The sequence below is a fragment of the Pseudomonas cistanchae genome (assembly GCF_054483635.1).
On record NZ_JBTLWN010000001.1, the window covers coordinates 1,019,375 to 1,243,640 of the forward strand.

Consider the following 224,266-nt stretch of genomic DNA (forward strand, 5'->3'; position numbering starts at 1 on the left):
GGCTAGTAAACAAATCGAAATAGTTGACGATCAGCCCCAGCCATAAGAGTGGCAAAACCAGTGAGTCCGGCAGCAACTGATGATCGGCGTCGATCAAACTCATCGCCAGCAAACCCCATGTCAGCACCAGCATGCTGCCTGCTTGCCAGGTGAAACCAAAGTGCCAGGCGATATAAGCGGACAACAAGCCGCAAAACAGTTCGACAAGAGGGTATCGCTTACTTATGGACGTTTTGCAGTTTGAGCATTTCCCATGTAAAAGCAGATAACTGATTACTGGGATGTTTTCCCAAGGTCTAATTTCATGACTGCAGTGAGTGCATTTAGAGTTGGGCAAAACGAGGTTGAACGTTTCGCTTGGTGGTAGTGCTGCGAGTCCAAGTATTTCTCGCGCCTGAGTATTCCAGTCGCGCTCAAGCATCTTCGGCAAGCGATAGGCCACCACATTGAGAAAGCTCCCAATTAGCAGGCCTAAAATCAAGCATAAAAGAACAAAGATCAGCAAGTTGTCGGCCAATATTTCTAACATCATAAATTAGCCAACCACCGCCCCTAGCTGGAAGATAGGTAGGTACATGGCGATAATTAGACCTCCAACCAGTACACCCAGTACGGACATGATCATAGGCTCCATCAAGGTGGTTAAGTTATCTACCGCGTTATCGACTTCATCTTCATAATAGCCCGCTACTTTATCCAGCATCTCATCCAGCGACCCCGACTCCTCACCAATAGCGGTCATCTGCACGGCCATGCTTGGGAAAATACCTGTAGTACGCATCGAAAAATTTAATTGCGTGCCAGAAGACACATCGACGCGGATTTTATTCACTGCATTCCTAAACACAACATTCCCCGTCGCACCTGATACCGAATCGAGTGCCTCGACAAGTGGTACGCCTGCAGCAAAAGTCGTTGCTAGTGTACGTGCATATCTAGCTACCACAGCTTTGTAGAGAATGTCGCCAACAATAGGAGCCTTAAGAAGGGTGCGGTCTAAAAAATCTCGAAATTTTTCCGACCGCTTGTGTGCTTCTTTGAAAGTCATGGCGATCGCAAAAAAAGCGCCGATGAAGACAAACCACCATTCTTGAAGACCACGCGACATGTTTACCACCACTTGGGTAAATGCCGGGAGTTCAGCCCCGAAGCCGGCGAAAACGCTTTCGAATTGTGGCACGACCTTAATTAGCAGAATAGCTGTCACTATCACAGCTACTACTATGACCGAGATTGGGTAAGTCATGGCCTTTCTGATTTTAGCTTTGAGGGCTTCGGTTTTTTCTTTGTAAGTTGCAATACGGTCTAGGAGTGTTTCTAGTGCGCCAGATTGCTCTCCAGAGTCGACAAGGTTGCAGTAAAGATCATCGAAATACTGCGGTTTTTTACGCAGTGAAGCTGCGAAGCTATTACCAGCAGCCACTTCCTGTTTTACATCGTCAATCAGCTTTCGCATATTGGGATTTTCAAATCCCTCGCCGATAATATCGAAGGATTGCAGTAATGGCACTCCCGCTTTCATCATAGTCGCCATCTGCCGAGTAAACAGGGCTATATCTAGGGGTTTGATCTTCTTGCCCGCACTGAACAGTGACACGGGTTTTTTACGAACTTTAAGTGGGTTGATGCCCTGTTTGCGCAGTTGAGCTTTCACCAAGGCTGGGTTTTGCCCGGATAGCTCTCCCTTAATCTTGCCACCCTTCTTATCGGTGCCTTCCCAGACGAAGGTGCTGGTTTTTAGAGCTTTGGCCGCCATGGGTTAATCCTTGGTCACTCGGTTGACTTCTTCGAGGCTGGTAATGCCCTGCATGGCTTTGAGCAATGCCGAGGTGCGCAGATCATTAAAGCCGTCTTTACGCATTTGCATTGAGATATCAATGGAATTGCCTTCCTCCATGATAATCCGTTGTAAGGCAGGCGTGATTTTAACCACTTCATAAATCCCGACACGGCCTTTGTAGCCACCATTACAATTTTCGCAGCCTACGGGGCCGTAAATCTTGAAGGTGCCGAGCTTGTTTTCGGGGAAGCCTTCCTCCAAAAGCGCTTCGCGCGGAATCTGTACTTCCTTTTTACAGGTGCTGCAAAGCTTACGCGCTAAGCGCTGTGCGATGATCAGGTTAACCGAGGTAGCAATATTGAACGAGGGCACGCCCATATTGCGCAGGCGGGTCAGGGTTTCTGCCGCGCTGTTGGTGTGCAGAGTCGACATCACCATGTGCCCAGTCTGAGCGGCCTTAACTGCAATGGAGGCAGTATCCAAGTCGCGGATTTCGCCAACCATGATGATGTCCGGATCTTGACGTAAGAAGGATTTCAGCGCCGCGGTAAAATCCATGCCTTGCTTGGGGTTAACGTTGACCTGATTGATCCCCTCGAGATTGATCTCCACCGGGTCTTCGGCGGTGGAAATATTCACGTCGACGGTATTGAGAATATTAAGGCCGGTATATAACGATACGGTTTTACCCGAGCCGGTGGGGCCTGTCACCAGAATCATGCCTTGCGGTTGCTTCAGTGCGGCCATGTATAAATTTTTTTGCGTTTCTTCATAACCTAGGGCGTCGATACCCATCTGCGCGCTCGATGAATCGAGAATCCGCATCACTATTTTTTCACCCCACAAGGTGGGGCAACTGCTGACGCGAAAGTCGATGGATTTGCTTTTCGATATGCGCATCTTGATACGACCGTCTTGCGGTTTTCGGCGCTCCGAAATATCTAAGCTCGCCATAACCTTAAGGCGGGCGGAGATGCGCGGTGCTAGCTGAATCGGTGGGCGTGCGATCTCATGGAGGATGCCGTCGGTACGAAAGCGAACCCGGTAGGTTTTTTCATAAGGCTCGAAATGCAGATCGGAAGAGCCGGCTTTTATTGCGTCCAAAAGCATTTTATTGACGAAGCGTACTACCGGAGCATCGTCAGCTGAGTTGGTTTCCGCTTTATCTGGACCATCCTCGTCGACTGCTTGGATGTCCACTCCGTCTAGGTCTACATCACCCAGATCCTCCATGCCGCTGGTGCCAGTGTCGAAAAATTTTTCGATGGCATCGCTCAGCTTGTCGTCTTCAACCAGCAGGGTTTCGGTGGTCAAGCCGGTGGAAAATTGGATATCCGTAACCACTTGGTGGTTAGTAGGGTCCGATACTCCCACAAAGAGCTTGTTGGCCCTGCGATAAAGAGGGATGACGCGATGCTGCCGAATCAGCTTTTCACTGACCACGTCGCGAGGCTGACTGTCTTTTTCGATAGCGCCAAGGTCGAAAAAGGGCAAGCCGAATTGCTCGGCCGCAATTTCGGCGATAGCACGGCTGCTGGCTAGCTTGTTCTGTACCAAATAAGAAACTAGAGGGATTTTATTGCGCAGCGCCTGGGCGTGTGCCTGCGCAGCGACGGTATCGCTAAGTAGCTCGGCGTTTACCAGTTGGCGAGCCAAGCCTGACAAGTTAGGTGCGTCGCTCATATACAAGGCTTTGTGTCGGAAGAAAGTCCTAGCCTTATAGCTTAAAACTGCAGGCGCCCCAAGTCTTGTGTATGTAGGTGACAAAAAATGGCAGATGCTGCCATGTCTTGGGTTTGGTTGCAGCCCTCGGAGTAGGATTGTATTGGCTCGCTGGGCTTTGCTTGTTGGCATGACATGTGCTTGTTTGAGTGTAGGTCGTTGACCTTAACCACAACAGGAGTTTATCCATGAAGTCTCTCAAGAAGCAAAAAGGTTTTACCTTAATCGAGCTGATGATTGTAATCGCTATTATTGGCATTCTGGCTGCTATCGCTATTCCGCAGTTCAACGAGTATCGCGCGAAAGCCAACGACTCCACTGCAAATGCTGATGCTAAAAACGGCATCACTGTTTTGACCGCCGCTCAGCGCTAATTTTATTGGTTTGGAGATAGTTATGAAAAAGAATATTTTGGGTTTTGCCCTTGCTCTAAGTTTTTCATCTGCGGTATTGGCTGCTGACAATGCCGGTACGGTTCTTCCTGCTATTGCTATTACGCCTGACGCTGCTGGCTGCTCTCTGCTGACAGAGGGTGTTCGGATAAATACGTCGGCTGGTGTATTCGGCGCATATGCATGCAATACCGTTGATAATATTGTTGCAATCGCCACTTGCCATCCTAATGGTCGTAAAGGTGATGTGTCTGTTAACTGCACCGTTGGTGATCCGGCCGCTCCGGCTGGTTGTGTTGCTACAGCTGATACAGGTGATGCGGTTGACGCGGGTACTGCGACAGTCCAAGGCGGTTTGGCTTTCACTGCTAATAGCGGCGGTGGTGCAGTCCAGGGCACTAGGGCAGCAAACTGCGCAATTGGTGGCAATACTACAGCTGAAGCTGCTAGTGCTGCTGGTTTGTAAGTAATATACGATACAGGAAGGTATCCTTCCTGTATCGCCGCTTTTGGAGGAGGTTTTAAGCTAGCAGGGCTTTATATGAAGTTACATGTGCGAGGTTTTACTCTGATAGAGGTTATGATTGTTATTGCGATAATTGGTATTCTTGCGTCCTTAGCTGCGCCTCTTTTCCTTGAAGCAAAGGCCAAGGCAAACGATGTTTCTGCTGAGGCTGATGCCAAAAGCGCTATTCAAGTTATTGCTGCTGCAGTTCGATAGCTTTGGCGATATCTGGTGGGGGCAATATTTTATATTTTTTTAAATTGTGTGTAGGTGCAGTTTCTTTTGTGTGGGTTTTTTCTCGCGTGATTTTAATTAAATTGATATTAGTGATCTATGCCTAATTTTTCCGATTTCTTTAATGGCATGCGTTTGGCTTTTCGTGCCCGATATATTTGGATGTCAGGGGTCTCGTTGTTAGTGCTGGTATTGGCCGTTTTACTTGCTGCTCAGTTTAGCCCGCGGCAGCCAGCAACTGTGTCGCTAGATGTTGGTATTTCGGTGGTTCGTCTTCTATTACCACTAGTAGTAGTATTCATGACGCAGGAATTGTTCTCGCGTGAGTTCGACAGGCGTTATTTTTTGAGCACGCTCACCTACCCTCGTTCTCGAAAGAGTATGTTGTTTGGACGTTTTTTGAGCATTGTTGCCCTAGTAATCGGTTTGTTATTCATAATGGCGTTTCTGCTTGCGCTAGTGGTTATGGTTGTTGCGCAAGATTATGCACAGAGCACGCCTGTGATGTTGGGTCTTAATTATGTTGTTGCTATCAGTTTTATAGGTGTTGATATTTTATTGCTAAGTGCTGTTGCATGCCTGCTTGCAGTCTCTGCATCTACTCCTAGTTTTGTACTCATAGGGACTCTAGGTTTTATGATGGTCGCGCGCTCTTTCGCAGCCATCGTCGATCTACTGAGGCGTGATACGTCATTGGTCGGTGATGCAGATAGCTATGGCACCGGTATTGGAATGTTGGGCTACCTATTACCTGACCTTGGTGCGCTTGATATACGTATTGTCGCGCTCTATGGAAAAATTGAATTCCTCCCTAGTGGCTGGCCTTGGGTGATTCTTTCTAGTCTGTTTTACATCGTTGCCCTAATGGCGTTCGCTGTACGGGCGCTCGGGCGCAAGCGGTTTGCTTAATATGGTCCGCCGTTGCTGCTCTCTTATGCTGGGATTTCTGAGTTTGGCTGCTTTTGCCGGTCTCGCCTTCTGGCGTGGTCATCAGCCGCTGTCGCCAGAACAAATAGAGATACAGGATAGGGTGGTAATTTCAGCTCCGATCCTTATAGTGCTGTACGGTGGTGACCGTTTTCTCGCAGCCAATTTGGAGGCTATACGTCTTGCTGCAACTGGGATGCACGAGGGTGAGGTTGATACCAATTACCTTATTCGAGCGCAGCAAGTCGTCGCGCAATTAAATGCTTGCCACGAAGATAACTATTATTTGGCTAATGGTTTGCTGACTTGGGGTGGGGCGGTCAGTGAGGGTAATCAAGTTTTGCGTGCCGCCGTCGACTGCCGTACTTGGGATTATGTTCCGGCTTTTTTCTACGGAATCAATCTGGCGTTCTTTCAGCGCGACATTGCTGAGGCGCGGCGCATGCTTGAGGTAGGGGCACAGCGCTCGCCTGAAAATGCTGCAAGTCTGCGCAAGCTGGCAATAATGTTACAGGCTGAAACTTTTTCTGATGAAAAACTTGCTTTGAATTATTTGACGCAGCAGCGTGACTCCGTTGGTGATCCCGCATTGCGCGAGATGCTTGATAAGAGGGTAGGTCGCCTGCGGGGCTTAGTTACTCTGCGTGAGGCGAAGCGTCGTTTTGAACTCACTAATGAGGCGCTGATGTCTCTTAATCAGTTGATTGATCATGGTTTACTGCCAGTCTTACCAGAAGACCCGGTTAAGCTCGGTTATGAGTTGCGCAATGGGCAGATAGTTTTGAGGAAAATGAATATCGCCGGTATGGAGGATCAGCCGTGAATGCGGTGTTGGAATTCTTCTGCGTTAGCCATACTTTCCGCAGCAGAGGCAGAGAAGTTCAGGCGCTACGCGATGTTAGCCTTAGCCTAAGCGAAGGCGAAGTTTTCGGCTTTGTCGGCCCTAACGGCGCGGGTAAATCCACCACCATCAAGGTGATGCTGGACATTATCAATGACTACCAAGGGCAGGTGCGTATCTACGGTGTGGATGCCCGGCGTGCCGATGCACGCCAGCCCTTAGCTTTTGTGCCTGAGTCGCCCGCGCTTTATGAGCAATTTACCCCGTTGGAAATCCTGCGCATGGGTTTGTCCATGTATGGGATCAAGCGCAAGGATGCCGGTGCCTGGTGCATGCATTGGCTGGAGCGGTTTTCAGTGGCGCAGAATGCCAAACGGCGGATTCGCGAGCTGTCCAAGGGTAATGTGCAGCGTGTAGCACTGGCCCATGCCATGGCGGTGCAGCCTAAATTGCTGGTGCTGGATGAGCCGTTGTCGGGGCTTGACCCGGTGGGGCGTAAAGACGTGGTGGATATCCTTACGGAGTATAAGAAGCAGGGCGGGGCAATTTTCTTTACTTCTCATGTTTTACATGACGTAGAACGTATTGCTGACCGTTTTGGCTTTATCAATAAGGGCGAGTTGCTGACGGTTCGCTCGCCGCGTGAGCTAGCGGCTGAGCGGGTTGATCAAATGTTGGTGCGGTTTAATGCAGAACAGCAGCTGCTGAGCAGTTGCAAGCAGTTGCGTGATATGGAATTTGAATGCGAGCTATCGCAGGCTGAATTGCCTGCCTTTATCGCTCAGCTCAATAACGTAGGTGGTCACCTGTTGACCATCAAGCCGTCTGTCTCGCTAGAAACTGTATTTTTCAATATTTTAGAGCAGGCCTCACGCTAATCGAGCCACGTTGTTCAAGCTCGCTCTCTATATTTACAAACTCAACCGCATCGACAAATCCACCGCCCTCAAATCCTTGGTCAGTGCCCCAATTGACACATAATCCACGCCTGTTTCAGCGATAGCACGCAAAGTGCTTTCATTAATTCCCCCTGAGGCTTCCAGTCTAGCGCGGCCTTCGGTGATCGCGACAGCTTGGCGCATTTCGTCCTGGCTTAGCTCATCAAGCATGATGATATCGGCGCCTGCCTCAAGTGCCTGCTGCAGTTCTTTCAGGCTTTCTACTTCGACTTCCACTGGCTTTCCTGGAGCTATTTGATGGGCGGCTTGTACGGCTGCGGCGATGCTGCCGCATGCTGCAATATGGTTCTCCTTAATAAGAAACGCGTCGTAGAGACCAATACGGTGGTTGTGGCAGCCGCCGCAGGTCACAGCGTACTTTTGGGCCTGGCGCAGCCCTGGAAGCGTTTTGCGGGTGTCGAGCAGTTTTACGCCGGTGCCTTCCACCAAATCTGCGTAATGCCGACAGCGTGTAGCGACGCCGGAAAGCGTTTGCAAAAAGTTCAGGGCGGTGCGTTCGCCGCTGAGCAAAGCTCGAGCTGGGCCTTCGAGGGTGAACAGGGTTTGGTTGGCTTGGACCTTATCGCCATCTGCCACTTGCCAGCTGACAACTACGCGCGAGTCGAGCTGGCGGAACACCGCATCCACCCACGCTGTCCCACAAATAACGGCGCTTTCCCGGGTGATAACCGTCGCTCTTGCCATTCGTTCAGCGGGTATTAATTGCGCGGTGATGTCACCGCTGCCGATGTCTTCAGCCAGTGCGATACGCACGTTGGCTTCGATTTCATCGGTCAGCTCGGCTAGCGTGAGGTTTGGCATGGGCTCGCTCCAATTCAAGATGGCGCGATTATAGGGACTGCGGGCGGAGTAATGCAGTCCGAATGCAATAAGCAGGTTGCGGTACGTTGACGTTGCCTGCTGCCAACCTTCACAAACGTCGTATATAGTGCGAGACCGCAGGCTTGATTGACTTTGATGCGATTTTCGCTGGCTTAGCGTTCACCTGTCGCCCATAGGTAGCCGCTTGAGAGCTTGTGCGCTACATCTGTGACGGAAGTCATGTCTAGATGAAATGGTGGCGGGCTAGCCATATGCGCGTCCTTATAATGGCTCTACATTAAAGAACATTGACGCCACACCTTTGACGTTACGGATGATGCTCGGTGACCCTGTGCAGATGTAGTCCAAGAGGGGCGGTCTGCAGGAGAGACTCGTAATGAAGATCGACGCGAACGTGGTGCCGCTGAACAAGTCGGCTCCCGAAAAATCGCCCACTTCGTCGGTAGGAAGGTTGCCCGTGGCGCTCATTCAAGTGCGTGATAAGGCTGCGCAGCAGCTCAAGCAGTCGCTCCAGGCACTGTTCGACAATGCCGACGACACGCTATTCGAGATGGCTGATCGCGCGACCAGCAACGCGGAGCAAAACGCCTTCTTCGAAGCGATGCGCGATCTGCGGCTCAAGCGCAAGAGCATTGAGCGCGGCTTTCTGCAAAAGATTTTTGAGTCTTTCGCCAACCTCAATCAATACGAGATCGGCAAGCCGCCACCTCTCGACGCCGTATCGTTCGATACGCTGTCGCTGGTGCAGAATGACGCGCTAGAAGAGTCGGTAGCGCTGGACGCCATGGTTGCCAAGGTCAATAGCCGTGACAGCTTGGCGCTCGGCCACCTGACCACTCGCATCAATGCGCTGATCAGCAAGAAGCTCGACAACAAAACCAACCCGCTCGGGCCGACTCTGCTCTGCGAAATTTTCCTCGACTCGTGCAGTGGCTTGGGTGTGGAGATCAAGGTCAAGCTGATCGTACTCAAGTTGTTTGAAAAGTACGTGTTGAGCGATCTTGATCAGTTGTATGCCAACGCCAATCAAAACCTGATTTCTGCTGGAATATTGCCGGATCTGAAATCCGGCCCTGCGCCACGCACCCCAGGCCGTGCGGCGCCTGCCTCGCGCGTTTCGCGCGATGATTCCTCTGCTCCTGGCATGGGTGGCGGCGACTACGCCGACGAGGGCGTGCAAGAGGTATTCGGCGCGCTGCAGGAGTTGTTGTCCCAGGTGCGCGGTAGCGCACTGCCTCGACGTCAGTTGCCTGCCGATGCGCTGCCAATTTCCAGCAATGACCTGATGCGCCTGCTTTCCCATATGCAGCAGCGCGCACCTGCCCAGGTCGATGATTTCGACCTGCGTGAACAGCTTGAGCTGCTGCTCGGGCGCGCCAGCGCCAAGACGGGCAAGTCGCGTGTGGTGGGTGAGGTCGATGAAGACGTCATCAACCTGGTCTCGATGTTGTTCGAATTCATCCTTGACGACCGCACGCTGCCAGACTCGTTGAAGGCGTTGATCGGGCGCTTACAGATCCCGATGCTGAAAGTGGCTGTTCTGGATAAAACCTTTTTCAGTCGCGGTAGCCACCCGGCACGCCGTCTGCTTAACGAGATCGCATCTGCAGCCCTGGGGTGGGGCGATCAGGACGACGCTCAGCGCGACAGCCTGTATCAGAAGATCGAACAGATCGTACAAAGCCTGCTCAACGATTTTGTTGACGACCCGATTATTTTTTCCGAGCTGCTGGCCGACTTCCTTGCCTTTACTGGTGATGAGCGGCGTCGCAGCGAGTTGCTCGAACAGCGTACCCGCGATGCCGAAGAAGGCAGCGCGAAAGCCGAACTGGCCCGCCGCGAGGTGGAACACGCCCTGAATGATCGCTTGCTGGGCAAGAAATTGCCGGAAGTGGTGGTGCGCTTGCTGCAGGAAGCCTGGAGCAAGGTGTTGATGCTCACCTGTCTCAAGCACGGCATCCATTCAGCTGAGTGGGACGCAGCCGTTGCGACCATGGATGATCTGGTCTGGAGTGTCGAGCCCCATGACGATCCAGAGGCTCGCATGCGTTTGCTCGAACTGGTGCCTGGCTTGTTGAAAGCATTGCGCGAAGGCATGGCTAGCGCGGCATTCGATCCGTTCTCCACCAGTGAGTTTTTCAGCCAGCTGGAAGCATTGCATGTGCAGGCATTCCAGCGTTTCAAGCGCAACCTGCCGGAGGCCGATATCGGCGAGTCCGAGCCGCAAGGCTTGGCCGATGGCAATGCGCCGCATGCCGATCTGGATCTACCGCTGCTCGATCTGCCTCCCGTTGAGGCAGCGGACGAGCCCGCGATGGTCGAAGTCGTTGAAGAAATCGTGCTTCTGGCGCCGGGCGAAGACCGCTCCGCTGAGCCCGAAGTGACTCTGCCGGACGACGACGAAGCACTGCTGCAGGTCGACAGTCTGCGGGTCGGCAGTTGGGTCGAGTTTCAGGAAGACGAAGAGCACAAGCTGCGCTGCAAGCTGGCGGCTGTGATCAAGCCAACCGGCAAGTTCATTTTCGTAAACCGCACCGGCATGAAGGTTCTGGAAAAGACCCGCATGGGATTGGCAGTGGAGTTTCGTCGTGGAGCAATCCGTCTGCTCGACGACGCGCTGCTGTTCGACCGCGCCCTGGAATCCGTGATCGGCAATCTGCGCAAGCTTAAAGGGGCTTAGGCCCGCGCCGCCTGAGCCTCGTTCGCGGCGCCAGTTCTTGGCGCCGTTCATCTGCGGTGCATCGCGCTTGGCCCCGCCTTCCCGCTGCACTAGAGTGCAAGGCTCATTCAAGGAGCCTTTATGCAGTTGGACCCTTCCAGTGGTTGGTGCCTCGATATTCGCCACTGCCCTTCGGCCAATTTCAATCAGCGCCCCTGTGGCGAGATTTCGCTGTTGGTCATTCACAACATCAGCTTGCCGCCAGGGCAATTCGGCACCGGCAAGGTGCAGGCATTCTTCCAGAATTGTCTGAACGCCGACGAACACCCCTATTTTGCTGAAGTGGCCAGCATGCGAGTCTCGGCGCACTTTCTGATCGAGCGTGATGGCGTGACTACCCAGTTCGTCTCCTGTAATGATCGTGCCTGGCACGCGGGGTTGTCGAGTTTCGAAGGTCGAGAAAACTGCAACGATTTCTCCATTGGAATCGAGCTTGAAGGCACTGACGAATTGCCATTTACCGAGGCGCAATATGAGGCGCTGGTGGAACTGGCGGACGCCCTGCAGCAGGCATACCCGGCAATTACCGCGCAGCGGATATGTGGCCATAGTGACATCGCTCCTCTGCGCAAGACGGACCCCGGCCCTGCGTTCGATTGGTCGCGGCTGCGCGGGGCGCTCATAAGTAGGAGAGAGGGCGTATGAGTTTTCTGGTGTTGTTGCTGGTGCTGTGGGCTGAGAAGTTTTCCTCATGGCGCCACAGAATCCAACACGACGGACCCTGGTTACGGCTGCTGAACAAGGTGCAGCGCAACCGTGACTGCCAGGCACACCCGTGGCTGGCAATGGCCGTGCTGGTGCTTTTGCCGCTTCTGGTGCTGGCACTGGTTCTGCTTGTGCTCAAGCCAGTGGCCTATGGCTGGCTGGCATTGCCGGTGCACCTGCTGGTCCTGATTTACAGCCTCGGTCGTGGCGATCTACTGGAAGCTTTGGGGCCCTTCCGCGATAGCTGGCGGCGGGGCGATGCGGAGGCTGCCTATCTGGTTGCGCGTCGCGATCTGGCGCTGGAGGCCGATGATGAGAACTCCTTGCTGTACAGCGTGCAAGGTCATCTGGTCTGGCAGGCGTACCAGAGCTTTTTTGCGGTAATTTTCTGGTATTCCTTGTTGGGGCCTCTAGCCGCACTTGCATATCGGCTGCTGGCGTTGCTCGTCGAGCACAGTGAGCAGGCTCTCTTGCGGGAGCGAGCGGTGCAGTTGCGTCACGCGTTCGACTGGTTGCCGGTCCGGGTGTTGGCGGCAAGCTTTGCCCTGGTGGGGAACTTCATCGGCGTCAGCCGAGCGTTGCTGCATGAGCTGCTCAGTTGGGACATCGCCGCCGCGCAGCTGGTGATAATGGTGGCGCGCGCCGGCAGCGAAACCCCTGCGCCATTAATCGGCGAGGCGGGTGTCAGCAGCCTGGATGGCCTCTGGCAACTGTTGGTGCGCGCCGCCGTGCTTTGGTATGCGCTGTTCGCGTTATGGACACTGCTCGTTTAAGGCCTAAGGTCGCCTGAGGTTTTCCGGAGCGGCAGTTTTACTCATTCCACAACCAGGCGGCTCCGCGCACCCCGCTGGAGTCGCCGTGCTGCGCCGGCAGCAGGCGCGTATTGACCTTGTCGGAGAACACATAGCGCGGCAGCAGGCGGGGAACCTCCGCATAAAGCCGCGCGATATTCGACAGCCCTCCGCCCAGGACCATCACCTGCGGATCCAGCAGGTTGATCACCGATGCCAGGCCGCGCGCCAGCTGGTCGCAGTAGACCGCCAACGCCTGTACCGCTGCCTGATTTCCCTGGTCGGCCGCTGCAACAATCGCCGCAGCGTCCATGCCTAGCTCGCTTCGCGCCGCCCAGCCAGGCCCTGACAGAAAAGTTTCAATGCAGTCGTCCTTGCCGCAGTAGCAGCGGCGAGGTGGGCCGTCCTCATCACGCCGCCAGGGCAGCGGGTTGTGCCCCCATTCGCCGTTGATCGCGTTGGGTCCCGCCAGCAGCCGCCCATGGATGACCAGGCCGCCACCCACGCCCGTGCCGAGAATCGCCGCAAATACGCTCACCGCACCCTGGCCGGCACCGTCGGTGGCCTCCGACCATGCCAGGCAGTCGGCATCGTTCGCCAGCCTGACCGGGCGCTGCAGGCATGCTTCCAGATCGCCTTGCAGGTCCTGGCCGATCAGGCAGGTCGAGTTGGCATTCTTGATCAGGCCATGGTCCGGCGAACGAGCCCCGGGAATGCCAAGGCCCAGGCTGCCGCGTTCGCCCAGGGCGCGTTCGGCCTCACCGACCAAGTTTGCGATGGCCGCCAGCGTCGCCGGGTAATCATTGCGCGGTGTGGCAATGCGTCGGCGCAAACATTCATGACCGTTTTTCAGGGCGATGATCTCGATCTTGCTGCCGCCCAGATCAATGCCCAGTCGAAGAATTGGGTCCATGCTTAACCTTAAGTTACAGAGAAGTGGGTCGATAACAGGTATATATGACAGCCACGCCCTGACAGTATTTTTGTGAAATTGATCACGCGCATCTGCCCCTATCTAAGCCGCTGATTCGAACAACCGCTGGTCTTTTCGGCAGGCAGTTAAGCCTGCCACCTGCGATGCTGCACCGCTACGCTGGCCAATTGCCGCACCACTGATAATTAGAATTGGAGACATCCTGTGAAGGCCATTCTGTACCCAGCCATCGCGCTGATGAATCGTCTTAGCTTTGGCATGAAGTTCAGCTTGATCAGCGTGCTGTTTCTGCTGCCCATGCTGGTCACCAATTTCTACCTGGTGCGGGACTCCTACCGACAGTACGTGGCGACCCAGGCTGCGCTGGACAGTATCGATTTGCTGGGCGAAACGCTCCTGCTGCGGCGCAACCTGGAAGATTACTCGGACCTCACCGAAATCAACGCGGTTATCGGCCAGTCGGGCGAGGCCGGGGAGCTGGAGGGGCGCATCGGCAAGCTGCAAGCCAGTCTGGAGGAGGCCCTGCAGCATCTGCAGCCGGTGGTGCACAACAGCGAAGAAATCGCCGAATTCAACAGCAAGCGCGACGAGCTGATCGCCGAGCTGCAGGCGGTCAAGAATGAAACCTTGCTGCAGGGCAAGATTGCCCTGGTTGATCGGCTGCTTGGCAGCTCCCAGGTATTCATCAAGCTGGTAGCGAGCCAGGCCGGCCTGTCCCAGGATCGGGATACCTCGGTACGCCAGCTGATCGAGCTGATTACTGCGGTAACCCCGCAAGTTACTGCGCCATTGAGCGAAGGGCGGGCCATCGGTTCCTATTCCCTGGCCCAGGGCTTCCTCAACTCCGTCGCCAGTACCAAGTTCGACGATCTGCTGCTGGAGCTGGAAAAGCGCTACGCCGAATACGGGCTGAATATCCAGAATGCGCTCAAGGGCAGTGCTGCCGCACGCTCATCTCTGGAAGGGCTGGCCAGCGCCAGTCAGGAGACGCTGAAGGAAGGCGCGGTGCTGTTCGAAGACAAGGTGGTGATTGCCGATACGCTGGACACCCCATGGCTGGAGTTCTACGACCAGGTCGGCGCGGCGATGGGCAAGACCTACCAGTTCAACGATGCGGTGCTGGTATTGCTCGAGCAGCAGCTCCAGGAGCGTCTGCAGGAAAACCGCACCCAGGTCGTGTTGCTGGTGGCCGCATTGGTGCTGGTGTTCCTGCTGATCCTGTACCTGTACGGCGGCTTCTACGTGTCCATCCGCTCGACCCTGAACAGCCTCGGCCAGGTGATGAACCAGGTCGCGGCAGGCGATATGACGGTGAGCTTCAAGGCGCAGAGCAATGACGAACTGGGCGAGCTCGGCCAGGTGTTCAACGAGACCGTGAGCAAGATTCACGAACTGATCCAGCGGGTCGGCCAGACCGTGGTCGAGGTCGAGCACCAGGCCAGGCGCGTCGAGCAGGTATCGGGGGAGAGCAACCAGTCGGTTGCCGGGCAGCGCAGCCAGATCGAGCAGGTGGCCACGGCAATGAACGAAATGTCGGCGACCGCCCAGGAAGTCGCCCGCAGTGCGGCGGCTGCAGTGGACAGCGCGCAGAGCGTCAACCAGGAAACCGTGGCTGGTCGCGCGCTGGTCGAATCTCAGGTCGGCAGCATCACCCGGCTGGCTGGCGAAATCGATCAGTCGGTCAGCGTGATCAACAAACTGGCCAGCGACAGCGCGTCGATCAGCCAGGTGCTGGACGTGATCAAAGGCATCGCCGAGCAGACCAATTTGCTGGCACTCAATGCGGCCATCGAAGCCGCCCGCGCTGGCGATCAGGGCCGTGGTTTTGCCGTGGTCGCCGACGAGGTGCGCAACCTGGCTAAGCGCACCCAGCAGTCGACCGAGCAGATCGAAGCTATGATCGCCAAGCTGCAAAGCGGTGTCGGCGCGGCGGTGAAGGCAATGAACTCCAGCCACCAAATGGCCGATGCCACGGTCAGCGAATCCGGCAAGGTGCAGCAGGGCCTGGAAAACATCCTCGCTGCGGTTGGCATGATCGTCGATCAGAACCAGCAGATCGCTACCGCCGCCGAAGAGCAGACTGCCGTCGCGCATGACATCGATCAGAACATCGTCGAAATCAGCCAGGCCGGCGAGCGCACGGCGGAGGGTGCCAGCCAGACCGAGCAGGCCAGTCGCGAGCTGTCTGGGCTGGTGTCGCGCTTGAAGCAACTGATCGGCGCGTTCCGCGTTTAACCACTGCCATCGGCAAAAGGCCCGTCACGTGACGGGCCTTTTGTGTTGTGGGCCTCCAGATTAGCGATGTGCGGTGCTGGGCCAATCGCGGCCTGGCGAATGGACTCAGTCTGTCCAGCCGAACAGCTCGGCGGCGTTGCGGCTACTGACCGCCGCGAGTTCGTCGGCTGGTACATTCATCAGCGAGGCCAGGGCCGTGCAGATGTCCGGCAGGTGCTCGGGGCTGTTGCGCTGGTTGGGATGCATGGCGGGCGCCATGTCCGGGGCGTCGGTTTCCAGCACGATCGCCGTCAGCGGCAGCTGGGCGATGACCCGATGCATACGCTGCGCCTGGGGCCAGGTCGGTGCTCCGCCGAGGCCCAGCTTGAAGCCGAGTTTGATGTATTCGCGGGCTTCCTCGACGCTTCCGGCGAACGCATGGATGATCCCGCCGCGCTCCAGTGGGAAGCGTTTGAGCGTGGCGATGGTGGCCGCATGGGCGCGGCGGACATGAATCAGCGCCGGCAAGGCGTGATTTGCGGCCAGTTTAAGTTGCGCCTCGAACAGCCGCTGCTGCTGTGCGCGGTCGAGCTGGGGAAGAAAGTAATCCAGGCCAATCTCGCCCACCGCGCACAGCTTCGGCTGGCCGGCCAGACGTTGCAGCCAGTCGCCGAGCACGTCCAGATCGGCGGGCTGGTGTTGCTCTAGATAGACCGGGTGTAAACCCAGTGCGCCATACAGGCCCGTTTCGCTCTGCACCAGATCCCATACCCGCTGCCAGTTGCCGTGATGCACCCCCAGCACCACGAGCTTGCTCACGCCAAGGCTGCGGCAGCGCGCCAGCAGCTCGCCGCGGTCATGGTCGAAATCGGGGAAATCCAGGTGGGTGTGGGTATCGATCAGGTTCATTGACCAAGCTTCGGTGATTTGCCGCCCGGCTGCCAGCGGCTTGGTTAACGGTCATGGCTATCGGCTGGTATAGCCTGGCTGCGCCGAGTCGCGAAGCTTCAGGGTGCGCGCGACGGCTTCAAGGCCTGGTTGGTAGTCGTTCTGCTCGATGGCGCGGATCGCCCACTCCCATACCCGCGCGGCGATCTGGTCATGCTGCTGAGCAATCGCATTGACTCGCAGCGGCAGGAAATCCAGCAGTTGGGCATCGCCAAAGGTGCCCAGGCGCAAGCGGGCGAGGTGCTCCGGCGCATGGCTGTGCAGGGCGTCGAAGACCCCTTCGAGCAACACGTAAGCGGTGGTGATCAATGCGTCCGGCAGGCCCGCGTCACGTTCCAGCAGAGCCAGCACCTGCTGGCTGCCGCAGGCGCGACTGAACTGCGCGCCCTGACTGACGCTGACTTGGCCGCTAAACCCAGCCAGGGCCCGGCGGAAACCCTGTTCACGGGCCTGGCTAATGGGCAGCTCCGGGCGTGCGCCGATCATCGCGATGTGTCGCGGCAATGGATGCAGCAGGCTGCGGGTGAGCAGCTCGCCGGCTTCGCCGTCATCGCTGACCACCGAACGGATGTGCGCCGGGTCGAGCGCGCGGTCCACGGCAATTACCGGTAACCCTGCCGCCACCAGGTCTCGGTAAGCCGGGTCGTCCTGCGGCAGGCAACTGGCGACGATCAGCGCGTCGCAGCGGCGGGAGCGGAACAGCGTGAGCAGTTGCCGCTCGCTGTCCGGGTCGTCGTCGGAACTGGCGATCAGCAACTGATAGCCGGCGGCCCTGGCGCGCTGTTCGAGCAGCTTGGCCAGCCGCGCGTAGCTGGGGTTTTCCAGGTCCGGCAGGATGAAACCCAGGCAGCGGCTCTGCCCGCGTCGCAGCCCTGCGGCCTGCGGGTCGGGACGGTAGTCGTGGCGTTCGACCACATCCATGACCCGCGCCACTGTGGCCGCGCTGATCCGGCGCTGCACGGCCTGCCCGTTGATCACATAGCTTGCCGTGGTCACTGAAACCTTGGCCAGGCGGGCGATGTCGGTAAGTTTCAAGGCATGGATCCTGAGCGGGAGGGCAGGCTGCTGACGACCGGGCTTCAAGGATCGCCGATTATCAGGTAACGTTCCAGCCTTGGTGAAACGATTCAGCCAATCAGCATGATTGCTGCCATGACGTCTGCCGGGCCTGGCCCATGCCTGCCCCAAATGAAGCGCGTCGGCCGAAGGAGTACCGCTATGCTCGAATTGAATGCAACCCAGATCCAGATGGGCCTGACCGCGCCTGACAAAGACGCCGCGCTGGTGATGCTGGCCGATCAACTGGTCGATGCCGGGCTGGTTGCGCCGGGGTACCTTGCCGGTCTGCAGGCGCGAGAAGCGCAGGGCTCCACCTACCTGGGCCAGGGCATCGCGATCCCCCATGGCACGCCGGAAACCCGTGAGCAGGTGTTCCAGACCGGCGTGCGGCTGATCCAGTTTCCCGAGGGGATCGACTGGGGCGATGGTCAGCGGGTGTACCTGGCTATCGCCATCGCCGCGCGTTCCGACGAACACCTGCGCCTGCTGCAGTTGCTCACCCGCGCGCTGGGCGAGGGCGACCTCAGTCAGGCCTTGCGCGAAGCACGCGATGCCGAGACGCTCATCCAGTTGTTGCAAGGCGCACCGCAGGAGTTGGCGCTGGACAGCCAACTGATCGGTCTGGGCGTGGCCGCGGAGGATTTCGACGAGCTGGTCTGGCACGGCGCGCGGCTGCTGAAAAAGGCCGGCTGCGCGACCAGCGGCTTCGCCAACGGCCTGACCGGAAGTGCACCGCTGCCCCTGGGCAACGGTCTCTGGTGGCTGCACAGCGAGCAGGCGGTGCAGCGTCCCGGCCTGGCATTCGTAACCCCGGCACAGCCGCTGCGCCACGGCGAGCACGCGCTGACCGGGCTGTTTTGTCTGGCCAGCCTGGGCGAAGGCCATCGGCGCACGCTGGAGCGACTGTGCGATCTGCTTATCGAAGGCCGCGCCGAGGCGTTCAGTCAGGCGACCTCAAGCCGCAGCGTGCTCGAAGCCCTGGGTGGAGAGATGCCGGTCGACTGGCCCACGCTGCACATCGCCCTGGCCAATAGTCATGGGCTGCATGCGCGGCCGGCCAAGGCGCTGAGCGAGCTCACCCAGGCCTTTGATGGCGAAATCCGCGTGCGCCTGCTTGACGAGCCGGGCCGTGGTGTGTCGGCAAAGAGCCTGAGCAAGCTGCTGGCGTTGGGCGCGCGGCGTGGTCAGACCCTGGTCTTCAGCGCCGAGCCGGCGATTGCCGGCGATGCGTTGGCCGCCATTGAAGTTGCCGTGCAAGGTGGTCTCGGCGAGCGGGTCGAACCGCTGCCCGCGACCGCCGACTCCCCCCCGAGCGTGGCTACCTGCGCACCTGCCGCCGTGCAGGCACCCCAGGCGGGGGCGCGCATCCAGGCCGTCGCGGCAGGGCCGGGCATCGCCAGCGGCCCGGCGCTGGTGCGCATCGTCCCGCAGCTCGACTACCCGCAGCAGGGTCAGGGCAACGCGACCGAGCGGCAACGCCTGAGCGCCGCGCTGGCGGCGATCGAGGCGGACATCCAGCGCCTGGTCGAAGCCAGCGACGAGGCCAGCGTTCGCGATATTTTTGCCACCCACCAAGCCATGCTGCGCGACCCGGCGTTGCGTGAGGATGTCGAGGCCCGCCTGCAGCAAGGGCTGAGCGCCGAGGCCGGCTGGATCGCCGAGATCGAAGCCGCGGCCGCGCAACAGGAAGCCCTGCATGATGCGCTGCTGGCCGAGCGTGCTGCCGATCTGCGCGATATCGGTCGGCGGGTGCTGGCGAAACTCTGCGGCGTCGAGGCGCCAAGCGAGCCGGACGAGCCCTACATCCTGGTGATGGATGAAGTTGCGCCCTCGGACGTCGCCAGCCTCAACCGCCAGCGCGTGGCCGGGATTCTGACCGCACGCGGCGGCGCCACCGCGCACAGCGCGATCATTGCCCGCGCCCTGGGAATTCCCGCCGTGGTCGGCGCGGGCGCCAGCGTGCTCGCGCTGGCGCAACGCACCGTGCTGCTGATCGACGGTGATCGCGGTCTAGTGCGTGTCGCGCCCGACCCGCAAACCCTGCAGCAGGCGTTGCGTGAGCGGGAGCTCGGCGAGCGTCGGCGCGAGCGCGCCCACGCCGAACGCCTGCAGCCTGCGGTGAGCCGCGACGGCCATGCGGTGGAAGTCGTTGCCAACATCGGCGCCAGTGGCGAAACCACCGAAGCAGTGGAGCTGGGTGCCGAAGGCATCGGTTTGCTGCGCACCGAGCTGGTGTTTATGAACCATTCCCAGGCGCCGGACCTGGCCACCCAGGAAGCCGAATACCGCCGCGTGCTCGACGCGCTCGATGGGCGCCCGCTGGTGGTGCGTACCCTGGATGTCGGCGGCGATAAGCCGTTGCCGTACTGGCCAATGCCCGCCGAGGAGAACCCGTTCCTTGGCGTGCGCGGTATTCGCCTGAGCCTGCAGCGCCCGGACATGCTGGAAACCCAGTTGCGCGCCTTGCTGGCAGCCGCAGACGGGCGGCCCCTGCGGATCATGTTCCCGATGGTCGGCAGCGTGGAGGAGTGGCGCGTCGCACGGGATATGGCGCTGCGCCTGCGCGAGGAGATCCCGCTCGAAGACCTGCAGCTCGGGATCATGGTCGAGGTGCCCTCGGCTGCGCTGCTGGCGCCGGTACTGGCCCGCGAAGTGGACTTTTTCAGCATCGGCACCAACGACCTGACCCAGTACACCCTGGCCATCGACCGGGGCCATCCGACCCTGTCGGCCCAGGCCGATGGCTTGCATCCCGCCGTATTGCGGCTGATCGGCATGACTGTCGAAGCCGCCCATGCACATGGCAAATGGGTTGGCGTGTGCGGCGAATTGGCTGGCGACATGCTCGCCGTGCCGCTGCTGGTCGGCCTTGGAATCGACGAACTGAGCGTGTCGGCGCGTTCCATCGTGCTGGTCAAGGCAAGGGTGCGCGAGCTGGACCGCCGTCACAGCCAGGCCCTGGCGCAACAGGCGCTGAGCCTGGAAAGTGCCGCCGCAGTGCGTGCCTTGGTTGAGGAGTCGCACTGATGGCGCGAATTCTCAGCCTGACCCTCAACCCGGCACTGGACCTGACCGTCAGCCTCGACGTGCTGCAGCCCGGCGCGGTCAACCGTGGTTCCGGCCTGACCAGCCATGCGGCCGGCAAAGGCCTGAACGTCGCCCAGGTGCTCGCCGACCTCGGTCACAAGGTTACCGTCAGCGGCTTTCTCGGCATTGCCAATGCGGCGCCGTTCGATGCCCTGATCAGTCGCTGCGGCTTCGTCGACGCCTTCGTCCGCATACCGGGCGAGACGCGCAGCAATATCAAACTGGCTGAACGCAGCGGGCGCATCACCGACCTCAACGGCCCCGGCCCGCTGATCGCGGCGCGGCATCAGGACGAGTTGCTGGCGACGCTCGAACAGATCGCGGTTGGCCATGACGCGGTGGTGGTCGCCGGCAGCTTGCCGCAGGGCATCGACGTGGAGTGGTTTGCTGCGCTGCTCGGCCGGCTCAAGGCCCTTGGCCTGCCGCTGGCGCTGGATACCAGTGGCGCAGCGCTGCAGGCGGGGCTGGCGGTGCAGCCTTGGCTGATCAAGCCCAACGAGGACGAGCTGGCCGAGGCCTGCGGGCTCGTCGACCCCTCCGCCGCCATGCTCGACGCGGCGGCGCGGACGCTGTGCGAGCAGGGCATCGAGCACGTGCTGCTGTCGCGTGGCGCTGCCGGAGTCAGCTGGTTCGGTCCTGACATCGCGTTGCAGGCGCAGCCGCCGCAGGTGGTGGTGGCGAGCACCGTTGGCGCTGGCGACTCGCTGTTGGCGGCCACCCTGCATGGCCTGCTCAACGGTTGGCCGGCGGAGGGCACGCTGCGGCTGGCCACTGCTGTGGCGGCGCAGGCGGTGACGCAGATCGGTTTCGGTATCCATGACCGCGAACAACTGGAACGCCTGGAAGCAGCCGTGACGATCACGTCGCGGGCCTAAAAAAATAAGAGGTTTTGTCATGAATCTGCTGATCGTCACCGCCTGCCCCAACGGCATGGTCACCAGCGTGCTCTGTTCGCGCCTGCTGGAAGCCGCTGCCCAACGCCTCGGCTGGTCCACGCGGGTCGAGGTGCATGACCCCAAGGCCATCGGCTCGCCGCTGAGCGATGGCGATATCGCCGCCGCCGACCTGGTCGTGGTGGTCAAAACCGGCGCGCTGTCGCTGCAGCGCTTTGTCGGCAAGCGCCTGCTGCAGTCGACCCCGGCCGCGGCGCTGGTCGATCCGCAGCAGTTTCTTCTCGACGCCGCCGAGAACGCCGCACCGTTGCAGACGGCCGAGGCGCAGTTGCAGCCCGTCGGTGGGCAGCCGCGACTGGTGGCGATCACCGCCTGCCCGACCGGCGTGGCCCATACCTTTATGGCCGCCGAGGCGCTGCAGCAGGCTGCCGAGCAGTTGGGCTACGCCTTGCAGGTGGAAACCCGCGGCTCGGTCGGCGCGCGCAACCTGCTCGACGACGACGCAATCGCCGCGGCCGATGTGGTGTTGCTGGCCGCCGATATCGAGGTGGATACGGCGCGCTTTGCCGGCAAGAAGGTATTTCGCTGCGGTACCGGCGTGGCGCTCAAGCAGCCGCAGCAGACCTTGCAGCGCGCGCTGGCCGAGGCCCAGCCGCTGGTTGCCGATGGCAATGCTCAGGCCGCCGCGCCGGGTGGCGGTCAGGGCGGCCCTTACAAACACCTGCTTACCGGCGTGTCGTTCATGCTGCCGATGGTGGTGGCCGGCGGTTTGCTGATCGCCCTGTCGTTCGTTTTCGGCATCGAGGCGTTCAAGCAGGAGGGCACCCTGGCGGCAGCGCTGATGCAGATCGGTGGCGAGGCGGCGTTCAAACTGATGGTGCCGGTGCTGGCGGGCTATATCGCCTATTCGATAGCCGACCGTCCCGGCCTGGCGCCGGGCATGATCGGCGGCCTGCTCGCCAGCAGCCTGGGCGCGGGTTTTATCGGTGGCATCGTCGCCGGCTTTCTCGCCGGCTATTCGGCCAAGGCCATTGCCCGCTGGGTGAAACTGCCGGCCAGCGTCGAGTCGCTCAAGCCGATTCTGATCATCCCATTGCTGGCCAGCTTGTTTACCGGCCTGGTGATGATCTACGTGGTCGGCCAGCCGGTGGCGGGCATGCTCGCCGGGCTGACCGCGTTTCTCGATGGCATGGGCAGCACCAATGCGATTCTGCTCGGCCTGTTGCTCGGCGCGATGATGTGCGTCGACCTCGGCGGGCCGATCAACAAGGCCGCCTATGCCTTTTCGCTCGGTCTGCTGGCCGCGCAGAGCTACGCGCCCATGTCGGCAACCATGGCCGCCGGCATGGTGCCGCCCATCGGCATGGCCATCGCGACCGTGCTGGCGCGGCGCAAGTTTGCCCAGTCCGAGCGCGAGGCGGGCAAGGCTGCAGGGGTTCTCGGCTTGTGCTTTATCTCCGAGGGGGCGATTCCGTTCGCCGCCAAGGACCCGTTCCGGGTGATTCCGGCGAGCATCGCCGGCGGCGCGCTGACCGGTGCCCTGTCGATGTACTTCGGCTGCAAGCTGATGGCGCCCCATGGCGGCCTGTTCGTGCTGCTGATCCCCAACGCGATCAACCATGCCGCGCTCTACCTGTTGGCGATAGTCGCCGGCAGCCTGGTCACCGGCGTGGTCTATGCGCTGATCAAGCGGCCTGAAGCGCAACCGCTGGCGGTGGCCGCTGCGGCCTAGCCAGCCGCCATTTGCCTGTCGAGTTCCGCCTGGCCTGTCCGGAGAGAACGGGCTATTGGGCAGAGGTCTGTTTCAGGTAATCGATGAATGCCCGCAGGGGCGCCGGCATCTGTCGCCGTTGGTGGTAGTAGAGATAGGGTCCGCTGAAATTCTGCCACCACCCCTCGAGAATGGGCTGCAGCGTACCGTTGTCGAGCAAGGGTCGCAGGTACTCTTCAAAGGTGTAGATGATGCCGACGCCCGCGCTCGCGGCACTGATGCGCAGGTCGGTGGATGACGACAGCAGCGGGCCTTCGGGCGTGATTCGAATTGACTGACCGTCTTTCTCGAATTCCCAGATACCGAGCACGCCGCTGGCGAAACGGTTGCCGAGCAAGCGGTGGCTGGTCAACTCCTGAGGGTGCTGGGGAGTGCCGTAACGCGCCAGATAGGCCGGGGATGCGGCGGCGACGAAGCGCTGTCGGCGCGGGCCGATAGGCGTGGCGATCATGTCCTTGGCGAGGCGCTCTTCATAGCGAACTCCGGCGTCAAAGCCTGCGGCGATCACGTCGATGAAGCTGTTGTCCATCATGACCTCGACCCGCACACCGGGATAACGCTCGAGAAAGCCCGCCAGCAGCGTCGGCATTACAAACTGCGCGACCGGCACGGGAACGTTGAGCTTGAGCGTACCGACAGGGCTTTGCTGATCATCGTTGAGGTCGTTGAGCGCGTCGCTGATTTCCTCCAGTGCCGGCCGCAAGCGCTGAATCAGCCGACTGCCCGCCTCGGTTGGGGTCACGCAGCGGGTCGTGCGATTTAGCAACCGGACCCCCAGCCGGGCCTCCAGGCGCCGCACGCAGTCACTCAGCGACGAGGCGGACATCCCGTGCTTTTCCGCCGCGGTGCGAAACCCACTTGCCTCGACCACTGCGGCGAACAGGGCAACGTCATCCAGATCAAGTCGGCTCATGGTGTCTCCTGGTGCGCGGTCGATAAAGCCCTTGGCCGAGCCATGGTAGCCCAGCTCGGGAATAACAGGTTGTACGCAGATTCGTACAGCAAGGTGCTGCCACGACTGCCATAACCTTCCGTCGCCGACGGCGTAAGCGAGTGGGCACGAGCTGGGCCTTCTGGAATAGGGGCTGCGCGCGGAAACGGCGCTTGGCCGCGCCTGCGCTGATGCGCAGTGATCATGAGTCTGTACGCCAGGGCGTACGGTTCGTTCGGTTTTGTCTGGCTTATCGGTTGTGGGTCGTGGCGCAAGAATCTGCTTCGACGACGCATGCATTCGGCTGTGTCGGCGCCCACCGCGATCTACGACAGAGGACTCCGCCATGTCAGCCACACACGAAACCGTTGCCCGTACCCGCCTTACCCGCCGCAGCCTGCTGAAGCTTTCCAGCGCGATCGGCATCGCTCTGTTCATGGGCATCGAGGCCAGCGGCGTGACTGCCCAGGACGCCCAGGCGCCCAAGCCGGACTGGTCGACGGCGGACATGCCGTCGCAGGCCGGGCGCACGGTGCTTATCACGGGCGGTACCAGCGGCATGGGTTATGAAGACGCCCTGGCGCTTTCCCGCGCAGGGGCGAACGTGATCATCGCCGCGCGTAATCAGGCCCGCGGCGATGCCGCGGTCAGCCGCATTCAACAGGCAGTACCGGGGGCGCGGGTCAGCTTCGAAACCTTAGATCTCGCGGACCTGCGCTCGGTTGCCGCGCTGAGCCAACGACTCCAGTCGCGCCAGCAACGCCTCGACGTGTTGATCAACAACGCCGCCGTCATGGCCTTGCCCGAGCGCGAGTTGTCAGCGGACGGTTATGAGCTGCAGCTCGCCACCAACTACCTGGGCCACTTCGCGCTGACGGCGCAGTTGCTGCCGCTGCTGCGAAAGTCGCCCGACCCGCGCGTGATTAACCTGGCCAGCATTGCCGTGCATCACGGCCGCATCGATTTCAACGACCTGCAGGCGGAGAAAGGCTACGCGCCCATGCCGGTGTACGCCCAGTCAAAGCTGGCGATGTTGATGTTCGCCTTCGAGCTGCAGCGGCGCAGTGATCAGCACGGCTGGGGCATTCGCAGTATCGGCGTGCACCCCGGCGTGGCGGTCACCGAGCTGGTGAAGAACGGTCCAGGACTGGACAGCGCCTTCGGTCAGAACTGGGCCAAGGACCGCGATGTTTACCATTCGGCCGCGCAGGGCGCCCTGTCCACGCTCTATGCCGCAACCGCGACGCAGGCGCGCGGCGGCGCCTATTACGGGCCCACGGGGGCGGACGAAAAACGCGGCCCGCTGGGTCTCGCGACTATTCCGCAACCTGCGCAGGACGCACAGGCCGCGGCGCGCCTGTGGGACCTCAGCGAGCAACTTACCGGGGCCAGCTTCCGCTGATCCCTTCACAGACCCGCCGCAGGCGGGTCAGCGCAAGAGGCTTATACCGTGACGACCTCGACTGATTCACTGCCGAGCGGTTTCGCGCGGCTGTTCAATACCCGACCCGGGGAACGGCCTGCGGTGATCGCTGGGTTTTTTATGTTCTTCCTGCTGTTCACCGGCTACTTCATGCTCCGCCCGGTGCGTGAAACCATGGGCGTGGCGGGCGGTGTCGACAACCTTCAATGGCTGTTCACCGGCACGTTCGTCGCCACGCTGGTCACCCTGCCGCTGTTTGGCTGGCTGGCCTCCAAGGTGGCGCGGCGGCGTATCGTTCCCTGGGTGTACGGGGTTTTCACCAGCCACCTGATCAGCTTCGCCGTCGCGCTTGCCTTCTTTCCGGACGACCCCTGGGTGGCACGTGCGTTTTACATCTGGCTGTCGGTGTTCAACCTGCTGGCCGTCTCGCTGGCCTGGAGTGTGCTGGCCGACGTATTCGACGCCGACGCTGCCAAGCGTCTGTTCGCCCTCATAGCCGCTGGCGCGAGCCTGGGCGGGCTGGTCGGTCCGCTGCTGGGCATCGCCCTGGTGCGGCCGCTTGGCCATGCGGGGTTATTGCTGCTCTGCGCCGGCCTGTTGCTGGCGAGTGCCGCGCTCGCGGTGTGGCTGCATCGCTGGCGCGATCAGCAGCCCGACATCGAAACCCGCCAGCAGGCAACACCGGCCCGGCATAACGCGCTGGGAGGAAACCCGTTTGCCGGTGCGCTCGCCACGCTGCGCTCGCCCTATCTGCTGGGAATCGCCGCGTTTGTCATGTTGCTGGCGAGTATCAACACCTTTCTCTACTTCGAGCAGGCACGGCTGGTGTCCGAGACGTTCAGCGATCCGGTCCGGCAAACCCAGGTGTTCGGCACCATCGATGCAGTGGTCCAGGGGCTTGCCATCCTCACTCAGCTGTTCATCACCGGGCACCTCGCGCGCCGGCTGGGTACCACGGTGTTGCTGGTAAGCATTCCGGTGGTGATGGTGGCGGGCTTCATATGGCTGGCGCTGGCGCCGGTGTTCGCCGTCTTCGTGGTGGTGATGGTGATCCGCCGGGCCGGTGAATATGCCCTGGTGCGGCCAGGCCGCGAGATGCTCTACACCGTGGTGCCCGCCGAGCAGAAGTACAAGGCGAAGAACTTCATCGACACGGTGGTTTACCGGGGTGGTGACGCCGTTAGCGGTTGGCTCAAGCATGCGCTCGATCTGTTCAGCGAAAAGCCCGCACTGGCGATGCTGGTGGGCGCGTTGATTGCGGCGGTCTGGGGGTTGTGCGGCTTTTTTCTCGGGAGGACGGAGCGGCGCCTGGAGTCCGTTCGGCGAGACTAGCAGGCCGTCATACAAGCCCGGGAATCGGCTGGCGAAGCCCATAAAAAAGGCAGCCCGAAGGCTGCCTTTTCTCACTCGATATGCTGTCAGTGGGCGACTGCGCCGGAGGCGCCGTAGCCGGTCTGCGAGCGAACGAACTGCGGCATGAAGCGCGCCTTTTCATTGGCCGCCGCGGTGGACTTGTCGGTGATCGAGAAGAACCAGATCCCGGCAAAGGCAACGATCATCGAGAACAGCGCCGGGTACTCGTACGGGAACACCGCTTTGGCGTGACCAAGCACCGAGACCCACACGGTCGGGCCGAGGATCATCAGCGTTACCGCGGTGATCAGGCCGAGCCAGCCGCCGATCATGGCGCCCCGGGTGGTGAGGTTCTTCCAGTACATCGAGAGGAACAGCACCGGGAAGTTGCAGCTCGCCGCGATGGAGAAGGCCAGGCCGACCATGAACGCGATGTTCTGCTTCTCGAAGGCAATGCCCAGGCCGATGGCCAGGACGCCAAGCGCGACGGTGGTGATCTTGGAAACGCGCAGCTCATCCTTCTCGTTGGCCTTGCCCTTCTTGAACACGCTGGCGTACAGGTCGTGGGACACCGCCGAGGCGCCAGCCAGGGTCAAGCCGGCGACCACCGCGAGGATGGTGGCGAAAGCCACAGCCGAGATGAAGCCGAGGAACAGGCTGCCGCCCACCGCATTGGCCAGGTGCACCGCAGCCATGTTGTTGCCGCCGAGCAGGGCGCCTGCGGCATCCTTGAACGCCGGATTGGTGCTGACCAGCAGAATCGCGCCGAAGCCGATGATGAACGTCAGGATGTAGAAGTAGCCGATGAAACCGGTGGCGTAGAACACCGACTTGCGGGCTTCCTTGGCGTCGCTCACGGTGAAGAAGCGCATGAGGATGTGCGGCAGGCCGGCGGTGCCGAACATCAGCGCCAGGCCGAGGGAGATCGCCGAAATCGGGTCTTTCACCAGGCCGCCGGGGCTCATGATCGCCTCGCCGTTGGCGTGCACCTTGATGGCTTCGGTAAACAGCGTGCTGAAGTTGAAGTCGACGTGCTTCATCACCATCAGGGCCATGAATGAGGCGCCGGACAGCAAGAGAACCGCCTTGATGATCTGCACCCAGGTGGTTGCCAGCATGCCGCCGAACAGCACGTACAGCACCATCAGGATGCCCACCAGGATCACCGCGACGTGGTAGTCGAGGCCGAACAGCAGCTGAATCAGCTTGCCGGCGCCGACCATCTGCGCGATCAGGTAGAACGCCACCACCACCAGCGAGCCGCTGGCCGACAGGGTGCGGATCTGGGTCTGGCCCAGGCGGTACGAGGCCACGTCGGCGAAGGTGTACTTGCCCAGGTTGCGCAGGCGCTCGGCGATCAGGAAGAGGATCACGGGCCAGCCGACCAGAAAGCCGATCGAGTAGATCAGGCCGTCGTAGCCGGAGGTGAACACCAGCGCGGAAATGCCCAGGAAGGACGCCGCGGACATGTAGTCGCCGGCGATCGCCAGGCCGTTCTGGAAGCCGGAAATCTTGCCGCCGGCGGTGTAGAAGTCGGACGTCGATGTGTTGCGCTTCGAGGCCCAGTAGGTGATGTACAGGGTGGCACCGACGAAGGCTAGGAACATGACGATGGCCGACGTGTTGATCGGCTGGCGCTGCACCGCGCCGGTCAGCGCTTCTGCGGCCCAGAGGGTCGGTGCAATGGCTGCGAGGCCGATGCTGCTGAGTAGACGCGCGATCATTTCTGCACCTCGTCGAGGACTGCCTGGTTCATGTCATCGAACTCGCCATTGGCGCGCTGCACATAGACGCCGGTCAGCACGAATGCCGACAGGATCAACCCCACCCCGAGCGGAATGCCCCAGGTGATGGGCGAGTCGGGGCTGATACGCGTACCGAGCCACTGCGGCACGAACGCGATTAGCAGGATAAAGGCCAGGTAAAGGCCGAGCATCAAGGCGGACAGCAGCCACGCGAAACGCTCGCGCTTGGCCACCAGCTCCTGAAAGCGGGGGTTATTCTGGATTTGGGTGTAAATCTTGTCATGCATGATTGCGCGGCTCCTCTGCGGCAAGTGACGCCACTCTAGAGCCACGGTTGCGGCTGCACAGGCGACTTTAGTCGTGGTCGCGACCATAGTCGTAGGCCCGGAATAGACGCGCTCCGGGTACATCAGTGGGAGCGCCTCGCCTCAGCGTCGGCCGATAAATTACGGGGCCGACTTCTATCAAGGAGAGGCGTTTACGCATCTAATGATGGTTCTGCGAAGCGCCGGCATGACTGGGCTATTGCGTACAAGGCTTGCCGGCAAGGTCTAAGCGACGAGCATCGGCATCGCTAATGCATTTAACGTCAAAGCCCTGCGTCAGGCGCGGTGATTTATCGCGGATGCTGCTGGTGAAGCTATCCATGAAACGCTGGGCTTTCAATTGATCGTCAAAGCGCCGAGCTGAGCTCTGACTGTGGGTATAGCTCCCATTACTAGAGGCGAAACACTGGTCGTATCCCTCACATTGCAGCTGGACGTACCAGTACGGTTGGCGGACTTCCACATCGGCAGAGCTGCTCAAGGCAACCAGGCAGAGAGCGGCGGATAGCATCATGCGCATTTGAATACTCCTTGGTGAGCAAAGGCGAAGCCTAAGACAGAGTGCGTGCGCATTGGAATCATGGCCTCATGCCTCTAGCGTGAAGTGGTCAGCCTCGTTACTGACCGATTTGTCTGAACTATGCCCCCGGTGTGTTCTCCATACAGACAGGCAGGCTCAGGCGCCATTTCATCGGCGGAGGCGGCGCCTGCTTCAAGGAGAGCGCGAATGAACGACACGCAACGGGCGAAGCCGCCACTGAGAATTCTACTGACCGGGTTGCTGGTGCTGCTGCTGGGTGCCCTGTTGGCCGTGGGTGGCGCCTACCTCGCGTGGCTTGGCGGGTCCTGGTATTACCTGCTCGCCGGCATCGGCATGCTGCTGGTCGGCGGTTTGATTCTCGCCAGGCGTCGCGCGGCGTTGTGGCTGTATGCGGTGTTGCTGCTGGCCACGTTAGCCTGGACGGTCTACGAGGTGCGCTTCGACTGGTGGCAGCTGGCGCCACGTATCGACCTTTGGTGCATTCTGGGTCTCTGGTTGCTGCTGCCCTTTATCAATCGGCATATCGGCGTGCTCCCTCGCTGGCGCGACGGCGCTACGGGGCTGCTTGGCCTTGGCCTGGTGCTCGGTGCGGCGATGGCCGGGTACTCATTGACCCAGGACTATTCGCGCATCGACGGCGAATTTAGCGATGCGCAGATGCGCGGCAGCAACCCCGAAGCGCAGGCGGGGCGCTCGGCCAGCGAGTGGACGGCCTATGGCGGCTCCGACCGTGGCGACCGCTATTCCACCGCCAACCTGATCACTCCGGAAAATGTCGAGCGCATGGAACTGGCCTGGGAATACCACACCGGCGACCTGCCGGGCGAGGGCGATCCGGGCGAGATCACCAACCAGGTAACGCCGCTCAAGGTCGGCAACGGCCTGTTCATCTGCACGCCCCACAGCATCGCCATCGCCCTGGACGCCGACACCGGCAAGGAGCTGTGGCGTTTCGATCCACAGATCAATCGCGCGGCCGAGTATTACCAGCACATGACCTGTCGCGGCCTGGCCTACCACGATGCCGGGGCCTACCCCACGGCGCCTGCGGTCCAGGCCAGGGCCAGTGCGCCGGCGGTTGCCGATGTCGATAACCTGCCCGCAATTGCCGATGCTACTGCAGCCGCGCGCGAGGATGCGCCCGCCCCGCCGGCTTCGGCGCGCTGCGAGCGCCGGCTGTTCCTGCCGACCAACGATGCCACCTTGTATGCCCTGGATGTGCAGGATGGCCAGCCGTGTGAAGACTTCGGCACTGGCGGCATGGTCGATCTGAAAATCGGTCTGGGTAAGGACGCGCTGGGGGTCTACCTGCCGACCTCGCCGCCGGTGGTCACCGAGAAACTGGTGATCGTCGGCGGTTCGGTAACCGACAACGGTTCGGTGGATTCACCGGGCGGGGTGATTCGCGCCTACGACGTGCGCAGCGGCGAGCTGGTATGGAACTGGGACCCAGGCAAGCCGGAGCAGACCGCGCCGCTGCCGGCCGGGGAAACCTATACCCGCAGCACCCCAAACTCCTGGACCATCGCCACGGCCGACGAGCAGCTCGGTCTGGTCTATATCCCGACCGGTAACCAGAGCCCCGACCAGTGGGGTGTGCCGCGCAGCCCACAGACCGAGCGCTTCACCGCCACCCTGGTGGCACTCGACCTGGCGACTGGCGAGGTGCGCTGGGAGTTTCAGACCGTGCACCATGACCTGTGGGACCGCGACCTGCCTTCGCAGCCGACGCTCGTCGACATCGACGGCCCCCAGGGCAAGGTGCCGGCCATCATTCAGGCGACCAAGGGCGGCAGCCTGTTCGTGCTCGACCGGCGCAACGGCGCGCCCATCGTGCCGGTAACCGAGCGACCAGTGCCGCAGGGCGCGGTTGCGGGCGACTTCACCGCGCCGACTCAGCCATTTTCGGCCTTGAGCTATGCGCCGGAGGAACCGCTGCGCGAACGCGACATGTGGGGCGGCACGCCGCTGGATCAGTTGATGTGCCGGATTCAGTTCCGCCAGCTGCGCTATGACGGTGACTTCACCCCGCCTTCGGAACAAGGCTCGCTGATCTACCCTGGCAATGTCGGCACCTTCAACTGGCCTTCGATAGCGGTCGACCCGGTGCGCCAGCTGCTGTTCGGCGCACCCAATTACCTGGCCTTCACCTCGACCCTGGTCAAGCGCAGCGAGGTGCCGGTGGATGCACGCATGGGCGGTGGCGAAACCGGCTTGCAGCCCAATCTGGGCGCCCCCTACATGGCCAGCCTTGAACCCTTTCTGTCGCCGCTGGGCTTGCCTTGCCAGAGCCCGCCGTGGGGATTCGTCAGTGCGGTCGATCTGCGCACCATGGAAAAGGTCTGGATGCACAAGAACGGCACCAGCCGTGACAGCGCGCCGCTAGGCATTCCATTGCCGGTGGGGGTTCCCGCGCTCGGCGGGCCGCTGGTCACCGCAGGGGGCGTCGGATTTCTCAGCGGTACCCTCGACTACTACCTGCGCGCCTACGACCTGAGCAACGGCGAAGAACTGTGGAAGGGGCGGCTTCCGGCTGGCGGCCAGGCCACACCGATGAGCTACATATCGGAACGCAGCGGCAAGCAGTACGTGGTGGTGATGGCCGGCGGGCACGGCTCGTTCGGCACCAAGCTTGGCGATTCGGTAACGGCCTGGACGCTGGCTGACGCGCCATAGCCGCGCATCGCCCCCTGCTCGCGCAGGGGGGGTTGTTCTGCGTCAACCCATTAAAATTCCGTTACTTGCGTCTCACGAGTGTGAGCCGCTCATCCGGGCGTCATTTTTCTGTCAAGAGCAGCGGTTAAACCTGACCGTCGCACCAGTCGCGACGGCAGTCCGGATTCAGTTCTTCCCAGGCCAGCTCACGCGCAATCGGCGACGCGGCCACCGGCCGTGCGTGGGTTTTGCGATACCTGGCCGGTTGCCGGCGCGATTCCACCCATTCGCCGACGCCGCGCAAGCGCAGCTCGGCTTTCTCAGGAATGCGCCATGCACCCCAAGCACCGTTTCACCCGTTCATTACTGGCTGTTCTGTTGGGCGGCGCAGGGGCCGCTCTGCTGCCCGCTGCCCAGGCCGAGCTGCTGATTTCGGAATACGTCGAAGGAAGCGCCAACAGCAAGGCACTGGAGTTTTACAACGCCGGCAGCGCGCCGCTGTCGCTGGCTGGCTACGCGGTCGAGTTCTATTTCAACGGCGCCACCAGCAGCGGACGCAGCATCCCGTTAAGTGGCGAGGTGGCGGCCGGTGCGGTGCATGTGCTGGCGAACGGCTTGGCCGATGCGGCGATGCTGGCCAAGGCCAATCAGCGCAGCGAGGGCAGCTGGTACAACGGCGACGACGCCATTGTGTTGCGCGGGCCGGACGGCCAGGTTGTGGACAGCTTCGGTCAGCTTGGGGTCGATCCCGGCGCGGTCTGGGGCGCGGGGGCCAGTCAGACCCAGGACCGTACGCTGGTGCGCAAGAGTGCAGTGACCAGCGGTGATCGCGAGCCAGCGGATGCCTTCGAGCCTGGCGCCGAGTGGTTGGGTTATCCGCAAAATACCTTCAGCGAACTGGGCCGCTATGGCGAGGGCGAGCCCGGCGGCGGTGATGCCGGCATGCGTCGCATTCATGAGGTGCAGGGCGCTGGCGCGAGCAGCGAACTGGCCGGGCAGACGGTAACGGTCGAAGGCATCGTGACCGCAAACATGCGCGGCGCGGACGAGCTGACAGGCTTCTTCGTGCAGTCGGCCGATGGCGAGATCGATGGCGACGCACTGACGTCCGAAGGGCTGTTTGTGTACGACGGCGGCGTAGGCGTCGCCGTGCGCGCTGGCGACCGGGTGCGGGTACGCGGCCTGGTTACCGAGTTCAACGGCTTGACCGAACTGACGGGCGCCTTGCAGGTGGTGGTACTCGCGCAGGGCCAGCCGCTGCCTGCGGCGCAGCCGGTGCGGCTGCCGTTGGCCGCCCGTGACGAGCTGGAGCGCTATGAAGGCATGCGCGTCGCGCTGCCGCAGACGTTGACCGTGAGCGAGGTGTACAACCTCGGCCGCTACGGCGAGTTGTTGCTGTCATCGGGCGGGCGCCTGTGGATTCCCACCCACCGTGCGCAGCCGGGTGAGCAGGCCCAGGCGCTGCAGGCGCGCAACGACCTCAACCAGATCATCCTCGACGATGGCCGCAGCGGGCAGAATTCGGACCCGGTTCGCTACCCGGCGCCGGAATTGAGCGCGTACAACAGCGTGCGGATCGGCGACCAGGTCGAGCGCATCCAGGGTGTGATGCATTACACGGCCGGCAGCTACCGCGTGCATCCATTGGTGCAGCCGGAATTCACCGCGAGCAACCCGCGCCAGGACAGCGTGCGAGGCAGCAAGGGTCGCCTGCGGGTCGCCAGCTTCAACGTGCTGAACTATTTCAATGGCGACGGCAACGGCGGCGGCTTTCCCACGTCCCGCGGTGCCAGCAGTAGCGAAGAGTTCCAGCGTCAGCGGGACAAGATCATCGCGGCCATCGTTGCGACCGATGCCCATGTCATCGGCCTGATGGAGATCGAAAACGATGGCTATAGCGAAGACGGCGCCATTGCCGATCTGGTCGCCGGTCTGAATGCCGCGTCGCCGCGCTGGAAGCGCTATGCCTTCATCAAGCCCGAGCAGGAGCGGCTCGGTAGCGACGAGATCGCCGTCGGCATCATCTATCGCAAGGACCGCATCCGCCCGCACAAGACGGCCGCGGTGCTGGACAGCTCGGTCGACCCGCGGTTCGACGACAGCAGGAATCGGCCAGCACTGGCGCAGACGTTCCGCGAGCGGTTCACCGGCAAGCGCTTGACGGTGGCGGTCAATCACCTGAAATCGAAAGGCTCGAGTTGCGACGACATTGGCGACCGCGACATGGGCGACGGTCAGGGCAACTGCAACCTGACCCGCGCGCTGGCGGCGCAGGCGCTGGTGAGCTGGCTGGCGAGCGACCCAACCCGCGGGCGCGACCCCGATGTGCTGATCATCGGCGACCTCAACGCGTATGCCAAAGAGGACCCGATCAACCTGATTCGCGCAGCCGGCTACACCGACCTGCTGGCGCGGTTCGTTGGCGACAGCGCCTACTCATACGTGTTCTCGGGCCAGTCCGGTTATCTCGATCACGCCCTGGCCAGCGCCAGCCTGTTGCGTCAGGTGCGCAGCGCGGGCGAATGGCACATCAATGCTGACGAGCCGCGGGTGCTGGATTACAACCTGGAGTTCAAGACCGAGCGGCAGCGCTCATTGTTGTACAGCGCCGATCCTTATCGCGCCTCGGATCACGATCCGCTGGTGATCGGCATCGACCTGCGCTGATGCTCGACTGCGTTGGCTTCGGTGGAGCCAACGCTCGCTCTCGAGTGCTGTGATCGCCTGACGACGAGCCTCAAAAAAGCCATTGAAATCGTGAGCGGCTGAGACAAGTAGGGTGCGCCATGCGCACCAAATTTACACCGAAGCTAGTGGGCACGACCGAGGAGGCCCGTGTACTGCATAGTTAGCCTGGTGCGCACAGCGCACCCTACGAAATTGGGCAGCTAGGTGGTTTTTCAACAGCTTGTTAATGGTGCTCGCGGGTGGCGCGGAATTTCACGTCCGGCCAGCGTTCTTCCATCAGGCTCAGGTTGACCCGCGTCGGCGCCAGGTAGGTGAGGTGGCCGCCGCCATCGAGCGCCAGGTTTTCCACCGCCTTGTTGGAGAATTCTTCAAGCTTCTTCTTGTCGGCGCATTCGATCCAGCGCGCCGACCACACGGTGATTGGCTCGTAGGCACATTCCACCTTGTATTCCTCTTTCAGGCGGCTGGCGACCACGTCGAACTGCAGCACGCCGACCGCGCCGAGGATGATGTCGTTGCTGCGCTCGGGGAAGAACACCTGAGTCGCACCTTCTTCGGCGAGCTGTTGCAGGCCCTGGCGCAGTTGCTTGGATTTCAGCGGGTCTTTCAGACGCACACGGCGGAACAGTTCCGGGGCGAAGTGCGGAATGCCGGTGAAGCCCAGGCTTTCGCCTTCGGTAAAGGTGTCGCCGATCTGGATGGTGCCATGGTTGTGCAGGCCGATGATGTCGCCGGCATAGGCCTCTTCGAGCATCTCGCGCTCGCTGGAGAAGAACGTAAGGGCGTCGCCGATGCGCACATCCTTGCCGGTGCGCACATGGCGCATCTTCATGCCTTTCTCGTACTTGCCCGAGCAGATGCGCATAAAGGCGATGCGGTCGCGGTGCTTGGGGTCCATATTCGCCTGGATCTTGAACACGAAGCCGGAAAATTTCTCCTCGCTCGGCTCCACCGTGCGCTCGTTGGCGACCCGCGCCAGCGGACGCGGCGCCCAGTCGACCACGGCATCGAGCACATGATCGACGCCGAAGTTGCCCAGGGCGGTGCCGAAGAACACCGGGGTCAGTTGGCCGGCCATGAACTCGGCCTGGTCGAACTCGTGGCAGGCGCCCTGCACCAGCTCCAGTTGTTCGATAAAGCGTTCGTACTCGTCGCCCAGATGCGCACGGGCTTCGTCGGAGTCGAGTTTCTCGATGATCTTGGTTTCGGTGCGTTCATGGCCGTGGCCGGCGGTGTAGACGATGATGTAATCGTCGGCCAGGTGGTAGACGCCCTTGAAGTCGCGGTAGCAACCGATCGGCCAGGTGATGGGCGCGGCCTTGATCTTCAATACCGCCTCGATCTCATCGAGCAGTTCGATAGGGTCGCGGATGTCGCGGTCGAGCTTGTTAACGAAGCTGACGATGGGCGTGTCGCGCAGCCGGCACACGTCCATCAGGGCGATGGTGCGCGGCTCGACGCCTTTACCGCCGTCGAGCACCATCAGCGCACTGTCCACCGCGGTCAGGGTGCGGTAGGTGTCTTCGGAGAAGTCCTCGTGGCCGGGGGTGTCGAGCAGGTTGACCATGTGATCGCGGTAGGGGAACTGCATCACCGAGGTGGTGATGGAGATGCCGCGCTGCTTTTCCATCTCCATCCAGTCGGAGGTGGCATGGCGGTCGGACTTGCGCGACTTCACCGTACCAGCCACGGCAATCGCCTTGCCCATCAGCAGCAGCTTTTCGGTAATGGTTGTCTTACCGGCGTCGGGGTGGGAGATGATCGCGAACGTGCGGCGCTTGGCGACTTCGGCGGCCTGGATGGTCATTGTGCGGGAACCCGTCGACTGATAGTCGGTCTGTCAAAAAAGGCGGCGATTATAACGGTAAACGCGCATTGGCGCGGCGCCCTGTGGTCAGCCCGGCAAAACCGCGACGGCTGCGGTTTTGCACAGCATTTGTGACGCGTTGTTTTGAATCCGCAACAGTCGATCCAGCGGGCGATTGAGCGGAGCGAAACGACGGCAATTATTGATTGATCTCAACCCCCCATGGCCCTAAAGTTCGCGCCCGAACGTCCATGCTGGCAACGATCCATCCGGCTCAAGTACTGACGACGAGAGATTGCGTTTATCCGGTCAAGTAACGCGCAGCGAGCGCGGTTGGTGTCACTTGAACGACGTGATTCTCGGCGACAATGCCTTGGGAAGTAGGCGAACCAAAGTGGGGAAACTGATCAGACGTTCCGCGGCCACGCCATGCGTGGTGCATCCCTAACCTGTTTATTGGTCAGCCATTGGAGTCCCCGCATGTCGATCGAGGTTGAAGACTACTATCCCCGCGAAACCTTCCAGAAGATGAAGGCGTTCGCTGACAAGCAAGAAACCCCATTCGTGGTGATCGACACCGCGATCATCAGCCAGGCCTATGACGACCTGCGCGCCGGTTTCGAATTCGCCAAGGTCTATTACGCGGTCAAGGCCAACCCGGCGGTCGAGATCATCAACCTGCTCAAGGACAAGGGTTCGAGCTTTGACATCGCCTCGATCTATGAGCTGGACAAGGTCATGGGCTGCGGCGTTGGTCCGGAGCGCATCAGCTACGGCAACACCATCAAGAAATCCAAGGACATTCGCTACTTCTTCGAGAAGGGCGTGCGCATGTTCGCCACCGACTCCGAAGCCGACCTGCGCAACATCGCCAAGGCGGCGCCGGGCTCGAAAATCTATGTGCGCATCCTCACCGAAGGCTCGACCACTGCGGATTGGCCGTTGTCGCGCAAATTCGGCTGCCAGACCGACATGGCCATGGACCTGCTGATCCTGGCTCGCCAGCTGGGCCTGGTGCCATACGGCATTTCCTTCCACGTGGGTTCGCAGCAGCGCGATATCTCGGTATGGGACGCTGCCATTGCCAAGGTCAAGGTGATCTTCGAGCGCCTCAAAGAAGAAGACGGTATCGAGCTGAAGATGATCAACATGGGCGGTGGCTTCCCAGCCAACTACATCACCCGCACCAACAGCCTGGAAACCTACGCCGAGGAAATCATCCGCTTCCTCAAGGAAGACTTCGGCGACGAGCTGCCGGAAATCATCCTCGAGCCGGGCCGTTCGCTGATTGCCAACGCCGGCATCCTGGTCAGTGAAGTGGTGCTGGTGGCGCGCAAGTCGCGCACCGCCGTAGAGCGCTGGGTGTACACCGACGTCGGCATGTTCTCCGGCCTGATCGAAACCATGGGTGAAGCGATCAAGTTTCCGATCTGGACTGAGAAGAAGGGCGAGATGGAAGAGGTGGTGATCGCCGGCCCGACCTGCGACAGCGCCGACATCATGTACGAGAACTACAAGTACGGCCTGCCGCTGAACCTGGCCATAGGCGATCGCATGTACTGGCTGTCCACCGGCGCTTACACCACCAGCTACAGCGCCGTGGAATTCAACGGCTTCCCGCCGCTGAAGGCGTTCTATCTGTAAGCGCAACGCTGCTGATTGATCGGAGCGCGCCGCGCTCCGCCGAAAGCCGTTCACTTTCCTCAGGTGAGCGGCTTTTTTCTGGCCGCCTGTGACGCACGCCGCGTTCTGCTGGTCCGCTTCCCGCACATAGACTGCCCAGTCGCTACCGTTTATCGGCAAAGCGGCTGTCTAGAGCCTTGCGCGCAAAACCTGTGCTCCAGTACCGAAAAGCCATGGATGGACTGAGCATAATCGCGCCGCTTTGGTTAATTGTCGGCATGTTCGGCGAATTAGCTTACTTGATGCTGGCACTTTGCTCTTTATTGGCCATTTCGTTGTTGGCTTCCGGGGCTCGTCTAAAAGGAACGTCACTATGGTCGATCTTGATGCGTGGAACCTCTCCATTCCCGTGGGAACGCCTTCCACCACCATCTCCACGCCTAGCCTGAAGCAGGGCTACAAAGACAATTACTTCAAGGCCGCCAACGGCACGGTATTTTTCTGGGCGCCAGTCACCGGCTCGCGCACACCGAATGCCAAATACCCGCGCTCGGAACTGCGCGAGACCTACCCCAACGGCGCCTTGCGCAACTGGAAATACCCCGCAGCGGACAATTTCCTGCGCGCCGCCCTGAGCATCAATCAGGTGCCTTCCAGCGGCCGCATCGTGATCGGTCAGATTCACATCAGCAACAGCACCAAGCCGTTGCTGAAGCTGGAATACCATCACAGCAACAACGTTGGGCGCATCGTCGCCAAGATCCGCAACAAGCCGGATGACAAGCTGCCGTTCAAAGTGACCCTGATCGAAGGCGTGCCAATGAACCAGCGCTTCACCTACAGCATCCACCTCACACCTGCCGGAACCCTGAGCATCAACAGCTATGGCGGGCACTGGGTCGGGCAGCTGGACTCGGTGTGGAAGTCCAAGCCCATGTACTTCAAGGCAGGGGTCTACATCCAGGACAACACCGGTTATGCCAGCGAGGGTGGCCGTGCGACCTTCTACCGCCTTGAGGCCGCGCATCTACCTCTTAAGTCCAAGCCCAGTCCTCTCTGAGTCCCACGCTGTGCGTCGTGGTGACAGGCTGCTCTAGAGCAACTGGCAGCGTCGCTCAGCGACCAACGCATGGACGGCCGGTTGGCAGGAATACCACTACGACCTCTGCTGAGGTCGGCGCGGTCCGCTTGCAAGATGCAACCAAGGCGCTGGTGCCGCGGTTGCTCTGGCTCTAAGCTTGGGCCATGAAAAAAATCCTGCTGAACTGCGACATGGGCGAAAGCTTCGGGGTCTGGACGATGGGTGACGACGCCCATGCCATGCCCCTGATCGATCAGGCCAATCTGGCCTGCGGCTTCCATGCCTCCGATCCCGTGACCATGCTGCGCACGGTGGACCTCGCGGTGGAGCATGGGGTCAGCATTGGCGCTCATCCCGCGTATCCCGATCTGCTCGGTTTCGGCCGGCGGCACATGGCCTGCTCGCCGGAAGAAGTGACGGCGCTGGTGCTGTATCAGATCGGCGCGCTGGATGCGTTCTGCCGCGCGGCCGGCACTCGGCTGGCCTACGTCAAGCCCCATGGCGCGCTCTATAACGAGCTGGTGTGCAACGATGCACTGTTCGGTGCGGTGCTGGAGGCGTGCGCCAGTTACCGTCAGGGCTTGCCATTGATGACCCTGGCGCTGACCGACAACAGTCGCGAAATGCGCCTGGCCGATGAGGCCGATGTGCCGCTGTTGTTCGAAGCCTTCGCCGACCGTGCCTACCTCACCGATGGACAGTTGGCGCCGCGGCGTTTGTCCGGTGCCGTGCACCGCGACCCGCAGCGCATCCTCGATCAGGGGTTGGCGATCGCCCGGGGCGAGCCGTTCGCCGATATCGATGGCAAGCCCTTGCAGCTGCGTGCCGACAGCCTGTGCGTGCATGGCGACAATGCCGAATCCCTAGCGGTGCTGCGGCGCCTGCGGGCGCTGCTTGACGCCAGTTGAGCTGACAGTGCGCGGCGGATAGGGCTGCTGCTGTCGTTCTGATGCGGTGGCTCAGTTGGCAGAATGATTCGTCTCGGCCATTCGGTGCGCACGGCGCACCCTACGGATGGTGGCCGTGCTGTAGGGTGCGCTGTGCGCACCTTCCCCGTTCAAGATAAACCTCAATCCCCTGCCCACCGGCTATAGGGGCGCGCTAGCTGTTGATCGTCTCCGCGTAGTGACACGCCACCTCTCGGCCGTCGAGCAGCCGCAGCTGCGGCTCGTCCACCGCGCATCGTTCGGTTGCATACGGGCAGCGCTGATGGAACGCGCAGCCGCTGGGCGGCGATAAGGGGTTCGGCAGCTCGCCGGCGATTCTGATCTTCGGCTTGCTCGGATCGGGATGCAGGGTCGGTGTCGCCGAGAGCAGCGCCTTGGTGTACGGGTGCAGTGGGCGGTCGTAGATTACCTCGCTCGGGCCCATTTCCACCGGGCGGCCGAGGTACATCACCAGCACATCGTCGGCGACATGGCGCACCACCGACAGGTTGTGCGAGATGAACACGTAACCGGTGTTGAATTCTTCCTGCAGGTCCATGAACAGGTTGAGCACCTGGGCCTGAATCGATACGTCCAGCGCCGAGGTCGGTTCGTCCGCCACCAGCACCTTGGGCGTGAGCATCATCGCGCGGGCCAGGGCGATGCGCTGGCGCTGACCACCGGAAAACATATGCGGGTAACGCTGGTAGTGCTCGGGGCGCAGGCCGACCTGCTGCATCATCGCCTGCACGCGCTCGCGGCGTTCGATGCGCGACAGGTCGGTATTGATCAGCAGCGGCTCGGCCAGCTGGTCGCCGATCTTCTGCCGCGGGTTGAGCGAGGCATAGGGGTTCTGGAACACCATCTGCACGTCGCGGCGCAGTTGCTTGCGTTCGGCCTTGCTGGCGCCGCTGACCTCCTGCCCGGCAATCTGCAGCGAGCCGGAGCTCGGCTGTTCGATCAGGGTGAGGGCGCGTGCCAGGGTCGACTTGCCGCAGCCGGATTCGCCCACTACCGCCAGCGTTTTGCCGGCGGCGAGTTCGAAGGACACGCCGTTGAGTGCCTGCACCTCGGCGGCCGGCTTGAACAGGCCGCGCGACACCGAGTAGTGCCGCTTGAGGTCCCGTGCGGTGAGCACGGTAGGGGATTGCACGGCGGTCATCACGCCACCTCCGAGGTCAGGTTGAGGGCGTAGAAACAGCGCACCGCGCCGCGCTCATGGGCTTCCAGCGCAGGGCGCTGCTCGCGGCAATCCGGCCGTACATAAGGACAGCGCGGCGACAGTAGGCAACCGGCGGGGCGGTCGTAGCGCCCGGGGACGATGCCCGGCAAAGTCGACAGGCGCCGCTCGCCCTGGCTGTGCTCGGGGATCGCCTTGAGCAACGCTTCGGTATACGGATGGGTCGGTGCTTCGAACAGCTGCGGCACGCTGCCGATTTCCACCGCCTGGCCGGCATACATCACGCACACCCGCTGAGCGGTTTCGGCCACCACCGCGAGGTCGTGGGTGATCAGCACCAGGCCCATGTTCTGCTCGCGCTGCAGGTCGAGCAGCAGCTCCATGATCTGCGCCTGGATGGTCACATCCAGCGCAGTGGTGGGTTCGTCAGCGATCAGCAGCTTGGGTTCGGCGGCGATCGCCATGGCAATCGCCACGCGCTGGCTCATACCACCGGACAGTTGATGGGGGTAGGCGTCCAGGCGGCTTTCGGGGGCCGGGATTTCCACCCGCTCCAGCAGCTCAAGCGCACGCTGACGCGCGGCCTTGCGGTTCATGCCCAGGTGCTGGCGCAGCACTTCTTCGATCTGGAAGCCGACCGTGTAGCTGGGGTTGAGGGCAGTCATCGGGTCCTGGAAGACCATCGACAGGTCCTTGCCGACGATGTGCCGCCGCTGGCGGCCCTTGAGCCGCAGCATGTCGGTGCCGTCGAACTGCAGGCTGTCGGCCGTGATAACGCCGGGCGCTTCGATCAGGCCCATCAGTGCCATCATGGTCACCGATTTGCCCGAGCCGGATTCGCCGACGATGGCCAGCACTTCGCCGGCATTGACCTGCAGATCGAGGCCGTCCACGACCGGCACGGCATTGGCGTCGCCGAAGCGCACGCTGAGGTTCTTGATATCCAACAGGCTCATGGGCGCGGCTCCGCTCCGTAGATACTGGGTTTTTCTGCAGGGTCTGCGATCTTGTAGGGTGGATGACGCTTTACCCATCCACCTATTGCGATGGTGGATGAAAAAGGCGTAATCCACCCTACCCAGCTCCCGTAGCCCGGATGCAATCCGGGGCGGGCCGACAGATTTTCCACGGATTGCATCCGGGCTACTTGAATAGTCATCCTGGGCATCCTCAGACGGCGTTCTTGAGTTTCGGGTCGAGGGCATCGCGCAAGCCGTCGCCCATCAGATTGATTGCCAGCACGCTGAGCAGAATGGTCAGCCCCGGCAGGGTCACCACCCACCAGGCGCGCTCGATGTAGTCGCGCGCCGAGGCCAGCATGGTGCCCCATTCGGGGGTCGGCGGTTGCACACCGAGGCCCAGAAAGCCCAGGGCGGCGGCATCGAGAATCGCCGAAGAGAAGCTCAGGGTGGCCTGCACGATCAGCGGCGCCATGCAGTTCGGCAGCACGGTGACGAACATCAGCCGCGGCAGGCTGGCACCGGCCAAGCGCGCGGCGGTGACGTAATCGCGGTTCAGCTCGCCCATCACCGCGGCGCGGGTCAGGCGCACGTAGGACGGCAGCGAGACGATGGCGATGGCGATGACCGTGTTGATCAGGCCTGGGCCGAGGATCGCGACAATGGCCACCGCCAGCAGCAGCGACGGCAGGGCCAGCATGACGTCCATCAGACGCATGATGCCGGGGCCCAGCAGCCGTGGGAAAAAGCCCGCGACCAACCCCAGCAGGATGCCAGGCAGCAGCGACATCACCACCGAGGCCAGGCCGATCATCAATGACAGGCGTGATCCATGGATCAGACGCGACAGCAGGTCGCGACCCAGTTCGTCGGTGCCCAGCAGAAAGCGCGCCTGCCCGCCTTCCAGCCACACCGGCGGGGTGAGCAGAAAGTCGCGGAACTGTTCGCTCGGGTGATGGGGCGCAACCCAGGGCGCGAACAGCGCGCAGAAAATGATCAGCAGCATGAAGGCGAGACCGGCGACCGCGCCTTTGTTGTGGGCGAAGGCCTGCCAGAATTCCTTCAGAGGCGACGGGTAGAGCAGCGATTGGTCGAGGCTGGTGGAGGTGGTCATGGACGTGCCTCCTGTAGGGTGGATGACGCTCTTTTCATCCACCGCTTGGGTGCTGTGATGGTGGATGGGTGAAGCGTCATCCACCCTACGGAAAGAATACGGCTATGCATGGCGTTTTCCTTAGCGCTGATGGCGGATGCGTGGGTTGGCGAGGCCATAGAGGATGTCCACGATGAAGTTGACCAGGATCACCAGGCAGGCGATCAGCAGGATGCCGTTCTGCACCACCGGGTAGTCGCGGGCGCCGATCGATTCGATCAGCCACTTGCCGATGCCCGGCCAGGAAAAGATGGTCTCGGTCAGCACCGCGCCAGCGAGCAGGGTGCCGACCTGCAGGCCGAACACCGTGAGCACCGGAATCAGCGCATTGCGCAGGCCGTGGACGAACACCACCCGAGCGGGCGACAGGCCCTTGGCGCGGGCGGTGCGCACGTAGTCCTCGCGCAGCACTTCGAGCATTGCCGAGCGGGTCATACGGGCGATCACCGCCAGCGGAATGGTGCCAAGCACGATGGCCGGCAGAATCAGGTGTTGCAGCGCATCGACGAACGCGCCTTCTTCCTCGCTGAGCAGGGTGTCGATCAGCATGAAGCCGGTCACCGGGGGGATGTCGTAGAGCAGGTCGATGCGCCCGGACACCGGCGTCCAGCCCAGCCAGACCGAAAAGAACATGATCAGCAGCAGGCCCCACCAGAAAATCGGCATGGAATAGCCGGCCAGCGATATGCCCATGACCCCGTGATCGAACAGCGAGCCCCGTTTCAGTGCAGCGATGACCCCGGCGGTGAGGCCGAGCGTGCCGGCAAACAGCAGGGCCGCCAGCGACAGTTCCAGGGTGGCGGGGAACAGGGTGGTGAATTCGTTCCACACGCTGGTGCGGGTGCGCAGCGATTCGCCCAGATCACCCTCGGCGAGCTTGCCGATGTAGTCGAAGTACTGGGCGTACAGCGGCTTGTTCAGGCCCAGACGTTCCATGGCCTGGGCGTGCATTTCCGGGTCAACCCGGCGCTCGCCCATCATCACTTCGACGGGGTCGCCGGGAATCATGCGAATCAGCGCGAAGGTGAGCAGGGTCACGCCGAAGAAGGTGGGAATCAGCAGTCCCAGACGGCGGGCTATAAAGGCAAGCATTGGCTGTGGTTACTCCGCATCGGTTGATTCGCGGCCGCGACGGCTTGGGCCGCGGCCATTGTGATTGAGAGGTCGACGGGCACCGAAGCGCCCGCTGACCGTTGTGGTTCGAGTGTCGCTTGCAGGTTCAGTGCCGTTTGACCTTGGCGTAATTGTTCGTACCCAGCGGGCTCAGCACAAACCCGTCGACATCCCGGCTTAGCGCGCCGAACTGCTTGGGGTGCGCCTGGGGAATCCACGGCGCCTGGTCGTTGAAGATAGCCAGCGCCTGGCGATAGAGCGCGGCGCGTTGTTGCGGGTCGATGGTTTCCCGCGCCTGGACGATCAGCTTGTCAAACGCCGCGTCGCACCAGCCGGACATGTTTTCGCCGCTTTGCGCGGCGGCGCAGGACAGATTGGGCGTGAGGAAATTGTCCGGGTCGCCGTTGTCGCCTGCCCAGCCCATAAACACCAGGTCGTGCTCGCCGTTTTTCGCCCGCTTCACCAGTTCGCCCCACTCCAGCACCCGGATGTCGGTCTTGATGCCGACCGCGGCAAGGTCGGCCTGGAGCATCTGCGCGCCAAGCGACGGGTTGGGGTTGGTCGGGCCGCCGCCAGGGCGCGTCCAGATCGACAGGCTGATGCCGTTCCCATGCCCCGCTTCGGCGAGCAAGCGGCGCGCGCGCGCAGGGTCATGGGGCCAGCCCGCGAGGTTGTTGTCGTAACCAAGCAGGGTCGACGGATAGGGCGCGACCGCGGCGCTGGCACCCGCGGTGCCGAACTGGGCATTGAGGTACGCCTGCTTGTCGAACGCCAGATTGATTGCCTGGCGTACCCGCACATCGTCCAGCGGTTTGTGGCGCACGTTGAGGGCGACGTAGGAGGTCAGAAGCGAATCCAGTTCCACCACCCTCAGCGCGGGATCGTCTTTCAGTGCGGGCACGTCGAATGGCCGCGGGTACAGGGCGATATTGCACGCGCCGGCACGCAGCTGCTGGATGCGCACGTTGGGGTCGGTGGTGATCGCGAACAGCAGTTTCTCCGAGGCCGGTTCGCCATCCCAGTAGTCCGGGTGGCTGGCGTAGCGCACCTGCGCATCCTTGGCGTAGCGCTGGAAGATGAACGGGCCGGTGCCGACGGGCTGGCTGTTGAGCAGCTCCGGGGTGCCGGCCTTGAGCAACTGGTCGGCGTACTCGGCGGAATAGATCGAGGTGAAGCCCATGGCCAGGTCGGCGAGAAACGGCGCCTGTGGGCGGGTCAGGGTGAAGCGCACGCGCTGCTCGTCGAGCTTTTCGATGGCACCGATCAACGAGCCGAACTCCATCGCTTCGAAGTAGGGAAAGCCGCGGGCTGCCTGGCTGTGCCAGGGGTGCTTGGGGTCGTGCTGACGCTGAAAACTCCAGAGCACGTCATCGGCATTCAGCGTGCGGCTGGGGGTGAACCACGGGGTGCTGTGAAACTTCACCCCCTGACGCAGGTGGAAGGTGTAGGTCAGGCCGTCCGGGCTGATGTCCCAGCGCTCGGCCAGGGCCGGTTCGATTTCGCTGGTGCCGGGCTTGAAGCGCACCAGCCGATCAAACACCGCTTCGGCCGAGGCATCGGCGGTGACCGCCGTGGTGTATTGGACGATATCGAAGCCTTCCGGAGCGGCTTCGGTGCAGACCACCAGCGGTTTGGCCTGCAGCCAGCCGGGCGCGGCGCCGAGCGCCAGCAGCAGGGGCAGGTAACGGAGCGTCGAGTGCATGGGGTGCCTCCGCCTCACAGCAGGTTGAAGGGCAGGGTGGAGACGATGCGCAGCTCGTTGACGCTGCCGTCCGCCTGGTTCTGGCTTGCCTTGTGCGACATGTACGTCACCTTGAAGGTGCTGTCCTTGATCGCGCCGCTCTGTACCTTGTACATCGCCATCAGGCCGTACTCGCGGTGCTTCTCGCCATCCTGGCTGAGCACGTCAGCGTAGTTGGCAAACGCGCCGTTGCGCCCGCCGTCGTAATGGGTGCCGTCGATGTCCCAGCCTTTGGCGTACCAGGCCATGGTGCTCAGGCCGGGCATGCCGAAGTAGCTCCAGTCGGTTTCATAGCGGATCTGCGCGGATTTCTCGTTGGGGCCGTTGTAATCGGAGAGCAACGAGTTGGCCAAGTAGATGGCTGCGGTTTCGTGCACGTAGTCGAAGTATTCGTCGCCATCGACCTGCTGCCAGGCCAGGGTCAGGCCGTGGGCCTGATGACCGAGGGTGAACGCCAGGCTCCAGGTGTTGTTGTCGATGTAGCCGGCTTCGCGCGAGCCGCTGTCGCGGGTGTGGTAACCGTTGAAGGCGGTGCGCAGCGACAGCCGTTCGCGGTCGCCCAGGTCGTGGGTTACGCCGAGGTAGTACTGGTCCCAGATATCCTCGAAGCGGCCGCCGTACGCCGACAGCTCCAGGTTGGCCATGGGTTTGTAGTTGCCGCCCAGGTAGGAGTAGCGGTCACCTTCCGCCTGACGGGTGCCGTATTCGGTGGTCAGCGGCTCGTCGCCGGCGCCGGTACGCGGGCTGGCACGGCGGAAGCTGCCGGCCTGCAGGCTGAGGTCCTGCCATTCCTCGCTGGTCAGGCCAACGCCGTTGAAGCTGGAGGGCAGGGCGCGGTTGTCGATGTAGTTGAACACCGGCGTGTCGACCAGAAAGCGTCCGGCCTTGAGTTCGGTATTGGCGATGCGTGCGCGCAGATTGGCGATGCCGAGCTTGGACCATTCGTCATGGGCGTGGCCGTTGCTGTCCGCCAGGGTGCGGTTGCCGCCGCCAGCGATGCGGCCCTTGCCGCGCTCCAGGTTGATCGCGTTGAACGCCGCCACGTCGAGGCCGAAACCGACAGTGCCCTGGGTGTAGCCGGAACTGTACGTGAGCTGCGTGCCCTGTACCCAGGTGTAGCGCGAATGGGTGAATTCGCCGCCGCCGTCCTTGGGAATGTTCAGGCCAAAGCGATCCTTGAACTGTTCCCGCGCGGCAAAGTTGCGGGTGCTCAGGGTCAGGCTCTGGCCCTCGATGAAACCTGTCGCGCCGGCCTGGCCGCTGACGGGCTCGTCGACGCTGGGGATGTTCTGCACTTCGGCGGCAACGCTGGGGTTGTCGACGTCGCTGACGCTGTCCTGTTCTGCCGCTCGCAGCTGACTACTGATGGCAAGCAGGGCGAGGCTGAGGGAAACACTGGCGCGAAGGGTAAAGGTCATCTGGGTGGCTCCTGTAACGGCTTTTTTATCAGGCAAGGAGCGCTCCTGCGGACTACCAGTCGCCCGGCGAATACCGGGCGACGCTCGTGAGAGCATTCTTGCGAACTGTTTGGGCAGCTACGAAACACTCAGCCGGTATAGCCGGGCGAGGAATACAGTCGTTTTTTCAGAGGGAGCGGCGGGCCGTCAGACCCGCCGCCGGCTTGCTATCAGCGTTTATTACTCACGCCGTAGAAGCTGTTGCGCCCGAATGGGCTGATCTCGAAGCCCTGCACACTGCTGCGCATTGGCTGGTAGACGGTGGAATGCGCGATCGGGGAGATCGGCATTTGTTGCTGGATGATCTGCTGCGCCTGCTGATACAGCTCGGTGCGGGCGCCGCGATCGGTGATGGCCTTAGCCTGCTTGACGATCTTGTCGTAGCCGGCATCGCACCACTTGGAGAAGTTGTTGCCATTGACCGAATCGCAGCCGTAGAGCACGCCCAGCCAGTTGTCCGGGTCACCGTTGTCGCCGGTCCAGCCGATCAGCATGGCGTCGTGCTCGCCGGCATGGGCGCGTTTGATGTACTCGCCCCATTCGTAGCTGACGATCTGCGCCTGAATGCCGATCTTGGCCCAGTCGGCCTGGAGCATCTCGGCCATCAGTTTGGCATTGGGGTTGTAGGGGCGCTGCACAGGCATGGCCCAAAGAGTGATCTTGGTGCCTTCGGCGACGCCAGCCTGCTTGAGCAGTTGCTTGGCTTTCTCCACGTTTTGCGGAATGCCCTTGATGCTTTCATCGTAGGACCACTGGGTCGGCGGCATGGCGTTCACCGCCAGTTGCCCGGCGCCCTGGTAGACCGCGGCAATGACCGCCTGCTTGTCGATGGCCATGTCCAGCGCCTGGCGCACTTCGAGCTTGTCGAAGGGCGGGCGGGTGACGTTGTAGGCGATGTAGCCGAGGTTGAAGCCGGGCTGGCTCGGCACGCTCAGGTTGGGGGCCTTCTGCAGTGCTTCGAGGTCCGCCGGACGCGGGTTGAGGGTGATATGGCACTCGCCAGCCTTGAGCTTCTGCGCGCGCACCGAGGCATCGGTGTTGATGGCGAAGATCAGGTTGTCGATCTTCACATCCTCGGGTTTCCAGTAGTCCTGGTTGCCCTTGAAGCGAATCTGCGCATCTTTCTGGTAGCGGCTGAACACGAACGGGCCGGTGCCGATCGGCTTCTGGTTGATCTCGGCGGCCTTGCCGGCCTTGAGTAGGTGGTCTGCATATTCGGCGGAGTGAATGGCGGCGAAGTTCATCGCCAGGTTCTGGATGAACGCGGCGTCGACGCTGTTCAGCGTGAAGCGTACGGTCAGGTCGTCGACTTTCTCGACCTTGGCGATGTTCTTGTCCAGGCCCATGTCGGTGAAGTAGGGGAATTCGGTGGGGTAGGCCTTGCGGAATGGGTGGTCCTTGTCGAGCATGCGCTGGAACGTGAAGACCACGTCGTCGGCATTGAACGCACGACTCGGGGTGAAGTAATCGGTGCTGTGGAATTTCACGTCGGGGCGCAGCTTGAAGGTGTAGCTGAGGCCGTCTTCGCTGACCTCCCACTCGGTGGCCAGTGCCGGCTCTGCCAGGGTGCTGCCACGCTCAAACTGAGCCAGGCGGTTGAACACGGTCTCGGACGCTGCGTCGAAATCGGTGCCGGTGGTGTACTGGCCGGGGTCGAAACCGCCGGGGCTGCCTTCGGAGCAGTACACCAGGTTGCTGGCGGAAGCGAACGAGGAGCCGAGGGTCAGGCCAGCGGCGAGCAGGGCGTGGAGGAGCGTGTTCTTGCGCATGAGTACCTCATTTATTGTTTTTTTGGGCGTCATCGGGCCGGCCTCGTGGGCCGTGGTCGGCACCGCCGCGTTCCGGTGTGTCGGTTCGACAGGCCGGCCCAGAGCTGCGGTGGAGCGCTCCATACGGAGACCGCTCGGCAACCAGTTGAAAACCGTCGGCAGTACCGCGAATCGATCGATCAAGCGTCCAGGACAGGCGAAATCCGCTTGCCGTCTGGGTTTATCGAAGGTTTCATCCAACGTCCAGCTGAGGCCGAAATTAAGTCATGCTGAAATTGTGGTCAACAAAAATTAAGCGGTACTAACATTTCCTGTCATGTTTGGCTGCTAGGCGGTGCAGCCTTCACTCAGGAAGCGGGGTGGTCGTCGAATAGGCTGAGGGTGGTGACGGTCAGCACTTCGGCGATATCCGTCCCTGCATTGGCCAGGCGATGGGTCTTGCCGGCATCGAAGTGCACCGAGTCGCCTGCGCCGAGCGGATACTCGCGGCCGTCGATGGTGTAGACGATCCGCCCCGAGAGCACATAGGCGAATTCGGCGCCTTCGTGGGCGATCAGTTCGGACTGGTAACCCACCGGCATGTTCATCTTCACCGCGTTGAGCAGGTTGCCGGGGAAGCTGCTGGACAGCCGCTCGTAGGCCAGCGGCTGGCCTTCGATGGTGTAGCGCACGCGTTCGCCCTGGTGGGAGTCCGGCTGCGGCTGTGGCGGCTGATCGAACAGGGCGTTGAGCGGAATGCCGAGCGACTTGGCGATGCTGGCCAGAGACGAGATCGAAACGCCGGTCAGGTTGCGTTCGGCCTGGGACAGAAAGCTCGCGGTCAGTCCCGCTTCGCCGGCCACCTGGTTCAGGGTCTTGTTGGCGGCCCGACGGTAGCGGCGCAAACGTTCGCCAATGCGATCTTCGGTCATGGACGTCGCTCGTGATGAAAGATCGCCAGTATACCGACGCCCCCTCGACTGAGAAGACCGGCCCTTCTGAATTTAAGTGACACTGAAAAAATCGGTTGACCAGAATTTAAGCTGTACTTAAATTTCGTGCTTTCAAAAAGCCAGCAAGGGGATCGACATGACGCTTGGTGTGGGAGGCAGTACGCCGCAGGAGGCGCTCGCCGGGTTGCAGAAGATGGTCGGCGACGCGCGCCCCATCGAATTGGCCGAGTACCTGACCCGCATCGAACGGGCCCAGGCGCGCATGCGCGAGCTGGGCATCGCCGCGATCTTCATCAATGCGGGGAGCAACCTGCGCTACTTCACCGGTGTGCAATGGCATCCCAGCGAGCGGCTGGTGGGCGCCGTGCTGCCCGCCGACGGGCCGCTGGAATACCTGGCGCCGGCCTTCGAAGAAGGCACGGTGCGCGATTTTCAGGTGGTCGATGGCGCGATCAATCAGTGGCAGGAGCACGAAAGCCCTTACCAATTGCTGCTCAATACCCTGCAACGCATGGGCATCCATGCGCACGAGACGGCGCCGCCCAGAGTCGGCCTGTGCGCGACGCTGGCGTTCTTCATGTACGACGGCATTCGACGCCTCGCCAGGGGCTACGAATTCGTCGACGGCGGCCAGGTCACCGGCTACTGCCGACAGCGCAAGTCGGCGGCAGAGCTTGCCCTGATGCAGCGTGCCAAGAACATGACCCTGGCGGTGCAAAAGGCCGTCGCCAGCATGCTCCACGAAGGGATCAGCAGCACCGCGGTCGCCGAGTTCGTGCATCAGGCTCATCGTGCGGTGGGGGCGGCCGGCTCGACGTTCTGCATCGTGCTGTTCGGTCCGGCCAGCGCCTTTCCCCACGGCGTGAAGCACCCTCAGGTGCTCAAGCCGGGCGACATGGTGCTGATCGATACCGGCTGCCAGGTGCATGGCTACCTGTCGGATATCACCCGCAGTTATGTGTTCGGCGAGCCCAGCGCGCGCCAGCGCGAGCTGTGGAACATGGAGAAAGAGGCGCAGCTCGCGGCTTTCGCGGCGGCACGCCTGGGCGAATCCTGTGAAGCGGTGGACAACGCGGCCCGCGAGTCGCTGGAGCGCAATGGCCTGGGCCCTGGCTATCGCTTGCCCGGCCTGCCGCACCGCACGGGCCACGGCATCGGCCTGGACATCCATGAAGGCCCGTACCTGGTGCGTGGCGATCGTACGCCGCTGGCCGAAGGCATGTGCTTCAGCAACGAGCCAATGATCTGCGTGCCGGGCGAATTTGGTATCCGCCTGGAGGACCATTTCTACATGGGCGCCGACGGCCCCTGCTGGTTCACCGAGCCGAGCCATTCGGTGGACGATCCGTTCGGTCTGGCCCGCTAACCCGGGCGTTGTGCAAAAAAAAACGGCGGCCATTGCGGCCGCCGTTTTTTTGTTTCGACGAATAGCGGTTATTCGACGCTCACGCCATAGAACGAGTTGAGACCGAAGGGGCTGATCTTGAAGTCCTTCACCGCCTTGCTCATCGGCTGATAGACCGTGGAGTGGGCAACCGGAGTGATCGGCACCTGCGCCTTGAGGATCTTCTGCGCCTGCTGGTACAGCGCGGTGCGTTGATCCTTGTCGTTGATGGCCTTGGCCTGCTTGATCAGCTTGTCGAACTCGGCGTCGCACCAGCGGCCGTAGTTGTTGCCGCCAATCGCATCGCAGCCGTAAAGCACGCCCAGCCAGTTGTCCGGATCACCGTTGTCGCCGGTCCAACCGATCAGCAGGATGTCGTGCTCGCCGGCTTTGGCGCGCTTGTTGTACTCGCCCCACTCGTAGCTGACGATCTTCGCCTTGATGCCGATCTTGGCCCAGTCGCTTTGCAGCATCTCGGCCATCAGCTTGGCGTTGGGGTTGTAGGGACGCTGCACCGGCATGGCCCACAGCGTCACTTCGGTGCCTTCGGCAACGCCGGCAGCCTTGAGCAGCTCCTTGGCTTTTTCTGGGTTGTAGGGCGCATCCGTGATGCTCTCGTCGTAGGACCACTGGGTCGGCGGCATGCCGTTGACCGCGAGTTGGCCGGCGCCCTGGTAAACCGCCTTGATGATCGCCTGCTTGTTCACCGCCATGTCCATGGCCTGGCGCACTTCGAGCTTGTCGAAGGGTTTGTGCTCGGTGTTGTAGGCGATGTAGCCGACGTTGAAACCGGCCTGGTCAGGCATCTCCAGCTTCGCTTCCTGCTTGAGCGATTCCAGGTCGGCCGGGCGTGGGTAGACCGATACCTGGCATTCGCCGGCCTTCAACTTCTGCATGCGAACCGAGGGGTCGGTGTTGATGGCGAAAATCAGGTTGTCGATCTTCACCTCTTCCGGCGCCCAATACTCCTGGTTACCCTTGTAGCGAATCTGCGAGTCCTTCTGGTAGCGGCTGAACACGAACGGGCCGGTGCCGATCGGCTTCTGGTTGATCTGCGCGGCGTTGCCGGCCTTGAGCAACTGATCGGCGTATTCGGCGGACTGGATCGAAGCGAAGCTCATCGCCAGGTTCTGGATAAACGCGGCGTCGACCTGATTGAGGGTGAACTTGACGGTCAGGTCGTCCAGCTTCTCGATCTTGGCGATATTGGCGTCCATGCCCATGTCGGTGAAATAGGGGAATTCGGTCGAGTACGCCTTACGAAACGGGTGGTCCTTGTTGAGCATGCGCTGGAAGGTGAACAGCACATCGTCGGCGTTGAATTCGCGACTGGGGGTGAAGTAGTCGGTGCTGTGAAACTTGACCCCTGGGCGCAGGTGAAAGGTGTAGCTCAGGCCGTCTTCGGCGATGTCCCACTTTTCGGCCAGGCCGGGGATCACCGCAGTGCCGCCGCGCTCGAACTGGCTAAGGCGATTGAATACGGTTTCGGCGGCGGCATCGAAGTCGGTGCCGGTGGTGTAAAGGCCCGGGTCGAAACCCGCGGGGCTGCCTTCGGAACAGAACACTAGGTTGCTGGCGGCTTGCCCAAACGGGGCGCTGGCGATCAGCCCAGCAGCGAGCAGAGCCTGGATGACGGCGTTCTTACGCATGGTGACCTCATATTATTGTGGTTGTGATCTGAGAACCTATTTACGATCTGCTGCGCGTCGGCCATCCGGCGTTAAAAACAGCCTCGGATGCTCATTTACAACCCGTAAACTCCGCTCCTCGGCAGTTTTTGCCTTGTCTGGCTCTAGCTCGCGAAATCGTAAACAGGTTCTGACGGGGCTCTTGTGGAGACCCTGGATGAAGCTATGCACGGCATATGCCGCAGGCAAGTCGCATGTCGCGATGAGAACGGTATCTGCGGGTAGCCTGTAAAAAGCTGTCGCATTTATGTAATTGGTGGGCCGGAAGATGGCGAAACGCCGCTACCTTGCGGTCGCGGCGTGCCTGTTTTCAATGCAGCATTGCGCCGCTGCTCACGGCATCTGCACCTCGATCACGCCGTCGGCATTGACGGTGACCTGGCTGGTGCCGGCTTCGATTTCCGGTGTGGCGTCGGCTTCCATCATGGCAGCGCCTTTCATGCTGGCCATGCGCATCGGCATCGGCGGTTGAAAGCCACCGCTGTTGAGGTTCAGGCTGACCAGCTTGTAACCGCTGCCGCCCAGCGCTTCGGTGGCGAGCTGGGCACGCGCCTTGAACGCCGCCACGGCTTCCTTGAGCAGCGCATCTTCATGGGTTTTGCGGGTGGGCGAGGCAATGCTGAATTCCATCCCGCCCATCTTCATGTCCTTGAGCATGTCGCCGGTCAGCTTCGACAGCGCGGCGAAATCGGCGCTTTCTAGGCGTACCTCGGCACGCTCCCGCCAGGCAGTGATCTGCTGGCCCTTTTCGTCATAGACGGGGTAGCTGTTGCGGCTACCGAGTGCCACCGAAACCCCTTTGACGTCGCGAGCCTGGGCCAGTGCGGCGTTGAGAGTGCGGGTGATCTGCGCGGCGAGGGCAGCGGGGTCACTGTTCTGCGCTTCGCTGAACAGGGTGACGTGCATCAGGTCGTGGGATATTTCCTGGCTGACTTCGGCGCGCAGGGCGATCTGGTTGTAGCGGGCTTCATCCGCCTGGGCGGTGAGGCTGAGCAGGCCCAGGCTGCTGAGCGTGAGGATGCTGGCGATACGGGACAGAGGTGACATGACGATTCCTTGTTGGCTGATGACGCACTGCGGTGCGGCATGTTCGATAGGGTAGACGTAGCTATCGGACCATACGGGTTAACCGCCGTTTAAAAAAATCTGCATGAGCTGTCATGCGCGTGAGCCATTCGCGATTTCCACCGCCGGACGGCGACGGATCAACCGGCTTGGACGTGCGGCGTGTTGCCGCAGTGGGGAGCGCGGAGCCTTGGTTATACTCGCTGGGCTCGGCCAACGAGCCTTATTTGGAGAGCCCATGCTCGCACCCGTGCAGTTGTTGTCGGCAAGCCGACAAAACCTCTGGCGCCTGACCCTCATTCGTATCCTGGTGCTCGCCGCCCAGGCCGGTTCCGTCGGCCTGGCCTACAAGTCGGGCGCGCTGCCGCTACCCTGGCTCGAGCTGAGCGTCACCCTGACCATTTCGCTGGTGCTGTGTCTGGTCACCGCCATCCGCCTTCGCGGACCCTGGCCGGTGACGGAGCAGGAGTACGCGGCGCAGCTGGGTTGCGACCTGATCATCCACAGCCTGCTGCTGTATTACGCGGGCGGCTCGACCAACCCCTTCGTGTCCTATTACCTGGTGCCGCTGACCATCGCGGCGGCCACGTTGCCCTGGCTCTATACCATCAGCCTGTCCGGCATGGCGCTGGCCGGCTACACGGTGCTGCTGGTGTGGTCGCACCCGCTGGAGCTGCCAGCGGGCCCACGCGAGAGCCTGCTGATCTATGGGATGTGGCTGAGCTTCGCCCTGGCAGCCGCGTTGATCACCTTCTTCGTCGCGAAAATGGCCGAAGAGCTGCGCCATCAAGAGGAGCTGCGTGCCGAGCGGCGCGAGGAGGGCCTGCGCGACCAGCAGCTGCTGGCGGTGGCGACCCAGGCCGCCGGCGCCGCCCATGAACTCGGCACGCCGCTGGCGACCATGAGCGTGCTGATCAAGGAGCTGCGCCGTGAGCATCAGGAGCCAACCCTGCAGGAAGACCTGGCGGTACTGCAGGAGCAGGTCAAGCTGTGCAAGGAAACCCTGCAGCAGCTGGTGCGTGCGGCCGAGGCGGACCGGCGCCAGGCAGTGATTGAACAGTCCTGCGTCGAATGGCTGGAGACCACCCTCAACCGCTGGCACCTGATGCGCCCGGAAGCGAGTTATCGCTATCAGTGCCTGGGTGTCGGCACGCCGCCACGGATGATGCCGCCGGCGGACCTGACCCAGGCGCTGCTCAACCTGCTCAACAACGCAGCGGATGCCTGCCCGGAGAAACTCGATATTCGCCTGGATTGGGACCATCAGTGGTTGCGCCTGGCCATTCGCGATTTCGGTGCCGGGGTTCCGCTGGCCATCGCCGAGCAACTGGGGCGACCGTTTTTCACCACCAAGGGCAAGGGCTTTGGCCTGGGTCTGTTTCTCAGCCAGGCCAGCGTCACCCGTGCCGGCGGCACGGTAAAACTGTATAACCACGAAGAGGGCGGCACGCTCACCGAACTCAAGTTGCCGCGCGCTTACGGGCGCACATAGGAAGGCTGATATGACTGACGAATCCGAATCGCTGTTCGACGGTGAAGAGCAACCGCATCTGCTGCTGGTCGATGACGATCCCACCTTTACCCGGGTGATGGCCCGCGCCATGAGCCGGCGCGGCCTGCGCGTGTCCACCGCCGGCTCCGCCGAAGAGGGCCTGGCCCTGGCCGAGCAGGACTTGCCCGATTACGCGGTGCTGGACCTGAAGATGGAGGGCGACTCCGGCCTGGTGCTGCTGCCCAAGTTGCTGGAGCTGGATGCGGAAATGCGCGTGGTGATTCTGACCGGCTATTCGAGCATTGCCACGGCCGTGGAGGCGATCAAGCGTGGTGCCTGCAACTACCTGTGCAAGCCCGCCGACGCCGACGATGTGCTGGCCGCGCTACTGACCCAGCACGCCGATCTCGACACCCTGGTACCGGAAAACCCGATGTCGGTGGACCGCCTGCAGTGGGAGCATATCCAGCGCGTGCTGGCCGAACACGAAGGCAATATCTCGGCCACTGCCCGCGCGCTCGGCATGCACCGGCGCACCCTGCAACGCAAGCTGCAGAAACGCCCGGTACGGCGCTGAGCCAACGCTTATGTAGGCAGGGCATAGCGAAGTTTCGCCCCCGCTGGTGCCTGGACAGTGGACAAGCCTTCGGCATGTCCGCCCTACAAAGCGCCGCTTCGCCACGCTGCAGGGTTGTCGTCAACGGAAAGCCGCGAAGGCGCTCCCAGCGATGCCTTGCTATCATTAGCCCCCTAAGCAACCTGCCCTCGGGGCTGCCATGTTCGCCGTCGCTCAGCAAACCCTCGCCATCACCGCGCCCGTGTTCGCCATGCTGTTTCTCGGTGTGCTGCTCAAGCGCCTGCGCTGGATCGACACCGCCTTTATCAACACGGCTTCTTCCCTGGTGTTTCGCGGCACCATGCCGACCCTGCTGTTTCTCGGTATCGTCAATGCCGACCTGAGCATGGCGCTGCGCCCGGCAATGATTTTCTACTTCATCGGCGCGACGCTGGTGTGTTTCGCCCTCGCCTGGGGCTGGGCAATCTGGCGGGTGCCGCGGGTGGATCGCGGCATATATACCCAGGGCGCGTTTCGCGGCAACAACGGCATCGTCGGCCTCGCGTTGGCCACCAGCCTGTATGGCGACTACGGACTGTCGGTGGGAGCCGTGCTCGGCGGGGTGGTGATCCTCTGCTACAACGTGCTGTCGTCCATCGTCCTGGCGATCTACAGCCCGCAGGCGAAATCGGGCGTCTGGGCGATCACCCAAAGCATCGTCACCAACCCGCTGATCATCGGAGTGCTGGCGGCGATTCCAATCGCTTATTGGCAGGTGCCCTTGCCGGCCTGGCTGATGACTTCCGGCGAGTATTTCGCCCAGATGACCCTGCCACTGGCGCTGATCTGCATCGGCGGCACCCTGAGCCTCGCGTCGTTGCGGGCGAGCAGCGGCATTGCGCTCAGCTCGAGCCTGATGAAGATGGTCTGGTTACCCATCCTCGCCACCCTGGGCGCCTGGGCCTTCGGCTTTCGCGAAGCGGACCTGGCGATCCTGTTTCTCTACTTCGCCAGCCCCACGGCAGCGGCCAGTTTTGTCATGGCCAGGGCGGTGAACGGCAACCATGAACTGGCCGCGGCAATTATCGTCATCACTACGCTGGCCGCAGTGGTGACCACCAACGTCGGTTTGCTGCTGATGCAGTGGGCAGGCTGGATCTGAAACAGCCCGCCAGGCGGGGTGAACTTCAGCGCTGCTGCTGGTGGTCGTCGATCACGTCCTGCGCCGCGCGGAACGCATCGATGCACGCCGGCACCCCTGCATAGACCGCGCAATGAAGCAGCGTCTCGCGGATTTCCTCGACGCTGCAGCCGTTGTTCAACGCGCCACGGACATGGCCCTTCAGCTCCTGTGGGCATTTCAGCGCCGTCAGCGCGGCGAGGGTGATCAGGCTGCGGGTTTTGCGGTCCAGCCCTTCGCGCGTCCAGACGCTGCCCCAGGCGTGTTCGTTGACGAATGCCTGTAAGGGCGCGCTGAACTCGCTGGCGTTGTTTAGGGCGCGATCGACATAGGCATCGCCCATGACTTCGCGGCGCACGCCGAGGCCGCTGTCGTGTTTGTCGCTCATCGCTTCAACTCGTCGCCAGTGAACCCATGCTTATGCCAGGCGCGCCCGGCAACCACGACCAGGGTCACCGCCGTCAACGGCAGCACGTAACCGAGCATGGCGGCAGCAAACACTTCAGCCACCGGCTTGCCGGTGGAGAACAGCACCAGGTAGACGGTGTAGGCCACGTAGTAGACGACAAACAGCAAGCCCTCCCAGCGGTTGATGCGAAAGCCCGAGAAGAAGATCGGCAGGCAGGCGACGGCGACCGCGATCATCACCGGGAAGTCGAAGGCCAGGGCGTTGGCGGCAATCTGGATCGGCAGTGGCGAAACCAGCGACGCCAGACCCAGTACGCAAAGCAGGTTGAAGATATTGCTGCCGACAATGTTGCCGACGGCGATGTCGCGCTCGCCGCGAATGGCCGCCATGACCGAGGTGGCCAATTCCGGCAGCGAAGTGCCGATGGCAACCACGGTCAAGCCGATCACCAGCTCCGACAGTCCCAGCGCTCGCGCCAGGTTGACCGCGCCTTCGACCAGAAAATTGGAGCCTGCTACCAGCAGCACCAGGCCACCGAGCACCAATGCCGCGTTGATCACCCAGCCGTAAGGCTTGGGCGTTTCGTCGAGGCCCAGCTCCTTGGTGAATTCGTCATCCTCTGCCGCCGCTTTGTCCTTGCGGCTGCTGACGATCAGGAAGGCGGTATAGGTCAGGATGCCACCGAACAGCACGGCGCCGTCGAGTTTGCTCAGGCTACCGTCCCAGGCAAGCCCCATGGTCAGCAGGCTGGCGCCGATCATGATCGGTACGTCCAGGCGGATCAGCTGCCGCGAGACGATCAGTGGGGCGATCAGGGCGGTCAGGCCGAGAATGAACAGCACGTTGGCGATGTTGCTGCCGACCACGTTGCCGATGGCCAGATCGCCCTTGCCATCCAGCGCGGCCTGCACGCTGACCGCGGTTTCCGGCGCGCTGGTGCCGAACGCCACCACCGTCAGGCCGATGATCAGCGGTGGGATGCCGAACTGCGCGGCCAGCTTGGCGGCGCCGCGCACCAGCACTTCGGCGCCAGCGACCAGCAGGATCAGGCCGGCGATCAGGTAAACGAAAGTCATCAACGTCATTGCCAGGGGCTCCAGAAAAATGCGGCTAGTTTAAGCACCGGGCTGATCGGCGCCAGCGGCCAAGTGCTTCTGAATGTGAGTCATGCGAGGGGTAATGTGTTCAGTCCGCCAGTTGCTGCACCCGAACGGGCACGACGCCGGCACGGAGCATGTCGATTTGTGCGGCGGCCTTTTCCGACAGGTCGATAATTCGTCCTCTGGCGTAAGGTCCGCGGTCGTTGATGCGCACTATCACGCTCTTGTCGTTGCGCAGGTTGGTCACCAGCACGTGGCTGCCGAACGGCAGGCTGCGATGGGCGGCAGTCAGGCCATTGCGGTCGAAGCGCTCGCCGCTGGCGGTCTTGTTGCCATGGTGGCGGGCACCGTAATAGGACGCCTTGCCCTCGGCCTGGTAGCCCTGGGCGTTGACCCGCCAGTCATCGCTGCGCTGGCTGGCGCAGCCGCCGAGCAGACCGAACAGGGCGAGGCAGATCAGGCCATTGCGGATTGGCTTATACACCTTGTTAGATCCTCAGTTGATGCACGATTGTCCCGGATTGCATCCGTATATGTGCTACGGGTTGCGCTGTGTAGGGTGGACATGGCGAAGCCTTGTCCACCGTTGTCAGCTCAGATGGCGGACAAGCCTTCGCCATGTTCGCCCTACTCACTCGTAGGGGCGCCAAGCAGAAAAACGCCGGGCAAGCCCGGCGTCGATTGATTGTTACGGTGTCAGCCTTCGAGCTTGCGCTTGAGCAGCTCGTTGACCTGGCCAGGGTTGGCCTTGCCTTTGGAGGCCTTCATCGCCTGGCCGACAAAGAAGCCGAACATCTTGCCGCGCTTGGCTTCATCCGCGGCCCGGTACTGTTCAACCTGCTCGGCGTTGGCGGCCAGCACCTCGTCCAGCATGGCTTCGATGGCGCCAGAGTCGGTGACCTGCTTGAGGCCTTTCTTCTCGATCACTTCGTCAGCGCTGGCACCTTCACCAGCGGCCAGCGCCTCGAAGACCATCTTGGCGATCTTGCCGCTGATGGTGTTGTCCTTGATCCGCAGGATCATCCCGCCCAACTGCTCGGCGGATACCGGCGACTGGTCAATGTCCAGATTGTCCTTGTTGAGCAGGCTGGACAACTCGCCCATCACCCAGTTGGCGGCCAGCTTGGCGTCGCCACAGGCGGCATTGACTGCTTCGAAGTAGTTGGCCAGTTCACGGCTGGCGGCCAGCACATCAGCGTCGTAAGCAGACAGGCCGAACTGCTCCTGGAAGCGCGCGCGCTTTTCCACCGGCAATTCCGGCAGGCTGGCGCGCACCTCGTCGAGGAAACTCTGCTCGATCACCACCGGCAGCAGATCCGGGCAGGGGAAGTAACGGTAGTCGTTGGCTTCTTCCTTGCTGCGCATGGAGCGCGTCTGGTCCTTGTTCGGGTCGTACAGGCGGGTTTCCTGCACCACCTTGCCGCCGTCTTCGATCAGCTCGATCTGCCGTTGCACTTCGTGGTTGATGGCTTTTTCGATAAAGCGGAACGAGTTGACGTTCTTGATCTCGGCGCGGGTGCCGAATTCGGCCTGGCCTTTTGGCCGTACCGAGACGTTGCAGTCGCAGCGCAGCGAGCCTTCGGCCATGTTGCCGTCGCAGATGCCGAGGTAGCGCACCAGGGCGTGGATGGCTTTGACATAGGCCACGGCTTCCTTGGCCGAGCGGATATCTGGCTCGGAAACGATTTCCAGCAGCGGGGTGCCGGCGCGGTTCAGATCGATGCCGCTCATGCCGTGGAAGTCTTCGTGCAGGCTCTTGCCGGCGTCTTCTTCCAGGTGTGCGCGGGTGATGCCGATGCGTTTCTGCGTGCCGTCTTCCAGGGTGATGTCGAGGAAGCCCTTGCCGACGATGGGGTGGTCCATCTGGCTGGTCTGGTAGCCCTTGGGCAGGTCCGGATAGAAGTAGTTCTTGCGCGCGAAGACGTTCTTCGGCGCGATCTCGGCATCGATCGCCAGGCCGAACTTGCAGGCCATGCGCACGGCTTCAGCGTTGAGCACCGGCAGGGTGCCGGGCATGCCGAGGTCAACCAAGCTGGCCTGGGTGTTGGGCTCGGCGCCAAAGGTGGTGGCGCTGGCGGAAAAGATCTTCGATTGGGTGCTGAGCTGGGCGTGGATTTCCAGCCCGATTACGGTTTCCCATTGCATGTTCAGTCGTCCTCAGAATCCAGCCGGAGCTTGTGTGTGCCAGTCAGTAACCTGTTGGTACTGGTGGGCGACGTTGAGCAGGCGGCCTTCCTGGAAGTAAGGGGCGAGCAGTTGCACACCGACTGGCAAACCATCGACGAAGCCGGCAGGCATCGACAGGCCGGGAATACCGGCGAGGTTGGCGGTGATGGTGTAGATGTCTTCCAGGTAGGCGGCGACCGGGTCGTTGTTCTTCTCGCCAAGTTTCCAGGCCAGGTTCGGCGTGGTTGGGCCAAGGATCACGTCGACGTCATTGAAGGCTGCGACAAAATCATTCTTGATCAGTCGGCGGATCTTCTGCGCCTTGAGGTAGTAGGCGTCGTAGTAACCGGCGGACAGCGCGTAGGTGCCAACCATAATGCGCCGTTTAACCTCGGCGCCGAAGCCTTCGCCACGCGAACGCTTGTACAGATCCTGCAGGTCCTTCGGGTTCTCGCAGCGGTAGCCGAAGCGTACTCCATCGAAACGCGACAGGTTGGAGCTGGCTTCAGCCGGGGCGATCACGTAGTAGGCGGGAATCGCGTGCTGCATGTTAGGCAGGCTGATTTCCTTAACGCTGGCGCCGAGCTTTTTCAGCTCTTCGACAACAGTCATCACCTTCTCACCGATACGTGCATCGAGGCCCGCGCCGAAGTATTCCTTCGGCAGGCCAATACGCAGGCCGCTCAACGGATGGCTGAGGGCGGCTAGGTAGTCGTCGACCGGCTGATCGACGCTGGTGGAGTCCTTGGCGTCGAAGCCGGCCATGGCTTGCAGCATCAGGGCACAGTCTTCTGCGCTGCGGGCCAAAGGACCGCCCTGGTCGAGGCTGGAGGCGTAGGCGATCATGCCCCAGCGGGAAACCCGTCCATAGGTCGGCTTGATCCCGGTGAGGTTGGTCAGCGCCGCTGGCTGGCGAATCGAGCCGCCGGTGTCGGTGCCGGTCGCGGCAGGCAGCAGGCGCGCGGCGACTGCTGCTGCCGAACCGCCGGAGGAGCCGCCGGGTACGCGGGTCAGGTCCCAGGGGTTTTTCACCGGGCCGTAGTGGCTGGATTCGTTGGCCGAACCCATGGCGAATTCGTCCATATTCAGCTTGCCCAGGGTCACCGCACCAGCGCTGGCGAGGTTGCTAACCACAGTAGCGTTGTAGGGTGCCTTGAAGCCGGTAAGGATCTTCGAGCCACAGCTGGTCAGGACGTCCTGGGTACAGAACAGGTCCTTGTGACCGATGGGCGCACCGAGCAGGGCACCATTCTCGCCATTCGCGCGGCGTGCGTCGGCCGCTTTGGCCTGTTCCAGTGCGAGGTCGTCGGTGACGGTAATAAAGCTGTTGAGCTGCGGGTCGAGGCGGTTGATCCGGGTCAGCAGCTCGCGGGTGAGTTCTTCCGCGGAAAACTGTTTGGCGCTCAGGGCGCGGGCGATTTCAGCCAGGGTCAGTTGATGCATTACTCAATCACCTTGGGAACCAGAAACAGGCCGCTGTCCACGGCCGGGGCGATAGCCTGGTAGGCGTCGCGGCAGTTGTGTTCGGTGACGACATCGGCGCGCAGGCGCTGAGTCGCTTCGAGGGGGTGAGCCAGAGGTTCGATGCCGGTAGTGTCGACCGCCTGCATCTGATCGATCAGGCCAAGGATGCTGTTCAGGGTTTCGGTGGTCAGTGGTACATCGCCGTCGTTCAGACCCAGTCGGGCCAGATGGGCGATTTTTTCCACGTCGGAGCGTTCAAGCGCCATTGGGGTTCTCCAATAGAGGGCAGCCAGTGGAAAGAGTAAGCGGTCAGCGTGCAGCAGGTGGGCAGGGAACAGATACCTTGAGCTGGCAGTCAAAGGCCGCGATGATGGGCGCTACAGCCCAGAAAAAGCCGCAATCTAACATATTGGCGCCTTGCTCAAAATCCCTGCCGTTGTTAGAGTTTGCCGCACTTTTTTACCCACGCGTTGCCTAGGGTCCCCTATCCCATGTTCAAAAAACTGCGTGGCATGTTTTCCAGCGATCTCTCGATTGACCTGGGCACTGCCAATACCCTGATTTATGTACGCGACCGCGGCATCGTGCTCAACGAGCCCTCCGTAGTAGCCATCCGCACCCACGGCAACCAGAAAAGTGTTGTGGCAGTCGGCACCGAAGCCAAGCGCATGCTCGGCCGCACCCCGGGCAACATCGCTGCTATCCGCCCAATGAAGGACGGCGTTATCGCCGATTTCAGCGTCTGCGAAAAAATGCTCCAGTACTTCATCAACAAAGTTCACGAAAACAGCTTTTTGCAGCCGTCGCCGCGCGTGTTGATCTGCGTTCCCTGCAAATCCACCCAGGTTGAACGTCGCGCCATCCGCGAATCGGCCCTCGGCGCCGGTGCCCGCGAAGTATTCCTGATCGAAGAACCCATGGCCGCTGCCATCGGTGCTGGCCTGCCGGTTGAAGAAGCCCGCGGCTCGATGGTCGTCGACATCGGTGGTGGTACCACCGAGATCGCGCTGATCTCGCTGAACGGCGTGGTCTATGCCGAATCCGTGCGCGTCGGTGGCGACCGTTTCGACGAAGCCATCATCACCTACGTTCGCCGTAACTACGGCTCGCTGATTGGCGAGTCCACCGCTGAGCGGATCAAGCAGGAAATCGGTACCGCTTATGCCGGTGGCGAAGTCCGCGAAGTCGACGTCCGCGGTCGCAACCTGGCCGAAGGCGTGCCGCGCAGTTTCACCCTCAACTCCAACGAAGTGCTCGAGGCGCTGCAGGAATCCCTGGCGACCATCGTCCAGGCGGTCAAAAGCGCGCTTGAGCAGTCGCCACCCGAGCTGGCCTCGGATATCGCTGAGCGCGGCCTGGTGCTGACCGGCGGCGGCGCACTGCTGCGCGACCTGGACAAGCTGCTGTCCCAGGAAACCGGTCTACCGGTGATCGTCGCCGAAGACCCGCTGACCTGTGTGGCCCGTGGCGGCGGCAAGGCGCTGGAAATGATGGACCGTCACACCATGGACCTGCTGTCCTCGGAGTAACGCCTCCGTTCCGCGTCTCGAGCTGCAAGTCGGGTTTCACTCGCTTGCAGCTTTTTGTTTATTGCCTGCCGCCATGAGGAGCTGCCCATCAAGCCGCTATTTGCCAAAGGTCCTTCGCTTGGCGTGCGCCTGCTGGTGCTTGCCGTGCTGTCGGCTGTGCTGATGGTGGTGGATGCGCGTTTCACCGTGTTGCAGTCAGTGCGCAGTCAGCTGGGCGTGATCGTCGAACCGGTGTACTGGCTCGGCCGGTTGCCCGTCACCCTGTGGGAAAGTGCGACTCAGGAGCTCAGCTCACGTAGCGAGCTGACCGCCGAAAACGAAAAGCTCAAGGCCGAGCAATTGATGATGCAGCGCCGCTTGCAGAAGCTGGCGGCGCTGACCGAGCAAAACGTGCGCCTGCGCGAGCTGCTCAATTCCGCCGCGCTGGTCGACGACGATGTGCTGGCCACCGAGCTGATCGGCATTGATCCCAACCCCTTCACCCATCGCATCCTGATCGACAAGGGCGCCAAAGACGGCGTACTGCTCGGCCAGCCGGTGCTCGATGCGCGGGGCCTGATGGGTCAGGTAGTCGAGGTGATGCCCTACACCTCGCGGGTGCTGCTGCTCACCGATACCGCCCACAGCATCCCGATTCAGGTCAACCGCAACGGTCTGCGCGCCATCGCCAGTGGTACCGGCAACCCCGAGCGGCTGGAGCTGCGCCATGTGGCCGACACCGCGGACATCAAGGAAGGCGACCTGCTGGTCAGCTCAGGGTTGGGCCAGCGCTTCCCGGCCGGTTATCCGGTGGCCACGGTGACCGAGGTGATTCACGACTCCGGCCAGCCGTTCGCCATCGTGCGCGCGATGCCGACCGCCAACCTCAATCGCACGCGCTACATGCTGCTGGTCTTTACCGACCCGCGCACACCGGAGCAGCGCGCCACCGAATCGGCCCAAGCCCAGGAAGCGGCGGACCGCGAAGAGGCCCTGCAAGGCCCGCTCGAGGCTCAGCAGCCACAGCCACAGCCGCAAGCATCAGCGGAACAGGAGGGCGGGCAATGATTGCGTTGCGCGCGCGCAATGTCTGGGTGATCTGGGCAAGCCTGGCCGTGGCCCTGCTGCTCAGCGTGTTGAGCATGCCCAAGTTCATGGAGATAGGCCGGCCCCTGTGGCTGGCGCTGTTTCTGACCTATTGGGTGCTGGCCCTGCCGCACCGGGTCGGCATGGCCACCGCCTGGTTCATCGGATTGCTGGCCGATGTGCTGAACGGCACGCTGCTGGGGCAGAACGCGTTGATCCTGACCCTGATCACCTTTCTGGTGATGACTTTGCATCAGCGCCTGCGCATGTTCCCCATGTGGCAGCAGAGCATGGTGCTGCTGGTCGTCTTTGGCCTGGCGCAGCTCGTGCAGCTGTGGCTGAACGCCCTGACCGGCAGTCGTCCGCCAACCCTCGCGTTCATTCTGCCGGCGCTGGTCAGCGCGCTGCTGTGGCCCTGGATCTGCGTGATCTTGCGCGGCATTCATCAGCGCCTCAGCGTCAACTAGCCAAACCGGCGTTCGCCGCATCTGACAGGAGGTCCGCATGGCCACGTTGTACCTCGCATCCGGTTCGCCGCGGCGGCGCGAGCTCTTGACGCAGATCGGTGTGCCCTTCGTCACGCAAATTGCGCCCATTGATGAAAACTTATTGCCAGACGAGGCACCAAACGCCTATGTAGAGCGCCTGGCCCTTGCGAAAGCGCAGGCCGGGCTGGAATTGTTGAGCGCCGCCGCCGATGCTGTGGTGCTGGGCGCGGACACCTGCGTGGTGCTGGATAGTCGCATCCTTGGCAAACCTGCAGACCGCGCCGAGGCCATCGCGACGCTGAGCGCGTTGTCCGGCCGCGAACACCAAGTATTGACCGCGGTAGCCCTGGTTTCGACGAGCAGACAGGTCGCCCGAGTGGTCAGCAGTACGGTGCGTTTTCGCGCCCTGACGCGCGATGAGATCGAGGCCTACTGGGCCACCGGCGAGCCGCAGGACAAGGCAGGCAGTTATGGTATCCAGGGGCTGGCGGCGGTGTTCGTCAGTCAGTTACAGGGCAGTTATTCGGCGGTCGTGGGGTTACCGCTGTGCGAAACCGCAGAGCTGCTCGCAGAATTCGCTATTTCGTGCTGGCAGCCACTGCCGGTTCACAGTTAGAGGTTGTTGGCCTCGGGTGAGTGAGGGCTGTCGCTGATGGCCCAGCCATCCCCGCTTGCAGCTTCATCTCCAGAAGAGATGGACGCATGAGTGAAGAGATTCTGATCAATATCACGCCGATGGAATCGCGCGTGGCGGTGGTGGAAAACGGCGTGCTGCAGGAAGTGCACGTCGAGCGCACGCAAAAGCGCGGAATCGTCGGCAACATCTACAAAGGCAAGGTGGTGCGGGTCTTGCCAGGGATGCAGGCGGCCTTCGTCGACATCGGTCTGGAGCGCGCTGCCTTCATTCACGCCTCGGAAATTTCTACGCGCGAAGGCAGCGCCGTGGAAAGCATCAGTGCGCTGGTGCATGAAGGCCAGGCCCTGGTGGTGCAAGTCACCAAAGACCCCATCGGCAGCAAGGGCGCGCGGCTGACCACGCAGATCTCGATCCCCTCACGCTACCTGGTTTACATGCCGCGCAGCAGCCATGTCGGTATCTCGCTGAAGATCGAGGACGAGACCGAGCGCGAACGGCTTAAGCAGGTGGTGGCCGATTGCGTCGCGGCGGAAGGCATCGAGGACAGCGGTGGCTTTATCCTGCGCACCGCGGCGGACGGCGCTGGCGCCGATGAAATCCTCATCGACATCCGTTATCTGCGCCGGCTGTGGGACCAGATCGCCACACAGATCAAGACCGCGCCAGCCCCTTCAGTGATTTACGAAGACCTCAGCCTGGCCCTGCGCACCCTGCGCGACCTGGTCAGCCTGCGCACCGAAAAGATCCGCGTCGACTCGCGCGAGACCTTCCAGAAAATCACCCAGTTCGTTGCCGAGCTGATGCCCGAGATCGCCGACCGCCTGGAGCATTACCCCGGCGAGCGGCCGATCTTCGACCTGTACGGCGTCGAGGACGAAATTCAGAGAGCGCTGGAACGCAAGGTGCCGCTCAAGTCGGGCGGCTATCTGGTGGTCGATCCAGCCGAGGCGATGACTACCATCGACGTCAATACCGGCGCTTTCGTCGGCCACCGCACGCTCGAAGAGACGATCTTCAAGACCAACCTGGAAGCGGCGACCGCAATCGGCCGGCAGCTGCGGCTGCGCAATATCGGCGGCATCATCATCATCGACTTCATCGACATGGAAGACGAGGAGCACCAGCGGCAGGTGCTGCGCGCCCTGGAGAAGCAGCTGGAGCGCGATCACGCCAAGACCAACATCATCGGCATCACCGAACTCGGCCTGGTGCAGATGACCCGCAAGCGCACCCGCGAAAGCCTTGAGCAGGTACTCTGCGAGCCATGCAGCAGTTGCCAGGGCCGCGGCAAGCTGAAAACCGCCGAGACCACCTGCTACGAGATTTTCCGCGAGATTCTGCGCGAGGCCCGTGCCTACCAGGCCGAAGGCTATCGAGTGCTGGCCAACCAGAAGGTGGTGGACCGCTTGCTCGACGAAGAGTCCGGAAACGTTGCCGACCTGGAAGCCTTTATCGGCCGCACCATCAAGTTTCAGGTCGAGACCATGTACTCGCAGGAACAGTACGATGTGGTGTTGCTGTAATGCTGCGCCTTGACCTGAGCGGGGCCTGAGCCGAGTGTCCGCCCTTGCGCGCTTTCTCGCTGCCGCCCTGCGCTGGACGCTTGGCGCCTGCGCCCTGGGCCTGATCGCCGCGGCTTTCTATGTGAGCCTGGGTCGCGAGCTGGTGCCGCTGGTTGCCGAATACCGCCTGGAAATCGAAGACAAGGCTGCCGCTGCGCTGCGCATGCCGGTGCGGATCGGCAGCCTGGAAGGGCGCTGGCGCGGGCTGTCGCCGTTGCTGCTGGCGCACGACCTGCAACTGGGCGAGGGCGACAACTCCCTGGTGCTTGATCAGGTTCGGGTGGTGCCCGACGTGCTGGGCAGTCTGCTGGCTCGACAGCCGCGGATCAAAGCCCTGGAGCTGGAGGGGCTGCAGCTGCGTCTGACGCAGGACGAGCAGGGCCGCTGGACCCTTGATGGCCTGCCGCAGCGTGAAGAGACCCCGCTCGATGTCGGCCGGGTTCTGCAGCAGCTGCAGGCGGTTGACCGGCTTTCGCTGCTCGACAGTCAGGTCACGCTCAAGCCCGCTCAGCATGAGCCGCTGACGCTCTCCTACGTCAACCTGACACTGCGCAACGGCTCCAGCCGGCAACGCCTGGACGGCCGCGTGCTGCTGCCGGATGGGCAACCAATGGCGCTGCAACTGCGTACCCGCATGCAGCCCGAACACTGGCGCGAGGCGCGGGCCGAGCTGTACCTGAGCCTGCCGCAAAGCGACTGGGCACGCTGGCTGCCGGCGGGTCTGACGCGAGACTGGCGGATCGACGAGCTACAGGCCGGCGGCGAAATCTGGCTCACCTGGGCGAATGCCAGCGTGCAGCGCGTGGTGAGTCGATTGCATGCACCGCGTATCGCCGCCACCTATGGCAAACGGCCGGTGACGCAACTCGAAAACCTGGCCCTGAGCGCCTACTTCAGCCGCACCGAGCAGGGCTTCGAGCTGCTGCTGGACGATCTGGCCTTCAGCCAGGGCACCACCCGCTGGGGGCAAACCCAGCTTGGCCTCAGCTACCTGCAGGACGACAGCGAGCGTGAAGAACAATGGTCGCTGACCGCCGATCGCCTCGAGCTGGCACCGCTGACACCGCTGGTCGAAGGCCTGGCGCCGCTGCCGGAGCGCGCCGCCGAGATTCTCGACAGCCTGCAGCCGCATGGTGGTGTGAGCAACGTGCAGGTGAATTACTGGCCACAGCGCGAAGACGCCAAGCGTGTGCAGTTCTCCGGCAATCTCGAGCAAATCGGCTTTGCCGCCTACCTGGCGTCGCCTGCAGTGGAAAACGTCAGCGGCAGCTTGAGCGGCGACCTGGGACAGGGCGAGTTGCGCCTCGCCACGGAAAACTTCTCGCTGCACCTGGACACCCTGTTTCCCAAACCCTGGGTTTATCGTCACGCCAATGCGCGGCTGACCTGGCAGCTCGATGAGCAGGCCTTCACCTTGCGCAGCCCCTATCTGCAGGTTGTCGGCGATGAGGGTCCGGTTGCCGGCGACTTCCTGATTCGCCTGCTGCGCGACCCGGCCGGCGAGGACTACATGGACCTGCGCGTGGGCATTCGCGACGGCGACGCGCGCTTCACCGAAAAATACCTGCCTACCCGTTCGCCAGGGTTGAGCGAGCCGCTGGCAGACTGGCTGAAAACCGCGATTCGTGGCGGCAAGGTCAACGAAGGGTACTTCCAGTACCAGGGCTCGTTGAACAAGGGCTCGGAGCGCGGGTCGCGCAGCCTGAGCCTGTTCTTTGCGGTGGAGCAGGCCGAGCTGGCATTCCAGCCGGGCTGGCCGAGCCTGCTCGACGGACGTGGAGAGGTGTTGATCGAAGGCAGCGGCGTGCGCATCTCGCTGGATGAAGGGCGCCTGCTGGACAGTCGGGTCAGCGATGTCAGCGTGCAGATTCCCACCGCCCCCGCCGGGCAAGCGCCGCGTCTGCAACTGAATGGCGGCGTCAGCAGCAGCGTCAGTGACGCCCTGAAGATTCTCCAGGATGCTCCGATCGGTACCGGCGAAATCTTCGCGGGCTGGGAGGGCGATGGGCCGCTCGCCGGTACGCTGGACCTGAACATTCCCCTGGCCAAAGGGCTGCAGCCAGCGGTGATGGTCGATTTCGCCACCACCGGCGCGCGCCTCAAACTGAGCACCCCTGTCCTTGAGCTGAACCAGGTACAAGGCGCCTTTCGCTACGACACCGCCAAGGGGCTGAGCGCGCCGGATATCCGCGCCCAGGTGCTTGGCCACGCCGTGCGTGGCAAGGCGATTGCCGAAGGCTCGGCCGGTCAGGCGCGCAGCCGCATCGAGGCCAGCGGGCGAATTGCTCTGCCGCAGCTGACCGACTGGCTGGGCGTAGCTCAGCCGCTGCCGCTGAAGGGCGCGCTGCCGTATCGCCTGCGTTTGACCCTGGATGGCGTCGACAGCCAGCTGCGGGTCGATTCGAGCCTCAAGGGGCTGGCGATCGATCTGCCCGCGCCGTTCGGCAAGGCCGCTGCCGAAGAGCGTTATGCCGATTGGCGCATGACCCTGGGTGGTCAGGAGCGCCGCTACTGGCTGGACTACGCTGACCTGGCGAGTCTTTCATATGCCGCGCCGCTCGGCAGTCTGGCGCAAGGGCGCGGCGAGCTGCGGCTGGCCGATGGTCCGGCGAGCTTGCCGGCCAGCAAAGGCCTGCGGGTCCGCGGTCGTATCGCGGAACTCGACTGGTCCGCCTGGCAGGCGGCGCTTAAGCCCTATAGCGATATGCCACGCGACGATGCCGAACAGGTCTTTACCGGCGCCCAGCTGACTATCGAACGCTTCATCGGATTTGGCACCACCCTGGAAGATTTGGCGGTCCAGCTCAAGCGCGCCTCTGGCGCGTGGGCGCTGGGCCTCGACAGTCCGCTGCTCAAAGGCCAGATCGACTTGCCGGATGCTGCGACCGCGCCTATCGCGGTCAACCTCGACTACCTGCGGTTTCCCGCAGCCGAGCCAAAGAATGCGTTGGCAGCCGACAAGGATGAAGACAAGCCCGACCCATTGCGCGACGTCGACCCACGCTCGATTCCAGCGCTCGATGTGCAAATCGCCGAGGTCAGCCAGGGTGACGAAATGATTGGCGCCTGGGCGTTGAAGGCGCGGCCGCAGCCCGAGGGTGTGCGCTTCGAAGAGCTGAACCTCAACCTCAAAGGCCTGCAGATAAACGGCAGCGCCGGTTGGCAGGGCAGTCCCGGTGCCACCAGCAGTTGGTACAAGGGACGGCTGCAGGGCAAGGACCTGGCCGACGTGCTGCTGGCCTGGCACTTCGCGCCCACCGCCAGCAGCGAAAGCTTTCGCCTGGACGTCGACGGCCAGTGGCCGGGTTCGCCGGCCTGGGTCAGCTTCAAACGCTTCAGTGGCAGCCTGGATGCGGCGATGCGCAAGGGGCAATTCTCCGAAGTCCAGGGCTCGGCGTCGGCGTTGCGGGTGTTCGGGCTGCTCAATTTCAACTCGATTGGCCGCCGGCTACGGCTGGACTTCTCCGACTTGCTCGGCAAGGGCCTGAGCTACGACCGGGTAAAAGGCCTGCTGGTCGCGGACAAGGGCGTGTTTGTCACCCGCAAGCCGATTACCCTGACTGGTCCGTCAAGCAACCTCGAGCTGAACGGTACGCTCGACATGGCTGACCAGATGATCGACGCCAAGCTGCTGGTGACCCTGCCTGTGACCAACAACCTGCCCCTGGCGGCGCTGATCGTTGGTGCGCCGGCAATCGGCGGTGCGCTGTTTGTGGTGGACAAGCTGCTGGGTGACCGCGTCGCCCGTTTCGCCAGTGTGCAATACGACGTCGAAGGGCCGCTGCTGGAGCCGAAGATCAGCTTCGACAAGCCGTTCGAAAAACCGCAGTAGCCGTGATCTGCGGTAACAGATCCGCGCTGCGGCTCACGACCATGGCTTGTAAGCTGAGCGGGCAAACAGTTCATCAGGTATTCAAACGATGACCCTCGCCGTTATTCAAATGGTCAGCCAGAGCGACGTGCTGAGCAACCTGGCCCAGGCCAGAAACCTGTTGCAGCGAGCCGCCGAAGGCGGCGCGAAACTGGCGGTACTGCCGGAAAACTTTGCGGCCATGGGCCGCCGCGACCTGGCTGAGATCGGCCGTCGCGAAGCCCTGGGCGAGGGTCCGATTTTGCCCTGGTTGAAGCAGACGGCGCGGGACCTTGGCCTGTGGATAGTCGCCGGAACCCTGCCATTGCCGCCAGAGGGGCAGGCGCACGCCAAGCCCCATGCATGCTCGCTGTTGATCGACGCCCATGGCGAACGGGTGGCGCGGTACGACAAGCTGCACCTGTTCGATGTGGACGTAGCGGACAGCCACGCGCGCTACCGCGAGTCGGATGATTTCGCCTACGGTGGCCAGGTCGTGGTGGCGGACACGCCATTCGGTCGTTTGGGTTTGACGGTCTGCTATGACCTGCGCTTTCCTGAACTCTACAGCGCCCTGCGTGAAGGCGGCGCTGAGCTGATCAGCGTACCGGCCGCTTTTACCGCGGTCACTGGCGCCGCGCACTGGCAGGTACTGACCCGCGCGCGGGCCATCGAAACGCAATGCTACGTTTTGGCCGCGGGCCAGGGCGGCAGTCACCCCGGCGAGCGCGAAACCTTTGGCCATTCGGCGATCATTGATCCCTGGGGGCGGGTGTTGGCCGAGCAGGTCCAAGGCGAGGGTTGTTTGCATGCCGCACGCGATGCGGCCGAACAGTTGGCGATTCGTCAGCGCATGCCGGTGGTACGGCATAGACGGTTTTTTGCAGCGACCGAACCGAAATTGCCCGGGGCGGAGCAGTCATGATAGGAATAAAGCAGCTATGAGCGATATGTTGGCAGCGGTAAGTGAACACGTATTGGGCCCAGGCGGCCTGAGCATCGAGCAATTGCCGGGAATTTTGGGCGAGTTGGCCGGGCCGGGTATCGATGCCGCCGACCTGTATTTCCAGAGCCAGATTTCCGAAACCTGGGTATTGGAAGACGGCATCGTCAAAGAGGGCAGCTTCAACCTTGATCAGGGCGTCGGTGTGCGTGCCCAGTCGGGTGAGAAAACTGGCTTCGCCTACAGCAATGCGATTACTGCCGACGCCCTGAGTCAGGCTGCTCGTGCTGCGCGCTCGATTTCCCGGGCTGGGCAGAATGGTCGCGTTCAGGCATTCAGCAGCCCCACGGTCACCGCACTGTACGCCGCCGACAATCCGCTCGACGTGATTGACCGCGCGCAGAAGGTCGAACTGCTCAAGCAGGTGGATCAGGCCACCCGTGCCCTTGATCCGCGCATCAAGCAGGTCACCGTCAGCCTCGCCGGGGTGTGGGAGCGCATCCTGATCGCGGCCACCGACGGCAGCCTGGGCGCGGATATTCGCCCACTGGTGCGGTTCAACGTCAGCGTCATCGTCGAGCAGAACGGGCGGCGCGAGCGCGGCGGCCACGGCGGCGGCGGGCGTACCGATTACCGCTATTTCATGCGTGACGATCGTGCCATGGGCTACGCCCGCGAGGCCTTGCGCCAGGCGCTGGTCAATCTGGAGGCGATCCCCGCACCGGCCGGCACCTTGCCAGTTGTCATGGGCGCCGGCTGGTCCGGTGTGCTGCTGCACGAGGCGGTCGGTCATGGCCTGGAGGGCGACTTCAATCGCAAAGGCAGTTCGGCCTACAGCGGCAAGGTCGGCGAGCAGGTCGCGTCCAGCCTGTGCACCATTGTCGACGATGGCACACTGGCCGAACGGCGCGGCTCGCTGAGCATCGACGACGAAGGCACGCCCACTCAATGCACGACCCTGATCGAGAACGGCGTGCTCAAGGGCTACATGCAGGACAAGTTGAACGCCCGCCTGATGGGCGCTGCCCGCACTGGCAATGGGCGCCGCGAATCCTACGCGCACCTGCCGATGCCGCGCATGACCAATACCTACATGCTGGCGGGCGAGAGCGACCCTGAGGAAATCATCCGGTCGGTGAAGAAGGGTATCTATTGCGCCAATCTGGGTGGCGGCCAGGTCGACATTACCAGCGGCAAGTTCGTGTTCTCCACCAGCGAGGCCTACCTGATCGAGGACGGCAAGATCACCGCTCCGGTCAAGGGTGCGACGCTGATCGGCAACGGCCCGGAAGCGATGCGCAAGGTCTCGATGGTTGGCAACGACCTGTCGCTCGACAGTGGCGTCGGTACCTGCGGCAAGGACGGCCAGTCGGTACCGGTTGGCGTCGGCCAGCCGACCTTGAAGATTGATGCGATTACCGTGGGCGGAACGGGCGGTTGAGATTCGTGGGATGGGTTAGCCGAAGGCCTACCCATCATTTCGGAGAGGCCTAGCGCAGGCCGCGTTGGGTTTCGTCCAGCTCGCGGATGTATTTGAAGATTTTGCGCGAGGCGGCGGGCGCCTTGTTTTGTACCAGTTCGTGTTGGGCCTGGCGAATCAACTGACGCAGGTGTTGCCGATCAGCGTCGGGGTACTCGCCAACAAAGGCTTCCAGGGTCTCGTCGGTGCCGCCGATCAGGCGATCACGCCAGCGCTCCAGGCCGTGAAAGCGTTCGTTGTATTGACGGGTTGAGGCGTCGAGTTGATCGAGCAGGGTCAGAATGGCTTCGGTGTTCTGGTCGCGCATCAGGCGGCCGATGAACTGGACATGGCGCTTTTTTGCCGCGTTGGCCGTGTGCTTGGGCGCTTCCGCCAGCGCCTGGCGCAGTTCGTCGGTCAAGGGCAGCTTGTTCAGCAGATCGGGTTTCAGGGTAGTCAGACGCTGTCCCAGATCCTGCAAGGCATGCAGTTCGCGTTTGACCTGGGTTTTGCTTTTCTCGCCGGAGAAGTCGTCAAGGTATTCAGACATGAAGGTGGTCCAATGGAAAACGCCGTCATGATAGCAGCAAGTTTCCATGTGCAGCGCCGCTGCAGTGCGGGCATGGCTCGCGGGTGCAGGGCTTCAGGGTTATCGAGCGAACAGGTGTCAGGCGGCGTGCAGTGCGGCGTCAAGCACGAAACGCGGTGGATACCGGACAGATTTCAGGAGTGTTTATGAGTGCAGTAGAGGTTGTTGGTCCCCAAGCTGTTCCGCAATTGCAGGCCCAGGTCGAGCAGATTATTGCCGAAGCGAAAAGGCAGGGCGCGAATGCCTGCGAGGTCGCCGTCTCGGCTGAGCAAGGGTTGTCGACCACGGTCCGTCAGGGAGAGGTGGAAACCGTCGAGTTCAATCGCGATCAAGGTTTCGGCATCACGCTTTACGTCGGCCAGCGCAAGGGTTCGGCGAGTACCTCGGCGAGCGGCGATGCGGCAATTCGCGAAACCGTAGCGGCGGCGCTGGCCATCGCCAAGCACGCGTCCGAGGATGAGGCGTCAGGCCTGGCCGACCCCGCGCTGATGGCGCGTGAGTTGCCGCAACTGGATCTCTATCACCCGTGGTCGATTACTCCCGAGCAGGCGATCGAGCAGGCGTTGAGCTGCGAAGCAGCGGCATTTGCCGCGGACAAGCGCATCAAGAACGCTGATGGCACCACGCTCAGTACCCACCAAGGCTGCCGGGTGTATGGCAATAGCCATGGATTCATTGGTGGTTATGCCAGTACGCGCCACAGCCTGAGCTGCGTCATGATTGCCGAAGAAGGCGGCCAAATGCAGCGCGACTACTGGTATGACGTCAATCGCCAGGGCGAGCTGCTGGCCGATGCACGCGACATCGGTCTACATGCCGCCGAGCGCGCGGTGCAGCGTCTCGGCGCGCGTCCCGTGCCGACCTGTGAGGTTCCGGTGCTGTTCTCCGCTGAGCTGGCGACCGGGCTGTTCGGCAGCTTTATCGGGGCAATTTCCGGGGGCAACCTTTACCGTAAGTCGTCCTTCCTCGAAGGCACCCTGGGCCAGCAGCTATTTCCGCAGTGGCTGAATCTTGATGAGCGCCCGCATATTCCGCGCGCGCTCGGCAGTGCTTCCTTCGACAGCGATGGCCTGGCGACTTATGCCAAACCCTTCGTCGAAGGCGGCAAGTTGGTGTCCTACATTCTCGGCACCTATTCAGGTCGCAAGCTGGGGATGCCGAGCACCGCCAATGCCGGCGGTGTTCACAACCTGTTCGTCAGTCACGGTAACGAAGACCGTCAGGCGCTGATCAAGCGCATGGGCCGCGGGCTGTTGGTCACCGAGCTGATGGGCCATGGCCTGAACATGGTTACTGGTGATTATTCGCGCGGTGCAGGCGGCTTCTGGGTGGAGAACGGCGAGATCCAGTTTCCCGTGCAGGAGGTGACCATCGCCGGCAACCTGCGTGACATGTTCCGGCAGATCGTTGCGGTGGGAAGCGATCTTGAACTGCGCAGCAACGTCCGTACGGGCTCGGTGATGATCGAGAAAATGACGGTCGCGGGCAGCTGAACCGGGGGGCTTAGCCGCCGCGTGACAGGCGTGGCGGCTACTCGCCTTCGTCGAAATAGTTGTTGATCAGCTCGATCAAGGCTTGCAGCGCCTGCTCATCCTGCTCGCCTTCAGTGTTGAGGTGGATGGGTGTGCCTTTGCCGGCCGCGAGCATCATGACCGCCATGATGCTCTTGCCGTCCACCAGGCTTGCTTCGCAGCGGCCAATCTTGACCTGACAGGGGTACTGCGCGGCAACGCCGACAAACTTGGCTGCGGCACGTGCGTGCAAGCCCAGTTTGTTGATGATGGTGATTTCGCAGCACGGCATTGCGGCAGTTCCTTAACTCAGGTCGCGGTGGCGAACCTGAACGTTCTTCAAAATGGGTTTCAGGGCTTCACCCAAGCGACTGGCCAGGTACACGGAGCGGTGGTGCCCGCCGGTGCAGCCTATCGCAATCGTGACATAGGCACGATTGCTGGCGGCGAAGCGCGGTAACCACTTGGTCAGATAGGCGAAGATGTCCTGATACATCTCTTCGACATCCGCCTGGGCGGAAAGGTATTCCACCACTGGCTGGTCGAGGCCTGAGTAGTCGCGCAAATCCGGCTTCCAGTATGGGTTAGGCAGGCAGCGCACATCGAACACAAGGTCCGCGTCCACCGGCATGCCGCGCTTGAAGCCGAAGGACTCGACCAGAAACGCGGTGCCCGGCTCCGGCTGGTTGAGCAGGCGCAGTTTCAGGCTGTCACGCAACTGATAGAGGTTGAGGTGCGTGGTGTCGATCTTCAGGTCGGCCAGGTCGATGATGGGTCCGAGCAACAGGCTTTCATCGGCAATCGCTTCGGCCAACGAGCGGCTTTCATTGGTCAGCGGGTGACGCCGGCGCGTTTCCGAGAAGCGCTTGAGCAGCGTTTCTTCATCGGCATCCAGGTAAATCACGTCGCACTTGATGTGGCGGGCGCGCACTTCCTCGAGGAGTTCAGGGAAGCGCTTGAGCTGGCTGGGCAGGTTGCGTGCGTCGATAGAGACCGCAACCTGCGGGTGCAGCAGCTCGGTGTGCACCAGCGTGCGCTCGGCTAGATCCGGCAGCAAGCCCGCTGGCAGGTTGTCGATGCAATAGAAACCGTTGTCCTCAAGTACATCGAGGGCGGTGCTTTTGCCTGAGCCGGAGCGACCGCTGACGATGATAAGGCGCATGGTTAGGCTCGATTGAGTTGGCTTTGTATATCCACCACGACCTGATACAAGGCCTGGCTGTCGGGCGCTTCGCGCAAGCGTTCGCGCACGTCGCTGCGATCAAGCATGCTGGCGATCTGTCGCAGCAACTCGAGGTGCTCATCGGTGGCGGCCTCGGGAACCAGCAGCACAAACAGCAAATCCACCGGGGCGCCGTCGATCGCGTCAAAATCTACCGCTGCGTCCAGGCGCAGAACAGCGCTGATGGGCGCCGTGCAACCAGGCAGCCGGCAGTGCGGGATGGCGATGCCATTGCCGAACCCGGTCGAGCCGAGTTTTTCGCGGGCAATCAGGCTTTCGAAGATGTCTTGGCCATCAAGGTCGGGCAGCTCGCGCGCCACGAGGTTGGCAATCTGTTCGAGAACACGTTTTTTGCTGCCGCCCGGCACGCTCACGAGAGAGCGGCCGGGGGTCAGGATATTTTCAAGTCGAATCATAGGAGATAGGCGATGTCAGCGGGCCATTGCACCCTGCTGACGGTCGAGCTGCTTTTCCTTGTGCTTGATGAGTTGTCGGTCGAGTTTGTCAGCCAGTAGATCAATGGCCGCGTACATGTCGTCATGTTCAGCATTAGCGACGATTTCGCCGCCTGCAATGTGTAGGGTCGCTTCGATTTTCTGCTTGAGCTTCTCGACCTCCATGATGACTTGCACATTGGTGATTTTGTCGAAGTGGCGCTCCAATCGAGTGAGTTTTTCGTCGATATAGTCGCGCAGGGCGTCGGTCACATCCAGCTGGTGTCCACTGATGTTGACTTGCATACCACTTTCTCCTTGTTGCCGTGTGTAAGAGACAGGCTAACAGCCTGCCACTGGAACACTGGGACGAGAAAGACTCTGGTCAGGCATCCGGCGTTGCAGATCAGCCAGTCGATACCGTGGAGTTGCCAGTAACGCAAAACTGAATACGGAATATCCAGCATGTGTCAGTCTTCCGCGTCGAGCCACCTTACATCAGTCGCTTGCGTTCACTGGAGGGCGCTATACCGAGGGATTCACGGTATTTCGCAACAGTGCGGCGAGCTACTTGAATGCCTTGTGCTTCCAGTAAACCAGCGATCTTGCTGTCACTCAACGGCTTTTTTGCATTTTCCGCGGCGACCAATTTTTTGATGATTGCGCGGATCGCGGTGGACGAGCATTCACCGCCCTCGGAGGTGCTGACGTGGCTGGAGAAGAAGTACTTCAGCTCGTAGATGCCACGTGGGGTGTGCATGAACTTCTGGGTGGTTACCCGGGAAATGGTCGACTCGTGCATGCCCACCGCTTCGGCGATATCGTGCAGCACCAGTGGCTTCATTGCTTCGTCGCCATAATCGAGAAAGCCGCGCTGATGCTCGACGATCTGGGTGGCGACCTTCATCAGGGTCTCGTTGCGGCTCTGCAGGCTCTTGATGAACCAGCGGGCTTCCTGCAGCTGGTTACGCATGAAGGTGTTGTCGGCGCTGGAGTCAGCACGCTTCACGAACCCGGCGTACTGCGCATTGACGCGTAGGCGTGGCATGGCTTCCTGGTTCAGCTCCACCAGCCAGCGATCGTTGTGCTTGCGCACGATGACGTCAGGCACCACATACTCGGGCTCGCTTGACTCGATCTGCGAGCCGGGACGTGGGTTGAGGCTCTGAATCAGTTCGATAACCTGGCGCAGCTCGTCTTCCTTGAGCTTCATTCGCCGCATCAGCTGGCTGTAATCGCGGTTGCCGAGCAAGTCCAGATAGTCGCTTGCCAGGCGCTGCGCTTCGCTCAGCCAGGGCGTTTTGAGCGAAAGTTGGCGTAACTGCAGCAGCAGGCATTCACTGAGGTCGCGGGCGGCTACGCCGGCCGGCTCGAACTGTTGAATGCGGTGCAGCACAGCTTGCACTTCGTCCAGCTCGATGTCCAGCTCAGGGTCGAAGGCTTCGACGACCTCATCAAGCGTCTCCTCCAGGTAGCCCTGATCGTTGATGCAGTCGATTAGCGTCACTGCGATCAAGCGGTCCTTGTCGGACATGGGTGCCAGGTTGAGTTGCCAGAGCAAATGGCTTTGCAGGCTCTCGCCCGCGGAGGTACGGGTGGTGAAGTCCCAGTCGTCATCATCGCTGCTGCTCGGCAGGCTGCTGGCGCTGGTTTGATAGACGTCTTCCCAGGCGGTGTCGACTGGAAGCTCGTTGGGAATGCGTTCGTTCCAGTCGCCTTCTTCCAGGTTGTCCACGGTTTGTGTGGTTTCCTGGTAGCTGGTTTCCTGATAGAGGGTTTCCTGCGGCTGTTCGGCTGGTGCCAAATTGCTTTCGGCACCATCGGCCATGGGGTCCGAATTGTCGAAGTCGTCGCCTTCTTCCTGGCGTTCGAGCATCGGGTTCGACTCCAACGCTTCCTGAATCTCTTGCTGCAGATCCAGGGTCGACAGTTGAAGTAGGCGGATGGCCTGTTGCAGCTGCGGGGTCATCGTCAGCTGCTGGCCCATTCTCAGGACTAGCGATGGTTTCATTGCAGACCTTAATTTACCGGCGTCTGTGCGCAATCCACTACAGCGGCGCCGTGGCGCCTCAAGGAAGCAAATTATATGCCTGACCCTAAGGCATTTGCCTAGCGCTAGCTGTGATTCGGCTAAGAAAAGCGCCCGTCACAGGCGGAATTCATGCCCCAGGTAAACTTCCTTGACCGTTTGGTTGGCCAGGATGGCCTCGGCATTGCCTTCTGCGATCAACTGGCCGTCGTTCACAATATAGGCGGTTTCGCAGATATCCAGGGTCTCACGGACGTTGTGGTCGGTGATCAACACGCCGATGCCCTTCGCCTTGAGGTGATGGATGATCTGCTTGATGTCGCCCACGGAGATAGGATCGACGCCAGCGAAGGGTTCATCCAGCAGGATGAACTTGGGTGCGGTCGCTAGGGCGCGCGCAATTTCCACGCGGCGGCGCTCACCACCGGACAGGCTCATGCCGAGGTTGTCGCGGATATGGCTGATATGGAATTCCTGCAGCAAGCCTTCGAGCTCTTTGCGACGTTCCGCGCCGTTCAGCTCCTTGCGCGTTTCGAGAATCGCCATGATGTTGTCGGCCACGCTGAGCTTGCGAAAAATCGAAGCCTCCTGCGGCAGATAGCCGATTCCGGCACGGGCACGGCCATGCATCGGCTTGTGGCTGACATCCAGGTCGTCGATCAGCACGCGACCCTGATCGGCCTGTACCAGGCCGACGATCATGTAGAAGCAGGTGGTTTTGCCCGCACCGTTGGGCCCGAGCAGGCCAACGATCTGCCCGCTGTCGATGCTTAGGCTCACATCACGAACGACCTGACGGCCCTTGTAGCTTTTAGCCAGGTGCTGGGCTTTCAAAGTGGCCATTGTTACTGCGCCTGCTGTTCGGCGGGTTTGTTTTTCGGCTGGATCACCATGTCGATCCGTGGCCGTGGCGTGGTCAGGTTGGTGCCTGTCGCTCGCCCGGCATTGACGATCTGGCGCTGGGTGTCGTAGACGATCTTCTCGCCTTCGAAGGTGTTGCCTTCCTGGATTACCTTGGCCTGGTCAATCAACACGATGCGCTCATTGGCCGCGAAATATTGGATGGTCAGGCCATAGGCTTTGACGATCTGCTTGTCGGCGGAGGGCTTCTGCTCGTAATAGGCCGGTTTGCCGACCGAGGTGAATACCTCGATATCACCCTGGGCATCCTGGGTGATGGTTACGGTGTCGCCCGTGATCTTGAGGGTGCCTTGGGTGATGACGACATCACCGCGGTAGACGGCAACGCCCTGCTTGTCATCGAGTTCCGCGCTATCGGCCTGAACTCGGATCGGCTGCTCGCGATCGGTCGGAAGTGCCCAGGCGGTAACGCTTCCGAGCGCGACGCCTAAGCTAAGCAGAATAGGGAGGGTTTTAACGAGCCTCATGCTGGCCTCTTACGTTGGACAGCAGGAGCATCCTGCCGTCATTTAAGTACGCTTTCATTCCTTGCGCCGTGGTCACCCCATTGGCGGCGTCGATTCTAACGGCTTGCTTGGTCTGCGCATATTCCTTCTCGGGAAATACCGTCAGGCGGCTGGTGGTGAGGATCGTCGGCCGGCCTTTGGCATCGGTGCGCTCCACCCGGACCTTATCGATCAGTTCGACCTCGGTGCCCTTGGGCGCTACTTCGCCGTGTTCGCTGCGAATTTTCCAGGGCAGTTCGGTGCCACGATACAGGTGCATGTTCGGGCTGGTCAGCAAGGTGACATCGCTGGCTTTGACGTGCTCCAGTTTGGAGGCGGTCATCTGGTGGTGGAGTTTGCCGTCTTCCTGGTACTGCACCGTGCGCGCATTGATCACGTAGAAATCGATGGGGTTGTCCACGCCGGCCTTGACCGGCTTGTCGGCGAAACTGTCCGGGCTGATATTCCAGTAACCCACTGCGGCCAGTAGCGCCGCGGCAATCAGAAAGCACAGCGGAGTTAAAAATTTACGCAGCATAAGAGGGCTCTATAGATAAGCGGCTTGGGCGGCATCTAGGTTGCCCTGCGCGCGCATGATCATTTCACAAAATTCACGCGCCGCACCTTCGCCACCGCGCGCCACGGTTACTGCATGGGCGTGCTGACGTACGAAGCCGTCTGCGCTGGCGACCGCTACCCCCAGGCCTACGCGGCGGATCACTGGCAGGTCCGGCAGGTCGTCGCCCAGATAGGCAACCTGCTCGTAGCTTAGGCCCAGTTCGCCGAGAAGTTCATCAAGCACGACCAGTTTGTCTTCGCGGCCCTGGTAAAGGTGATGGATACCCAGGTTCTGCGCGCGGCGTTCGACCACCGGGGTTTTGCGGCCGCTGATGATCGCGGTGCGAACGCCCGAAGCGATCAGCATCTTGATGCCATGGCCGTCAAGGGTGTTGAAGGTTTTGAACTCGCTGCCATCGACCAGGAAGTACAGCTTGCCGTCGGTAAGCACGCCATCCACATCGAAAATCGCCAGCTTGATCGCCTTGGCGCGCTGCAGCAGGTCCGGGTTGGTCAGGTCAGTACTCATTACATCACTCCGGCGCGTAGCAAATCATGCATGTTGAGCGCGCCAACCGGCTGCAGGTCATCGTCGACCACCACCAGCGAACTGATTTTGTGGTCTTCCATGATCTTCAGCGCTTCGGCGGCGAGCATGTCGGCACGTGCGGTCTTGCCATGGGCAGTCATCACATCGTCGATCTTCGCTGCGCGCACATCGATGCCGCGGTCCAAGGCGCGGCGTAGGTCGCCGTCGGTGAAGATTCCGGCAAGGCCACCGTCGTTTTCCAGCACTACGGTCATGCCCAGGCCTTTTTGGGTCATTTCCAGTAGCGCATCGCGCAAGGCGGTGCCCCGCTGTACTCGCGGCAGGCTGCTGCCGGCGTGCATGACGTTTTCCACTTTCAGCAGCAGGCGACGACCCAGTGCGCCGCCGGGATGGGAAAAGGCGAAGTCCTCGGCAGTGAAGCCGCGCGCTTCCAGCAGCGCAATCGCCAGTGCATCGCCGAGAACCAGTGACACGGTGGTCGAGGACGTCGGTGCCAGGTTGAGCGGGCAGGCTTCCTGGGAAACCCGCGCATCCAGATTGACCTCTGCGGCCTTGGCCAGCGGTGAGTCGGGATTGCCAGTCATGCTGATCAGCGTGATGCCGAGGCGCTTGATCAGCGGCAGCAGGGTCACGATTTCCGCAGTCGAGCCCGAGTTGGAAAGCGCCAGAACCACATCGTCGCGGGTGATCATGCCCATGTCGCCATGGCTGGCTTCAGCGGGATGGACGAAGAACGCGGTGGTGCCAGTGCTGGCCAGCGTTGCAGCGATCTTGTTGCCGACGTGCCCGGATTTACCCATTCCCACCACGACCACCCGGCCCTTGCTAGCGAGGATCAGCTCGCAGGCGCGAATGAAATCGCCATCGATTCGCTGCAGCAGGTCTTCAACCGCTTCCAGTTCGAGGCGGATGGTTCGTTGCGCTGACTTGATCAGTTCGTCGGACTGGTTCATGGCATCCATAACGGCGTGTGACTGAAAGTCGGCGATTATAAACAGAAAGCCGCGGGCGCTCACCTGCGAATCCGGCGCACCGCCGTTTTGCGTTCTGTCGGAGAGTCATTTGCCGTTGCATCTTGGCTGTTGGGCGACGCAGGGCCGAATGCTATAGTGCGCGGCCATTTTCGCTCAGATGCGCGGCAGTGGTGCCCTTTTCGAGGGGCAATGCGTCTGTCAGGGAAGCGTTAAGCAAGGAGTCCAGATGAACGCCGACACCCAGTATGCAGTCGAGCTGAAAGGCGTCAGTTTCAAGCGCGGTAACCGTGCCATTTTCGATAACGTCGACATTCGCATCCCGCGCGGCAAGGTCACCGGCATCATGGGCCCTTCCGGCTGCGGCAAGACCACGCTGTTGCGCCTGATCGCCGCCGAGCTCAAGCCCAGCGCGGGCGAAGTCTGGGTCAATCAGCACAATCTGCCTACGCTCTCGCGCAGCGAGCTGTTCGACATGCGCAAGCAGATGGGCGTGCTCTTCCAGAGTGGCGCGCTATTCACCGATCTCGATGTGTTCGAGAACGTCGCCTTTCCGCTGCGCGTACACACCGAATTGCCGGAAGAACTGATTCGCGACATCGTTCTGATGAAGCTGCAGGCGGTCGGGCTGCGCGGCGCGGTCGACTTGATGCCGGACGAGCTGTCCGGCGGCATGAAGCGCCGCGTTGCTTTGGCGCGGGCTATCGCCCTTGACCCGCAGATCCTCATGTATGACGAGCCGTTCGTGGGTCAGGACCCGATTGCGATGGGTGTTCTGGTGCGCCTGATTCGCCTGCTCAATGATGCCCTTGGCATCACCAGCATCGTGGTATCCCATGACCTGGCAGAAACCGCCAGCATCGCTGATTACCTGTATATCGTCGGCGATACCCAGGTGCTGGGGCAGGGCACGCCGAAGGAATTGATGAATTCGGACAATCCTCGGGTGCGGCAATTCATGCAGGGTAATCCGGACGGTCCGGTCCCCTTTCACTTTCCGGCGGCGAGTTACCGCGACGATTTACTGGGGGAGCGCTGATGCGCAAGGTCACTACGCTCGAACGGGTGCGCCTGTTCGGCCGTGCGGGTATCGATGTGGTCGCGACACTCGGGCGCTCGGTCATCTTCCTGTTGCGTGCGCTTTTCGGTCGGGGCACGGCGGGCAAGCCGGTGCAGTTGCTGATCAAGCAGCTCTACTCGGTGGGGGTCATGTCCCTGGCGATCATCGTCGTCTCGGGTATTTTCATCGGTATGGTCCTGTCGTTGCAGGGCTTCAGCATTCTGGCCAAGTACGGTTCGGAGCAGGCGGTCGGGCAGATGGTTGCGCTCACCTTGTTGCGAGAGCTGGGCCCAGTGGTGACCGCGTTGCTGTTTGCCGGGCGCGCCGGTTCCGCCTTGACCGCCGAGATCGGCAACATGAAGTCGACCGAGCAGCTGTCGAGCCTGGAAATGATCGGCGTGGACCCGCTCAAGTACATAGTCGCGCCGCGTCTGTGGGCGGGCTTCATCTCGATGCCGCTGCTGGCGATGATCTTCAGTGTGGTAGGCATCTGGGGTGGCGCGATGGTCGCCGTTGACTGGCTTGGCGTCTATGAGGGCTCGTTCTGGGCCACCATGCAAAACAGCGTTTCGTTTCGCGAGGACGTGCTCAACGGCGTGATCAAAAGCGTCGTCTTTGCCTTCGTCGTGACCTGGATTGCGGTGTTTCAGGGCTACGATTGCGAGCCGACGTCCGAAGGTATCAGCCGTGCAACCACCCGAACGGTGGTATACGCCTCGCTGGCCGTGCTTGGCCTCGATTTCATTTTGACCGCTTTGATGTTTGGAGACTTCTGATGCAAAACCGCACCCTGGAAATCGGTGTCGGCCTGTTCCTCCTGGCCGGGTTGCTGGCGCTGCTGCTGCTGGCGCTGCGCGTCAGCGGCCTGACCGCGAGCGGCGGCGACAATGCCTACAAGGTTTACGCGCACTTTGAGAATATTGCCGGTCTAACCGTACGAGCCAAGGTCACCATGGCAGGGGTGACTATCGGCAAAGTCACGGCCATCGATCTGGATCGCGACCGCTACACCGGGCGCGTCACCATGGAGCTCGACGAGCAGGTGAACAACCTGCCGATGGATTCCACCGCCTCGATTCTGACCGCCGGCTTGCTGGGCGAGAAGTACATCGGCATCAGCGTGGGCGGCGAAGAGGACGTGCTCAAGGATGGCAGCACCATTCACGACACCCAGTCGTCGCTGGTGCTGGAAGATCTGATAGGTAAGTTCCTGCTCAATTCGGTCAATAAAGACCAGACCAGTCAATGAGGATATCGATGATGATCAAGTCGCTGCGCAACAGCCTGTGCGTACTGCTGGCAGCCATGCCGCTGCTGGCTGTCGCCGCGCCGCCGGCCCATGAGGTCGTGCAGCAGACCACTGAGGTTCTGCTCGCCGACCTGAAGACCAATAAAGAGCAATACCGTAGCGATCCGAACGCCTTCTACCAAGCGCTGAACGAAATTCTTGGTCCGGTCGTGGATGTTGATGGCATCTCGCGTGGGGTCATGACGGTGCGTTATTCGCGCCAGGCGACGCCCGAGCAGATGACCCGTTTCCAGGAGAACTTCAAGCGCAGCCTTATGCAGTTCTACGGCAACGCGCTGCTGGAATACAACAACCAGGATATTCGCGTACTGCCGGTCAGCGGCGCTCAGGACCCGCAGCGCACCGCGGTGAACATGGAGATCACCGATGGCAAGGGCACCGTCTACCCGCTGTCGTACACCATGGTTTATGAAGACGACACCTGGAAGATGCGCAACGTAATCATCAACGGCATCAACGTCGGCAAGCTGTTTCGCGACCAGTTCGCCCAGTCCATGCAGAACAACGGCAACGATCTGGACAAGGTCATTGATACCTGGGCCGATACCGTAGCCCGCGCCCGCCAGAGCAAAGGTGAGTCGTGAGTCAGGCGAGCATCGTTGAGCAGGCTCCTGGCGTGTTCCAGCTGGCTGGGGTGCTGGATTACCTGAGCGGGCCTAAGCTTCGCGAGACGGGCGGGCGGCTGATTGCCGCCAGTCAGGTGGGCGCGTGCGTGGTCGACTGCGCCGCGGTGGAAAAATCCAGCAGCGTCGGCCTGGCCCTGCTGCTGGCTTTCATGCGCGATGCCGCTGCGGCCGGCAAGACGTTGACGGTACGCAATATGCCCCAGGATATGCACGGTATTGCCAGTGTGTCCGAACTGCTCGAGCTGCTACCGCTCGAAGGCTGATTGCGCGGTCTGTTGTTGACTCAAGCTGATGCGGGGTTCGCAGGCGAGGGGCTTTTTTTGTATGATGCCCGACCCGCGAGTTCAAGGGTCGTCCGCGTTGTCGCCAGCGAATGGCATACCACCTGATGGAATCCACTCGCCGCTGTCGTTAATCAATGCATTGATCGAGGTTGAGCATGCAGGCCCTAGAAGTAAAAAGTCTCCTGGAGGCTAAATTGCCGGATACCCAGGTGGAAGTTGAAGGCGAAGGCTGCAACTTCCAACTGAACCTGATCAGCGACGAGTTGGCCGGCCTCAGCCCTGTCAAGCGCCAGCAACAGATCTACGCTCACCTCAATCCCTGGATCGCCGATGGCAGCATCCATGCGGTGAGCATGAAATTCTTCAGCCGTGCCGATTGGGCCGCGCGCTCCTAAACCGAGAGAATCATGGACAAACTGATTATTACCGGCGGCGTGCGCCTCGATGGCGAAATCCGCATTTCCGGGGCGAAGAACTCTGCCCTGCCGATTCTCGCCGCGACCTTGCTCGGCGATGCGCCCGTCACCATCTGCAACCTGCCGCACCTGCACGACATCACCACCATGATCGAGCTGTTCGGCCGCATGGGCATCGAACCGATTATCGACGAGAAGCTCAGCGTGGAAGTCGATGCGCGGGCGATCAAGACCCTGATCGCGCCCTATGAACTGGTCAAGACCATGCGTGCGTCGATCCTCGTGCTCGGCCCCATGGTCGCGCGTTTCGGCGAAGCCGAAGTGGCGCTGCCGGGCGGCTGCGCGATCGGCTCGCGCCCGGTCGATCTGCACATCCGTGGCCTTGAGGCCATGGGTGCGATCATTGACGTGGAAGGCGGCTATATCAAGGCCAAGGCGCCCGAGGGTGGCTTGCGCGGTGCGCATTTCTTCTTCGATACCGTGAGCGTGACCGGTACCGAAAACATCATGATGGCCGCCACCCTGGCCAAAGGTCGCAGCGTGCTGGAAAACGCCGCGCGCGAGCCGGAAGTAGTCGACCTGGCCAACTGCCTGATCGCCATGGGCGCAAAAATCACCGGCGCCGGCACCGACACCATCATCATTGATGGCGTTGAGCGCCTGCACGGCGCGCGTTTCAGCGTGATGCCCGACCGTATCGAAACTGGTACCTATCTGGTAGCGGCGGCGATCACCGGCGGCCGAGTGAAGTTGAAGGATACCGATCCGACCACCCTCGAGGCGGTGCTCTCCAAACTGCAGGAAGCCGGTGCTGAAATCACCTGCGGCGACGACTGGATCGAGCTGGACATGAAGAGCAAGCGGCCCAAGGCAGTCAACCTGCGTACCGCTCCATACCCGGCGTTCCCTACTGATATGCAGGCCCAGTTCATCGCACTGAATGCGGTCGCCGAGGGCACCGGTACGGTGATCGAAACCGTATTCGAGAACCGCTTCATGCACGTGCATGAAATGATCCGCATGGGCGCGCAGATTCAGGTCGAAGGCAATACTGCCATCGTCACTGGCGTCGAAACGCTCAAGGGCGCACCTGTCATGGCCACCGACCTGCGTGCGTCGGCCAGCCTGGTGATCTCCGCACTGATCGCCGAAGGCGATACCTTGATCGACCGCATCTACCACATCGACCGCGGCTACGAGTGCATCGAGGAGAAGCTGCAGCTGCTGGGTGCCAAGATTCGCCGAGTGCCGGGCTAAGACCATGCTGACTATTGCCCTGTCCAAAGGCCGGATTCTCGATGACACATTGCCGCTGCTCGCCGCGGCTGGCATCGTGCCGACAGAAAACCCGGACAAAAGCCGCAAGCTGATCATTCCGACCACCTTGGATGACGTACGCCTGTTGATCGTGCGCGCCACCGATGTGCCGACCTATGTCGAGCACGGCGCGGCGGACCTCGGTGTGGCCGGCAAGGACGTGCTGATGGAGTACGGTGGCCAAGGCTTGTACGAGCCGCTCGACCTGCGTATCGCCAAATGCAAGCTGATGACCGCCGGTGCCGTGGGTGCGCCCGAGCCGAAAGGCCGGCTGCGCGTGGCGACCAAATTCGTCAACGTCGCCAAGCGTTACTACGCCGAGCAAGGACGCCAGGTCGATATCATCAAGCTGTACGGCTCCATGGAACTGGGGCCGTTGGTGGGCCTGTCCGACAAGATCATCGACGTCGTCGACACCGGCAACACCCTGCGCGCCAATGGCCTGGAAGCCCAGGAACTGATCGCCACGATCAGTTCGCGGCTGATCGTCAACAAGGCATCGATGAAGATGCAGCATGCGCGCATCCAGGCGCTGATCGATACCCTGCGCGACGCCGTAGAGTCGCGACATCCAGCCTGAGCCTGATGGCCGCCCCTGTGCGGCCTAGCCTATCCGCGTTATAGCCAGAATCTCAGGTGCCCGCGCGGTGTGGTTGCTACCCTACGGGCGCCTGAGCATTTGCCAATTACGAGGCCCGCTATGACCGCTCCTATCGCCATCCGTCGACTCAATGCCGCTGACCAGGACTTCGCTCGTCATCTGGATCATCTGCTGAGCTGGGAAAGTGTGTCGGACGATGGCGTCAATCAGCGCGTGCTCGACATCATCAAGGCTGTGCGCGAGCGCGGCGATGCGGCGCTGGTCGAATTCACCCAGCGTTTCGATGGCCTTGAAGTCGCTTCAATGGCCGACCTCATTCTGCCGCGCGAGCGCCTGGAGCTGGCGCTGTCACGGATCACTCCGCAACAGCGCCACGCCCTGGAAGTCGCCGCCGAGCGCGTGCGCAGCTACCACGAGAAGCAAAAGCAGGATTCCTGGACCTACACCGAAGCCGACGGTACGGTGCTCGGGCAAAAAGTTACGCCGCTGGATCGCGCCGGTCTGTACGTGCCCGGTGGCAAGGCATCCTACCCGTCTTCGGTACTGATGAACGCGATTCCGGCCAAGGTCGCCGGCGTGCCGGAAGTGGTGATGGTGGTGCCAACCCCGCGTGGTGAAATCAATGAGCTGGTGCTGGCTGCTGCTTGCATCGCCGGGGTCGACCGGGTATTCACCATTGGCGGCGCCCAGGCCGTGGCCGCGCTGGCCTATGGCACCGAGAGCGTGCCGCCGGTGGACAAGATCGTCGGCCCCGGCAACATTTACGTGGCCACCGCCAAGCGCCATGTGTTCGGCAAGGTTGGTATCGACATGATCGCCGGCCCTTCGGAAATTCTGGTGGTGTGTGACGGCCAGACCGATCCGGACTGGATCGCCATGGACCTGTTCTCCCAGGCCGAGCACGACGAAGACGCCCAGTCGATCCTGGTCAGCCCGGATGCTGCCTTCCTCGACCGCGTGGCCGAGAGCATCGCCAAGCTGCTGCCGACCCTGGAGCGCGAGACAATTGCACGCACCTCGCTTGAGGGGCGCGGTGCGTTGATCCAGGTTACCGACATGGCCCAGGCTATCGAGGTGGCCAACCGCATTGCCCCGGAACACCTGGAGCTGTCGGTGGAAAACCCCGAGCAATACCTGCCGCTGATCCGCCATGCCGGCGCGATCTTTATGGGCCGCTACACCGCCGAGGCCCTGGGCGATTACTGCGCGGGGCCCAATCACGTGCTGCCGACTTCCGGCACTGCGCGCTTCTCCTCGCCGCTGGGCGTGTATGACTTCCAGAAGCGCTCGTCGATCATCCATTGTTCGGCCGAGGGTGCGTCGGAGCTGGGCAAGGTTGCCAGCGTACTGGCCCGGGGCGAGTCGCTGACTGCTCACGCCCGAAGCGCCGAATACCGCATCAAGCCCTGATGGCTGTTTGTAGGGTGGACAACGCTTTGCTTGTCCACCGTCCTGTCCGGTGGAAAATGCTTCGCGGTTTTCCACCCTACGCAAACCGAAGAATTCGAGGAGAGAAGGGCAGATGAGCAAATTCTGGAGCCCCTTCGTCAAAGACCTGGTGCCTTATGTACCGGGTGAGCAGCCGAAACTGGCCAAGCTGGTCAAGCTCAACACCAATGAAAACCCTTATGGCCCGTCGCCCAGGGCGATTGCCGCCATGCAGGCCGAGCTTAACGACAACCTGCGCCTGTACCCGGACCCCAATAGCGACCGCCTGAAACAGGCGGTCGCCGATTACTACGGCGTGCAGCCCGCCCAGGTGTTTGTCGGCAACGGTTCCGATGAGGTGCTGGCGCATGCCTTCCACGGCCTGTTTCAGAACGGCCAACCGCTGCTGTTTCCGGATATCAGCTACAGCTTCTACCCGGTGTATTGCGGCCTGTATGGTATCGACTTCGTGCAGGTGCCGCTGGATGAGCAGTTCCAGATTCGCGTGGAAGATTACGCGCGGCCCAACGGCGGCATCATCTTCCCCAATCCGAACGCACCGACCGGCTGCCCTCTGGCGCTGGATGCCATCGAGCGCATGCTCAAGGCCAACCCGGATACCGTGGTACTGGTCGATGAGGCCTATATCGATTTCGGCGGCGAGACGGCGATCAGCCTGGTGGATAAATACCCCAACCTGCTGGTTAGCCAGACTTTATCCAAGTCGCGCTCGCTGGCAGGCCTGCGGGTTGGCATCGCGGTCGGCCATCCTGATCTGATCGAAGCGCTGGAGCGGATCAAGAACAGCTTCAACTCCTACCCGTTGGACCGCATGGCAATAGCCGGCGCGGCGGCGGCGTTCGAGGACAAGGTCTACTTCGAGCAGACGTGCCGGCAGGTAATAGCCAGTCGCGAGACGGTGGTTGCCGAGCTGGAGAAGCTTGGCTTTGAGGTGCTGCCATCGGCGGCGAACTTCGTCTTCGCCCGCCATCCGGGCAAGGACGCGGCGACCCTAGCGGCCGGCTTGCGCGAGCAAGGGGTGATCGTGCGTCACTTCAAGCAGCAGCGGATTGCCCAGTTTCTGCGCATCACCATTGGCACGCCGGAACAGAATCAGGCGCTGCTGGATGCCCTGCAGAGTCTGTAAATTGCAGCCATAAAAAAAGCCGGAGCAGTGCTCCGGCTTTTTATCGCCTGTGATTTTCCAGTGCAGGTTATTCGTGGTGCGCTTCGCCGAGGAAGGTCAGCGAGGTAAACAGGCCGCGGGTCTCGATATCCTTGTCGCCTTTGACCGGCAGGCTGATGGCGGCGCTGATGATATTCAGCCCTTCGTTGCGTACCAGTACCTGGGCGCGGCCGTCGGCGTCGGTGGTGGCGCTGACCTGATGCGGCGCGCCGCGATAATCGCCTACCAATTCAACCCCAGCAACCGGTTTGCCATCCACCAGCACACGCACCGGCAACGGATTGCCGGGGCCGACCTTGAGCGGGTCGGCCTCTGGCAGGATGACCATCTTCAGCTGTTCCAGCTTCGGTAGCTTGGCGCCTTCCTGGTAGATCGCCAGGCTGTACTTGAAGGTGTGCAGCGACTCGGTCGAGTTCGGCACCTTACTGCGGCCCTGGTTGATCCACTGCTTGTCCGGGGTCAGCGACCAGGGGCCGTTGTCCAGTGCTACACCCAGCATCGCGGGCGGCTTCAGCGGTTGCAGGCGGGCGTGGTCAGTCAGGCGTTCGATGGTGACCGGAATCATTTTTCCCTGGGCATCGTAGGCCCAGGCGCCGCTGATTTTCTCCGCCTTGAAGGCATTGTCTTCCGCGCCATGGCCGTAGACGGTTTCAATGTTGCCGCGGCGCTGTTCGGTCCAGAGACCATGGGCGCTGGCATCGGCGATGAGCAGCGCAGCGGCCGCGGCGGCAATAAAGGGCAAAGTCTTGTTCATGGTATTTCCTTGGTTTACAGATCGAGGGTCAGGCTTAGGCTGAGGTTGCGTGGATCGCCGGGCATTACCCAGACGTTGTTGAATGAGCGCTCGTAATATTTGCGATTGAATACGTTGTTCAGGTTCAACCCCAGCCGCAGGTCGTTGCTGGCCTGGTAGTGGGCGAGTAGGTCGACAGTGGTGTAGGCCGGCAATTCGAAGTCGCTGCCGGCTTGGCCGGAGCGATCGCCGACATAGTTGAAAGCGGCGCCGATGTCCGAGCCGCGCAGGCGGCCATGCTGGAACTCGTAGACCCCAAGCAGGCTGCCGCTATGGCGGGGAATGCCGAGCAGACGGCTGCCCTCGGCCAGGGTGTTGTCTTCACGGACCGTCGCGTCGATGTAGGCATAGGCGCCAATCACCCGCACGGCGTCGCTCAACTGGCCGCTGAACTGCAGATCCAGCCCCTGGCTGCGGGCCTTGCCGGCAGCGATGCTGTCGCCCGGGTTGTTCGGGTCGGCGGTCAGCACGTTTTCCTTGTCGATATGAAACAGCGCGAGCGTGCCACCCAGGCGGCTATCGAGCAGATCAAGCTTGAGCCCGGTTTCATAACCAAGGCCTTTTTCCGGCTTGAACACCGTGCCCTGGCTGCTGATGCTGTTGGGTTTGAACGACGTGGATGCGTTGGCAAACACGCCCACTTGAGGCGTCAGCTGATAGAGCACCCCGGCACGCGGGGTGGCGACCTCCTTGCGTTGCTCGTTGCTCACCTGGGTGCTGCGGTTCAGCGCCCGTTGTTCGAAGCGCTCCAGGCGTACGCCCACCAACCCGCTCAGGCGATCGGTAAAGGTGATCTGATCTTGCAGGTTGAGGGAGTAGCTTTCGACGTGCTCGAAGAAGTCGTTGGGATTGGTGATCGTCGGCTTCGGCTGGCCATACACCGGATCCCGAATATCCAGGCCGTAATCCAGGGATGTGGCGCTTTGCGGATACTTCTGGCTGTTGCGGTAATTCTCGTACTCCACACCGATAAGCAGGCGGTGCTGCCAGCTGCCTGTCTCGAGATCGCCATGCAGTTCGGCCTGGGTGATGCTGTCGTTCCATTCGAAGTCGCGTTGCCGGTAGAAGCGGCTGACCTCGGTGCCGATCAGGCGTGAGGTCTCGGAGCTGTTTCCCTGCAGAGTGCCCTGGGCGTAATGATTGGCCAGGCGCAGCTTCCAGAAATCGTTGAGGTAATGCTCAAGGCTGAGCTGGATCAGTTGGTTGTCGTTGCGTATTTCGCCATCGTTGGGCTCGCCGAGAAAAGTGGAGCGCGGCACCGAACCCAGCTGGTTGTCGACCGCCGGGATGCCGCGGTCGAACACCGTGTCGGTGCGGGAAAATTCACTTTCGAGCAGCAGGCGCGTGTCCGGGCTGAGCTGCCAGCTCAGCGACGGGCTGACGATTTGCCGGTCGCTACCAACGTGGTCGCGAAAGCTCTGGTTGTCCTCCAGTGCCAGGTTGACCCGCGACAGCAGGGTGCCGTCGTCATTCAGTGGCGTGTTGACGTCGAGGCTGCTGCGGTAGCGGTCCCAACTGCCGGCACTGGCCTTGAGCTGGCTGAAGGCTTCGGCTTGCGGCTTCTTGCTGACGATATTGACCAGGCCGCCCGGATCGCCGCGCCCATACAGGCTGGCGGCCGGACCTTTGAGTACTTCGATGCGTTCGATGCCGGAGGCGTCGGGTGCGCTATAGCTACCACGGTTGATGGCAAAGCCGTTGCGGTACAGCTCGCCGGTGGTAAAGCCGCGCACGCTGTAGTTGAGGAACGTCAGACCGCCGAAGTTGTTTTGCCGGGACACGCCGCCGGCAAAATCCAGGGCGCGATCAAGGCGAGTGGTGTTGAGGTCATCCAGCACCTGGGCCGGCACCACGCTGATCGCCTGGGGCGTTTCGCTGATGGGCGTATCGGTCTTGGTTGCGCTGCTCGAGCGCGTCGCCCGGTAGCCCTGGACGGGGCCGTCAGCCAGCTCACGCTTGGCAGTGATGACGCTGTCGCCGAGATGCACGGCGTTACCTTGTTCATCTGCCAGGGCGCTGGGCATGACCAAGCTGGTAAGTAGAACTAGAACTGGGCGCAAAGCAGGTGTCCTCAGGATTTATTTGATGTAATAACATAACATTAAATAAATCCTGAGATGCAACGCTGTGCTTTGCTAACCCTGAATCATTTCTGGGCCACGGGCGGACGCATGCCTATTTCGGCAGTCAGCTCCATCGGTTTGCCGTTACGCAGGATATCGATACGAATCTTGTCGCCGGGTTTCGCGCGAGCGACCTGGTTCATCGAGCGGCGACCGTCGCCAGCAGGTTCGCCATCGATATTGAGGATCAGATCGCCGGGTTGCAGACCGGCTTTCTGCGCCGGACCATCGCGATAGATGCCCGCCACGACGATGCCTGGGCGGCCGTCCAGGCCAAAGGACTCGGCCAGTTCCGGCGTCAGCGGTTGCACTTCGATTCCCAGCCAGCCACGGATCACCTGGCCGTGTTCGATGATCGCGCGCATCACCTCCAGTGCGAGTTTGACCGGGATGGCGAAGCCGATTCCCTGGGAACCGCCGGATTTGGAAAAGATCGCGGTGTTGATGCCCACCAGGTCGCCATAGGCATCGACCAGCGCGCCTCCCGAGTTGCCCGGGTTGATTGCCGCGTCGGTCTGGATGAAGTCCTCATAGGTATTGAGGCCCAACTGGTTGCGTCCCGTGGCGCTGATGATGCCCATGGTGACGGTTTGACCGACGCCAAAGGGGTTGCCGATGGCCAGGGTGACGTCACCGATCTTGATATTGTCCGAGCGCCCGAGGGTGATCGAGGGCAAATCCTTGAGGTCGATCTTGAGCACTGCCAAATCGGTTTCCGGGTCGCTGCCGATGATTCTCGCCAAGGTTTCGCGGCCATCCTTGAGCGCCACCACGATCTGATCGGAGCCTGCCACCACGTGGTTGTTGGTCAGCAGGTAACCGTCGGAGCTCATGATCACCGCCGAGCCGAGGCTGGACTCCATGCGGCGCTGCTTGGGCAGGTTGTCACCGAAAAACTGGCGGAACTGCGGGTCTTCGAACAGCGGATGGTTCGGCTTGCTGACGAACTTGGTGCTGTAGAGGTTGGCGACTGCCGGGGAGGCGGTGTTCACTGCATCGGCGTAGGACACCGGGCCGCTCTGGGTGCGGTTGTACAGCGGCGACTGGCGCACCTGCACATCATGCGCAGGCAAACCGACCCACTGCGGGTAATACTGCATGATCAGTAATGCCAGCAGTATGCCCACCAACAGGGGCCAGCCAAAAAAACGCAGGGCCTTGAACATCGATCAAATCCTGAGGGTTGCGAGGGCTGGGGAGAGCCCCTTAAGGTGCGCCATTATAGAAGGCCGTGTCGCAATAAAGCAGCGGCTAGCATCAACGTTTGAGGAATAACCATGGCCGTTGCCCTGACCACCCTGCAGGAAGAAGCCGACCGTTATCTGAACGCCTCGCGGATCAGTGATTATTGCCCCAACGGGCTTCAAGTGGAGGGTCGCCCGCAGGTGCGACGCATCGTCAGCGGTGTGACGGCCAGTCAGGCGTTGATCGATGCGGCGGTCGAAGCCGAGGCGGACGTGCTGCTGGTGCACCATGGTTATTTCTGGAAAGGCGAGAACCCCTGCGTCGTGGGCATGAAGCAGCGGCGTCTGAAGACGCTGCTGAGCAATGACATCAGCTTGCTGGCTTACCACCTGCCGCTCGACGTGCACCCTGACGTGGGCAACAACGTGCAGTTGGCGGCGCAGCTGGAGATTACCGTCGAAGGTCCGCTGGAACCCGACAACCCGCTCACCGTCGGCCTTGTGGGTTCGCTGGCCGAACCGATGAGCCCCCGGGATTTCGCCCGGCGCGTGCAGGATGTGCTCGGCCGCGAACCCTTGCTGATCGAGGGCCGCGACATGATTCGACGTATCGGCTGGTGCACGGGTGGCGGTCAGGGCTACATCGATCAGGCCATCGCTGCTGGCGTCGATCTCTACCTCACCGGCGAAGCTTCGGAGCAGACGTTTCACAGCGCGCGGGAAAATGGCATCAGCTTTATCGCGGCTGGCCACCACGCCACCGAGCGCTACGGCGTGCAGGCCCTCGGCGATTATCTGGCCAGGCGCTTTGCCATCGAGCATCTGTTTATCGACTGCGCAAACCCAATCTGAACGCCCTGCGGAGCGGTCATAAAGCTAGATCGTTTCGGTCTAACCGGCTGCCTGAATAGAAGCGGGTGCTGTGCTAGAGTGCGCGCTCGTCCACGGCCCGCCGGCCCCAACACACAGCATTCGTGAGTAGCCATGCTCGATAAACTGACCCACCTGAAACAGCTGGAGGCGGAAAGTATCCACATCATTCGTGAAGTGGCCGCCGAATTCGACAATCCGGTCATGCTCTATTCGATCGGTAAAGACTCCGCCGTGATGCTGCACCTGGCGCGCAAGGCGTTCTTTCCGGGCAAGCTGCCGTTCCCGGTGATGCACGTCGATACGCGCTGGAAATTCCAGGAGATGTACAGCTTCCGCGAGAAGATGGTCAACGAGTATGGCCTGGATCTGATCACCCACATCAATCCGGATGGCGTGGCGCAGGACATGAACCCCTTCACCTACGGCAGCGCCAAGCACACCGACGTGATGAAGACCGAGGGTCTCAAGCAGGCGCTGGACAAATACGGCTTCGACGCCGCCTTCGGTGGTGCGCGCCGTGACGAAGAGAAATCCCGCGCCAAGGAGCGCGTGTATTCCTTCCGCGACAGCAAGCACCGCTGGGACCCGAAGAACCAGCGTCCCGAGCTGTGGAACGTGTACAACGGCAAGGTCAAGAAGGGCGAGTCGATCCGCGTGTTCCCGCTGTCCAACTGGACCGAGCTGGACATCTGGCAATACATCTACTTGGAACAGATCCCGATCGTGCCGCTGTACTTCGCTGCCGAGCGTGAGGTGATCGAGAAGAACGGCACGCTGATCATGATCGACGACGACCGCATCCTCGAGCACCTGTCGGACGAAGAAAAAGCCCGTATTACCAAGAAGATGGTGCGCTTCCGTACCCTCGGCTGCTACCCGCTCACCGGCGCTGTGGAATCCACGGCCACCAGCCTGACCGACATCATTCAGGAAATGCTCCTGACTCGAACGTCCGAGCGCCAGGGACGTGTCATCGACCACGATGCTGCCGGTTCGATGGAAGAGAAAAAACGTCAGGGGTACTTTTGATATGTCGCACCAATCCGATCTGATCAGCGAAGACATCCTCGCCTACCTGGCCCAGCACGAGCGCAAGGAACTGCTGCGCTTCCTCACCTGCGGCAATGTCGACGACGGCAAGAGCACCCTGATTGGCCGCCTGCTGCACGACTCGAAGATGATCTACGAAGATCATCTGGAGGCCATCAGCCGCGACTCGAAAAAAGTCGGCACCACCGGTGACGACATCGATCTGGCGCTGCTGGTCGACGGCCTGCAGGCTGAGCGCGAGCAGGGCATCACCATCGATGTGGCGTACCGCTATTTCAGCACCGCCAAGCGCAAGTTCATCATCGCCGACACCCCCGGCCATGAGCAGTACACCCGCAATATGGCTACTGGCGCCTCCACCTGTGACCTGGCAATCATTCTGATCGATGCTCGTTACGGCGTGCAGACCCAGACCAAGCGCCACAGCTTTATTGCCTCGCTGCTCGGCATCAAGCACCTGGTGGTCGCGATCAACAAGATGGACCTCAAGGGCTTCGATCAGGGGGTGTTCGAGCAGATCAAGGCGGACTACCTGAAATTTGCCGAAGGCATCGCGCTCAAGCCGAGCTCGCTGCATTTCGTGCCGATGTCGGCGCTCAAGGGCGACAACGTGGTCAACCGCAGCGAGCGTTCGCCGTGGTACGACGGTCAGTCGTTGATGGAAATCCTCGAAAGCGTGGAAGTGGCCGGTGATCGCAACTTCACCGACCTGCGTTTCCCGGTTCAGTACGTCAACCGTCCGAACCTGAACTTCCGCGGTTTCGCTGGCACCTTGGCCAGCGGCATCGTGCGCAAGGGCGATGAAATCGTGGTGTTGCCTTCGGGCAAGGGCAGCCGGGTCAAGTCCATTGTCACTTTTGAAGGTGAGCTGGAGCATGCCGGCCCGGGCCAGGCGGTTACCCTGACGCTGGAAGACGAGATCGACGTCTCCCGCGGCGATATGCTGGTGCATGCCGACAACCGTCCGCAGGTGGTCGACAGCTTCGACGCCATGCTGGTGTGGATGGCCGAAGAGCCGATGCTGCCGGGCAAGAAATACGACATCAAGCGCGCCACCAGCTATGTGCCGGGCTCGATTGCCAGCATCACCCACCGGATTGATGTGAACACTCTGGAAGAGGGGGCGGCGAGCAGCCTGCAGCTCAACGAGATCGGCCAGGTGCGCATCGCTCTGGATGCCCCGATCGCGCTGGACGGCTATGCGCATAACCGCACCACTGGCTCGTTCATCGTGATCGACCGGTTGACCAATGGCACCGTCGGCGCCGGCATGATCGTCGCCAAACCGGTGAGTGCGCAGCACACCGATGGTCATCACGGCAAGCTTGCCCATGTATCGACCGAAGAACGCTCTGCGCGCTTCGGCCAGCAACCGGCGACCGTGTTGTTCAGCGGCTTGTCGGGCGCGGGCAAGAGCACCCTGGCCTATGCGGTTGAGCGCAAGCTGTTCGATATGGGGCGTGCGGTCTATGTACTGGACGGCCAGAACCTGCGCCATGACCTGAACAAGGGCCTGCCGCAGGATCGTGCCGGACGTACCGAGAACTGGCGCCGTGCCGCCCACGTGGCGCGCCAGTTCAACGAAGCTGGCCTGCTCACCCTGGCGGCCTTCGTTGCGCCGGATGCCGAAGGTCGCGAGCAGGCCAAGGTGCTGATCGGTGCCGAGCGTCTGCTCACCGTCTACGTACAGGCCTCACCGCAGGCCTGCGCCGAGCGCGACCCGCAAGGGCTGTACGCAGCGGGTGGCGATAACATCCCGGGCGACTCGTTCCCCTACGATGTGCCGCTGGATGCAGACTTGGTGATCGACACTCACAGCATGTCGGTAGAAGAAGGCGTCAAGCAGGTGCTGGCCCTGCTGCGTGAACGCGGCGCCATCTAACTGGTCGCGCCAATAAAAAGCCCCGCTATTTAGCGGGGCTTTTTTGTCTGGCTCTGCTCGGCTGACTAGATGCCAGCACAATCAACGCTTGCTTTTGATTCCGTAGTTTTCATCGAGCATGCCCGGGATATCGGCGGTTTTCGGCGCGTAGTCCTTGGGCGTTTCATGGTGCTTCGGCGGGGTCAGACGTTCGCGCTTTTCACCTTCCTCTGCATGCAGGGTGGCGAGCAGGCGCTGGCGGGTCAGTTCGTCGAGAGCCAGGCGGTTGGCACCCTCTGCCAGATGCTCCTGTACGTCCTGATAACCCTGGTTGAGTTTTTTCACCATGCTGGCGGTGGTGTTGAAATGACTGACGACATCGTTCTGGTAGGTGTCGAAGCGTTCCTGCATTTCGTCCAGCTTGCGCTGGCTGCCGCCAGGCGCGGCGTTAGGCGCGAGACGGGCGATCAGGAAGCCGATGGCAATGCCGACTACCAAAGTAATGGCCGGTAGTAACCAGGCTGTAAGCGTCTGTTCCACGAGTCCTTCCTCTCTATACGGCTTTGCTTTACGTTAACGGCTCGAACCTGCGCTGTATACCGCAATGCGATGCCGAGATGTTTACGGCGGTGTCTGCGGCGCAGGCAGTCAGCTAGACGAGTCGACCCTCTGAGAGGTCACGGAGTTCACTGTTGCTCACCCGCGAAACCCCGCTATTCATCGACGGCCCCTGCGGCCAACTGGAAGCCCTCTGGCTGGATACGCCCGACGCCCGCGGCGTTGCGCTGATCTGCCATCCCAATCCGGTGCAGGGCGGCACCATGCTCAACAAGGTCGTTTCGACGCTGCAGCGCACCGCACGCGATGCGGGGCTGGCCACGCTGCGGTTCAACTACCGCGGCGTTGGCGCCAGTGCTGGTAGCCACGATATGGCCAGTGGCGAGATCGACGACGCCGAGGCGGCGGCCCGCTGGCTGCGCGAGAAATACCCGCAGCTGCGGCTGACACTGCTGGGCTTTTCCTTTGGCGGCTTTGTTGCCGCCAGCCTGGGCGGTCGTCTGGAGGCGCAGGGCGTCGAGCTCGCGCAGCTGTTTATGGTGGCGCCGGCGGTAACCCGCTTGAGCGCGGAAAACGCGCCCGCACAGCGCTGCCCCTTGATTCTGATTCAACCCGAGGCGGACGAGGTGATTGACCCGCAAGCGGTTTATGCCTGGTCTGCCGGCCTTGGGCGTGCCCATGAACTGCTGAAAGTGGCAGAATGCGGCCACTTTTTTCACGGCAAGCTGACTGATCTCAAGGATCTGCTGCTGCCGCGCCTTTCGAACTGAGTTAAGCGACCGCCATGACCACTCGTATCCTTACCGGCATCACCACCACCGGCACGCCGCACCTGGGCAACTACGCGGGCGCAATTCGCCCGGCCATCGTCGCCAGTCGCGCAGCTGACGCGGACTCGTTCTACTTCCTGGCCGATTACCATGCCCTGATCAAATGTGACGAGCCGGCGCGCATCCAGCGTTCGCGTCTGGAAATCGCCGCGACCTGGCTGGCGCTTGGCCTGGATACCAACAAGGCAACCTTCTATCGCCAGTCGGATATTCCGGAAATCACCGAATTGTGCTGGCTGCTCACCTGTGTCGCTGGCAAGGGCCTGCTCAACCGTGCCCACGCCTACAAGGCGTCGGTGGACAAGAATGTCGAGCAGGGCGAAGACCCGGACGCCGGCATCACCATGGGCCTGTTCAGCTACCCGGTGCTGATGGCGGCGGACATTCTGCTGTTCAACGCGCACAAGGTGCCGGTCGGCCGCGACCAGATCCAGCATGTGGAAATGGCCCGCGATATCGCCCAGCGCTTCAATCACCTGTTCGGCAACGGTAAGGAACTGTTCACCTTGCCCGAGGCGGTGATCGAAGAAGACGTCGCGACCCTACCAGGCCTCGACGGGCGCAAGATGAGCAAGAGCTACGACAACACCATTCCCTTGTTCGGCAGCGCCAAGCAGCTCAAGGAAGCGGTCGCGCGTGTCGTCACCGACTCCCGGTTGCCGGGCGAACCGAAGGACCCGGATAGCGCGCACCTGTTCACCCTGTACCAGGCATTCGCCGCGCCGACCCAGCAGGCGGATTTTCGCGCCGAGCTGGTCGCCGGCATGGCTTGGGGCGAAGCCAAGCAGCGCCTGTGCCAGCTGCTGGAGGCCGAGCTGGGCGAGGCGCGCGAGCGTTATCACGCCTTGATCGCGCGGCCCGCCGATCTTGAGGACATCCTTATGGCCGGCGCCGCCAAGGCGCGCAAGATCGCCACGCCGTTTCTGGGTGAGTTGCGCGAGGCCGTGGGCCTGCGCTCCTTCCGCAGCCAGACTGCCAACGCCACGGGTGAGAAGAAGAAGGCCGGCAAGAGCGCCCGCTTCGTCAGCTTCCGTGAAGACGACGGCAGTTTCCGCTTCCGCTTGCTCGATGCAGCGGGCGAGCAGCTGTTGTTGTCCGCGCCATTTGCCGATGGCAAGGCGGCTGGTCAGGTGTGCAAGCGCCTGCAGGCCGGCGACGCGCTGGAGGTCAGAGAGCAGGGCGTCAGTTTCGGTATCTGGCTGGATGGCGAATGCGTGGCCTCGAGTCCTGAATTTGCCGACACTGCTGCGCGTGACGCCGCCATCGTCCGTTTGCGCGAGGCGCTGGCGCCACAGGAATAGCCGCAGTGGCGTAGCGGCGTGAGTGCAACTGGGTCGCTGCGAGTGAGCTACCGCTGACTTGAGCGAGCCCTGCTCTTCGCTCACACCATCCGCCGCCAAGCATGCGGTGCCGATTGCCAAGCCGCGGGGGCGTCGCTAAAGTGACGCCCCCGTTTTACTTGGCCGGCTAACGAATTATGACCCCCCTTGAACGCTACCAGGCTGACCTCAAGCGCCCCGAGTTCTTCCACGATGCCGCGCAGGAAACCGCTGTGCGCCATCTGCAGCGCCTGTATGACGACCTGGTTGCCGACGAGCAGAACAAGCCGGGGCTGCTGAGCAAACTGTTTGGTAAGAAGCAGCGCGAGCCGGTCAAGGGCCTGTACTTCTGGGGTGGGGTGGGCCGCGGCAAGACTTACCTGGTCGATACTTTTTTCGACGCGCTGCCATTCGAACGCAAGGTCCGCACGCACTTTCACCGGTTCATGAAGCGTGTGCACGAAGAGCTGAAAACCCTGAAGGGCGAGAAGAACCCGCTGACCATCATCGGCAAGCGTTTCGCCGACGAGGCTCGGGTGATCTGCTTCGACGAATTTTTCGTGTCCGACATTACCGACGCCATGATCCTCGCCACGCTTCTTGATGAGCTGTTCCAGAATGGCGTGACCCTGGTGGCGACCTCCAACATCGTGCCGGACGGTCTGTACAAGGATGGCTTGCAGCGCGCGCGCTTCCTGCCGGCAATTGCCCTGCTCAAGGCCCATACCGAGATCGTCAACGTCGACAGCGGGATCGACTACCGCCTGCGCGCGCTCGAGCAGGCCGAGCTGTTCCATTGGCCACTGGGTGCCGAGGCCGAGGCCAGCTTGCAGAAGAGCTTCACCAGCCTGCTGCCGGAACACTGCAAGGTGCAGGAAAACGAGCCGCTGATGATCGAGAACCGTGCGATAGTGGCGCGCAAGATGGGCGACGACGTGGCCTGGTTCGATTTTCGCGAGCTGTGCGACGGCCCACGCAGCCAGAACGACTACATCGAGCTGGGCAAGATCTTCCATGCGGTTTTGCTGGCCAACGTCGAGCAGATGGGCGTGGCCAAGGAAGATATGGCGCGGCGTTTCATCAACCTGGTGGATGAGTTCTACGACCGCAACGTCAAGCTGATCATTTCTGCGGAAGTTGAACTGAAGGACCTGTATAGCGGCGGGCGTTTGAACTTCGAATTTCAGCGCACCCTCAGCCGCCTGCTGGAGATGCAGTCCCACGAATTTCTCTCCCGCGCGCACAAGCCCTAAGGCTCGGTGCGTCTCAGACAAAGGCCGCCTTGAGCGGCCTTTTGTTTTGCGCAGTCAGCCGTGGTTTTCCTTGTGCTGGAACTGGCGGCGGTACTGATTGGGCGATAGGTCGGTGTGCTGGCGAAACAGCCGCGCAAAGAAACTGGCGTCGTCGTAGCCGACTTCGTAGCTGATGGTCTTGATGCTCTTGCGAGTTGCGCTGAGCAAACCCTTGGCCGTCTCGATGCGCAGGCGTTGCAGGTAATGCAGTGGCTTGTCGCCCGTGGCCGCCTGGAAGCGCCGCATGAAGTTGCGGATGCTCATGCCGTGCTCGCGCGCCACGTCCTCGAAGCGGAACTTGTCGGCGAAATGGTCTTCCAGCCACTGCTGGATCTGCAGGATGGTCAGGTCGTGGTGCAGCTTCTGGCCGCCGAAGCCGATACGCCCCGGCGCGTAGTTGCGCTGCACCTCATAAAGAATGTCGCGGGCCACGCCCTGGGCCACGCTGGCGCCGCAGAAGCGCTCGATCAGGTAGATGTACAGGTCGCAGGCGGAGGTAACCCCACCGGCGCAGTAGAGGTTGTCAGCGTCGGACAGGTGCTTTTCCTGGTTCAGCAGCACCTTGGGAAAACGCTCGGCGAACTCGCTGAAAAAGCGCCAGTAGGTGGTCGCTTCCTTACCGTCGAGCAAGCCGGCCTCGGCCATCCAGAACACTCCAGTGGCTTCCCCGCAAATCGCGCTACCGGCGGCGTGGCGTTGCTTGAGCCAGTCCAGCACCTGCGGGTGGCGACCGCTGAGCGCATCGAAGTCGTCCCAGAACGCTGGCAGGATGATCACGTCAGCCTCGTCGAGCGGGCCGTCGACCGGCATCAATACGTCGCTGAAGCTGCGCACGGGTTGGCCGTCAGGGCTCACCAGATTGATTTCGAATGTCGGCTTCAGGCCCAGGCCCTGTTGTTTGCCGTAGCGCAGGCTGGCCATGTGGAAGAAGTCCTTGGCCTGCATCAGCGTCGATGCGAACACCCCGTCGGTGGCCAGGATGCTGACGCGCTTGAGGGCGGCTGAGTGCGATGTGCTCATGCTCGTTTCTTCTTGTTGGTATGCCGTGAAAGAGGCATCTCGCGGACCAGGTGGTAAAGCGGTCAGGATGCGGCTGGATCGTCTTATTTTTTGGCATTTGTGTCCAGTGTGACCAAGCATTTGCTTGGCTAAAGTCATGTCCTCGATTCCGTCCTTACTTTCCAGGTGCAAGCATGATCCCCAGAACCCTGTTCAATTCCGACCATGAACTGTTCCGCGACAGCGTACGCAGGTTCCTTGAGCAGGAGGCGGTACCGTTCCACCAGCAGTGGGAGAAGGACGGCCATGTCGATCGCCAGCTCTGGAACAAGGCCGGCGAGGCCGGCCTGCTCTGCTCCCACGTGCCTGAGGAATATGGCGGCATGTCGGCTGACTTCCTCTACAGCACGGTAGTGATCGAGGAAATCGGCCGCCTTGGGTTGACCGGCATCGGCTTCTCTCTGCATTCAGATATCGTTGCGCCTTACCTGCTGCACTACGGCAGCGAAGCGCTGAAGCAGAAATACCTGCCGAAGCTGGTATCAGGCGAAATGGTGACCGCCATTGCCATGACCGAACCGGGTGCTGGTTCCGACCTGCAAGGGGTGAAAACCACCGCGCTGCTGGATGGCGACGAGTACGTAATCAACGGCTCGAAGACCTTCATCACCAACGGCTTCCTGGCTGACCTGGTGATCGTCGTCGCCAAGACCGATCCGAAGGCTGGCGCCAAGGGCACCAGCCTGTTTCTCGTTGAGGCAAATACGCCCGGTTTCGCCAAGGGCAAGCGCTTGGAAAAGGTTGGCATGAAAGCCCAGGACACCTCCGAGCTGTTCTTCCAGGACGTGCGCGTGCCCAAGGAAAACCTGCTCGGCCAGGCCGGCATGGGCTTCGCCTACCTGATGCAGGAGTTGCCGCAAGAGCGCCTGACCGTTGGCATCGGTGCGCTGGCATCGGCGGAAGCTGCGCTCCAATGGACGCTCGATTACACCCGCGAACGCAAGGCGTTCGGCAAGGCTATCGGCGATTTCCAGAACACCCGCTTCAAGCTTGCGGAAATCGCCACCGAGATTCAGGTTGGGCGGGTGTTCGTCGATCGCTGTCTGGAGCTGCATCTGCAGGGCAAACTGGATGTGCCGACTGCCGCGATGCTCAAGTACTGGGGGACGGATTTGCAATGCAAGGTGCTTGATGAGTGCGTGCAGCTGCACGGTGGTTACGGCTATATGTGGGAGTACCCGGTTGCACGGGCCTGGGCCGACGCCCGAGTACAGCGGATCTACGCCGGCACCAACGAAATCATGAAGGAAATTATCGCCCGGTCGCTCTGACGCCCCGCTTATCGATTGTGGTCAGAGGTTTGGGCGAACTTGGTCGCGCTCCGGTGGCTCCAAGGCTGAAATGCCTGGAGCCTGCCAATGACGTCATTACGCGAACGCGCTGCAAACCCATTTCCTGATTGGGACGGCAGCGCTGCCGCCGCGCGAGAGCTGCAAAAGCGTCTTGCGCTGCAGGTGCGACTGGAAGACGACTATCCGCCGTTGCGTCTGCTCGCAGGGGTTGATGTCGGTTTCGAGGAGGGTGGCACCATCACCCGGGCTGCGGCCATTCTGCTTGACGCGCACACGCTCGAGCCACTCGCCGAATGCGTTTCGCGCATCCCAACCAATATGCCTTACGTGCCCGGGCTGCTCTCGTTCCGCGAGCTGCCTGCGTTGCTGGAAGCGCTTGCGGGCCTGCCGCATGAGCCTGATCTGGTGTTTGTTGACGGTCAGGGTATTGCCCATCCGCGCGGGCTAGGTATCGCCGCGCATCTGGGCGTTGTCAGTGGCTTGCCGACGATTGGCGTGGCGAAGAAGATCCTGACCGGCACTCATGCGGCGTTGCCCGAGCAGCGCGGTGCGCAGGTACCCTTGCTGGATCGAGGCGGCTGCCCGATCGGCTGGGTGCTGCGCAGTAAGGATAGGGTGCGGCCGCTGATCGTTTCGCCGGGTAATCGGGTCAGCCTCGAGCGGACGCCAGAGCTGGTGATGACATGCGTGCGCCGTCATCGCCTACCTGAACCCACCCGGCTGGCCGACCGCCTGGCGTCACGGCGGGACGTCGATCACGGTCAGCAGCCGTTGTTCTAGGCGAGGTTAGGGGGCAGGGTTGGGTTGCTGCAGATGAATGGCCTCGATTCCCGCGAGCACTTCTTCGGGCAGTTGCAGCTTGGCACTGGCCAGGTTGCTATCCAGCTGCTCCAGGGAAGTGGCGCCGATGATATTGCTGGTCACGAACGGCTGGGCGGTGACGAACGCCAGCGCCATCTGCGCCGGGTCCAGACCATGCTCGCGCGCGAGTGCGACGTAGCGCGAGCAGGCTGCCTCGGATTGCGCGTTGGTGTAGCGGGCGAAGCGGCTGAACAGGCTGATGCGGGCATTGGCAGGGCGGGCGCCGCCTTCGTATTTGCCAGAAAGCATGCCGAATGCCAGCGGTGAATAGGCCAGCAGACCGCAGGCTTCGCGAATCGCGATTTCCGCCAGGCCGACTTCGAAGCTGCGGTTGAGCAGGTTGTAAGGGTTCTGGATTGACGCCACTCGCGGCCAGCCGCGCTGCTCCGCCAGTTGCAGGAATTTCATGGTTCCCCATGGCGTTTCGTTGGACAGGCCGATATGGCGGATCTTGCCGGCCTTAACCTGTTCATCAAGAACTTCCAGGGTTTCCTCCAGTGGCGTGAATTCACTGTCGCGGTGCTTGTAGCCCAGTTGTCCGAAGAAATTGGTCGGGCGCTCCGGCCAGTGCAACTGGTAGAGGTCGATCCAGTCCGTCTGCAGGCGTTTCAGGCTAGCGTCCAGCGCAGCCACTATGTGCTCGCGGTTATGTTTGAGTGAGCCGCCGCGGATGTAATCGATGCCGTTTCCAGGGCCGGCGATCTTGCTGGCCAGTACCCAGTCCGCACGACCACCGTGCTGTTTGAAGTAGTCGCCGATGATCTGCTCGGTTTTGCTGTAGGTCTGCGCGCGGGGCGGTACCGGATACATTTCGGCGGTGTCGATGAAGTTGATGCCACAGGCTTTGGCCCGCTCGATCTGAGCAAATGCATCAGCCGCGTTATTCTGTTCGCCCCACGTCATCGTGCCCAGGCAGAGGGCGCTGACGTTCAAATCCGTACGGCCCAGTTGGCGGTAATCCATCGGGTGCTCCTTTCGCAAAACACCCATACAAGCAGGTTGAATTTATTTTCGCAATCTGCATAATTGCGCACCTCTTTCTGCAGTGGAAGTGATGCGCCGCCTGCCGAAGAATCTTGCCGTGTACGGACGCGCTGACCCGAGCCCCCGATAGCGTCTGTTTTCGGCTGCCTTTGACTTGTCAAAGTAAGCACTATTCAGTAAGATCCGCCGTCTTATTTATCAGGGCGGCCCCTGAGGCTATAAAGAATGAAAACTTTTACTGCTAAACCGGAAACAGTTAAGCGCGACTGGTTCGTCGTCGACGCTGCGGGTCAGACCCTGGGTCGTCTGGCTACCGAAGTTGCCAGCCGTCTGCGTGGCAAGCACAAGCCTGAATACACTCCGCACGTTGATACCGGTGACTACATCGTCATCATCAATGCTGAGCAGATTCGCGTTACCGGTGCCAAGACCACTGACAAGATGTACTACTCCCACTCCGGTTTCCCGGGCGGCATCAAGTCGATCAACTTCGAAAAGCTGATCGCTAAAGCCCCTGAGCGCGTGATCGAGACCGCGGTTAAAGGCATGCTGCCGAAGAACCCGCTGGGTCGCGACATGTATCGTAAGCTGAAAGTGTACGCGGGCGCTGCTCACCCCCACACTGCTCAGCAGCCCCAAGAACTGAAGTTTTAACGGAATAGTTCATTATGTCGGCGACTCAAAATTACGGCACTGGCCGTCGCAAGACTGCAACCGCTCGCGTTTTCCTGCGTGCGGGTACTGGCAAGATATCCATCAACAACCGCACTCTCGATGGTTTCTTCGGTCGCGAAACTGCCCGCATGGTAGTTCGTCAGCCGCTGGAGCTGGTTGAGATGACCGAGAAGTTCGACGTCTACGTTACCGTTATCGGTGGCGGAGTGAGTGGTCAGGCTGGCGCAATCCGCCACGGTATTACTCGCGCACTGATGGACTACGACGAGGCCTTGCGCCCAGCGCTGCGCAAAGCCGGTTTCGTGACTCGCGATGCCCGTGAAGTTGAACGTAAGAAGGTTGGTCTGCGTAAAGCGCGTAAGCGTCCGCAGTACTCCAAGCGTTAATTCGCTATCTGCGTTCCAAAACGCCCAGCTTCCTAGCGGAACTGGGCGTTTTTTATGGGCGCAGAAAGGGTGTGCGGCATCATGCCGCAGGCCTCGGCGCCACGTGCTACGCGGCGTTAAGTCCTTGCAGGCCGGGTAATTACCTTGTCAGAAAAGGGGCATTTCATTACCATTTGGCGAATTTTTTGCGCTACCCGATATTTTCTAAGTAGAGGCCTGACCAACAGGCCGCAAAGCTGATGGGAGACGACTGAATGAGCAATGACGGCGTGAATGCAGGCCGACGTCGCTTCTTAGTGGCGGCCACCTCCGTGGTGGGCGCTGCTGGAGCGGTGGGTGCGGCGGTCCCATTCGTGGGGTCGTGGTTCCCGAGCGCCAAGGCCAAGGCTGCCGGAGCGCCTGTAAAGGTGAACGTCAGCAAAATCGAGCCGGGCCAGCAGATGGTTGCCGAGTGGCGGGGGCAGCCGGTGTTCATCGTGCGCCGCACCGAAGAGATCCTCAGCAATCTGGTAAAGCTCGAACCGCAGTTGGCCGACGTCGACTCTCAGTCTTCTGTGCAGCCGACCTATGTCGATCCCAAGACCCGCTCCATTAAGCCGGAGTTGCTACTGCTGGTCGGGCTCTGCACACACCTGGGCTGTGCGCCATCTTTCCGTCCGGAAGTCGCGCCCGCCGACCTAGGGGCCGAATGGGTGGGCGGCTATTTCTGCCCATGCCACGGTTCCCGTTATGACCTCGCTGGCCGGGTTTACAAAGGGCAGCCTGCGCCCTTGAACCTGCCGGTACCGCCGCACACTTACGAGTCGGATGATGTGATCATCATCGGTGTGGACCAGGAGCAAGCATAATGAGTAAGTTCATGGAATGGGTGGATGCGCGCTTCCCGGCGACCAAGATGTGGGAAGACCATCTGAGCAAGTATTACGCACCGAAGAATTTCAACTTCTTCTATTTTTTCGGCTCCCTGGCGCTGCTGGTGCTGGTCAATCAGATCGTCACCGGCGTGTGGCTGACCATGAGCTACACACCTTCGGCCGAAGAGGCATTCGCCTCGGTCGAATACATCATGCGTGACGTTGAGTACGGCTGGATTCTGCGCTATCTGCACTCGACCGGTGCTTCTGCGTTCTTCGTCGTGGTTTATCTGCACATGTTCCGCGGTCTGCTCTATGGCTCTTACCAGAAGCCACGCGAGTTGGTGTGGATCTTCGGCATGCTGATCTACCTGATGTTGATGGCTGAAGCATTCATGGGCTATCTGCTGCCATGGGGACAGATGTCCTATTGGGGTGCGCAGGTCATCATCTCGCTGTTCGGTGCCATTCCCGTAGTCGGTGATGCACTGACCCAGTGGATTCGCGGCGACTACCTGATCTCCGGAATCACCCTGAACCGCTTCTTCGCGTTGCACGTTGTCGCGTTGCCGATCGTGATTCTAGGCCTGGTGGTGCTGCATATTCTGGCACTGCACGAGGTAGGTTCGAACAACCCGGATGGTGTCGACATCAAGAAGTTCAAGGACGAGAACGGCAAGCCGCTCGACAGCATCGCCTTCCATCCGTACTACACGGTGAAGGACATCGTTGGCGTCGTGGTCTTCCTGTTCATCTTCTGCTTCGTGGTGTTCTTCTTCCCGGAAATGGGTGGTTATTTCCTTGAGAAGCCGAACTTCGAAGCGGCCAATCCATTCAAGACGCCTGAGCACATCGCGCCGGTGTGGTACTTCACTCCGTTCTACGCGATTCTTCGCGCGGTGCCGGACAAGCTGCTAGGCGTAATTGCCATGGGGGCTGCCATTGCCGTGCTGTTCGTGCTGCCTTGGCTGGACCGGAGCCCTGTGAAGTCGATGCGCTACAAGGGTTGGATGAGCAAGGTGTGGTTGCTGATCTTCTGCGTCTCCTTCGTGATTCTCGGCGTTCTGGGTGTGCTATCGCCAACCCCGGGCCGTACGCTGCTGTCGCAGGTTTGTACGTTCCTGTACTTCGCGTACTTCATCCTGATGCCGTTCTACACCAAACTCGAGAAGACCAAACCGGTTCCGGAAAGGGTGACTGGCTGATGAAAAAGCTATTTGCTGCACTAGTACTCGTTGCAATGCCGGCACTGGCTTTGGGAGCGGGCAGCGGTTATCCGCTGGATCACGTTGATATCGATCTGACTGACAAGGCTGCGATGCAGGATGGCGCGCGGACGTTCGCCAACTACTGCATGGGCTGTCACTCCGCTCAATACCAGCGCTATGAGCGTGTCGCTGACGACCTGGGTATTCCCCATGAAGTCATGATGGACAACTTGGTATTCAGTGATGCCAAGATCGGCGATCACATGAAAATTGGTATGAGCGCCGATGACGCCAAGGCTTGGTTCGGTGCTGCGCCGCCTGACCTGACCCTGGTTGCCCGGGTAAGGGGCACGGACTGGTTGTACACCTACCTGCGTACGTTCTATGACGATCCGACTCGTCCGCTTGGCTCCAACAACAAGGTATTCCCGAACGTTGGGATGCCGAACGTACTGGTTGGCCTGCAAGGTCGTCAGTATATCGGTTGCAAGCAGGTGCAAGTGGTTGAAGAGGGAAAGAAGCAATTCGATCCACTCACCGGTACGCCGATCACCCACGAAGCTTGCGACCAGCTGACTATCGAGCCTAAGACCGGCGCGCTTAGCGAAGAAGAGTTCGACGAGAAGATCAAGAACCTGGTCACCTTCATGGCCTACTCCGCTAACCCGGTGAAGCTGGAAAGTCGTCGCATCGGCACTTACGTGTTGCTCTATCTTGCCTTCTTCTTCGTGTTCGCCTACCTGCTCAAGCGCGAATTCTGGAAGGACGTGCATTAATCTGCTGTTTCCCCCCGTTGTTGATCTGCGCGCCCTTCTGGGCGCGCAGATTTTTCTGCCTGCAAATAACCTAAATAAGCGAGGAGGATCGCCATGGGCGTAACCAATAGGTTGGCCTGCTATTCCGACCCCGCCGACCACTATTCCCACCGCGTACGAATCGTGCTCGCCGAGAAGGGTGTCAGCGCCGAGATCATCAGTGTCAAGCCGGGCCAGTGTCCGCCGAAGCTGCTGGAGGTCAATCCGTATGCCAGCTTGCCGACCCTGGTGGACCGCGACCTGGCGCTTTACGAGTCGACGGTGGTGATGGAATACCTGGATGAGCGTTATCCGCATCCGCCATTGCTACCGGTTTATCCTGTTGCAAGGGCCAATAGCCGGCTTCTGATTCACCGGATCCAGCGCGACTGGTGCAATCTGGTCGATCAGATACTGGATCCGCGCAGCAAGGAGCCTGCTCGCGTGCAAGCACGCAAAGAGCTGCGCGAAAGTCTGACGGGAGTGTCGCCGCTGTTTGCCGACAAGGCCTACTTTCTCAGTGATGAGATCAGCCTGGTGGATTGTTGCCTACTGCCAATCCTGTGGCGCTTGCCGCTATTGGGTATCGAGTTGCCGAAGCCTGCCAAGCCGCTGCTCGACTACATGGACCGGCAGTTCGCACGCGAAGCCTTTCAGGTCAGCCTGTCCCCGATTGAACGCGATATGCGTTGAATGCTTCCTGGCTCACAGGCGGTGCCTGTGGCCAGGTAGATGGACAAGCCGGCGCGCAAACGCCGCGTCATATTTGTTGAAAGAGGGCGACCCTAAGAAGTCGGCTGGTCTCTCTTCTTTCAGATTCTGCCTTACTAACCTTCGCTCGCCATCTGTGCATGGCAGTAAAGCTGAGGAGATATCGATGGACTCCAGTCGCCCCTATCTGATCCGCGCGCTTTATGAATGGATTGTCGATAACGATTGCACCCCCCACCTGCTGGTCAACTCCGAGCTTCCTGGCGTGCAGGTGCCGCCGGGCTTTGCGAGCGACGGGCAGATTGTCCTAAACGTCTCGCCTAGCGCAGTCCGCCATTTGCATATGGATAATGAGGCAGTGAGTTTTGAAGGTCGTTTCGGTGGCATCGCACATAGCCTGTACGTGCCGACTGCTGCAGTGCTGGCGATTTATGCGCGGGAAAATGGCCAAGGCATGGTGTTTGAGCTGGAGCCACCAGTAGGTGATACCGCTGAAGGCGATGAGGACGACCAGGGGCCGGACGATGAGCCGCCACGTCCGAGCGGGCGACCCAGCCTGAAAGTGGTGAAGTGATAAAAAAGGCGATCCGAGGATCGCCTTTTTTATTGGGTCGGGATCAGTTGGTGTACTGGAACAGCTTGACGATCTTTTGCACGCCGCCAACGCTCTGCACGAGGTTGGTCGCGCTGTTGGCTTCCTGACGGGAAACCAGGCCGAGCAGATACACGATCCCGTTCTCGGTAACCACCTTGATGCGGGTGCCAGGCACAGTGCTGTCAGCCAGCATCTGGGTCTTGATCTTCGAGGTCAGCAGTGAATCGTTGCTGCGCACCAGCAGCGAGGTAGGGCGCGCCACCTGCAGCTCGTTATGGACCTTGGTGACGTTCTGCACCTTGCGCGCAGCCTGTTCGGCAGCCGTTTTCAGCTCGGCGCGCGGGGTCTGGCCCGCCAGCAGGACCACGCCGTTATAGCTGGTAACGATGATCCGCGACGTTGGGCTCGCCAGGTCGGTATGCGCGCGTTCGACGTTGGCGCTGACTTGCGGTGCGATGAACTGGTCGTCGATCTTGTTGCCGATGCTGCGACTGCCGCAGCCGGCCAGGCTGAGGCTGAGGCTGAATGCCAGGGTAACGAGGATCAGCGAAAGGCGGGTCATTCTTCACTCCCAAACAGTTGACGGTCGATCAGGTCGCACAGACAGTGAATTGCCAGCAGGTGGACTTCCTGAATGCGTGCGGTGACTTTCGAGGGGACGCGGATCTCCACGTCCTCGGGTAGCAGCAGCGACGCCATGCCGCCGCCGTCGCGGCCGGTCAGTGCGACAACGGTCATTTCACGATCGTGGGCCGCCTGGATGGCCTGGATGACGTTCGCCGAATTGCCGCTGGTGGAAATCGCCAGCAGCACATCGCCGGGTTGACCCAGCGCGCGAATTTGCTTGGAGAACACCTCGTTGTAGCTGTAGTCATTGGCGATCGAGGTAATCGTCGAACTGTCGGTGGTCAGCGCAATGGCCGGCAGGCTAGGGCGCTCGCGCTCGAAACGGTTGAGCAGCTCAGAAGAGAAATGCTGAGCATCTCCCGCCGACCCGCCGTTGCCGCAGGACAGTATCTTGCCCTCGTTGAGCAGCGCGTGAACCATGGCCTTGCTGCCGTGTTCGATGAACGGAATAAGCACTTCCATGGCCTGTTGCTTGGTTTCAATACTGGCTAGGAACAGCTGACGAATGCGGGCTTGCATGTCCATCGGGGAATAACCTTCAGTGTGGTGCCGTTCAGGTATCGAAGGCGTTTTGAATCCAGTTCAGTTGCGGGGGTGATTTGCCATCAGCGCTGATGGCGATCACGTCGAAGCGGCACGGGTGTTTGGCCCAGCGCGATTCCTTCTGCAGAAAGTGCAGGGCAGCCAGCGTCAATTTCTCACGCTTGCGCGCATCCACGCTTTCCACTGCGCCGCCCCAGGCCGTGTGCCGCCGGTAGCGAACCTCGACGAATACTACTGTATCGGCGTCAAGCATGACCAGATCGAGCTCGCCGCGCCGGCAGCTCCAGTTCTGCGCCAGCAAGCGCAGCCCCTGCTGCTCGAGGTGCCGGCGCGCGAGCGCTTCGGCCGCCTCGCCGCTGCTTTGCGTGCTGACGCGCTCGGTCAATTGAGCGTAGCTGGCAGGCGTTGTAATTGGCCGTCACGAATCTGCGCCCAGGGCAGCTGACGCTCGATTCGTTGCGCTGGGTTCAGGCCAAGCGTGCCGGACAGACCCTCGATTCGGGTATCCGGCAGGGCCTTCAGCTGATTCAGACGCGACGTCAGGCGATAGGCGTCGACGCCCATCGCATAGAGACGACCCATGCTGCCGTTGGCCTGCGGCCATTGGCTGCTGACCTGCTGGCGCAGCGGATCGTTAGCATCCAGCAGCCACGGGGTTTCGCAGAACATGATGCCGTCCATGTCCTGATACTGGGCTTGGCTGAGGGCGCCGGTGTACAGGTGCGACGTGGCGTACACCGGAACATCGCCGGCGTACTGGAAGGCCAGCGTCGGCTTGATTTGCTGCGCTTGCTGCGGTGTGGCGGCGAGGAAAATGAAGTCGATGTCCTGGCGGCGGGACGGTTGGCTTGCCACGTCGGTGCCCAGCGCGTCGTTCAGGCGTTCGCTGCGTGCTTCGCTTTCACGCAGCTGGAACAGGTTGGCGATCTGCTTGGCCAGCTCGACGGGTTGGTCAACGTGCTCGGCTGCAATCAGAGTGCCGCCCTGTGCCTGCCAGCTCTGCCTGAATGCGTCCAGCACTCGATCACCCCACTCACCACGCGGCACCAGGGCCACGGCGCGGCGCATGCCGTCAGCCCAGGCGCGACTGGCTACCTCGCGCGCTTCATCTTCGGCGGCGAGGCCGAATTGGAACAACTGGGCCGGACCTTCCTGGCCGGGTTCGCTGTAGTTCAGGGCCAGTGTCGGAATGGGCAGTTGTTCGCGGTCGCTCAACTGCTTGACCAAAGGCTTTTCCAGAGGGCCGATGACCAGCTGTACGCCAGCCGCCTGCGCCTGGCGGTAGAACTCGTCGAGCGAGCCCATGCGCGAGCTGTCATAGAGCTGAATGTTCGGTGGATTCTGGCCGCTTTGCTGGGCCTGGTAATGGGCCGCGAGGAAACCGTCGCGCAATGCGCGAGCGACCGAGGCCAGTTGGCCCTCCTGGGGTAACAGCAGGGCTATTTCAGTCAGGGGCTGAGTCGACAGTTGCTGCAGCTTGCTCAAGGCTTCCGGCAATTGAATGGCGGCAGGGTGATTGGGGTTCTGCGCTTGCCAGTCCTTGATGGCCGCCTGCTGCAGCTCCAGGGTGCCGGCCAGTTTGGTTGCGCGTGCCAGCGCCATCCAGCCACTCAGGTCAGCGTCCGCACCGCCTTGCAGTTGCTCGACGGGTAAGCTGGATACCAGCTCCCAGATGCTTTCGCGGTTTTGATCGGCGGTGGTTCCGCTCAGCAGCGGCGCTATGAAGACGCGCTCGCGCGCTGCATCAAGAATTCGCCCGTCCTTTTGCAAGGCGCTCGCGCGAACCGATTGGGTACGCACCTGCTGCTCGACGGGCAGCTCGCCCAGGCGCAGCAGGCTTGGGTGGTCCAGAGCGCCGAGTGCGGCTTTGGGTTGGTTGCGGGCCAGCGCCAATTCTGCCATCAGCGTACTGGCGAAAACCTGCTGGGCCGGTTTCAGGCCCTCAAGCTGCACCTGCTCGAGAATGCTGCTGGCACGGCCATAATCCTTCTGCTGGAAAGCCGTGTCGGCGGCCGACAGTCGCAGCAGCGCCGCTTGTTCCGGTTCGCTTTCGGCCGCTTGCTGGAGCATCTGTTCGATGCTGCCTTGCGGAATTCGCGGCAATTCGCCCAGGTTGGATGACGGCGATCCGGCGCAGGCTGTAAGCAGCCCGGCGAGGCAGAGGGCATAAAAAAGGCGCAGGCAGACGATCATGTAAGCGTTCCTGGTACTTGCTCTAATGAGCGTTGGATTGTACCTGCGCACTGGCCCCGGCGCGATCTCGAAGGGCTGAAACGGGCTACAATGCGCGCTTTGCACTCTTCAGAGGCTTGTTTCGTGACCACTCCCGGTGCTCCGAATCCCGTACCTGGCACCCTTTATGTGGTGGCCACTCCCATTGGTAATCTGGATGACATCAGTGCACGGGCGCTCAGCGTTCTGCGTAGCGTTGCCCTTATTGCTGCGGAAGATACCCGGCACTCTGCGCGCCTGATGCAGCATTTCGGCATCGGGACGCCGTTGGCTGCTTGTCATGAACACAACGAGCGCGACCACGGCAGTCGGTTCATTGCTCGGTTACAAACCGGTGATGACATTGCATTGATCTCCGATGCCGGTACCCCGTTGATTTCCGATCCGGGCTATCACCTGGTGCGCCAGGCGCGAGCGGTCAATATCACCGTGGTGCCCATTCCAGGGGCCTGCGCGCTGATCGCGGCGTTATCAGCGGCGGGGTTGCCGTCCGACCGCTTTATCTTCGAGGGCTTTCTCCCGGCCAAGACCGCTGGTCGTCGTGCTCGGCTTGAGCAGGTCAAGGAGGAGTCACGCACGCTGATTTTCTACGAAGCGCCGCATCGCATTCTTGAATGCTTAGAGGATATGAGTGCGGTATTCGGTGCTGAGCGTCCGGCACTCCTGGCGCGGGAAATCAGCAAGACCTTCGAAACGCTCAAAGGTCTGCCGCTGGGCGAACTGAGCGCCTGGGTCGCATCGGACAGCAACCAGCAGCGTGGCGAATGCGTAGTGGTGGTGGCAGGCTGGCAGGCGCCGGCGGACGATTCGGCGGTCAGTGCCGAAGCATTGCGAGTCCTTGATTTGCTCCTGCAGGAATTGCCGCTCAAGCGCGCGGCAGCGCTGGCGGCAGAGATTACCGGGGTGCGCAAAAACCTGTTGTATCAAGTGGCGTTGGAGCGGCAGAAAGACGCTTGAGCTTGTCCTGCAGGGCGTGTGCCGTTACCCTTGCCCGCGGAGAGTCGATCGGACAGTCGCTGCCGTGTTTCGTTCTGCGGGATGCGGGGGAGGAAAGTCCGGGCTCCATAGGGCGGAGTGCCAGGTAACGCCTGGGGGGCGTGAGCCTACGGAAAGTGCCACAGAAAATAACCGCCTAAGCGCTTCGGTGCCGGTAAGGGTGAAAAGGTGCGGTAAGAGCGCACCGCGCGACTGGTAACAGTTCGTGGCTAGGCAAACCCCACTCGGAGCAAGACCAAATAGGGTTCCATTGGCGTGGCCCGCGCTGGAACCGGGTAGGTTGCTAAAGGCGTGCAGTGATGTACGCCGTAGAGGAATGACTGTCCTCGACAGAACCCGGCTTACAGATCGACTCTCCACCTTTCATTGTTTCAATCGCTGTACTCTTCCCCTTCGTAATACCAAAAAAATCTTACTCTTAATAAATCACTTTAAGTTTGAAGTGCAGCTCTTTGTGTTGCCTTAAAACTCGCTGTCGATATCTGCGTTATTTGTGCTTTCTCCTTCCTGTTTAGTTCCTAAATTCCCGTTCTATAAGGATTTTTCCCGCTGAGCGCGCCTTGACGGTGCGGTGCCGGCGTTCCTATAGTGTGCGCCAGTGGTAAGAAGTGGCATGAAGTGGGTTTTTTTGGGCATGGATAGCTAATAAAAGGGGAAGCGCAGTCGTGTTTCGCGGAGCTAACGCTATAAGTCTCGACGCCAAAGGGCGCCTCGCGATGCCAAGTCGGTATCGGGATGAGCTCGTCTCGCGTTGTGCCGGCCAGCTTATCGTCACGATTGACGCCATCGACCCTTGCCTGTGCGTCTACCCACTGGCCGAGTGGGAATTAATAGAAGCCAAGCTGCGGGAGCTGGCTTCGTTTCGCGAAGAAAACCGCCGTCTGCAGCGTTTGCTGATCGGCAATGCGGTAGATCTGGAGCTGGATGCCAGTGGCCGCTTCCTGGTGCCACCACGTTTGCGCGAATACGCCAAGCTGGACAAGCGCGCGATGCTGGTCGGCCAACTCAATAAATTTCAGTTGTGGGACGAAGATGCCTGGAATGCTGTGGCGGACGCCGATCTGGCGGCCATCAAGCAGCCGGGTGCATTGTCTGACGACCTGCGCGACTTGATCCTGTGACTACTGCCAACGGCCTGCGTCATATAACCGTGTTGCTAGACGAAGCCGTCGAAGGCCTCGCCGTGCGCACCGATGGCTGCTATCTGGACGGCACCTTTGGGCGTGGCGGACATAGCCGGCTGATTCTGGAAAAGCTTGGGCCGGATGGACGGCTACTGGGGTTCGATAAAGATCCCCTGGCGATTGCGACGGGGAATGCGCTGGCGGCCGAAGACGGCCGCTTTGTCGTTGTGCAACGCAGTTTTGCGGAACTTGGCGAAGAAGCGCTTGTCCGCGGCCTGGCGGGAGCGGTCGACGGCGTGCTGCTTGACCTTGGCGTCTCCTCGCCGCAGCTGGACGATGCCGAGCGTGGCTTCAGCTTTATGAATGACGGTCCGCTGGATATGCGCATGGACCCGAGTCGTGGCGTCAGTGCCGCCCAGTGGATCGCCACGGCCAGCGAAGAAGATATTGCCCGTGCGTTCAAGGAGTATGGCGAGGAGCGTTTCGCCAAGCGCATGGCCCGCGCCGTGGTGTTGCGTCGTAGCGAGCAGCCCTTCGAGCGCACTGCGGATCTGGCCCAGGTGCTGACCGTTGCCAATCCGGCCTGGGAAAAAGGCAAGAATCCGGCGACTCGCGCCTTTCAGGGGCTGCGCATTCAGATCAACAACGAGTTGGGCGACCTCGAGCGTGGCCTTGACGCTGCGCTGGAAACGCTCAGGGTAGGCGGGCGTCTGGTGGTCATCAGTTTCCATTCGCTGGAAGACCGCATCGTCAAACAGTTCATGCGCAAGCACGCCAAGGGCGAGCAGGACACCTTGCCGCGTGATTTGCCAATCATTCCCAAGGCCTTCGAGCCGCGCTTGAAGCTTATCGGCAAGCCGGTTTTCGCCAGCGAGGCCGAACTGCAGGCCAACCCACGATCGCGTAGCGCCGTGATGCGTATAGCGGAGAAAGTGCGATGAGCGCCGTATTCGCCAAACCGCTGCCGCGCGGCAGCCTGCTGATGCTGGTGTTGTTTCTCGCCGTGCTCGGTTCGGCGCTTGCGGTGTCCTACTGCGCGCACTGGAACCGGCAGTTGCTCAACGAGCTGTATTCCGAACTGAACACCCGTGACAAGACGCAGGCGGAGTGGGGGCGTCTGGTGCTCGAACAAAGCACGTGGACCGCCCACAACCGTATCGAGGCGCTGGCCAGCGAGCAGCTGAAAATGCGTATTCCGGAAGCCGCCGAAGTCCAGATGGTGGCGCCATGATCAAGCTTGAAGGCGCGCTTTACCCGTGGCGGTTCCGCCTCGTGCTGCTGCTTCTGGCGCTGATGGTGGGTGCGATCGCCTGGCGCATTGTCGACCTGCACGTGGTCGACCATGACTTCCTCAAGGCCCATGGCGATGCGCGCAGCGTTCGCCACATTCCGATCCCTGCGCACCGCGGGCTGATCACCGACCGTAACGGCGAGCCCCTGGCCGTCAGCACGCCGGTGACCACGCTGTGGGCCAACGGCAAGGAATTGCAAGCCGCAAAAGGCCAGTGGGCCGCTTTGGCCGAATCGTTGGGACAGGAACCCAAAGCCTTTGCCGAGCGCCTGCAGGCCAACGCCGAGCGCGAGTTTATGTACCTCGTCCGCGGCTTGACCCCGCAGCAGGGCCAGCGAGTGCTTGATTTGGACGTGCCAGGCGTATACGCCATCGAAGAATTCCGCCGGTTCTACCCCGCCGGTGAGGTCGCGGCCCACGTGGTGGGTTTCACCGATATCGACGACCGGGGTCGCGAAGGCATGGAGCTGGCCTTCGAAGAGTGGCTGGCTGGCGTACCCGGCAAGCGCCAGGTGCTCAAAGATCGCCGTGGCCGCTTGATCAAGGACGTTCAGGTTTCTCAGAACGCCAAGGCGGGCAAGGCTCTGGCGCTGTCGATCGACTTGCGCCTGCAGTACCTGGCGCACCGCGAACTGCGCAATGCAATCACCGAGTTCGGCGCCAAGGCCGGCAGCCTGGTGCTGCTCGACGTGCAGACCGGCGAAGTGCTGGCGATGGTCAACCAGCCCACCTACAACCCCAACAACCGGCGCAACCTGCAGCCGGCAGCCATGCGCAACCGAGCAATGATCGACGTGTTCGAGCCGGGTTCGACGGTCAAACCCTTTTCTATTGCTGCCGCCTTGAGTACAGGTCGCTGGACGCCGGAAATGACCGTGGACACCGCTCCCGGCACCCTGCGCATTGGCCGCTACACCATCCGCGACGTATCGCGCGCTGGGGTTCTGGACCTTACCGGCATCCTGATGAAGTCCAGCAACGTCGGCATGAGCAAGATTGCCTTCGACATCGGCGCCGAGCCGATTTACGCGCTGATGCAGCAAGTGGGGCTCGGCCAGGATACCGGCTTGAGCTTCCCTGGTGAGCGCGTCGGCAATCTGCCTAATTATAGAGTCTGGAAACAGGCTGAAACCGCGACTCTGGCCTATGGCTACGGCCTGTCGGTGACCGCGGTGCAGCTCGCCCATGCCTATGCAGTGCTGGGCAACGACGGGCAGAACGTCCCACTGTCTTTGGTGCGCACGGATGGCAAGCCGGTTTCCACGCAGGTGATCGACCAGCAAATCGCCAATACCGTGCTCGGCATGCTCCAGGCCGTGGTCGAAGAGCCGGGCGGCGGCGGTGCACGCGCCAAGGTGCCGGGCTATCACGTCGGCGGCAAGAGCGGCACCGCGCGCAAGGCCGCCGTCGGCAGCAAGGGCTATGTCGACAACGCTTACCGTTCGTTTTTCGCCGGTGTCGCGCCTATCGACAACCCGCGCATCGCCGCAGTGATCATGATCGACGAGCCGAGTGAAGGCGGTTATTACGGCGGCCTGGTTTCGGCACCGGTGTTCGGCAAGGTCATGGCGGGCGCGCTGCGCCTGATGAACGTCGCACCCGACAACCTGCCCGAACCGCAAACCGCCACCGTGGCCGCTGAAAAAGGAGGGCGTATCTGATGCCAATGCCCCTCAACCAATTACTCTCAGGCGCCGCCAGCTCGGTGCTGATTCGTGAACTGACCCTGGACAGCCGCAAGGTGCGTCCGGGCGATCTGTTCCTGGCCGTGCCCGGTACCGAGCAGGACGGGCGCGTGCATATCGCCGACGCCATCGCTCGCGGTGCTGCTGCCGTGGCCTATGAAGCGCAGGGCGCGCAGGCGATGACCGCGCACAGCGCCGAGCTGGTGGCGATCAAAGGGCTGGCCGGGCAGTTGTCGGCGATTGCCGGCCGCTTCTACGGCGAGCCGAGCCGCGGGCTGCACCTGATCGGCATCACCGGCACCAATGGCAAGACCAGTGTCAGCCAGTTGCTGGCGCAGGCGCTGGATCTGCTTGGCGAGCGCTGCGGCATCGTCGGCACGCTGGGTAATGGCTTCTACAACGCGCTGGCGCTCGGCCGCCACACCACCCCGGACCCGATCGGGGTGCAGGCGACCCTGGCTGACATGAAAAACGCCGGCGCCCGCGCCGTCGCGATGGAAGTGTCGTCCCACGGCCTGCACCAGGGCCGCGTCGCCGCATTGGCATTCGATGTTGCGGTGTTTACCAACCTGTCGCGTGACCACCTCGATTATCACGGCTCGATGCAGGCTTATGGCGAAGCCAAGGCCGCCCTGTTCAATTGGTCAGGCCTGCGTTGCCGGGTACTCAATCTGGACGATGCCTTCGGCCGCGAGCTTGCGGCGGCTGAGCATGAGTCGCGCCTGATCAGCTACAGCCTGGAGAACGCCGAGGCGTATCTGTATTGCCGTGATGCGCATTTCGATGAGCAAGGCGTACGGGCGACACTGGTCACTCCGCGTGGTGAAGGCAGCCTGCGCAGCTCATTGCTGGGCCGATTCAACCTGAGCAACCTGCTCGCCGTGGTCGGTGCGCTGCTCGGTATGGACTATCCGCTCGACGAGATTCTCAAGGTGCTGCCGCAGTTGCAGGGGCCGGTTGGCCGGATGCAGCGACTCGGTGGTGTCAACCGGCCGCTGGTGGTGGTCGATTACGCGCACACCCCGGATGCCCTGGAAAAGGTTCTCGAAGCACTCCGCCCCCACGTCAAAGGCCGTCTGCTGTGCCTGTTCGGCTGCGGCGGCGATCGTGACAGCGGCAAGCGGCCATTGATGGCTGACGTGGTCGAGCGTCTCGCCGATGGCGTGCTGGTCACCGATGACAACCCGCGTAGCGAATTGCCCCAGCAGATTTTCAGCGACATCCGTGGCGGTTTCAAAGCACCCGAGCAGGTGCAGTTCGTCCATGGCCGCGGCCAGGCGATTGCCCAGCTGATCGCTGGCGCCAGCGTCGACGACGTGCTGGTGCTCGCCGGCAAGGGCCACGAGGACTACCAGGAGATCAACGGTGTGCGTCAGCCGTTCTCCGACCTGATCGAAGCCGACAAGGCATTGGCCGCATGGGAGGCTCGCAATGCTTAAGGCCCTGCGTCTGAGCGACATCGCCCTGTCCTTGAATGCCCGTTTGCTGGGCGAGGACCGCGAATTCAGCGCCGTCAGCACCGACAGCCGGGCGATTCAGCCGGGCCAGCTGTTTATCGCCCTGACCGGCCCGCGCTTTGACGGCCATGATTACCTGGCCGATGTCGCCGCGCGCGGCGCCGTGGCGGCCTTGGTCGAGCGCGAAGTAGCCAATGCACCGCTGCCGCAGGTGCTGGTCAGCGACACGCGCATGGCCCTCGGTCAGCTCGGTGCATTGAATCGTCAGGCTTACGGCGGCCCACTGGCCGCGGTAACAGGCTCCAGCGGCAAGACCACGGTGAAAGAGATGCTCGCGAGCATTCTACGCACCGCGTTTGCTGAACAAGGCGCGGCCGTGCTGGCCACGCGGGGTAACCTGAACAACGACCTCGGCGCACCGCTGACACTGCTCGAGCTCGCACCGCAGCACAAAGGCGCGGTGATCGAACTGGGCGCTTCGCGCATTGGCGAAATTGCCTATACCGTCAGCCTGACGCGCCCCCATGTCGCCATCATCACCAACGCGGGCAATGCCCATGTCGGCGAGTTCGGCGGGCCGGAGAAAATCGTCGAGGCCAAGGGCGAAATCCTCGAAGGGCTTACAGGCAACGGCGTGGCGGTGCTCAACCTGGACGATTCGGCTTTCGCCCAATGGCATCAGCGCGCCGGACAGAATCAGGTGATCAGCTTTGCCCTGATTAATCCGCAGGCGGACTTCCACGCCAGTGATCTGGCCCGCGACTCGCGCGGCTGCTCGGCCTTCACCCTGCATTGCGCAGAAGGCCAGGCGCGCATCCAGCTCAACCTGCTCGGCGAGCACAATGTTGCCAATGCGCTGGCAGCCGCAGCCGCTGCGCGTGCACTGAGCGTGCCGCTGGTGGATATCAAGCGTGGGCTGGAGCTCCTGCAGCCGGTCAAAGGCCGAGCCGTCGCTCAGTTGGCGAGCAACGGTGTGCGGGTGATCGATGACAGTTACAACGCCAACCCGGCCTCGATGTGCGCCGCCGTCGATATTCTTGCCGGCTTTGCTGGCCGCACCGTGCTGGTGCTCGGCGATATGGGCGAGCTTGGCGAGTGGGCCGCGCAGGGCCACCGCGATGTCGGTGAGCATGCACGTGGCAGGGTTTCCGCGCTCTATGCCGTCGGCCCGCTGATGGCACATGCGGTGGCCGCATTCGGCAGCGAAGCACGTCATTTTGCCGATCAAGCCAGCCTGATCGAAGCGCTCCGCGCCGAGCAGGGCGATACCACCATTCTAATAAAAGGCTCACGCAGCGCCGCGATGGATAAAGTCGTGGCGGCGCTGTGTGGCACTTCCGGGGAGAGTCACTAAATGCTGCTGCTGCTGGCGGAGTACCTGCAACAGTTCCACAAGGGCTTCGCGGTCTTTCAGTACCTGACCCTGCGCGGCATTCTCGGTGTGCTCACCGCACTGGCGCTGTCGCTGTGGCTGGGGCCGTGGATGATCCGCACCCTGCAGATTCGCCAGATCGGCCAGTCGGTGCGCAACGACGGCCCGCAGTCACACCTGTCGAAAAAGGGCACACCTACCATGGGTGGCGCGCTGATTCTTTCTGCCATCGCCATCAGCACCTTGCTCTGGGCCGACTTGAGCAACCGCTACGTGTGGGTGGTGCTGGCCGTGACCCTGCTGTTCGGTGCCATCGGCTGGGTCGACGATTACCGCAAGGTGATCGAAAAGAATTCCAAGGGGCTGCCGAGTCGCTGGAAGTATTTCTGGCAGTCGGTGTTCGGTCTGGGTGCAGCGGTCTTCCTTTATATGACCGCGCAAAGCCCGGTCGAAACCACGCTGATCCTGCCGCTGCTGAAAGACGTGAGCATTCCGTTGGGCATCGGCTTCGTGGTACTGACCTACTTTGTCATCGTCGGCTCGAGCAATGCGGTCAACCTGACTGACGGCCTCGACGGTCTCGCCATTCTGCCAACGGTGATGGTCGGCGGCGCGCTGGGGATCTTCTGCTACCTATCGGGCAACGTGAAGTTCGCCGAGTACCTGTTCATCCCCTACCTGCCGGGCGCGGGCGAGCTGATCGTGTTCTGCGCCGCGCTGGTCGGCGCCGGGCTCGGCTTCCTGTGGTTCAACACCTACCCGGCGCAAGTGTTCATGGGCGACGTCGGCGCGCTGGCGCTGGGTGCTGCACTGGGCACCATCGCCGTCATCGTTCGCCAGGAAGTGGTGCTGTTCATCATGGGCGGGGTGTTCGTGATGGAAACCCTGTCGGTAATCATCCAGGTGGCGTCCTTCAAGTTGACCGGCAAGCGGGTGTTCCGCATGGCGCCGATTCATCACCATTTCGAACTCAAAGGCTGGCCTGAACCGCGCGTAATCGTGCGCTTCTGGATCATCACCGTGATTCTGGTGTTGATCGGCCTAGCCACCCTGAAACTGCGTTGAGGACTGAGGATTTATAACCGCATGAGCCTGATCGCTTCCGATCACTTCCGCATCGTTGTCGGCCTCGGCAAGAGCGGCATGTCCCTGGTGCGCTTCCTCGCGCGCCAGGGCCTGCCGTTTGCCGTGGTCGACACCCGTGCCAACCCGCCGGAGCTCGCCACCTTGCGCGAACAGTTTCCGCAGGTGGAAGTGCGCTGCGGCGAGCTGGATGTGGAGTTCCTTTGCCGGGCCAGCGAACTGCTGGTCAGCCCGGGGCTGGCCATCGCCACCCCGGCGTTGCAGGTCGCCGCTGCACGCGGGGTCAAACTGTCCGGCGATATCGACCTGTTCGCCCGTTATGCCAAGGCACCGATTGTTGCGATCACCGGCTCCAACGCCAAGAGCACCGTCACCACCCTGGTTGGCGAAATGGCCGCGGCAGCGGGCAAGAAGGTCGCGGTCGGCGGCAACCTCGGTACCCCGGCGCTGGATCTGCTTAGCGACGACATCGAGCTGTATGTCATGGAGCTGTCGAGCTTCCAGCTGGAAACCACCGACCAGCTCTACGCCGAAGTGGCGACCTGCCTGAACATCAGCGAAGACCACATGGATCGCTACGCCGATCTGCCGGCTTATCACCTGGCCAAGCACCGGATCTTCCGCGGCGCCCGCCAGGTTGTGGTGAATCGCGACGACGCACTGTCGCGGCCGCTGGTGGCAGACAACCTGCCGTGCTGGTTTTTCGGCCTCGGCAAGCCGGATTTCAAGCGTTTCGGCCTGATAGAAGAAAACGGCGAGAAATACCTGGGTTACCAGTTCGCCGCACTGCTGCCAGTGCGTGAATTGAAGATTCGCGGCGCGCACAACCAGTCCAATGCGCTGGCCGCGCTCGCACTCGGGCATGCGGTCGGCCTGCCATTCGAGCCGATGCTGGAAACCCTGAAACACTTCGCTGGCTTGCCCCATCGCTGCCAGTGGGTCGGCGAGCGTGCCGGTGTGAGCTTCTACGATGATTCCAAGGCCACCAATGTCGGCGCTGCGCTGGCCGCTATCGAAGGCCTGGGCGCCGACATCGCCGGCAAGCTGGTACTCATCGCCGGCGGCGACGGCAAAGGCGCGGACTTCTCTGCACTGCGTGGCCCGGTGGCGAAATTCTGTCGCGCGGTAGTGTTGCTCGGTCGTGATGCCGAGCGGCTGGCCGCCGCCCTCGGTGATGAGGTGCCGCTGATCCGCGTGAACAGCCTGGAACAAGCCGTGCAGCAAGCCGCAGGGCGGGCCGAGGCCGGCGACGCCGTACTGCTGTCGCCAGCCTGCGCCAGCCTGGACATGTTCAAGAACTTCGAAGAGCGCGGTCGTCTGTTCGCTCAAGCGGTGGAGGCGCTCGCCTGATGCTCGCCTTACTGCGCCCTTATCCGTCACCGCTGTTCAGCCGTCGTGGCATGGATGTGGATTTTCCGCTGCTCGCCGGTTGCCTGGCCTTGCTCGGCCTGGGCCTGGTGATGATTGCTTCGGCGTCGTCGGAAGTCGCCGCAGTCAATTCCGGCAACCCGCTGTACCACATGATCCGCCACCTGATTTATCTGGTGATCGGCCTCGGCGCCGCCGGTGTGACGCTGAAGATTCCGATGGCCACCTGGCAGCGCTTCGGCTGGCTGCTGCTGCTCGCCGCGTTTGCCCTGCTGGTGATGGTGCTGATCCCTGGCATCGGTCGCGAAGTGAATGGCTCCTCGCGCTGGATCGGTTTCGGCGCCTTCAACGTACAGCCCTCGGAGATCGCCAAGGTTTTCGTCGTCGTCTACCTGGCCGGCTACCTGGTGCGCCGTCAGGAAGAAGTGCGCGAGAGCTGGGCGGGTTTCTTCAAGCCGTTCGTGGTGCTGTTGCCGATGGCAGGTTTGCTGCTGCTGGAGCCGGACTTCGGCGCCACCGTGGTGATGATGGGTGCGGCCGCTGCCATGCTGTTCCTCGGCGGGGTCGGCCTGTTCCGTTTCAGCCTGATGGTGGCGCTCGCGGTGGGCGCGGTGTTCGTGCTCGTGCAAACCCAGGAGTACCGCCTGCAGCGTCTGATTACCTTTACCGATCCCTGGGCTGACCAGTTCGGTTCGGGCTACCAGTTGACCCAGGCCCTGATCGCATTCGGTCGCGGCGAGTGGTTCGGCGTTGGTCTGGGTAACAGTGTGCAAAAGCAGTTCTACCTGCCGGAAGCCCACACCGACTTCGTCTTCGCTGTGTTGGCCGAAGAGCTAGGCATGATCGGCGCACTGGTCACCGTCGGCCTGTTCGTATTCGTCAGCGTGCGCGCGCTCTACATCGGCCTCTGGGCGGAAAAGGCCAAGCAGTTCTTCTCGGCCTACGTCGCCTACGGTCTGGCGTTTCTGTGGATCGGCCAGTTCCTGATCAACATCGGGGTGAACGTCGGCCTGTTGCCAACCAAGGGTCTGACGCTGCCGTTCCTCAGTTACGGCGGCAGCTCGCTGGTGATCTGCTGCGTCAGCCTGGCGCTGCTGCTGCGCATCGAATGGGAGCGGCGGACGACGCTCGGCAGCGAAGATGTGGATTTCGAAGAAGCCGATTTCCCCGACGCCGGCTCGCCCGTGGCGCCAGTCAGGGAGGTGCAGCATGCGCGGTAATGTGCTGATCATGGCGGGCGGTACCGGCGGCCACGTGTTCCCGGCGCTGGCTTGTGCCCGTGAATTTCAGGCGCGTGGCTACAGCGTGCATTGGCTGGGTACACCGCGCGGCATCGAAAACGAACTGGTGCCTGCCGCCGGGTTGCCCTTGCACCTGATCAACGTCAGCGGCTTGCGCGGCAAAGGCAAGCTGTCCTTGCTGAAAGCGCCGCTGCAGCTGCTCGGCGCCCTGTTCCAGGCGCGCAAGATCGTCCGCGAGCTGCAGCCGGTTTGCGTGCTCGGCATGGGCGGCTATGTCACCGGGCCTGGCGGGCTGGCGGCCAAGCTGGCTGGCGCGCCGCTGATCATCCACGAGCAGAATGCCGTGGCCGGCACCGCCAATCGCAGCCTGGTGCCGTTTGCCAGTCGGGTGTGCGAGGCCTTCCCGAATACCTTCAGCAACAGCGCCAAGCGCCGCACCACCGGCAACCCGGTGCGCGAAGAGCTGTTCCTGGAAACCCCGCGCGATACCCTGACCAGCCGTCGGCCACGCCTGCTGGTGCTGGGCGGCAGCCTGGGCGCCGAGCCGCTCAACAAGCTGCTGCCCGATGCGCTGGCCCTGGTCGATGCCGAGCAACGCCTTGAGGTGTTCCACCAGGCCGGCAAGCAGCACGACGCAATTACCGCTGAACGCTATCGCGCCGTGGGCGTCGAAGCGCAGGTCGCTCCCTTTATCAAGGACATGGCGCGCGCCTACGCCTGGGCCGACCTGGTGGTGTGCCGCGCAGGGGCGTTGACCATCAGTGAGCTGGCCGCCGCCGGTTTGCCGTCGTTCCTGGTGCCATTGCCCCACGCGATCGACGACCACCAGACGCGCAACGCCGATTATCTCGCCAAGGAGGGCGCCGCCGTCCTTCTGCCACAACGATCCACTGACGCCGCCGCACTGGCCGCGCAGCTGACCGAGGTTTTGATGCACCCCGAACGACTCAACCACATGGCGCAAACTGCCCGTCGTCTGGCCAAGCCCGACGCCACTCGCACCGTTGTCGATATCTGCCTGGAGGTGGCCCGTGGCTAAGTCTCCCGCCGCCGCGCGTTCGGAAATTCGCCGCATGCGCCGCATCCGCCGGATCCACTTCGTTGGCATCGGTGGTGCTGGCATGTGCGGCATCGCTGAAGTGCTGCTCAACCTCGGTTATGAAGTGTCCGGTTCCGACCTCAAGGCCTCGGCGGTGACCGAGCGTCTGGAAACCTTCGGTGCGCAGATTTTCATCGGCCACCGTGCCGAGAACGCCGAGCAGGCTGACGTACTGGTGGTATCCAGCGCCGTCAACACCAGCAACCCGGAGGTCGCGACCGCGCTTGAGCGGCGCATTCCGGTGGTGCCACGTGCCGAGATGCTCGCCGAGCTGATGCGTTATCGCCACGGCGTCGCGGTTGCCGGTACCCATGGCAAAACCACCACCACCAGCCTGCTGGCCTCAGTATTTGCCGCAGGTGGCCTGGACCCGACTTTCGTGATTGGCGGCCGCCTGAATGCGGCCGGCACCAATGCCCAGCTGGGTACCAGCCGCTACCTGATCGCCGAGGCCGACGAGAGCGACGCCAGCTTCCTGCACCTGCAGCCGATGGTCGCAGTGGTCACCAATATCGACATGGACCACATGAGCACCTATGGCGGTGACTTCAGCAAGCTGAAGAAGACCTTCATCGAGTTCCTTCACAACCTGCCGTTCTACGGGCTGGCGGTGGCGTGTGTGGATGACCCGGTAGTGCGCGAGATCCTGCCGCAGGTGGCGCGCCCGACTGTCACCTACGGCTTTGGCGAAGACGCCGACGTGCGTGCGATCAACGTGCGTCAGCAGGGCATGCAGACCTTCTTCACGGTGCTGCGCCGCGACCGCGAGCCGCTGGATGTGTCGGTCAACATGCCAGGCAACCACAACGTCCTGAACTCCCTGGCGACCATTGCGATTGCCAGCGACGAAGGCATCAGCGATGAGGCCATCGTCCAGGGTCTTTCAGGTTTTCAGGGTGTGGGCCGGCGCTTCCAGGTGTATGGCGAGCTGCCTGTTGACGGCGGCAGCGTGATGCTGGTCGACGATTACGGCCACCATCCCCGTGAAGTGGCGGCGGTGATCAAGGCCGTGCGCGGTGGCTGGCCCGAGCGCCGCCTGGTGATGGTGTACCAGCCGCATCGTTTCAGCCGTACCCGCGATCTTTACGACGATTTCGTTCAGGTGCTGGCCGACGCCAATGTACTGCTGCTGATGGAGGTTTATCCGGCCGGCGAAGAGCCGATTCCCGGTGCCGACAGCCGTCAGCTGTGCCACAGCATCCGTCAGCGCGGCCAGCTGGACCCCATCTACATCGAGCGCGGCGTGGAGTTGGCGCCGCTGATCAAGCCGCTGCTGCGCGCTGGCGACATCCTGCTGTGTCAGGGCGCCGGCGACATCGGCGGCTTGGCGCCGCAATTGCTGCAGAGCCCGCTGTTTGCGGGCAAAGGTAAGTTGATATGAATGGCGAACGTTTGAAATCCCAGTTGCCGGTATCCGCCTTCGGACGCGTCGCCGTGCTGTTCGGCGGCAAGAGCGCCGAGCGCGAGGTGTCGCTGAAATCCGGCAATGCGGTGCTGCAGGCATTGCAAGGCGCCGGTGTCGATGCGTTTGGCATCGATGTCGGCGATGACGTCCTGCAGCGCCTGCTCGCAGAAAAGATCGACCGCGCCTTTATCGTGTTGCACGGTCGCGGTGGCGAAGACGGCAGCATGCAGGGCCTGCTCGAGTGCGCCGGGATTCCTTACACCGGCAGCGGCATTCTTGCTTCGGCTCTGGCGATGGACAAGCTGCGCACCAAGCAGGTCTGGCAGAGCCTCGGCCTGTCGACGCCGCGGCATGCCGCGCTGGCTTCGCAGGCCGACTGCGAAGCGGCTGCCAGCGAGCTGGATTTCCCGTTGATCGTCAAGCCGGCCCACGAAGGCTCGAGCATCGGCATGGCCAAGGTGACCACCCTGGACGAGCTGATAGCGGCGTGGCAGGAGGCCAGCCGTTACGACTCGCAGGTGCTGGTCGAGCAGTGGATCCAGGGCCCGGAATACACCATCGCCACCTTGCGCGGCCAGGTGCTGCCGCCGATTGGCCTGGGCACCCCGCACAGCTTCTACGACTACGACGCCAAGTACCTGGCCAATGACACCCAGTACCGCATTCCCTGCGGCCTCGATGCTGCAAAGGAAGACGAGCTGAAAGCGCTCACCGCACGCGCCTGTGAAGCGGTCGGCACCCAGGGCTGGGCCCGTGCCGACGTGATGCAGGACGCCGACGGCAAGTTCTGGCTGCTGGAGGTCAATACCGTGCCAGGCATGACCGATCACAGCCTGGTGCCGATGGCCGCTCGCGCCGCTGGGCTGGATTTTCAGCAGCTGGTGTTGGCGATTTTGGCCGACAGCCTTGAGACGCGGGGTTAAGTGATGAACGCCTCCCTTCGTCACCAGCCAGGTTCTGTTCGCGCACCCGTGCGCGGCAAGCCTGCGCAGCGCGGCGCTAGCCGTCTGGTGGCCAAGGAGCCGATCAGCATGCGGGTGCGCATGCCCAAGGCCAATGTGGGTCTGCTCAAGCGGATTACCTGGCCGGTACTGCTGGTGCTGCTGGGTTTCGGCGCATACGAGCTGGCTCAGCGTCTGCTGCCCTATGCCGATCTGCCGATCGCCAAGATCAGCGTCGAGGGCGACTTGAGCTACATCAGCCAGCAGGCGGTGCAGCAGCGTATCGAACCGTTCGCTGCAGCGAGTTTCTTCAGCGTCGATCTGGTCGGCATGCGCCATGAGCTGGAACAGATGCCGTGGATTGCCAGCGCGCAGGTTCGCCGGGTGTGGCCGGATCAGTTGGTGGTGAAGCTGGAAGAGCAATTGCCAATCGCCCGCTGGGGTGACGAGGCGCTGCTGAATAACCAGGGCCAGGCTTTCGAACCCCGTGAGCTGGCGAATTATCAGCACCTGCCGCAGCTGTATGGCCCCCAGCGCGCGCAACAGCAGGTGATGCAGCAGTACCAGGTGCTCAGCCAGATGCTGCGGCCCCTGGGGTTTTCGGTGGCACGTCTGGAGCTGCGTGAGCGCGGCAGCTGGTTCCTGTCCACCGGGCAGGGCATCGAGCTGTTGCTGGGCCGCGATCATCTGGTGGAAAAAATACGGCGTCTGACGGTCATTTACGCCAAGACGCTGAAAGAGCAGCAAGCGAATATCGCGCGGATCGATCTGCGCTATGCCAGCGGCCTCGCCGTGGCGTGGCGTGAGCCGGTGGCGCCCACGGCGGCTGAAACCGCTGTCGTGCAGTGAATCAGGAGAAGACAGGATCCATGGCAAACGTGCAGAGCGGCAAGATGATCGTCGGCCTCGACATCGGCACCTCCAAGGTGGTGGCGCTGGTGGGTGAGGTAACGGCCGATGGCCAACTGGAAATCGTCGGTATTGGCACCCACCCTTCGCGCGGCTTGAAGAAAGGTGTGGTGGTGAATATCGAATCCACGGTGCAGTCGATCCAGCGCGCCGTGGAAGAAGCGCAGTTGATGGCTGGCTGCCGCATCCATTCGGCCTTCGTCGGTGTCGCCGGCAACCACATTCGCAGCCTGAACAGCCACGGCATCGTCGCGATTCGTGATCGCGAAGTCAGCCCGGCCGACCTCGAGCGGGTGCTCGACGCCGCTCAGGCAGTGGCCATTCCGGCGGATCAGCGGGTGCTGCACACGCTGCCGCAGGATTACGTGATCGACAACCAGGAAGGCGTGCGCGAGCCGTTGGGCATGTCCGGCGTGCGTCTGGAGGCCAAGGTGCACGTGGTCACCTGTGCGGTGAACGCGGCGCAGAACATCGAGAAATGCGTACGTCGCTGCGGCCTGGAAGTCGATGACATCATTCTTGAGCAACTGGCGTCCGCGTATGCGGTGCTGACCGATGACGAGAAAGAACTGGGCGTTTGCCTGGTCGACATCGGCGGCGGTACTACCGACATCTGCATCTTCACCGAAGGGGCGATTCGCCACACCGCGGTGATCCCGATTGCTGGCGACCAGGTGACCAACGACATCGCCATGGCCCTGCGTACGCCAACCCAGTACGCCGAAGAAATCAAGATCCGCTACGCCTGCGCCCTGGCCAAGCTGGCGGGTGCCGGCGAAACCATCAAGGTGCCGAGCGTTGGTGATCGTCCACCGCGCGACCTGTCGCGTCAGTCCCTGGCCGAAGTGGTCGAGCCGCGTTACGACGAGCTGTTCACCCTGATCCAGGCCGAACTGCGCCGCAGCGGCTACGAAGACCTGATCCCGGCCGGCATCGTGCTCACCGGCGGCACCGCAAAAATGGAAGGCGCGGTCGAACTGGCCGAGGAGATTTTCCATATGCCGGTGCGTCTGGGCGTGCCCCACAGCGTCAAGGGCCTGGCCGATGTGGTGCGCAATCCGATTTATTCAACAGGCGTGGGCCTGTTGCTGTATGGGCTGCAGAAGCAGACCGACGGCATCTCCATGTCTGCGATCAGCAGTTACAACGACGAACCGAAAATGCCGGTGATCGAGCGCCTGAAGCGCTGGGTGCAAGGCAATTTCTGATTCACAACAGTGTTTGCAGTAGGCGTTACAACCAAAAAGTAAAAGGAGAGGGGAAATGTTCGAACTCGTAGATAGCGCACCGCAGAGTGCTGTAATTAAAGTAATCGGCGTCGGTGGTGGCGGTGGCAATGCCGTCAATCACATGGCGAAAAACAATATCGAAGGCGTCGAATTCATCTGCGCCAACACCGATGCGCAGGCGCTGAAAAACATCGGCGCGCGTACCATCCTGCAGCTCGGCACCGCCGTGACCAAGGGCCTGGGCGCAGGCGCGAATCCTGACGTCGGCCGTCAGGCCGCGATGGAAGATCGCGAGCGCATCGCCGAAGTGCTGCAAGGCACCGACATGGTCTTCATCACCACCGGCATGGGTGGCGGTACCGGTACCGGTGCAGCCCCCGTAATCGCTCAAGTGGCCAAGGAAATGGGCATTCTCACCGTTGCCGTGGTGACCCGACCGTTCCCGTTCGAAGGCCGCAAACGCATGCTGATCGCCGAAGAGGGCATCCGTGCTCTGGCAGAAAGCGTCGACTCGCTGATCACCATCCCCAACGAAAAACTGCTGACCATCCTCGGCAAGGATGCCAGCCTGCTGTCGGCGTTCGCCAAGGCGGATGACGTGCTGTCCGGTGCCGTGCGCGGTATCTCCGACATCATCAAGCGTCCGGGCATGATCAACGTCGACTTCGCCGACGTGAAAACCGTGATGAGCGAAATGGGCATGGCGATGATGGGCACTGGCTGCGCCAGCGGTCCGAACCGCGCCCGTGAAGCGACCGAAGCAGCCATCCGCAACCCGCTGCTGGAAGACGTAAACCTGCAGGGCGCGCGCGGCATTCTGGTGAATATCACCGCAGGTCCCGACCTGTCCCTGGGTGAGTACTCGGACGTCGGCAACATCATCGAGCAGTTCGCTTCCGAGCACGCCACCGTCAAGGTTGGCACCGTGATCGATCCGGACATGCGCGACGAATTGCACGTCACCGTGGTCGCTACCGGCCTGGGCGCGAAAATCGAGAAGCCGGTCAAAGTTATCGACAACACCGTTCAGGTTGCTGGCAACTCCGCCATTTCGGCTGCGCCGACCGTCCCGTCGCGCAACGAGCAAAGCGTCAACTACAAGGACTACGAGCGCCCGACCGTTCAGCGTCAAAGCCATGCGGGCGGCGCCACCGCGGCGAAGCTGAATCCGCAGGACGACCTGGATTACCTGGACATCCCGGCATTCCTGCGTCGTCAGGCCGATTGATGGAATGTATCAGGAGTATTGGGGTGATTGGTGTTCAGCAAAGGTCGGTTCTGCTATCATCGCCGGCCATTGTTGAAAACTATTCGCAACTAGTGCTATAGCGGCCAAAGCCATGATCAGACAACGCACCCTGAAGAACATCATCCGCGCCACCGGCGTCGGCCTGCATTCCGGGGAAAAGGTTTACCTGACCCTGAAGCCGGCACCGGTGGACACCGGTATCGTGTTCCGTCGTACCGACCTCGACCCTATCGTGGAAATCCCCGCACGAGCAGGCAATGTCGGTGAAACCACCATGTCGACCACGCTGGTCAATGGTGATGTCAAGGTGGATACGGTAGAGCATCTGCTTTCGGCCATGGCTGGCCTGGGCATCGATAACGCCTACGTCGAGCTCTCCGCGTCCGAAGTGCCGATCATGGATGGCAGCGCTGGTCCTTTCGTATTCCTGATTCAATCCGCGGGTCTGCAAGAGCAGGAAGCCCACAAGAAGTTCATCCGCATCATCCGCGAAGTGACGGTCGAGGAGGGCGACAAGCGCGCCACCTTCGTGCCTTTCGAGGGGTTCAAGGTGACCTTCGAGATCGATTTCGATCACCCGGTCTTCCGCAATCGCACCCAGTCGGCCAGCGTTGACTTCTCCAGCACCTCGTTTGTGAAAGAAGTCAGCCGCGCCCGTACATTCGGCTTTATGCGTGACATCGAGTTCCTGCGTTCGCAGAACCTGGCACTCGGCGGCAGCGTGGACAATGCCATCGTTGTGGACGAGTACCGGGTGCTGAACGAAGACGGCCTGCGCTATGAGGACGAGTTCGTTAAGCACAAGATTCTCGACGCCATCGGTGATCTCTACCTGCTTGGCAACAGTCTTATCGGTGAGTTCCGTGGGTTCAAATCGGGGCATGCCCTGAACAATCGTCTGTTGCGCGCGTTGATCGAGCAAACCGACGCTTGGGAAGTGGTGACCTTCGACGATCCCAATACGGCTCCCATTTCTTACATGCGCCCGGTCGCGGCGGTGTAGGTCAAACTCCCTTCCTTTTGTTTTTCGAGGCCACCTTCGGGTGGCTTCTTTTTTTGCGGTGGTGCTCTATTCGCTGGGTTTGCCATGTTTGGCCAGACGTTCCAGCGCAGCGCGTAATTTGGGGTCGCGCACGCCATCTGCAGTTGCCTGGATGTTCTCGGCGGCGCTATTCGACAGGCTGATAGTGCGATTGGTTGCACGTATTTCGACAGTCGGCGGTTGCACCTTGAAGTGTATTTTCGCTAAGGTCGCGAACTCTTCGAGCAACTGAAGTTGCCTGAGCAAGCGTTTTTGTTGGTAGCGCAAGCGTGTGGCCCAGTGGCCATCGGTGACGATTAACAGCAAACAGCCTTCACGCCAGGACGCTACATGACAGTGTTCACGGGCAGCGGGTTGCAGTTGGCTTTCCAGTAGGCGTTGCAGTTGATCCAGGCGTTGAGCCTGATTGAACAGCGCTTTCAAGGGCTTCGCTTCGCGCAGCAGCGCGGCGGATGCCTTGGCCGGCAACGGACGAAACGACATGGCAGGACGCCTGACAAAGTGGAGCCGCCATGGTAGCAGAATCCCTGCTACTGACCTGGCTTCCACCCAAAGGGGAATCCATGCACATCATTCTACTCAGTCGCCGTCACGGTGCCGCTCGCTCGCTTAGTCTCGATCTACGTTGGCTATTGGCGGCGATGCTGGTGCTGGTTGCGTTGGCGCTGGGCGGCGGGGTGGCCTTTGGCGCCTGGTGGGCGCCACAGACCCCCCAGTTGCAAAACAGCGATCAAGTCACCCAGGCGCTCGATCAGCAACGGGCCGAAGTGGGCGCGGTGCGGCTCGATGCGCAACGCCAGCTGGATGCGTTTGCTGCGCACGTTGCCGAACTGCAGGCGCGTCTGACCCGCCTGGATGCGCTCGGCGAGCGCCTGACCGAGCTGGCGGAACTGGATTCAAGCGAGTTCGACTTTTCCCTCGATGTGGGTCAGGGCGGCCCTGAAGAGTTGTTCGACAGCGCAGCGTACGAGCCCCCTTCTTTTATCAGCACCCTGGACGAACTTGCGGTCAGGCTCGATAGCCGCGAGCAGCAGCTCGAAGTGCTCGAACAGCTGCTCGCCAGTCGGCAGCTCGACGAAGCCGAATACCTGGCCGGGCGGCCTGTCCGTCAGGGGTACATGTCCTCGCCATTCGGCCGGCGTACCGACCCGTTCACCGGGCGCGCTAGCGTGCACAAGGGTGTGGATTTCGCCGCCAAGGCCGGTAGCGACGTGGTGGCGGTTGCCGCCGGTGTGGTCACTGCATCGGAGCGCCGCAGCGGTTATGGCAACACCGTTGAAATCAGTCATGCCGATGGCTATGTCACGTTATATGCCCACAACCAGAGCAATCTGGTGCAGGTCGGCGATCTGGTGCAGCGCGGCCAGACCATCGCCAAAGTCGGTAGCACTGGACGCTCCAGTGGCTACCACGTGCATTTCGAAGTCAGCAAGGGAGGCCGTCTGGTCAACCCGGCCAGCTTCATCGCCCGAGTCAGCGACGTCGAATAACGCCGCTTTCCTCATCTGCGTTTCCGGGTAGAATGCCGCCTTTGCACGCAGCCATCAGGCTGCATGGGCAACTGTTCAAGTTGTCCTCCATCCATCACGCGTGGAAGAGCCTGTCGATATGTTTGCGCCTTTGTTGAAAAAACTCTTTGGAAGCAAGAACGAGCGTGAGGTCAAGCGCATGCTCAAGACGGTTCAGTCCGTCAATGCCTTCGAGGAGCAGATGCTTGCCCTCTCGGATGAGCAACTGCGCAGCAAGACCGATGAATTCAAAGCTCGCTTGGCGAAAGGCGAAACCCTCGACCAGCTCCTGCCGGAAGCCTTCGCGGTAGCCCGTGAAGCCGGCAAACGCGTGATGGGCATGCGTCACTTCGACGTACAGCTGATCGGCGGCATGACTCTGCATGAAGGCAATATCGCCGAGATGCGCACCGGTGAAGGCAAGACCCTGGTGGCGACCCTGGCGGTGTACCTCAACGCACTGTCTGGCAAAGGCGTGCATGTGGTCACGGTGAACGACTACCTGGCGCGCCGCGACGCCAACTGGATGCGCCCGCTGTATGAATTCCTGGGCATGTCAGTGGGTATCGTCACCCCATTCATGCCGCCGGACGAGAAGCGCGCCGCCTACGCCGCCGATATCACCTACGGCACCAACAACGAATTCGGTTTCGATTACCTGCGCGACAACATGGCGTTCAGCCTGGACGAGAAATTCCAGCGCGAGCTGAATTTCGCCGTGATCGACGAAGTCGACTCGATCCTTATCGACGAGGCCCGTACCCCGCTGATCATCTCCGGCCAGGCCGAGGACAGCTCCAAACTCTACATCGAAATCAACAAACTGATCCCGCGCCTCAAGCTGCACGTCGAGGAAGAAGAAGGCGTGGTGACGCAGGAAGGCCATTACAAGGTCGACGAGAAATCCCGCCAGGTCGAATTGAACGAGGCGGGGCATCAGTTCGTCGAAGAGCTGCTTAGCCAGGCTGGGTTGCTGGGCGAAGGCGAGAGCCTCTACTCGGCGCACAACCTCGGCCTGCTGACCCACGTGTATGCGGGGCTGCGCGCGCACAAGCTGTTCAACCGCAACGTCGAATACATCGTGCAGAACAATCAGGTGCTGCTGATCGACGAGCACACCGGCCGCACCATGCCGGGCCGCAGGCTGTCCGAAGGCCTGCACCAGGCCATCGAAGCCAAGGAAGGGCTGCCGATCCAGGCCGAAAGCCAGACGCTGGCGTCGACCACCTTCCAGAACTATTTCCGCCTGTACAACAAGCTGTCCGGCATGACCGGTACCGCTGACACCGAAGCCTTTGAATTCCATCAGATCTACGGCCTGGCCGTGATCGTGATCCCGACCAACCGAGCCCTGGCGCGCAAGGACTACAACGACCTGGTGTACCTCACCCAGGAAGAGAAGTTCGCCGCCATCGTTACCGATATCAAGGATTGCATGGCCCAGGGCCGGCCAATTCTGGTGGGTACCGCGTCGATCGAAAGCTCCGAATACGTGTCCCGCCTGCTGGAAAAAGAAGGCATCGAGCACAAGGTGCTCAACGCCAAGTTCCACGAAAAGGAAGCCGAGATCATCGCCCAGGCCGGTCGCCCTGGCGCCTTGACCATCGCCACCAACATGGCCGGTCGCGGTACCGACATCCTGCTCGGCGGCAACTGGGAAGTCGAAGTTGCCAACCTCGAGAACCCTACCGACGAGCAGATCGCGCAGATCAAGGCCGATTGGCAGAAACGTCACCAGCAGGTCATCGAGTCGGGCGGTCTGCATGTGATCGCGTCCGAGCGCCACGAATCGCGGCGTATCGACAACCAGCTGCGCGGCCGTTCCGGTCGTCAGGGCGACCCGGGTTCCAGCCGGTTCTACCTGTCGCTGGAAGACAGCCTGATGCGCATCTTCGCCTCCGATCGGGTGAAGAATTTCATGAAGGCCCTGGGCATGGAAGCCGGCGAAGCCATCGAGCATCGCATGGTCACCAACGCCATCGAAAAGGCGCAGCGCAAGGTCGAGGGTCGCAACTTCGACATGCGCAAGCAGTTGCTGGAATTCGACGACGTGGCCAACGAGCAGCGCAAGGTGATCTATCACATGCGCAACACCCTGCTCGCGGCGGACAACATCGGCGAGACCATCAGCGAGTTCCGCAAGGAAGTCCTGGACGGCACCATTAACCAGTACATCGCGCCACAATCGCTGCCGGAGCAATGGGACATCGCCGGTCTGGAAGACGCGCTGTTCAGCAGCTTCAGCATCAAGCTGCCGGTTCAGCAGTGGCTCGACGACGACCACAAGCTGTACGAAGAAACCCTGCGCGAGCGCATTCTCGAAGCGCTTATCGCGGCTTACAACGAGAAGGAAGACATGGCCAGCGCGGATGCGCTGCGCACCTTCGAGAAGCAGATTCTGCTGCGCGTGCTCGACGACCTGTGGAAAGACCACCTGTCAACCATGGACCACCTGCGCCACGGTATCCACCTGCGCGGTTACGCCCAGAAAAACCCCAAGCAGGAATACAAGCGCGAGTCCTTCACCCTGTTCCAGGAATTGCTCGATTCGATCAAGCGCGACACCATCCGTGTGCTGTCGCATGTGCAGGTGCGCCGCGAAGACCCGGTCGAGGAAGAAGCGCGTCTGCGTCGCGAGGCCGAAGCCATGGCCGAGCGCATGCAGTTCCAGCACGCTGAAGCGTCGGCCTTGTCCCAGCCGGATGCCGAGGCCGAGGAAGGGGATGTCGCGGTTGCCGCCATTCCGGTGCGCACCGAACAGAAGATCGGTCGTAACGAGCCTTGCCCTTGTGGCTCGGGCAAGAAGTACAAGCATTGCCATGGCCAGTTGACCTGAGCCAGTGACCTAGCACTGCGAACTGGGGCATGAGTCTGGCTATGCTTGGCTCTGCCCACCCAGCGCCGCGAACGGCTTAGCCGCTCGCGGCGTTTTAGCATCGAATTCGAGCGTACCCAGGTGGGTACTCCTGTCATCCAACGAGGAGCGATCTCTATGGCTGTTGGTCTTGGCCCGCTGTCTACCCTGCATCCGGTTCCAGGTTTCGAGCTGGGCATCGCTTCGGCCGGTATCAAGCGTCCAGGGCGCAAGGATATCGTCGTGATGCGCTGCGCCGAAGGCTCGAGCGTGGCGGGGGTGTTCACCCTCAATGCGTTCTGCGCCGCGCCGGTGATCCTGGCCAAGAAGCGCGTGCTGGGCAGCGTACGCTACCTGCTGACCAACACCGGCAACGCCAACGCAGGCACTGGCGAGCTTGGCCTGCAGAATGCCGCGCGCACCTGCGCCGCGCTGGCCCGGTTGACGGGTGTCGACGACAGTGCGGTACTGCCATTTTCCACCGGGGTGATTGGTGAGCCATTGCCCGTGGAAAAGATCGAGGGCGCCCTGCAGGCTGCTCTGGACGATCTGGCGGAAGACCATTGGGCCGAGGCCGCCACCGGCATCATGACCACCGACACGCTGCCCAAGGGCGCCAGCCGGCAGTTCCAGCACGAAGGTGTGACGGTCACCGTAACCGGCATTTCCAAAGGTGCCGGGATGATCAAGCCGAACATGGCGACCATGCTCGGTTATATCGCCACCGATGCCAAAGTCGCCCAGGGTGTGTTGCAGGACCTGCTGCGCGATGCCGCCAACAAGTCGTTCAACCGCATCACCATCGATGGCGATACCTCGACCAACGATTGCTGCATGCTGGTCGCTACCGGCCAGGCTGCATTGCCGGAGATCACCCAGGCCAGCGGCGCGCTGTTTGCTGCCTTGCGCCAGGCGGTGTTCGAGGTGTGCATGGAGGTTGCCCAGGCCATCGTGCGCGACGGCGAGGGCGCGACCAAGTTCGTCACCGTGCAGGTCAATGGGGGGGCGACGCACCAGGAATGCCTGGACGTCGGCTACGCGGTCGCGCATTCGCCGCTGATCAAGACCGCGCTGTTCGCCTCCGACCCGAACTGGGGGCGCATCCTGGCCGCGGTCGGTCGTGCCGGCGTGGCGCAACTGGATGTCAGCCTGATCGACGTGTTCCTCGGTGAGGTGTGCATTGCCAGCAAGGGTTGCCGAGCCGCCAGCTACACCGAGGAGCAGGGCGCCGCAGTAATGGCCGAAGCTGAAATCACCATCCGCATCGAGCTGGGCCGCGGCACCTGCAGCGAGACCATCTGGACCACCGACCTGTCCCACGAGTACGTGAAGATCAACGCCGAATACCGCACCTGATCCGCGGTCTACAAGCGTCCATTCCCGTTGTTCATGGGGCTATGAGCAATGGGAATTTGCTATTGCTGCGGGTGCCTCTTAAGGTCTGGCGGACACCCCGCGACTCAACTTACCTGGAGCCCAGCGCATGTCTCTGACCCTGATCATCGGCAACAAGAACTACTCGTCCTGGTCGTTGCGCGGCTGGTTGGCCATCGAGCTGACGGGCACGGCGTACCAGGAAACCCTGGTTCCGCTTTACCAGGCCGACAGCCGTGCGCGCCTGCAAGCGCATTCGCCCACCGCCAAGGTGCCGGTGCTGAAAACCGCTGAAGGCCCGATATGGGATTCCCTGGCGATCAGCGAGTACCTGGCCGAGCAGTTCCCAGAAGCCCACCTCTGGCCACGCGAGCGTTATGCCCGGGCACTGGCGCGTAGCGCATGCGCGGAGATGCACAGCGGCTTCGTCGCGCTGCGCAGCCATATGCCGATGGACCTCAAGCGCAACCAGGCGCTGGCCGAGGTGCCGGAGGACGTGCAAGCCGATATCCAGCGCATCTGCGCCCTGTGGAACCAGTGCCGCAGCCAGTTCGGTCAGGGCGGCCCGTTCCTCTTCGGTCAGCTCAGCCTGGCCGACGCATTCTTCGCACCCGTGGCCGCGCGGCTGCGCAGCTACCAGGTGGAGTTGCCTGACAATGCCGCCGCCTATGTGGAGGCCATCTACCAGTGGCCGGCCTTTCAGCGCTGGTACCAGGCGGCCCTGGCGGAGCAGCTCGGATGAAAGTCGTGCATGTTGCCGCAGCGGTCATTCGGGGGGCAGACGGCCGTGTGTTGATCGCCAAGCGAGCGGACGATCAGCACCAGGGTGGGCTGTGGGAGTTTCCCGGCGGCAAGGTGGAAGCGGGGGAGACGGTCGAGACCGCTCTGGCCCGTGAGCTGAACGAGGAGCTGGGCATCCAGCCAACGCGTGCGCGACCACTGATTCAAGTGCGCCACGACTACCCGGACAAGCGCGTGCTGCTGGACGTGTGGGAAGTCAGCGCATTCAGCGGTGAGCCCTATGGCGCCGAGGGCCAGCCCCTCGCCTGGGTAAGCCCCAGGCAGCTGAGCGATTACGAGTTTCCGGCGGCCAACCGACCGCTGGTGGCGGCGGCACGTTTGCCCGAGCACTACCTGATCACCCCTGAAGACCTCGACGGGCCGGAGCTGCTGCGGGGCGTCAGGGCGGCGCTGGCCAGCGGCATTTGCCTGATCCAGTTGCGCGCGCCCTCGATGTTCGATGCGCAGTATCGCGACCTGGCCGTGGACATCCAGGGGCTGTGCGCGGGCAAGGCGCAACTGATGCTGAAAGGGCCGCTGGAGTGGCTGGGCGACTTTCCGGCAGCCGGGTGGCACCTGACCGCCACCCAATTGCGCAAGTACGCCGCCATGGGTCGGCCGTTGCCGGCGCAGCGCTGGTTGGCGGCGTCCTGCCATGACGCCGAGGAGCTGGCGCTGGCGGCACAGATGGATGTCGACTTCGTTACGTTGTCGCCAGTGCAGGCAACCCAGACCCATCCCGATGCGCAGGCTTTGGGCTGGGATCTGACCCGCGAGTTGCTGCAGAACGTCAACCGGCCGGTCTACCTGCTTGGCGGCGTCGGCCCGGACGACCTGTCACGCGCTCGCCAGGTCGGGGCCCAGGGCGTCGCCGGCATCCGCGCGTTCTGGCCGTCATCGGCGACGTTGGCTTGACGGCATTGCGCCTGCTGACGGTATAGTTCGCGCCCCTAAATGGTGCGTGATGGCGGATTCGGCGGTGGATGTTTTCAAAGACTGGGTAAGGGCCTTCTGGCCCGCGCCCGTGGCGGTCAACTTCAACGAGCAGGCGCTCAGCTGTGTCGGCGCCTTTTTTGGCCTGCTGTTCACCGGCTGGTTGTGTCACCAGGCGCTGGGCGATGCCAGTCCCTGGCTGATCGCGCCCATGGGCGCTTCTGCGGTGCTGCTGTTCGCGGTGCCGGCCAGTCCCTTGGCGCAACCCTGGTCGGTGATGGGCGGCAACCTGGTCGCTGCGCTGGTCGGGGTGGCCTGTGCGACCTGGCTGGGCCACGGCGCCGCCGTTGCGGCCATGGCCGGGGCATTGGCGATAGGTGCGATGTTCGCCCTGCGTTGCCTGCATCCGCCGGGCGGCGCGGTGGCGCTCACCGCGGTTTTGGCTGGCGACGATATCGCCCAGCTGGGTTTTCACTTCGCGCTCTACCCGGTGGCACTCAACTCGCTGGGCCTGCTGCTGATCGCACTGGTATTCAACAACGCCTTCCGCCGGCGCTACCCGCATCGTCCGATCGATCACGGCAACGTCCATAAAACCGCCGACCCGATTCCGCGCGATCGCCTGGGCTTTACCCCGGCCGACCTCGACGCGGTGCTCGAAGCGCGCGGCGAGCTACTCGATATCGCCCGTGACGACCTGGAGGAAATCCTCCTGCAGACCGAAGCCAGGGCCTACCAGCGCCGGTTCGGCGAGACCCGCTGCGCCGACATCATGTCCGTGGACGTGCGCGGCGTGCCGCCGGAGACTCTGCCTGGCGAAGCGTTGCGCCAGCTGCGCGAGCACAAGTTGAGCGCGCTGCCGGTGATCAACGCCCGGCGTGAGCTGCTCGGCATGTTGCATCTGCACGACCTGCTCCGCGAACAGCAGGTCAGCACCGAGCCGGTCAGCCAGCTGATGCGTCGCCAGCCCCCGACCTGCCGGCCGGACTGGCCGATCACCTACCTGATCCAGGTGCTGTCCGACAGCAATGTGCACAAGGTGCCGGTTGTGGATGAACACAACCAGGTGCTCGGTATCGTTACTCAGTCGGATCTGGTCGCAGCGCTGTTTCGCATGTCGCTGGAAAGCTACCCGTCGAGCTGGTCGGTGCGTCGCGCCTGATACCCGGTGCTCGACCCGGCGCCACGGCTGCGGCCTAATAGCCGTCTGCTGTTATCGAGGCCGCCCATGAGCGCTGATGCCCGTTCCCCTTCCAACATGCGCCCCAGCACCCTGCACCTGCCCCAGGGCGATTGGGCCACCGTGCTCGATTGCCTGTGCGCGCATTTTCCGGCCATCGCGCGTGAGGTCTGGCTGGCGCGCATCGCCCGTGGCCGGGTGCTGGACGCCGAGGGCGCTCCCATCGGCGTCGACCACGCCTACCGGGTGGGCCTGAAAATCCATTATTTCCGCGAGGTCGCGGCTGAGACGCCGATACCGTTCGAGGAAAACCTGCTGCACATCGACGAGCACCTGCTGGTGGCCGACAAGCCGCACTTTCTGCCGGTGATGCCTGCGGGCGAATACGTCGAGCAGACCTTGCAGGCGCGCCTGAGCAAGCGCCTGGGCAGTGCCGACCTGGTGCCGCTGCACCGGATCGATCGACATACCGCAGGCCTGGTGTTGTTTTCCACCAACCCGCGTAGTCGTGGCCAGTACCAGGCGCTGTTTCGCGAGCGGAAGATGCACAAGCGCTACGAAGCGCTGGCGGCGGCTTTGCCCCAGCTGGATTTTCCGCTGCAACGGGCGACGCGGCTGGAGGCCGCTGAGCCGTTCTTCCGCATGCAGGAAGTGACCGGTGAGGCCAATACCGAAACCCGCATTGAGGTCGCCCAGCGCCTCGGCGAGCACTGGCTGTATCGGCTGTATCCGGTCACGGGCAAGAAGCACCAGCTGCGCGTGCACCTGGCCGCGCTGGGCGCGCCGATCCTCAATGATCCTTTCTATCCCGAGGTCACCGATGCTCCCGATGCGCCGGATGACTACAGCAAACCGCTCAAGCTGTTAGCCAAGGGGCTGAGCTTTATCGACCCGCTAACCGGTGAGCGGCGCGTATTCGAAAGCCAGCTTAGTCTGCTCTGAAGTCGTAGGGTGGATGGAGCTTTCATCCACCAACCCGTAATGGTGGATGAAAACAGCCTCATCCACCCTACGCGGATACATGCTTAGCGTTGTGAATCTTTCGCGGCGGGTTGCCACAGCCGTAGGGTGGATGGCGCTTTATCCATCCACCAACCCGTAATGGTGGATGAAAACAACGTCATCCACCCTACGCGGCTACAGGGTTAGCTTTGTTGTTCTTTAGCAGCTGCCTGCCAGAGCACTTCATCGACGCCCTGACGCTTGGCGATCAGCCGCGCGGCGACGAACAGCAGGTCGGACAGCCGGTTGACGTAGGCCAGGCTGGTCGCCCGGATCGGTTCCTGGGCATTCAGGTGCTGGCAGCGCCGTTCCGCGCTGCGCGCCAGGCTGCGGCAGACATGGGCCTGGGCGATCAGGCGCGAACCGCCGGGCATGATGAAGTTTTCCAGCGGGCCGACCTCGTCGTTCCAGCGGTCGATGGCTGCTTCCAGGCGCTCGATTTCCTGGGGCTGCAATGCCTGGTACTCCGGCATCGCCAGTTCGCCGCCGAGGTCGAACAGGCGATGCTGGCACGGCCCGAGCACCTCGATCAGTTCGCCCAGGCCCGGCCACGTTGATTCGTGTTCGGCCAGCTCGGCCAGCAGCAGGCCAAGGTGACTGTTCAACGTATCCAGCTCGCCCATAGCCTCTACGCGCGGGTGGTCCTTGGCTACCCGACGACCATCGGCGAGGCCTGTTTCACCGGCATCGCCGGTACGGGTATAAATCTTCGAAAGGCGATAGCCCATGTTCATTGACCTGTGTCGGCGACGGAGGCCGTCAGCGGCAGGCGCACGGTGAAGCAGGTGCCCTGGCCGGGTTTGGACTGCACTTCCATCTGCCCTTTGTGGTTGTTGGTGATGATGAAGTAGGACACCGACAGGCCGAGCCCCGTGCCCTGGCCGACTTCCTTGGTGGTGAAGAACGGCTCGAAAATTCGCTTGCGCACCGACTCGGGCATGCCAACGCCGTTGTCCTCGACCTGAATTTCCGCCCAGTGGCCCTGGCGCCGGGTGCGCAGCGTGATCTGCCCGGGGGCGTCGTCTTCGCGCTGGTGAATCGCCTGGGCGGCATTCTTCAGCAGGTTGAGCAGGACCTGTTCGAGTTCGTTGGCGGTGCCCGGCACGGGCGCCAGTTCGGTGTCGAACTCGCGGACCACGCGCAGGCTCTTGAAGTCGAAGCTGTCGGTCAGGTCGAAGTCGTTGCTGGCGATTTCCAGCGCCTGATCGATCAGCGTCGTCAGTTGGCAGGGCGCCAGCTGGCGGTCGCTCATGCGGCTGAAATTGAGCATGTGGCTGACGATCTTCGCCGCGCGGGTACCGGCCTGCTGGATACCGTCGAGCAGTTGCGGCACTTCGCGCGCCTGCAGGTAACTGTCGATTGCCTGCAGACAGACGCCGATCTGCTCGGCTTGCTGGCGATTCTTTTCCAGCTCCGGCGACAAACGCCGGCGGATGTTCTGTACGTTATGCAGGATGGCGCCGAGCGGGTTGTTGATTTCATGGGCCATGCCGGCGGCCAGCCCGCCGACGGAAAGCATCTTCTCCGACTGCACCATCATTTCCTCGAGGTTCAGGCGCTGGGTGATGTCGTCGATGCGGATCACCGCGCCGCGCCCGCTGCCGCCCACCAGCGGGTAGAAGGTCAGGGCGTAGTGACGCTGCTCCTCGCCTTTCTGCCAGGTTACCCGTTCGATCTTTTCCACCTTGTGCTGCTCGATGCTGCGCTTTATGTGGGCGTGAAAGGGTTTGAGCGGGGCGAAGGCGAGAAACACCGGCTGGTTCAGCGCGGACTCGAGCGGGGTGCCGGACAGGGCGCTGGCCTCCTGATTCCACTGCGCCACGTAGAGCTGCTCATCCAGGGCGATCAGCGCCGAAGGCATGGAGTCGATGATGCTGTTGAGGTACTTCTGGAAACCCGTGAGCTTTTTCTCGATCTTGCTGCGCACCTGCACTTCCAGCTCGAGCTTGCGGTTGGAATGGCGGGTTTCCTCGGCCAGGGTCTGGGCCTGGTCAAACGCATCCTGGGCATCGTCGCGGGCGCGCTTGAGCTGCTGCTCGCGGGCTTCGATACGCACCAGCATGGTGTTGAACGCATCGGCCAGGCTGCCGATTTCGTCGCGGTTGCCGCGCCGCGCGCGCAGGGCATAGTTCTCCTCGCGGGTGACCTGGCGCGACAGCTCTTCGAGGCGGCGAATGGGCCGGGTGATCAGGCGTCGGACCTGGCGCTGGACGATCAGCCAGAGCACCACGCTGATCGCCAGAATCGCCAGGCTGGCGCTCAAGGTGCCGGTGTAGAACACACCGGGCAGTTCGCTGGAGGCAACCAGCAGCAGGTGGCCGGGCGGGCCCTTGCGCTGGGGCAGTTCGATCAGTTGGTTGGTACGAAACTCGCTGTGACGCCAATTCTCGACCAGATCGACTCGTGGCGGCAGACGCAGCTTACCGCCGCGTTGTAACTGCGCCAGGCTGAGGCCATTGCTGTCGTAGATCACCGCCGCGCGCAGTGGCGCGTAATCATCCAGTCGCTTGAGCAGGGTCTGCGCGGCCTGCGCCGAGCGCAATGCCGGCTCGCTCAATTCGGGGCTGGCGATCAGCCGGCCCAAGGTATGCAGCGCCTGTGGCGCCACGCTCTCCTGGGAAATCCAGTAGGCCGCGCTGATAAACGCTAGGTTGGCCACCAGCAGCACGGTGGCCAACAGCACCAGCAGCGCGGCGAGCAGCTTGCGGCCGACTGGCAGGTTTTCGAGGCGTTGGCGCAGGTGCATGGCAGGCGTGATCGCTGTTTGAAATGAGCCGGCAGGGTAACGCGCGCTTTATTGGCTGGGCAATCCGCGTGCGTGCAGGTGGTCGAGCAGGCGGCGGTGCAGCGCCTCGAGATGGGGCAGCGTGCATCGGTGACGCTGGGCGGCGGCGCAGGCGTAGCCGAGCAGGTAGGCGACCTCGGTGCGACGGCCGTGGGCGACGTCCTGGTGCATCGACGAATAGTTCGCCGCGGTGGCGTGAATCACCCGCAGCACTTCGTCGTGCAGCCCTTCGGCAGCGGCCGCCTGCCCGCAGGTGTGCAGCAGCTCACGTAGTTCCAGGCACAGGGTGGCGACCTCGGCGGGATGCTCGTCGAGCCCGCCATTGCGGCAGTCGTACAACACGGTCAGCGGGTTGATCGCGCAGTTCAACGCCAGTTTGCGCCACAGCCGGCCGACGATATCCAGGCTCCAGTCGTGGGTGATGCCGCTGCGTGAAAGTTCGCCCAGCCAAGGGGGCGGTTCGAGCGCCAGTGGGTCGCCGAGCCAGGTGTGGCCGTGACCGGCGAACACCACGCGCCAGTCGCCGTCGCGGTAGGCACCTTCGGTACTCGAGGCGAGGATGCAACGTACCCCTGGCACCTGCGCCGCTACGGCCGCCTGGCTGCCCAGGCCGTTCTGCAGCAGGATCAGCTCGGCACCGGCCATCAGTCGCGGGGCAATCTGCGCCACCGCGGCTTCGGCGTCATAGGCTTTGCAGGCAAGCAGCAGGCGCTGGATCGGCGCCGGGTTATCCAGGGTTTGCGCAGGCAGCGGATAGCGGCTCGTCTGGCCGTTTTCCACCAGCGTCACACCGCCGACCTGACGGTAAGCCGCCAGGCGCTCCTCGTTGCGCAGCATCAGCTGCACCGGCAGACCGATGCGGGCCAGGCGCGCGGCCCAGAGCATGCCCAGGCTGCCCGCACCGAGGATATGCCACATGGCCGTCTAGTGCGGCAGCGGCAGGCGCATGGCAGCGACCCGGCCACTGGAGTAGGACTCGGGCAGCAGTTTCTCGGCATGCTCAATGATGTGCTGCGGCTCGATGGGCAGCGCCCGTGCATCGAGACCGACCAGGCAGATGCCGGCCTTGAGGCTGATAAACCCTTCGCTGGTTTTGAATGCCTTGAGGTTCAGCCCTTCGTGCAGGCGCTTGAAGCTGCTCGGCGAGCATTCCTGCAGGTTTTCCAGCAGGGTGATCAGGGCGAAGTGGGTGTCGTCCAGGGACACCAGCACATCCATCGGCCGCACCAGCTGCTGCAAGCGCCGCGCGACCCCGTGGAGCAATTCGTTGTGGGCCTGCGGTGTAGGTTTTTCCGCTTCCTGCAAGCCGATCAGCAGGTAGCATAGGGCGCCGCCGCGGGATTCGATCTGGCGCAGACAATCGACCAGCTTCTGCTTGAGATAACGGGCATTGCCCAGCCCGGTGAGCGGGTCGACCAGGTTGCGTTGTTCCAGGTTGGCGACGTTGGTGGTCAACAGGCGATTCTCCTGCAACAAGCGTTGCAGGTTGTTGCACAGCCGATCGGCCGCATAGACGCGCGGCACCAGTTGCTCGTTCATTGCCGCTTTGCTGATGAAGTCGTCGACGCCACGGTCGAAGGCTTCCGCCAGCACGTTTTCGCCTTCCTTGCCGGTCAGCAGAATCACGTAGGTGTAATGGTCTGCGGTTTCGTCGAGCTGGCGCACCCGTCCGGTCAGCTCCAGGCCGTCCATCTCGGGCATGAGCCAATCCGCAAGAAGCACGCTGGCGGGGCGTTGTTCGAGCTGCTTGATGGCTTCGGCAGCGCTGTTGGCGAAGCGCACATCCTGATAACCGGCCTGGCTCAAGGCACGGCCGATCATGGCGCTGGAGAACTTGGCGTCGTCCACCACCAGGATGCTGAGATGGGGGTTGGGCATGGGGCAGGCTCGCTGGATAAGTCACAAGGGTCTGGTACGGGGCCAGACAGCGTTCGTCTCTGCGGATATATAATGGCCGCGTTTTTTTACCGTCAAGCCAGGCGTGTCTCGTTCGTGACCTGGCGCGCCGTCTATCTGGAGGAAACCCATGCCCTCGTTCGATGTGGTGTCCGAATTGGACAAACACGAAGTCACCAACGCCATCGACAACGCCGTCAAAGAGCTGGAGCGTCGTTATGACCTGCGCGGCAAAGGCAGCTTCGAGCTGAAAGAGCTGACAGTCAATCTGACCGCGGATGCCGACTTTCAACTCGAGCAGATGGTCGAGATTCTCAAGCTCAGCCTGGTTAAGCGCAAGATCGACGTGCAATGTTTGGAATTCAAGGACGCTTACCCCTCGGGAAAAAGCGTCAAACAGGAAGTCATTCTGCGCGAAGGCATCGAGAAAGAGCTGGCGAAGAAGATCGTCGCCCACATCAAGGACAGCAAGCTCAAGGTGCAGGCCGCCATTCAGGGCGAGCAGGTGCGCATCACCGGGAAAAAACGCGATGACCTGCAGGAAGCCATCGCCGCGCTGCGTGCCAAGGATTTCGGCATGCCCTTGCAGTACAACAACTTCCGCGATTGATACGCGGGGCGTCATGGCGATGTCCCTTGGCCCTTGGCCAGGCATTGCCGAACCAACCGGGGACAGTCGCGCTAAGGCATGAATGTGGCGTGACCGTCATCCGGCAGAGGAGAAGGTATGGATCTCGAAGCTGAACTGAACCATCTGGTCGAGGCGTCCCAGGCCTGGGTGCCGATGATCATGGAATACGGCAGCCGGGTGCTGCTGGCCATTCTGACGTTGCTGATCGGCTGGTGGCTGATCAACAAACTGACCAACAAGGTTGGCGCGCTGATGGCGCTGCGCAAGGCCGACCTGGCGCTGCAAGGCTTTATCAGCAGCCTGGCCGGGATAGCCCTGAAAATCCTCCTGGTGGTCAGCGTCGCCTCGATGATCGGCGTGGAAACCACCTCGTTTATCGCCGCGATCGGTGCCGCCGGCCTGGCCATCGGCCTGGCGCTGCAGGGCAGCCTGGCCAACTTCGCCGGGGGCGTGCTGATCCTGCTGTTTCGCCCGTTTCGCATCGGTGACTGGATCGAAGCCCAGGGCGTGATGGGTACCGTGCACAGCATCCAGATCTTCCACACGGTGCTGCTCACCGGCGACAACAAGACGGTGATCGTGCCGAACGGCAATCTGTCCAACGACACCATCGTCAACTACAACCGCCAGCCAACCCGCAAGGTTATTTTCGATGTGGGCGTCAACTACGAGGCGGACCTGCAAAAGGCTCGGCAGATCCTGCTGGACCTGGCCAAGGATCCTCGCGTGCTGAGCGATCCCGCGCCCGCGGCAGTGGTGTCGACGCTGGGTGATAACGCGATCACCATCTCGCTGCGGATCTGGGTCAACACCGGGGATTATTGGGATGTGATGTTCATGCTCAACGAGCATGCGCGCGACCGGCTCAAGGCCGAAGGCATCGACATACCGTTCCCACAACGGGTTGTGCACCTGATGCAGCAGAGCTGAAGCATGAAGAACCCCGCGCAATGCGGGGTTTTTTACGCCTGCTCGGGCGGTGCCAGGGGGGCGGGCTGGTTGGCCTGGGGACGCTCGCGGCGCCATTGCAGGACAATCAGGATCAGGGTGGGAATGCCCAGCAGCGCGGTGGCGAAGAAGAATTGCGCGTAGCCCAGCTTCTCCACCATCACCCCAGAGTAGCCACCGATCAGGCGCGGCAGCAACAGCATGATCGAGCTGAGCAGGGCGTACTGGGTGGCGGAAAACTTGAGGTTGGTCAGGCTCGACAGGTAGGCGACAAACGCTGCTGTGGCCAGGCCGGCACTGAAGTTGTCAGCCGAAATGGTGACGATCAGCATCTGCAGGTCGGCGCCCATGCCCGCCAGCATCAGGAACAGCAGATTGGTCGCCGCCGAGGCTGCGCCGCCGATGAACAGAATCGGCAGGATACCGAAGCGCACGATCAGCAAGCCGCCGATACCAGCACCGAACAGTGTCATCACCAGGCCGAACAGCTTGCTGACGCTGGCGATCTGGTCCTTGGTGAACCCCTGGTCGATGTAGAACACGTTGGCCATCACGCCCATCACCGTATCGGACATGCGGTAAGTGGCAATCAGGCCGAGCAGCAGCAGCGCCTGCCAGCGATAGCGCAGAATGAAATCGTTGACCGGAGTCAGCACTGGGGCCAGGCCGCGGCGACCCATGGACGACAGGCACAGCGTGGTCAGGATGGTGTAGAGCAACGCCCGCAGGAAGGCGCGGTCCTCCAGCAACAGGTCGAGCATGCTCGCTTCGCCGCTGATCACGCTGGCGAAGTCGGTATGAAAGAACTGGGTGAACATCGCCGGTACTGAAACCAGCAACACCACCAGCACCAGCACCGACGCGATCTGGTGGCTGAAGCCATAACGGGCAGCGGCCAGCTGGGTTTTCAGCGGCACGGCCGGTTCGCGCATCCACAGGCTGGTGAGCAACCCAGGCAGCATCAGCAAGGCGAACAGCAGGTAGGTCCCGGCCCATGCGGCATGCTGGTACAGCTGCACGGTGGAACCGAAGCCTTCGGCGAAATACAGGGCGCCGGCGGTGGCGAGCAGGGCGGCGACTCGGTAGCCGGCCATATAACTGGCCGCAAGGGCCGCCTGGTGAGTGTCATCGACGATTTCCAGGCGGTAGGCGTCGACGGCGATGTCCTGGGTAGCCGAGGCGAACGCGACCAGTACCGCCAGGGAAATCAGCCAGGTCAGATGGGTTTGCGGATCGCACAGCGCCATGCCGGCCAGGCCGATGGCGATCAATACCTGCGAGAGCACCAGCCAGGAGCGACGTCTGCCCAGCCGGCTGAGCAGCGGCAGGCGCCATTGGTCGAGCAGCGGCGACCACACCCATTTGAACGCATAGGCCAGGCCGATCAGGCTGGCGAAACCGATGGTCTCGCGCGCCACGCCCGCTTCCCGCAGCCACACCGACAGGGTCGAAAACACCAGCATATAGGGCAGGCCGGCGGCGAATCCGAGCAGCAGTAGCACCAGTGTCGAGGGGGTGGAGTAGGCGGCAATGGCGTCGCGCCAGCTTTTATGAGGCATTGAGCGGGTATCTGCCTGACAGTGACCTGATTAAAGCGCGCACTCTAACCGCTGTGCTCCGTCGGGCGCCAGCCGTGCTGTCGGATATCCACACGATCATGCTGGATTTGAATACCTTCTTCGCGCAACCGCATGCGTTGCTCATCGCCGGAAGGCGAACCGGCCGGCAGGCTGAGGCGGCCGCTGGCGGCAATGACCCGGTGCCAGGGCAGGGTGCTGCCTTGCGGCAACTGACTCAGCGTGCGGCCAACCCAGCGTGCGGCGCGGCCTAACCCGGCGAACTCGGCGAGTTGGCCGTAACTGGTCACCTTGCCGGCGGGCACCATCGCCAGTACGCCGAACAGCGCTTCGCGGCGACGGTCCTGCTCGCTGGGCGGCTGATGGGTATCGCTGTTCGTGAGTCTGGTTTTTGCCACTTGATTGGCGTCCCTTGTTGGTCAGTTGTGCGGCGCAATCACGGATTTAGCGCAGCCAGTCAGGCGCTTATTCGACGCCACTTGACGGCGGCGCTGCAGGATACAGCCTGCAGCCCCAGGCCGAGCATTGCTGAAAACAAGCCTTGCCGCGCGGCATCGCGGAGCCGAGCCGGAACTGAACTACAGGCGATTCCGTCGGTCATTTCTTGCCTAGCGGTCGGTCTTGCGCATAATGCCCGGCTTTACGCAAACCTGAGCAGTCGAAATTGCCCCCTATGTTTAGCAAAACCTTTACGAGAACCCTGCTGGGCCTGGCCCTTGCCGTACCCGCCACGCCGCTGCTGGCAGATACCGTGTGGTTGAAGAATGGCGATCGCCTGACCGGCAAGATCAAATTCTATGAAGGCAAGAAGCTCCTGCTGCAGACCGATTACGGCGGCGCCATCGCTGTGGACTGGGACAAGGTCGCCACGCTGGAAAGCGATCAGGAGTTGCTGGTCAAGGAGAACGCCGTGGTCGGTGAGCGCGCCAAGGGCCTGCAACCTGCCGACCCGGGCAAGGTGACGCTGGTCAACGGCTCCGCACCGAAGACGGTCGAGCTGGCCAGCATCAAGCAGATGCTCAAGCCCAAGCCGCTGGTGGAAGACCTGGTGTGGAGCGGCAACATCGACGCCGCCCTCGATTACAAGCGCGCCGAAAGCGACACCGATGACTACGACGTCAACCTCGAAACCCAGGCGCGCCATGGCCTGTGGCGACACAACGCCACGGCGGGCTACAACCGCGAGTTCCAAGACGATCTGGTCACGACCGACAACTGGGACGCCGAATACGCCCTCGACCGCTTCCTGACCGAACACTGGTTCTGGCAGGGACGCATCGAATACAAGCGCGACCAGGTCGAAGAGGTCGCTCGTCAGCGCACCATAGGTACCGGTCCCGGTTACCAGTTCTGGGATAACGAGCTGGGCGCTTTCTCGGTGGCCGGTCTGCTCAACCGCAGCGACTACGAGTACGCCAATGGCGAAAGCGACAACTTCTATGCGGTGAGCATGAAGTGGGACTACAACCGTTACCTGATCGGCAAGAGCTTCGAGCTGTTCAGCACCGGTGAAGCCAGCAAGCCTCTGGCGAATGCCGCGGATTACACCCTGGATGCGGCACTGGGCCTGCGTTACAAGGTGACCGACTGGGCGTCGCTGAACATGAAGGCCGAGAAGGACATCGTCAGCGGCTCGGACGGCGATCTGGACGAAACCCACTACAGCATTGGTTTCGGTGTCGGCTGGTAAGTTAGCTGTTCTATAAAAAAGCCCCGCGTTTGCGGGGCTTTTTGCTTTAAGCGCTTTAGCTCTCGCGAGCGCGGAGTTTACAGCTGTAAATGAGCAAGCCCGCGAGTGCTTTTAACGCCGGATGGCCGGCGACGCGCAGTAGATCGATGCGGTTAGAGGCGCAGACCGCCGTCCAGCTCCAAGATACGGCCGGTGTAGTAGTCGTTTTCCAGGATGTACGCCACCGAGTGAGCGATCTCGGCGGGTTTGCCCATGCGACGCAGCGGAATGACCGAGGTCATGCGCTCCAGCGCTTCCGGCTTCATGCTGGCCACCATCTCGGTTTCGATAAAGCCCGGTGCCACACCCGCAACGCGGATGCCGTAACGCGCCAGCTCCTTGGCCCAGACCACGGTGTCGGCAGCCACGCCGGCCTTGGCCGCGGAATAGTTGGCCTGACCGATGTTGCCGGCACGGGAGATCGAGGAGATGTTGATGATCGCGCCTTCGTTCTTCAGCTCGATCATCTTCGCCGCCACTTCACGGGTGCAGAGGAACACGCCGGTCAGGTTGACGTCGATCACCGACTGCCACTGGGCCAGGCTCAGCTTGGTGAGCTCGCCGTCCTTGACCTTGATGGTCAGGCCGTCGCGCAGGATGCCGGCATTGTTGACTAGGCCATTGATCGCGCCAAAGTCGGCGGCTACCTGGGCGACCATATGGGTCACTTGCTCTTCGTTCGCCACGTTGCACAGGTAGGAGCGAGCCTCGACGCCGATGGCCTGGCAGGCAGCCACGGCTTCGTCGAGTTTTTCCTGATTGAGGTCAACGAGGGCCAGCTTGCTGCCTTTGCCCGCGAGGTATTCAGCCATCGCGCGACCCAGGCCCTGACCGCCGCCTGTGATGATGATGACTTGATCGTTGAGCTGCATGTGTATCCCCTTCGAACGGTTCGAGTAAGCTCCCGCTGGCAGCCTGGAACCGCTATTCTAGGCGCCTGCCCGTTTCTGACGGGTCTTTTGCGAGGAGTCATGAGGTGAGCGTAAAAGCCGGCAAGCATGCCCGAGAATTGCTGCTCAAGGAATACCGTGCAGCGCTTTCTACGCACTCCCAGGCCATGCCGGGCTTTCCTTTCGGATCAGTGGTGCCCTACTGCCTGGACGCGCTGGGGCGCCCGCTGATGCTGATCAGCCGTATCGCTCAGCACACCCATAACCTGCAGAAGAATGCCAAGTGCTCGCTGCTGATAACCGAGCGCGGCGGCGACGACGTGCAGGCGGTGGGCCGCCTCACGCTGCTGGCAGAAGCGCAGCCGCTGCGCGACGCACAGCAGATCGAGGCCGCCGCTGCCCGGTACTACCGTTATTTCGCCGACTCCCAGGGCTACCATCGCGTCCATGACTTCGACTTCTGGGTGCTGCAGCCGGTGCGCTGGCGCTTTATCGGCGGATTTGGCGCCATCCACTGGCTGGATGAAGTTGCCCTGGCCAACCCCTTCGCCGGCGACCTCGAGGCGGGGATGCTCGCGCACATGAACAGCGACCATGCCGAGGCCCTGGCGCATTACGTAGAACTCGCCGGGCTGCCCCGTCATGCGCCTGCGGAAATGGTCGGGATCGACCCCGAGGGCTTTCATCTGCGCATCGGCCAGGGTGTGCACTGGCTGGCCTTTCCTACATCCTGTAACACTCCGGCGGAAGTGCGCCAGGCCTTGGTACAGCTGGCTCGCGCCGCAAGCTGGCCGACCGGCGGTGAGGCTTCAGCTTGAATTAAGCGCAACATCCCATACTTCCTGCTTACTGGAAGCCGTTCTTCCGCTAAGGAAACTTTTGATGCGTGTTTTTCTGTTGTTACTGCTGCTGTTCCCGGTTGTCGAGCTGGCGGTTCTGATTCAGGTCGGCAGTGCGATTGGTGTGTTGCCGACGCTGTTGCTGGTCATAGGCACGGCGGTGCTCGGCAGCATCTTGCTGCGAGTGGCCGGCGTTGCCACTGCATGGCGCGCGCGCGAGCGTCTGAGTCGCGGCGAACTGCCCGAACAGGAAATGCTGGAAGGTCTGCTGATCGCGGTGGGCGGCGGCTTGCTGCTGCTGCCGGGCTTTATCAGTGACATTGTTGGTGCACTCTGCTTGATTCCGTTCACCCGTCGCATGCTGGTTGCCAAGCTGCGCCAGCGGGCTCAGGAGCAGGCGTTGCGCCAGCGCGCCTTTCGCGATGACCTGACTGCGGCCAGTCAGGCGCGCCCGGGTGCGAGTCGTCCGAACGTCCTGGAAGGCGAATACGAACGCCGCGACTAGTGCGGGCTTCGATTACCGCGCAGTTAGCTAGAAACGCCTCCGTTACCTGCTTCGGCACGGTCTGCGGGCATGGGTGAATCGCAAAAAAATTCACCCGTTGCCCTTGAAATCCCCTTGTACGCCCTTATGTAGCGGTCACCGCAAGGTTTTCTGCCGATCTCGGCAGAACAGACTTTCGCGTTGCACCTGGTGCAACGCAACCGGCATCGCCGGACTTTGCTAACCCGCCGGTGAAAACACCGGCCGCTGAAAACAACCTATTGGGAGAGATCGACAATGAAGCTTCGTCCTCTGCATGACCGCGTCGTGATTCGTCGCAGCGAAGAAGAAACCAAAACCGCAGGCGGCATCGTGCTGCCGGGTTCCGCTGCCGAAAAGCCAAACCAGGGCGAAATCGTCGCTGTAGGCACCGGTCGCGTGCTGGACAACGGCGAAGTACGTGCGCTGGCGGTAAAGGTCGGTGACAAGGTGGTGTTTGGCCCTTACTCCGGCAGCAACACCGTCAAAGTCGACGGCGAAGACCTGCTGGTCATGGGCGAGAGCGAAATCCTGGCCGTTATCGAAGCCTGATTCAGCCTCCGCTACAGCGCATCGCGTTCCACCAAAACGAATTTTGAGGAATATCCATCATGGCTGCTAAAGAAGTTAAGTTCGGCGACTCCGCCCGTAAGAAAATGCTCACTGGCGTAAACGTTCTGGCTGACGCCGTCAAAGCCACCCTGGGCCCGAAAGGCCGTAACGTGATCATCGAGAAGAGCTTCGGCGCTCCGACCATCACCAAGGATGGCGTTTCCGTTGCCAAAGAAATCGAGCTGAAAGACCGCTTCGAGAACATGGGCGCCCAGCTGGTCAAGGACGTCGCTTCCCGCGCCAACGATGACGCTGGCGACGGCACCACCACCGCCACCGTACTGGCTCAGGCCATCGTCAACGAAGGCCTGAAAGCCGTCGCTGCCGGCATGAACCCGATGGACCTGAAGCGCGGCATTGACAAGGCGACCATCGCCATCGTTGCCCAGCTGAAAGCCCAGTCCAAGCCATGCGCCGATTTCAAAGCCATCGCTCAGGTCGGCACCATCTCCGCCAACTCCGACAACTCCATCGGCGACATCATTGCCGAAGCCATGGAAAAAGTCGGTAAAGAAGGCGTGATCACCGTTGAAGAAGGCTCGGGCCTGGAAAACGAACTGTCGGTTGTTGAAGGCATGCAGTTCGACCGTGGCTACCTGTCGCCGTACTTCATCAACAAGCCGGACGCCATGGTCGCGGAACTCGACGGCCCGCTGATCCTGCTGGTCGACAAGAAGATCTCCAACATCCGCGAAATGCTGCCGGTGCTGGAAGCCGTTGCCAAAGCTGGCCGTCCGCTGCTGATCGTGGCCGAAGACGTTGAAGGCGAAGCCCTGGCGACTCTGGTGGTGAACAACATGCGTGGCATCGTCAAAGTCGCGGCCGTCAAGGCACCGGGCTTCGGCGACCGTCGCAAGGCGATGCTGCAGGACATCGCTGTGCTGACTGGCGGTACCGTTATCTCCGAAGAGATCGGTCTGAGCCTGGAAAGCGCCACCCTGGAGCACCTGGGTAACGCCAAGCGCGTGATCCTGAGCAAGGAAAACACCACCATCATCGACGGTTCCGGCCAGCAGGCGGATATCGAAGCCCGCGTTGCGCAGATCCGCAAGCAGGTCGAAGACACCTCGTCCGACTACGACAAAGAGAAGCTGCAAGAGCGTCTGGCCAAGCTGGCTGGCGGTGTTGCGGTGATCAAGGTCGGCGCCGGTACCGAAGTGGAAATGAAAGAGAAGAAGCACCGCGTTGAAGACGCCCTGCACGCGACCCGTGCGGCCGTTGAAGAAGGCGTGGTACCTGGCGGTGGTGTAGCGCTGGTACGCGCTCTGCAGGCCATCGACGAGCTTAAAGGCGACAACGCCGATCAGGACGTGGGTATCGCTCTGCTGCGCCGCGCTGTTGAAGCGCCGCTGCGTCAGATCGTTGCCAACGCCGGCGGCGAGCCGAGCGTAGTGGTTGACAAGGTCAAGCAGGGTTCGGGCAACTACGGCTTCAACGCTGCCAACGACACCTACGGCGACATGATCGAGATGGGTATTCTCGATCCAGCCAAGGTCACCCGTTCGGCGCTGCAGGCCGCGGCTTCCATCGGCAGCCTGATGATCACCACCGAGGCGATGATTGCCGAAGTGGCTGAAGAGAAGGGCGCTGGCGGCATGCCTGATATGGGCGGCATGGGCGGTATGGGTGGCATGGGCGGCATGATGTAAGCCAGCCCGGCTCGCTCGTTGTAGCGAACCTGCTGTACAAAGAACCCCGCGCCCGTCGCGGGGTTTTTTTATGGCTGCGACTCCGTGATGGCTACGCCACAGATCCTGGTATGGCAATTGCTCTGGTATTCCTCGCGCCGGCGGTTTGTCGCGTGTCCCGGCTGGCGGCTCTGCAGTTTTACCGCTTGGTTCTTTCGGTCTCTCTCACCTGGATGTGGTCTGGCGCGGGCTTTTACCCGTGCCTCGGTACGCTATTGGTCTTTTTCGGGAGGTTGGCGGCTTCGGGATGAGCAGTCAGGTTGCTGAAAAGAGGCTGATACCGCTGGGCATTATGGTGACGCCGGGTGTTACCTGCTGAACGGCTCGACCGTTCAGCGCAAACACCGTCGCCAAGCTGAACCATAGTGGCCGCATGCAGTTCCTATTTAGGCTAAGCCCAGCGACGCTGCTCATGCCAAATGGTTGGGCTTATTAGGCGGTTATACCGTCTGTCGTGAAGGTCAACGGCGGGTTAAGTGTTGGTCTAGGGTTAGCGAGCACAAAGCAGCGTTGGCAGCGCTATCAAGAGGTTGCATTGATGAAGCTAGAAATCGCACGAGGTTTGTTCGTTGTCGCTGCGCTTAGCGTGGCGTCGATGGCAGCCGCCGCCTGGCACGAGCCAGGCACCCAGGTAATCACGCACAGTGATTTCAGCCCCGAAGTGCTTCCGTTGAAGGCGCAGACGGCTGAGGTAGTAAGGCCTGACAAGGATTTGTTGTTGTTTATGTTCAGCCTGTCCCAAGGGATGGGCCCTCAGGGTTAAGCCTGGCGGCGACGTAAACGGTCATGAAAAAAGCCCTGCGATTGCAGGGCTTTTTTGTGGGCTTAAGCCGGGGAGGGCGGGGCTTTCCCAGGTCCGTCCGGTTGTGCCAGCAGGCTGTAGACGCAAGGCAGCACGAACAGGGTGAACAGGGTGCCCACCGACATTCCGGTGGCGATCACCAGACCGATGTCGAAGCGGCTTACTGCCCCTGCACCGCTGGCGAGAATCAGCGGAACCATGCCGAAGACCATGGCCGCGGTCGTCATCAATACCGGGCGCAGGCGAATCGAGGCGGCTTCTTCCACGGCGTCTCGCCGCGACAGGCCTTTCTCCCGGCGCAGCTGATTGGCAAACTCGACGATCAGGATACCGTGCTTGGTGATCAGGCCGATCAACGTCACCAGGCCGACCTGGGTATAGATGTTCATGCTGGAGAAGCCAAGGAACAACGGAATCAGCGCCCCGCAGATTGACAGTGGCACCGTCACCAGGATCACCAGGGGGTCGCGGAAGCTTTCGAACTGCGCTGCCAGCACCAGGAAAATCAGCGCAAGGGCGAGGCCGAAGGTCAGGTAGAGCGCGCTGCCCTCCTGCACGAACTGCCGTGCGGCGCCGGCGTAGTCGAAGGCGAAACCCTCGGGCGCTTCTTCCTCGGCGATCTGGCGCACGGTGTCGATCGCCTCGCCCATGCTGACGATGGGCACCCCCTGGATGATTGCCGAGTTCAGTTGCTGAAACTGGTTGAGCTTAGTCGGGCGGGCCCGGTCGCTGACCTTGACCAGCGTCGACAGCGGCAGCATCGCCCCGCTTTCGCTGCGCACGTAATAGCTGGCGAGCCAGCCCGGATTGTCGCGGTAGGCGCGTTCCACCTGGGCGATCACCTTGTAGCTGCGCCCATCGATGGTGAAGCGGTTGATTTCGCCTTCGCCGAGCAGGCTGGCCAGCGTCAGACCCAGGTCCTGCATCGAGACGTCCATCTGCGCGGCTTTCTCGCGGTCGATCTCGATCACCACTTCAGGTTTGTCGAATGCCAAGTCGATATCGAGGAAGGCGAACTTGCCCGACTCGGCCGCCCGCGCTCTGATCTTCTCCGCAACCTGCAACAGCGACTGGTAATCCGAGGGTGTGTTGACCACGAACTGGAACGGCAGGCCACTGCCGGTGCCCGGTAGCGACGGCAGGTTGAAGCCGAATATCTGCAAGCCGGGAATCTGCGCGAGCCTGCCCTGAACTTCAGGCAGGATTTCCATCTGGGTACGTTCGCGCTCGTCCCACGGTTTCAGCAGGAAACCGCCGATACCCGATTGAACGCCGTCCGAGCCGTTGATCTGGAACGAGGAGTAGTACTCGGGAAACTCCTTGAAGATCTGCACGAACTCCTCGGTGTAGCGGTTCAGGTAATTCAGGTTGGTGGGCTGCGGGGCGCTGGCGAGCATGAAGATGATGCCCTGGTCCTCTTCCGGGGCCAGTTCGCTTTTGGTGAAGCTGAGCAGTACCGGGATCAGGCACATCACGATGACCGCGAACACCACCACCACCGGGCGGGTTTGCAGCGTGCCGTGCAGCGCGCGCTGATAGCGCCGTTTGAGCGCATCAAAGATCTGGTCGAGCTTGTGCGCCAGGCCGGATGGATTTTCCTCATGGCGCAATAGCTTGGCGCACATCATCGGCGACAGGGTCAGGGCGACGATTCCGGAGATGATCACGGCGCCCGCCAGGGTCAGGGCGAACTCCTTGAACAAGGCGCCGGTGAGGCCTTCGAGAAAACCAATCGGTGCATAAACCGCGGCCAGGGTAATGGTCATCGAAACCACCGGCACGGCGATTTCGCGGGCGCCTTCGATGGCGGCATCGAACGGCGTTTTGCCTTCCTCGATATGCCGGTGGATGTTCTCCACCACCACGATCGCATCGTCCACCACCAGGCCGATGGCCAGGACCATCGCTAGCAGCGTCAGCAGGTTGATCGAATAGCCCATCAGTTGCATGAAGAACAGCACGCCGATCATCGACAGCGGAATGGTGATCACCGGGATCAGCACCGAACGGAACGCGCCGAGGAACAGGAATACCACGACGATGACGATCAGCACCGCTTCGCCGAGGGTCTTCACCACCTCGTCGATGGAGGCCTGGATGAACAGGGTGGCGTCATAGGCGATGGACACTTTCAGGTTGGGCGGCAGTTGCGCTTCCAGCTCGGGAAGGATCTTGCGCACCTCCTTGATCACGTCCAGTGGGTTGGCGCTCGGCGTGCCCTTGATGCCGATATACACCGACGGGATGCCGTCGAACGAGCTGATCGAGTCGTAGTTTTCCGCGCCCATCTCTACCCGTGCCACGTCGCGGATCAGCACCCGGCTATCGCCCACGGTCTTGAGTGGAATGGCGGCGAATGCTTCGGCCGACTTGAGGTCGGTTTCGGCATTGATGCTGGTCACCACGTATTCGCCCTTGAACTCCCCTGCCGCGGCGAGGAAGTTGTACTGGCGCACCGCATCGTTGACGTCGCTGGCGGTGATGCCGTACGCCGCCATTTTCACCGGGTCGAGCCACAGGCGCATGGCGAATACCTGGTTGCCGAGGATCTCCGCTTCGGCCATGCCCGGCAGGGTCGCGAGCTTGGGTTGAATCACCCGGGAGAGGTAATCGGTGATCTGCGGGTTGCTCAACTCTTCGCTGTAGAAACTGACGTACATCAGCGCCGAGGCATCGGCGGCTTCCTTGGACAGCACCGGGTCCTGGGCTTCCTGGGGCAGCTGGTTCTTCACCTCGTTGGCCTTGGCCAGCAACTCGGTGAAAAGGCGATCGCTGTCGGCGCCAATCCGCGCGTAGATGGAGATGACCGAGGCGTTCTGCCGACTGACCGAGGTCATGTAATCGATGCCTTCGGCGCTTGCCAGGCTTTGCTGCAACGGCTGGGTGATGTAACCCTGGATGGTTTCGGCGTTCGCCCCGGGGTAGGCGGTGGTCACCGTGATCAGCGCATTCTCCAGCTGTGGATACTGGCGGATCGTCAGTTTGCTGAACGCCTGCAAGCCCAGCAGGATGATCAGCAAACTGACCACGGTCGCCAACACCGGGCGACGGATAAAGGGATCGGTAAAAGCCATGGATAGGTTCCTTTACGCCAGCGTCGGTTACTCGACGTCGGGCTGACTGTTCGCGCTGGCCGAGTCCTCGGCGATGGCGACGTGGGCGCCGTTATCCAGTTTCAATTGCCCGGCGGTGACGACCTGCTCACCCGCTTTCAGGCCCTTGAGCACGACAACCAGGCCGTCGCGGCGCTCGCCGGTTTCGACGAAGCGGCGCTCGACCACAAGCTGGGGTTGGCCCTTGTCGTCTTTGATCGGCTGCTGGTCTTCGCCCTGCTTTTCCTCGATCACGTACACCGAGTTGCCATACAGCGTGTAGGTGATGGCGGTTTCGGGGACGACCACGTGCTGGGTTTCGCCGGGTAGCAGAACCTCCAGGTTGGCGAACATGCCGGGCAGCAGCCTGGCGTCCTGGTTTTCCAGAATCGCGCGGACCTGCACGTTGCGCGTGGCGTCTTCCACCTTGGGGTTGATCGCGACGATGGCGCCTTCGAACTGCTCGCCCGGATAGGCTGCCACGCTCAGACGTATGCGTTCGTCGACCGCCAGTTTTGGCACCGCCTGTTCCGGCAGGAAGAAGTCCACATAGAGCTTCGAAACGTCCTGCAGGGTGGCGATGATGGTGCCCGATGACAGGTAGTCGCCGACATCCACCTGGCGAATCCCGATAGTGCCGGCGAAGGGCGCAAGGATGCGCTTTTTGGCCAGCAGCGCATTGAGCTGGGCGACGCTGGCGTTGGCCTGTTGCAGCTCTGCCGAGAGGCGATCGAATTCGCTTTTGGAGATGCTCTGCCGGTTGACCAGGCTGCGGCCGCGCTCGAACTCGACCCGCGCCAGGCCCAGCGCCGCTTCGGCCGTTGCCAGGTTGGCGCGCTCGACGTCGTTGTCCATCTGGATTAGCGGCTGATTCTGGGTGACCTGCTCACCGGAACGGAACAGCACGTCACGCACGGTGCCGCCCACCTCGACGGTCAGGTCGACTCCCTGGAAGGCCTTGAGCGAACCGATGGCCGGCAACCGGCTTTGCCACGGCTGCTCGACGGCGCGCTCGGCATCCACGCTGATAGCGGGTGGCGGCACCGAGAACTTCTGCACCTGCTGGTAGATCGAGAAGCCTTTATAGGCAGCAAGAGCGAGTACCACGAGGGCTACGACGCCCAGCATGATCAACATGCGGCGGAGCAACATATTCCGTTTCCTTGGCGAGAAGAATGTGAAGCCTGGAATAGGCAAGAGGGGCACATTAGACCTGCTGGTCAGGCAATGTCAAAGCGTCGCATTTGCAGAAAGTTACCGGCAAATGACCTGACCGATAAATCAGCTTTTGCTCCGCAGGGCCCCGAGGTGAATGACGGCACGCCGGGCTTCAGATCGGCCATGACCGGTGGCGGCAGCCGCCCTGGCGCTCTCGTTGTCGAGGCGCCGGGGCAGTCGGTGGTTTTTAGGCGTGAAGCTTTTTGGTCAGGTCGTTGAGCTGACCGGACAGGGTATGCAGGTTCCTGCCGGCCTGCTCGGTGCGTTCGACGTTTTCCTGGTTGCTTACGGCAATCGAGGTAATTTCCGTCAGGTTGCGCGAGATGTCTTCGGCGACCGAAGTCTGTTCCTCTGCCGCGGTTGCGATCTGCCGGTTCATGTCGCGAATCGCTTCGACGGCCGCATTGATGCGTTGCAGCATGGCGCCTGCTTCGGTCACCTGGGTGACGCCTTCCTCGCTGCGGCTTTGCCCACTCTCGATGGCCTTGACCGCGTTGATGGCACCGGTTTGCACGTTGTCGATGATCTGGTGGATTTCCGCGGTGGACTCCGCCGTCCGCTTGGCCAGCGTACGTACTTCATCTGCAACGACTGCGAACCCGCGGCCCTGGTCCCCCGCGCGGGCGGCCTCGATGGCCGCGTTCAATGCCAGCAAGTTGGTCTGTTCGGCAATCCCGCGGATCACTTCCAGCACCTTGCCGATACGCTCGCTGTCGCTTTCCAGGCGGCGAATGACCTCGGCGGTGTGGGTAATTTCCCCGCGCATGCCGGTGATGGTGTGGATGGTCGAATTCATCACCGTATCGCCTTGGCGGGCGGAGCTGTCGGCATCATCCGCTGCGTGGGCAGCCTGTGCGGCGTGTCGCGCCACCTCCTGGGCTGTGGCCGACATCTGGTGCATGGCGGTGGCGACCTGATCGGTGCGTGAGAACTGCTCGCGGCTGCCTTGGGCCATGAGCGCGGAAATCGTGCTCAGCTCGCCGCTGGCCTGGTCCAGCTCGGCGGCGCTGAGCTGCAGACGGGTAAAGGTCTCGGCAAGAAAATCGCGCAGCGTGTTGGCCGCTTCGGCCAGGCGGCCGAGCTCGTCGCTGCGGCTGCTGTCGACCCTTTCCAGCAGGTTGCCCCGGCTGAGTTTGGTGATGTGCTCGATCAGATCGCGGATCGGATTGATCAGGCTCTTGTTCACCAGCCACAGGCTGAACAGGCCGATCAAGATGCTGGCACCCAGCATGATCAGGGTGCCCCAGAGGATGGTTCGGTCGGCATTGGCACTGATCAGGTTGGCCTGTTGCAGGCTTTGCTGACGCAATTGCTCGATCAGTTCATTCATCTGCTCGCTGGTGGCGCGGTCAATGCCCTTGACCGCGGCGTCGCCGGCCTTGGCATCGCCCGCCGCGGCGACGAATGCGTCGCGGCCTTTGCGGTAGTTGTTGCCAAGCCCCAGATGCTCGGCGCGTAGCTGTTCGACCTGGGCTTTAAGCTGCGCGTCGTCACGGGAAACAGTGGCCAACTGGCTGAGGATGTCCTGAACCTTGCGCTCCTGACTTTCGAACTGGCCCCAATAGCGGGTCAACTGCTCGCTGTCGCCGCCCCGAAGCAACACATTCTTCCATTCCTGTACCTGAATCTTGAACTCCAGGTTGGCCTGGTCGATCAGTCGCGATGCTTCCAGAGGTCCGCTTAACAGGCCTCGGTAGCCCTGGATGCCATTGGACAGAAAGCTGAAACAGGCGAGTGCGGTAAGCAGAATAAGGATTAGGCTGCCGCCGAGTAGGCTGAGGATTTTTGCATGCAAGGAGTTTTGCAAGAACATGGTGGTTACCCCTGAATGACGGTGAAACCGAAGTGCCAGCGACGCCAAGCGCGTCCAAATTGCAAAATCTCCAGCGGCTGGTATCGACCTGCCGCGTTCTCGGTTGGCAACGGGCTCAGGTCAGTAGAGGTCGGCCGTGCGCAGCTGTTCTTTAGCCGTGCGGCTTGGCCTGGCGCGTTGAGCTACTAAGCCAGGCGGAGGTGGTTATCCCATAGGCCGGGCGGCAGTTGCAGGTGGTGGGTGGCAATTTGGCTGTTGCGGCAATCGAACAGGCGGCAGCGTCCTTGACCGGAACTGACAACGAAACCTTCGGCCACCGCGCCAACGCCGGCGCAATCGGCGAGCGCCGCATCCAGGCGCAGGGCAGCACTGTCCAGGTCCCAGATAAACACCCGGTTGCCACGCGGCGCGGTCAAGGCCAGCAGGCGCAACTCGCTGTGGATCGCCACGCTGGCGGTGTACTGGTGCATGACCTGGCGCTGCGCCTCGGCCAGGGGGAAATGCTGCAGTGGCGCCCCCGGGCGTTTTATCGCGAGCAGAGGCACCGCATCGCCGGCATCGCCCATGTATTGCTGGCCGCTGACGACGGTGCCGTCGCTGGCAACTGCCAGGTGGCGGATGCTGTTCATCTGCTCGGGCAGTTGCTCCTTGCTCACCAGCGTGCCGTCGCGGCGCAGCAGCACCAGGCTGGAGGCCATGGCGTCGAGGTTCATGTCGACGCGGCTGTCGGCCTCGGTGCGAATGCCGCCGTTGGCGATCACCAGGGTTTCGCCATCCGGCAGCCACAGCAACTGATGGGGGCCGATGCCATGGCTCGACAGCTCGGCAGTGCGCTGCAGCTGGTTGCCATGCAGGCGGTAGACGCCAATCACGCCGCGGCCCGGGTCACGGATGTCGTTTTCGGTGGCGTACAGCCAGTTGCCATCCTTGTGGAATACCGCGTGGCCATAGAAATGCCGCTGCGCGGGAGTGCTCAGTGTTTGCAGCAGGCGCCCGTCGCGGGTATCGATCAGGTAACTTTCGGTGCTCGGCCGCCGGCCGACGAACAAGGCCAAGGGCAGGCTGGGGTGCGCCATCACATCGTGGCAGCGCTCACTGACACGGGTGGCGAATGCCTGGCTGCCATCGAGCCGGTAACCGACTGCGAAATGCTCACCGGCCGCATTGTCCCGTGCCGACAGCAGCAGCGGTTGCTGGGCATGCCCGATCAGCGTCCAGCTGCCATAGGCGCTGGCCGCCAGCACAGCGGCGGTTGCGCCGAGAAAGGACCTGCGCGTCATCGCCGCCATGGCTCAGTCTCCGTCGTGAGCGTTGAAGCCGAGCTGGACGCCCAGGGTCTTCGCCAGTTCGGCTTCATGCAGACGATGCAGGGCGTTGAGGCTGTCATACAGCGCGTTGAGCTGGGTGCGTCCGGCCTCGTCGCTCAGCAGTTCGCCGAGGGGTCGTTGCAGCGCAGCGAGCCGTTGACGGGTGTCGGTATAGGCCGCATTGATTCGCTGCTGCAACGCGCTCTGGTCATCGCTCAGCAAGGTCTGGATGCCGTCCTGTTCCGCGCCGTGCCAGACACGCTCTGCGGTCGCCAGGCTGGCGGCCAGGTTGGCCAGGCTGGCCTTGCTGCGCCAGGCTTCGGCCTGGTAGGGCTGCGGCAGGCCCTTGCTCTGACGGCCGAGCGGGGTGCCGAGCTTCTTTTTCAAACCATCGATGGCGCTGACCTGGGTCCGCAGCAGTTCCGCCACGGCCTCGGGGGCATCGGCATAGCGGTCGTTGGGGAAGTGGCTGAGTTGCCACGCCATGCCATTTTCGGCTTGCCACTGGGCGAGCACGTCCGCGGCCAGGGTTTGCTGGTGCTGGCCGATGGCGACCAGCAGCGGGCAGTAGCGCGCCTTGGTTGCGGCGTCGCTGAGGTCGATGGCCGGGTCGTACAGCACGTATTCGTAGGCGGTCAGGCCCTGCACCACCACACTGGCCTGGTCCAGATCCGCCGGGGTCAGTGCCTGTTTGTTCTTCAGCAGGGCAGTGACCTGGCGGGCCACCAGATTTTTCTTGTCCGGCCAGAATTGCACCTGCCAGGCGCGGTTGCCTTCGGCAAGCGGGCCGATCAGCACCGGCTGCAGGCTGGCCCAGGCGCTCATCGCGCCGAGGAACGCCTGGCGTGCCTCCGCCAACCCCTGCTCCCCGGCACAGAAGGCCTGGCCGCTGGCCGCCAGCTGCCGGTCCGCCTCGTGCCAGGCGTTGTATGCAGGCAGCAGAACGCCCGTGGTGAGCGTATCGCTGACCTGCTGATAGGGATCGCTGGGGGTGCAGGCGCCAAGTGCCAGGGACAGCATGACGAGAGCAAATGGCGAGCGAATCATGGAAGCGTCTCCTACAGGGAATTCAGGAAAGCCAGAAGCGCGGCGCGCTCTTCGGCGGAATAGGTCAGGACTCGTTGTTTCGCGGCTTCGGCTTCGCCACCGTGCCAGACGATGGCTTCGAGCAGGTCACGCGCGCGGCCGTCGTGCAGGAACTGGCTGTGGCCGTTGACCGCTTCGGTCAGGCCGATGCCCCACAGCGGCGGGGTTCGCCATTCGCGGCCGCTGGCGAGAAATTCGCTGCGGCCGTCAGCCAGGCCATCGCCCATGTCGTGCAGCAGCAAGTCGCTATAAGGGCGAATCAGCTGGCCAGCCAGCTCGGCTTCGGCCGCATTGTCAGCAGTGGTAAATGTCGGCGTATGGCAACCCTGGCAGCCAGCCTGGTGGAACAGGCCCTTGCCCGCCAGCACTTGAGGGTCGTCCACCTTGCGCCGGGCCGGCACTGCCAGGTTGCGGGTGTAGAACAGCACGGTGGCGAGAATCTGGTCGCTGACCTCCGGCACGCCGCCATGGCCGGCAGTGCGGCAGTCAGGCTGCAGGTCGCTGCAGTTGTCCCGGGCGACCAGTGAGCTGGTCAGCCCCATGTCGTTGGCAAACGCCTCGGCATTCTGCTGGTTCAGATTGGGCTGGCCGGCTTTCCAGCCAAAACGACCGAGTACGGTACGTTGCGCGGCGCTGTCCCACACGCGGTTGGGACGGCCTGAGATGCCATCGCCATTGCGGTCGTCGGGGTCGGCATTGGCCAGAATCGCCGAGTCGGCAATCGCCTCCAGCAGGCCGAGGCCGATCATCGGCGGGGCAATCCGGGCGGAAAACTGCGTATCGGGGTGCAGGGGACCGTAGCCGAGCCTGTCGATTTCCAGCGACGGCTGGCGCAGTTTGACCTGACTGCCATCGGCGAAGCGCACGGCGCTTTCCTGGTAGCTGATCCGTACCCGGCCTTCGGGCGCGACGCCGGGGTTGGCCATGTCCTGCAGCTGACCGCCGTAAGTGGGCTCGGCCAGCACGCCGAGCCGTTCGAGCGTCTGGGCATGCTCCGAACCCGCAGGCAGCGATAGACGCACCAGCATCGAGGCAGCGCTGACGGCATCCGCTCCGGGTGGGTGGCCGCGGCCGTCCTTGATATGGCAGTTCTGGCAGGCGTTGGTATTGCTTAGCGGGCCTAGGCCATCGCGCGCCGTGGTGGTCGCTGGGGCCATGACCCAGGGGTTACGGAAAAAGCTGTTACCCACGGCGAAATCCAGACGGCGCAGCGGCGAGAGATTGGCCGAGGGCAGGGAGAACGCATTGTGATCGGTTTTGAACACGGTGGCGTTGCCAGCAGACAGCGCTTCGCCGGGTTCAGCCTGGGTGAAGCGAGGCGTCTGGTCGCACGCTATCAGGCCAGACACGAGGCCGATCAGCAGGGCGTGACGGAGCAGAGCAGGCATCGCGAGAATCCGCAGCAAGGCAATTATGGAGGGGGAGTAATCTTAGCAGGCTAAGTTAATTTAAATAAGATGGATTAGCATTTGCGCCAATGGCAAAAAGTCGCAGCCACAAAAAAGCCGATGAGACCTGAGCCTCATCGGCTTTTGTACACAGCTATAGATCAGAACGCGTGATCGGCGGTGTCCGGGTTCAGGTCGCTGATGCCCAGCTTGCTGGCGGCCTGTTCGATCGCTGCGGTTTGTTTGACCAGAGCGGCGATGGCGTCACGCACGATCTGCTGACCTTCGCTGTTGTCGGCGGCGATCAGTTGGTCGAAGTGCTTGCCGTTGTCAGCGCTGGTGACCAGGGCCTGCAGCTTCTCTTCGGTGGTTTGCAGATCGGCCTTGAGCGCGCTGTCAGCCTGAGCGTCGGCTTTGGCAACCAGCTCGGACAGGCTTGGGCCGCTCAGGGTGGTGCCGTCGACCTTCTTGTATTCGCCGAGGTAGACGTTGCGAATACCCTTGCCGTTGTAGAAGTGCGAGTTGTGGGTGTTGTCGCTGAAGCAGTCGTGCTCGTCTTCGGTGGAGTTGGCCTCCAGCGCGACCTTCATACGCTCGCCGGCCAGTTCGCCAAGCGACAGGCTACCCATGCCGAACAGCATCTTGCGCAGGCCATTCTCGGCCGAATCGGCCTCCAGGCTGGCGCGGTAGTTGCCGGCGACGTTCGGCTGCCACTGGCCGACCATCTCTTCCAGGTCGCTAACCAGCAGCTCTGCAGCCGCCTTGATGAACGCGCGACGGCGTTCGTTGTGTTCACCGGTGGCACCTTCGCCGACGACGAAGTCAGTGTACGGACGCTCGCCCGCGCCAGGGTTGCTGCCGTTCAGGTCCTGGCCCCAGAGCAGGAACTCGATGGCGTGGTAACCGGTGGCGACGTTGGCCTCGGAACCGCCCAGTTCGTTCAGGCTGGCGAGTTTCTCGGCGGTGATTTCGCTGACATCAAGCTTGTCTTCGCCGACCTGGATCTCGCTGTTGGCGATGATGTTAGCGGTCGCGCCCGGGTTGCCCAGCGCGTGCTGATAGTCGGTGGCGACGTAGTCGATCAGGCCTTCGTCCAGCGGCCAGGCGTTGAGCTGGCCTTCCCAGTCGTCAACCACGGCGTTGCCGAAGCGAAACACTTCCGACTGCATGTAGGGAACCCGCGCCGCCAGCCAGGCTTCGCGCGCTGCATTGAGGGTTGCTTCGCTCGGGTTGGCCAGCAACGCATCGATGGCTGCCTGCAGTGCCTTGCCGGTGGTGGCGGCATCGCTGAATACCGCCAGCGCCAGGTCGGCGTAGTGGCTGACCACGGCTTTAGCGGCAGCCTGGTCGACCTGACCGGTCGCGGCTGCAGGCGCGCTGGTGCTGCTGGCGGCCGGGGCGGCAGTTTGGCTGGTGGCGGCGGGCGTCTGGTCTTCGCCACAACCGGCGAGGCTGATGGCGAGGGCGAGCAGGCTGGCGGAAGCCAATGGCATACGAAGCATGACGAAGTCCTTTGCGTGGATGTTATGAAGTGTGCAGGCAGTGCACTAGAACCGAAACATAATGCGAAAGATTTGCATTTTGTGCAAAGGGTCCGTGTCGCTGGATGGCTGAAAGCCGTGCGCAACGTCTCCATCCAGCCGGGTGGATGCCGCTAGAATGCCACTATCAGCGTGCCGTCACGCTGCCCCATATTCTTTCGTGGAGAGTCTGTTATGAGCCTTACCAGCGTCGCCGTCATTGTGGTCGTGTTGCTGTTCGCGGCTTATGCAGTGGCTCTCTACAACGGCCTGGTGCGCCTCAAGCATGGGGTGAGCAAGGCATGGTCGAACATCGATGTACTGCTCAAGCAGCGGCATGACGAGTTGCCCAAGCTGGTAGAGACCTGCAAGCAATACATGCAGCACGAGCGCACGACCCTGGAGCAGGTGATCATCGCCCGCAATGCCGTGGCCAGTGCGCGCGAGCAGCACAATGTCGGCGCGCTGGGTAAGGCGGAGAGCGGCTTGCGCAAGGGCTTGGGGCAACTGTTCGCGTTGGCGGAGAACTACCCGGAACTCAAAGCCAACGACAGCTTCCAGCATCTGCAGCAGCGCATCAGCGGCCTGGAAAATGCCATCGCCGATCGCCGCGAGCTGTACAACGAGGCGGTCAACCTGAACAACGTGCGCATCGAGCAGTTTCCCGACGTGCTGGTCGCCAAGGCGTTTGGCTTCACTTCGGCGGAACTGCTGCAGTTCAGTGAAGGGGAGAAACGCGACGTCGACCTGAAGACGCTGTTCAGCTGAGATGAACGTCGATGGGCATCTTCTCAGCGTGCTGGCCAGTGCCGCGACCTCTCTTGCCGGCGCGGGATGGACGCTGCGTGGTTGGTCGCGCGCCAGGCACATGCTCGACACCCCGACTTCAAAGATCCGCTCGGCGGCCCAGGGCTACACCGAGCTGTATGGGGTTCTCCAAGCGCTGCCCGCAGCCGAGGAACGCGGCGCCCTGACCGGCAAACCCTGTCTGTGGTGGCGCTTCAAGATCGAGGAGCACCGTTCCAGCGGCAAGAGTGGCAGCTGGCGGGTGGTCGAAAGCGGCACCAGCGAAGCGCTCCTGCTGCTGGCCGACGGCACGGGCGATTGCCTGATCGATCCACGCGGCGCCGAGGTTAGAGCGGCGGTCCGCGACGTCTGGCAGGGCAACCTGCGTCATCCGCTCGGCGTAGCCAAGGGCGGTTTGCTCGGCTGGCTGAGCGGCGGCAAGCGCTACCGCTACACCGAAGAGCGTCTGCATGCCGGTCAGCCGCTGTATGCCATCGGTGACTTTCGCAGCGCGGGCGGCGCCGGTCAGGTGCTCGATGGGCGCGCGGCGCAGGCCGAGGTGATTCGGCAGTGGAAAGGCGACTTTGCCGGTCTGCTGCAGCGCTTCGACGGCGACAACAACGGCCAGCTCGATGAGCAGGAATGGAGCCGGGTGCGCCTGGCTGCGCAGCTGGAAGGCGAGGACCGCTTGCGTCAGACCAGCCTGCAACCGGTGCAAAACCGCCTGGTCAATCCGCTGGAGTCGCGGCCGTTCATTCTGTCGAATGCGGGCGAAGATGAACTGGCGCGTGCGTTCTATTGGCAGGCGGCGGGCGGCATTGCGCTGTGCTTGGCCGGGGCACTCGCTACGGCCTGGTTGCTGGGCGTCACCGCGCCCTAGCTACCGGGCGGCTTGCCGAGTCAGAGCGTCGCCGGGTTGGGCGTCGAGGTGATGCGTTGCGCCTGCTTGAGGTACAGCGCCAGCTCCCGAGCGCTCAGCGGTTTGCTGTAGAAGTAGCCCTGCCCCTCGTTACAGCCCTGGGCAATGATGTAGGCCTCCTGCTCGGCGGTTTCCACGCCCTCGGCGATGACCTGCATGCCCAGACTCTTACCCAGCTGGATGATGGCGCGCACGATGGTGGCGTCGTCTTCGTCTTCCAGCAGGTCCTGGACGAAGCTCTTGTCGATCTTGATCTTGTCGAGCGGCAGGCTCTTCAGGTAGCTCAGCGACGAGTAGCCGGTGCCGAAATCGTCGATCGCGATCAGTGCACCGGAACGGCGCAGGCTGAGCAGATGTTGTGCCGCGGTGGTGATGTCTTCCATCAGGCCGGTTTCGGTGACTTCCAGCTCGATGCTGCGCGGCGGAAGGCGATAGACCTGCATCAGGTTGTTAACCACCCGCGGCAATTCGGCGTGGTGCAGTTGCACGGTCGACAGGTTGATCGCCATGCGCAAATCGCTGAAGCCCATGTCCAGCCATTCGCGCAGCTGCTGACAGGCCTGGTCGAGAATCCATTCGCCGATGGCGATGATGGTGCCGTTCTGCTCGGCCAGTGGAATGAATAGGTCAGGCGGTACCAGGCCGTGCTGCGGGTGTTGCCAGCGTAGCAGCGCCTCGACGCCCACCACGCTGTGATCGCGGTAATCCACCTGAGGTTGGTACACCAGGTACAGCTGGTTCAGCGCCAGGGCTTCGCGCAGGTCTTTTTCCAGCTCGCGGCGGCGACGCATTTCGCTGTCGACGCTGGCGATGTAGAACTGATAACGGTTGCGCGAGCGGCTCTTGGCCAGGGTCATGGTCTGTTCGGATTTTTGCAGCAGTTTTTCCGTGCTGTCGCCGTCTTCGGGGAACAGGGTGATGCCGATGGTCGCCCGCAGGTAGACCTCCTGCTGGTCGAGAATGAACGGCGTGTCCAGACCATCGAGCACGCTTTGCGCGAGTTCGGCGGCCTCGTACGGCTGCTCGATATCCGCCTGGATCAGCGCGAACTGATCGCCACCCAGGCGTGCCAGCGCGCCCAGGCGACCGCTGTGGCTGCGCAGTCGGTCGGAAAGCGCGAGCAGCAGTTGGTCACCGGTCTGGTAGCTGAACTGTTCGTTGATGCCTTTGAAATCGTCCAGGCCGACACACAGCACCGCGACCCGGCGTTGCAGGCGGCTGGCGTCTTCAAGAATCTGGTCGAGCTGTTGCTGCAGCTGCTGCCGGTTTGGCAGGCCGGTGAGGAAGTCGTACTGAGCCATGCGCATCAGGCTCTTCTCCGCCTCGCGGCGCAAATGGGTGTTGCGCTCGATGGAGGCAAGTAACTGGTTGGCGGTATTGATCCACAGGCCCAGTTCATTCTTCTCGTTGCCCTTGAGCATTGGCAGCTTGTGTTCACTGGGCCTGTCGGGGTTGATGTTGCTCAGGTGCTCGATGATTTTCGACAGCGGCTTGGTCAGCAGCCAGTGATACACCAGGTACAGCACCAGTCCCATCGCCAGGGCGCGCAATACGCCCGAGATGAAAATCACCACCGAGTTGGTGACGAAGCTTTCGCCGTAACGTGCGGTGTCGAGGGTGATGCTGAGGTCGCCGTAATACTCGCTGTAGGGGCCGCGGCCGACCAGTTGCGTGGTGAAGTTCTGTTCCTTGCCCAGGATCGGGTCGGTCAGCCAGCGAGTGGAGAGCTCGACCGGTTCGCGGGATTTTTCCGCGAGCATGGGTTCGTTAGGGTGGCCAATGGCGGCGACGCGCACGGATTCGTGCTGGAACAGGCCTTCGATTACCTGCATGCCCATTTCCCGGTCCAGGCTGTACACCGCCTGGGTCGAGGGGTCGCGGAACATGCCGAGAATGCGCTGGGCATCGTTAGCCACCGCCTGACGCGTTTTGTACACATCGAACACGATTTGCGCGCAGCTCAGCACCACGCCCACCACCAGCGCCGATAGCAGTACCACGCGCAGCAACTTCAGAGACAAGCTGTTTTTGAGTTCCAGCTTCAAGTGGTGATTCCTTGTGCGTGCCGGAGGCGTCGATCTGTTCAGAGTATTGGCAATCTTCTGGTTGGCGTCAAAGGGCCATTACGGTAGCCCTGAATCCGGCTTGCTGTATGCCCACACGCTTATACCGCCATCAGCTGTAGCTCGCACTGTGTCGGTAAGTACCAGCCATGACTTGAGCACCGTTCGGCGCTTTTCCCTTGCAACCTTTTAGCCAAATTGGCGAGCACCCCTATCCACGGAACGCCATGACCGCTGGGGTCGCACAAGTACTCTAGCTTCTATGCAGCAAAAGGGAGATATGTCGACGCGAGGCACACGTCGGTTCGCCGGTTGAAGCAAAAAACCCGGCATGACGGCCGGGTTTTTTGTATCAGCAGGACGATTACGCAGCGTAGTTCTTCGCCACGAAGTCCCAGTTGACCAAGTTCCAGAACGCCTCGACATATTTCGGACGCAGGTTGCGGTAATCGATGTAGTAGGCGTGTTCCCAGACGTCGCAGGTCAGCAGCGGAGTATCACCGCTGGTCAGCGGGCAGCCGGCACCGATGGTGCTGGCCAGGGCCAGGGAACCGTCAGCTTTCTTCACCAGCCAGCCCCAGCCGGAGCCGAAGGTACCGATGGAGGTTTTGCTGAACTCTTCCTTGAACTTGTCGAAGGAACCGAACGCGGCATTGATCGCGTCAGCCAGCGCGCCGGTCGGTTGACCGCCGCCGTTCGGGCTCAGGCAGTTCCAGTAAAAGGTGTGGTTCCAGACTTGGGCGGCGTTGTTGAAGATGCCACCCGAAGAGGATTTGACGATCTCTTCCAGGCTTTTGCCTTCGAACTCGGTGCCCGGAATCAGGTTGTTCAGGTTCACGACGTAGGTGTTGTGGTGCTTGTCGTGGTGGAATTCCAGGGTTTCGGCAGAGATGTGCGGCTCAAGTGCGGTTTTTTCGTACGGCAGCGGCGGTAATTCGAAAGCCATGGTGAATCTCCTATCAGGTCAGGTGCGGTGGGCGCGAGGCCGATCACGGGCGGCCAGACACGCAAGCCATGCAAAAACCCATGCAGTTACTGCGGCGAGTTTTCGTCGACTTGCAAGCGGCAGGAGGTTGCTCCTCCTTGTGCCGCAGACCGCCGATCATAGCACCGGCCCAGAGGCATAACCACGCAGCAACTGTGTGGAATAGCCAGGCCAGGGCCTCGGCCGCGGTTTTACGCTCAGCCAGGCGCGTTGATGATCAGTTGTGCAGCGATGCCGAACATCATCAACGCGACTGCCAGGTCGATCAGCCGCCAGGTCGCAGGGCGAGCCAGCCACGGTGCCAACCAGGCGGCACCCAACGCCAGGGTAAAGAACCAGATCAGCGAAGCGCTGGCCGCGCCCAGGGTGTAAGCGCCGGGGTCGCTCTGCTGCGCGCCAAGCGAGCCGATCAGCAGCACGGTATCCAGGTACACGTGGGGGTTGAGCAGGGTGACCGCCAGCGCGGCCAGCAATACCGCCCGCCGCGAGCGCGGGGCACGCTGCGCGGCTTCCAAGCCTTGCGGCTTGACGGCGCGGCGCAGGGCCTGGCTGCCGTACCAGAGCAGAAAGGCGGCGCCGCCCCAACGGGCAATGCCGAGCAAAAGTGGGTTTTGCGCGAGCAGCGCAGCCAGGCCAAATACCCCGGCGCAGACCAGCAGCGCATCGCACACCACGCAGAGAACGGCGACCGGCAGGTGATGTTCGCGGCGCAGGCTTTGCGCCAGCACGAACGCATTTTGCGCGCCGAGGGCGATGATCAGGCCAGCGGCGATCACCAGACCGTTCAGGTAGCTGTGCCACATGGCGACTCCCCCGCAGTGCTGGCGAGCAGACGCAGCGCTTCGATGGCCGCATCGGCGTCGGCCTTGGCGACGAAAATATGGTTGTGGTAGTAACCAGCGACCACGTTGCAGCTGATGCCCGCGCCACTCAGCGCGGTGGCAACCGCTGCGGTCAGGCCGACCGCGTCGAGCGCCGAGTGCACCTGCAGCGTTATCCAGGCGAACGATGGCGAGCAGGCCAGACCCAGATGCTCTGCCTGCTGGCGCTGAATGATTACGCTGAGGCCCTCGCGCTCATGAAAGCGTCCCAGTGGTTTCACATCGCCGAGCTGGTACTCGTCGTTGAGGCTGCAGAACACGTAATCGCCCTCGTTGAGAGTGGGATTCATGCTGTGCAACAGCGTGGTCAGACAGCTTTCGCCAGCCATGGGAGTTCCTGAATGAAGCGGGTTGAAGTGGCAGTCTGGTCTGTCTGGCGGTATAAGAAAAAGCAATCTTGCTGATCGGCCATTAGGAGAATTTATGTTCGACTACAAGCTGCTTGCGGCTTTGGCGGCGGTGGTAGAGCAGGCGGGATTCGAACGGGCCGCTCAGGTGCTGGGATTGTCGCAGTCGGCGGTGTCGCAGCGGATCAAGCTGTTGGAGGCGCGCGTCGGCCAGCCGGTGCTGGTGCGCGCCACGCCACCCACGCCAACCGATATCGGTCGGCGTTTGCTCAACCACGTGCAGCAGGTGCGCTTGCTTGAGCGCGACCTGCAGAGCCAGGTGCCGGCGCTGGATGATGGGGCGCTGCCCGAGCGGCTGCGAATCGCCCTGAATGCCGACAGCCTGGCGACCTGGTGGGCGGACGCGGTCGGCGAGTTCTGCGCCAGGTACCGGCTGCTGCTGGAACTGGTGGTGGAAGACCAGGACGTCGGCCTCAAACGCATGCGCGCCGGCGATGTAGCGGCCTGCGTGTGTGCCACCGACCGGCCGGTGGCCGGCGCCCGCTCGCTGGCGCTGGGGGCGATGCGCTACCGGGCGCTGGCCAGCCCGGCGTTTATCGCCCGGCATTTTTCCCAGGGGGTAAACGCGAGGTCATTGGCCCAGGCGCCCGCCATCGTCTTCGGCCCGGATGACCTGCTGCAGCATCGCTATCTCGCGGCGTTAGGGATCGACGGCGGCTTTATCCATCATCTGTGCCCGTCCTCCGAAGGCTTTCTGCGCATGGCGCTGGCCGGGATGGGTTGGGGGCTGGTGCCGGAACGACAGGTGCGCGGCGAACTGGAGCGCGGTGAGCTGGTCGAGCTGGTCGCTCAGCGGCCCATCGACGTGCCGCTGTACTGGCACCACTGGCGTAATGGCGGCGACTTGCTCGACCGTCTGACGCGTCACCTGGGCCAGGCCACCAGCCATTCGCTGGTGGCGCTGGGCGACGCGGCGGGGCGTTAGCTGATCAGAATTCTGCCAGACCCTGGCAGCTGCTCCACGCAACGCTCGCCCAGCAGCCGGGACGGCGTGAAGTAGCCGCCCGGCCCCCGATAATTGAGCAGGTGCTGCACAGCCAGCAGCCCACCGTGCACGGTAACGTCGTAACCGTTGGCCGTTTCCAAACGCGCAACTTTGACCACACCCTCGGCATTGCGCACCTCGCCCCACAACCAGGTGTGCTGCCGCTGGCGGGTCGCCTGATCAGGCCCTTGCACACGCCGCTCGATCAGGCGCATGAGGCCGCCCTGCACGGCCGACAGGCCGAACAGCGGGCGCAGCGGATCCAGCAGGCGCATGGCGAAGGCGGCGGCCGGAGGGGTGGGCAGGTACACCTCGATATTGCCGATGCCGGTAGAGTGATAGGCCGTCGACACATCGCCCCAGGGAATGGTCACGGCGGTCTTTTCGCCGCGGCCGAAGTTGATCGTGCGGCGCTTGTAGCCCAACGGCACGTCAGTGATGACCCCCGCGCGGCGCACCTTGCCGCCGAGCCCGAGGCCTTGCACCGACGTTTTTGCCGTGCCGGGCGACAAACCGCTGCCGGTATCGAAGCCCAGAGCCAAGTGCGTTGCATCGGGCAATGCCTGATGCAGGCACGCGGCCAGGCAGTCGCTGGGAATAACGTCGAAACCGACCCCCGGACACACCACCACGCCGCATTCGCGCGCCAGATCATGGCGCGCATGTGCCGCTTCGAAGACGCCGATTTCACCAGTGATGTCGAGGTAATGGGTCGCGCTGGCCAGGCAGGCGTCGATCATCGGCGCGCTGGTCACGGCGAACGGCCCGGCGCAATGCATGACCACCGCAACGTCGGCCAGCGCTTCGGCCGTCCGTTGCGGCTGCTCAATATCGAATATCCGGCATTCCAGCCCCAACGCACTGCCCAGCGCGTGCACGGCGGCCGGATTGCGTCCGGCCAGAATCGGCCGCAAGCCCTGGCGCTGCGCTTCGGTGGCGAGTAAACGACCGGTGTAGCCATTGGCGCCGTAGATCATCCAGTGGTTTTTGATCATGCCGAACTCCTTGCTTGGTTGAGACAGTGGCTAACAGGGTAGCTGGTTAAATCGGCAACCCCGGACCGCTGCCGGATGCCAAGGTCGCTATTCTGGCGTGGCGGGACAGCGCGGCGCGCAGTGGGCGCTGCTAGAGTGCGGCCTAGGTCGTATGCGGCGGAGAACTGCAATGAAGATTCTGGTGACAGGGGCGAGCGGATTCATCGGTGGGCGGTTTGCCCGCTTCGCCCTGGAGCAAGGGCTGCAGGTGCGGGTGAATGGCCGCCGCGCCGAGGGCGTCGAGCACTTGGTCAAGCGCGGCGCAGAGTTTGTGCAGGGCGACCTGACCGATCCCGAGCTGGTGCAGCGGCTCTGCCAGGACGTCGAAGCGGTGGTGCACTGCGCCGGCGCGGTGGGTGTCTGGGGGCGCTATCCGCACTTCTATCAGGCCAATGTCGGTGTGACTGAAAACGTCGTCGAAGCATGCTTGAAACAGCGCGTGCGCCGGTTGGTCCACCTGTCGTCGCCGTCGGTCTATTTCGACGGTCATGCCCATGTCGACCTGCGCGAAGAGCAGGTGCCCACGCGCTTTTCCGATCACTACGGCGCAACCAAGTATCTGGCTGAACAGAAGGTCTTCGGCGCCCAGGAATTCGGCCTGGAAGTGCTGGCGCTGCGCCCGCGGTTCGTCACCGGCGCGGGCGATACCAGCATTTTTCCGCGGCTGATCAACATGCAGCGCAAGAGGCGTCTGTCGATCATCGGCAATGGCCTGAACAAGGTCGACTTCACCAGCATGCAGAACCTCAACGACGCGCTGTTCAGCTCACTGCTGGCGTCTGACGAGGCGCTGGGCAAGGTCTACAACATCAGCAACGGTGCGCCCGTGCCGCTGTGGGACGTGGTCAATTACGTGCTGCGCCGGCTGGAGCTGCCGCCGGTTACCCGGCACATGCCCTACGGCCTGGCCTACGCGGCGGCGGCCCTCAACGAGGGTGTCTGCATGCTGTTGCCCGGTCGCCCGGAACCGGCGCTGTTTCGGCTGGGTGTGGCGGTGATGGCCAAGGATTTTTCCTTGAATATCGAGCGTGCCCGTCGCTACCTGGACTACGACCCCCAGGTCAGCATCTGGACCGCCCTGGATGAGTTCTGCCAGTGGTGGCAAGGGCAACGCCCGGCCTGACAGGCTTCAGGCATACACCCGCTGGCCCCGGTAGATGCGCACCGACGGCTGGCGAGCGTGGGCGGCCTCAAGCAGCGGCAACGGCGCGCTGGGTCGAACCTCGGTCTGATAGGGGCTGTCGCTGAGCTGCGCCAGGCGCTGGCCAAGCTCGCGGGTCTGCTCGTCGCTGGAGGTCAGGCAGGCGCTGAGCATGGCCGTGATCGCATCAGGTTGACTGAGGCGGATATCGACGGCCAGCTCGTTACGCAGGCGACGACGCAGCGTTTGCATGCAATCCAACATCGCTTTGTTCAGTTCCATATGCCTTCCCCTGGAGTTGATGCAGGTGCCGCGCAGCTCACCGTCAGAGGCTGCGGAGGGCGTAAGAGGGGGTTGCAAAGCGTGTACCAGTTCACCAAACGCCGTCCTGGTGCCGCTTGCAGGCTGTGCAGCGGTTGTTGCGCGCCCTTCGCCGGTGCGCGTCGGACCGCGGTTGCGCAACGCTGATGCGGTTCGCCCGAACCGTTATACTGCGCGGCATTTCGCGCCCTTAGCATTTTCTTGAAGGTCTACCCATGCGTAACGATGCCCACGACGAACTCGACCATGTGCCCAGCCTCAGGGCCGGCACACGGGATCACGATGATTTCTCCACGGATCACCACGAGCCCGCCGCCCAGCCGGCCTATGCGCGCGCGGCTGCGGTGCCGGTCAAGAGTGCCAGCACCGGCCCGTTGTGGGCCCTGGTCGGCGCCCTGATGATTGCCCTCGGCGGGCTCGGCTGGTGGAGCTTCCAGCAGATCACCCTGATGGAGCAGCAGCTGGTTGCCACCCAGGAAAGTTTTGCCCGTATCAGCGAAGAGGCCGCCGGCCGCATCCAGGATATTTCCGGCAAGGTGGTGGCTACCGAATCCACCGTCACCAGCGGCAGCGAAGCGCTCAAGCTGCAGGTCAAGCAGCTGGAAAGCAAGCTGGCGGAGCTGAGCAAAAAGCAGCAGGCGCTGATCACCCAGCAAGGCGGTCAGGACAGCCGGATCGAACAGCTGACGAGCGAGGTGAAAACCCAGCAAGGCGTTACCGGCAAGTTTGACAGTGCGCTGAAGAGCCTGACCACGGCCCAGGCGGCCCTGAAAACCGAACAGGCGGCGCTGAAAACCGCGCAGGCTGACACCGGCAAATTCGGCGCGCAACTGAAAAGCCTGAGCGGCGAAGTCGACGCGCTGAAGAAACTTGGCAATCCCAATCAGGCCATCTCTCGGCTTGAGCAGGACATCCTGGTGCTGAAAAGCGACCTGGAGACCCGTCCGGCTGCGAGCAGCAGCACCGCCGAGTTCGACGCCTTCCGCGCGCAGATGACCCGCAACATCAGCACCCTGCAGGCGCAGGTACAGAACCTGCAGCAGCAGATCGACAATCGCTAAGCGACCCGCGCCATTGCAAAAAGCCCCGCTAAGCGGGGCTTTTTTTGCGGCTTTTTTTTAAAGACAGCTTACATCCGTGGGTAGTCGATGTAGCCGACCGGGCCCGAGCCATAGAAGGTTTCCGGATGCGGCTGATTCAGCTCGGCATCTGCGGCGAAGCGCGCAGGCAGGTCCGGGTTGGCGATAAAGGGCACGCCGAATGCCACTGCGTCCACCTTGCCGCTGGCCAGCCAGGCGTTGGCCTGGTCTTTCGTGAAGCCTTCGTTGGCGATAAATACACCGCCGAATGCCTGCTTCAGGCCAGGCGTCAGGCTGTCATCGGCTTCGTGTTCACGGGCGCAGATAAACGCGATACCACGCTTGCCTAGCTCGCTGGCGACGTAGGTGAAGGTTTCCGCCCGGTTGGAGTCGCCCATGTCGTGGGCATCGGCGCGTGGCGCCAGGTGCATGCCGACCCGGCCCGCGCCCCAGACCGAGACCACGGCATCGGTGACTTCCAGCATCAGGCGTGCGCGGTTTTCCAGGGAGCCGCCGTAGCGGTCGGTGCGCTTGTTGGTGCTGTCCTGGAGAAACTGGTCGAGCAGATAGCCGTTGGCGCCGTGAATTTCCACGCCATCGAACCCGGCGGCCTTGGCGTTTTCCGCGCCCTGGCGATAGGCCTCGACGATGTCGGCGACTTCTTCGGTTTCCAGCGCGCGCGGCACCGGGTAATCGCGCAGCGGACGCAGCAGGCTGACATGGCCCTTGGCGGCGATGGCACTGGGTGCTTCCGGCGCGGCGCCGTTGAGGAAGCTGGGGTCGGAGATACGCCCGACATGCCACAACTGCAGAACGATCTTGCCGCCGGCGGCGTGCACGGCTTTGGTGATGTTGCTCCAGCCGCGCACCTGCTCGGCCGACCAGATACCAGGGGTGTTGGGGTAGCCGACGCCCATCGGCGTTACCGAGGTCGCTTCGCTGATGATCAGCCCGGCGGAGGCGCGCTGAACGTAATACTCGGCCATCAGCGCGTTGGGCACGCGGCCTTCATCGGCGCGGCAGCGGGTCAGCGGCGCCATGATGATGCGGTTGTTGAGGTGCAGGTCGCCGATCTGGATCGGGTCGAAAAGCGTAGTCATGGGACGGTCCTCTCAGGTTATTCGTTGAGTGCAAGTTCGGGTTCAGGGCTACGGGTACTAAAAGTCAGCAGGGTGGCAAGCAGCGCCAGTACGGCCAGGGCAGCAGCGGCCAGCGGCACGCGGGTCAGGCCGAAACCTTCGGCAATCACCAGGCCACCCACCCAGGCGCCAAGGGCGTTGCCGAGGTTGAAGGCGCCAATATTCAGGGTCGATACCAGGTTCGGTGCGCCGCTGCCAAAGGCCACCACATTGACCTGCAAGGCCGGCACGGCGGCGAAGGCGGCGGTGGCCCAGAGGAACAGGGTGATTTCGGCGGGGATCAGCGCCTGGCTGGTCCAGCTGAACAGGGTGGAAATCACCGCCATGGCGACAAACACGCCGAGCAGTGTGGCTTTCAGGTTGCGGTCAGCCAGACGGCCGCCGATCACATTGCCTAGGGTCAGGCCGAGACCGATCAGCAGCAGGGTCCAGGTCACACCGGTCGGCGACACCCCGGTGACTTCGCCGAGCAGCGGGGCGATATAGGTGAACAGGGCAAACATCGCCGCGGAGAACAGCACCGTGGTGCTCAGCGCCAACCACAGGCCGGCACCGCGCAGGGCGCGCACTTCGCTGGCGAAGTCAGCCTTGGCTTCATCGGTCTTGCTGGGCAACACGCGCCACAGGCCGATCAGCGCAATCACCCCGATGAGGGTCACCGCCCAGAAGGTCGAGCGCCAGCCAGCGTACTGACCGAGGGCGGTGCCCAGTGGCACGCCGAGTACGTTGGCCAGGGTCAGGCCGGTAAACATCAATGCTACGGCCGAGGCGCGGCGATTGGCCGGCATCAGGCTGGCGGCAACCACCGAGCCGATGCCGAAAAATGCACCATGGCAGAGGGCGGTGATCACCCAGGCGAGCATCAGCATCTGGTAGTCGCTGGCCAGGGCGCAGAACAGGTTGCCGGCGATAAAGATACTCATCAACGTCAGCAATGAGGCCTTGCGCGGCCAACTGGCGGTGGCCAGGGCCATAAAGGGGGCGCCGATGGCGACGCCCAAGGCGTAACCTGTGACCAGCCAACCGGCGCCGGGAATTGACACACCGAGGTCGCCCGCCACTTCTGGCAGCAGACCCATGATGACGAATTCCGTGGTGCCGATGGCAAACGCGGACAAAGCGAGGACGAGAAGCCCTGCAGGCATGTTGTCAGCTCCTGAAAAAGAGTGAATGAAAATGGGTTCTAGAGCGCTTGGCTGATGTGGTTGAGGAACGCTTGAATGGTCTCTTCATTGCGTTTGAAGAAGTTCCACTGGCCAACCTTCTTGCTGCTGATCAGGCCGGCTCGTTGCAAGGTCGCCAGGTGCGCCGAGACGGTGGATTGGGAAAGCCCGACCCGTTGATCGATCTTGCCGGCACAGACGCCGTGCTCCAGCGGCAGCTCCTGACTGGCGAAGTGCGCCTGCGGGTCCTTCAGCCAATTGAGGATGTCGCGTCGCACCGGATGGGCGAGGGCCTTGATCACTTCGTCGACATCGATGGGCATGCTGGTAGTCCGGGTTGGCGCGCTATATCGCAATGCGACGAACCTTATATCGCTGCCAGACGATATGCAGATCGTTTGTCCCGATAGTGATCATTAGCCACGCTGATGTGCTGCCGCGGCGGTTGTCAGGGGCGCTCGCCGGCCTGGTAAGCTCCGCGCATGAACTACCTCGCACACCTACACCTGGGCGGCGACGCACCGGCGCAGCTGCTCGGCAGCCTGTATGGCGATTTCGTCAAAGGGCCGCTGGCTGGAAAATGGCCAGCCGATATCGAAGCGGCGATTCGCTTGCATCGACGCATCGATGCATTCACCGACAGCCATCCGCTGCAGAGCCAGGCGCGCGCCCGTTTTCCCGTCGAGCGGCGGCGCTATGCCGGAATGCTGCTGGATATCTTTTTCGACCATTGCCTGGCGCTGCACTGGCCGAGCTATAGCCGCGAGCCGTTACCGGCATTTACCGCGCGGGTGTACCAAGTACTGGCGGCCGAGCCGGCATTGCCCGAGCGCCTGGCGCTGATTGCACCGCGTATGGCGGCGCAGGACTGGCTGGGCAGTTACCGTGACTTCGCCGTGCTGGAACAGGTGCTGCTCGGCATGCAGCGGCGGCTGTCCCGCCCTGAAGGTCTGCAGGGGGCGATGCATGAGCTGGAGCGGCTGTATCAGCCGCTGCTAGAAGACTTCCACGCGTTCTACCCGCAGTTGCAGGCCTTTGTGGCTGACGAGCTCGCGCGCAACCGTGCTGAGGGCAGATAACCCGGTCAGGCTGCCTGGCTTTGCGGCTCCGCTGCCTGGGCCGGGGCGCCGAACAAGGCGAGGTGAATCGCCTGCTGGGCCTGACGGGCCAGGGCGTTGCGGTGCAGCGCGCTGCTGGCGATCGGTGGCAGCAGCTGGATCTGCACGTCGGTGCACTCGCTGCCGAGCAGGCGCAACAGGTGCGAGAGCATGTCGTCATCGCCGATGAAGGGCGCCACGCTGCAAGGCTTGCCCGCGCGCAGGTAGCGGATGGCGACCGGTTGCACCGGTACGCCGCTGTCGATCGCGCTGCTCAGCAAACGCCCGTGAAAGGTGCGCACGCCCAGGCCGTCCGTGGTGGTGCCTTCCGGGAAGATCAGCAAGGGCCGGCCCTGCTGCAAGTGCTGGCCCAGTTGCTGGTTGAGCTGGCTGCTGTCGCCCGAGCCGCGGCGGATGAACTGGGTGCCGGCCTTGTGCGCCAACCAGCCGGCTACCGGCCAGGCGCGCACCTCGGCCTTCGACAGGAACGACAGCGGTGCAAGCATGCCGAGCAGCGGGATGTCGGTCCAGGACACATGGTTACTGACCCACAGCATCGGCTGGTGTGGCAGCTCGCCCTGCACGGCGATGCGAAACGGCAATGCCCTCGCCAGGCGCGCGAGAAACCAGCAGGTCAGGCGCTGGCGGGTCGGCATAAGATCATGCCGCGCCAGGCGCTCGACCAGAGAGATGCCAGCCGCCAGCAGCGTGCCGAGGCCGATCACCGCGGCAAGGCGCAGCAGGCGCAAGTACAGACGCAGTTTCTTCATCGGCCTCTCGCAGGCAAAACGCGACACAGGTAGGGCGCGCCATGCGCACCACAGGGATTACCGCGCCCGCCCAGGTGACGGTGCGCAGGGCGAACCCTACGGGCCGCGCCAGCCTTGCGCAACTGCAATCAGACCGCCGCTTTGAAGTGGCGTGCGTAGCGGGGGCACAACTCATCGCGCTTGAGCAGGATGAACACGTCGGCGACCTGGAAGTCTTCGTCCCAGCACGGCTCGCCGCAGATCTTCGCGCCCAGGCGCATGTAGGCCTTGAGCAGCGGCGGCATTTCCGCGATCACGTTGCCCGGGACGTCCAGCGCCGGCAACGGATTCTTCGGCTCGGCGCGCAGGTGCTCGTTGCACAAATAACGCTCGCGCAAGCGCTGCATGATCGCCTGTGCCTGGATACCGCCGTCCTGCATGGGGATGCTCGCGCAGCCCATCAGGTAGCGGTAGCCGCCTTCATTGAGCACTTCGGCCAGTTCGCCCCAGAGCACGGCGATGGTCGCGCCGTTGCGGTAGGCGGCGTCGACGCAGGTGCGGCCGATTTCCAGCACTGGGCCTTCGAGGTGGGGCAGGCCGTGCAGGCTGAATTCTTCTTCGCTGTAGAAACGGCCCAGGCTGGCCGCAGCGCGATGATCGAGCAGGCGGGTGGTGGCAACCAGCTCGCCGCTGTTGAGGTCGCGTACGCCAATGTGCTCGCAGTGAATATCGTAGTCATCCATGTCCAGTCCGAGTTCGGCGCCCTTGAGCTTGGCGTCGAACTCGGCGCTGAATACGCGAAAGCGCAGTGCCTGCGCCTCCCGCAAGGCCTGTGGACCCTGCAGGCGTTCGGCCTGCAAGCGACGTGCTGGAGTGGTGCGGTCGCGGGTAATTGCCATCTGGGTCATGCCTGAGTCTCCGTCAGCCGGTTTTTTTAGTCTTGCAGCCGATCAAGTGTGTTGGGCAAGCTCAGGCTAGGTAGCCGCGGTGTCACCCCCGTGAAGCTTTGGTGACGCTTGCGTGACAGCGGCTTTTATTAAGTGCGACAAGGAGTTTCCATGCCCTGGCAACAACTGTTGAACCCTCAGCTACGCCTGCCAGCCGCGCCGCTGGAGGACTGGTACGCCAGCGTGCTGGCCCGGCTTGGCAGGCCGACGCCATTCGAGTTGGCGCTCCTCGGCGGACGCCTTGCGGCCACGCCGGGGTTGGCGTTCCTGGCGGGTTACCAGGGCGCGCTGCGGGCGTTGTGGCCGTCGGCGCCCTGGTCGCTCGGAGCGCTGTGCGTGACCGAAAACAAGAGCACTCGGCCGGCGGACATGCACACCCGACTGACCGGCCTGACGCTCGAAGGCCGCAAGGATTTCGTCACGGCGGCCGGTGCGGCCGACTGGCTGCTGGTAGCGGCCCGGGAAGAGACGCCCGGCGATCCCGCGCGCCTGGCGCTGGGCGTGGTGCATAACGGCGCACCGGGGGTGCGAGTCGAGGCGTTGCCCGCCTTGCCGTTGATGCCGGACATCGACCACGGCCGTCTGCACCTGCATCAGGCGCCCTGCGAGCGCCTGGCCGGCGACGGTTGGGACGCCTACGTGAAACCCTTTCGCAGCCTCGAAGACCTGCACGTACTCGCCGCTGTCACAGCCTGGCTGTACGGCGTCGGCGAGGAATCAGGCTGGCCTCAGCCCCTGCAGTTGCGCCTGCTTGGGCTGCTCGCCGGCTGCGCCGAACTGGCCCGGCTGTGTCCGCGCGCGGCGAGCAGCCACCTGCTGCTGGCCGGGCTGTTTGCCCAGTTCGCCAGCCTCAATGCCGAACTGGACGCTGCCTTCGCCAGCGGTCTTCCGCACTGGGCAGGCCTGTGGGCACGCGACAAGGGCCTGCTGTCGATCGCCAACAGCGCCCGGCGCAAGCGCCTGGAAAAGGCCCAGGCGACATTTGCAGCAGTCGATTGAAATGCTCTGGCTGCGCCGGCGCCCTTGCGGTCCGGTCAATGCCGAGGCTTTGCAACGCCACGCCGGGCGACTATCGTGGCGGCCTCCTGCACCGCAGATGGACGCCCATGCATAACTGCCAATCCCTCGCCTGGTCGCTCGCCGCATGCCCATGATCGACACGGTTTTCCCCTGGCGCCAGGGCAACAGGTTCACCCTGCTCAGCGACGGCCCGGCGTTTTTCCCGCGAATGATCCACGCCATCGACGCGGCGTTGCAGCAGGTCGAACTCGAGCAATACCTGGTGGAAACCAGCGCCTGCACTGACGCCCTGCTGGATGCGCTCTGCGCGGCGGCGCAACGCGGCGTCAGGGTGCGCTGCCTATTCGACGACTTCGGCTGCCAGGCGCTGCTGCCCAGGGATCGCCAGCGCCTCAGCGATGCGGGCGTGCAGGTGCGCTGGTATAACCCGCTGCGCTGGCGCCGCGGGCTGCGCAACTTCTACCGCGATCACCGCAAGCTGCTGCTCATCGACGAGCAGTTCGCCTTCGTCGGCGGCACCGGCGCCACCGACAATTTCTGGCTACCTGGCGAGGCACAGAGCGCCTGGCATGAACTGATGGTGGAAATTGAAGGCCCGCTGGTCGGCGACTGGCAGCAGTTGTTCGACCGCCAATGGCTGGCCTGCAATGCGCGTTTCGTCTGGGGCGTCCAGGCGCGTTCGGGCTTCAAGCATCTTCCCCGGCCGCCTGCCGGCAACGGGCTGGGTCGGGTTGCCTATGCCGACTCCCAGCAGCACCGCGACATCCTCCAGTCGCTGATCCGCGCGCTGACCCTGAGCAAACAACAGATCTGGCTGGCAACGCCGTACTTCCTGCCAACCTGGAAAGTCCGCCGCGCGCTGCGCAAGGCTGCGGCGCGCGGCGTCGACGTGCGCCTTCTGCTGAGCGGCAGCCGCACCGATCACCCTTCGGTGCGCTATGCGGGCCACCGCTATTACCCCAAGCTGCTCAGGGCCGGGGTGCGGATCTTCGAATATCAGCCGCGTTTTCTGCACCTGAAAATGGTCCTGGTCGACGATTGGGTGAGCATCGGCTCGTGCAATTTCGACCACTGGAACCTGCGGTTCAACCTCGACGCCAACCTCGAGGCGCTGGACCACTCGCTGGCGTCGGCAGCGCGCCAGGTGTTCCTCGACGACTTCGCCGCCAGCGAGGAAGTCACCCTCGAGCAATGGCGCGCCAGGCCGCTGTGGCGGCGCGCACAGCAACGTCTGTGGGGCTGGCTCGACCGCCTGGTGATCAATGTGCTAGACCGCAAGCCCTGAGTTCTTCGGTTGCTCGCCTACACCATCGAAATGCCATCAGCGCCTTCATGCAAATCGCCTTGGGGGGAGGGCGCTATCATGCAGCTTGCACGGAAACAGCTCTGGTCATCAAAATCAAGAAATTGATTTATAAGGATTTTTACTGAGTGTAATGGTTGGCATGGTCGGTGCTCCTGTCTTGCCGAAGGGCTTTAGACCCGACCTATTTTCCGTTGAGAGAGCCAATGACCATGAATGCCATCGACCTGTTGAAAGCCGACCACGAAACCGTCAAGGACATCCTCAGCCAGCTGCAGGAATCCACGGATCGCGCCGTCAAAGGCCGCACCCAATTGCTGCAGAAGCTGGAAATGGAAGTGACCATCCATACCAAGCTTGAGGAAGAAATCCTCTATCCAGCCTTCAAGGAAGCGGGCGGCAAGGAAGAAGCCGAAATGTATTACGAGGCCAAGGAAGAGCACCGCACCGTCGATGCCCTGGTGCTGCCGGACTTGAAAGTGACCGATCCTTCCGCGCCCGAGTTTACCGGCCGGGTCAAGGTGGTCAAGGAGCTGCTTGAGCACCATATCGAAGAGGAAGAAGAAGAGCTGTTCCCGCAGGCGCAGAAGGTGCTTGGTAAAGCCGCACTCGAGGAAATGGGCGCACAGATGGAAGCGCGCAAGGCTGAACTGAAGAAAGAAATCACCGCTGCCATGAAGCTGGAATCGGCCAATCAAGCTGCCTAACGCTGCCTGTAAGTCGCATCCTGCAGCCGCACTTCAGAAAGGGAATTGCACATGATCGAAACCAGCAGCGCCTACGCAGACGATCTGCACGGGCACACCAATAACCCAGGGGTTTCCTGGCGCGCGATTGTCGCGGGTGCGGTGGGGGCGGCGGCGTTGTCGCTTATCCTCATCCTGCTCGGCGTGGGCTTCGGCTTTACCGCGGTTTCGCCCTGGTTCGACAGCGGCGTCAGCGCGGAAACCCTGGGCATCTCCGCGATTCTCTGGCTGACGCTGACCCAAGTCGCGGCGTCTGGTCTGGGTGGGTACCTAGCCGGTCGGTTGCGGGTGCGCTGGGCCTATGTGCACAGTGATGAAGTGTTCTTTCGCGACACCGCCCACGGCTTTCTCGCCTGGTCGCTGGCAACCTTGCTGACCGCCGCCCTGGTAATGGGCTCGGTCGGCAGCGTACTCAGCGGCGGGTTGAAGGCCGGTGCGGCAGTAGCATTCAGTGCCGCCAGCGGCGCTGCCGGTATGGTTAGCGAAGGCATGCAGCAAACGGATGAAGGTTCGCTGGATTACTACATCGACACCCTGTTTCGCGAAGAAGGGCGCGAACAAGGGGGTGGCGGACAAGGCAACGGCGTTGCAGCGTCCTCGCTGGCGATGCAGCCCGCGCCACAGGCTGGCGACGAGGAGGCCATGCGTGCCGAGGCGTTGCGCATTTTCATGACCAGCAGCCTGTCGGCGCAGGGTCAACTGAGCGATGAGGATCAGCAGTACCTCGCCCAGGTCGTATCCCAGCGTACCGGCCTGAGCCCGCAGGAAGCGGAGCAGCGGGTCGAGCAGGCGTATGCCCGTGCCATACAGGCGCTGGAAGACGCCAAGGCCGCGGTTCAGGCCGCTGCCGAGAGCGCCCGCGAAGTAGCGGCATGGAGTGCCCTGTGGATGTTCGTCGCGCTGCTGTGCGGAGCGTTCGTTGCCAGCCTTGCCGCTACCTTCGGTGGCAAACAGCGTGATCACGTGGCGCTGACACGGACCTGAGCAAGGTCCGTCAGTGTCTGCCAATCAGCTTCTGGAGAATCCCATGCGCTCGATCCTGTTGTTCTTTCTCGGGGTACCGATCCCGTTGATCATCCTGTTGGCCATTCTGCTGTAGAGACTTGGCTGCAATCGAAAGGGGCGCATAAAGCGCCCCTTTTTTATGGCTATTTACCATTGCGTGGCGCATGGAGCACGTTGGAGAGGCGTGACGAGAAATGTAGGGTGCGCCGTGCGCACCAACACGCTGCGCCGATGCTGATGCTGATGCCGATGCCGATGCCGATGCCGATGCTGGTGCTGGTGCGCACGGCGCACCCTACAAGTCAGCCTTTGGTGCCGATATCTGAACGCTACCCCGGATGGGGCAGAGCCTTTTTTATCGGTTCGTTTTTGCCTGCCCAGGCAACGTAGCCGTGCTGGTGTCGATGGCGGTTGCCAGCGCGGCCAAATCCTGCGACAACCCCTGCCTGGCAGCGTTGCCGACAAAGGAGGGTGGCATGAGCATTACATCGGTAAGCGACGAGCTACGAATCGAGGACATTCAGCTGGGCGACGGCAAGGCGGTGGTCAAGGGCGCTCTGATTACCACTCAGTACGACGGCTTTCTGGAAAACGGCAGCAAATTCGATTCCTCCTATGATCGCGGCAAGCCGTTCCAGTGCGTGATCGGCACCGGCCGGGTGATCAAGGGCTGGGACCTGGGCCTGATGGGCATGAGGGTAGGCGGCAAGCGGCGGTTGTTCGTGCCCGCGCACCTGGGCTATGGCGAGCGCCAGTTCGGCGCCCATATCAAGCCTAATTCGAACCTGATTTTCGAGGTCGAGCTGCTGGAAGTCCTGACCCGCGATGACTGATTGGCGGTTTAAAGCCGAGCAGCCCTAGAACAGGCCGAGCTGGCCGCCGACCAGGGTGGCAAAGTCGTCCGCTACGAACGGCAGGATGGCATCTGCCACCGGTTGCAGCTGGCGGGTCAGGTAATGGTCGTAGTCGATTGGCGCGCGACGGTTTTCCAGCGGCTCCGGGCCGGCAACGGTGATCACGTAGCTGATCCAGCCTCCGCTCTGGTATTGCCGCGGGCGGCCCTGCTGGTCGTTGTACAGGTCGGCGATGCGCGCCGCGCGAACATGCGGCGGCACGTTGCGCTGGTAGTCGTCGAGCCGACGGCGCAGGCGTTTGCGGTAAATCAGCAGCTCGTCCAGCTCGCCGGCCAGCGTGCGGCGTACGTACTCGCGCACATAGTCTTGGTAGGGCTGGCGATTGAAGATCCGCAGGTACAGCTCGCGCTGGAACTGTCGGGCCAGTGGCGACCAGTCGGTGCGCACCGTTTCCAGGCCCTTGAACACCATTTCCTCACTGCCGTCGCTGCGCCTGACCAGGCCGGCGTAGCGCTTCTTGCTGCCTTCCTCGGCGCCGCGGATGGTCGGCATCAGGAAGCGCGTGAAGTGGGTTTCGAACTGCAGTTCCAGCGCGCTTTCCAGGGCGAACTCACGGCGCAGGTGCTCGCGCCACCAGTGGTTGACCCGCTGCACCAGGGCCTGGCCGATCTGCGTGGCCTGCGCCTCGTCGTGGGCGCGGCCGAGCCAGACGAACGTCGAGTCGGTATCGCCGTAGATCACCGCATGGCCTTCGGCTTCGATCAGCTCGCGGGTCCTGCGCATGATTTCGTGGCCGCGCAAGGTGATCGAGGACGCCAGGCGCGGGTCGAAGAAACGGCAGCCGCTGGAGCCGAGCACGCCGTAGAAGGCATTCATGATGATCTTCAGCGCCTGGGACAACGGCGCATTGCCTTCGCGCTTGGCCGATTCGCGGCCCTGCCAGACGTTCTCGACGATTTCAGGCAGGCAGTGGCTGCTGCGCGAGAAGCGCGCACCGCGAAAGCCGGGCACCGTCTCGTCTTCGGCGAGGCGCAGGCCCTCGACCAGCCCGACTGGGTCGATCAGAAAGGTGCGGATGATCGAGGGGTACAGGCTCTTGTAATCGAGCACCAGCACCGACTCGTACAGGCCGGGTCGCGAATCCATGACGAAGCCGCCAGGGCTGGCTTCGGGCGCCCGCTCGCCGAGGTTCGGCGCGACGAAACCGCGGCGGTGCATGCGCGGTATGTACAGGTGGCAGAAGGCAGCCACCGAGCCGCCGCTGCGGTCGGCGGGCAAGCCGGTGACGGTGGCGCGTTCGAGGAGGAAGGTCAGCACCTCGGTCTTGGCGAATATCCGTGTCACCAGTTCGCAGTCCTTGAGGTTGTAACGGGCCAGGGCCGGCTTGTCCTCGGCGAACATGCGGTCGATTTCGTCCATGCGCTCGTACGGCGTGTCGATCGACTTGCCTTCGCCGAGCAGGGTTTGTGCGACGTTTTCCAGGCTGAACGAGGCAAAGCTCCAGGTCGCCGAGCGCAGCGCCTCGATGCCGTCGATGATCAGCCTGCCGGCGGCCTCGGCGAAATAGTGGTTGCTGCGGCTGCCGTGTTCGCGCCAGCCCATGGCATCGCCGCCACGGCCGAGGCGCAACGGCACCTGCAGCCGCTGGGCGTGTTCATGCAGCACGCGCAGGTCGAACTGCACCAGGTTCCAGCCGATGATCGCGTCCGGGTCGTGCCGGGCGAGCCATTCGTTGAGCTTTTTCAGCAGCTGCGCGCGGCTTTCGCAGTATTCGAGCTGGAAGTCGAGCGCCGCGTCGTCGCCATTGGCCGGGCCAAGCATGTACACCTGACGCTGGCCGCAGCCCTCCAGGCCGATGCAGTAGAGATCGCCACGGGCATTGGTTTCGATGTCCAGTGACACCAGTTTCAAGTGCGGGCGGTAGTCCGGTGCCGGCTTGATCTGCGCCTCGATCAGCGTGCCGCTGGCGTCCTGCGTGCCGCCGAAGCAGACCGGCGCGGTGATGAAGCGCTCCATCAGGTAGCGCTCCGGCGGACGGATATCGGCTTCGTAGACATCAACGCCGACGCTGCGCAGCAGCTTGTCGATATTCATCAGCTGGCGGTGCTGGCGGCAGTAGAGCCCGAGCACCGGGCGCTGCTGGAAGTCGCGCAAGCCCAGCGGCCGCAGCTCGACATCGCGCTCGCCCTGCAGCATTGCCTCGGCCATGCTGCGCTGCGCCGCCGGAATGAATGCGACTGAGGGTTGGTACGGCAGGCGGATATGCCGCGGCCCCTGGTCGGTCGCCAGCCAGAATTCGACGAGCGTGCCGGCGGGGGTGTCGCGCCAATGCCGGGTCAGGACGAAACCCTGCTGTAACTCCACCGTTGCCACCTCGAGGCCTGATTGACCGGCGATTCTACGTGGCCGCGGCCGGGTTTGCGCAGCGAGCGGCGATTGCTGTGATCGGCGGCCAGTCGATGTACGGCTCAGCTCGGCTGCAACATGCCCTGAATCTTCTGTTCCAGCGCGGTGATGGTGAACGGTTTGGTCATCATCTCCATCCCCGGCCTCATGAACCCCCGGGCCAGCGTTGCGTTTTCCGCATAGCCGGTGATGAACAGCACCTTCAGCGCGGGGTGCTCGACCAGCGCCTGCTCAGCAAGCTGCCGCCCGTTCAGCCCTGGCAGGCCGATGTCGGTAATCAGCAGGTCGATAGGCTTCTGGGCCTTGAGCAATGCCAGCCCGCTCAGGCCATCGGCGGCCTGCAGGACGTCAAATTCGAGGTCGGTCAGCAGGTCGACGATCAGCTCGCGAATCAGCGCCTCGTCCTCGACGACCAGCACGGTTTCCCTGGCGGTCGAACTGGGCACGTTTGCCTCGGGCTCGGCCTGTACCACATCGGCGTTACCGGTATGGCGAGGCAGGTAGATCGCGACCGTCGAGCCTTCGCCGAGCATGGAGTCGATCTTCAGGTGGCCTTCGCTCTGCTTGGCGAACCCATAGACCATCGACAGCCCCAGACCGGTGCCCTGGCCTTGGGGCTTGGTGGTGAAGAACGGCTCGACGGCGTGCTCCATCACCCCAGGCGACATGCCGCGGCCTGTGTCGGCGATCCGGATCATCACGTAGTCGCCGGGCATGATGCCGCTCTGGGTGCTGATGCGGTTGTCGAGCTGCTGGACGTTGGCAGTCTCGATGGTGAGCGTGCCGCCTTCAGGCATGGCGTCGCGGGCATTGATCGCGATATTGAGGATCGAGCTTTCCAACTGATAGGGGTCGCACTGGGTGATCCACAGCGCCTCCTCGGTGCGCAGTTCGAGCTGGTACAGCGGACCAAGCGTGCGCTCGATCAGCTCGGCCATGTCGGCGATCAGGCGATTGGCGTCCACCAGCTTCGGGTCGAGGGGCTGGCGCCTGGCGAACGCGAGCAGACGATGAGTCAGCGCCGCGGCGCGTTGTGCGGAATTCATCGCGCCCTGCATATAGCGTTCGATACCCTGCAGCTGACCCTTGGCGACGCGGTTCTGCATGATTTCCAGCGAGCCGATGATGCCGGTGAGCAGGTTGTTGAAATCATGGGCGATGCCGCCTGTGAGCTGGCCTACCGCTTCCATCTTCTGGGCCTGGCGCAGCTGTTCCTCGGCTTCACGCAGTGCCTGGGCCTGGCGCTTTTCGGCGGTGATGTGGCGGCCGTAGGCATACAGCAGATCGCCCTCGAAGGAGGTATGCCACGACACCCAGCGTGGCGTGCCGTCCTTGTGCCTAAAGCGGTTCTCGAAATTGATCAGGTCGTTGGAGATCGCGCGCGCCAGCCCGGCCTGGGTCAATGCCAGGTCGTCGGGCCAGATGAATGCGTCAACGGGCTGGCCTTCCACCTCATCCTGCGCGTGGCCCAGGACCTCGCTCCAGGCCGGGTTCACCGCACGAAATATGCCCTCACTGTCGATGATCACCAGGATGTCGCGGGAGTTGCGCCAGACCCGATCGCGCTCGATGGTGCGCGCGGCGATGCGGCGCTCCAGGGTCTCGTTCAGGTCGCAGAGTGCTTGCTGGGCGCGGAGCTTGTCGGTGACATCGTGACCCTGGACGAAGATCCCGGTGACCTGGTTGGCCTCGTTGATGACCGGCTCGTAGATGAAATCGAGAAAGCGCTCTTCGGGTGGGTTGCCCGGCGAATAGTTGAGAAGAATCGGCATGCTAAAGGTCAGGAAGCGTTCACCGCTGCGGTAGACCTGATCGAGCAATTCGTGAAAGCCCTGGCCCTCGAGCTCGGGGAAGGCCTCGCGTACTGACTTGCCTCTGAGGTCGCGCCCGCCAGACAAGCGCAGATAGGCGGCATTGGTGAATTCGAAGAGGTGTTCCGGGCTGCGCAGGATGGCGATGAAACCGGGAGCCTGGTCGAACAGCCGGCGCTGCCGCGCGCTTTCGGCGGCCCGGTGGCGTTCGGCAAGCACATGGGCGGTGGTCTCCACGCACGGGCAGAAGAACCCGGCCACTTCACCGTTTTCGCTACGTATGGGGGTGTAGGAAAAGGCGAAGTGGGTCTCCTCAGGGTAGCCATGGCGGTCGATCACCAGGGTGATGTCGTCCATGTGCACCGCGTGGCCGGCATAGGCCTGCTCGACGATGGGCACCAGGTCGTCGCGGATTTCGGCAAATGTCTCGAGAAAGGGCGCGCCCAGCGCAGCTGGATGCTTGTCGCCGAGAATCCGCGCGTAGGCGGTGTTGTACAGCAGCGTGTGCTGGTCGCCCCAGGCAACGAACATGGGTTGCTGGGAACCAAGCAGAATGCCGATCACCGTTTGCAGCGCCGGCGGCCAGGATTCCGGCCGACCCAGTGTCGAATCGCTCCAGTCGAACTCGCGGATGCGCCTGCCGAGCTCACCGCCGCCGGTGAGAAAGGATGGATGAGTATCGATGTCGGAGCTGGATGGCATTGCGATAGCTACATGAAGAATGCCGGTACTGGCTCTTGTTGGACCCTGCCGGGCTGGCATCGTTTGAGATGAATCTAGGCGCACGGCATGCCAGCGGGAGATTGCCTCAATAAACCGCTCGATATGCTTAGCCGACGTACCCGTTCAGCAGCGTTTGCAGATGCAGGGCATCGGCAGTCGCTGCGCCGCTGGCGGTGTTGTCGAAAATGCACCAGCAGGCCCGGCCTTGCGCACGTTCGCTGTGCAGTTGGCTGGCCATCGCTTGCAGCTGCGCCGCGGCGTAAGCGGAGTGGTAGATGCGCGGCGAACCGTGCAGACGGAAATAGCGGATGCCCGGCCAGCCACCCGGTTCGTCGCCGTGCGGCAGCGGTGAAGGGTCAGCGGCGACCTGGCCGATCTGCTGCGCCACCAGCAGGTCATGGGCGGCGAGCCAACTGGCGTGCCGCGGTTCGATCACGGCCAGGCCGGAGTAACGCGTGCGCAACGTGGCGAGAAAGGCCTCGGCGGTCGCGGCGTCATAGCGCAGCGACGGTGGCAGCTGAATCAGCAGGCAGCCGAGCTTCTCGCCAAGCTCGCCGCATTCCCCGAGAAAATCATCAAGCAGGCCCGCGCAATCAACGAGGCGCCGCTCGTGGGTGATCTGTTTTGGCACTTTCACGGCGAAGCGGAACGCCGCCGGTACGCTGGCGGCCCACTTCGCATAGGTGGCAGGGCGATGGGGGCGGTAGAACGAACTGTTTATTTCAACGGCGCAGAACCGCGAGGCGTAGCGCTGCAGGTGCGTACCCTCGGCTGTGAAGGCAGGCCACTGTTCGCGCGGCAGACTCCAGCCGGCACAACCGAGCTGTATCTGACGCATGTTCTCCAGCACTGCCGATACCTAGACGGATTGCGACGAGAGGTGCGTTACCGGTGGCGGTGCGGGCAGCATCTCGCTGACCTTGCTGGCCAGGTCGGTCATGGAGAACGGCTTGCTGATCATGTCCATATTGGTGCCGAGGAAGCTGGAGCGAATGGCGGCGTTCTCCGCATAGCCGGTGATGAACAGCACCGGCAACTGCGGCCGGTACTGACGCGCGACCTCCGCCAGTTGGCGGCCGTTCATGCCGGGCAGGCCAACGTCCGAGATCATCAGGTCGATCGGCTTGGCGGATGCCAGCACCAGCGTCGCCGCCTCAGGCTCCGCCGCGTCGACGGTGGCATAGCCCAGCTCTTCGAGCAGCTCGCGTACCAGCAGGCGTACGGCATCGTCGTCTTCCACCACCAGTACGTGCTGGCCGCGACCTGGCGGCGAGGGCGCCTCCACCGCAGCCTCCTGCAGCGCCATGCTGGTCGCGGCGGGCAGATACAGGCTGACCGTGGTGCCGACCCCTGGCGTGCTGTCGATCAGCACCTGGCCGCGGCTCTGCCGGGCGAAGCCGTAGACCATCGACAGTCCCAGGCCGGTGCCCTGGCCCATGGGTTTGGTGGTGAAAAACGGATCGAAGACCTTTTCCAGCACTTCCGCTGCCATGCCAACACCGGTATCGGCGAGGCTGATTACCACGTAATGGCCGGCCTCCAGGTGCGGCATGCTGGCGACGTCGGCGCTGCTGAGTTCGACCTTGCGGGTGGACAGACGCAACTGGCCGCCGTAGGGCATCGCGTCACGGGCGTTGATTGCCAGGTTGAGAATGGCGCTTTCCAGCTGATTGGCGTCGGCGATGACCGGCTGTTCGTCGGCGCAGTAATCGATATGCAAGCTGATGCGTTCGTTGATGGTGTGGCTGATCAGCTCTTCCAGGGAGCGCAGCAGCCCGTGCAATTCCACCGGCTTGGCATCCAGCGACTGGCGTCGGGAAAACGCCAGCAGGCGCTGGGTCAGCCCGGCTGCACGGTTGGCCGAGGAGCTAGCGGCGTCCATGAAACGGTCCAGGTCGTCGAAGCGGCCACTGGCGATCCGCCGCTTCATGATGTCCATGGCGCCGAGAATGCCGGTCAGCATGTTGTTGAAATCATGGGCGATGCCGCCGGTCAGTTGCCCGACGGCTTCCATCTTCTGGCTTTGCCGTAGCGCCGCCTCGGCCTGCGCGCGGCTGTGCATCTCGTTGTGCAGCTCGGCGGTGCGCTCGGCGACCTTCAGTTCCAGCGTGCCCGCGGTGTCGCGCAACACTTCCTCGACCTTCTTGCTGTCGGTGATATCCAGCACGAAGACGTGAAAGCCATCCACCTCACCGCGCGAATTGCGCCTGGGCAGGTAGCGGATATCGGCGTCGCGGCGCCTGCCGTCGCGGTGCGGCCACGCCAGCTCGATGCGCGAAGGAATACCGGCGAGGGCGCTCTGCATATAGGGCAAGCGCCGTTCAAGGTCGGACTCGCTGAACAGCTCCTGAACCTTGCGACCGATGATTTCCCGCGGATGCCGGTAGAACCAGTCCTCATAGGCTCGGTTGGCGAAGCGGTAGCGCAGGTCTGCATCGATAAACGCGATCAGCACCGGCAGGGAGTCCGCGACCAAGCGCAGCTCGCTTTCGCTGGCCTGCAGCGCCCGGCGGCTTTCGGCCAGCTCAGTCAACTGGTCACGAATGAGAAACTGCTTCTGTCGCGCGCGCATTGCCGATGCCACGGCGCTCAGCAGTGATACCGAGCCCAGCGGCCGTTCGATGACGATGACGTTGGTGGCGACATCCGGCAGCCGCAAGCGCGCCGCTTCGTGGGGCTGGATGCGACCGACCTGCCGTGCGGAAAGCAGGATAAAGGGCACGTCGGACCAGGATGGCTGCGCCTCAAGCGCCCACTGCAGGGGGGCCATGTCGCCGCCCAGGGCTTCTTCCGTCACCAGTACGGCACCGACCGTTTCGTCGAGTTGCTGGGCGATATCCTGCAGGTTTTCGCAGATGACAACCTCGTACCCGTCGCCCGCCAATAGCGCAGCAATGCTCTCGGCATCGCGACCAAAGGGCGCACTGATCAGTACGCGGCGTCCCTGCGCTAAGGTTCTAGATGATGTCACTGGCTCGGTTTTCCATCAGCGGCGATGTGTTGCCATCGTATTCGGGCGTGCCGGTCAGTACACCCTTGAAGTTCACCAGGCATTCGCCGACACGGACGCCGTGCTTGTCGATGCGCAGCTCGCGAATCGTGTCTTCATGGTTGCCGCTGCGGTTCTTGATCACCGAAATGGCTTTACGGATGCGCCCTTCCGCTTCGAAAAAGCGCAACAGCACTATGGCATCGGCAACGTAGGAAACGTTCAGGTTGGTCGACATGGTGCCAACCAGGCCATGCTGGGGGTTAAGCAGGAAGGTGCTGACGCCACGCTGGCTAAGGTAGGACAACAGCTCATGCATCTGCAGGATCAGTTGCTGTTCTTCCGGCATGGCAGCGAGGTAGCCGCTCAGGCTGTCAATCACGATCAGGCGGCAGTTGTCCTGCTCGACTGCATCGCGTACCAGCCAGGCGAATTCCCCGGGGGATACCTCGGCCGGGTCGATCTGGCGGATGTCCAGCAGGCCATTGTCGATATGCTGCTGCAGGTGCATGCCCATGGAGCCGGAGCGCACCAGCATGGTGGCGATGCGCTCGTCGAACTCATAGATGGTGCAGCGTTCACCACGCAGGCAGGCCGCATCGACGTACTGCAACGCCAGGGTGGTCTTGCCTGAACCGGCGGGGCCGGTGACCAGGGTGCTGGTGCCCCGCAGCGGGCCGCCGCCGAGCAGCGCATCCAGGCCGGCAACGCCGCTTAGCACCGGCTCGCCCTCGAACGCGACATGGTGTTGCGCGGCGATCAGGCGCGGGAAGACGCGAATACCGCCTTTGCGAATGATGAAATCATGCATGCCGGCGACGAAGTCGACCCCGCGCAGTTTCTGCACCTGCAGCCGACGGCGCGAGGCACCGAATTCCAAGGTCAGGCGCTGCAGCGTCACGACGCCATGACACAGGCTGTGCAGGTGCGCATCGCGTTCGCCGCGGTTGCCGGTGAGGTCGTCGACCAGCAACACCGTAGCCTTGCGTGGTGCGAAAAATTGCTTGAGGGCCAACACCTGGCGGCGGTAGCGCAGCGGGTCCTGGGCCAGCAAGCGCAGCTCCGAGAGGCTGTCGAACACCACCCGTGTGGGGCGTATCCGTTCCACCTGATCCTGAATCAGGCGGATGGTGCCGCCGAGTTCCATCTCCCAGGGGTGCAGGATCGATTGCTGACGACCATCGCCAAGCACCTCTTCCGCCGAGGCCAGCTCAAACAGGTCGATGCCATTGAGTGACCAGCCGTGGGAAATAGCAACGGCTTCCAGCTCTTCGCTGGTTTCGGACAGGGTAATGTACAGGCAGCGTTCGTTGAGGGCCACGCCTTGTTGCAGGAACTGCAAGGCCAGGGTGGTTTTCCCGGCGCCTGGCGAGCCTTCTACCAAATACAACCGGTTAGGCGGCAGGCCGCCATTGAGGATGGTGTCGAGTCCCTGGCTTCCCGAAGGAATCCGTTCTATAGCGTCCATTTTTCACAGTCCTCTTCTGCTGAGGGGTGCTGGAAAGTGCCCAATCGCGGGCTCAAAGATCGCGCTGATACGGTGATGCTCCTGTACGGTGGATACGCGATTAGCGGCATCCAAACTGACGCGCGATGTGCGCGAAATAACTGCGGCTGAGATGTTGTGAGGACACAACATCGACCTGTCCGCGCTAGGGTTTTCGACTCGCGGCCGCTTCGGTTGTTCAGTCTCCAGCTGCTCGTGCGGCGCCCCAATGGCCCTGGAACGCAAGTCTAGCCGGGCTTGGCCGCTGCGAAAAAAAACGCCGAAGCGTGCTCAGATGGTGTCTTCCTGAACCGTTCCGGCCGGGTTTTCGCGGGTCGGCATGGCGAGGATTTCAGGCAGCACCTGCTGCTCGAATACCTTGTGCAGGCGACGCAGCTCCTGCTCCGGCGTCGGGTGGTGGTCGACGCGAATATCCCAGAGCGGATATTCCTCCTTATCCACGACGTAGACGGTGGCAGAGGCTTCTCCCTGGCGGTCGCCGCCGTGCACATCCGCCGCGGCTATGGCCTCGATCAGACGCTCGATCAGCGGCAGCTGCGGGTCGCGGTTGAACGCGTTGGCGACTGCTTGCAGAACTTCCGGGCCGGTCAGGCGATTGCCCTGGACCGAGAACTGCTCGCCGGCCAGGGAACCGGCCCACGGCAGGCATTGATCGCCGGTCCAGCAGCGGGTCTGGCCCTTGGCATCGATAACCGCGCATTGACGCAGCGGCATGCACGGGTCGGTGGCGGCCAGGCGTTCAAGCACCCGCACCGCCGAGTCGCCTTCACGCAGGAAGGCGAGCCCGTCGAGACCCAGATAGGGATTGACCTGGGCCTGGGTTGCCACGGCGCCAAAGCCGGCGGCTGCATGCGACAGGAGTTTGCCGACGGCGGGCATCGCGGTTGCCGCAGCCACACCGAACTGCCCGGTGCGCGGGCACCGTGCCACGATTGAAAAGGTCATGTCGTTTTCCGATAGCGATGGGTCTTTGTTTGGCTGTGGCAACACCGCTTCGTTCCGCTTGCCGGCATGGCGCGCACGCAGGCTGAACTCCTGCGCTGGGCGATCACTCGAAACTGAACGAACCGAGTGGAGGAGACGACCATGACCAAACAGCAGAATTCCGACGCGCCGGCCCGCGACCAAACCGGCGAACCGGTGGATGTCGTGCGCAAGGATATCGAACGGCCCAACCCGGCCACCGAACAGGTCGACAAGGCGATTACGCCGACATCGGTGAAGACCAAGGAGCAGGAGGCGCAGAAGATCAACCAGAAGGCCGCCGAAGCCGAGCGAAAGTTGCAGCGTTAGCCGCTTTCGATCAAGCCGCAGGCGCGATGCTCGCGCAATGAAAAGCCCGGCACTCGGCCGGGCTTTTTTGTCAGCGTGACGCGGCTGCGCCTACTGGATTTCGACCGCCAGGCTGTCGGCAATCTTCTTGTTCCAGATCGCCGGGCCGGTAATGTGCACCGACTCACCATTGGTGTCGACCGCCACCGTGACCGGCATGTCTTTCACCTCGAACTCGTAGATCGCTTCCATGCCCAGCTCGGCGAAGGCCAGCACCTTGGACTTCTTGATCGCCTGGGCGACCAGGTAGGCAGCGCCGCCAACGGCCATCAGGTACACGGCCTTGTTGTCCTTGATCGCTTCGATGGCGATCGGGCCGCGCTCGGATTTGCCGATCATGCCGAGCAGGCCAGTGCTTTCGAGGATCTGCCGGGTGAACTTGTCCATCCGCGTAGCGGTGGTCGGGCCAGCCGGGCCGACCACTTCTTCGCGTACCGGATCGACCGGGCCGACGTAATAGATAAAGCGGCCTTTGAGGTCTACCGGCAGCTCTTCGCCCTTATTCAGCATGTCGACCATGCGCTTGTGCGCAGCATCCCGGCCGGTGAGCATCTTGCCGTTGAGCAGCACGGTCTCGCCCGGTTTCCAGCTCTGCACCTCTTCCGGGGTGATGGTGTCCAGATTCACCCGGCGCGCGCTCGGGCCGGCTTCCCAGACGATTTCCGGGTAGGCGGACAGGTCCGGCGCTTCCAGCTCGGCCGGGCCGCTGCCATCAAGCACGAAGTGGGCGTGACGGGTGGCGGCGCAGTTGGGGATCATGCACACCGGCAGGCTGGCGGCGTGGGTCGGGTAATCCATGATCTTAACGTCGAGCACGGTGGTCAGGCCGCCCAGGCCCTGGGCGCCGATGCCCAGCTGGTTGACCTTGTCGAACAGCTCGAGGCGCATTTCCTCGATCTTGTTCTGCGGGCCACGGGCCTTCAGCTCGTGGATGTCGATGTGCTCCATCAGCACTTCCTTGGCCATCACCGCGGCCTTCTCGGCGGTGCCGCCGATGCCGATGCCGAGCATGCCCGGCGGGCACCAGCCAGCACCCATGGTCGGTACGGTTTTCAGCACCCAGTCGACGATGGAGTCGGACGGGTTGAGCATGGCCATCTTCGATTTATTCTCGGAGCCGCCGCCTTTGGCTGCGACGTCCACCTCCACCTTGTCGCCGGGGACGATGGAGTAGTGGATCACGGCCGGGGTGTTGTCCTTGGTGTTTTTGCGGGCACCTGCCGGGTCGGCGAGGATCGAGGCACGCAGGACGTTTTCCGGTAGGTTGTAGGCGCGGCGTACGCCTTCGTTGATCATGTCGTCGACGCTCATGGTGGCGCCGGTCCAGCGCACATTCATACCGACCTTGATGAAGACGGTGACGATGCCGGTATCCTGGCAGATCGGCCGGTGGCCGGTGGCGCACATGCGCGAGTTGATCAGGATCTGCGCCATGGAATCGCGCGCGGCGGGCGATTCTTCGCGCAGGTAGGCCTCATGCATGGCCTGGATGAAATCCACGGGGTGGTAATAGGAAATGAACTGTAGGGCGTCGGCGACGCTCTGAATCAGGTCGTCTTGCTTGATCACGGTCATGCTAAGCGCACCTCTATTTTCGGGAACATCCAAGGAAGCGCCGGACCATGCCCGACGCAGCTACAAAAAGGCGGCGCAGTATATCGCGGCTGTCCCCAGGGGCACAGTTTCCCTGTGGCAGCGCCGGGCCCCGTGTCGGTAATCGCCTAGGCTTTTTGCCGGCGCGGGGGTAGAGTGGCGGCAAGATGCCAGTACGGGGCGGAGCCCATCAGTATGAGTGGCCAATGGAATGATGAGCGTAGGTTGCAAAGCCTGCTGCTGAAGCGATTCGGCATGGCAGCGGGCACCTATGCGTTAACCGCGCTGCTCTGCTGGGTGGCAGTGTTCAATGACCTGATGCGCGGCTCGCCGCAGGCCATGCTGGCGTTTACCGGGCTGGTGGTGTTGAGCCAACTGACGCTGCTCGCGCTGTTCGTTTCCAAGACCAACCTGCGTTTTCGCGACCCGAGCCTGACCGAGGCCCAAGTGCTGATGGCGCTGGGCTGGCTCACCGGTTTGATGGCGCTGTGCGCCGATGGCCGCGGCAGCCTGCTGGTGGTCTACCTGTTGATTCTGCTGTTCGGCATATTCCAGCTGCCGCCGCGTACCTTCGCCCGCTGCGCGTTGTTCGCGTTCTTCGGTTTTGCCGGGCTGAATCTGTACGAAGCCTACACCTATCAACTGAGCGACCCGGCCCTGGCGATCATGCAGACCAGTGTGCTCGCCGCTGTGCTGGTGTGGATCACGCTGTTCGCCAGCTACACCCAGGCCATGCGCAAGCGCATGCGCCAGCGCCGATTCGCCTTGCAGGCGCACCAGGACACCCTGCGCGGGATGATGCGTCAACTCGAAGACCTGGCTGCCACGGACGAGTTGACCGGCCTGTACAACCGCCGCCATTTCCTGCGCCTGGCCGGTCGCCAGCTCGCCGCACTGCGTGGCGACCGGCAGCATGGCCTGGCGCTGATCGATCTGGACCATTTCAAGCGTATCAACGACGCCCACGGTCACGCCGCCGGGGACCGCGTGCTGCAGACGTTCGCCAGCGTGGCGCAAACCTGCCTGCGTGAGGGCGACATCATTGCCCGCTATGGCGGCGAGGAATTCGTCCTGCTCTTGCCCAATACCGAAGCGGATCAGGTGGTCGCCTGCTGCGAGCGGTTGCGCGAGGCCTACAGCCAGTCGGAGCCGGTGGGCCTGAAGCTCGGCGCACTCAGCTTGTCTGTCGGCATGACGTTGCTGCGCGAACGGGACGACCTGGACGAGGCGCTGCACCGCGCCGACCAGGCGCTCTATCAGGCCAAGGATAGCGGCCGTAACCGCTGTGCCGCCGCCTGGGAAGACGCTGCCGATGCCTGAGTTGCTGGTCGGCGAGCAACGCCTGAACGTCGCCCCTGCCAGTAACCTGCTGGATGCCTTGCACCGCGCCGGCATCGCTGTGCCCTACAGCTGTCGGGCGGGCAGTTGCCACGCCTGCATGGTGCGTTGCGTGCGCGGCGAACCGGAAGATGCCAAGCCAGAAGCGCTGGACCTGGCGCGCCGTGAGCAGGGATGGCGGCTGGCGTGCCAGTGCCGGGTCAGCGGCGACCTGCAGATCGAAGTGTTCGATCCGCTGAAGGACGGCCGTCCTGCGCACATCGAAGGCTGCGACTGGCTGAGCCCGACAGTGCTGCGGTTGCGCGTGCGGCCCGAGCAACCGCTGCGTTACCGGGTCGGTCAGCATTTGGTGTTGTGGACTTCGAGCGGAGTTGCCAGGCCCTATTCGCTGGCCAGCCTGCCGGGTGAAGACCCCTGGCTGGAATTTCATCTGGATTGCCGTCAGCCAGGTGCTTTCAGCGATGTTGCGCGGTCGTTCCAGCCGGGCGATGAGCTGCGCCTGGGTGACCTGCGCGGCGGCGCCCTGCATTACGACCCGGATTGGCAGGCGCGGCCGTTGTGGCTGATGGCCGCGGGCACCGGCCTGGCGCCGTTGTATGGCGTACTGCGCGAGGCGCTGCGAGAGAATCATCAAGGTGCCATTCGGGTCATTCACCTGGCCCATGATGCCTCTGCGCATTACTTCGCCGAACCCCTGCAGGCCTTGGCTTCCTGCCATCCGCAGGTGCAGGTCGAGCTGCTCTGCGCGGCCGAGTTGACGGCTGCTTTGGCTGAACTGCGGCTTGTTTCCCGACAAACCATCGCCTTACTCTGCGGCCATCCCGACAATGTCGAAACCTTTGCGCGCCGCCTGTACCTAGCGGGCTTGCCGCGCAGCCAGGTGTTCGCCGACGTGTTTCTGCCGCACGCCCGCTAGCCGCTCAGGCTGCTGGCGCGCGCCCCTTGCGAGGTCGTATTGATGAGTGAGCATCTGCTGGTTGAGCGCGAACACGGGCTGTTGACCCTGCGCATGCACCGCCCGGACAAGAAGAATGCCCTGACCCGCGCCATGTACAGCGGCATGGCCGAAGTGCTGGTGCAGGCCGATCAGGATAAAAGCGTGCGCGCCGTGCTGATCACTGGTGGGGAGAGCTGTTTTACCAGCGGCAATGATGTCGCCGACTTTATCAAGGCGCCGCCGAGCGGGCTGAACAGCGAAGTGTTCCAGTTCATGCAGGCCCTGTTCGACTTCAGCAAACCGGTGGTGGCGGCGGTTGCCGGCCCCGCGGTGGGCATCGGCACGACCATGCTGCTGCACTGCGACCTGGTGTACGTCAGCTGTGATGCCACGCTCAAGATGCCCTTCGTCAACCTGGGGCTGTGCCCTGAATACGGTTCCAGCCTGATCCTGCCGCGCCTGCTGGGCCACGCCCGCGCTGCCGAATTGCTGCTGTTGGGGCAGAGTTTTACCGGTGAGCAGGCTGCTGCCTGGGGCATCGCCAATCAGGCGATGGACGATGGCCCGGCAACCCTGGCCAAGGCCCGCGAAATGGCCCTGCGCTTCCAGCAGCTGGCGCCCGCCGCGGTGGCCGACAGCAAGCGCCTGATGCGCGCGCCGGATCGCGAGCAACTGCGTCGGGTGATCGAAGAGGAGGGCGCGTTGTTCGGCCAGCGTCTGCGCTCGCCGGAAGCCATCGAGGCGCTGACTGCCTTTATGCAGCGACGTACACCGGATTTCAGCACGTTCACGTAGGGTGCGCTGTGCGCATTGGGTTTTCCTGAGAATGCCGGTGCGCATGGCGCACCCTACTGATCGCAAAAAGGCCGCTCGATTGAGCGGCCTTTGCGTTGCAGGACGACGGTTATACGAGCGCTTCGCCTACATGCAGCAGCTTCATGGTGTTGGTACCACCGATTGCGTGATAGCTGTCGCCCTTGGTCAGGATCACCCAGTCGCCGGCTTCGACCAGGCCGCGTTTGAGCAGCTCGTCCACCGCCGCCTGGCTGACTTCGCCCGGTTGCAGGGCTGCCGGGTCGAACGGCACGGTGTAGACGCCGCGGAACATGGCCGCGCGGGCCTGGGTTTCACGGTGCGGGGAGAAGGCGAAGATCGGCACCGAAGAACGGATGCGCGACATGATCAGCGGGGTATAGCCACTTTCGGTCAGCGCGATGATCGCTTTCACGCCGGGGAAGTGGTTGGCCGTGTACATGGCCGCCAGGGCGATGCTTTCGTCGCAGCGCTCGAACTCGGTGCCCATGCGGTGGCTGGATTTCTTGCTGGTCGGGTGCTTTTCCGCGCCCAGGCAGATGCGCGCCATAGCCTGCACCGCTTCCAGGGGGTGAGCGCCGGCGGCGCTTTCCGCCGAGAGCATTACCGCGTCGGTGTAGTCGAGCACGGCGTTGGCCACGTCGGAGACTTCCGCGCGGGTCGGCATCGGGTTCTGGATCATCGACTCCATCATCTGCGTCGCCGTGATCACCGCCTTGTTGTGACGGCGGGCGTGCAGGATGATTTTCTTCTGGATGCCGCACAGCTCGGCGTCGCCGATCTCCACACCCAGGTCGCCACGGGCAACCATCACCGCGTCGCTGGCGCGGATCAGGCCGTCGAGGGTTTCATCATCGGCCACAGCTTCGGCGCGTTCGATCTTGGCCACCAGCCAGGCGGTGCCGCCGGCTTCGTCGCGCAGCTTGCGCGCGTATTCCATGTCCGATGCGTCTCGCGGGAAGGAGACGGCCAGGTAATCCAGCTCCATCTCGGCGGCGAGCTTGATGTCGGCCTTGTCCTTTTCGGTCAGCGCCGGAGCGGTCAGGCCGCCGCCACGACGGTTGATGCCCTTGTGGTCGGACAGCGGACCGCCAATCAGCACCACGCAATGCAGCGCATCGGCGGTGGCGGAGTCCACGCGCATCACCACGCGGCCATCGTCGAGCAGCAGCTCGTCGCCGACGCCGCAATCCTTGACCAGGTCGGGGTAATCAATGCCGACGATCTGCTGGGTGCCTGCGGTCAGCGGATGGCGGGTGGAAAAAGTGAAGCGGTCACCGATCTTCAACTCGATACGCTTGTCTGCGAACTTGGCGATGCGGATCTTCGGACCTTGCAGATCGCCCAGCAGGGCAACGTGACGGCCATGCTTGGCGGCCAGCTCGCGGACCAGCTTGGCGCGGGCCTTGTGCTCGTCTGGGGTGCCGTGGGAGAAATTCAGACGCGCCACGTCGATGCCAGCCAGGATCAGCTGTTCGAGGACGTCGGGGGCATTGCTGGATGGGCCGAGGGTGGCGACGATTTTAGTGCGGCGGAAGGTCATGCGCAGGCTCCTGAGTTCAAGCAGAACGCGAGGCTACTACGCTGCCACGCTGTAGTCATTTTTACGCGCCACTACTTTTCGCGCTTGCCATCAAGGCACATGCTGCAGAATTGCGGCAGCCGGTCGATACACTGCTCACTGAAGGAGGTCCCCCATGCGAGCCTTGCTGTTGATTGTCGTGGCGCTTAGCGTCGCGGGTTGTAACCGTGTTTCGCTCGATCATCATCTCGATAGCGCCTACCGCGCCTACGAGTTGGGCGATTGCGACACGGCCATGCTTGATCTGTCGAAGGCGGAGCGTGCCAGCCGTTCGAGAAACTACGTGCAGCCGGAGATCTCGCTGTTGCGCGGCCAGTGCCTGGAGCGCCAGAGCCTGTTCCCGGATGCCGCGCAGACCTACCAGTACATCATCGGTCGTTACCCCACCAGCGAGTATGCCTATCGCGCTCGCGCGCGCCTGGAAACCCTGCGCCAGTTGGGGCATTACGACCCGCTGGAGCCGGCAAAACCGAGCGCGGCACCGCGCTGAGCTGCGTAACAGGGACAACTACGGGTAAGCTGACAGGCCCAAATCATGGAGATCGGTTCATGCGCCTATTGCTCTGCCTGATGTTGCTGCCAGGGCTGGCGCTGGCGGAAATCTATCGCTGGGTCGATGCCAGCGGCCAGGTGCATTTCGGTCAACGTCCGGCCGCGGCGGGTGCCGAACAGATCGAGGTCAAACCGCAGGTGGTGGAGCGTGACAGCGCGACTCTGGAGCGCCAGGAGCGCAGCGCGCGGTTCTACGAAGCTCGCCGCGAGGAGCAAGCGCAGGCGAGCAAGGCAGCTGGGGAGCGGCGCGCGAAACAGGCGAACGAGTGCGCGGAGTTGCGCAACCAGCTGGCGCAGATTCCCGAAGGCCGCCGTTATTTCGCCACCGAAGCCAGCGGCGAGCGCAGCTATTACAGCGATGAGCAATTGGACGCCGTTCGTCGCTCGCTGCGTGACCGCATATCAGCTCGCTGCAGCTGAACTGGTTAAAGTGGCTCGCCGGAGCCATACTCAGTCGTCATTTATAGCGATTTGCCACTATGCAGACCCAGCGCCGCATCCAGCGTCATCTACTGCCGTCCTACCTGAATGTGTTCAACCGCATCACGGACCGGCCGATGGGTTACATCGGCAACGTCTCGCTCGATGGCATGTTGTTGATCAGTCAATTGCCGCTGCTGATCAATGCGCGCTTCGACATGCGTCTGAAAATTCCCGGCCCGGAAACCCAGCACTTCATCGATTTCTCCGCGACCTGTCAGTGGTGCCGCGAAGATGTCACGCCCGGTAGCTACGACTCGGGTTTTGCGCTGGTCGCGCCGCCTGCCGACTACGTCGAGATGGTCGAAGCGCTGCGCTATTACTTCAGTTTCCACCCGGTCCAGACCTCCGCCTGATCAAGGCCAAAAAAAACCGCCCAAGAGGGCGGTTTTTGTTTTCCTGCTCAGCAGACGTCGAACTAGTTCAGCTGCAGCAAGCTGTCCGAGCGAGACTGCACCTCACGGTAACGCTCGGCATCGCTGGCCAGTACGCTGCACAGCGCCGGGAAGATCTCGTTCAGTTTGCTGGACCACTGCTCGGACTTCGCCTGCTCCGGGAAGCAGCGGTTGATCAGGTCGAGCATGATCGACACGGTCACCGATGCACCTGGGGAGGCACCCAGCAATGCAGCGATGGAGCCGTCGCCGGCCGCAACCAGCTCGGTGCCGAACTGCAGAATGCCGCCACGCTTGGGGTCTTTCTTGATGATCTGTACGCGCTGGCCGGCCATTTCCAAACGCCAATCCTCGGCTTTGGCTTCCGGGTAGAAGCCGCGCAGGGTTTCCAGGCGCTGCTCTTCGGATTGCAACACTTCCTTGACCAGGTAGCGGGTCAGGTCGAAGTTGTCGCGCGCCACCGCCAGCATCGGGCCGATGTTGTTCGGCCGTACCGACAGCGGAAGGTCAAGGAAGGAGCCGTGACGCAGGAACTTGGTCGAGAAGCCGGCGTAAGGGCCGAACAGCAGCGAGGTCTTGCCATCCACCACGCGGGTATCCAGGTGTGGTACCGACATTGGCGGCGAACCGACTGCGGCCTGGCTGTAGACCTTGGCCTGGTGCTGCTTGACCACTTCCGGGTTGTCGCAACGCAGCCACTGGCCGCTGACCGGGAAGCCGCCAAAGCCGTTGCCTTCCGGGATGCCGGACATCTGCAGCAGCGGCAGTGCCGCGCCGCCAGCGCCGAGGAAGACGAACTTGGCCTGGATCTCGCGGCTGCTGCCGTTCTGCTGGTCCTTGATGGTGACGCGCCAGCCCTGGCCGTTGCGCTTGAGGCCGGTGACCTTCTGGCTGCATTTGACTGCCGCGCCGGGCAGGGCGCTGAGGTGGCCAAGCAGGTGTTTGGTCAGGGTGCCGAAGTTGACGTCGGTGCCCGCCATTACGCGGGTGGCGGCGATCGGTTCGTTCGGGTCGCGGCCCGGCATCATCAGCGGCATCCACTGTGCCATGGTGGCGCGGTCTTCGGTGTATTCCATCTCGGCGAACGCATGATGCGCGGTCAACGCCTTGAAGCGCTTCTTGAGGTAATCGATACCTTCCTGACCGCGGACGAAGCTGAGGTGCGGCACCGGGTTGATAAAGCTTTTCGGTGTGCCGAACGTGCCTTTTTCCACCAGATACGCCCAGAACTGCTTGGACTCCTCGAACTGGGTGTTGATGGTGACCGACTTCTTGATGTCGATCGAACCATCCGCCGCTTCAGGCGTGTAGTTCAGCTCGCACAGGCCGGCATGGCCGGTACCGGCGTTGTTCCAAGGGTTGGAGCTTTCAATCGCCCCAGATTCCATCAGTTCCACTACTTCGAGCGTGATACTGGGGTCGAGCTCTTTAAGCAGCACGGCCAGGGTCGCACTCATGATGCCGGCGCCTACCAGCACCGCATCCACTGTTTGGTTCTCGTTTTGCGTCATTACTGCTTCTCCGAAATACAGTCCAAGTGGCCTGAGGCCGAGCAAACAACCCTTGTCAGCAGTTGCGATGCAATCCCGTGGAGTTGGAGAAGCCGGTGGTGCCAGCCGCAGAATCGTTCATTTTCGCCACACTCTTGTGAAGTTGTTAAAACCATTTTTTCACCCTCTTTTGGAGTGGTGAACCTCAAAAGCTCGTCTGCGCGGCGCGTCTGTTCACCCGCGCGGAGCCGCCATTGCAGGAAACGCAAGGCTTCTCGGATTGGGTGAGTGCGGCAGCCGCATGGGGCAGCACGAAGTGGGCGACTCTCTGGGGCGTGGCCGATGGCTCGTGCATCAGCAAGGCGGCGGGCCCGATCAGGAGGCGTCCTTATAATCGGGGCGCGATTATAAGGCGAAAGGCAAGAAATTGATCGCCCGTTGTGACTTTTCTTCCTCCGTCGGTCAGGCTGCCGACGCTTCCCGCGAGGGCGCGCGAGTGACGACCGGTGGGATTTGCGCATCGGCGGGTAGCGGGCGATGCAGCCACGTGGGGTTCAGGCGATCCACCTCGACCCAGGCAAAGCCTTGTGGCACATGGGCTGACTGGCGCAAGGCACGGCATATTCCGGCTTCGTCGAGGAGTGCAAAGGTGCGCATGGGCTGACGCGAGGTGCGCCACACAGAGAAGAAAAACATAGGCTGGGCCAGGACAGGCGGACGACTAAAGTCTTATGCCTATCTGGTGTTACAGTCTCGTGACAGGAACCAGTTTTGCCACCACCGGTCTCAGTCACGAGACTGTTAGCAGCGCATTACGCTGGTTATACTGCCGGCCACTTTGCACCCCTGGAGAGATGAGCATGCTGCATCGCCTGTTACTCGGCCTGGTCACCGCCGTCAGCCTGACGTTGGTCGGTTGCGCCCACAGCCCGCAACAACTCAGCCCACAACCGAAAATCAACAGCCCGCTGGTGGCCGTCGGCCAAGGTCAGCCAGTGGTCGTACGGGTTGCCGATGGTCGTCCTTCGCCAGTACTGGGTACTCGCGGTGGTCTGTACCCGGAAACCAGCGCAGTCAGCGTTACTGGCCAGGACGTCCTGCCCAAGCTGCAGGCCCAGGCCGAGGCAGCTGTGCGCCTGCTGGGTTTCACCCCAACACCCAATGCCTACAACGCTCCGCAGCTGACCCTGACCCTGGCCGAGCTGAAATACCAGTCGCCCAAGGACAAGCTGTATGTGACCGAAGCCAACATCACCGCGAACTTCCGGGTTGACGTGCAGAACAGCTCGCGTCGCTACAGTGGCCGTTATGGGGCTTCGCTGAATCAGCGTTCCGGTATGGCGCCGAACCAGGAAACCAACACCAAGCTGGTCAGCGACGTGATGAGCGATGCGCTGACCCGTGCGTTCAAGGATCCGGCCATCGGCCAGATGCTCAGCCAGTAGCGCAACCGTCATGGCAAAGCCCGGCCATGCAGCCGGGCTTTTTATTGCACGTCAAAACCTGCTGCGCGGCATTCATCGGAAAACCAGTCGCGCAATCAGCCGGCTTGGGTAGAATCCGCGGCCGTCGTATTGAGCGGGTCGTCCGCGTTGACCGTTATTCGAACAGGGCAGGGCGCCAGGCGCATTGCCGCGTGAGGGAAGTTATCGATGTCGCTGCAAGCCATGTGGACGTTGTATCTGATCGACCCGGCTTCCTGGGTCAACGGGCTGGCCTTGTTCCTGGCCGCCGCAGGAGCCTGGTTGTTGCTGGCTACACGCGTTCGCGAGCAGCGGGCGGCGGTTCGACTGCTGGGCAACAGTGACTCGCAGCCGCTGACAATTGACGGGGGCGAGCTTGATGAGGCGACCCTGCGTCTGAACCGGTTTTTCTATCACTTCGGTTTCGCCTGCCTGCTCGGCGCGCTGACACTTTCCGGGTTCAGCACCCAGCTTTGATCGTGTGCAAAAAAACGGCAGCCAGGGCTGCCGTTTTTTTATTGCAGCAAGGTTTACAGCGGCAAGCCGGCCTTGATTCGGTACTGGTTGCGTACCGGGTTGGCGTACTGCAGCACCAGATAGGGTTGCTGCTCGGCTGGGCAGCCCGCCAGGCGTTTTTCCCATTCCGTGCGCGCTGCGGCCAGTTCGTCGGCCGCGAACAGCTGATCGACCTCGGGCACCTGCAGCGAGGGATCGCGCTCGGCCCACATCGCGTAGGCGAGGTAGTGCACCGGGAACAGGCGGTAGCCGGTGAGGATCTGTCGATCCATTTCCGCAGCCAGTTGCTTGCTGTCTTCCAAACCTACGCTGACCGGCGCGCTGAAATGCACATGCACGCGGCCTTTGTAACCGGTGATGCCGAGTGCAATGCTCTGGTCATCCTCGCCAGGCGCCTTGGCGTAGCTGCCGGTACTGGCGCGGATAAACAGCTCGCGGGCCTTGGCCTGGTCGCAGGGGTCGTACTCGTAGCTGATCGATACCGGCGTCAGTTGCAGCGAGCGAATGACCTCGTCGAACGGCTCGGTCTTGCGGCTCATGTGGAACATCTTGAGGATCGCCGAATCGGTGCGATCGTCGCCGTCCTTGGCGCGCCCTTCGGCCTGGGCGATCCAGATCGATTCGTCATCGCTGCGGATCGAATGATTGATATAGGCCGAGAGCAGCTGGTAAGCGGCCAGCTTTTCGCGCCGACCGCTGATCGAACGGTGCACGATAAAGCTCTTGTTCAGGCGCATCAGGTCGCTGACGAACGGCTTTTGCAGGAGGTTGTCGCCGATCGCGATGCGCGGTGTCGTCAGCCCCGCGTGATAGACCGCGTAGTTGACGAATGCCGGGTCCATGACGATGTCACGGTGGTTGGCGAGGAACAGGTAGGCGCTGCCGGCCTTTAGTTGCTCGATACCGGAATAGGTCACCCCGTCGGTAGCACGTTCGATGGTGCGGTCGACATAGGTTTCGACTTTGTCCTGAAGCGCTTTGACCGAGTTGACGCCGCTGAACTCAAGACGCAGCCGATAGGCTATAAGTGGTTTAAGCAACCAGCCCAGTGGGCGGGCCAGGCGTGGAAAGCGAAAATGGGTGAGGATGTCGAGAAACGCCTCGTCAGCCAGCAAGCGCGCTAGAACGGTGGATACTTCAGCATCGGCGTAAGGTCGGATGGCATCGAATTCGCCCATCATGTTCTCTTGTTGTGGTCGGCTGCATTGAAGGTGATTGCCACGCCACGCGGGCCCAGCATAGACCAGCGATTATACCTACAAGTCACAAGGAGACTTAGATGCTGGAAACCGAGTCCTATGATTGCCCCTACTGCGGCGAGCCGGTCGAGGCGGTGCTGGATCTGTCCGCGGGCGATCAGCAATACATCGAAGACTGCCCGGTCTGTTGCCGGCCGATCTTGTTCGACCTGCAGACCGATGGCGTCGAATGGACCCTGGATACCCGTGGGGAAAACGACTGATGCTGCGCGTCTACGAGCCCCAGGACCTGATGGAAGGCGAGCTGCTGGTCGGCATGCTGGCCAGCGAGGGTATCGAGGCGCACCTGACCGGCCGCCATCTGGTCGGCGCCGTGGGCGAGTTGCCGGCGTGCGGGCTGCTTGGCTTGATGGTCGACAATCAGCAAGCCGAGCGCGCACGGCATTTGATCGCCGCGTACAATGGCGCGCAACCGCTGGCGGGCGATGAGCCGGAAAATTTTCAGGGCGTGTTGCTCTGCTAGCCAGCGCTGACGCTTCCCCGCGTATTGCCCACCTTTCAAGTGTTATCGAGTTTCCATGTGCGGACGTTTTGCCCTGTTTCGTTGGTCGCCTGCCTTTGCCGCCTTGCCGGGCTTTCCTGCTGACCAGCAACCGCACTGGAACATTGCGCCTCATTCCCAGGTGCTGCTGTTGCGCGCCATCGACGGCGAGCGCCAGCTTGCGCGCGTGCGTTGGGGTTTGACTCCAGCCTGGTTGAAAGACCTGAGCAAAACACCGGCCCAGGCGCGCGCGGAAACCCTCGCCGAGCAGCCGATGTTCCGCGAAGCCTTGCGGCTGCGCCGTGGGTTGCTGCCCGCCAATGGCTTTTACGAGTGGCGCGGCGCCGCGCGCAAGCGACCGTACTGGCTGACGAGCGACGCCACACCGTTGTACTTCGCGGCGATCTGGGAGGCGTATCCGGTCGACGGCTGCGTCTACCTCAGCGCTGCCGTGGTGACCCAGGCGGCCGCCAGCTTGCGCCGGCCGCTGATTCTCGACGCGGAAGGACAGGCGGCGTGGCTGGCGGCTGATACGCCGATGAACGAGTTGCACCGGTTATTGGCCAGCCCGCAACCGCCGTTGCGCGAGCGGGTATTGGCCAATTTGGTCAATGATCCCGCGCTGGATGCGCCCGAGTGCCTGACTCCGGCCTGAGTATTGCGCCTCGGCAGTTCGCGCAGTGAGGTGAGAAGGGCGACCTTGGGTCGCCCGGGGATTACACCTTGAACTGATTGATCAGGCGCCGTTGCTGCTCGGCCAGTTTGGTCAGTTCCGCGCTGGCCTGGCTGGCCTCGTCGGCACCGCCTGCGACTTCGTTGGCGACCTGGCCGATGTTGGTCACGTTACGGTTGATGTCCTCGGCCACCGCACTTTGTTCTTCGGCCGCGCTGGCGATCTGGGTGTTCATGTCGTTGATCACCGACACTGCCTGAGTGATCGATTCCAGGGCCTGGGCTGCGACATCGGCCTGCTGCACGCTGACCTCGGTCTTGGCCTGGCTGTCCTCCATGACCCGCACCACTTCACGGGTACCGTGCTGCAGTTGCTGGATCATGTTCTGGATCTCGCCCGTGGCTTGCTGGGTTTTCTGCGCCAGGTTGCGCACCTCGTCAGCCACTACTGCGAACCCGCGGCCCTGTTCGCCCGCCCGTGCGGCCTCGATGGCGGCGTTCAAGGCCAGCAGGTTGGTTTGCTCGGCGATCCCACGAATCGCGACCAGAATGGCGTTGATGTTCTCGCTGTCCTTGGCCAGGGTCTGTACCACGGTCACTGCCCGGCCGATTTCCTCGGCCAGCGCCGCAATTGCATCTGCGGTGTGCTGCACGGTCTGCTTGCCCTGATTGGCGGCCTGGTCGGCGTGATTGGCCGCCTCGGCTGCATGGGTGGCATTGCGTGCCACGTCCTGGGCGGTGGCGGTCATCTCGTGGACGGCGGTGGCAACCAGTTCGATTTCGGAGAGCTGCTTCTGCACACCGAGGTTAGTGCGGATGGCGATGTCGGCAGTGTGCTCCGAAGAGTCGCTGACCTTCTGCACGGACGTGACCACCTGGCCGATCATGGTCTGCAGCTTGGCGAGGAAGGTGTTGAAGCCCTTGGCGATCGCGCCGAGCTCATCGTTGCGGTTTACCTCCAGGCGGCGGGTAAGGTCGCCTTCACCCTGAGCAATGTCGTCAAGCATCGCCACCATCTGCTTGAGCGGCCGCGCGAGCCCATAGCCGACGAACCAGACCACCAGCAAACCCAGCACGGCGACCAGCAGACCGACCAGGGTCATGCCCAGCGTGTCGGCATCGCGTTGAGCCGCCAGCTCGTCCTGCAACGCCTGAAGGTCCGCCATGACGGTTTTCAGTGGCAGCACCAGCATCAACGTCCAGCGGCTATCGGTATTGCCGAGGGTGAAGTTGAGAAACAGCTCGATATGACTCTTGTCAGGGCTGTCAGCCGCATCGATGTCGTACTGGATCTGCCCGGGCTGCAGATTTTTCAGGTTGCTCAGCTCGTTGGCGTCGAGCAATTCGGTGGCCTGGCTGCCGAGTTTGTCCGGCGCCTGGGTGGAAGCGACCAGGCTGCCATTGCTGGCGATCAGGGCCAGTTCGCCTGCGCCGTCGTACAGCTGGCGATCGGCGGCGACGAGCAGGTCCTGGATGAAGTTGACTGCAAGGTCGGCGCCAGCGATGCCGCGAAATTCGCCATTCACCAGAATCGGCGTGGTGAACGAGGCGAGCATGATCATCTTGCCGCCGACATCATAGGGCGCCGGGTCGATCACGCAGGCGCGTTTGCGCTCCTTCGGACACAGGTAGTACTCGCCTTCGCGGACGCCGGTAGGCAGCAGGGTCTCACTCTCTAGGGTGCCCAGCGAATCAATACCGAGGCTGCCGTCGGCGTTGCGAAACCACCAGGGAATAAACCGGCCGCTGCCGTCGTAGCCATTTTCCTTGGGGCCGGCGTAGATGTCGTCGTTGCCATCGAAGGCGTTGGGTTCCCAACCGATATAGCTGCCCAGCAATTTAGGGTTCTGCGCCGTGGTTTCGCGAACCAGGTTGGACAACTCTTCACGGCTGGTTGAAAGCAGCGGGCTGCCGGTGGCGTCTTGCATGCCGAGCATGGCATTGACCCGAGCCAGGTCCGCAGTAACCTGCAGGGGCACATCAAGCTCGCGCTGAATGTGCAGGACCTGCGCCTGGGCCAGCGCGGCCAGGCGTTGCTCGACGAAATGCTCGAGCAGGCTGCGGGTCCGCTCCTGCATCATGACCTGGCTTCTGTTACTGGCAAACAATGCATAGAGCACCAGTGCCACCACCACGGCGAGGACGCTGACGCCTGCCCAGGCCGCTATAGAAGACTGAATGGACTTGAACTTCATGGGGACCCCGCAGGTGATGTGCGCCAATTTCAGGCTATCGGCAGGCGGTCACGAATTCCTTAACGCCTAAGAACTGAATAAAGTTCGCAACCGGCAAACATGCAAGTCCGTCGTTGCCCCGCGATGGGCTGGGGCCTAGGATAGGCCGCCGTTATCGAATGGAGACTTAGCATGAACACGTCATTGTCATTATCCGCGCTGGCTGCGGCCTTGCTGCTGGCAGGGTGCCAAGCCGTGAACACTACCAGCGGAGGCGCGGTCGGCGTCGAGCGCAAGCAGTACATGTTCAGCATGCTCTCGACCCAGGAGGTCAATCAGATGTACGCCCAGTCCTACCAGCAGACACTGGGGGAAGCCTCGAGCAAGGGCGTATTGGACAAGAGCAGCAGCAATGCCAAGCGCCTGCAGACGATCGCCAATCGACTGATCAAGCAAGCACCGCGCTTTCGTCCCGATGCGGCGCAGTGGGACTGGGAAGTCAACCTGATCAAGAGTCCGGAGCTGAACGCCAACTGCGGGCCCGGCGGCAAGATCATCTTCTACAGCGGGATCATCGAGAAGCTCAAGCTGACCGATGATGAAATCGCCGCGATCATGGGCCATGAAATCGCCCACGCGTTGCGCGAGCACAGCCGCGAAGCAATGTCCAAGGCCTATGGCGTGGGGCTGGCCAAGCAAGGCGCGGGTGCGTTGCTCGGCTTGGGGGAAGGGGGTATGGCGCTGGCTGATACCGTCGTGGAGTACAGCCTGACATTGCCAAACAGCCGCGGTAATGAAAACGAAGCGGATCTGCTGGGCCTGGAATTGGCTGCGCGGGCCGGCTACAACCCGAATGCTGCGGTGAGCCTGTGGCAGAAGATGGCCGCCGCCAGCGAGGGCGCGCCACCGGAGTTCATGAGCACCCATCCCTCGTCGAGTTCGCGTATCGCCTCGCTGCAGGCGGCAATCCCCAAGGTCATGCCGCTCTACCAGCAGGCTAAATAAGCCCGGCAATTGCGCGACGCAGTACCCTTCAGATGCCGCAGATTCTGCGGCATCTTGCCGTCAGGGCAGGGCCGTTTGCGCGAGCGGACGCGTCGTCAGGCCCAACTGGGCGCGGAAGCTTTCCATGTCGAACATCGTGCAGATTTCCTGGATCTCGCCGCGTGGCGTCAGCGTCCAGAACGCCATCGCCGAGATGCTGAGTACCTTGTCGCTGGGCGGATAGCCGAGGGCGGGTTTCTGGATGGTGCCGATCAGCGTGCTCCAGGTGACGACCTTGTTGCCTTCGGCGATGCATTCCTCAAGCACCACTTCCAGGTCGGGCATCGAGTCGCGAATCTGCTGCACCATCTGAATAAACGCCTGGCTACCTAGCGGATGGCCGACGAACGAACTCTTGTAGAGAAAGTCCTTGCTGTGCAGCTGCTCGGCCAGCGCCAGGCGGCCTTTATTCCAGGACAGATCGATGTGGTGGCGGACCAGTTTCTTGTTATTTTCCAGAGCCATATATGCATCCCGACTGCTAGCAGGTTGACAGACACTGCCCACACTCTAGCAGCGCTTGTGCCGCCATATAACCTCGTTTGTCGCTGGCGCCTCAGAGCGCGGCGCTGAGCTTCAGCGCCTGGTAGCCCGCGTACAGCGCCAGCGCCAGAAACGCGCAGGCCGCCACGCGGCGAATCAAGGTCAGGGGCAGGCGATCGGCGGCGAAATTGCCTGCCAGCACTACCGGCACGTTTGCGATCAGCATGCCAAGCGTGGTGCCGATCACCACCAAGAGGAAGTGCGGGTACTGGGCTGCCAGCATCACGGTGGCGACCTGGGTCTTGTCGCCCATTTCGGCGATGAAAAATGCGATCAGGGTGGTGAGGAAGGGGCCGTAGCGCTTGAGTCGCGAGCTTTCGTCATCGTCCAGCTTGTCGGGGATCAGTGACCACAGCGCCACCGCCACGAAAGACCCTGCGAGAATCCAGCTGAGGGTCGCCGCCGAGAGCAGCCCGGCAACCCAATTGCCGATGGCGCCTGCAGCGAAGTGGTTGGCCAGGGTCGCAACGAGGATGCCCCAGATGATCGGCCAGGGACGGCGAAACCGCGCGGCGAGCAATAAGGCCAGCAGCTGCGTCTTGTCGCCGATTTCCGCCAGCGCGACGATCAGGGTGGGGATGAACAGGGATTCCAGCATCAGACTTCCTAAGGGGCGGGTTGACATGGCTATGACACGTACCGCCTTCCCGCCCCGGGTAAGGTGTGCGTGTCATAGGTCTTGTCAAACCTCCTGGCCTCGGTGGGCCAGGGGTCGCGCGCGCCATGGTCGGTTGACCAAGTATGTTGACGCGTGCCGGGCGAGCGTTTGCTCGCGGGAGACTACTCCCCTAGGACGGGGCGAATTCTGCCCAAGACGTCTCGATAGAGCAAGCCTCGACTCAACGCTTGTTCGCCCGGTAGATGCGAAAGCCATTGGCGCCGGCGAGGGTATGGCAGGGTCCGAGGTGCTGCTCGATCAGCGGCGGATACTTGAGAAAGCTGTTGGCCACCAGGCGCAGCTCACCGCCTTGCTTGAGGTGCTCGGCTGCATGGCGCAGGAGGTTCTCCGTCGCCTGATAGTGGGTGTGTACACCCTGGTGGAAAGGCGGGTTGCTCAGGATCGCGCTCAGCGCTTTTGGTGCTGCAATAATGCCGTCGCCGGCGATCACCTCGGCATCGAGACCATTGGCAGCCAGGGTCAGACGGCTGCTGGCAACGGCGAACGCATCGACGTCGAGCAGGCTCACCTGGCTGTCCGGGTAACGTCGTTTCAGGGCAGCGCCGAGCACGCCCGCGCCGCAGCCGAAATCAAGCAGGTGGCCGCCGGGCAATTGCTCCAGATGCTGCAGCAACAGTGCGCTGCCGACATCCAGCCGGCCGTGGCTGAACACGCCGGGTAGGCTGACGACTTTCAATGGGCCGTCCGCCAATTGCAGCTCATAGTGCTGGGCGAGGGTCTCGATATCCGGCGCAGCCGGGGCGTGTTCGACATGGACCTGCCAAAGCTGACAATGCCGCGCACTGTCGATCTTGCGGGCCTTGCCGAAGGTGTCTAGCTGCTTGGCCGCCCGCTCGATACCGGCGCGCTTTTCGCCGACCAGGAACAGGCTGCGACCTTGCAAGCGAGCCGCCAGCACGGCCAGCTGGTAATCGGTCAGCTCGCGGGATTTTGGCAGAAAGAGTACGGCCGAATCGAACGGGCGGTCGTCAGCGCTGACGCCAAAGTGACAGCGCCCGGCAAAGCGCCCGTCGAGCAGCGTGTGGTCGCCGGCGTGCCAGCTCCAGCCATGGGCCTGTGGCAACTGGCCAAGCAGGTCATCCGCTGGCAGGCCGGCCAGCAGCAGCGGACCGCCGAAGAGTTCGGCTTGGCGCAATAGCACTTCGCTTCGCGGATCCATTCTCGCTCCTCAAAAAAGGCGCGCAGCTTAGCCGACTACGCGACGCGGCGCACCGCTGAAAAAGGCTCGGGCATTTTCGGCCAACTGACCAACGATGCGCTGCCTGGCTTCGCGGCTACCCCAGGCGCTGTGGGGCGTGACGATGAGCCGTGGGATGTCGTTGGCGAGCAAGGGATTGCCCTCCCTGGGTGGCTCCTGGCTGAGCACATCGGTGGCGGCGCCGCCCAGGTGCCCCGCGCGTAACGCATCGGCCAGTGCCTGTTCGTTGATCAGGCCGCCGCGTGCGGTATTGAGCAGAAACGCGCCAGGCTTCATCAGGCTCAGTTGCCGCGCGCCGATCAGGTCGCGGGTGCCTGCAGTCAGCGGGCAATGCAGGGTCAATGCATCCACCTGCGGCAACAGCTCGTCGAGCGGCAACCGGTCCCGGCGCGCGGGCCGTCCAGGCAGTTGGCCGAACAGCACGCGCATGCCGAACGCCTCTGCCAGCTTGGCCACTGCGCCGCCCAATTCGCCATGGCCGAGCAGGCCGAGGGTTTTGCCCTCCAGCTCGACAATGGGGTAGTCGAGCAGGCAGAACTGCTGGGCCTGCTGCCACTTTCCCGCGCGCACGTCATGCTGGTAGTCGGGCAAACGGGTCGCCAGTGCGAGCAACAGCATCAGGGTGTGCTGCGCCACCGAAGGCGTGCCGTAGCCCTGGCAGTTGCATACGGTCACACCATGCTGACGCGCGGCCGTCAGGTCGATGTTATTGGTGCCGGTGGCGGCGACCAGCACCAGCTGCAGCTCGGGGCAGGCGGCGAAGGTGTCGGCATCCAGGACGACCTTGTTGACGATTGCCACCTGGGTACCTTGCAAACGCTCTATAACCTGGTCGCCAGCGGTTTTCTCGTGCAGCACCAGCGCGTCGAAGCAGGGACGCAAAGCCGCCATGTCGAGATCACCCAGGTCGAGTGAATGGTGGTCGAGAAAGACCGCTCGGTTGGAATTACTCATGAGCTGTACCTTTATTTGATCCGCGGCCGAGGCGTACAGTCATCAGCCAAAACCTGACGTGGCAGCGCCTCTATGTACTGGACAGAATTTTTTACCGTGGCTTTGATCCATCTGCTCGCCGTCGCGAGCCCTGGGCCTGACTTTGCCATAGTGGTGCGCGAAAGCGTGGCTTTTGGCCGACGCTCCGGCATCTTTTGTGCGTTGGGGGTTGGCGCCGGGATATTCGTCCACGTCACCTATTCGCTGCTCGGCATCGGCTTGATCGTGTCGCAGTCGATCGTCCTGTTCAACGCCTTGAAGT

At 62.2% G+C, this 224,266-nt stretch carries 207 protein-coding genes, 1 other RNA gene, 4 pseudogenes and 1 riboswitch (2 of these 213 cut by a window edge); of the genes and pseudogenes, 119 read left to right on the forward strand and 93 right to left on the reverse strand.

What is annotated here, in order from left to right; translation table 11 throughout:
• The 3 genes in view from ACX0MV_RS04655 to pilB are tightly spaced (at most 3 nt apart) and all read right to left on the reverse strand, a layout consistent with a single transcriptional unit that may run on beyond the window.
• Nucleotides 1-532, reverse strand: the 5' portion of a protein-coding gene (locus tag ACX0MV_RS04655) for a prepilin peptidase (RefSeq protein WP_458981313.1). Its footprint begins 338 nt before the window's first position; the window shows 532 of its 870 coding nt (coding positions 1-532); the start codon lies at nt 530-532; the stop codon falls past the left edge of the window.
• A gap of 3 nt (nt 533-535) precedes the next feature.
• Entirely contained in the window at nt 536-1,756 is a 1,221-nt protein-coding gene (locus ACX0MV_RS04660; RefSeq protein WP_458981314.1) for a type II secretion system F family protein, read from the reverse strand.
• Between the two features lie 3 nt (nt 1,757-1,759).
• On the reverse strand, nt 1,760-3,463 hold the full coding sequence (gene pilB, locus ACX0MV_RS04665) for a type IV-A pilus assembly ATPase PilB (RefSeq protein WP_458981315.1): 1,704 nt from the start codon (nt 3,461-3,463) through the stop codon (nt 1,760-1,762).
• A 227-nt stretch (nt 3,464-3,690) separates the two neighbouring features.
• On the opposite strand from pilB, the gene ACX0MV_RS04670 reads away from it, so the two are divergent.
• The 6 genes from ACX0MV_RS04670 (at nt 3,691) to ACX0MV_RS04695 (ending at nt 7,279) form a co-directional block, all read left to right on the forward strand.
• Nucleotides 3,691-3,876: a prepilin-type N-terminal cleavage/methylation domain-containing protein gene (locus tag ACX0MV_RS04670; protein ID WP_458981316.1), complete on the forward strand. Its 186-nt coding sequence runs from the start codon at nt 3,691-3,693 to the stop codon at nt 3,874-3,876.
• Nucleotides 3,877-3,898: 22 nt separating this feature from the next.
• Nucleotides 3,899-4,360, forward strand: coding sequence for a hypothetical protein (locus ACX0MV_RS04675; RefSeq protein WP_458981317.1), 462 nt, complete (start codon nt 3,899-3,901; stop codon nt 4,358-4,360).
• Between the two features lie 75 nt (nt 4,361-4,435).
• Nucleotides 4,436-4,615, forward strand: a complete 180-nt coding sequence (locus ACX0MV_RS04680) for a type IV pilin protein (RefSeq protein WP_458981318.1) — start codon at nt 4,436-4,438, stop codon at nt 4,613-4,615.
• 117 nt (nt 4,616-4,732) lie between these two features.
• On the forward strand, nt 4,733-5,542 hold the full coding sequence (locus tag ACX0MV_RS04685) for a hypothetical protein (RefSeq protein WP_458981319.1): 810 nt from the start codon (nt 4,733-4,735) through the stop codon (nt 5,540-5,542).
• Between the two features lie 25 nt (nt 5,543-5,567).
• The gene (locus ACX0MV_RS04690) at nt 5,568-6,383 is read left to right on the forward strand and encodes a hypothetical protein (RefSeq protein ID WP_458981320.1); all 816 of its coding nucleotides are present in this window, start codon (nt 5,568-5,570) and stop codon (nt 6,381-6,383) included.
• A complete protein-coding gene (locus tag ACX0MV_RS04695) occupies nt 6,380-7,279 on the forward strand; it encodes an ABC transporter ATP-binding protein (RefSeq protein ID WP_458981321.1) in 900 nt (299 codons plus the stop codon). The genes ACX0MV_RS04690 and ACX0MV_RS04695 overlap by 4 nt, the downstream gene beginning before the upstream one ends.
• 33 nt (nt 7,280-7,312) lie before the next feature.
• Here the strand turns inward: ACX0MV_RS04695 and nadC are convergent, their stop codons facing one another.
• A complete protein-coding gene (gene nadC / locus ACX0MV_RS04700) occupies nt 7,313-8,161 on the reverse strand; it encodes a carboxylating nicotinate-nucleotide diphosphorylase (protein WP_458981322.1) in 849 nt (282 codons plus the stop codon).
• 397 nt (nt 8,162-8,558) lie between these two features.
• Here nadC and ACX0MV_RS04705 point away from each other — a divergent pair, with 397 nt between their 5' ends.
• The 3 genes from ACX0MV_RS04705 (at nt 8,559) to ampE (ending at nt 12,379) form a co-directional block, all read left to right on the forward strand.
• Nucleotides 8,559-10,862, forward strand: coding sequence for a DUF1631 domain-containing protein (locus ACX0MV_RS04705; RefSeq protein ID WP_458981323.1), 2,304 nt, complete (start codon nt 8,559-8,561; stop codon nt 10,860-10,862).
• A gap of 120 nt (nt 10,863-10,982) precedes the next feature.
• Complete coding sequence (gene ampD / locus ACX0MV_RS04710; RefSeq protein WP_458981324.1) at nt 10,983-11,546, forward strand: 1,6-anhydro-N-acetylmuramyl-L-alanine amidase AmpD; 564 nt, start codon at nt 10,983-10,985, stop codon at nt 11,544-11,546.
• Nucleotides 11,543-12,379: a regulatory signaling modulator protein AmpE gene (gene ampE, locus ACX0MV_RS04715; protein WP_458981325.1), complete on the forward strand. Its 837-nt coding sequence runs from the start codon at nt 11,543-11,545 to the stop codon at nt 12,377-12,379. The genes ampD and ampE overlap by 4 nt, the downstream gene beginning before the upstream one ends.
• 37 nt (nt 12,380-12,416) lie before the next feature.
• Here ampE and ACX0MV_RS04720 read toward each other — a convergent pair whose 3' ends face one another.
• Nucleotides 12,417-13,310 carry an ROK family protein gene (locus ACX0MV_RS04720; RefSeq protein ID WP_458981326.1) on the reverse strand — a complete coding sequence of 298 codons (894 nt, stop codon included), beginning with the start codon at nt 13,308-13,310 and terminating at the stop codon, nt 12,417-12,419.
• Between the two features lie 1,107 nt (nt 13,311-14,417).
• Here ACX0MV_RS04720 and ACX0MV_RS04725 point away from each other — a divergent pair.
• Nucleotides 14,418-14,708, forward strand: a pseudogene (locus tag ACX0MV_RS04725) (HAMP domain-containing protein); the annotation flags it as partial.
• Nucleotides 14,709-14,861: 153 nt separating this feature from the next.
• Nucleotides 14,862-15,566 carry a methyl-accepting chemotaxis protein gene (locus tag ACX0MV_RS04730; RefSeq protein WP_458981759.1) on the forward strand — a complete coding sequence of 235 codons (705 nt, stop codon included), beginning with the start codon at nt 14,862-14,864 and terminating at the stop codon, nt 15,564-15,566.
• Nucleotides 15,567-15,671: 105 nt separating this feature from the next.
• On the opposite strand, the gene ACX0MV_RS04735 is transcribed toward ACX0MV_RS04730, so the two are convergent.
• Nucleotides 15,672-16,454, reverse strand: a complete 783-nt coding sequence (locus tag ACX0MV_RS04735; protein WP_458981327.1) for a TatD family hydrolase — start codon at nt 16,452-16,454, stop codon at nt 15,672-15,674.
• A gap of 57 nt (nt 16,455-16,511) precedes the next feature.
• Nucleotides 16,512-17,528, reverse strand: coding sequence for a catabolite repressor/activator (gene cra / locus ACX0MV_RS04740; protein ID WP_458981328.1), 1,017 nt, complete (start codon nt 17,526-17,528; stop codon nt 16,512-16,514).
• Nucleotides 17,529-17,711: 183 nt separating this feature from the next.
• On the opposite strand from cra, the gene ptsP reads away from it, so the two are divergent.
• From ptsP to ACX0MV_RS04755, 3 genes are read left to right on the forward strand one after another with little or no spacing between them, the layout of a single operon-like run.
• Nucleotides 17,712-20,579, forward strand: coding sequence for a phosphoenolpyruvate--protein phosphotransferase (gene ptsP / locus ACX0MV_RS04745; protein ID WP_458981329.1), 2,868 nt, complete (start codon nt 17,712-17,714; stop codon nt 20,577-20,579).
• Nucleotides 20,579-21,514 carry a 1-phosphofructokinase gene (gene pfkB / locus ACX0MV_RS04750; protein WP_458981330.1) on the forward strand — a complete coding sequence of 312 codons (936 nt, stop codon included), beginning with the start codon at nt 20,579-20,581 and terminating at the stop codon, nt 21,512-21,514. Before ptsP ends, pfkB begins: the two co-directional genes overlap by 1 nt.
• 19 nt (nt 21,515-21,533) lie before the next feature.
• Nucleotides 21,534-23,264: a fructose-specific PTS transporter subunit EIIC gene (locus ACX0MV_RS04755; protein WP_458981331.1), complete on the forward strand. Its 1,731-nt coding sequence runs from the start codon at nt 21,534-21,536 to the stop codon at nt 23,262-23,264.
• 52 nt (nt 23,265-23,316) lie between these two features.
• Here ACX0MV_RS04755 and ACX0MV_RS04760 read toward each other — a convergent pair whose 3' ends face one another.
• Nucleotides 23,317-24,216: a LysR family transcriptional regulator gene (locus ACX0MV_RS04760; RefSeq protein WP_458981332.1), complete on the reverse strand. Its 900-nt coding sequence runs from the start codon at nt 24,214-24,216 to the stop codon at nt 23,317-23,319.
• Between the two features lie 454 nt (nt 24,217-24,670).
• Between ACX0MV_RS04760 and ACX0MV_RS04765 the strand changes: the two genes are divergently transcribed.
• Both ACX0MV_RS04765 and ACX0MV_RS04770 read left to right on the forward strand, forming a co-directional pair.
• The gene (locus ACX0MV_RS04765; RefSeq protein WP_458981760.1) at nt 24,671-25,636 is read left to right on the forward strand and encodes an SDR family oxidoreductase; all 966 of its coding nucleotides are present in this window, start codon (nt 24,671-24,673) and stop codon (nt 25,634-25,636) included.
• A 48-nt stretch (nt 25,637-25,684) separates the two neighbouring features.
• Complete coding sequence (locus tag ACX0MV_RS04770) at nt 25,685-26,989, forward strand: NTP/NDP exchange transporter (RefSeq protein ID WP_458981333.1); 1,305 nt, start codon at nt 25,685-25,687, stop codon at nt 26,987-26,989.
• An 86-nt stretch (nt 26,990-27,075) separates the two neighbouring features.
• On the opposite strand, the gene ACX0MV_RS04775 is transcribed toward ACX0MV_RS04770, so the two are convergent.
• From ACX0MV_RS04775 to ACX0MV_RS04785, 3 genes are all read right to left on the reverse strand, one after another.
• Nucleotides 27,076-28,734: a cation acetate symporter gene (locus ACX0MV_RS04775; protein ID WP_458981334.1), complete on the reverse strand. Its 1,659-nt coding sequence runs from the start codon at nt 28,732-28,734 to the stop codon at nt 27,076-27,078.
• Entirely contained in the window at nt 28,731-29,042 is a 312-nt protein-coding gene (locus tag ACX0MV_RS04780) for a DUF485 domain-containing protein (protein ID WP_458981335.1), read from the reverse strand. Before ACX0MV_RS04780 ends, ACX0MV_RS04775 begins: the two co-directional genes overlap by 4 nt.
• Nucleotides 29,043-29,277: 235 nt before the next feature.
• On the reverse strand, nt 29,278-29,601 hold the full coding sequence (locus tag ACX0MV_RS04785) for a hypothetical protein (RefSeq protein ID WP_458981336.1): 324 nt from the start codon (nt 29,599-29,601) through the stop codon (nt 29,278-29,280).
• 207 nt (nt 29,602-29,808) lie between these two features.
• On the opposite strand from ACX0MV_RS04785, the gene ACX0MV_RS04790 reads away from it, so the two are divergent.
• The gene (locus ACX0MV_RS04790; RefSeq protein ID WP_458981337.1) at nt 29,809-32,298 is read left to right on the forward strand and encodes a membrane-bound PQQ-dependent dehydrogenase, glucose/quinate/shikimate family; all 2,490 of its coding nucleotides are present in this window, start codon (nt 29,809-29,811) and stop codon (nt 32,296-32,298) included.
• Between the two features lie 312 nt (nt 32,299-32,610).
• Entirely contained in the window at nt 32,611-34,944 is a 2,334-nt protein-coding gene (locus ACX0MV_RS04795) for an ExeM/NucH family extracellular endonuclease (RefSeq protein ID WP_458981338.1), read from the forward strand.
• Between the two features lie 244 nt (nt 34,945-35,188).
• On the opposite strand, the gene ACX0MV_RS04800 is transcribed toward ACX0MV_RS04795, so the two are convergent.
• Complete coding sequence (locus ACX0MV_RS04800) at nt 35,189-36,772, reverse strand: peptide chain release factor 3 (protein ID WP_458981339.1); 1,584 nt, start codon at nt 36,770-36,772, stop codon at nt 35,189-35,191.
• A 480-nt stretch (nt 36,773-37,252) separates the two neighbouring features.
• Between ACX0MV_RS04800 and ACX0MV_RS04805 the strand changes: the two genes are divergently transcribed.
• The 3 genes from ACX0MV_RS04805 (at nt 37,253) to ACX0MV_RS04815 (ending at nt 40,384) form a co-directional block, all read left to right on the forward strand.
• A complete protein-coding gene (locus ACX0MV_RS04805; protein WP_458981340.1) occupies nt 37,253-38,416 on the forward strand; it encodes a type III PLP-dependent enzyme in 1,164 nt (387 codons plus the stop codon).
• Nucleotides 38,417-38,768: 352 nt separating this feature from the next.
• Entirely contained in the window at nt 38,769-39,455 is a 687-nt protein-coding gene (locus ACX0MV_RS04810) for a polysaccharide lyase family 7 protein (RefSeq protein WP_458981341.1), read from the forward strand.
• A 185-nt stretch (nt 39,456-39,640) separates the two neighbouring features.
• Entirely contained in the window at nt 39,641-40,384 is a 744-nt protein-coding gene (locus ACX0MV_RS04815; RefSeq protein ID WP_458981342.1) for a 5-oxoprolinase subunit PxpA, read from the forward strand.
• Nucleotides 40,385-40,577: 193 nt separating this feature from the next.
• Here ACX0MV_RS04815 and ACX0MV_RS04820 read toward each other — a convergent pair whose 3' ends face one another.
• The 7 genes from ACX0MV_RS04820 to ACX0MV_RS04850 form a co-directional block, all read right to left on the reverse strand.
• Complete coding sequence (locus ACX0MV_RS04820; protein WP_458981343.1) at nt 40,578-41,564, reverse strand: peptide ABC transporter ATP-binding protein; 987 nt, start codon at nt 41,562-41,564, stop codon at nt 40,578-40,580.
• Nucleotides 41,564-42,538, reverse strand: a complete 975-nt coding sequence (locus ACX0MV_RS04825; protein ID WP_458981344.1) for an ABC transporter ATP-binding protein — start codon at nt 42,536-42,538, stop codon at nt 41,564-41,566. The genes ACX0MV_RS04820 and ACX0MV_RS04825 overlap by 1 nt, the downstream gene beginning before the upstream one ends.
• Before the next feature lie 214 nt (nt 42,539-42,752).
• Entirely contained in the window at nt 42,753-43,655 is a 903-nt protein-coding gene (locus ACX0MV_RS04830) for an ABC transporter permease subunit (RefSeq protein ID WP_458981345.1), read from the reverse strand.
• 120 nt (nt 43,656-43,775) lie between these two features.
• Nucleotides 43,776-44,786 carry an ABC transporter permease subunit gene (locus ACX0MV_RS04835; RefSeq protein ID WP_458981346.1) on the reverse strand — a complete coding sequence of 337 codons (1,011 nt, stop codon included), beginning with the start codon at nt 44,784-44,786 and terminating at the stop codon, nt 43,776-43,778.
• A 127-nt stretch (nt 44,787-44,913) separates the two neighbouring features.
• The gene (locus ACX0MV_RS04840; RefSeq protein WP_458981347.1) at nt 44,914-46,509 is read right to left on the reverse strand and encodes an ABC transporter substrate-binding protein; all 1,596 of its coding nucleotides are present in this window, start codon (nt 46,507-46,509) and stop codon (nt 44,914-44,916) included.
• 14 nt (nt 46,510-46,523) lie between these two features.
• On the reverse strand, nt 46,524-47,966 hold the full coding sequence (locus ACX0MV_RS04845) for an OprD family outer membrane porin (protein ID WP_458981348.1): 1,443 nt from the start codon (nt 47,964-47,966) through the stop codon (nt 46,524-46,526).
• A 209-nt stretch (nt 47,967-48,175) separates the two neighbouring features.
• Nucleotides 48,176-49,774 carry an ABC transporter substrate-binding protein gene (locus ACX0MV_RS04850; RefSeq protein ID WP_458981349.1) on the reverse strand — a complete coding sequence of 533 codons (1,599 nt, stop codon included), beginning with the start codon at nt 49,772-49,774 and terminating at the stop codon, nt 48,176-48,178.
• Here ACX0MV_RS04850 and ACX0MV_RS04855 point away from each other — a divergent pair.
• A complete protein-coding gene (locus tag ACX0MV_RS04855) occupies nt 49,767-50,069 on the forward strand; it encodes a hypothetical protein (RefSeq protein ID WP_458981350.1) in 303 nt (100 codons plus the stop codon). The genes ACX0MV_RS04850 and ACX0MV_RS04855 overlap by 8 nt on opposite strands.
• Nucleotides 50,070-50,121: 52 nt before the next feature.
• Here the strand turns inward: ACX0MV_RS04855 and ACX0MV_RS04860 are convergent, their stop codons facing one another.
• Complete coding sequence (locus ACX0MV_RS04860) at nt 50,122-50,685, reverse strand: helix-turn-helix domain-containing protein (RefSeq protein ID WP_458981351.1); 564 nt, start codon at nt 50,683-50,685, stop codon at nt 50,122-50,124.
• A gap of 157 nt (nt 50,686-50,842) precedes the next feature.
• Between ACX0MV_RS04860 and ACX0MV_RS04865 the strand changes: the two genes are divergently transcribed.
• The gene (locus ACX0MV_RS04865; protein WP_458981352.1) at nt 50,843-52,072 is read left to right on the forward strand and encodes a M24 family metallopeptidase; all 1,230 of its coding nucleotides are present in this window, start codon (nt 50,843-50,845) and stop codon (nt 52,070-52,072) included.
• Nucleotides 52,073-52,140: 68 nt separating this feature from the next.
• On the opposite strand, the gene ACX0MV_RS04870 is transcribed toward ACX0MV_RS04865, so the two are convergent.
• Together ACX0MV_RS04870 and ACX0MV_RS04875 are read right to left on the reverse strand one after the other, a co-directional pair.
• The gene (locus ACX0MV_RS04870; RefSeq protein ID WP_458981353.1) at nt 52,141-53,739 is read right to left on the reverse strand and encodes an ABC transporter substrate-binding protein; all 1,599 of its coding nucleotides are present in this window, start codon (nt 53,737-53,739) and stop codon (nt 52,141-52,143) included.
• Nucleotides 53,740-54,111: 372 nt separating this feature from the next.
• The gene (locus tag ACX0MV_RS04875) at nt 54,112-54,825 is read right to left on the reverse strand and encodes an SIMPL domain-containing protein (protein ID WP_458981354.1); all 714 of its coding nucleotides are present in this window, start codon (nt 54,823-54,825) and stop codon (nt 54,112-54,114) included.
• A 256-nt stretch (nt 54,826-55,081) separates the two neighbouring features.
• On the opposite strand from ACX0MV_RS04875, the gene ACX0MV_RS04880 reads away from it, so the two are divergent.
• The 3 genes from ACX0MV_RS04880 to ACX0MV_RS04890 all read left to right on the forward strand — a co-directional run bounded on the left by ACX0MV_RS04880 (nt 55,082) and on the right by ACX0MV_RS04890 (nt 58,053).
• Nucleotides 55,082-56,335 carry an ATP-binding protein gene (locus tag ACX0MV_RS04880; protein ID WP_458981355.1) on the forward strand — a complete coding sequence of 418 codons (1,254 nt, stop codon included), beginning with the start codon at nt 55,082-55,084 and terminating at the stop codon, nt 56,333-56,335.
• Between the two features lie 10 nt (nt 56,336-56,345).
• Entirely contained in the window at nt 56,346-56,912 is a 567-nt protein-coding gene (locus ACX0MV_RS04885; RefSeq protein WP_458981356.1) for a response regulator transcription factor, read from the forward strand.
• A 199-nt stretch (nt 56,913-57,111) separates the two neighbouring features.
• Nucleotides 57,112-58,053 carry an AEC family transporter gene (locus tag ACX0MV_RS04890; RefSeq protein WP_458981357.1) on the forward strand — a complete coding sequence of 314 codons (942 nt, stop codon included), beginning with the start codon at nt 57,112-57,114 and terminating at the stop codon, nt 58,051-58,053.
• Between the two features lie 25 nt (nt 58,054-58,078).
• On the opposite strand, the gene ACX0MV_RS04895 is transcribed toward ACX0MV_RS04890, so the two are convergent.
• The 6 genes from ACX0MV_RS04895 to gatC all read right to left on the reverse strand — a co-directional run bounded on the left by ACX0MV_RS04895 (nt 58,079) and on the right by gatC (nt 63,476).
• Entirely contained in the window at nt 58,079-58,459 is a 381-nt protein-coding gene (locus ACX0MV_RS04895; RefSeq protein ID WP_458981358.1) for a carboxymuconolactone decarboxylase family protein, read from the reverse strand.
• The gene (locus ACX0MV_RS04900) at nt 58,456-59,565 is read right to left on the reverse strand and encodes a calcium/sodium antiporter (RefSeq protein WP_458981359.1); all 1,110 of its coding nucleotides are present in this window, start codon (nt 59,563-59,565) and stop codon (nt 58,456-58,458) included. Before ACX0MV_RS04900 ends, ACX0MV_RS04895 begins: the two co-directional genes overlap by 4 nt.
• 100 nt (nt 59,566-59,665) lie before the next feature.
• The gene (locus tag ACX0MV_RS04905) at nt 59,666-60,052 is read right to left on the reverse strand and encodes a septal ring lytic transglycosylase RlpA family protein (protein ID WP_458981761.1); all 387 of its coding nucleotides are present in this window, start codon (nt 60,050-60,052) and stop codon (nt 59,666-59,668) included.
• A gap of 224 nt (nt 60,053-60,276) precedes the next feature.
• Nucleotides 60,277-61,725 carry an Asp-tRNA(Asn)/Glu-tRNA(Gln) amidotransferase subunit GatB gene (gene gatB, locus ACX0MV_RS04910; protein ID WP_458981360.1) on the reverse strand — a complete coding sequence of 483 codons (1,449 nt, stop codon included), beginning with the start codon at nt 61,723-61,725 and terminating at the stop codon, nt 60,277-60,279.
• Between the two features lie 12 nt (nt 61,726-61,737).
• Nucleotides 61,738-63,189, reverse strand: coding sequence for an Asp-tRNA(Asn)/Glu-tRNA(Gln) amidotransferase subunit GatA (gene gatA, locus ACX0MV_RS04915; RefSeq protein ID WP_458981361.1), 1,452 nt, complete (start codon nt 63,187-63,189; stop codon nt 61,738-61,740).
• The gene (gene gatC / locus ACX0MV_RS04920) at nt 63,189-63,476 is read right to left on the reverse strand and encodes an Asp-tRNA(Asn)/Glu-tRNA(Gln) amidotransferase subunit GatC (protein WP_458981362.1); all 288 of its coding nucleotides are present in this window, start codon (nt 63,474-63,476) and stop codon (nt 63,189-63,191) included. Before gatC ends, gatA begins: the two co-directional genes overlap by 1 nt.
• A gap of 225 nt (nt 63,477-63,701) precedes the next feature.
• Between gatC and mreB the strand changes: the two genes are divergently transcribed.
• The 8 genes from mreB to tldD all read left to right on the forward strand — a co-directional run bounded on the left by mreB (nt 63,702) and on the right by tldD (nt 74,725).
• On the forward strand, nt 63,702-64,739 hold the full coding sequence (gene mreB, locus ACX0MV_RS04925; protein ID WP_458981363.1) for a rod shape-determining protein MreB: 1,038 nt from the start codon (nt 63,702-63,704) through the stop codon (nt 64,737-64,739).
• A 123-nt stretch (nt 64,740-64,862) separates the two neighbouring features.
• Nucleotides 64,863-65,786, forward strand: a complete 924-nt coding sequence (gene mreC / locus ACX0MV_RS04930; RefSeq protein ID WP_458981762.1) for a rod shape-determining protein MreC — start codon at nt 64,863-64,865, stop codon at nt 65,784-65,786.
• On the forward strand, nt 65,783-66,271 hold the full coding sequence (mreD, locus tag ACX0MV_RS04935; protein WP_458981364.1) for a rod shape-determining protein MreD: 489 nt from the start codon (nt 65,783-65,785) through the stop codon (nt 66,269-66,271). The genes mreC and mreD overlap by 4 nt, the downstream gene beginning before the upstream one ends.
• Nucleotides 66,272-66,308: 37 nt before the next feature.
• On the forward strand, nt 66,309-66,908 hold the full coding sequence (locus tag ACX0MV_RS04940) for a Maf family protein (protein ID WP_458981365.1): 600 nt from the start codon (nt 66,309-66,311) through the stop codon (nt 66,906-66,908).
• Nucleotides 66,909-66,994: 86 nt separating this feature from the next.
• On the forward strand, nt 66,995-68,452 hold the full coding sequence (gene rng / locus ACX0MV_RS04945; RefSeq protein ID WP_458981366.1) for a ribonuclease G: 1,458 nt from the start codon (nt 66,995-66,997) through the stop codon (nt 68,450-68,452).
• A 34-nt stretch (nt 68,453-68,486) separates the two neighbouring features.
• Nucleotides 68,487-72,323 (forward strand): YhdP family protein, encoded by a 3,837-nt coding sequence (locus ACX0MV_RS04950; RefSeq protein WP_458981367.1) that lies wholly within the window; start codon nt 68,487-68,489, stop codon nt 72,321-72,323.
• Between the two features lie 88 nt (nt 72,324-72,411).
• A complete protein-coding gene (locus ACX0MV_RS04955) occupies nt 72,412-73,266 on the forward strand; it encodes a carbon-nitrogen hydrolase family protein (protein WP_458981368.1) in 855 nt (284 codons plus the stop codon).
• 16 nt (nt 73,267-73,282) lie between these two features.
• Nucleotides 73,283-74,725, forward strand: a complete 1,443-nt coding sequence (tldD, locus tag ACX0MV_RS04960) for a metalloprotease TldD (RefSeq protein ID WP_458981369.1) — start codon at nt 73,283-73,285, stop codon at nt 74,723-74,725.
• 49 nt (nt 74,726-74,774) lie between these two features.
• Here tldD and yjgA read toward each other — a convergent pair whose 3' ends face one another.
• On the reverse strand, nt 74,775-75,293 hold the full coding sequence (gene yjgA / locus ACX0MV_RS04965) for a ribosome biogenesis factor YjgA (protein WP_458981370.1): 519 nt from the start codon (nt 75,291-75,293) through the stop codon (nt 74,775-74,777).
• A gap of 185 nt (nt 75,294-75,478) precedes the next feature.
• Between yjgA and pmbA the strand changes: the two genes are divergently transcribed.
• The gene (gene pmbA, locus ACX0MV_RS04970; RefSeq protein ID WP_458981371.1) at nt 75,479-76,825 is read left to right on the forward strand and encodes a metalloprotease PmbA; all 1,347 of its coding nucleotides are present in this window, start codon (nt 75,479-75,481) and stop codon (nt 76,823-76,825) included.
• Between the two features lie 37 nt (nt 76,826-76,862).
• On the opposite strand, the gene ACX0MV_RS04975 is transcribed toward pmbA, so the two are convergent.
• The 10 genes from ACX0MV_RS04975 to ACX0MV_RS05020 form a co-directional block, all read right to left on the reverse strand.
• Nucleotides 76,863-77,135, reverse strand: a complete 273-nt coding sequence (locus tag ACX0MV_RS04975) for an HPr family phosphocarrier protein (RefSeq protein WP_458981372.1) — start codon at nt 77,133-77,135, stop codon at nt 76,863-76,865.
• 12 nt (nt 77,136-77,147) lie between these two features.
• Nucleotides 77,148-78,005, reverse strand: coding sequence for an RNase adapter RapZ (rapZ, locus tag ACX0MV_RS04980; protein ID WP_458981373.1), 858 nt, complete (start codon nt 78,003-78,005; stop codon nt 77,148-77,150).
• Between the two features lie 2 nt (nt 78,006-78,007).
• Complete coding sequence (gene ptsN, locus ACX0MV_RS04985) at nt 78,008-78,481, reverse strand: PTS IIA-like nitrogen regulatory protein PtsN (protein WP_458981374.1); 474 nt, start codon at nt 78,479-78,481, stop codon at nt 78,008-78,010.
• 15 nt (nt 78,482-78,496) lie between these two features.
• Nucleotides 78,497-78,805 (reverse strand): ribosome hibernation-promoting factor, HPF/YfiA family, encoded by a 309-nt coding sequence (hpf, locus tag ACX0MV_RS04990; protein ID WP_458981375.1) that lies wholly within the window; start codon nt 78,803-78,805, stop codon nt 78,497-78,499.
• A 187-nt stretch (nt 78,806-78,992) separates the two neighbouring features.
• Complete coding sequence (locus ACX0MV_RS04995) at nt 78,993-80,510, reverse strand: RNA polymerase factor sigma-54 (RefSeq protein ID WP_458981376.1); 1,518 nt, start codon at nt 80,508-80,510, stop codon at nt 78,993-78,995.
• A gap of 135 nt (nt 80,511-80,645) precedes the next feature.
• Nucleotides 80,646-81,371: an LPS export ABC transporter ATP-binding protein gene (gene lptB / locus ACX0MV_RS05000; protein ID WP_458981377.1), complete on the reverse strand. Its 726-nt coding sequence runs from the start codon at nt 81,369-81,371 to the stop codon at nt 80,646-80,648.
• Nucleotides 81,372-81,373: 2 nt separating this feature from the next.
• Nucleotides 81,374-81,916 (reverse strand): lipopolysaccharide transport periplasmic protein LptA, encoded by a 543-nt coding sequence (gene lptA / locus ACX0MV_RS05005; RefSeq protein WP_458981378.1) that lies wholly within the window; start codon nt 81,914-81,916, stop codon nt 81,374-81,376.
• Nucleotides 81,903-82,472, reverse strand: coding sequence for an LPS export ABC transporter periplasmic protein LptC (lptC, locus tag ACX0MV_RS05010; RefSeq protein ID WP_458981379.1), 570 nt, complete (start codon nt 82,470-82,472; stop codon nt 81,903-81,905). Before lptC ends, lptA begins: the two co-directional genes overlap by 14 nt.
• A gap of 9 nt (nt 82,473-82,481) precedes the next feature.
• Nucleotides 82,482-83,021: a KdsC family phosphatase gene (locus ACX0MV_RS05015; protein WP_458981380.1), complete on the reverse strand. Its 540-nt coding sequence runs from the start codon at nt 83,019-83,021 to the stop codon at nt 82,482-82,484.
• Complete coding sequence (locus ACX0MV_RS05020; protein ID WP_458981381.1) at nt 83,021-83,995, reverse strand: KpsF/GutQ family sugar-phosphate isomerase; 975 nt, start codon at nt 83,993-83,995, stop codon at nt 83,021-83,023. Before ACX0MV_RS05020 ends, ACX0MV_RS05015 begins: the two co-directional genes overlap by 1 nt.
• 247 nt (nt 83,996-84,242) lie before the next feature.
• Here ACX0MV_RS05020 and ACX0MV_RS05025 point away from each other — a divergent pair, with 247 nt between their 5' ends.
• From ACX0MV_RS05025 to hisC, 10 genes are all read left to right on the forward strand, one after another.
• Complete coding sequence (locus ACX0MV_RS05025) at nt 84,243-85,052, forward strand: ATP-binding cassette domain-containing protein (RefSeq protein WP_458981382.1); 810 nt, start codon at nt 84,243-84,245, stop codon at nt 85,050-85,052.
• Entirely contained in the window at nt 85,052-85,849 is a 798-nt protein-coding gene (gene mlaE, locus ACX0MV_RS05030) for a lipid asymmetry maintenance ABC transporter permease subunit MlaE (protein WP_458981383.1), read from the forward strand. The genes ACX0MV_RS05025 and mlaE overlap by 1 nt, the downstream gene beginning before the upstream one ends.
• Nucleotides 85,849-86,322 (forward strand): outer membrane lipid asymmetry maintenance protein MlaD, encoded by a 474-nt coding sequence (gene mlaD / locus ACX0MV_RS05035; RefSeq protein WP_458981384.1) that lies wholly within the window; start codon nt 85,849-85,851, stop codon nt 86,320-86,322. Before mlaE ends, mlaD begins: the two co-directional genes overlap by 1 nt.
• An 11-nt stretch (nt 86,323-86,333) precedes the next feature.
• Entirely contained in the window at nt 86,334-86,966 is a 633-nt protein-coding gene (locus ACX0MV_RS05040; protein WP_458981385.1) for an MlaC/ttg2D family ABC transporter substrate-binding protein, read from the forward strand.
• Nucleotides 86,963-87,271 carry an STAS domain-containing protein gene (locus ACX0MV_RS05045; protein ID WP_458981386.1) on the forward strand — a complete coding sequence of 103 codons (309 nt, stop codon included), beginning with the start codon at nt 86,963-86,965 and terminating at the stop codon, nt 87,269-87,271. The genes ACX0MV_RS05040 and ACX0MV_RS05045 overlap by 4 nt, the downstream gene beginning before the upstream one ends.
• Nucleotides 87,272-87,447: 176 nt before the next feature.
• Nucleotides 87,448-87,687 carry a BolA family protein gene (locus ACX0MV_RS05050; RefSeq protein ID WP_458981387.1) on the forward strand — a complete coding sequence of 80 codons (240 nt, stop codon included), beginning with the start codon at nt 87,448-87,450 and terminating at the stop codon, nt 87,685-87,687.
• 12 nt (nt 87,688-87,699) lie between these two features.
• Nucleotides 87,700-88,965, forward strand: a complete 1,266-nt coding sequence (gene murA, locus ACX0MV_RS05055) for a UDP-N-acetylglucosamine 1-carboxyvinyltransferase (RefSeq protein ID WP_458981388.1) — start codon at nt 87,700-87,702, stop codon at nt 88,963-88,965.
• 4 nt (nt 88,966-88,969) lie between these two features.
• Nucleotides 88,970-89,605, forward strand: coding sequence for an ATP phosphoribosyltransferase (gene hisG / locus ACX0MV_RS05060; protein ID WP_458981389.1), 636 nt, complete (start codon nt 88,970-88,972; stop codon nt 89,603-89,605).
• Between the two features lie 120 nt (nt 89,606-89,725).
• On the forward strand, nt 89,726-91,036 hold the full coding sequence (hisD, locus tag ACX0MV_RS05065) for a histidinol dehydrogenase (protein WP_458981390.1): 1,311 nt from the start codon (nt 89,726-89,728) through the stop codon (nt 91,034-91,036).
• A 112-nt stretch (nt 91,037-91,148) separates the two neighbouring features.
• Nucleotides 91,149-92,201 carry a histidinol-phosphate transaminase gene (hisC, locus tag ACX0MV_RS05070; protein ID WP_458981391.1) on the forward strand — a complete coding sequence of 351 codons (1,053 nt, stop codon included), beginning with the start codon at nt 91,149-91,151 and terminating at the stop codon, nt 92,199-92,201.
• A gap of 67 nt (nt 92,202-92,268) precedes the next feature.
• Here hisC and ACX0MV_RS05075 read toward each other — a convergent pair whose 3' ends face one another.
• The 3 genes from ACX0MV_RS05075 to algW form a co-directional block, all read right to left on the reverse strand.
• Nucleotides 92,269-92,994, reverse strand: a complete 726-nt coding sequence (locus ACX0MV_RS05075) for a DUF4198 domain-containing protein (protein WP_458981392.1) — start codon at nt 92,992-92,994, stop codon at nt 92,269-92,271.
• 14 nt (nt 92,995-93,008) lie between these two features.
• The gene (locus tag ACX0MV_RS05080; RefSeq protein WP_458981393.1) at nt 93,009-95,057 is read right to left on the reverse strand and encodes a TonB-dependent siderophore receptor; all 2,049 of its coding nucleotides are present in this window, start codon (nt 95,055-95,057) and stop codon (nt 93,009-93,011) included.
• 122 nt (nt 95,058-95,179) lie between these two features.
• Nucleotides 95,180-96,322: a Do family serine endopeptidase AlgW gene (gene algW / locus ACX0MV_RS05085; RefSeq protein ID WP_458981394.1), complete on the reverse strand. Its 1,143-nt coding sequence runs from the start codon at nt 96,320-96,322 to the stop codon at nt 95,180-95,182.
• Between the two features lie 111 nt (nt 96,323-96,433).
• On the opposite strand from algW, the gene ACX0MV_RS05090 reads away from it, so the two are divergent.
• From ACX0MV_RS05090 to cysN, 3 genes are all read left to right on the forward strand, one after another.
• Nucleotides 96,434-97,192 (forward strand): Nif3-like dinuclear metal center hexameric protein, encoded by a 759-nt coding sequence (locus ACX0MV_RS05090; protein WP_458981395.1) that lies wholly within the window; start codon nt 96,434-96,436, stop codon nt 97,190-97,192.
• A gap of 132 nt (nt 97,193-97,324) precedes the next feature.
• Nucleotides 97,325-98,242 (forward strand): sulfate adenylyltransferase subunit CysD, encoded by a 918-nt coding sequence (gene cysD / locus ACX0MV_RS05095; RefSeq protein ID WP_167147447.1) that lies wholly within the window; start codon nt 97,325-97,327, stop codon nt 98,240-98,242.
• A gap of 1 nt (nt 98,243) precedes the next feature.
• Complete coding sequence (gene cysN, locus ACX0MV_RS05100) at nt 98,244-100,145, forward strand: sulfate adenylyltransferase subunit CysN (RefSeq protein WP_458981396.1); 1,902 nt, start codon at nt 98,244-98,246, stop codon at nt 100,143-100,145.
• Between the two features lie 81 nt (nt 100,146-100,226).
• On the opposite strand, the gene ACX0MV_RS05105 is transcribed toward cysN, so the two are convergent.
• Nucleotides 100,227-100,664, reverse strand: a complete 438-nt coding sequence (locus tag ACX0MV_RS05105) for a Z-ring associated ZapG family protein (protein WP_458981397.1) — start codon at nt 100,662-100,664, stop codon at nt 100,227-100,229.
• Between the two features lie 152 nt (nt 100,665-100,816).
• Here ACX0MV_RS05105 and ACX0MV_RS05110 point away from each other — a divergent pair, with 152 nt between their 5' ends.
• The 3 genes from ACX0MV_RS05110 to zapE all read left to right on the forward strand — a co-directional run bounded on the left by ACX0MV_RS05110 (nt 100,817) and on the right by zapE (nt 104,084).
• Nucleotides 100,817-101,452, forward strand: a complete 636-nt coding sequence (locus ACX0MV_RS05110) for an alpha/beta hydrolase (RefSeq protein ID WP_458981398.1) — start codon at nt 100,817-100,819, stop codon at nt 101,450-101,452.
• A gap of 14 nt (nt 101,453-101,466) precedes the next feature.
• Nucleotides 101,467-102,813: a tryptophan--tRNA ligase gene (locus ACX0MV_RS05115; protein ID WP_458981399.1), complete on the forward strand. Its 1,347-nt coding sequence runs from the start codon at nt 101,467-101,469 to the stop codon at nt 102,811-102,813.
• Nucleotides 102,814-102,989: 176 nt separating this feature from the next.
• On the forward strand, nt 102,990-104,084 hold the full coding sequence (zapE, locus tag ACX0MV_RS05120; RefSeq protein ID WP_458981400.1) for a cell division protein ZapE: 1,095 nt from the start codon (nt 102,990-102,992) through the stop codon (nt 104,082-104,084).
• Nucleotides 104,085-104,138: 54 nt separating this feature from the next.
• Here the strand turns inward: zapE and ACX0MV_RS05125 are convergent, their stop codons facing one another.
• Nucleotides 104,139-105,044, reverse strand: a complete 906-nt coding sequence (locus tag ACX0MV_RS05125) for a GlxA family transcriptional regulator (protein WP_458981763.1) — start codon at nt 105,042-105,044, stop codon at nt 104,139-104,141.
• A 272-nt stretch (nt 105,045-105,316) separates the two neighbouring features.
• Between ACX0MV_RS05125 and ACX0MV_RS05130 the strand changes: the two genes are divergently transcribed.
• Both ACX0MV_RS05130 and nfi read left to right on the forward strand, forming a co-directional pair.
• Nucleotides 105,317-106,453 (forward strand): acyl-CoA dehydrogenase family protein, encoded by a 1,137-nt coding sequence (locus ACX0MV_RS05130; protein WP_458981401.1) that lies wholly within the window; start codon nt 105,317-105,319, stop codon nt 106,451-106,453.
• A gap of 87 nt (nt 106,454-106,540) precedes the next feature.
• Complete coding sequence (gene nfi, locus ACX0MV_RS05135) at nt 106,541-107,254, forward strand: deoxyribonuclease V (protein ID WP_458981402.1); 714 nt, start codon at nt 106,541-106,543, stop codon at nt 107,252-107,254.
• Between the two features lie 6 nt (nt 107,255-107,260).
• On the opposite strand, the gene ACX0MV_RS05140 is transcribed toward nfi, so the two are convergent.
• Nucleotides 107,261-108,298: an NADP(H)-dependent aldo-keto reductase gene (locus ACX0MV_RS05140; protein ID WP_458981403.1), complete on the reverse strand. Its 1,038-nt coding sequence runs from the start codon at nt 108,296-108,298 to the stop codon at nt 107,261-107,263.
• A 246-nt stretch (nt 108,299-108,544) separates the two neighbouring features.
• On the opposite strand from ACX0MV_RS05140, the gene rplM reads away from it, so the two are divergent.
• The 7 genes from rplM (at nt 108,545) to ACX0MV_RS05175 (ending at nt 113,521) form a co-directional block, all read left to right on the forward strand.
• On the forward strand, nt 108,545-108,973 hold the full coding sequence (gene rplM / locus ACX0MV_RS05145) for a 50S ribosomal protein L13 (protein WP_090249152.1): 429 nt from the start codon (nt 108,545-108,547) through the stop codon (nt 108,971-108,973).
• A gap of 14 nt (nt 108,974-108,987) precedes the next feature.
• Nucleotides 108,988-109,380: a 30S ribosomal protein S9 gene (gene rpsI, locus ACX0MV_RS05150; RefSeq protein WP_298135649.1), complete on the forward strand. Its 393-nt coding sequence runs from the start codon at nt 108,988-108,990 to the stop codon at nt 109,378-109,380.
• A 254-nt stretch (nt 109,381-109,634) separates the two neighbouring features.
• The gene (gene petA / locus ACX0MV_RS05155; protein WP_458981404.1) at nt 109,635-110,228 is read left to right on the forward strand and encodes a ubiquinol-cytochrome c reductase iron-sulfur subunit; all 594 of its coding nucleotides are present in this window, start codon (nt 109,635-109,637) and stop codon (nt 110,226-110,228) included.
• Nucleotides 110,228-111,439, forward strand: coding sequence for a cytochrome b (locus ACX0MV_RS05160; protein ID WP_458981405.1), 1,212 nt, complete (start codon nt 110,228-110,230; stop codon nt 111,437-111,439). Before petA ends, ACX0MV_RS05160 begins: the two co-directional genes overlap by 1 nt.
• Nucleotides 111,439-112,218: a cytochrome c1 gene (locus ACX0MV_RS05165; RefSeq protein WP_458981406.1), complete on the forward strand. Its 780-nt coding sequence runs from the start codon at nt 111,439-111,441 to the stop codon at nt 112,216-112,218. Before ACX0MV_RS05160 ends, ACX0MV_RS05165 begins: the two co-directional genes overlap by 1 nt.
• A gap of 93 nt (nt 112,219-112,311) precedes the next feature.
• Nucleotides 112,312-112,929 (forward strand): glutathione S-transferase N-terminal domain-containing protein, encoded by a 618-nt coding sequence (locus ACX0MV_RS05170; protein WP_458981407.1) that lies wholly within the window; start codon nt 112,312-112,314, stop codon nt 112,927-112,929.
• 184 nt (nt 112,930-113,113) lie between these two features.
• The gene (locus ACX0MV_RS05175; protein ID WP_458981408.1) at nt 113,114-113,521 is read left to right on the forward strand and encodes a ClpXP protease specificity-enhancing factor; all 408 of its coding nucleotides are present in this window, start codon (nt 113,114-113,116) and stop codon (nt 113,519-113,521) included.
• 43 nt (nt 113,522-113,564) lie between these two features.
• Here ACX0MV_RS05175 and ACX0MV_RS05180 read toward each other — a convergent pair whose 3' ends face one another.
• From ACX0MV_RS05180 to ACX0MV_RS05195, 4 genes are read right to left on the reverse strand one after another with little or no spacing between them, the layout of a single operon-like run.
• Nucleotides 113,565-114,104, reverse strand: a complete 540-nt coding sequence (locus ACX0MV_RS05180) for a BON domain-containing protein (RefSeq protein WP_458981409.1) — start codon at nt 114,102-114,104, stop codon at nt 113,565-113,567.
• Nucleotides 114,101-114,694, reverse strand: coding sequence for a phosphoheptose isomerase (locus ACX0MV_RS05185; protein ID WP_458981410.1), 594 nt, complete (start codon nt 114,692-114,694; stop codon nt 114,101-114,103). The genes ACX0MV_RS05180 and ACX0MV_RS05185 overlap by 4 nt, the downstream gene beginning before the upstream one ends.
• Nucleotides 114,695-114,722: 28 nt before the next feature.
• The gene (locus tag ACX0MV_RS05190) at nt 114,723-115,097 is read right to left on the reverse strand and encodes a YraN family protein (protein ID WP_458981411.1); all 375 of its coding nucleotides are present in this window, start codon (nt 115,095-115,097) and stop codon (nt 114,723-114,725) included.
• On the reverse strand, nt 115,094-116,905 hold the full coding sequence (locus ACX0MV_RS05195; protein ID WP_458981412.1) for a penicillin-binding protein activator: 1,812 nt from the start codon (nt 116,903-116,905) through the stop codon (nt 115,094-115,096). The genes ACX0MV_RS05190 and ACX0MV_RS05195 overlap by 4 nt, the downstream gene beginning before the upstream one ends.
• A 90-nt stretch (nt 116,906-116,995) precedes the next feature.
• Between ACX0MV_RS05195 and rsmI the strand changes: the two genes are divergently transcribed.
• From rsmI to lpxC, 18 genes are all read left to right on the forward strand, one after another.
• Nucleotides 116,996-117,901: a 16S rRNA (cytidine(1402)-2'-O)-methyltransferase gene (gene rsmI / locus ACX0MV_RS05200; RefSeq protein WP_458981413.1), complete on the forward strand. Its 906-nt coding sequence runs from the start codon at nt 116,996-116,998 to the stop codon at nt 117,899-117,901.
• Nucleotides 117,902-117,941: 40 nt separating this feature from the next.
• Nucleotides 117,942-118,300: RNase P RNA component class A (rnpB, locus tag ACX0MV_RS05205), an RNA gene on the forward strand.
• A 305-nt stretch (nt 118,301-118,605) separates the two neighbouring features.
• Nucleotides 118,606-119,061 (forward strand): division/cell wall cluster transcriptional repressor MraZ, encoded by a 456-nt coding sequence (mraZ, locus tag ACX0MV_RS05210; RefSeq protein WP_069517860.1) that lies wholly within the window; start codon nt 118,606-118,608, stop codon nt 119,059-119,061.
• Nucleotides 119,062-119,075: 14 nt separating this feature from the next.
• Nucleotides 119,076-120,005 carry a 16S rRNA (cytosine(1402)-N(4))-methyltransferase RsmH gene (rsmH, locus tag ACX0MV_RS05215; protein WP_458981764.1) on the forward strand — a complete coding sequence of 310 codons (930 nt, stop codon included), beginning with the start codon at nt 119,076-119,078 and terminating at the stop codon, nt 120,003-120,005.
• A complete protein-coding gene (ftsL, locus tag ACX0MV_RS05220) occupies nt 120,002-120,295 on the forward strand; it encodes a cell division protein FtsL (protein WP_458981414.1) in 294 nt (97 codons plus the stop codon). Before rsmH ends, ftsL begins: the two co-directional genes overlap by 4 nt.
• Nucleotides 120,292-122,016 carry a peptidoglycan D,D-transpeptidase FtsI family protein gene (locus tag ACX0MV_RS05225; protein WP_458981415.1) on the forward strand — a complete coding sequence of 575 codons (1,725 nt, stop codon included), beginning with the start codon at nt 120,292-120,294 and terminating at the stop codon, nt 122,014-122,016. Before ftsL ends, ACX0MV_RS05225 begins: the two co-directional genes overlap by 4 nt.
• Complete coding sequence (locus ACX0MV_RS05230; protein WP_458981416.1) at nt 122,016-123,479, forward strand: UDP-N-acetylmuramoyl-L-alanyl-D-glutamate--2,6-diaminopimelate ligase; 1,464 nt, start codon at nt 122,016-122,018, stop codon at nt 123,477-123,479. The genes ACX0MV_RS05225 and ACX0MV_RS05230 overlap by 1 nt, the downstream gene beginning before the upstream one ends.
• A complete protein-coding gene (locus tag ACX0MV_RS05235; RefSeq protein ID WP_458981417.1) occupies nt 123,472-124,851 on the forward strand; it encodes a UDP-N-acetylmuramoyl-tripeptide--D-alanyl-D-alanine ligase in 1,380 nt (459 codons plus the stop codon). The genes ACX0MV_RS05230 and ACX0MV_RS05235 overlap by 8 nt, the downstream gene beginning before the upstream one ends.
• A complete protein-coding gene (mraY, locus tag ACX0MV_RS05240; RefSeq protein ID WP_458981418.1) occupies nt 124,852-125,934 on the forward strand; it encodes a phospho-N-acetylmuramoyl-pentapeptide-transferase in 1,083 nt (360 codons plus the stop codon).
• 21 nt (nt 125,935-125,955) lie between these two features.
• Nucleotides 125,956-127,302, forward strand: a complete 1,347-nt coding sequence (gene murD / locus ACX0MV_RS05245) for a UDP-N-acetylmuramoyl-L-alanine--D-glutamate ligase (RefSeq protein WP_458981419.1) — start codon at nt 125,956-125,958, stop codon at nt 127,300-127,302.
• Complete coding sequence (gene ftsW, locus ACX0MV_RS05250; protein WP_458981420.1) at nt 127,302-128,540, forward strand: putative lipid II flippase FtsW; 1,239 nt, start codon at nt 127,302-127,304, stop codon at nt 128,538-128,540. The genes murD and ftsW overlap by 1 nt, the downstream gene beginning before the upstream one ends.
• Nucleotides 128,530-129,600 carry an undecaprenyldiphospho-muramoylpentapeptide beta-N-acetylglucosaminyltransferase gene (gene murG, locus ACX0MV_RS05255; protein ID WP_458981421.1) on the forward strand — a complete coding sequence of 357 codons (1,071 nt, stop codon included), beginning with the start codon at nt 128,530-128,532 and terminating at the stop codon, nt 129,598-129,600. Before ftsW ends, murG begins: the two co-directional genes overlap by 11 nt.
• Nucleotides 129,601-129,634: 34 nt before the next feature.
• Nucleotides 129,635-131,041 (forward strand): UDP-N-acetylmuramate--L-alanine ligase, encoded by a 1,407-nt coding sequence (murC, locus tag ACX0MV_RS05260; RefSeq protein WP_458981765.1) that lies wholly within the window; start codon nt 129,635-129,637, stop codon nt 131,039-131,041.
• Nucleotides 131,038-131,988, forward strand: coding sequence for a D-alanine--D-alanine ligase (locus tag ACX0MV_RS05265; RefSeq protein WP_458981422.1), 951 nt, complete (start codon nt 131,038-131,040; stop codon nt 131,986-131,988). Before murC ends, ACX0MV_RS05265 begins: the two co-directional genes overlap by 4 nt.
• Nucleotides 131,989-132,855, forward strand: a complete 867-nt coding sequence (locus ACX0MV_RS05270; protein WP_458981423.1) for a cell division protein FtsQ/DivIB — start codon at nt 131,989-131,991, stop codon at nt 132,853-132,855.
• 20 nt (nt 132,856-132,875) lie between these two features.
• The gene (gene ftsA, locus ACX0MV_RS05275) at nt 132,876-134,123 is read left to right on the forward strand and encodes a cell division protein FtsA (protein WP_458981424.1); all 1,248 of its coding nucleotides are present in this window, start codon (nt 132,876-132,878) and stop codon (nt 134,121-134,123) included.
• A 55-nt stretch (nt 134,124-134,178) separates the two neighbouring features.
• The gene (gene ftsZ, locus ACX0MV_RS05280; RefSeq protein WP_458981425.1) at nt 134,179-135,372 is read left to right on the forward strand and encodes a cell division protein FtsZ; all 1,194 of its coding nucleotides are present in this window, start codon (nt 134,179-134,181) and stop codon (nt 135,370-135,372) included.
• A gap of 112 nt (nt 135,373-135,484) precedes the next feature.
• The gene (gene lpxC, locus ACX0MV_RS05285) at nt 135,485-136,396 is read left to right on the forward strand and encodes a UDP-3-O-acyl-N-acetylglucosamine deacetylase (RefSeq protein ID WP_458981426.1); all 912 of its coding nucleotides are present in this window, start codon (nt 135,485-135,487) and stop codon (nt 136,394-136,396) included.
• Nucleotides 136,397-136,462: 66 nt separating this feature from the next.
• On the opposite strand, the gene ACX0MV_RS05290 is transcribed toward lpxC, so the two are convergent.
• Nucleotides 136,463-136,918 (reverse strand): DUF721 domain-containing protein, encoded by a 456-nt coding sequence (locus ACX0MV_RS05290; RefSeq protein WP_458981427.1) that lies wholly within the window; start codon nt 136,916-136,918, stop codon nt 136,463-136,465.
• Between the two features lie 80 nt (nt 136,919-136,998).
• On the opposite strand from ACX0MV_RS05290, the gene ACX0MV_RS05295 reads away from it, so the two are divergent.
• The 7 genes from ACX0MV_RS05295 to ACX0MV_RS05325 all read left to right on the forward strand — a co-directional run bounded on the left by ACX0MV_RS05295 (nt 136,999) and on the right by ACX0MV_RS05325 (nt 146,006).
• The gene (locus tag ACX0MV_RS05295; RefSeq protein WP_458981428.1) at nt 136,999-137,925 is read left to right on the forward strand and encodes a peptidoglycan DD-metalloendopeptidase family protein; all 927 of its coding nucleotides are present in this window, start codon (nt 136,999-137,001) and stop codon (nt 137,923-137,925) included.
• Nucleotides 137,926-138,043: 118 nt separating this feature from the next.
• Nucleotides 138,044-140,779 carry a preprotein translocase subunit SecA gene (gene secA, locus ACX0MV_RS05300; RefSeq protein ID WP_458981429.1) on the forward strand — a complete coding sequence of 912 codons (2,736 nt, stop codon included), beginning with the start codon at nt 138,044-138,046 and terminating at the stop codon, nt 140,777-140,779.
• Between the two features lie 156 nt (nt 140,780-140,935).
• On the forward strand, nt 140,936-142,153 hold the full coding sequence (gene argJ, locus ACX0MV_RS05305; RefSeq protein ID WP_458981430.1) for a bifunctional glutamate N-acetyltransferase/amino-acid acetyltransferase ArgJ: 1,218 nt from the start codon (nt 140,936-140,938) through the stop codon (nt 142,151-142,153).
• Between the two features lie 127 nt (nt 142,154-142,280).
• Nucleotides 142,281-142,913: a glutathione S-transferase family protein gene (locus ACX0MV_RS05310; RefSeq protein WP_458981431.1), complete on the forward strand. Its 633-nt coding sequence runs from the start codon at nt 142,281-142,283 to the stop codon at nt 142,911-142,913.
• The gene (locus tag ACX0MV_RS05315; protein ID WP_458981432.1) at nt 142,910-143,866 is read left to right on the forward strand and encodes a Nudix family hydrolase; all 957 of its coding nucleotides are present in this window, start codon (nt 142,910-142,912) and stop codon (nt 143,864-143,866) included. The genes ACX0MV_RS05310 and ACX0MV_RS05315 overlap by 4 nt, the downstream gene beginning before the upstream one ends.
• A 64-nt stretch (nt 143,867-143,930) precedes the next feature.
• A complete protein-coding gene (locus ACX0MV_RS05320; RefSeq protein ID WP_458981433.1) occupies nt 143,931-145,046 on the forward strand; it encodes an HPP family protein in 1,116 nt (371 codons plus the stop codon).
• Between the two features lie 66 nt (nt 145,047-145,112).
• Nucleotides 145,113-146,006, forward strand: coding sequence for an RluA family pseudouridine synthase (locus ACX0MV_RS05325; protein ID WP_458981434.1), 894 nt, complete (start codon nt 145,113-145,115; stop codon nt 146,004-146,006).
• A gap of 203 nt (nt 146,007-146,209) precedes the next feature.
• Here ACX0MV_RS05325 and ACX0MV_RS05330 read toward each other — a convergent pair whose 3' ends face one another.
• From ACX0MV_RS05330 to ACX0MV_RS05345, 4 genes and pseudogenes are all read right to left on the reverse strand, one after another.
• Nucleotides 146,210-146,794: a cob(I)yrinic acid a,c-diamide adenosyltransferase gene (locus ACX0MV_RS05330; RefSeq protein ID WP_458981435.1), complete on the reverse strand. Its 585-nt coding sequence runs from the start codon at nt 146,792-146,794 to the stop codon at nt 146,210-146,212.
• 2 nt (nt 146,795-146,796) lie between these two features.
• A complete protein-coding gene (locus ACX0MV_RS05335; RefSeq protein WP_458981436.1) occupies nt 146,797-148,812 on the reverse strand; it encodes a sensor histidine kinase in 2,016 nt (671 codons plus the stop codon).
• 48 nt (nt 148,813-148,860) lie between these two features.
• Nucleotides 148,861-149,769, reverse strand: a complete 909-nt coding sequence (locus ACX0MV_RS05340) for a putative 2-dehydropantoate 2-reductase (protein ID WP_458981437.1) — start codon at nt 149,767-149,769, stop codon at nt 148,861-148,863.
• 6 nt (nt 149,770-149,775) lie between these two features.
• Nucleotides 149,776-150,785, reverse strand: a pseudogene (locus ACX0MV_RS05345) (response regulator); the annotation flags it as partial.
• Nucleotides 150,786-150,877: 92 nt separating this feature from the next.
• Between ACX0MV_RS05345 and ACX0MV_RS05350 the strand changes: the two are divergent.
• The gene (locus ACX0MV_RS05350) at nt 150,878-151,357 is read left to right on the forward strand and encodes a YajQ family cyclic di-GMP-binding protein (RefSeq protein WP_458981438.1); all 480 of its coding nucleotides are present in this window, start codon (nt 150,878-150,880) and stop codon (nt 151,355-151,357) included.
• A gap of 117 nt (nt 151,358-151,474) precedes the next feature.
• Complete coding sequence (locus ACX0MV_RS05355) at nt 151,475-152,308, forward strand: mechanosensitive ion channel family protein (RefSeq protein ID WP_458981439.1); 834 nt, start codon at nt 151,475-151,477, stop codon at nt 152,306-152,308.
• A gap of 32 nt (nt 152,309-152,340) precedes the next feature.
• Here the strand turns inward: ACX0MV_RS05355 and ACX0MV_RS05360 are convergent, their stop codons facing one another.
• Nucleotides 152,341-153,885: an AmpG family muropeptide MFS transporter gene (locus ACX0MV_RS05360; protein WP_458981440.1), complete on the reverse strand. Its 1,545-nt coding sequence runs from the start codon at nt 153,883-153,885 to the stop codon at nt 152,341-152,343.
• 44 nt (nt 153,886-153,929) lie between these two features.
• A complete protein-coding gene (locus tag ACX0MV_RS05365) occupies nt 153,930-154,301 on the reverse strand; it encodes an MGMT family protein (protein ID WP_458981441.1) in 372 nt (123 codons plus the stop codon).
• Nucleotides 154,302-154,576: 275 nt separating this feature from the next.
• On the opposite strand from ACX0MV_RS05365, the gene ACX0MV_RS05370 reads away from it, so the two are divergent.
• Nucleotides 154,577-155,593 carry a DUF481 domain-containing protein gene (locus ACX0MV_RS05370; protein ID WP_458981442.1) on the forward strand — a complete coding sequence of 339 codons (1,017 nt, stop codon included), beginning with the start codon at nt 154,577-154,579 and terminating at the stop codon, nt 155,591-155,593.
• Nucleotides 155,594-155,745: 152 nt separating this feature from the next.
• Here the strand turns inward: ACX0MV_RS05370 and ACX0MV_RS05375 are convergent, their stop codons facing one another.
• Entirely contained in the window at nt 155,746-156,504 is a 759-nt protein-coding gene (locus ACX0MV_RS05375) for an SDR family oxidoreductase (protein ID WP_458981443.1), read from the reverse strand.
• Nucleotides 156,505-156,608: 104 nt separating this feature from the next.
• Between ACX0MV_RS05375 and ACX0MV_RS05380 the strand changes: the two genes are divergently transcribed.
• From ACX0MV_RS05380 to ACX0MV_RS05400, 5 genes are all read left to right on the forward strand, one after another.
• Nucleotides 156,609-157,340, forward strand: a complete 732-nt coding sequence (locus ACX0MV_RS05380; protein ID WP_458981444.1) for a HugZ family pyridoxamine 5'-phosphate oxidase — start codon at nt 156,609-156,611, stop codon at nt 157,338-157,340.
• Between the two features lie 64 nt (nt 157,341-157,404).
• The gene (locus tag ACX0MV_RS05385; protein ID WP_458981445.1) at nt 157,405-157,866 is read left to right on the forward strand and encodes an FxsA family protein; all 462 of its coding nucleotides are present in this window, start codon (nt 157,405-157,407) and stop codon (nt 157,864-157,866) included.
• A 276-nt stretch (nt 157,867-158,142) separates the two neighbouring features.
• A complete protein-coding gene (locus tag ACX0MV_RS05390; protein ID WP_279820597.1) occupies nt 158,143-158,436 on the forward strand; it encodes a co-chaperone GroES in 294 nt (97 codons plus the stop codon).
• Nucleotides 158,437-158,495: 59 nt separating this feature from the next.
• On the forward strand, nt 158,496-160,145 hold the full coding sequence (groL, locus tag ACX0MV_RS05395; protein ID WP_458981446.1) for a chaperonin GroEL: 1,650 nt from the start codon (nt 158,496-158,498) through the stop codon (nt 160,143-160,145).
• 577 nt (nt 160,146-160,722) lie between these two features.
• Nucleotides 160,723-160,947 (forward strand): hypothetical protein, encoded by a 225-nt coding sequence (locus ACX0MV_RS05400; RefSeq protein ID WP_458981447.1) that lies wholly within the window; start codon nt 160,723-160,725, stop codon nt 160,945-160,947.
• Between the two features lie 62 nt (nt 160,948-161,009).
• Here ACX0MV_RS05400 and ACX0MV_RS05405 read toward each other — a convergent pair whose 3' ends face one another.
• From ACX0MV_RS05405 to ACX0MV_RS05440, 8 genes and pseudogenes are all read right to left on the reverse strand, one after another.
• The gene (locus ACX0MV_RS05405) at nt 161,010-164,060 is read right to left on the reverse strand and encodes a multidrug efflux RND transporter permease subunit (RefSeq protein WP_458981448.1); all 3,051 of its coding nucleotides are present in this window, start codon (nt 164,058-164,060) and stop codon (nt 161,010-161,012) included.
• 27 nt (nt 164,061-164,087) lie between these two features.
• A complete protein-coding gene (locus ACX0MV_RS05410) occupies nt 164,088-165,230 on the reverse strand; it encodes an efflux RND transporter periplasmic adaptor subunit (protein ID WP_458981449.1) in 1,143 nt (380 codons plus the stop codon).
• A 253-nt stretch (nt 165,231-165,483) separates the two neighbouring features.
• On the reverse strand, nt 165,484-166,251 hold the full coding sequence (locus tag ACX0MV_RS05415; protein WP_458981766.1) for a methyl-accepting chemotaxis protein: 768 nt from the start codon (nt 166,249-166,251) through the stop codon (nt 165,484-165,486).
• A gap of 165 nt (nt 166,252-166,416) precedes the next feature.
• Nucleotides 166,417-167,109: pseudogene (locus ACX0MV_RS05420) on the reverse strand (methyl-accepting chemotaxis protein); the annotation flags it as partial.
• A 185-nt stretch (nt 167,110-167,294) separates the two neighbouring features.
• Complete coding sequence (locus ACX0MV_RS05425) at nt 167,295-168,389, reverse strand: DUF1513 domain-containing protein (RefSeq protein WP_458981767.1); 1,095 nt, start codon at nt 168,387-168,389, stop codon at nt 167,295-167,297.
• A gap of 12 nt (nt 168,390-168,401) precedes the next feature.
• Nucleotides 168,402-169,463, reverse strand: a complete 1,062-nt coding sequence (locus tag ACX0MV_RS05430) for an imelysin family protein (protein WP_458981450.1) — start codon at nt 169,461-169,463, stop codon at nt 168,402-168,404.
• Between the two features lie 11 nt (nt 169,464-169,474).
• On the reverse strand, nt 169,475-170,890 hold the full coding sequence (locus ACX0MV_RS05435; protein WP_458981451.1) for a di-heme oxidoreductase family protein: 1,416 nt from the start codon (nt 170,888-170,890) through the stop codon (nt 169,475-169,477).
• Between the two features lie 161 nt (nt 170,891-171,051).
• The gene (locus tag ACX0MV_RS05440; protein ID WP_458981452.1) at nt 171,052-172,392 is read right to left on the reverse strand and encodes an imelysin family protein; all 1,341 of its coding nucleotides are present in this window, start codon (nt 172,390-172,392) and stop codon (nt 171,052-171,054) included.
• 213 nt (nt 172,393-172,605) lie between these two features.
• Here ACX0MV_RS05440 and ACX0MV_RS05445 point away from each other — a divergent pair, with 213 nt between their 5' ends.
• Together ACX0MV_RS05445 and ACX0MV_RS05450 are read left to right on the forward strand one after the other, a co-directional pair.
• Entirely contained in the window at nt 172,606-173,178 is a 573-nt protein-coding gene (locus ACX0MV_RS05445; protein WP_458981453.1) for a LemA family protein, read from the forward strand.
• Between the two features lies 1 nt (nt 173,179).
• Nucleotides 173,180-174,076 carry a GIDE domain-containing protein gene (locus ACX0MV_RS05450; protein ID WP_458981454.1) on the forward strand — a complete coding sequence of 299 codons (897 nt, stop codon included), beginning with the start codon at nt 173,180-173,182 and terminating at the stop codon, nt 174,074-174,076.
• A gap of 20 nt (nt 174,077-174,096) precedes the next feature.
• Here the strand turns inward: ACX0MV_RS05450 and ACX0MV_RS05455 are convergent, their stop codons facing one another.
• The 4 genes from ACX0MV_RS05455 to ACX0MV_RS05470 all read right to left on the reverse strand — a co-directional run bounded on the left by ACX0MV_RS05455 (nt 174,097) and on the right by ACX0MV_RS05470 (nt 178,373).
• A complete protein-coding gene (locus ACX0MV_RS05455) occupies nt 174,097-176,160 on the reverse strand; it encodes a putative bifunctional diguanylate cyclase/phosphodiesterase (RefSeq protein WP_458981455.1) in 2,064 nt (687 codons plus the stop codon).
• A 382-nt stretch (nt 176,161-176,542) separates the two neighbouring features.
• Nucleotides 176,543-177,124, reverse strand: coding sequence for a superoxide dismutase [Fe] (sodB, locus tag ACX0MV_RS05460; RefSeq protein ID WP_458981456.1), 582 nt, complete (start codon nt 177,122-177,124; stop codon nt 176,543-176,545).
• Between the two features lie 236 nt (nt 177,125-177,360).
• The gene (locus tag ACX0MV_RS05465; RefSeq protein ID WP_458981457.1) at nt 177,361-177,966 is read right to left on the reverse strand and encodes a LysE/ArgO family amino acid transporter; all 606 of its coding nucleotides are present in this window, start codon (nt 177,964-177,966) and stop codon (nt 177,361-177,363) included.
• Complete coding sequence (locus tag ACX0MV_RS05470) at nt 177,948-178,373, reverse strand: ACT domain-containing protein (protein WP_458981458.1); 426 nt, start codon at nt 178,371-178,373, stop codon at nt 177,948-177,950. The genes ACX0MV_RS05465 and ACX0MV_RS05470 overlap by 19 nt, the downstream gene beginning before the upstream one ends.
• Before the next feature lie 94 nt (nt 178,374-178,467).
• Here ACX0MV_RS05470 and ACX0MV_RS05475 point away from each other — a divergent pair, with 94 nt between their 5' ends.
• Nucleotides 178,468-179,376, forward strand: coding sequence for a LysR family transcriptional regulator ArgP (locus ACX0MV_RS05475; RefSeq protein ID WP_458981459.1), 909 nt, complete (start codon nt 178,468-178,470; stop codon nt 179,374-179,376).
• Here ACX0MV_RS05475 and ACX0MV_RS05480 read toward each other — a convergent pair.
• A complete protein-coding gene (locus ACX0MV_RS05480; protein WP_458981768.1) occupies nt 179,373-180,428 on the reverse strand; it encodes a saccharopine dehydrogenase family protein in 1,056 nt (351 codons plus the stop codon). The genes ACX0MV_RS05475 and ACX0MV_RS05480 overlap by 4 nt on opposite strands.
• A gap of 172 nt (nt 180,429-180,600) precedes the next feature.
• On the opposite strand from ACX0MV_RS05480, the gene ACX0MV_RS05485 reads away from it, so the two are divergent.
• Nucleotides 180,601-181,593, forward strand: coding sequence for an NAD-dependent epimerase/dehydratase family protein (locus ACX0MV_RS05485; protein ID WP_458981460.1), 993 nt, complete (start codon nt 180,601-180,603; stop codon nt 181,591-181,593).
• 6 nt (nt 181,594-181,599) lie between these two features.
• Here ACX0MV_RS05485 and ACX0MV_RS05490 read toward each other — a convergent pair whose 3' ends face one another.
• Nucleotides 181,600-181,893 (reverse strand): hypothetical protein, encoded by a 294-nt coding sequence (locus tag ACX0MV_RS05490; protein ID WP_458981461.1) that lies wholly within the window; start codon nt 181,891-181,893, stop codon nt 181,600-181,602.
• Between the two features lie 254 nt (nt 181,894-182,147).
• Between ACX0MV_RS05490 and ACX0MV_RS05495 the strand changes: the two genes are divergently transcribed.
• Nucleotides 182,148-182,993: an ATPase gene (locus ACX0MV_RS05495; protein ID WP_458981462.1), complete on the forward strand. Its 846-nt coding sequence runs from the start codon at nt 182,148-182,150 to the stop codon at nt 182,991-182,993.
• A 68-nt stretch (nt 182,994-183,061) separates the two neighbouring features.
• On the opposite strand, the gene ACX0MV_RS05500 is transcribed toward ACX0MV_RS05495, so the two are convergent.
• The 3 genes from ACX0MV_RS05500 to ACX0MV_RS05510 are packed head-to-tail and all read right to left on the reverse strand — an operon-like array spanning nt 183,062 to nt 185,636.
• Nucleotides 183,062-184,111: an alkene reductase gene (locus ACX0MV_RS05500; protein WP_458981463.1), complete on the reverse strand. Its 1,050-nt coding sequence runs from the start codon at nt 184,109-184,111 to the stop codon at nt 183,062-183,064.
• Nucleotides 184,112-184,128: 17 nt separating this feature from the next.
• Nucleotides 184,129-185,295, reverse strand: a complete 1,167-nt coding sequence (locus ACX0MV_RS05505) for an MFS transporter (RefSeq protein ID WP_458981464.1) — start codon at nt 185,293-185,295, stop codon at nt 184,129-184,131.
• 38 nt (nt 185,296-185,333) lie between these two features.
• Complete coding sequence (locus ACX0MV_RS05510; RefSeq protein ID WP_458981465.1) at nt 185,334-185,636, reverse strand: ArsR/SmtB family transcription factor; 303 nt, start codon at nt 185,634-185,636, stop codon at nt 185,334-185,336.
• A 159-nt stretch (nt 185,637-185,795) separates the two neighbouring features.
• Here ACX0MV_RS05510 and ACX0MV_RS05515 point away from each other — a divergent pair, with 159 nt between their 5' ends.
• Nucleotides 185,796-186,392: an acyl carrier protein phosphodiesterase gene (locus ACX0MV_RS05515; RefSeq protein WP_458981466.1), complete on the forward strand. Its 597-nt coding sequence runs from the start codon at nt 185,796-185,798 to the stop codon at nt 186,390-186,392.
• Nucleotides 186,393-186,397: 5 nt separating this feature from the next.
• On the opposite strand, the gene ACX0MV_RS05520 is transcribed toward ACX0MV_RS05515, so the two are convergent.
• Both ACX0MV_RS05520 and olsB read right to left on the reverse strand, forming a co-directional pair.
• Nucleotides 186,398-187,180: a lysophospholipid acyltransferase family protein gene (locus ACX0MV_RS05520; RefSeq protein ID WP_458981467.1), complete on the reverse strand. Its 783-nt coding sequence runs from the start codon at nt 187,178-187,180 to the stop codon at nt 186,398-186,400.
• A gap of 128 nt (nt 187,181-187,308) precedes the next feature.
• Nucleotides 187,309-188,067, reverse strand: coding sequence for an L-ornithine N(alpha)-acyltransferase (gene olsB, locus ACX0MV_RS05525; RefSeq protein ID WP_458981468.1), 759 nt, complete (start codon nt 188,065-188,067; stop codon nt 187,309-187,311).
• Between the two features lie 150 nt (nt 188,068-188,217).
• Between olsB and ACX0MV_RS05530 the strand changes: the two genes are divergently transcribed.
• From ACX0MV_RS05530 to ACX0MV_RS05555, 6 genes are all read left to right on the forward strand, one after another.
• Nucleotides 188,218-189,105 (forward strand): acyl-CoA dehydrogenase middle domain-containing protein, encoded by an 888-nt coding sequence (locus tag ACX0MV_RS05530; RefSeq protein ID WP_458981469.1) that lies wholly within the window; start codon nt 188,218-188,220, stop codon nt 189,103-189,105.
• Nucleotides 189,106-189,256: 151 nt separating this feature from the next.
• Complete coding sequence (locus tag ACX0MV_RS05535; protein ID WP_458981769.1) at nt 189,257-190,411, forward strand: phospholipase D-like domain-containing protein; 1,155 nt, start codon at nt 189,257-189,259, stop codon at nt 190,409-190,411.
• A 230-nt stretch (nt 190,412-190,641) separates the two neighbouring features.
• The gene (locus ACX0MV_RS05540) at nt 190,642-191,136 is read left to right on the forward strand and encodes a PA2171 family ribosome-binding persister protein (protein WP_458981770.1); all 495 of its coding nucleotides are present in this window, start codon (nt 190,642-190,644) and stop codon (nt 191,134-191,136) included.
• Between the two features lie 51 nt (nt 191,137-191,187).
• On the forward strand, nt 191,188-192,159 hold the full coding sequence (locus tag ACX0MV_RS05545) for a hypothetical protein (protein WP_458981470.1): 972 nt from the start codon (nt 191,188-191,190) through the stop codon (nt 192,157-192,159).
• Between the two features lie 252 nt (nt 192,160-192,411).
• A complete protein-coding gene (locus tag ACX0MV_RS05550) occupies nt 192,412-192,570 on the forward strand; it encodes a hypothetical protein (protein WP_458981471.1) in 159 nt (52 codons plus the stop codon).
• A gap of 86 nt (nt 192,571-192,656) precedes the next feature.
• Nucleotides 192,657-193,013 (forward strand): FKBP-type peptidyl-prolyl cis-trans isomerase, encoded by a 357-nt coding sequence (locus tag ACX0MV_RS05555; protein WP_458981472.1) that lies wholly within the window; start codon nt 192,657-192,659, stop codon nt 193,011-193,013.
• Between the two features lie 24 nt (nt 193,014-193,037).
• Here the strand turns inward: ACX0MV_RS05555 and ACX0MV_RS05560 are convergent, their stop codons facing one another.
• The 6 genes from ACX0MV_RS05560 to ACX0MV_RS05585 all read right to left on the reverse strand — a co-directional run bounded on the left by ACX0MV_RS05560 (nt 193,038) and on the right by ACX0MV_RS05585 (nt 203,415).
• Nucleotides 193,038-195,398, reverse strand: a complete 2,361-nt coding sequence (locus ACX0MV_RS05560) for a DNA polymerase II (RefSeq protein WP_458981473.1) — start codon at nt 195,396-195,398, stop codon at nt 193,038-193,040.
• Nucleotides 195,399-195,502: 104 nt separating this feature from the next.
• Nucleotides 195,503-197,953, reverse strand: coding sequence for a PAS domain-containing protein (locus tag ACX0MV_RS05565; protein WP_458981474.1), 2,451 nt, complete (start codon nt 197,951-197,953; stop codon nt 195,503-195,505).
• 127 nt (nt 197,954-198,080) lie between these two features.
• Nucleotides 198,081-198,812 carry a DUF72 domain-containing protein gene (locus tag ACX0MV_RS05570; RefSeq protein ID WP_458981475.1) on the reverse strand — a complete coding sequence of 244 codons (732 nt, stop codon included), beginning with the start codon at nt 198,810-198,812 and terminating at the stop codon, nt 198,081-198,083.
• A 21-nt stretch (nt 198,813-198,833) separates the two neighbouring features.
• Entirely contained in the window at nt 198,834-200,945 is a 2,112-nt protein-coding gene (locus ACX0MV_RS05575; protein WP_458981476.1) for a hybrid sensor histidine kinase/response regulator, read from the reverse strand.
• Nucleotides 200,932-202,431 (reverse strand): ATPase domain-containing protein, encoded by a 1,500-nt coding sequence (locus ACX0MV_RS05580; RefSeq protein ID WP_458981477.1) that lies wholly within the window; start codon nt 202,429-202,431, stop codon nt 200,932-200,934. Before ACX0MV_RS05580 ends, ACX0MV_RS05575 begins: the two co-directional genes overlap by 14 nt.
• A gap of 309 nt (nt 202,432-202,740) precedes the next feature.
• Nucleotides 202,741-203,415 carry a DUF1028 domain-containing protein gene (locus ACX0MV_RS05585; protein ID WP_458981478.1) on the reverse strand — a complete coding sequence of 225 codons (675 nt, stop codon included), beginning with the start codon at nt 203,413-203,415 and terminating at the stop codon, nt 202,741-202,743.
• 141 nt (nt 203,416-203,556) lie between these two features.
• Between ACX0MV_RS05585 and ACX0MV_RS05590 the strand changes: the two genes are divergently transcribed.
• Nucleotides 203,557-203,763 (forward strand): hypothetical protein, encoded by a 207-nt coding sequence (locus ACX0MV_RS05590; protein WP_458981479.1) that lies wholly within the window; start codon nt 203,557-203,559, stop codon nt 203,761-203,763.
• Between the two features lie 90 nt (nt 203,764-203,853).
• On the opposite strand, the gene ACX0MV_RS05595 is transcribed toward ACX0MV_RS05590, so the two are convergent.
• Nucleotides 203,854-205,377: a fumarate hydratase gene (locus ACX0MV_RS05595; protein WP_458981480.1), complete on the reverse strand. Its 1,524-nt coding sequence runs from the start codon at nt 205,375-205,377 to the stop codon at nt 203,854-203,856.
• Between the two features lie 207 nt (nt 205,378-205,584).
• Between ACX0MV_RS05595 and ACX0MV_RS05600 the strand changes: the two genes are divergently transcribed.
• From ACX0MV_RS05600 to ACX0MV_RS05610, 3 genes are read left to right on the forward strand one after another with little or no spacing between them, the layout of a single operon-like run.
• Nucleotides 205,585-206,715 carry a GGDEF domain-containing protein gene (locus tag ACX0MV_RS05600; RefSeq protein WP_458981771.1) on the forward strand — a complete coding sequence of 377 codons (1,131 nt, stop codon included), beginning with the start codon at nt 205,585-205,587 and terminating at the stop codon, nt 206,713-206,715.
• Entirely contained in the window at nt 206,708-207,649 is a 942-nt protein-coding gene (locus tag ACX0MV_RS05605) for an iron-sulfur-binding ferredoxin reductase (RefSeq protein ID WP_458981481.1), read from the forward strand. Before ACX0MV_RS05600 ends, ACX0MV_RS05605 begins: the two co-directional genes overlap by 8 nt.
• A 42-nt stretch (nt 207,650-207,691) precedes the next feature.
• Entirely contained in the window at nt 207,692-208,465 is a 774-nt protein-coding gene (locus ACX0MV_RS05610; RefSeq protein ID WP_458981482.1) for an enoyl-CoA hydratase, read from the forward strand.
• A 109-nt stretch (nt 208,466-208,574) separates the two neighbouring features.
• Here the strand turns inward: ACX0MV_RS05610 and pyk are convergent, their stop codons facing one another.
• Nucleotides 208,575-210,026: a pyruvate kinase gene (gene pyk, locus ACX0MV_RS05615; protein ID WP_458981483.1), complete on the reverse strand. Its 1,452-nt coding sequence runs from the start codon at nt 210,024-210,026 to the stop codon at nt 208,575-208,577.
• Between the two features lie 154 nt (nt 210,027-210,180).
• Between pyk and ACX0MV_RS05620 the strand changes: the two genes are divergently transcribed.
• Genes ACX0MV_RS05620 through ACX0MV_RS05630 form a run of 3 tightly spaced genes read left to right on the forward strand, consistent with a single transcriptional unit; the run spans nt 210,181 to nt 211,453 of the window.
• Nucleotides 210,181-210,555, forward strand: a complete 375-nt coding sequence (locus ACX0MV_RS05620) for a tetratricopeptide repeat protein (RefSeq protein ID WP_458981484.1) — start codon at nt 210,181-210,183, stop codon at nt 210,553-210,555.
• A gap of 59 nt (nt 210,556-210,614) precedes the next feature.
• Entirely contained in the window at nt 210,615-211,037 is a 423-nt protein-coding gene (locus ACX0MV_RS05625) for a DUF4124 domain-containing protein (protein WP_458981485.1), read from the forward strand.
• Between the two features lie 59 nt (nt 211,038-211,096).
• Nucleotides 211,097-211,453, forward strand: coding sequence for a PilZ domain-containing protein (locus tag ACX0MV_RS05630; RefSeq protein WP_458981486.1), 357 nt, complete (start codon nt 211,097-211,099; stop codon nt 211,451-211,453).
• 62 nt (nt 211,454-211,515) lie between these two features.
• Here the strand turns inward: ACX0MV_RS05630 and mqo are convergent, their stop codons facing one another.
• Complete coding sequence (gene mqo, locus ACX0MV_RS05635) at nt 211,516-213,003, reverse strand: malate dehydrogenase (quinone) (protein WP_458981487.1); 1,488 nt, start codon at nt 213,001-213,003, stop codon at nt 211,516-211,518.
• 441 nt (nt 213,004-213,444) lie between these two features.
• Nucleotides 213,445-213,639 carry a hypothetical protein gene (locus ACX0MV_RS05640; protein ID WP_458981488.1) on the reverse strand — a complete coding sequence of 65 codons (195 nt, stop codon included), beginning with the start codon at nt 213,637-213,639 and terminating at the stop codon, nt 213,445-213,447.
• Between the two features lie 203 nt (nt 213,640-213,842).
• Here ACX0MV_RS05640 and ACX0MV_RS05645 point away from each other — a divergent pair, with 203 nt between their 5' ends.
• Nucleotides 213,843-214,427 carry a YajG family lipoprotein gene (locus tag ACX0MV_RS05645; RefSeq protein WP_458981489.1) on the forward strand — a complete coding sequence of 195 codons (585 nt, stop codon included), beginning with the start codon at nt 213,843-213,845 and terminating at the stop codon, nt 214,425-214,427.
• 207 nt (nt 214,428-214,634) lie between these two features.
• Entirely contained in the window at nt 214,635-214,922 is a 288-nt protein-coding gene (locus ACX0MV_RS05650; RefSeq protein ID WP_458981490.1) for a hypothetical protein, read from the forward strand.
• A gap of 53 nt (nt 214,923-214,975) precedes the next feature.
• On the opposite strand, the gene ACX0MV_RS05655 is transcribed toward ACX0MV_RS05650, so the two are convergent.
• Nucleotides 214,976-216,142 carry a 1-acyl-sn-glycerol-3-phosphate acyltransferase gene (locus ACX0MV_RS05655; protein WP_458981491.1) on the reverse strand — a complete coding sequence of 389 codons (1,167 nt, stop codon included), beginning with the start codon at nt 216,140-216,142 and terminating at the stop codon, nt 214,976-214,978.
• A gap of 98 nt (nt 216,143-216,240) precedes the next feature.
• On the opposite strand from ACX0MV_RS05655, the gene ACX0MV_RS05660 reads away from it, so the two are divergent.
• From ACX0MV_RS05660 to ACX0MV_RS05670, 3 genes are read left to right on the forward strand one after another with little or no spacing between them, the layout of a single operon-like run.
• Nucleotides 216,241-216,423 carry a CPXCG motif-containing cysteine-rich protein gene (locus ACX0MV_RS05660; RefSeq protein ID WP_458981492.1) on the forward strand — a complete coding sequence of 61 codons (183 nt, stop codon included), beginning with the start codon at nt 216,241-216,243 and terminating at the stop codon, nt 216,421-216,423.
• Nucleotides 216,423-216,683: a putative signal transducing protein gene (locus ACX0MV_RS05665; protein ID WP_458981493.1), complete on the forward strand. Its 261-nt coding sequence runs from the start codon at nt 216,423-216,425 to the stop codon at nt 216,681-216,683. The genes ACX0MV_RS05660 and ACX0MV_RS05665 overlap by 1 nt, the downstream gene beginning before the upstream one ends.
• A 55-nt stretch (nt 216,684-216,738) precedes the next feature.
• Nucleotides 216,739-217,356 (forward strand): SOS response-associated peptidase, encoded by a 618-nt coding sequence (locus tag ACX0MV_RS05670; RefSeq protein WP_458981494.1) that lies wholly within the window; start codon nt 216,739-216,741, stop codon nt 217,354-217,356.
• A gap of 61 nt (nt 217,357-217,417) precedes the next feature.
• Here the strand turns inward: ACX0MV_RS05670 and ACX0MV_RS05675 are convergent, their stop codons facing one another.
• Nucleotides 217,418-218,260, reverse strand: coding sequence for a methyl-accepting chemotaxis protein (locus ACX0MV_RS05675; protein WP_458981772.1), 843 nt, complete (start codon nt 218,258-218,260; stop codon nt 217,418-217,420).
• A gap of 15 nt (nt 218,261-218,275) precedes the next feature.
• Nucleotides 218,276-219,568, reverse strand: a pseudogene (locus tag ACX0MV_RS05680) (methyl-accepting chemotaxis protein); the annotation flags it as partial.
• A 171-nt stretch (nt 219,569-219,739) separates the two neighbouring features.
• Between ACX0MV_RS05680 and ACX0MV_RS05685 the strand changes: the two are divergent.
• Nucleotides 219,740-220,552, forward strand: coding sequence for a M48 family metallopeptidase (locus tag ACX0MV_RS05685; protein WP_458981495.1), 813 nt, complete (start codon nt 219,740-219,742; stop codon nt 220,550-220,552).
• A gap of 60 nt (nt 220,553-220,612) precedes the next feature.
• Here the strand turns inward: ACX0MV_RS05685 and ACX0MV_RS05690 are convergent, their stop codons facing one another.
• The 4 genes from ACX0MV_RS05690 to ACX0MV_RS05705 form a co-directional block, all read right to left on the reverse strand.
• Nucleotides 220,613-221,056: an ester cyclase gene (locus tag ACX0MV_RS05690; RefSeq protein ID WP_458981496.1), complete on the reverse strand. Its 444-nt coding sequence runs from the start codon at nt 221,054-221,056 to the stop codon at nt 220,613-220,615.
• Between the two features lie 91 nt (nt 221,057-221,147).
• Nucleotides 221,148-221,729 (reverse strand): TMEM165/GDT1 family protein, encoded by a 582-nt coding sequence (locus tag ACX0MV_RS05695; protein ID WP_458981773.1) that lies wholly within the window; start codon nt 221,727-221,729, stop codon nt 221,148-221,150.
• Nucleotides 221,730-221,818: 89 nt separating this feature from the next.
• Nucleotides 221,819-221,935: riboswitch (yybP-ykoY riboswitch) on the reverse strand.
• Nucleotides 221,936-221,973: 38 nt separating this feature from the next.
• Complete coding sequence (locus ACX0MV_RS05700; RefSeq protein ID WP_458981497.1) at nt 221,974-222,972, reverse strand: methyltransferase; 999 nt, start codon at nt 222,970-222,972, stop codon at nt 221,974-221,976.
• 27 nt (nt 222,973-222,999) lie between these two features.
• Nucleotides 223,000-223,965, reverse strand: a complete 966-nt coding sequence (locus ACX0MV_RS05705; RefSeq protein WP_458981498.1) for a 2-hydroxyacid dehydrogenase — start codon at nt 223,963-223,965, stop codon at nt 223,000-223,002.
• Nucleotides 223,966-224,037: 72 nt separating this feature from the next.
• On the opposite strand from ACX0MV_RS05705, the gene ACX0MV_RS05710 reads away from it, so the two are divergent.
• Nucleotides 224,038-224,266 carry the 5' portion of a LysE family translocator gene (locus ACX0MV_RS05710; protein WP_458981499.1) on the forward strand. Its footprint extends 401 nt past the window's final position, so 229 of the gene's 630 nt are visible here — the first part of the coding sequence; it begins with the start codon at nt 224,038-224,040; its stop codon lies beyond the right edge, outside the window.

Bases quoted from the DNA above. Each gene is read 5' to 3' on its own strand.
- rsmI (WP_458981413.1), top strand. From the start codon at position 116,996: ATGCGCGCTTTGCACTCTTCAGAGGCTTGTTTCGTGACCACTCCCGGT.
- pyk (WP_458981483.1), bottom strand. From the start codon at position 210,026: ATGACCTTCCGCCGCACTAAAATCGTCGCCACCCTCGGCCCATCCAGC.
- ACX0MV_RS05540 (WP_458981770.1), top strand. From the start codon at position 190,642: ATGAATGCCATCGACCTGTTGAAAGCCGACCACGAAACCGTCAAGGAC.
- ACX0MV_RS04765 (WP_458981760.1), top strand. From the start codon at position 24,671: ATGGGCATCGAGGCCAGCGGCGTGACTGCCCAGGACGCCCAGGCGCCC.
- ACX0MV_RS05355 (WP_458981439.1), top strand. From the start codon at position 151,475: ATGGATCTCGAAGCTGAACTGAACCATCTGGTCGAGGCGTCCCAGGCC.
- ACX0MV_RS04975 (WP_458981372.1), bottom strand. From the start codon at position 77,135: ATGCCGTGCTGCGAAATCACCATCATCAACAAACTGGGCTTGCACGCA.
- ACX0MV_RS05620 (WP_458981484.1), top strand. From the start codon at position 210,181: ATGCGAGCCTTGCTGTTGATTGTCGTGGCGCTTAGCGTCGCGGGTTGT.
- ACX0MV_RS04860 (WP_458981351.1), bottom strand. From the start codon at position 50,685: ATGACCGAAGATCGCATTGGCGAACGTTTGCGCCGCTACCGTCGGGCC.
- ampD (WP_458981324.1), top strand. From the start codon at position 10,983: ATGCAGTTGGACCCTTCCAGTGGTTGGTGCCTCGATATTCGCCACTGC.
- ACX0MV_RS04940 (WP_458981365.1), top strand. From the start codon at position 66,309: ATGGCCACGTTGTACCTCGCATCCGGTTCGCCGCGGCGGCGCGAGCTC.
- ACX0MV_RS05315 (WP_458981432.1), top strand. From the start codon at position 142,910: ATGAAAGTCGTGCATGTTGCCGCAGCGGTCATTCGGGGGGCAGACGGC.
- ACX0MV_RS05050 (WP_458981387.1), top strand. From the start codon at position 87,448: ATGCAGGCCCTAGAAGTAAAAAGTCTCCTGGAGGCTAAATTGCCGGAT.
- ACX0MV_RS05340 (WP_458981437.1), bottom strand. From the start codon at position 149,769: ATGTGGCATATCCTCGGTGCGGGCAGCCTGGGCATGCTCTGGGCCGCG.
- ACX0MV_RS04760 (WP_458981332.1), bottom strand. From the start codon at position 24,216: ATGAGCCGACTTGATCTGGATGACGTTGCCCTGTTCGCCGCAGTGGTC.
- ACX0MV_RS04680 (WP_458981318.1), top strand. From the start codon at position 4,436: ATGAAGTTACATGTGCGAGGTTTTACTCTGATAGAGGTTATGATTGTT.
- ACX0MV_RS05535 (WP_458981769.1), top strand. From the start codon at position 189,257: ATGATCGACACGGTTTTCCCCTGGCGCCAGGGCAACAGGTTCACCCTG.
- mlaD (WP_458981384.1), top strand. From the start codon at position 85,849: ATGCAAAACCGCACCCTGGAAATCGGTGTCGGCCTGTTCCTCCTGGCC.
- ACX0MV_RS05685 (WP_458981495.1), top strand. From the start codon at position 219,740: ATGAACACGTCATTGTCATTATCCGCGCTGGCTGCGGCCTTGCTGCTG.
- ACX0MV_RS05265 (WP_458981422.1), top strand. From the start codon at position 131,038: ATGAATGGCGAACGTTTGAAATCCCAGTTGCCGGTATCCGCCTTCGGA.
- ACX0MV_RS05585 (WP_458981478.1), bottom strand. From the start codon at position 203,415: ATGACCTTTTCAATCGTGGCACGGTGCCCGCGCACCGGGCAGTTCGGT.
- ACX0MV_RS04790 (WP_458981337.1), top strand. From the start codon at position 29,809: ATGAACGACACGCAACGGGCGAAGCCGCCACTGAGAATTCTACTGACC.
- ACX0MV_RS05330 (WP_458981435.1), bottom strand. From the start codon at position 146,794: ATGGGCTATCGCCTTTCGAAGATTTATACCCGTACCGGCGATGCCGGT.
- ptsP (WP_458981329.1), top strand. From the start codon at position 17,712: ATGCTCGAATTGAATGCAACCCAGATCCAGATGGGCCTGACCGCGCCT.
- ACX0MV_RS05020 (WP_458981381.1), bottom strand. From the start codon at position 83,995: ATGAACCAGTCCGACGAACTGATCAAGTCAGCGCAACGAACCATCCGC.
- ACX0MV_RS05170 (WP_458981407.1), top strand. From the start codon at position 112,312: ATGGGCGTAACCAATAGGTTGGCCTGCTATTCCGACCCCGCCGACCAC.
- nfi (WP_458981402.1), top strand. From the start codon at position 106,541: ATGACGTCATTACGCGAACGCGCTGCAAACCCATTTCCTGATTGGGAC.
- ACX0MV_RS05435 (WP_458981451.1), bottom strand. From the start codon at position 170,890: ATGCCTGCTCTGCTCCGTCACGCCCTGCTGATCGGCCTCGTGTCTGGC.
- ACX0MV_RS05570 (WP_458981475.1), bottom strand. From the start codon at position 198,812: ATGCGTCAGATACAGCTCGGTTGTGCCGGCTGGAGTCTGCCGCGCGAA.
- mreB (WP_458981363.1), top strand. From the start codon at position 63,702: ATGTTCAAAAAACTGCGTGGCATGTTTTCCAGCGATCTCTCGATTGAC.
- ACX0MV_RS05080 (WP_458981393.1), bottom strand. From the start codon at position 95,057: ATGCCCAGCGCCCTGGCAGATGAACAAGGTAACGCCGTGCATCTCGGC.
- ACX0MV_RS05375 (WP_458981443.1), bottom strand. From the start codon at position 156,504: ATGCAGCTCAACGATCAAGTCATCATCATCACAGGCGGCGGTCAGGGC.
- murG (WP_458981421.1), top strand. From the start codon at position 128,530: ATGCGCGGTAATGTGCTGATCATGGCGGGCGGTACCGGCGGCCACGTG.
- ACX0MV_RS04775 (WP_458981334.1), bottom strand. From the start codon at position 28,734: ATGATCGCGCGTCTACTCAGCAGCATCGGCCTCGCAGCCATTGCACCG.
- ACX0MV_RS04730 (WP_458981759.1), top strand. From the start codon at position 14,862: ATGTCGGCGACCGCCCAGGAAGTCGCCCGCAGTGCGGCGGCTGCAGTG.
- ACX0MV_RS04720 (WP_458981326.1), bottom strand. From the start codon at position 13,310: ATGGACCCAATTCTTCGACTGGGCATTGATCTGGGCGGCAGCAAGATC.
- ACX0MV_RS05640 (WP_458981488.1), bottom strand. From the start codon at position 213,639: ATGCGCACCTTTGCACTCCTCGACGAAGCCGGAATATGCCGTGCCTTG.
- gatB (WP_458981360.1), bottom strand. From the start codon at position 61,725: ATGCAATGGGAAACCGTAATCGGGCTGGAAATCCACGCCCAGCTCAGC.
- ACX0MV_RS04845 (WP_458981348.1), bottom strand. From the start codon at position 47,966: ATGACCTTTACCCTTCGCGCCAGTGTTTCCCTCAGCCTCGCCCTGCTT.
- ACX0MV_RS05125 (WP_458981763.1), bottom strand. From the start codon at position 105,044: ATGGCCAGCCTGCGCTACGGCAAACAACAGGGCCTGGGCCTGAAGCCG.
- tldD (WP_458981369.1), top strand. From the start codon at position 73,283: ATGAGCGATATGTTGGCAGCGGTAAGTGAACACGTATTGGGCCCAGGC.
- nadC (WP_458981322.1), bottom strand. From the start codon at position 8,161: ATGCCAAACCTCACGCTAGCCGAGCTGACCGATGAAATCGAAGCCAAC.
- ACX0MV_RS05165 (WP_458981406.1), top strand. From the start codon at position 111,439: ATGAAAAAGCTATTTGCTGCACTAGTACTCGTTGCAATGCCGGCACTG.
- mlaE (WP_458981383.1), top strand. From the start codon at position 85,052: ATGCGCAAGGTCACTACGCTCGAACGGGTGCGCCTGTTCGGCCGTGCG.
- ACX0MV_RS05450 (WP_458981454.1), top strand. From the start codon at position 173,180: ATGAACGTCGATGGGCATCTTCTCAGCGTGCTGGCCAGTGCCGCGACC.
- ACX0MV_RS05360 (WP_458981440.1), bottom strand. From the start codon at position 153,885: ATGCCTCATAAAAGCTGGCGCGACGCCATTGCCGCCTACTCCACCCCC.
- ACX0MV_RS05555 (WP_458981472.1), top strand. From the start codon at position 192,657: ATGAGCATTACATCGGTAAGCGACGAGCTACGAATCGAGGACATTCAG.
- ACX0MV_RS05160 (WP_458981405.1), top strand. From the start codon at position 110,228: ATGAGTAAGTTCATGGAATGGGTGGATGCGCGCTTCCCGGCGACCAAG.
- ACX0MV_RS05505 (WP_458981464.1), bottom strand. From the start codon at position 185,295: ATGCCTGCAGGGCTTCTCGTCCTCGCTTTGTCCGCGTTTGCCATCGGC.
- ACX0MV_RS04820 (WP_458981343.1), bottom strand. From the start codon at position 41,564: ATGACCGCCGTGCAATCCCCTACCGTGCTCACCGCACGGGACCTCAAG.
- ACX0MV_RS05690 (WP_458981496.1), bottom strand. From the start codon at position 221,056: ATGGCTCTGGAAAATAACAAGAAACTGGTCCGCCACCACATCGATCTG.
- ACX0MV_RS05235 (WP_458981417.1), top strand. From the start codon at position 123,472: ATGCTTAAGGCCCTGCGTCTGAGCGACATCGCCCTGTCCTTGAATGCC.
- ACX0MV_RS05500 (WP_458981463.1), bottom strand. From the start codon at position 184,111: ATGACTACGCTTTTCGACCCGATCCAGATCGGCGACCTGCACCTCAAC.
- ACX0MV_RS05040 (WP_458981385.1), top strand. From the start codon at position 86,334: ATGATCAAGTCGCTGCGCAACAGCCTGTGCGTACTGCTGGCAGCCATG.
- lptB (WP_458981377.1), bottom strand. From the start codon at position 81,371: ATGGCCACTTTGAAAGCCCAGCACCTGGCTAAAAGCTACAAGGGCCGT.
- ACX0MV_RS04800 (WP_458981339.1), bottom strand. From the start codon at position 36,772: ATGACCATCCAGGCCGCCGAAGTCGCCAAGCGCCGCACGTTCGCGATC.
- ACX0MV_RS05230 (WP_458981416.1), top strand. From the start codon at position 122,016: ATGCCAATGCCCCTCAACCAATTACTCTCAGGCGCCGCCAGCTCGGTG.
- ACX0MV_RS04900 (WP_458981359.1), bottom strand. From the start codon at position 59,565: ATGACGTTGATGACTTTCGTTTACCTGATCGCCGGCCTGATCCTGCTG.
- ACX0MV_RS05590 (WP_458981479.1), top strand. From the start codon at position 203,557: ATGACCAAACAGCAGAATTCCGACGCGCCGGCCCGCGACCAAACCGGC.
- hpf (WP_458981375.1), bottom strand. From the start codon at position 78,805: ATGCAAGTCAACATCAGTGGACACCAGCTGGATGTGACCGACGCCCTG.
- argJ (WP_458981430.1), top strand. From the start codon at position 140,936: ATGGCTGTTGGTCTTGGCCCGCTGTCTACCCTGCATCCGGTTCCAGGT.
- ACX0MV_RS05485 (WP_458981460.1), top strand. From the start codon at position 180,601: ATGAAGATTCTGGTGACAGGGGCGAGCGGATTCATCGGTGGGCGGTTT.
- ACX0MV_RS05440 (WP_458981452.1), bottom strand. From the start codon at position 172,392: ATGCTTCGTATGCCATTGGCTTCCGCCAGCCTGCTCGCCCTCGCCATC.
- ACX0MV_RS04825 (WP_458981344.1), bottom strand. From the start codon at position 42,538: ATGAGCCTGTTGGATATCAAGAACCTCAGCGTGCGCTTCGGCGACGCC.
- gatC (WP_458981362.1), bottom strand. From the start codon at position 63,476: ATGGCGCTTGAACGCTCCGACGTGGAAAAAATCGCCCATCTGGCCCGA.
- ACX0MV_RS05470 (WP_458981458.1), bottom strand. From the start codon at position 178,373: ATGGCTGGCGAAAGCTGTCTGACCACGCTGTTGCACAGCATGAATCCC.
- ACX0MV_RS05405 (WP_458981448.1), bottom strand. From the start codon at position 164,060: ATGGCTTTTACCGATCCCTTTATCCGTCGCCCGGTGTTGGCGACCGTG.
- ACX0MV_RS05075 (WP_458981392.1), bottom strand. From the start codon at position 92,994: ATGAACAAGACTTTGCCCTTTATTGCCGCCGCGGCCGCTGCGCTGCTC.
- ACX0MV_RS05350 (WP_458981438.1), top strand. From the start codon at position 150,878: ATGCCCTCGTTCGATGTGGTGTCCGAATTGGACAAACACGAAGTCACC.
- ACX0MV_RS05335 (WP_458981436.1), bottom strand. From the start codon at position 148,812: ATGCACCTGCGCCAACGCCTCGAAAACCTGCCAGTCGGCCGCAAGCTG.
- secA (WP_458981429.1), top strand. From the start codon at position 138,044: ATGTTTGCGCCTTTGTTGAAAAAACTCTTTGGAAGCAAGAACGAGCGT.
- rng (WP_458981366.1), top strand. From the start codon at position 66,995: ATGAGTGAAGAGATTCTGATCAATATCACGCCGATGGAATCGCGCGTG.
- ptsN (WP_458981374.1), bottom strand. From the start codon at position 78,481: ATGATTCGACTTGAAAATATCCTGACCCCCGGCCGCTCTCTCGTGAGC.
- ACX0MV_RS05545 (WP_458981470.1), top strand. From the start codon at position 191,188: ATGATCGAAACCAGCAGCGCCTACGCAGACGATCTGCACGGGCACACC.
- ACX0MV_RS04840 (WP_458981347.1), bottom strand. From the start codon at position 46,509: ATGCACTCGACGCTCCGTTACCTGCCCCTGCTGCTGGCGCTCGGCGCC.
- ACX0MV_RS05495 (WP_458981462.1), top strand. From the start codon at position 182,148: ATGCGTAACGATGCCCACGACGAACTCGACCATGTGCCCAGCCTCAGG.
- ACX0MV_RS04835 (WP_458981346.1), bottom strand. From the start codon at position 44,786: ATGCTTGCCTTTATAGCCCGCCGTCTGGGACTGCTGATTCCCACCTTC.
- ACX0MV_RS05520 (WP_458981467.1), bottom strand. From the start codon at position 187,180: ATGAAGAAACTGCGTCTGTACTTGCGCCTGCTGCGCCTTGCCGCGGTG.
- ftsW (WP_458981420.1), top strand. From the start codon at position 127,302: ATGCTCGCCTTACTGCGCCCTTATCCGTCACCGCTGTTCAGCCGTCGT.
- ACX0MV_RS05390 (WP_279820597.1), top strand. From the start codon at position 158,143: ATGAAGCTTCGTCCTCTGCATGACCGCGTCGTGATTCGTCGCAGCGAA.
- pfkB (WP_458981330.1), top strand. From the start codon at position 20,579: ATGGCGCGAATTCTCAGCCTGACCCTCAACCCGGCACTGGACCTGACC.
- mraY (WP_458981418.1), top strand. From the start codon at position 124,852: ATGCTGCTGCTGCTGGCGGAGTACCTGCAACAGTTCCACAAGGGCTTC.
- ACX0MV_RS05225 (WP_458981415.1), top strand. From the start codon at position 120,292: ATGATCAAGCTTGAAGGCGCGCTTTACCCGTGGCGGTTCCGCCTCGTG.
- ACX0MV_RS04815 (WP_458981342.1), top strand. From the start codon at position 39,641: ATGAAAAAAATCCTGCTGAACTGCGACATGGGCGAAAGCTTCGGGGTC.
- ACX0MV_RS04690 (WP_458981320.1), top strand. From the start codon at position 5,568: ATGCTGGGATTTCTGAGTTTGGCTGCTTTTGCCGGTCTCGCCTTCTGG.
- ACX0MV_RS05090 (WP_458981395.1), top strand. From the start codon at position 96,434: ATGGCCGTTGCCCTGACCACCCTGCAGGAAGAAGCCGACCGTTATCTG.
- ACX0MV_RS04830 (WP_458981345.1), bottom strand. From the start codon at position 43,655: ATGACCACCTCCACCAGCCTCGACCAATCGCTGCTCTACCCGTCGCCT.
- ACX0MV_RS04675 (WP_458981317.1), top strand. From the start codon at position 3,899: ATGAAAAAGAATATTTTGGGTTTTGCCCTTGCTCTAAGTTTTTCATCT.
- ACX0MV_RS04865 (WP_458981352.1), top strand. From the start codon at position 50,843: ATGACGCTTGGTGTGGGAGGCAGTACGCCGCAGGAGGCGCTCGCCGGG.
- ACX0MV_RS05425 (WP_458981767.1), bottom strand. From the start codon at position 168,389: ATGACGCGCAGGTCCTTTCTCGGCGCAACCGCCGCTGTGCTGGCGGCC.
- ACX0MV_RS05175 (WP_458981408.1), top strand. From the start codon at position 113,114: ATGGACTCCAGTCGCCCCTATCTGATCCGCGCGCTTTATGAATGGATT.
- ACX0MV_RS04880 (WP_458981355.1), top strand. From the start codon at position 55,082: ATGCTCGCACCCGTGCAGTTGTTGTCGGCAAGCCGACAAAACCTCTGG.
- ACX0MV_RS05655 (WP_458981491.1), bottom strand. From the start codon at position 216,142: ATGATGGGCGAATTCGATGCCATCCGACCTTACGCCGATGCTGAAGTA.
- ACX0MV_RS04780 (WP_458981335.1), bottom strand. From the start codon at position 29,042: ATGCATGACAAGATTTACACCCAAATCCAGAATAACCCCCGCTTTCAG.
- lptC (WP_458981379.1), bottom strand. From the start codon at position 82,472: ATGCTGCGTAAATTTTTAACTCCGCTGTGCTTTCTGATTGCCGCGGCG.
- ACX0MV_RS05605 (WP_458981481.1), top strand. From the start codon at position 206,708: ATGCCTGAGTTGCTGGTCGGCGAGCAACGCCTGAACGTCGCCCCTGCC.
- murC (WP_458981765.1), top strand. From the start codon at position 129,635: ATGCGCCGCATCCGCCGGATCCACTTCGTTGGCATCGGTGGTGCTGGC.
- rpsI (WP_298135649.1), top strand. From the start codon at position 108,988: ATGTCGGCGACTCAAAATTACGGCACTGGCCGTCGCAAGACTGCAACC.
- ACX0MV_RS04955 (WP_458981368.1), top strand. From the start codon at position 72,412: ATGACCCTCGCCGTTATTCAAATGGTCAGCCAGAGCGACGTGCTGAGC.
- groL (WP_458981446.1), top strand. From the start codon at position 158,496: ATGGCTGCTAAAGAAGTTAAGTTCGGCGACTCCGCCCGTAAGAAAATG.
- ACX0MV_RS05700 (WP_458981497.1), bottom strand. From the start codon at position 222,972: ATGGATCCGCGAAGCGAAGTGCTATTGCGCCAAGCCGAACTCTTCGGC.
- ACX0MV_RS05490 (WP_458981461.1), bottom strand. From the start codon at position 181,893: ATGGAACTGAACAAAGCGATGTTGGATTGCATGCAAACGCTGCGTCGT.
- ACX0MV_RS05670 (WP_458981494.1), top strand. From the start codon at position 216,739: ATGTGCGGACGTTTTGCCCTGTTTCGTTGGTCGCCTGCCTTTGCCGCC.
- ACX0MV_RS05025 (WP_458981382.1), top strand. From the start codon at position 84,243: ATGAACGCCGACACCCAGTATGCAGTCGAGCTGAAAGGCGTCAGTTTC.
- hisD (WP_458981390.1), top strand. From the start codon at position 89,726: ATGACCGCTCCTATCGCCATCCGTCGACTCAATGCCGCTGACCAGGAC.
- ACX0MV_RS04660 (WP_458981314.1), bottom strand. From the start codon at position 1,756: ATGGCGGCCAAAGCTCTAAAAACCAGCACCTTCGTCTGGGAAGGCACC.
- zapE (WP_458981400.1), top strand. From the start codon at position 102,990: ATGACCCCCCTTGAACGCTACCAGGCTGACCTCAAGCGCCCCGAGTTC.
- ACX0MV_RS05675 (WP_458981772.1), bottom strand. From the start codon at position 218,260: ATGATCGGCCAGGTGGTCACGTCCGTGCAGAAGGTCAGCGACTCTTCG.
- ACX0MV_RS05370 (WP_458981442.1), top strand. From the start codon at position 154,577: ATGTTTAGCAAAACCTTTACGAGAACCCTGCTGGGCCTGGCCCTTGCC.
- ACX0MV_RS05530 (WP_458981469.1), top strand. From the start codon at position 188,218: ATGCCCTGGCAACAACTGTTGAACCCTCAGCTACGCCTGCCAGCCGCG.
- ACX0MV_RS04870 (WP_458981353.1), bottom strand. From the start codon at position 53,739: ATGCGTAAGAACGCCGTCATCCAGGCTCTGCTCGCTGCTGGGCTGATC.
- mreD (WP_458981364.1), top strand. From the start codon at position 65,783: ATGATTGCGTTGCGCGCGCGCAATGTCTGGGTGATCTGGGCAAGCCTG.
- ACX0MV_RS05195 (WP_458981412.1), bottom strand. From the start codon at position 116,905: ATGATCGTCTGCCTGCGCCTTTTTTATGCCCTCTGCCTCGCCGGGCTG.
- ACX0MV_RS05415 (WP_458981766.1), bottom strand. From the start codon at position 166,251: ATGGCCCAAGGCAGCCGCGAGCAGTTCTCACGCACCGATCAGGTCGCC.
- gatA (WP_458981361.1), bottom strand. From the start codon at position 63,189: ATGCATCAACTGACCCTGGCTGAAATCGCCCGCGCCCTGAGCGCCAAA.
- murA (WP_458981388.1), top strand. From the start codon at position 87,700: ATGGACAAACTGATTATTACCGGCGGCGTGCGCCTCGATGGCGAAATC.
- ACX0MV_RS05625 (WP_458981485.1), top strand. From the start codon at position 210,615: ATGCGCCTATTGCTCTGCCTGATGTTGCTGCCAGGGCTGGCGCTGGCG.
- ACX0MV_RS05565 (WP_458981474.1), bottom strand. From the start codon at position 197,953: ATGCCATCCAGCTCCGACATCGATACTCATCCATCCTTTCTCACCGGC.
- ACX0MV_RS05630 (WP_458981486.1), top strand. From the start codon at position 211,097: ATGCAGACCCAGCGCCGCATCCAGCGTCATCTACTGCCGTCCTACCTG.
- ACX0MV_RS05185 (WP_458981410.1), bottom strand. From the start codon at position 114,694: ATGGACATGCAAGCCCGCATTCGTCAGCTGTTCCTAGCCAGTATTGAA.
- ACX0MV_RS04805 (WP_458981340.1), top strand. From the start codon at position 37,253: ATGTCGATCGAGGTTGAAGACTACTATCCCCGCGAAACCTTCCAGAAG.
- ACX0MV_RS04670 (WP_458981316.1), top strand. From the start codon at position 3,691: ATGAAGTCTCTCAAGAAGCAAAAAGGTTTTACCTTAATCGAGCTGATG.
- ACX0MV_RS04795 (WP_458981338.1), top strand. From the start codon at position 32,611: ATGCACCCCAAGCACCGTTTCACCCGTTCATTACTGGCTGTTCTGTTG.
- ACX0MV_RS05465 (WP_458981457.1), bottom strand. From the start codon at position 177,966: ATGTGGCACAGCTACCTGAACGGTCTGGTGATCGCCGCTGGCCTGATC.
- ACX0MV_RS05430 (WP_458981450.1), bottom strand. From the start codon at position 169,463: ATGATTCGCTCGCCATTTGCTCTCGTCATGCTGTCCCTGGCACTTGGC.
- ACX0MV_RS05325 (WP_458981434.1), top strand. From the start codon at position 145,113: ATGAGCGCTGATGCCCGTTCCCCTTCCAACATGCGCCCCAGCACCCTG.
- hisG (WP_458981389.1), top strand. From the start codon at position 88,970: ATGCTGACTATTGCCCTGTCCAAAGGCCGGATTCTCGATGACACATTG.
- ACX0MV_RS05310 (WP_458981431.1), top strand. From the start codon at position 142,281: ATGTCTCTGACCCTGATCATCGGCAACAAGAACTACTCGTCCTGGTCG.
- ACX0MV_RS04890 (WP_458981357.1), top strand. From the start codon at position 57,112: ATGTTCGCCGTCGCTCAGCAAACCCTCGCCATCACCGCGCCCGTGTTC.
- ACX0MV_RS05130 (WP_458981401.1), top strand. From the start codon at position 105,317: ATGATCCCCAGAACCCTGTTCAATTCCGACCATGAACTGTTCCGCGAC.
- ftsZ (WP_458981425.1), top strand. From the start codon at position 134,179: ATGTTCGAACTCGTAGATAGCGCACCGCAGAGTGCTGTAATTAAAGTA.
- ACX0MV_RS05610 (WP_458981482.1), top strand. From the start codon at position 207,692: ATGAGTGAGCATCTGCTGGTTGAGCGCGAACACGGGCTGTTGACCCTG.
- ACX0MV_RS05295 (WP_458981428.1), top strand. From the start codon at position 136,999: ATGCACATCATTCTACTCAGTCGCCGTCACGGTGCCGCTCGCTCGCTT.
- hisC (WP_458981391.1), top strand. From the start codon at position 91,149: ATGAGCAAATTCTGGAGCCCCTTCGTCAAAGACCTGGTGCCTTATGTA.
- ftsA (WP_458981424.1), top strand. From the start codon at position 132,876: ATGGCAAACGTGCAGAGCGGCAAGATGATCGTCGGCCTCGACATCGGC.
- ACX0MV_RS05595 (WP_458981480.1), bottom strand. From the start codon at position 205,377: ATGACCGTGATCAAGCAAGACGACCTGATTCAGAGCGTCGCCGACGCC.
- ACX0MV_RS05115 (WP_458981399.1), top strand. From the start codon at position 101,467: ATGACCACTCGTATCCTTACCGGCATCACCACCACCGGCACGCCGCAC.
- pmbA (WP_458981371.1), top strand. From the start codon at position 75,479: ATGAGTGCAGTAGAGGTTGTTGGTCCCCAAGCTGTTCCGCAATTGCAG.
- ACX0MV_RS05385 (WP_458981445.1), top strand. From the start codon at position 157,405: ATGCGTGTTTTTCTGTTGTTACTGCTGCTGTTCCCGGTTGTCGAGCTG.
- rapZ (WP_458981373.1), bottom strand. From the start codon at position 78,005: ATGCGCCTTATCATCGTCAGCGGTCGCTCCGGCTCAGGCAAAAGCACC.
- ACX0MV_RS05475 (WP_458981459.1), top strand. From the start codon at position 178,468: ATGTTCGACTACAAGCTGCTTGCGGCTTTGGCGGCGGTGGTAGAGCAG.
- ACX0MV_RS04875 (WP_458981354.1), bottom strand. From the start codon at position 54,825: ATGTCACCTCTGTCCCGTATCGCCAGCATCCTCACGCTCAGCAGCCTG.
- ACX0MV_RS05015 (WP_458981380.1), bottom strand. From the start codon at position 83,021: ATGAGTACTGACCTGACCAACCCGGACCTGCTGCAGCGCGCCAAGGCG.
- ACX0MV_RS04755 (WP_458981331.1), top strand. From the start codon at position 21,534: ATGAATCTGCTGATCGTCACCGCCTGCCCCAACGGCATGGTCACCAGC.
- ACX0MV_RS05645 (WP_458981489.1), top strand. From the start codon at position 213,843: ATGCTGCATCGCCTGTTACTCGGCCTGGTCACCGCCGTCAGCCTGACG.
- algW (WP_458981394.1), bottom strand. From the start codon at position 96,322: ATGTTCAAGGCCCTGCGTTTTTTTGGCTGGCCCCTGTTGGTGGGCATA.
- ACX0MV_RS05140 (WP_458981403.1), bottom strand. From the start codon at position 108,298: ATGGATTACCGCCAACTGGGCCGTACGGATTTGAACGTCAGCGCCCTC.
- yjgA (WP_458981370.1), bottom strand. From the start codon at position 75,293: ATGTCTGAATACCTTGACGACTTCTCCGGCGAGAAAAGCAAAACCCAG.
- ACX0MV_RS04895 (WP_458981358.1), bottom strand. From the start codon at position 58,459: ATGAGCGACAAACACGACAGCGGCCTCGGCGTGCGCCGCGAAGTCATG.
- sodB (WP_458981456.1), bottom strand. From the start codon at position 177,124: ATGGCTTTCGAATTACCGCCGCTGCCGTACGAAAAAACCGCACTTGAG.
- olsB (WP_458981468.1), bottom strand. From the start codon at position 188,067: ATGACCCAGATGGCAATTACCCGCGACCGCACCACTCCAGCACGTCGC.
- ACX0MV_RS05550 (WP_458981471.1), top strand. From the start codon at position 192,412: ATGCTGATGCTGATGCCGATGCCGATGCCGATGCCGATGCTGGTGCTG.
- ACX0MV_RS05580 (WP_458981477.1), bottom strand. From the start codon at position 202,431: ATGGACGCTATAGAACGGATTCCTTCGGGAAGCCAGGGACTCGACACC.
- murD (WP_458981419.1), top strand. From the start codon at position 125,956: ATGAGCCTGATCGCTTCCGATCACTTCCGCATCGTTGTCGGCCTCGGC.
- ACX0MV_RS04735 (WP_458981327.1), bottom strand. From the start codon at position 16,454: ATGAACCTGATCGATACCCACACCCACCTGGATTTCCCCGATTTCGAC.
- ACX0MV_RS04885 (WP_458981356.1), top strand. From the start codon at position 56,346: ATGACTGACGAATCCGAATCGCTGTTCGACGGTGAAGAGCAACCGCAT.
- mqo (WP_458981487.1), bottom strand. From the start codon at position 213,003: ATGACGCAAAACGAGAACCAAACAGTGGATGCGGTGCTGGTAGGCGCC.
- ACX0MV_RS04850 (WP_458981349.1), bottom strand. From the start codon at position 49,774: ATGCGCAAGAACACGCTCCTCCACGCCCTGCTCGCCGCTGGCCTGACC.
- ACX0MV_RS04705 (WP_458981323.1), top strand. From the start codon at position 8,559: ATGAAGATCGACGCGAACGTGGTGCCGCTGAACAAGTCGGCTCCCGAA.
- lpxC (WP_458981426.1), top strand. From the start codon at position 135,485: ATGATCAGACAACGCACCCTGAAGAACATCATCCGCGCCACCGGCGTC.
- ACX0MV_RS05290 (WP_458981427.1), bottom strand. From the start codon at position 136,918: ATGTCGTTTCGTCCGTTGCCGGCCAAGGCATCCGCCGCGCTGCTGCGC.
- ACX0MV_RS04685 (WP_458981319.1), top strand. From the start codon at position 4,733: ATGCCTAATTTTTCCGATTTCTTTAATGGCATGCGTTTGGCTTTTCGT.
- cysD (WP_167147447.1), top strand. From the start codon at position 97,325: ATGCTCGATAAACTGACCCACCTGAAACAGCTGGAGGCGGAAAGTATC.
- ACX0MV_RS05180 (WP_458981409.1), bottom strand. From the start codon at position 114,104: ATGACCCGCCTTTCGCTGATCCTCGTTACCCTGGCATTCAGCCTCAGC.
- ACX0MV_RS05515 (WP_458981466.1), top strand. From the start codon at position 185,796: ATGAACTACCTCGCACACCTACACCTGGGCGGCGACGCACCGGCGCAG.
- ampE (WP_458981325.1), top strand. From the start codon at position 11,543: ATGAGTTTTCTGGTGTTGTTGCTGGTGCTGTGGGCTGAGAAGTTTTCC.
- ACX0MV_RS05400 (WP_458981447.1), top strand. From the start codon at position 160,723: ATGAAGCTAGAAATCGCACGAGGTTTGTTCGTTGTCGCTGCGCTTAGC.
- ACX0MV_RS05660 (WP_458981492.1), top strand. From the start codon at position 216,241: ATGCTGGAAACCGAGTCCTATGATTGCCCCTACTGCGGCGAGCCGGTC.
- ACX0MV_RS04810 (WP_458981341.1), top strand. From the start codon at position 38,769: ATGGTCGATCTTGATGCGTGGAACCTCTCCATTCCCGTGGGAACGCCT.
- ftsL (WP_458981414.1), top strand. From the start codon at position 120,002: ATGAGCGCCGTATTCGCCAAACCGCTGCCGCGCGGCAGCCTGCTGATG.
- ACX0MV_RS05445 (WP_458981453.1), top strand. From the start codon at position 172,606: ATGAGCCTTACCAGCGTCGCCGTCATTGTGGTCGTGTTGCTGTTCGCG.
- ACX0MV_RS04785 (WP_458981336.1), bottom strand. From the start codon at position 29,601: ATGCGCATGATGCTATCCGCCGCTCTCTGCCTGGTTGCCTTGAGCAGC.
- ACX0MV_RS05510 (WP_458981465.1), bottom strand. From the start codon at position 185,636: ATGCCCATCGATGTCGACGAAGTGATCAAGGCCCTCGCCCATCCGGTG.
- lptA (WP_458981378.1), bottom strand. From the start codon at position 81,916: ATGAGGCTCGTTAAAACCCTCCCTATTCTGCTTAGCTTAGGCGTCGCG.
- ACX0MV_RS04995 (WP_458981376.1), bottom strand. From the start codon at position 80,510: ATGAAACCATCGCTAGTCCTGAGAATGGGCCAGCAGCTGACGATGACC.
- rplM (WP_090249152.1), top strand. From the start codon at position 108,545: ATGAAAACTTTTACTGCTAAACCGGAAACAGTTAAGCGCGACTGGTTC.
- ACX0MV_RS05650 (WP_458981490.1), top strand. From the start codon at position 214,635: ATGTCGCTGCAAGCCATGTGGACGTTGTATCTGATCGACCCGGCTTCC.
- ACX0MV_RS05705 (WP_458981498.1), bottom strand. From the start codon at position 223,965: ATGAGTAATTCCAACCGAGCGGTCTTTCTCGACCACCATTCACTCGAC.
- ACX0MV_RS05665 (WP_458981493.1), top strand. From the start codon at position 216,423: ATGCTGCGCGTCTACGAGCCCCAGGACCTGATGGAAGGCGAGCTGCTG.
- cysN (WP_458981396.1), top strand. From the start codon at position 98,244: ATGTCGCACCAATCCGATCTGATCAGCGAAGACATCCTCGCCTACCTG.
- ACX0MV_RS05410 (WP_458981449.1), bottom strand. From the start codon at position 165,230: ATGTTGCTCCGCCGCATGTTGATCATGCTGGGCGTCGTAGCCCTCGTG.
- petA (WP_458981404.1), top strand. From the start codon at position 109,635: ATGAGCAATGACGGCGTGAATGCAGGCCGACGTCGCTTCTTAGTGGCG.
- pilB (WP_458981315.1), bottom strand. From the start codon at position 3,463: ATGAGCGACGCACCTAACTTGTCAGGCTTGGCTCGCCAACTGGTAAAC.